The sequence below is a fragment of the Xanthomonas sp. NCPPB 1068 genome (genome assembly GCF_041479385.2).
Taxonomy (GTDB): domain Bacteria; phylum Pseudomonadota; class Gammaproteobacteria; order Xanthomonadales; family Xanthomonadaceae; genus Xanthomonas; species Xanthomonas cannabis.
In genome coordinates, this window is record NZ_CM192986.1 from 511,863 (window position 1) to 742,548 (window position 230,686).

Annotated in this window: 189 protein-coding genes, 2 tRNA genes, 2 other RNA genes and 1 pseudogene (2 of these 194 only partly in view); 105 read left to right on the forward strand and 89 right to left on the reverse strand. The window is 65.8% G+C overall.

All coding sequences use genetic code 11. From position 1 onward, the window contains the following. Positions 1-545: the 3' portion of an LLM class oxidoreductase gene (locus ACCQ12_RS02220; RefSeq protein ID WP_372382835.1), read on the forward strand. It extends 112 nt beyond the left edge of the window; only the last 545 of its 657 coding nucleotides appear in the window; its start codon lies off the left edge, out of view; the stop codon is at positions 543-545. A gap of 135 nt (positions 546-680) precedes the next feature. Continuing rightward, positions 681-1,013, forward strand: coding sequence for a DUF6172 family protein (locus tag ACCQ12_RS02225; RefSeq protein WP_166749718.1), 333 nt, complete (start codon positions 681-683; stop codon positions 1,011-1,013). Positions 1,014-1,436: 423 nt separating this feature from the next. Here ACCQ12_RS02225 and ACCQ12_RS02230 read toward each other — a convergent pair whose 3' ends face one another. From ACCQ12_RS02230 to ACCQ12_RS02255, 6 genes are all read right to left on the reverse strand, one after another. Next, positions 1,437-2,714: a DEAD/DEAH box helicase gene (locus tag ACCQ12_RS02230; protein WP_372382836.1), complete on the reverse strand. Its 1,278-nt coding sequence runs from the start codon at positions 2,712-2,714 to the stop codon at positions 1,437-1,439. Positions 2,715-2,949: 235 nt separating this feature from the next. Next, positions 2,950-4,551, reverse strand: coding sequence for a dihydrolipoamide acetyltransferase family protein (locus tag ACCQ12_RS02235; protein WP_372382837.1), 1,602 nt, complete (start codon positions 4,549-4,551; stop codon positions 2,950-2,952). Further along, positions 4,548-4,931, reverse strand: a complete 384-nt coding sequence (locus ACCQ12_RS02240; RefSeq protein WP_179453506.1) for an SH3 domain-containing protein — start codon at positions 4,929-4,931, stop codon at positions 4,548-4,550. Before ACCQ12_RS02240 ends, ACCQ12_RS02235 begins: the two co-directional genes overlap by 4 nt. Position 4,932: 1 nt before the next feature. Continuing rightward, a complete protein-coding gene (locus ACCQ12_RS02245; protein WP_047693942.1) occupies positions 4,933-6,003 on the reverse strand; it encodes an alpha-ketoacid dehydrogenase subunit beta in 1,071 nt (356 codons plus the stop codon). Beyond that, a complete protein-coding gene (pdhA, locus tag ACCQ12_RS02250) occupies positions 5,996-7,084 on the reverse strand; it encodes a pyruvate dehydrogenase (acetyl-transferring) E1 component subunit alpha (RefSeq protein ID WP_039407955.1) in 1,089 nt (362 codons plus the stop codon). The genes ACCQ12_RS02245 and pdhA overlap by 8 nt, the downstream gene beginning before the upstream one ends. A gap of 177 nt (positions 7,085-7,261) precedes the next feature. Continuing rightward, a complete protein-coding gene (locus ACCQ12_RS02255) occupies positions 7,262-10,849 on the reverse strand; it encodes a lamin tail domain-containing protein (RefSeq protein WP_372382838.1) in 3,588 nt (1,195 codons plus the stop codon). A 464-nt stretch (positions 10,850-11,313) separates the two neighbouring features. Between ACCQ12_RS02255 and ACCQ12_RS02260 the strand changes: the two genes are divergently transcribed. The 3 genes from ACCQ12_RS02260 to ACCQ12_RS02270 all read left to right on the forward strand — a co-directional run bounded on the left by ACCQ12_RS02260 (position 11,314) and on the right by ACCQ12_RS02270 (position 15,006). Then, complete coding sequence (locus tag ACCQ12_RS02260) at positions 11,314-12,201, forward strand: tryptophan 2,3-dioxygenase (protein ID WP_166743671.1); 888 nt, start codon at positions 11,314-11,316, stop codon at positions 12,199-12,201. Between the two features lie 682 nt (positions 12,202-12,883). Then, the gene (locus ACCQ12_RS02265; protein WP_039412692.1) at positions 12,884-14,404 is read left to right on the forward strand and encodes a peptide MFS transporter; all 1,521 of its coding nucleotides are present in this window, start codon (positions 12,884-12,886) and stop codon (positions 14,402-14,404) included. 11 nt (positions 14,405-14,415) lie between these two features. Beyond that, positions 14,416-15,006, forward strand: a complete 591-nt coding sequence (locus tag ACCQ12_RS02270) for a thioredoxin family protein (RefSeq protein WP_039412695.1) — start codon at positions 14,416-14,418, stop codon at positions 15,004-15,006. Positions 15,007-15,854: 848 nt separating this feature from the next. Here ACCQ12_RS02270 and ACCQ12_RS02275 read toward each other — a convergent pair. Beyond that, positions 15,855-16,343, reverse strand: coding sequence for a MarR family winged helix-turn-helix transcriptional regulator (locus ACCQ12_RS02275; RefSeq protein ID WP_039412698.1), 489 nt, complete (start codon positions 16,341-16,343; stop codon positions 15,855-15,857). Positions 16,344-16,464: 121 nt separating this feature from the next. On the opposite strand from ACCQ12_RS02275, the gene hppD reads away from it, so the two are divergent. Together hppD and hmgA are read left to right on the forward strand one after the other, a co-directional pair. Next, entirely contained in the window at positions 16,465-17,580 is a 1,116-nt protein-coding gene (hppD, locus tag ACCQ12_RS02280; RefSeq protein ID WP_047693950.1) for a 4-hydroxyphenylpyruvate dioxygenase, read from the forward strand. 218 nt (positions 17,581-17,798) lie between these two features. Next, the gene (gene hmgA, locus ACCQ12_RS02285) at positions 17,799-19,103 is read left to right on the forward strand and encodes a homogentisate 1,2-dioxygenase (protein ID WP_372382839.1); all 1,305 of its coding nucleotides are present in this window, start codon (positions 17,799-17,801) and stop codon (positions 19,101-19,103) included. 121 nt (positions 19,104-19,224) lie between these two features. Here the strand turns inward: hmgA and ACCQ12_RS02290 are convergent, their stop codons facing one another. Next, positions 19,225-19,779: a hypothetical protein gene (locus ACCQ12_RS02290; RefSeq protein WP_184369108.1), complete on the reverse strand. Its 555-nt coding sequence runs from the start codon at positions 19,777-19,779 to the stop codon at positions 19,225-19,227. A gap of 171 nt (positions 19,780-19,950) precedes the next feature. On the opposite strand from ACCQ12_RS02290, the gene ACCQ12_RS02295 reads away from it, so the two are divergent. Next, a complete protein-coding gene (locus ACCQ12_RS02295; protein ID WP_372382840.1) occupies positions 19,951-20,598 on the forward strand; it encodes a lectin in 648 nt (215 codons plus the stop codon). A gap of 244 nt (positions 20,599-20,842) precedes the next feature. Here the strand turns inward: ACCQ12_RS02295 and ACCQ12_RS02300 are convergent, their stop codons facing one another. Genes ACCQ12_RS02300 through ACCQ12_RS02325 form a run of 6 tightly spaced genes read right to left on the reverse strand, consistent with a single transcriptional unit; the run spans position 20,843 to position 26,792 of the window. Then, entirely contained in the window at positions 20,843-21,268 is a 426-nt protein-coding gene (locus ACCQ12_RS02300) for a Na+/H+ antiporter subunit G (RefSeq protein WP_104579309.1), read from the reverse strand. After that, positions 21,265-21,549, reverse strand: a complete 285-nt coding sequence (locus tag ACCQ12_RS02305; protein ID WP_039412714.1) for a K+/H+ antiporter subunit F — start codon at positions 21,547-21,549, stop codon at positions 21,265-21,267. Before ACCQ12_RS02305 ends, ACCQ12_RS02300 begins: the two co-directional genes overlap by 4 nt. Then, positions 21,546-22,052, reverse strand: a complete 507-nt coding sequence (locus ACCQ12_RS02310; RefSeq protein WP_047693959.1) for a Na+/H+ antiporter subunit E — start codon at positions 22,050-22,052, stop codon at positions 21,546-21,548. Before ACCQ12_RS02310 ends, ACCQ12_RS02305 begins: the two co-directional genes overlap by 4 nt. After that, on the reverse strand, positions 22,049-23,593 hold the full coding sequence (locus tag ACCQ12_RS02315) for a monovalent cation/H+ antiporter subunit D (RefSeq protein ID WP_184369110.1): 1,545 nt from the start codon (positions 23,591-23,593) through the stop codon (positions 22,049-22,051). Before ACCQ12_RS02315 ends, ACCQ12_RS02310 begins: the two co-directional genes overlap by 4 nt. Next, complete coding sequence (locus ACCQ12_RS02320) at positions 23,590-23,964, reverse strand: Na+/H+ antiporter subunit C (protein WP_039412723.1); 375 nt, start codon at positions 23,962-23,964, stop codon at positions 23,590-23,592. Before ACCQ12_RS02320 ends, ACCQ12_RS02315 begins: the two co-directional genes overlap by 4 nt. Beyond that, positions 23,964-26,792, reverse strand: coding sequence for a monovalent cation/H+ antiporter subunit A (locus tag ACCQ12_RS02325; RefSeq protein WP_166751763.1), 2,829 nt, complete (start codon positions 26,790-26,792; stop codon positions 23,964-23,966). Before ACCQ12_RS02325 ends, ACCQ12_RS02320 begins: the two co-directional genes overlap by 1 nt. Positions 26,793-26,958: 166 nt before the next feature. Here ACCQ12_RS02325 and ACCQ12_RS02330 point away from each other — a divergent pair, with 166 nt between their 5' ends. Next, the gene (locus ACCQ12_RS02330) at positions 26,959-27,861 is read left to right on the forward strand and encodes an NAD-dependent epimerase/dehydratase family protein (RefSeq protein WP_047693965.1); all 903 of its coding nucleotides are present in this window, start codon (positions 26,959-26,961) and stop codon (positions 27,859-27,861) included. A gap of 156 nt (positions 27,862-28,017) precedes the next feature. Here ACCQ12_RS02330 and ACCQ12_RS02335 read toward each other — a convergent pair whose 3' ends face one another. The 6 genes from ACCQ12_RS02335 to ACCQ12_RS02360 all read right to left on the reverse strand — a co-directional run bounded on the left by ACCQ12_RS02335 (position 28,018) and on the right by ACCQ12_RS02360 (position 34,944). Continuing rightward, positions 28,018-28,503, reverse strand: a complete 486-nt coding sequence (locus tag ACCQ12_RS02335; RefSeq protein ID WP_039565773.1) for an Mpo1 family 2-hydroxy fatty acid dioxygenase — start codon at positions 28,501-28,503, stop codon at positions 28,018-28,020. Between the two features lie 109 nt (positions 28,504-28,612). After that, positions 28,613-30,208, reverse strand: coding sequence for a M4 family metallopeptidase (locus ACCQ12_RS02340; protein WP_372382841.1), 1,596 nt, complete (start codon positions 30,206-30,208; stop codon positions 28,613-28,615). A gap of 446 nt (positions 30,209-30,654) precedes the next feature. Continuing rightward, positions 30,655-32,415 carry a peptidoglycan-binding protein gene (locus tag ACCQ12_RS02345; RefSeq protein WP_372382842.1) on the reverse strand — a complete coding sequence of 587 codons (1,761 nt, stop codon included), beginning with the start codon at positions 32,413-32,415 and terminating at the stop codon, positions 30,655-30,657. A 73-nt stretch (positions 32,416-32,488) separates the two neighbouring features. After that, positions 32,489-33,025, reverse strand: coding sequence for a hypothetical protein (locus tag ACCQ12_RS02350; protein WP_179453519.1), 537 nt, complete (start codon positions 33,023-33,025; stop codon positions 32,489-32,491). A gap of 237 nt (positions 33,026-33,262) precedes the next feature. Then, complete coding sequence (locus tag ACCQ12_RS02355; protein WP_338063798.1) at positions 33,263-33,577, reverse strand: hypothetical protein; 315 nt, start codon at positions 33,575-33,577, stop codon at positions 33,263-33,265. A 440-nt stretch (positions 33,578-34,017) separates the two neighbouring features. Continuing rightward, on the reverse strand, positions 34,018-34,944 hold the full coding sequence (locus tag ACCQ12_RS02360; RefSeq protein WP_166751766.1) for a phosphoribosylaminoimidazolesuccinocarboxamide synthase: 927 nt from the start codon (positions 34,942-34,944) through the stop codon (positions 34,018-34,020). A gap of 208 nt (positions 34,945-35,152) precedes the next feature. Between ACCQ12_RS02360 and ACCQ12_RS02365 the strand changes: the two genes are divergently transcribed. Continuing rightward, positions 35,153-35,482, forward strand: a complete 330-nt coding sequence (locus ACCQ12_RS02365; protein ID WP_039412744.1) for a J domain-containing protein — start codon at positions 35,153-35,155, stop codon at positions 35,480-35,482. A 270-nt stretch (positions 35,483-35,752) separates the two neighbouring features. On the opposite strand, the gene ACCQ12_RS02370 is transcribed toward ACCQ12_RS02365, so the two are convergent. Next, positions 35,753-36,592 carry an outer membrane protein gene (locus ACCQ12_RS02370; protein WP_372382843.1) on the reverse strand — a complete coding sequence of 280 codons (840 nt, stop codon included), beginning with the start codon at positions 36,590-36,592 and terminating at the stop codon, positions 35,753-35,755. 129 nt (positions 36,593-36,721) lie between these two features. On the opposite strand from ACCQ12_RS02370, the gene rpe reads away from it, so the two are divergent. From rpe to ACCQ12_RS02430, 12 genes are all read left to right on the forward strand, one after another. Further along, positions 36,722-37,393: a ribulose-phosphate 3-epimerase gene (rpe, locus tag ACCQ12_RS02375; RefSeq protein ID WP_047693978.1), complete on the forward strand. Its 672-nt coding sequence runs from the start codon at positions 36,722-36,724 to the stop codon at positions 37,391-37,393. Further along, positions 37,390-37,881 carry a GNAT family N-acetyltransferase gene (locus ACCQ12_RS02380; protein WP_047693980.1) on the forward strand — a complete coding sequence of 164 codons (492 nt, stop codon included), beginning with the start codon at positions 37,390-37,392 and terminating at the stop codon, positions 37,879-37,881. The genes rpe and ACCQ12_RS02380 overlap by 4 nt, the downstream gene beginning before the upstream one ends. Before the next feature lie 258 nt (positions 37,882-38,139). Next, positions 38,140-39,111 carry a pepsin/retropepsin-like aspartic protease family protein gene (locus tag ACCQ12_RS02385; RefSeq protein WP_166751770.1) on the forward strand — a complete coding sequence of 324 codons (972 nt, stop codon included), beginning with the start codon at positions 38,140-38,142 and terminating at the stop codon, positions 39,109-39,111. A 228-nt stretch (positions 39,112-39,339) separates the two neighbouring features. Continuing rightward, positions 39,340-40,269, forward strand: coding sequence for a lipid kinase YegS (yegS, locus tag ACCQ12_RS02390; protein WP_039412760.1), 930 nt, complete (start codon positions 39,340-39,342; stop codon positions 40,267-40,269). 629 nt (positions 40,270-40,898) lie between these two features. After that, positions 40,899-42,374 (forward strand): anthranilate synthase component I, encoded by a 1,476-nt coding sequence (trpE, locus tag ACCQ12_RS02395; RefSeq protein WP_372382844.1) that lies wholly within the window; start codon positions 40,899-40,901, stop codon positions 42,372-42,374. Further along, the gene (locus ACCQ12_RS02400; protein WP_372382845.1) at positions 42,374-43,450 is read left to right on the forward strand and encodes a threonine aldolase family protein; all 1,077 of its coding nucleotides are present in this window, start codon (positions 42,374-42,376) and stop codon (positions 43,448-43,450) included. The genes trpE and ACCQ12_RS02400 overlap by 1 nt, the downstream gene beginning before the upstream one ends. Positions 43,451-43,468: 18 nt before the next feature. After that, complete coding sequence (locus tag ACCQ12_RS02405) at positions 43,469-44,251, forward strand: SIMPL domain-containing protein (protein WP_372382846.1); 783 nt, start codon at positions 43,469-43,471, stop codon at positions 44,249-44,251. 10 nt (positions 44,252-44,261) lie between these two features. Further along, entirely contained in the window at positions 44,262-44,840 is a 579-nt protein-coding gene (locus ACCQ12_RS02410; RefSeq protein ID WP_039413282.1) for an anthranilate synthase component II, read from the forward strand. 190 nt (positions 44,841-45,030) lie between these two features. Beyond that, positions 45,031-45,663 carry a flavin reductase family protein gene (locus ACCQ12_RS02415; protein ID WP_372382847.1) on the forward strand — a complete coding sequence of 211 codons (633 nt, stop codon included), beginning with the start codon at positions 45,031-45,033 and terminating at the stop codon, positions 45,661-45,663. A 122-nt stretch (positions 45,664-45,785) separates the two neighbouring features. Continuing rightward, positions 45,786-46,823 carry an anthranilate phosphoribosyltransferase gene (gene trpD, locus ACCQ12_RS02420; RefSeq protein ID WP_047693415.1) on the forward strand — a complete coding sequence of 346 codons (1,038 nt, stop codon included), beginning with the start codon at positions 45,786-45,788 and terminating at the stop codon, positions 46,821-46,823. A gap of 141 nt (positions 46,824-46,964) precedes the next feature. Then, on the forward strand, positions 46,965-47,762 hold the full coding sequence (gene trpC / locus ACCQ12_RS02425; protein WP_047693413.1) for an indole-3-glycerol phosphate synthase TrpC: 798 nt from the start codon (positions 46,965-46,967) through the stop codon (positions 47,760-47,762). Further along, positions 47,755-48,471, forward strand: coding sequence for a haloacid dehalogenase-like hydrolase (locus ACCQ12_RS02430; RefSeq protein ID WP_047693412.1), 717 nt, complete (start codon positions 47,755-47,757; stop codon positions 48,469-48,471). Before trpC ends, ACCQ12_RS02430 begins: the two co-directional genes overlap by 8 nt. A gap of 390 nt (positions 48,472-48,861) precedes the next feature. Here ACCQ12_RS02430 and crp read toward each other — a convergent pair whose 3' ends face one another. After that, positions 48,862-49,554 (reverse strand): cAMP-activated global transcriptional regulator CRP, encoded by a 693-nt coding sequence (gene crp, locus ACCQ12_RS02435; protein ID WP_029218612.1) that lies wholly within the window; start codon positions 49,552-49,554, stop codon positions 48,862-48,864. A gap of 137 nt (positions 49,555-49,691) precedes the next feature. Here crp and speD point away from each other — a divergent pair, with 137 nt between their 5' ends. Both speD and ACCQ12_RS02445 read left to right on the forward strand, forming a co-directional pair. After that, positions 49,692-50,486, forward strand: coding sequence for an adenosylmethionine decarboxylase (speD, locus tag ACCQ12_RS02440; protein ID WP_005990692.1), 795 nt, complete (start codon positions 49,692-49,694; stop codon positions 50,484-50,486). Between the two features lie 161 nt (positions 50,487-50,647). Beyond that, positions 50,648-50,962: a DMT family transporter gene (locus ACCQ12_RS02445; protein WP_039413262.1), complete on the forward strand. Its 315-nt coding sequence runs from the start codon at positions 50,648-50,650 to the stop codon at positions 50,960-50,962. A 58-nt stretch (positions 50,963-51,020) separates the two neighbouring features. Here the strand turns inward: ACCQ12_RS02445 and coq7 are convergent, their stop codons facing one another. Beyond that, entirely contained in the window at positions 51,021-51,674 is a 654-nt protein-coding gene (gene coq7 / locus ACCQ12_RS02450; protein ID WP_166743689.1) for a 2-polyprenyl-3-methyl-6-methoxy-1,4-benzoquinone monooxygenase, read from the reverse strand. Between the two features lie 182 nt (positions 51,675-51,856). Between coq7 and rplM the strand changes: the two genes are divergently transcribed. Beyond that, the gene (rplM, locus tag ACCQ12_RS02455; RefSeq protein ID WP_003483082.1) at positions 51,857-52,285 is read left to right on the forward strand and encodes a 50S ribosomal protein L13; all 429 of its coding nucleotides are present in this window, start codon (positions 51,857-51,859) and stop codon (positions 52,283-52,285) included. 2 nt (positions 52,286-52,287) lie between these two features. Then, positions 52,288-52,680: a 30S ribosomal protein S9 gene (gene rpsI / locus ACCQ12_RS02460; RefSeq protein WP_005990700.1), complete on the forward strand. Its 393-nt coding sequence runs from the start codon at positions 52,288-52,290 to the stop codon at positions 52,678-52,680. 438 nt (positions 52,681-53,118) lie between these two features. Here rpsI and ACCQ12_RS02465 read toward each other — a convergent pair. Beyond that, positions 53,119-53,193: transfer RNA gene (locus ACCQ12_RS02465), tRNA-Gln, on the reverse strand. A 52-nt stretch (positions 53,194-53,245) separates the two neighbouring features. After that, a tRNA-Met gene (locus tag ACCQ12_RS02470) sits at positions 53,246-53,322 on the reverse strand. Between the two features lie 118 nt (positions 53,323-53,440). Here ACCQ12_RS02470 and ACCQ12_RS02475 point away from each other — a divergent pair. From ACCQ12_RS02475 to bfr, 3 genes are all read left to right on the forward strand, one after another. Next, positions 53,441-54,058 carry an RNA pyrophosphohydrolase gene (locus ACCQ12_RS02475; protein WP_047693410.1) on the forward strand — a complete coding sequence of 206 codons (618 nt, stop codon included), beginning with the start codon at positions 53,441-53,443 and terminating at the stop codon, positions 54,056-54,058. Between the two features lie 80 nt (positions 54,059-54,138). Then, complete coding sequence (locus ACCQ12_RS02480) at positions 54,139-54,348, forward strand: (2Fe-2S)-binding protein (protein WP_039408037.1); 210 nt, start codon at positions 54,139-54,141, stop codon at positions 54,346-54,348. 372 nt (positions 54,349-54,720) lie between these two features. Continuing rightward, positions 54,721-55,191, forward strand: coding sequence for a bacterioferritin (gene bfr / locus ACCQ12_RS02485; RefSeq protein ID WP_039408039.1), 471 nt, complete (start codon positions 54,721-54,723; stop codon positions 55,189-55,191). A 488-nt stretch (positions 55,192-55,679) separates the two neighbouring features. Here bfr and ACCQ12_RS02490 read toward each other — a convergent pair whose 3' ends face one another. The 3 genes from ACCQ12_RS02490 to ACCQ12_RS02500 are packed head-to-tail and all read right to left on the reverse strand — an operon-like array spanning position 55,680 to position 60,613. Continuing rightward, positions 55,680-57,944 carry an ATP-binding protein gene (locus ACCQ12_RS02490; RefSeq protein ID WP_372383535.1) on the reverse strand — a complete coding sequence of 755 codons (2,265 nt, stop codon included), beginning with the start codon at positions 57,942-57,944 and terminating at the stop codon, positions 55,680-55,682. Positions 57,945-57,983: 39 nt separating this feature from the next. Then, a complete protein-coding gene (locus tag ACCQ12_RS02495; protein WP_372382848.1) occupies positions 57,984-59,948 on the reverse strand; it encodes an EAL domain-containing protein in 1,965 nt (654 codons plus the stop codon). A gap of 38 nt (positions 59,949-59,986) precedes the next feature. After that, the gene (locus ACCQ12_RS02500) at positions 59,987-60,613 is read right to left on the reverse strand and encodes a DUF4126 domain-containing protein (protein ID WP_372382849.1); all 627 of its coding nucleotides are present in this window, start codon (positions 60,611-60,613) and stop codon (positions 59,987-59,989) included. 128 nt (positions 60,614-60,741) lie between these two features. Between ACCQ12_RS02500 and ACCQ12_RS02505 the strand changes: the two genes are divergently transcribed. The 5 genes from ACCQ12_RS02505 (at position 60,742) to ACCQ12_RS02525 (ending at position 64,656) form a co-directional block, all read left to right on the forward strand. Continuing rightward, positions 60,742-61,479, forward strand: a complete 738-nt coding sequence (locus ACCQ12_RS02505) for a DUF6776 family protein (protein ID WP_372382850.1) — start codon at positions 60,742-60,744, stop codon at positions 61,477-61,479. A 3-nt stretch (positions 61,480-61,482) separates the two neighbouring features. Next, entirely contained in the window at positions 61,483-61,935 is a 453-nt protein-coding gene (locus tag ACCQ12_RS02510; protein ID WP_372382851.1) for a bactofilin family protein, read from the forward strand. A gap of 80 nt (positions 61,936-62,015) precedes the next feature. Beyond that, positions 62,016-62,402: an iron-sulfur cluster insertion protein ErpA gene (erpA, locus tag ACCQ12_RS02515; protein ID WP_039408059.1), complete on the forward strand. Its 387-nt coding sequence runs from the start codon at positions 62,016-62,018 to the stop codon at positions 62,400-62,402. A gap of 321 nt (positions 62,403-62,723) precedes the next feature. After that, positions 62,724-63,623 carry an NAD(+) diphosphatase gene (gene nudC, locus ACCQ12_RS02520; protein ID WP_228335117.1) on the forward strand — a complete coding sequence of 300 codons (900 nt, stop codon included), beginning with the start codon at positions 62,724-62,726 and terminating at the stop codon, positions 63,621-63,623. A 139-nt stretch (positions 63,624-63,762) separates the two neighbouring features. Beyond that, a complete protein-coding gene (locus ACCQ12_RS02525; RefSeq protein ID WP_039408063.1) occupies positions 63,763-64,656 on the forward strand; it encodes a cobalamin biosynthesis protein in 894 nt (297 codons plus the stop codon). Positions 64,657-64,871: 215 nt separating this feature from the next. Here ACCQ12_RS02525 and ACCQ12_RS02530 read toward each other — a convergent pair whose 3' ends face one another. The 4 genes from ACCQ12_RS02530 to ACCQ12_RS02545 all read right to left on the reverse strand — a co-directional run bounded on the left by ACCQ12_RS02530 (position 64,872) and on the right by ACCQ12_RS02545 (position 68,806). Then, the gene (locus ACCQ12_RS02530; RefSeq protein ID WP_104579281.1) at positions 64,872-65,282 is read right to left on the reverse strand and encodes a DUF2752 domain-containing protein; all 411 of its coding nucleotides are present in this window, start codon (positions 65,280-65,282) and stop codon (positions 64,872-64,874) included. After that, positions 65,282-65,626, reverse strand: a complete 345-nt coding sequence (locus ACCQ12_RS02535; RefSeq protein WP_006450995.1) for a CD225/dispanin family protein — start codon at positions 65,624-65,626, stop codon at positions 65,282-65,284. Before ACCQ12_RS02535 ends, ACCQ12_RS02530 begins: the two co-directional genes overlap by 1 nt. A 287-nt stretch (positions 65,627-65,913) precedes the next feature. Continuing rightward, positions 65,914-67,836 carry an MFS transporter gene (locus ACCQ12_RS02540; protein ID WP_372382852.1) on the reverse strand — a complete coding sequence of 641 codons (1,923 nt, stop codon included), beginning with the start codon at positions 67,834-67,836 and terminating at the stop codon, positions 65,914-65,916. A 67-nt stretch (positions 67,837-67,903) separates the two neighbouring features. Next, complete coding sequence (locus tag ACCQ12_RS02545) at positions 67,904-68,806, reverse strand: LysR family transcriptional regulator (RefSeq protein WP_104579278.1); 903 nt, start codon at positions 68,804-68,806, stop codon at positions 67,904-67,906. A 97-nt stretch (positions 68,807-68,903) separates the two neighbouring features. Between ACCQ12_RS02545 and ACCQ12_RS02550 the strand changes: the two genes are divergently transcribed. Beyond that, complete coding sequence (locus tag ACCQ12_RS02550) at positions 68,904-70,094, forward strand: MFS transporter (RefSeq protein WP_166749689.1); 1,191 nt, start codon at positions 68,904-68,906, stop codon at positions 70,092-70,094. A gap of 135 nt (positions 70,095-70,229) precedes the next feature. On the opposite strand, the gene yccS is transcribed toward ACCQ12_RS02550, so the two are convergent. The 3 genes from yccS to purH form a co-directional block, all read right to left on the reverse strand. After that, positions 70,230-72,443, reverse strand: a complete 2,214-nt coding sequence (gene yccS / locus ACCQ12_RS02555; protein ID WP_184441235.1) for a YccS family putative transporter — start codon at positions 72,441-72,443, stop codon at positions 70,230-70,232. Positions 72,444-72,744: 301 nt separating this feature from the next. Further along, the gene (gene purD / locus ACCQ12_RS02560) at positions 72,745-74,040 is read right to left on the reverse strand and encodes a phosphoribosylamine--glycine ligase (RefSeq protein ID WP_166751784.1); all 1,296 of its coding nucleotides are present in this window, start codon (positions 74,038-74,040) and stop codon (positions 72,745-72,747) included. A gap of 136 nt (positions 74,041-74,176) precedes the next feature. After that, a complete protein-coding gene (gene purH, locus ACCQ12_RS02565) occupies positions 74,177-75,760 on the reverse strand; it encodes a bifunctional phosphoribosylaminoimidazolecarboxamide formyltransferase/IMP cyclohydrolase (protein WP_372382853.1) in 1,584 nt (527 codons plus the stop codon). A 73-nt stretch (positions 75,761-75,833) separates the two neighbouring features. Between purH and ACCQ12_RS02570 the strand changes: the two genes are divergently transcribed. The 6 genes from ACCQ12_RS02570 to ACCQ12_RS02595 all read left to right on the forward strand — a co-directional run bounded on the left by ACCQ12_RS02570 (position 75,834) and on the right by ACCQ12_RS02595 (position 81,876). Continuing rightward, positions 75,834-76,448, forward strand: a complete 615-nt coding sequence (locus ACCQ12_RS02570) for a CDP-alcohol phosphatidyltransferase family protein (protein ID WP_372382854.1) — start codon at positions 75,834-75,836, stop codon at positions 76,446-76,448. 75 nt (positions 76,449-76,523) lie between these two features. Further along, positions 76,524-78,278, forward strand: a complete 1,755-nt coding sequence (locus ACCQ12_RS02575; RefSeq protein ID WP_372382855.1) for a bifunctional alpha/beta hydrolase/class I SAM-dependent methyltransferase — start codon at positions 76,524-76,526, stop codon at positions 78,276-78,278. Next, complete coding sequence (locus tag ACCQ12_RS02580) at positions 78,275-79,609, forward strand: phosphatase PAP2/dual specificity phosphatase family protein (RefSeq protein ID WP_372382856.1); 1,335 nt, start codon at positions 78,275-78,277, stop codon at positions 79,607-79,609. The genes ACCQ12_RS02575 and ACCQ12_RS02580 overlap by 4 nt, the downstream gene beginning before the upstream one ends. Continuing rightward, entirely contained in the window at positions 79,606-80,049 is a 444-nt protein-coding gene (locus tag ACCQ12_RS02585) for a hypothetical protein (RefSeq protein ID WP_372382857.1), read from the forward strand. Before ACCQ12_RS02580 ends, ACCQ12_RS02585 begins: the two co-directional genes overlap by 4 nt. Positions 80,050-80,272: 223 nt before the next feature. Further along, a complete protein-coding gene (locus ACCQ12_RS02590; RefSeq protein WP_047693385.1) occupies positions 80,273-80,905 on the forward strand; it encodes a lysophospholipid acyltransferase family protein in 633 nt (210 codons plus the stop codon). Beyond that, positions 80,902-81,876: a phosphatidate cytidylyltransferase gene (locus ACCQ12_RS02595; RefSeq protein WP_047693384.1), complete on the forward strand. Its 975-nt coding sequence runs from the start codon at positions 80,902-80,904 to the stop codon at positions 81,874-81,876. Before ACCQ12_RS02590 ends, ACCQ12_RS02595 begins: the two co-directional genes overlap by 4 nt. 86 nt (positions 81,877-81,962) lie before the next feature. Here ACCQ12_RS02595 and fis read toward each other — a convergent pair whose 3' ends face one another. The 3 genes from fis to ACCQ12_RS02610 all read right to left on the reverse strand — a co-directional run bounded on the left by fis (position 81,963) and on the right by ACCQ12_RS02610 (position 83,995). Continuing rightward, a complete protein-coding gene (gene fis, locus ACCQ12_RS02600) occupies positions 81,963-82,235 on the reverse strand; it encodes a DNA-binding transcriptional regulator Fis (protein WP_047693382.1) in 273 nt (90 codons plus the stop codon). A 116-nt stretch (positions 82,236-82,351) separates the two neighbouring features. Then, positions 82,352-83,368, reverse strand: a complete 1,017-nt coding sequence (locus ACCQ12_RS02605; RefSeq protein WP_372382858.1) for a DUF3426 domain-containing protein — start codon at positions 83,366-83,368, stop codon at positions 82,352-82,354. Positions 83,369-83,617: 249 nt separating this feature from the next. Then, the gene (locus ACCQ12_RS02610) at positions 83,618-83,995 is read right to left on the reverse strand and encodes a helix-turn-helix transcriptional regulator (protein ID WP_039564907.1); all 378 of its coding nucleotides are present in this window, start codon (positions 83,993-83,995) and stop codon (positions 83,618-83,620) included. A gap of 149 nt (positions 83,996-84,144) precedes the next feature. Here ACCQ12_RS02610 and ACCQ12_RS02615 point away from each other — a divergent pair, with 149 nt between their 5' ends. Then, positions 84,145-84,636: a hypothetical protein gene (locus ACCQ12_RS02615; protein WP_372382859.1), complete on the forward strand. Its 492-nt coding sequence runs from the start codon at positions 84,145-84,147 to the stop codon at positions 84,634-84,636. Positions 84,637-84,651: 15 nt separating this feature from the next. Here ACCQ12_RS02615 and prmA read toward each other — a convergent pair whose 3' ends face one another. Next, positions 84,652-85,572 (reverse strand): 50S ribosomal protein L11 methyltransferase, encoded by a 921-nt coding sequence (prmA, locus tag ACCQ12_RS02620; protein ID WP_166743703.1) that lies wholly within the window; start codon positions 85,570-85,572, stop codon positions 84,652-84,654. A gap of 324 nt (positions 85,573-85,896) precedes the next feature. On the opposite strand from prmA, the gene ACCQ12_RS02625 reads away from it, so the two are divergent. Next, on the forward strand, positions 85,897-86,823 hold the full coding sequence (locus ACCQ12_RS02625) for a hypothetical protein (protein WP_372382860.1): 927 nt from the start codon (positions 85,897-85,899) through the stop codon (positions 86,821-86,823). Next, complete coding sequence (locus ACCQ12_RS02630; protein WP_039405049.1) at positions 86,820-87,185, forward strand: hypothetical protein; 366 nt, start codon at positions 86,820-86,822, stop codon at positions 87,183-87,185. Before ACCQ12_RS02625 ends, ACCQ12_RS02630 begins: the two co-directional genes overlap by 4 nt. A 470-nt stretch (positions 87,186-87,655) precedes the next feature. On the opposite strand, the gene accC is transcribed toward ACCQ12_RS02630, so the two are convergent. From accC to ACCQ12_RS02665, 7 genes are all read right to left on the reverse strand, one after another. Continuing rightward, positions 87,656-89,023: an acetyl-CoA carboxylase biotin carboxylase subunit gene (accC, locus tag ACCQ12_RS02635; protein ID WP_039405052.1), complete on the reverse strand. Its 1,368-nt coding sequence runs from the start codon at positions 89,021-89,023 to the stop codon at positions 87,656-87,658. Positions 89,024-89,160: 137 nt separating this feature from the next. Next, a complete protein-coding gene (accB, locus tag ACCQ12_RS02640) occupies positions 89,161-89,643 on the reverse strand; it encodes an acetyl-CoA carboxylase biotin carboxyl carrier protein (protein WP_184441105.1) in 483 nt (160 codons plus the stop codon). Between the two features lie 97 nt (positions 89,644-89,740). After that, positions 89,741-90,187, reverse strand: a complete 447-nt coding sequence (gene aroQ, locus ACCQ12_RS02645; protein ID WP_372382861.1) for a type II 3-dehydroquinate dehydratase — start codon at positions 90,185-90,187, stop codon at positions 89,741-89,743. Positions 90,188-90,646: 459 nt separating this feature from the next. Continuing rightward, positions 90,647-92,815 carry a prolyl oligopeptidase family serine peptidase gene (locus ACCQ12_RS02650; protein ID WP_372382862.1) on the reverse strand — a complete coding sequence of 723 codons (2,169 nt, stop codon included), beginning with the start codon at positions 92,813-92,815 and terminating at the stop codon, positions 90,647-90,649. Positions 92,816-93,217: 402 nt separating this feature from the next. Continuing rightward, the gene (locus ACCQ12_RS02655; RefSeq protein ID WP_372382863.1) at positions 93,218-95,542 is read right to left on the reverse strand and encodes a protein-disulfide reductase DsbD family protein; all 2,325 of its coding nucleotides are present in this window, start codon (positions 95,540-95,542) and stop codon (positions 93,218-93,220) included. 5 nt (positions 95,543-95,547) lie between these two features. After that, positions 95,548-95,880: a divalent-cation tolerance protein CutA gene (gene cutA / locus ACCQ12_RS02660; protein ID WP_372382864.1), complete on the reverse strand. Its 333-nt coding sequence runs from the start codon at positions 95,878-95,880 to the stop codon at positions 95,548-95,550. 491 nt (positions 95,881-96,371) lie between these two features. Further along, complete coding sequence (locus ACCQ12_RS02665; RefSeq protein ID WP_372382865.1) at positions 96,372-98,165, reverse strand: endonuclease; 1,794 nt, start codon at positions 98,163-98,165, stop codon at positions 96,372-96,374. Positions 98,166-98,600: 435 nt separating this feature from the next. Between ACCQ12_RS02665 and ACCQ12_RS02670 the strand changes: the two genes are divergently transcribed. From ACCQ12_RS02670 to ACCQ12_RS02680, 3 genes are all read left to right on the forward strand, one after another. Beyond that, positions 98,601-98,888 (forward strand): co-chaperone GroES, encoded by a 288-nt coding sequence (locus ACCQ12_RS02670; protein ID WP_003483210.1) that lies wholly within the window; start codon positions 98,601-98,603, stop codon positions 98,886-98,888. Positions 98,889-99,032: 144 nt separating this feature from the next. Further along, on the forward strand, positions 99,033-100,673 hold the full coding sequence (groL, locus tag ACCQ12_RS02675; protein WP_039405128.1) for a chaperonin GroEL: 1,641 nt from the start codon (positions 99,033-99,035) through the stop codon (positions 100,671-100,673). A 568-nt stretch (positions 100,674-101,241) separates the two neighbouring features. Continuing rightward, entirely contained in the window at positions 101,242-104,055 is a 2,814-nt protein-coding gene (locus ACCQ12_RS02680) for a TonB-dependent receptor plug domain-containing protein (RefSeq protein WP_372382866.1), read from the forward strand. 87 nt (positions 104,056-104,142) lie between these two features. Here ACCQ12_RS02680 and yjjJ read toward each other — a convergent pair whose 3' ends face one another. Further along, positions 104,143-105,528 carry a type II toxin-antitoxin system HipA family toxin YjjJ gene (gene yjjJ, locus ACCQ12_RS02685; protein ID WP_372383536.1) on the reverse strand — a complete coding sequence of 462 codons (1,386 nt, stop codon included), beginning with the start codon at positions 105,526-105,528 and terminating at the stop codon, positions 104,143-104,145. A 768-nt stretch (positions 105,529-106,296) separates the two neighbouring features. Here yjjJ and ACCQ12_RS02690 point away from each other — a divergent pair. Further along, a complete protein-coding gene (locus tag ACCQ12_RS02690) occupies positions 106,297-107,370 on the forward strand; it encodes a 3-deoxy-7-phosphoheptulonate synthase (RefSeq protein ID WP_372382867.1) in 1,074 nt (357 codons plus the stop codon). A 503-nt stretch (positions 107,371-107,873) separates the two neighbouring features. Here the strand turns inward: ACCQ12_RS02690 and scpC are convergent. Further along, positions 107,874-109,388: a succinyl-CoA:acetate CoA-transferase ScpC gene (scpC, locus tag ACCQ12_RS02695; protein WP_104579254.1), complete on the reverse strand. Its 1,515-nt coding sequence runs from the start codon at positions 109,386-109,388 to the stop codon at positions 107,874-107,876. A 283-nt stretch (positions 109,389-109,671) separates the two neighbouring features. Here scpC and ACCQ12_RS02700 point away from each other — a divergent pair, with 283 nt between their 5' ends. After that, a complete protein-coding gene (locus tag ACCQ12_RS02700; RefSeq protein ID WP_372382868.1) occupies positions 109,672-111,861 on the forward strand; it encodes a translocation/assembly module TamB domain-containing protein in 2,190 nt (729 codons plus the stop codon). A gap of 342 nt (positions 111,862-112,203) precedes the next feature. Continuing rightward, positions 112,204-114,675: a hypothetical protein gene (locus ACCQ12_RS02705; RefSeq protein ID WP_372382869.1), complete on the forward strand. Its 2,472-nt coding sequence runs from the start codon at positions 112,204-112,206 to the stop codon at positions 114,673-114,675. Positions 114,676-114,961: 286 nt separating this feature from the next. Here the strand turns inward: ACCQ12_RS02705 and ACCQ12_RS02710 are convergent, their stop codons facing one another. After that, positions 114,962-115,882 carry an SMP-30/gluconolactonase/LRE family protein gene (locus ACCQ12_RS02710; RefSeq protein ID WP_372382870.1) on the reverse strand — a complete coding sequence of 307 codons (921 nt, stop codon included), beginning with the start codon at positions 115,880-115,882 and terminating at the stop codon, positions 114,962-114,964. Further along, a complete protein-coding gene (locus tag ACCQ12_RS02715; protein ID WP_372382871.1) occupies positions 115,882-116,400 on the reverse strand; it encodes a cupin domain-containing protein in 519 nt (172 codons plus the stop codon). The genes ACCQ12_RS02710 and ACCQ12_RS02715 overlap by 1 nt, the downstream gene beginning before the upstream one ends. Positions 116,401-116,609: 209 nt before the next feature. Here ACCQ12_RS02715 and ACCQ12_RS02720 point away from each other — a divergent pair, with 209 nt between their 5' ends. The 7 genes from ACCQ12_RS02720 to glnE all read left to right on the forward strand — a co-directional run bounded on the left by ACCQ12_RS02720 (position 116,610) and on the right by glnE (position 126,220). Then, positions 116,610-117,119, forward strand: coding sequence for a sigma-70 family RNA polymerase sigma factor (locus tag ACCQ12_RS02720; RefSeq protein WP_184390890.1), 510 nt, complete (start codon positions 116,610-116,612; stop codon positions 117,117-117,119). A gap of 9 nt (positions 117,120-117,128) precedes the next feature. Next, complete coding sequence (locus ACCQ12_RS02725; RefSeq protein ID WP_372382872.1) at positions 117,129-118,172, forward strand: FecR domain-containing protein; 1,044 nt, start codon at positions 117,129-117,131, stop codon at positions 118,170-118,172. A 366-nt stretch (positions 118,173-118,538) separates the two neighbouring features. After that, complete coding sequence (locus tag ACCQ12_RS02730) at positions 118,539-120,923, forward strand: TonB-dependent siderophore receptor (RefSeq protein WP_506191669.1); 2,385 nt, start codon at positions 118,539-118,541, stop codon at positions 120,921-120,923. A gap of 64 nt (positions 120,924-120,987) precedes the next feature. Next, the gene (locus ACCQ12_RS02735; protein WP_372382874.1) at positions 120,988-122,583 is read left to right on the forward strand and encodes a PepSY-associated TM helix domain-containing protein; all 1,596 of its coding nucleotides are present in this window, start codon (positions 120,988-120,990) and stop codon (positions 122,581-122,583) included. Further along, the gene (locus ACCQ12_RS02740) at positions 122,580-122,903 is read left to right on the forward strand and encodes a hypothetical protein (protein ID WP_372382875.1); all 324 of its coding nucleotides are present in this window, start codon (positions 122,580-122,582) and stop codon (positions 122,901-122,903) included. The genes ACCQ12_RS02735 and ACCQ12_RS02740 overlap by 4 nt, the downstream gene beginning before the upstream one ends. Further along, complete coding sequence (locus tag ACCQ12_RS02745; RefSeq protein WP_228335149.1) at positions 122,903-123,247, forward strand: DUF3325 domain-containing protein; 345 nt, start codon at positions 122,903-122,905, stop codon at positions 123,245-123,247. Before ACCQ12_RS02740 ends, ACCQ12_RS02745 begins: the two co-directional genes overlap by 1 nt. Before the next feature lie 147 nt (positions 123,248-123,394). Continuing rightward, positions 123,395-126,220, forward strand: coding sequence for a bifunctional [glutamate--ammonia ligase]-adenylyl-L-tyrosine phosphorylase/[glutamate--ammonia-ligase] adenylyltransferase (gene glnE, locus ACCQ12_RS02750; RefSeq protein ID WP_372382876.1), 2,826 nt, complete (start codon positions 123,395-123,397; stop codon positions 126,218-126,220). A 188-nt stretch (positions 126,221-126,408) separates the two neighbouring features. Here glnE and ACCQ12_RS02755 read toward each other — a convergent pair whose 3' ends face one another. Continuing rightward, positions 126,409-126,966: a VUT family protein gene (locus tag ACCQ12_RS02755; RefSeq protein ID WP_184553183.1), complete on the reverse strand. Its 558-nt coding sequence runs from the start codon at positions 126,964-126,966 to the stop codon at positions 126,409-126,411. A gap of 303 nt (positions 126,967-127,269) precedes the next feature. Further along, complete coding sequence (locus ACCQ12_RS02760) at positions 127,270-128,217, reverse strand: mitochondrial fission ELM1 family protein (RefSeq protein ID WP_372382877.1); 948 nt, start codon at positions 128,215-128,217, stop codon at positions 127,270-127,272. A gap of 133 nt (positions 128,218-128,350) precedes the next feature. Here ACCQ12_RS02760 and ACCQ12_RS02765 point away from each other — a divergent pair, with 133 nt between their 5' ends. The 3 genes from ACCQ12_RS02765 (at position 128,351) to ACCQ12_RS02775 (ending at position 130,153) form a co-directional block, all read left to right on the forward strand. Beyond that, positions 128,351-128,941, forward strand: a complete 591-nt coding sequence (locus ACCQ12_RS02765) for a malonic semialdehyde reductase (protein ID WP_372382878.1) — start codon at positions 128,351-128,353, stop codon at positions 128,939-128,941. Positions 128,942-129,278: 337 nt separating this feature from the next. Beyond that, complete coding sequence (locus tag ACCQ12_RS02770; protein WP_372382879.1) at positions 129,279-130,016, forward strand: YceI family protein; 738 nt, start codon at positions 129,279-129,281, stop codon at positions 130,014-130,016. Positions 130,017-130,077: 61 nt separating this feature from the next. Next, positions 130,078-130,153: non-coding RNA, sX9 sRNA (locus tag ACCQ12_RS02775), on the forward strand. A gap of 811 nt (positions 130,154-130,964) precedes the next feature. On the opposite strand, the gene ACCQ12_RS02780 is transcribed toward ACCQ12_RS02775, so the two are convergent. Both ACCQ12_RS02780 and ACCQ12_RS02785 read right to left on the reverse strand, forming a co-directional pair. Beyond that, positions 130,965-131,753 (reverse strand): siderophore-interacting protein, encoded by a 789-nt coding sequence (locus ACCQ12_RS02780; RefSeq protein WP_372382880.1) that lies wholly within the window; start codon positions 131,751-131,753, stop codon positions 130,965-130,967. A gap of 434 nt (positions 131,754-132,187) precedes the next feature. Then, positions 132,188-132,733 carry a PadR family transcriptional regulator gene (locus ACCQ12_RS02785; protein WP_372382881.1) on the reverse strand — a complete coding sequence of 182 codons (546 nt, stop codon included), beginning with the start codon at positions 132,731-132,733 and terminating at the stop codon, positions 132,188-132,190. 187 nt (positions 132,734-132,920) lie between these two features. Here ACCQ12_RS02785 and mdcA point away from each other — a divergent pair, with 187 nt between their 5' ends. The 10 genes from mdcA to ACCQ12_RS02835 all read left to right on the forward strand — a co-directional run bounded on the left by mdcA (position 132,921) and on the right by ACCQ12_RS02835 (position 141,770). Continuing rightward, complete coding sequence (gene mdcA / locus ACCQ12_RS02790) at positions 132,921-134,567, forward strand: malonate decarboxylase subunit alpha (RefSeq protein WP_228313440.1); 1,647 nt, start codon at positions 132,921-132,923, stop codon at positions 134,565-134,567. A 9-nt stretch (positions 134,568-134,576) separates the two neighbouring features. Further along, the gene (mdcC, locus tag ACCQ12_RS02795) at positions 134,577-134,894 is read left to right on the forward strand and encodes a malonate decarboxylase acyl carrier protein (RefSeq protein ID WP_104579238.1); all 318 of its coding nucleotides are present in this window, start codon (positions 134,577-134,579) and stop codon (positions 134,892-134,894) included. A gap of 127 nt (positions 134,895-135,021) precedes the next feature. After that, the gene (locus ACCQ12_RS02800) at positions 135,022-135,927 is read left to right on the forward strand and encodes a biotin-independent malonate decarboxylase subunit beta (protein ID WP_372383537.1); all 906 of its coding nucleotides are present in this window, start codon (positions 135,022-135,024) and stop codon (positions 135,925-135,927) included. After that, the gene (gene mdcE, locus ACCQ12_RS02805; protein ID WP_372382882.1) at positions 135,918-136,622 is read left to right on the forward strand and encodes a biotin-independent malonate decarboxylase subunit gamma; all 705 of its coding nucleotides are present in this window, start codon (positions 135,918-135,920) and stop codon (positions 136,620-136,622) included. The genes ACCQ12_RS02800 and mdcE overlap by 10 nt, the downstream gene beginning before the upstream one ends. Before the next feature lie 2 nt (positions 136,623-136,624). Continuing rightward, complete coding sequence (gene mdcG, locus ACCQ12_RS02810) at positions 136,625-137,266, forward strand: malonate decarboxylase holo-[acyl-carrier-protein] synthase (protein ID WP_372382883.1); 642 nt, start codon at positions 136,625-136,627, stop codon at positions 137,264-137,266. Between the two features lie 251 nt (positions 137,267-137,517). Further along, entirely contained in the window at positions 137,518-138,429 is a 912-nt protein-coding gene (gene mdcB / locus ACCQ12_RS02815) for a triphosphoribosyl-dephospho-CoA synthase MdcB (protein ID WP_372382884.1), read from the forward strand. Further along, the gene (locus ACCQ12_RS02820) at positions 138,426-138,611 is read left to right on the forward strand and encodes a hypothetical protein (RefSeq protein ID WP_372382885.1); all 186 of its coding nucleotides are present in this window, start codon (positions 138,426-138,428) and stop codon (positions 138,609-138,611) included. Before mdcB ends, ACCQ12_RS02820 begins: the two co-directional genes overlap by 4 nt. Beyond that, complete coding sequence (gene mdcH, locus ACCQ12_RS02825; protein WP_372382886.1) at positions 138,608-139,528, forward strand: malonate decarboxylase subunit epsilon; 921 nt, start codon at positions 138,608-138,610, stop codon at positions 139,526-139,528. The genes ACCQ12_RS02820 and mdcH overlap by 4 nt, the downstream gene beginning before the upstream one ends. 87 nt (positions 139,529-139,615) lie before the next feature. Beyond that, a complete protein-coding gene (locus tag ACCQ12_RS02830; RefSeq protein ID WP_228890054.1) occupies positions 139,616-140,971 on the forward strand; it encodes an SLC13 family permease in 1,356 nt (451 codons plus the stop codon). A gap of 79 nt (positions 140,972-141,050) precedes the next feature. Next, a complete protein-coding gene (locus ACCQ12_RS02835) occupies positions 141,051-141,770 on the forward strand; it encodes a GntR family transcriptional regulator (RefSeq protein ID WP_104579231.1) in 720 nt (239 codons plus the stop codon). Between the two features lie 309 nt (positions 141,771-142,079). Here the strand turns inward: ACCQ12_RS02835 and ACCQ12_RS02840 are convergent, their stop codons facing one another. The 4 genes from ACCQ12_RS02840 to ACCQ12_RS02855 all read right to left on the reverse strand — a co-directional run bounded on the left by ACCQ12_RS02840 (position 142,080) and on the right by ACCQ12_RS02855 (position 145,746). After that, positions 142,080-142,703: an HAD hydrolase-like protein gene (locus ACCQ12_RS02840; RefSeq protein ID WP_184384062.1), complete on the reverse strand. Its 624-nt coding sequence runs from the start codon at positions 142,701-142,703 to the stop codon at positions 142,080-142,082. Between the two features lie 93 nt (positions 142,704-142,796). After that, positions 142,797-143,216, reverse strand: a complete 420-nt coding sequence (locus ACCQ12_RS02845; RefSeq protein WP_184441138.1) for an STAS domain-containing protein — start codon at positions 143,214-143,216, stop codon at positions 142,797-142,799. Continuing rightward, complete coding sequence (locus ACCQ12_RS02850; RefSeq protein ID WP_047693326.1) at positions 143,213-143,644, reverse strand: ATP-binding protein; 432 nt, start codon at positions 143,642-143,644, stop codon at positions 143,213-143,215. Before ACCQ12_RS02850 ends, ACCQ12_RS02845 begins: the two co-directional genes overlap by 4 nt. Continuing rightward, positions 143,641-145,746, reverse strand: coding sequence for a SpoIIE family protein phosphatase (locus ACCQ12_RS02855; protein WP_372382887.1), 2,106 nt, complete (start codon positions 145,744-145,746; stop codon positions 143,641-143,643). The genes ACCQ12_RS02850 and ACCQ12_RS02855 overlap by 4 nt, the downstream gene beginning before the upstream one ends. 143 nt (positions 145,747-145,889) lie before the next feature. Between ACCQ12_RS02855 and ACCQ12_RS02860 the strand changes: the two genes are divergently transcribed. The 6 genes from ACCQ12_RS02860 (at position 145,890) to ACCQ12_RS02885 (ending at position 154,184) form a co-directional block, all read left to right on the forward strand. Continuing rightward, positions 145,890-146,489, forward strand: coding sequence for a hypothetical protein (locus tag ACCQ12_RS02860; RefSeq protein ID WP_047693322.1), 600 nt, complete (start codon positions 145,890-145,892; stop codon positions 146,487-146,489). Further along, positions 146,486-147,811: an XVIPCD domain-containing protein gene (locus ACCQ12_RS02865; RefSeq protein ID WP_372382888.1), complete on the forward strand. Its 1,326-nt coding sequence runs from the start codon at positions 146,486-146,488 to the stop codon at positions 147,809-147,811. Before ACCQ12_RS02860 ends, ACCQ12_RS02865 begins: the two co-directional genes overlap by 4 nt. A gap of 426 nt (positions 147,812-148,237) precedes the next feature. Further along, positions 148,238-149,251 carry an arabinogalactan endo-1,4-beta-galactosidase gene (locus ACCQ12_RS02870; RefSeq protein ID WP_228313448.1) on the forward strand — a complete coding sequence of 338 codons (1,014 nt, stop codon included), beginning with the start codon at positions 148,238-148,240 and terminating at the stop codon, positions 149,249-149,251. A 401-nt stretch (positions 149,252-149,652) separates the two neighbouring features. Continuing rightward, entirely contained in the window at positions 149,653-152,340 is a 2,688-nt protein-coding gene (aceE, locus tag ACCQ12_RS02875) for a pyruvate dehydrogenase (acetyl-transferring), homodimeric type (RefSeq protein ID WP_372382889.1), read from the forward strand. 54 nt (positions 152,341-152,394) lie between these two features. Further along, a complete protein-coding gene (locus ACCQ12_RS02880) occupies positions 152,395-153,564 on the forward strand; it encodes an AAA family ATPase (RefSeq protein WP_123137499.1) in 1,170 nt (389 codons plus the stop codon). Beyond that, a complete protein-coding gene (locus ACCQ12_RS02885; RefSeq protein WP_123137498.1) occupies positions 153,561-154,184 on the forward strand; it encodes an HNH endonuclease in 624 nt (207 codons plus the stop codon). The genes ACCQ12_RS02880 and ACCQ12_RS02885 overlap by 4 nt, the downstream gene beginning before the upstream one ends. Before the next feature lie 58 nt (positions 154,185-154,242). On the opposite strand, the gene ACCQ12_RS02890 is transcribed toward ACCQ12_RS02885, so the two are convergent. The 3 genes from ACCQ12_RS02890 to ACCQ12_RS02900 all read right to left on the reverse strand — a co-directional run bounded on the left by ACCQ12_RS02890 (position 154,243) and on the right by ACCQ12_RS02900 (position 157,503). Further along, complete coding sequence (locus ACCQ12_RS02890; RefSeq protein ID WP_372382890.1) at positions 154,243-154,998, reverse strand: hypothetical protein; 756 nt, start codon at positions 154,996-154,998, stop codon at positions 154,243-154,245. Continuing rightward, on the reverse strand, positions 154,995-156,692 hold the full coding sequence (locus ACCQ12_RS02895; RefSeq protein WP_372382891.1) for an AI-2E family transporter: 1,698 nt from the start codon (positions 156,690-156,692) through the stop codon (positions 154,995-154,997). Before ACCQ12_RS02895 ends, ACCQ12_RS02890 begins: the two co-directional genes overlap by 4 nt. A gap of 319 nt (positions 156,693-157,011) precedes the next feature. After that, positions 157,012-157,503 carry a very short patch repair endonuclease gene (locus ACCQ12_RS02900; RefSeq protein WP_372382892.1) on the reverse strand — a complete coding sequence of 164 codons (492 nt, stop codon included), beginning with the start codon at positions 157,501-157,503 and terminating at the stop codon, positions 157,012-157,014. Between the two features lie 18 nt (positions 157,504-157,521). On the opposite strand from ACCQ12_RS02900, the gene ACCQ12_RS02905 reads away from it, so the two are divergent. The 6 genes from ACCQ12_RS02905 to ACCQ12_RS02930 are packed head-to-tail and all read left to right on the forward strand — an operon-like array spanning position 157,522 to position 168,319. After that, positions 157,522-159,108 carry a DNA cytosine methyltransferase gene (locus ACCQ12_RS02905; RefSeq protein ID WP_372382893.1) on the forward strand — a complete coding sequence of 529 codons (1,587 nt, stop codon included), beginning with the start codon at positions 157,522-157,524 and terminating at the stop codon, positions 159,106-159,108. A 14-nt stretch (positions 159,109-159,122) separates the two neighbouring features. After that, positions 159,123-161,111: a sigma-70 family RNA polymerase sigma factor gene (locus ACCQ12_RS02910; protein ID WP_372382894.1), complete on the forward strand. Its 1,989-nt coding sequence runs from the start codon at positions 159,123-159,125 to the stop codon at positions 161,109-161,111. Beyond that, on the forward strand, positions 161,089-162,642 hold the full coding sequence (locus ACCQ12_RS02915) for an ATP-binding protein (RefSeq protein ID WP_243850020.1): 1,554 nt from the start codon (positions 161,089-161,091) through the stop codon (positions 162,640-162,642). Before ACCQ12_RS02910 ends, ACCQ12_RS02915 begins: the two co-directional genes overlap by 23 nt. Further along, on the forward strand, positions 162,639-165,521 hold the full coding sequence (locus tag ACCQ12_RS02920; protein WP_372382895.1) for a Z1 domain-containing protein: 2,883 nt from the start codon (positions 162,639-162,641) through the stop codon (positions 165,519-165,521). Before ACCQ12_RS02915 ends, ACCQ12_RS02920 begins: the two co-directional genes overlap by 4 nt. Further along, entirely contained in the window at positions 165,505-166,515 is a 1,011-nt protein-coding gene (locus tag ACCQ12_RS02925; protein WP_123137490.1) for a PD-(D/E)XK motif protein, read from the forward strand. Before ACCQ12_RS02920 ends, ACCQ12_RS02925 begins: the two co-directional genes overlap by 17 nt. Before the next feature lie 4 nt (positions 166,516-166,519). Next, positions 166,520-168,319: an AIPR family protein gene (locus ACCQ12_RS02930; protein WP_123137567.1), complete on the forward strand. Its 1,800-nt coding sequence runs from the start codon at positions 166,520-166,522 to the stop codon at positions 168,317-168,319. A gap of 140 nt (positions 168,320-168,459) precedes the next feature. On the opposite strand, the gene ACCQ12_RS02935 is transcribed toward ACCQ12_RS02930, so the two are convergent. The 3 genes and pseudogenes from ACCQ12_RS02935 to ACCQ12_RS02945 all read right to left on the reverse strand — a co-directional run bounded on the left by ACCQ12_RS02935 (position 168,460) and on the right by ACCQ12_RS02945 (position 170,711). Next, positions 168,460-168,744: a helix-turn-helix domain-containing protein gene (locus ACCQ12_RS02935; RefSeq protein WP_104579213.1), complete on the reverse strand. Its 285-nt coding sequence runs from the start codon at positions 168,742-168,744 to the stop codon at positions 168,460-168,462. A gap of 68 nt (positions 168,745-168,812) precedes the next feature. Next, positions 168,813-169,900, reverse strand: a pseudogene (locus ACCQ12_RS02940) (IS3 family transposase). Positions 169,901-169,994: 94 nt separating this feature from the next. Continuing rightward, positions 169,995-170,711, reverse strand: a complete 717-nt coding sequence (locus ACCQ12_RS02945; RefSeq protein ID WP_372382896.1) for a hypothetical protein — start codon at positions 170,709-170,711, stop codon at positions 169,995-169,997. A 653-nt stretch (positions 170,712-171,364) separates the two neighbouring features. On the opposite strand from ACCQ12_RS02945, the gene ACCQ12_RS02950 reads away from it, so the two are divergent. From ACCQ12_RS02950 to ACCQ12_RS02975, 6 genes are all read left to right on the forward strand, one after another. Then, the gene (locus ACCQ12_RS02950; RefSeq protein ID WP_372382897.1) at positions 171,365-171,781 is read left to right on the forward strand and encodes a SymE family type I addiction module toxin; all 417 of its coding nucleotides are present in this window, start codon (positions 171,365-171,367) and stop codon (positions 171,779-171,781) included. An 86-nt stretch (positions 171,782-171,867) separates the two neighbouring features. Beyond that, positions 171,868-172,506: a hypothetical protein gene (locus ACCQ12_RS02955; protein ID WP_372382898.1), complete on the forward strand. Its 639-nt coding sequence runs from the start codon at positions 171,868-171,870 to the stop codon at positions 172,504-172,506. A gap of 14 nt (positions 172,507-172,520) precedes the next feature. Beyond that, entirely contained in the window at positions 172,521-173,999 is a 1,479-nt protein-coding gene (locus ACCQ12_RS02960) for an XVIPCD domain-containing protein (protein ID WP_372382899.1), read from the forward strand. Between the two features lie 57 nt (positions 174,000-174,056). After that, positions 174,057-174,545 (forward strand): hypothetical protein, encoded by a 489-nt coding sequence (locus ACCQ12_RS02965; protein ID WP_372382900.1) that lies wholly within the window; start codon positions 174,057-174,059, stop codon positions 174,543-174,545. Positions 174,546-174,685: 140 nt separating this feature from the next. Next, positions 174,686-175,099 carry a hypothetical protein gene (locus ACCQ12_RS02970; protein ID WP_372382901.1) on the forward strand — a complete coding sequence of 138 codons (414 nt, stop codon included), beginning with the start codon at positions 174,686-174,688 and terminating at the stop codon, positions 175,097-175,099. A gap of 3 nt (positions 175,100-175,102) precedes the next feature. After that, the gene (locus tag ACCQ12_RS02975; protein ID WP_372382902.1) at positions 175,103-175,969 is read left to right on the forward strand and encodes a DUF6973 domain-containing protein; all 867 of its coding nucleotides are present in this window, start codon (positions 175,103-175,105) and stop codon (positions 175,967-175,969) included. An 82-nt stretch (positions 175,970-176,051) separates the two neighbouring features. Here ACCQ12_RS02975 and ACCQ12_RS02980 read toward each other — a convergent pair whose 3' ends face one another. Further along, positions 176,052-176,876: a hypothetical protein gene (locus ACCQ12_RS02980; protein WP_372382903.1), complete on the reverse strand. Its 825-nt coding sequence runs from the start codon at positions 176,874-176,876 to the stop codon at positions 176,052-176,054. Positions 176,877-177,487: 611 nt separating this feature from the next. Between ACCQ12_RS02980 and ACCQ12_RS02985 the strand changes: the two genes are divergently transcribed. The 4 genes from ACCQ12_RS02985 to ACCQ12_RS03000 all read left to right on the forward strand — a co-directional run bounded on the left by ACCQ12_RS02985 (position 177,488) and on the right by ACCQ12_RS03000 (position 183,794). Continuing rightward, positions 177,488-178,060, forward strand: coding sequence for an RNA polymerase sigma factor (locus tag ACCQ12_RS02985; RefSeq protein ID WP_228335314.1), 573 nt, complete (start codon positions 177,488-177,490; stop codon positions 178,058-178,060). A 92-nt stretch (positions 178,061-178,152) separates the two neighbouring features. Then, positions 178,153-178,476, forward strand: a complete 324-nt coding sequence (locus ACCQ12_RS02990) for a DUF4880 domain-containing protein (protein ID WP_372382904.1) — start codon at positions 178,153-178,155, stop codon at positions 178,474-178,476. A 654-nt stretch (positions 178,477-179,130) separates the two neighbouring features. Further along, a complete protein-coding gene (locus ACCQ12_RS02995; RefSeq protein WP_372382905.1) occupies positions 179,131-181,578 on the forward strand; it encodes a TonB-dependent receptor plug domain-containing protein in 2,448 nt (815 codons plus the stop codon). 68 nt (positions 181,579-181,646) lie between these two features. Then, complete coding sequence (locus ACCQ12_RS03000; protein WP_372382906.1) at positions 181,647-183,794, forward strand: Atxe2 family lasso peptide isopeptidase; 2,148 nt, start codon at positions 181,647-181,649, stop codon at positions 183,792-183,794. On the opposite strand, the gene ACCQ12_RS03005 is transcribed toward ACCQ12_RS03000, so the two are convergent. The 6 genes from ACCQ12_RS03005 to ACCQ12_RS03030 form a co-directional block, all read right to left on the reverse strand. Then, entirely contained in the window at positions 183,785-185,533 is a 1,749-nt protein-coding gene (locus tag ACCQ12_RS03005) for a lasso peptide isopeptide bond-forming cyclase (protein WP_372382907.1), read from the reverse strand. The genes ACCQ12_RS03000 and ACCQ12_RS03005 overlap by 10 nt on opposite strands. Further along, entirely contained in the window at positions 185,533-186,210 is a 678-nt protein-coding gene (locus ACCQ12_RS03010) for a lasso peptide biosynthesis B2 protein (protein WP_372382908.1), read from the reverse strand. The genes ACCQ12_RS03005 and ACCQ12_RS03010 overlap by 1 nt, the downstream gene beginning before the upstream one ends. A gap of 107 nt (positions 186,211-186,317) precedes the next feature. Next, a complete protein-coding gene (locus tag ACCQ12_RS03015; RefSeq protein WP_372382909.1) occupies positions 186,318-186,467 on the reverse strand; it encodes a benenodin family lasso peptide in 150 nt (49 codons plus the stop codon). Positions 186,468-186,517: 50 nt separating this feature from the next. Beyond that, positions 186,518-186,658, reverse strand: coding sequence for a benenodin family lasso peptide (locus ACCQ12_RS03020; RefSeq protein WP_166743756.1), 141 nt, complete (start codon positions 186,656-186,658; stop codon positions 186,518-186,520). 310 nt (positions 186,659-186,968) lie between these two features. After that, entirely contained in the window at positions 186,969-187,598 is a 630-nt protein-coding gene (locus ACCQ12_RS03025; protein WP_372382910.1) for a GntR family transcriptional regulator, read from the reverse strand. 285 nt (positions 187,599-187,883) lie between these two features. Next, a complete protein-coding gene (locus tag ACCQ12_RS03030; protein WP_372382911.1) occupies positions 187,884-189,218 on the reverse strand; it encodes an alpha/beta hydrolase in 1,335 nt (444 codons plus the stop codon). 458 nt (positions 189,219-189,676) lie between these two features. Between ACCQ12_RS03030 and ACCQ12_RS03035 the strand changes: the two genes are divergently transcribed. Then, positions 189,677-189,994 (forward strand): hypothetical protein, encoded by a 318-nt coding sequence (locus ACCQ12_RS03035; protein WP_047693302.1) that lies wholly within the window; start codon positions 189,677-189,679, stop codon positions 189,992-189,994. Between the two features lie 66 nt (positions 189,995-190,060). On the opposite strand, the gene ACCQ12_RS03040 is transcribed toward ACCQ12_RS03035, so the two are convergent. Continuing rightward, the gene (locus ACCQ12_RS03040; protein WP_372382912.1) at positions 190,061-190,948 is read right to left on the reverse strand and encodes a DUF1932 domain-containing protein; all 888 of its coding nucleotides are present in this window, start codon (positions 190,946-190,948) and stop codon (positions 190,061-190,063) included. Positions 190,949-191,327: 379 nt separating this feature from the next. Further along, positions 191,328-192,917 carry an SDR family NAD(P)-dependent oxidoreductase gene (locus ACCQ12_RS03045; protein WP_355607140.1) on the reverse strand — a complete coding sequence of 530 codons (1,590 nt, stop codon included), beginning with the start codon at positions 192,915-192,917 and terminating at the stop codon, positions 191,328-191,330. A gap of 363 nt (positions 192,918-193,280) precedes the next feature. Between ACCQ12_RS03045 and ACCQ12_RS03050 the strand changes: the two genes are divergently transcribed. Beyond that, positions 193,281-194,255, forward strand: a complete 975-nt coding sequence (locus ACCQ12_RS03050; protein WP_372382913.1) for a glutathione S-transferase family protein — start codon at positions 193,281-193,283, stop codon at positions 194,253-194,255. 197 nt (positions 194,256-194,452) lie between these two features. On the opposite strand, the gene ACCQ12_RS03055 is transcribed toward ACCQ12_RS03050, so the two are convergent. From ACCQ12_RS03055 to ACCQ12_RS03075, 5 genes are all read right to left on the reverse strand, one after another. Next, on the reverse strand, positions 194,453-194,914 hold the full coding sequence (locus ACCQ12_RS03055) for a DUF4126 family protein (protein ID WP_166751839.1): 462 nt from the start codon (positions 194,912-194,914) through the stop codon (positions 194,453-194,455). A 281-nt stretch (positions 194,915-195,195) separates the two neighbouring features. Then, entirely contained in the window at positions 195,196-196,122 is a 927-nt protein-coding gene (locus ACCQ12_RS03060; RefSeq protein ID WP_372382914.1) for a CPBP family intramembrane glutamic endopeptidase, read from the reverse strand. A 25-nt stretch (positions 196,123-196,147) separates the two neighbouring features. Then, on the reverse strand, positions 196,148-196,657 hold the full coding sequence (locus tag ACCQ12_RS03065; RefSeq protein ID WP_372382915.1) for a MarR family winged helix-turn-helix transcriptional regulator: 510 nt from the start codon (positions 196,655-196,657) through the stop codon (positions 196,148-196,150). 37 nt (positions 196,658-196,694) lie between these two features. Further along, on the reverse strand, positions 196,695-197,633 hold the full coding sequence (locus tag ACCQ12_RS03070) for an alpha/beta hydrolase (protein WP_372383538.1): 939 nt from the start codon (positions 197,631-197,633) through the stop codon (positions 196,695-196,697). 144 nt (positions 197,634-197,777) lie between these two features. Next, a complete protein-coding gene (locus ACCQ12_RS03075; RefSeq protein ID WP_372382916.1) occupies positions 197,778-198,398 on the reverse strand; it encodes a YiiX/YebB-like N1pC/P60 family cysteine hydrolase in 621 nt (206 codons plus the stop codon). Positions 198,399-198,608: 210 nt separating this feature from the next. Here ACCQ12_RS03075 and ACCQ12_RS03080 point away from each other — a divergent pair, with 210 nt between their 5' ends. Together ACCQ12_RS03080 and ACCQ12_RS03085 are read left to right on the forward strand one after the other, a co-directional pair. Then, on the forward strand, positions 198,609-198,944 hold the full coding sequence (locus tag ACCQ12_RS03080) for a DUF3817 domain-containing protein (RefSeq protein ID WP_372382917.1): 336 nt from the start codon (positions 198,609-198,611) through the stop codon (positions 198,942-198,944). Positions 198,945-199,426: 482 nt separating this feature from the next. After that, positions 199,427-200,602 carry an HBL/NHE enterotoxin family protein gene (locus ACCQ12_RS03085; protein WP_372382918.1) on the forward strand — a complete coding sequence of 392 codons (1,176 nt, stop codon included), beginning with the start codon at positions 199,427-199,429 and terminating at the stop codon, positions 200,600-200,602. Positions 200,603-200,910: 308 nt separating this feature from the next. On the opposite strand, the gene ACCQ12_RS03090 is transcribed toward ACCQ12_RS03085, so the two are convergent. Further along, positions 200,911-203,235 carry a S9 family peptidase gene (locus ACCQ12_RS03090; RefSeq protein ID WP_372382919.1) on the reverse strand — a complete coding sequence of 775 codons (2,325 nt, stop codon included), beginning with the start codon at positions 203,233-203,235 and terminating at the stop codon, positions 200,911-200,913. A gap of 416 nt (positions 203,236-203,651) precedes the next feature. Further along, positions 203,652-204,743: a DUF1615 domain-containing protein gene (locus ACCQ12_RS03095; RefSeq protein WP_372382920.1), complete on the reverse strand. Its 1,092-nt coding sequence runs from the start codon at positions 204,741-204,743 to the stop codon at positions 203,652-203,654. Positions 204,744-205,395: 652 nt separating this feature from the next. Here ACCQ12_RS03095 and ACCQ12_RS03100 point away from each other — a divergent pair. Continuing rightward, entirely contained in the window at positions 205,396-207,225 is a 1,830-nt protein-coding gene (locus ACCQ12_RS03100) for a GGDEF domain-containing protein (RefSeq protein WP_166749621.1), read from the forward strand. 325 nt (positions 207,226-207,550) lie between these two features. Here ACCQ12_RS03100 and ACCQ12_RS03105 read toward each other — a convergent pair whose 3' ends face one another. Next, on the reverse strand, positions 207,551-208,417 hold the full coding sequence (locus ACCQ12_RS03105) for a class I SAM-dependent methyltransferase (protein WP_372382921.1): 867 nt from the start codon (positions 208,415-208,417) through the stop codon (positions 207,551-207,553). A gap of 348 nt (positions 208,418-208,765) precedes the next feature. Between ACCQ12_RS03105 and ACCQ12_RS03110 the strand changes: the two genes are divergently transcribed. Beyond that, on the forward strand, positions 208,766-209,641 hold the full coding sequence (locus ACCQ12_RS03110; protein WP_166749619.1) for a DMT family transporter: 876 nt from the start codon (positions 208,766-208,768) through the stop codon (positions 209,639-209,641). 86 nt (positions 209,642-209,727) lie between these two features. Here the strand turns inward: ACCQ12_RS03110 and ACCQ12_RS03115 are convergent, their stop codons facing one another. Continuing rightward, positions 209,728-210,495, reverse strand: coding sequence for a transporter substrate-binding domain-containing protein (locus tag ACCQ12_RS03115; protein WP_372382922.1), 768 nt, complete (start codon positions 210,493-210,495; stop codon positions 209,728-209,730). Positions 210,496-210,773: 278 nt separating this feature from the next. Here ACCQ12_RS03115 and ACCQ12_RS03120 point away from each other — a divergent pair, with 278 nt between their 5' ends. After that, the gene (locus ACCQ12_RS03120) at positions 210,774-210,989 is read left to right on the forward strand and encodes a hypothetical protein (RefSeq protein WP_104579192.1); all 216 of its coding nucleotides are present in this window, start codon (positions 210,774-210,776) and stop codon (positions 210,987-210,989) included. 471 nt (positions 210,990-211,460) lie between these two features. On the opposite strand, the gene ACCQ12_RS03125 is transcribed toward ACCQ12_RS03120, so the two are convergent. After that, a complete protein-coding gene (locus ACCQ12_RS03125) occupies positions 211,461-213,233 on the reverse strand; it encodes an expansin EXLX1 family cellulose-binding protein (RefSeq protein WP_372382923.1) in 1,773 nt (590 codons plus the stop codon). Between the two features lie 551 nt (positions 213,234-213,784). Between ACCQ12_RS03125 and cycA the strand changes: the two genes are divergently transcribed. Further along, on the forward strand, positions 213,785-215,158 hold the full coding sequence (cycA, locus tag ACCQ12_RS03130) for a D-serine/D-alanine/glycine transporter (protein ID WP_184441196.1): 1,374 nt from the start codon (positions 213,785-213,787) through the stop codon (positions 215,156-215,158). Positions 215,159-215,428: 270 nt separating this feature from the next. Beyond that, a complete protein-coding gene (locus tag ACCQ12_RS03135; protein ID WP_228335341.1) occupies positions 215,429-216,340 on the forward strand; it encodes a CorA family divalent cation transporter in 912 nt (303 codons plus the stop codon). Between the two features lie 398 nt (positions 216,341-216,738). On the opposite strand, the gene ACCQ12_RS03140 is transcribed toward ACCQ12_RS03135, so the two are convergent. After that, positions 216,739-217,434 (reverse strand): AIM24 family protein, encoded by a 696-nt coding sequence (locus tag ACCQ12_RS03140; RefSeq protein WP_372382924.1) that lies wholly within the window; start codon positions 217,432-217,434, stop codon positions 216,739-216,741. Between the two features lie 163 nt (positions 217,435-217,597). Here ACCQ12_RS03140 and ACCQ12_RS03145 point away from each other — a divergent pair, with 163 nt between their 5' ends. Beyond that, positions 217,598-219,703, forward strand: coding sequence for a gluconolaconase (locus ACCQ12_RS03145; RefSeq protein WP_372382925.1), 2,106 nt, complete (start codon positions 217,598-217,600; stop codon positions 219,701-219,703). 4 nt (positions 219,704-219,707) lie between these two features. Here ACCQ12_RS03145 and ACCQ12_RS03150 read toward each other — a convergent pair. The 3 genes from ACCQ12_RS03150 to ACCQ12_RS03160 form a co-directional block, all read right to left on the reverse strand. Further along, positions 219,708-219,783: non-coding RNA, sX9 sRNA (locus ACCQ12_RS03150), on the reverse strand. A 94-nt stretch (positions 219,784-219,877) separates the two neighbouring features. Beyond that, positions 219,878-221,551 carry an alpha,alpha-trehalase TreA gene (gene treA, locus ACCQ12_RS03155; RefSeq protein WP_166752977.1) on the reverse strand — a complete coding sequence of 558 codons (1,674 nt, stop codon included), beginning with the start codon at positions 221,549-221,551 and terminating at the stop codon, positions 219,878-219,880. Positions 221,552-221,970: 419 nt separating this feature from the next. Next, a complete protein-coding gene (locus ACCQ12_RS03160; protein ID WP_372382926.1) occupies positions 221,971-222,735 on the reverse strand; it encodes a DUF72 domain-containing protein in 765 nt (254 codons plus the stop codon). Positions 222,736-222,840: 105 nt separating this feature from the next. On the opposite strand from ACCQ12_RS03160, the gene ACCQ12_RS03165 reads away from it, so the two are divergent. Together ACCQ12_RS03165 and ACCQ12_RS03170 are read left to right on the forward strand one after the other, a co-directional pair. Then, positions 222,841-223,593: a DNA-formamidopyrimidine glycosylase family protein gene (locus tag ACCQ12_RS03165; protein ID WP_372382927.1), complete on the forward strand. Its 753-nt coding sequence runs from the start codon at positions 222,841-222,843 to the stop codon at positions 223,591-223,593. 325 nt (positions 223,594-223,918) lie between these two features. After that, on the forward strand, positions 223,919-224,917 hold the full coding sequence (locus tag ACCQ12_RS03170) for a hypothetical protein (RefSeq protein WP_123137459.1): 999 nt from the start codon (positions 223,919-223,921) through the stop codon (positions 224,915-224,917). A gap of 96 nt (positions 224,918-225,013) precedes the next feature. Here the strand turns inward: ACCQ12_RS03170 and ACCQ12_RS03175 are convergent, their stop codons facing one another. Beyond that, positions 225,014-225,952 (reverse strand): GAF domain-containing protein, encoded by a 939-nt coding sequence (locus ACCQ12_RS03175; RefSeq protein ID WP_199680155.1) that lies wholly within the window; start codon positions 225,950-225,952, stop codon positions 225,014-225,016. A gap of 360 nt (positions 225,953-226,312) precedes the next feature. Further along, the gene (locus tag ACCQ12_RS03180; protein ID WP_372382928.1) at positions 226,313-229,192 is read right to left on the reverse strand and encodes a M16 family metallopeptidase; all 2,880 of its coding nucleotides are present in this window, start codon (positions 229,190-229,192) and stop codon (positions 226,313-226,315) included. A gap of 397 nt (positions 229,193-229,589) precedes the next feature. Between ACCQ12_RS03180 and ACCQ12_RS03185 the strand changes: the two genes are divergently transcribed. Beyond that, on the forward strand, positions 229,590-230,686 hold the 5' portion of the coding sequence (locus tag ACCQ12_RS03185) for a PAS domain S-box protein (protein WP_233548964.1). It continues 1,627 nt past the right edge of the window; only the first 1,097 of its 2,724 coding nucleotides appear in the window; it begins with the start codon at positions 229,590-229,592; the stop codon falls past the right edge of the window.

Consider the following 230,686-nt stretch of genomic DNA (forward strand, 5'->3'; position numbering starts at 1 on the left):
CGCGTGCGCCGGACGAGGTGACCGTATTCTCCTCCGTGGTCACCTCGCTGGCGTCCAGCGAGCGTGAGGCGCTCGACCGTCGCGCTGCACTGGACGCGTTGGGCAACCCGCAGGCACGCCTGCGCCAGCTCGCGGCGATGCTCGGGGTGGAGCCCGGGCAGCTCGACCCCGACCGGCCGATCCCCGTGCAGAGGCTGCCGCAGCCGGTTCCCGCCAGCGCCGATCCGCGTGCGCAACGCGCCTACGCGCTGGCCCTGCAGGGGTGGTCGCTGCACGACATCCTTGCGCATGGCGTACTCGGCCATCACCCCGTCGCCATCGGCACGCCCGAGCAGGTTGCCGACTTCCTGGAAGCCTGGTTTCGCGCCGACATCGGCGGCGGGTTCACCATTCTCCCGGACGCGGGCCTGGGTGCCCTGACCGATTTCGTGGAGCAGGTAGTGCCGATCCTGCAGGCGCGTGGCCTGTTTCGTCAGCGCTATACCGGGCAGACCTTGCGTGACCATCTCGGCCTGCCGTACCGCAATGGTCCGGTGCCGGGCTGAGCCCCATCTATCGGCGATCGCAGGGTGCCGGCCAGGTTGGCGGTGGTGAGGGCGCGCCGGCACCGCCGCGCCCCGATTCACCCAGACCGGCCACGTGGCCTCACAATAGGCGGCCAGTTCCCAACCGATGTCGCCATGCGCAAGACCTACCAGCTCAACCTTGAAGGCAAGAACCGCGATCGTCTGCTGGAGTCCAGCAAGCACGATATCCGCAAGTACATCCGTCGCGAGCGCCGCAAGGAGTTGCCGGAAGGTGCGGACTACTGGGACTTCGACATGCGCTTTGGCGTGGACGAAACCAGTGCGCAGCCGCTGCCGCCGGCAGAGCTGATCCGCGCGATCAACACGCTCACCAGCGAAGGTGGCGACCAGTTCTTCGTGGAAATCCTGCGCAAGCCCGCCAAGCGCACCCCGCGCACCGACGGCGATGCGCTGGCCGGCGGCGAGCTGGATTTCGAGCAGGACTGAGCGCCGCTCATGACGACTGCGCCGCCGCCATGACGGCGCGGCCGGTGCACTGGACCGGCATCTGGCACGCGTGCACCGCAGTGCCCTTGCACCGTCCACACCTACGCTGTCGGCTGCTGTCAGGCGCTCGAAGCGCGGCTTTCATCGCGGTTGCGCAGCGGCCGGGCAGGCGGTGCTGCAGGCTGGGAAACGGCTGCACTTTGCAGGCGCTGAGGTTGCGCTGCGGCGTCCGTAGCTGACGGATGCGGCGCGCCAGGTTGTACGCCAGCTTCGTCGCGCTCCGCACAAGGCGGCGTTTGTCGCCATGTGGTTTAGCGGCGAACCGGACCTGCGCGGCTGTACTGCGGCAACGGGGGCCTGCCACCGCGCGTCGCCCGCGGATCGAGGTGCCTGCGCAACGCGATGTACCGCGCTGCTGGCGCGTCAGTCCGGTTTGCTCGCAGCCTGCGCAGCCGCGCGCAGCTTGTCCTTCTTGCTGGGCCGCTTGCCCTTGATGCCGCCGTTGTCGTCGGCTGCGCGGATGGGCGCGCCCGCAGCGGGCGCGTCGCCGGGCGTCGGTTCGAAGCCGGGGACGATCTCGGGGGCGACACGCAGCGCCTGGCGTTTTTCGATCAGCCGCCATTGCTGGGCGTTGTCGGCGGTGACGAAGCTGATTGCCACGCCGCTGGCGCCGGCGCGTGCGGTGCGCCCGATGCGGTGGGTGTAGTCGACGGTGGAGCGGGGCAGGTCGTAATTGAGCACCGCCGGCAGCGCGTCGATGTCGATGCCGCGCCCGGCCAGATCGGTGGCCACCAGCACTTGCACCTCGTGCTGCTTGAACGCGCGCAGCGTGCGCTCGCGGCGGCCCTGGCTCAGGTCGCCATGCAGCGGCTGGGCCGTGATGCCGGCCTTGCCCAGTTTTTCGGCAACCTTCTCGGCGGTGTGGCGGCTGGCGACGAACACCAGCAGCTGCGGCCAGCCCGCGTCGAGCAGCAGTTGCCGTAGCAGCTGCGTGCGTTGGCCGGCATCCACCGCGATCGCGCGCTGTGCGATTGCCGGTGCCTGCTCCGGCGTGGCCTCGATGGTGATGCGCAGCGGGTCGCGCAGGCGGCGTTTTGCCAGCGCGGCGATGGCCGGCGGATAGGTGGCCGAAAACAGCACGCTCTGCCGCTGCGCCGGCAGCAACGCCAGGATGCGATCGAGCTCGGCGCCGAAGCCCAGCTCCAGCAGGCGGTCGGCTTCGTCCAGCACCAGCGTGGATACCTCGCTCAGGCGCAGCGCGTTGTGATCGACCAGATCCAGCAGCCGACCGGGCGTGGCCACCACGGTGTCGGCGCCACCGCGCAACGCCAGTAACTGCGGATTGATCGAACTGCCGCCGGTGGCGAGCACGGTCTTCAGGCGCCGCGGCAGATGCGCCGCCAGCTGGCGCAGCGTCTCGTCCACCTGCGCGGCCAGCTCGCGGGTGGGCACCAGTACCAGCGCGCCGAGCACGCGCGGTGCGCTCTCCGGCGCCAGCATGCGTTGCTGCAGCAGCGGCAACGCATAGGCCAAGGTCTTGCCCGAACCGGTCTGCGCCATCGCAATCAGATCGCGTCCGGCCAGCATCGGTCCGATGGCCTGTTGCTGGATCGGTGTGGGCGTGCGCACGCCGGCCTTGGCCAGCGCGGTATCGAAGAACGGCTGCAGCTGCGGCGACAGCGAGAGATTGGAAAATGACATGCGCCGATTATCCAGGCATTGCACTGCAATCGCTCGGTCGCCCCTCAATCGGAGTTTCCGGCGAACACTGCGTCGGTCGGCAGCGGCCCTGCCGCCAGGCCGCAGATCAGCCGCTCCACAACTCAGCCGCGCGACAATCCAGGCGCGCAACCGCCGAAGCGTTGGCGTGCGGAGGGCAGCCGCCAGGCCAGCCGCGCCCATCCAGCGATGGGCGCGGCCAGTTGCCCGCTGCGCCTCAGCTGGCCAGCGCCAGATCGTCCAGCATCGCGCGCAGGAAGCGCGCCGCTTCGCCGCCGGTGGCGGCGCGGTGATCGAAGGTCAGCGACAGCGGCATGACCTTGTGGGTTTCCACCCCGCCCATGACCGGGGTGAGCTGATAGCGCGCACGGCCGGCAGCCACGATCGCCACGCACGGCGGCACCACCACCGGTGTGGCGTAGCGGCCGGCGAACATGCCGAAGTTGGACAGCGAGATGGTGTAACCGCTCAGTTCGGAGGCAGAGATGCTGCGGCTTTCCACCTGCTGGCGCAGGCGGTTGACGCCCTCGCGGATGCCGTGCGCATCCAGCATGTCGGCGTTGCGCAGCGCGGGCACGAACAGGCCTTCCTCGGTGTCCACCGCGATGCCGACATCGACCTGATGGTGCAGGGTGCGGCTGAGTGCATCGCCATCGAACCAGGCGTTGAGCGCGGGCACTGCCTGGCACGCGCGCACGATGGCGCGCACCAGGCGCACGGTGACGTCGTTACCGGGCTGCCAGGCATGCAGGTCGGCGTCGTCGTTGAGCGTGGTCGGCACCACCTTGCTGTGCGCATCGGCCATCACGCGTGCCATGTTGCGGCGCACGCCCCTGAGCTGTTCGGGCTGGCCCTTGGCGCTGATGCCGGGCGGTTGGGTGCGCATCGGCTTGCCGCTGGCTGAGAGCGGCGAGCGGGTAGAGCTGCCCTCATCCGCCCTGCGGGCACCTTCTCCCGCAGGCGGGAGAAGGGTCGCCGTTCTGCCGTCGGCAGCGATCGCAGCGGCTCTCCCACCGTCACCCATCGAACCGCCTCTGCCACCGTCAGCGATCGGACCATCTCTCTCGTCGTCAGCGATCGAGCCGCCTCTGCCACCGCCACTGATCGGACCACCCCTCCCACCGTCACCGATTGCACCACCTCTCCCGCTTGCGGGAGAGGTCGGCGCGCCATGCGCGCCGGGTGAGGGCTGCGCGGTGCCGGCGGCGGCTGCCTGCTTCACATCTGCCAGCGTGACCGTGCCGTCCGGTCCGGTGGCGCGCACCTGCGCCAAATCCACGCGCAGCTTGCGCGCCAGCGCCCGCACCACCGGCATCGCGCGCACGCCGCCGACGGCGATGGCCTGCTCGCTCTGCACGGTGTCGGAGCTTTGCATCGCGCCCACCACGGTACCGGCGTCGTCACGCTGCCCGGTGCCGGCGTCGGCATCGGCAATTTCGCCGCCGTCATCGGAGGCCACCACGCGCTCGGTGGAGCCGGCCGCGCTCTGGCCGGTGCTGGGTGTCGTGGCCTGGGCGGCGGCGTGACCATGCCCGTGGCCGGTGTCCTGGCCATCGGCACGCTGCGGCTGCGAGGCATCCAGCGCAAACTGCGCCAGCATGGAACCGGTCACGATCACATCGCCGGCCGCGCCGGCCAGCTTGACCACGGTGCCGGAGAACGGCGAGGGCACGTCGACCACCGCCTTGGCGGTTTCCATCGACACCAGTGGCTCGTCCAGGCGCACGCTGTCGCCTTCCTTGACGAACCATTCGACGATGGTGGCATCCGGCAGGCCTTCGCCCAGGTCCGGCAGATGAAACGTCTTGCTTTCGCTCATGGCAGATTCTCTTGCGCCGCAGGCACGTGCGGCGTGGTGTCGTCGAGGAGTTCCAGGTCGGCCGCCGGCAGCCAGCCCTGCGCGCCATCGGCACGCTCGGACCACCACCAGCCACCATGTTCGTGGTGCAGCAACACGTCCTCGCCGGTGTCGGCAGTGAGTTCGCGTGCGTCGTAATCGCGCAGTGCTTCGGCGATGCCGTCGCCCAACGGGCGCAGCCAGGCCAACGGCGCCCAGCCGGCACGGCCGTCGCCGGTGGTGACCCAGGCGAACGCCGGCCATTCTTCATCGCGTACACCCACGCTGACCCGCTGGCCGGCCTGGAAGCGGACCGGGTTGGCGTAGGCGGCGCGGTGCGTGCAGAGCAGACGGGCGCGCATGTCAGCCGGCAGCCACGGCGCGCCGTGCGGCAGTGACGATGCGCTCCACGCTGGGCAGGTACTTCATTTCCAGCCGGAACAGCGGGATATGCGTGTCGTAGCCGGTGACGCGTTCGACCGGCGCGCGCAGGTCGTACATGGATTTTTCGGCCAGCTGCGCGGCGATTTCCGCACCGAAGCCGGCGGTGCGCGGAGCTTCCTGCACGATCACGCAGCGGCCGGTCTTCGCCACCGATTCGGCGATGGTGTCGAAGTCCAGCGGGCGCAGCGTGGCCACGTCGATCACTTCGGCGCTGATGCCTTCGCCGGCGAGTGCGTCGGCCGCTTCCAGCGCTTCCTTGACCTGCGCGCCCCAGGTGACCAGGGTGACATCGGTGCCGTCGCGCAGCACGAAGCACACATCCAGCGGCAACGCCTCGCCGTCGTTGGCCACCACTTCCTTGTACTGGCGGTAGATGCGCTTGGGCTCCATGTAGATCACCGGGTCCGGGTCGCGGATGGCGGCCAGCAACAGGCCGTAGGCACGCTGCGGCGAGGACGGCAACACCACGCGCAAACCGGGCACGTTGGTGAAGATGGCCTCGTTGGCTTCGCTGTGGTGCTCCGGTGCGCGGATGCCGCCGCCCCACGGCACGCGCACCACCATCGGGCAATGCAGACGGCCACGGGTGCGGTTGCGCAGGCGCGCGGCGTGGCAGATCAGGTGATCGACCATGGGATACACGAAGCCATCGAACTGCGCTTCCGCCACCGGCTTCATGCCCTGCGCGGCCAGGCCCACGCTCAGGCCGGCGATGGTGGTTTCGTCCAGCGGCGTGTCCAGCACGCGTTCGCTGCCGAAGCGCTGCTGCAGGCCGGCAGTGGCGCGGAACACGCCGCCATTGACGCCGACATCCTCGCCCAGCACCAGCACCGCGGGGTCGTGTTCCAGCTCCCAGGCCAGCGCCTGGGTGATGGCTTCGATCAAGGTGATGGGCGAACTCATGGCAATCTCTCCGCGCGTTGCAGCGGCGTTGTAAGGGGCACTGGCGTGCTGCGACGTATCGGCGGGCACATGCTTGAGCTCATCCATGACGCGTCTCCAGGGCCATCACCTCGGCGCGCTGTGCCAGCAATGCGGCCGGCGGGTCGCCGTAGAGGTAATCGAACATCGCCTCCACCGGTTGCACCGGCGTGTTCAGGTACGCGTTGACCTCTTCGTCGATGCGCGCGCCGCATTCGGCTTTCCATGCGTCTTCCTGTGCCTGGTCCCACAGGCCCTGCGCGGTGAGATAGCGGCGCAGGCGCAGCAGCGGCTCGCGGGTCCAGGCCTGTTTGACTTCATCTTCGCCACGATAGCGGCGCGCGTCATCGGCCGTGGTGTGATCGGTGAGGCGGTAGGTCATGAACTCGATCACCGTGCCGCCGTCGCCGGCCAGCGCACGCACGCGCGCCTGGCGCATGGCTTCGAGCACCGCAATCAGGTCGTTGCCGTCCACCTGCAGGCAATGCAGGCCGCCAGCCAGGCCTTTTTGCGCCAGGGTCTGCGCGCCGGTCTGCGCCGAACGCGGCACCGAGATCGCCCAGCCGTTGTTGATCACGCACAGGATCAGCGGCAGCTTGTAGGCACCGGCCGAATTCAGTGCGGCATAGAAGTCGGTCTTGGAACTGCCGCCGTCGCCGCAGCAAGCGACCGCCACCTGCGGCTTGTTCTGCAGCTTGAACGACAGCGCCGAGCCGGCTGCATGCAGGCACTGGGTGGAGATGGGCACGCAGATCGGGAAGTCGATGGCCGCATCGGCGTCGCGCGGATAGTCGCTGCCGCGCTCGTCGCCACCCCAGTACAGCAGCACATCGCGCGGGCGCACACCGCGCTCAAACATGGTGCCGTATTCGCGATAGCTGGGCGCGAACACATCGCCGCTGCGCATCGATGCACCGATGCCCACGTGGGTGGCTTCGTGGCCAAGGCTGGCAGCGTAGGTGCCGAGCTTGCCGGTGCGCTGCAGGGCCACCGACTTGGTGTCGAAGGTGCGCACGAACAGCATGCGCTTGAACAGGGCGAGCAGGGTCTGCGGATTGGCGGCGTCGGCCGGCAGGTCGTCGCGGACGAGGTTGCCGTCCGCATCCATGTATTGCAGATAGTCGATCTGGAACTGCGCGGCTACGCTCATTGCGGCGACACCTTCATCAAGAAGTTTCAAATGATATGAGTTGCCATGTTAAGGACGGCGGAGCAAAACGCTGTCCTGCACCGCAGCACACAATGATGCTGGGATGCACAAAAAAAAGGGCGCGGACCAGGCCGCGCCCTTTGTCGCAGTAACGCACTGCGACGTGTTGCAGTGCGATCAGCGGCGGCTGTTGCCCCCGCCGATCGGGGTGACGATCAGCGCCGTGTTGTCGGCCGGATTGGCATCGGGCGAGCTGGAGCTGGCCGTGGCCTGCACCCGCACCGCGCCTTCGGCCGGGAGTGGCTTGGTTGCCACGGTCAGCTGGAAGGCGGCCTGCGCGCCGGGCAATACCACCGCCGCAGTGCTGCAGACGAAGCGGGCGCTGCGCAGCGATTGCACCTGCTTGTCGCAGCGCCAGCCCTGCGGCGGCACCAGCTGCGACAACGCCGACACCGTGTTGCCTTCGATCACCAGGCTGGGGCGTTGCGCCGGTGCGGCGCCGATGTTGCTCAACAGCACGCGGTAGCTGGCATTGAAGGCGGTGGTCGGCAGACTGGTGGGGCCGTCGAAACGCACCGCCAGGTCGCTGCGGGGTTGCGGCCGTGCCTGCACCGAGACCGTCGCGGTGTCGGTGTTGTTGTCCGGCTGCGGGTCGGGAGACTGCGAGGCGACCGACCCGGCCAGCATCACGGTGCGGCCTGCCAGTTCCGAGCCAGTATCGAGTTGCACCGCAAAGCTCTGCATGGCGCCGGGGTTCAACGCGGGCAGATTGCAGGTGAACGTGGTCTGCGTGGCATTGGTCTGGTTCTGGCAGATCCAACCCGTCGGAGCCGTGATACGTGCCCGCACCGGCAGGTCGAACACCAGCGCCAGTGCTGTGAACGGTGCCCGATCCGGCCCACGGTTTTCCACATCTACCGTGTAGTCGATGCGCTCGCCTTCAGTGACCTGCGCACGTGCGGCCGTGACTGCCACGCCCAGGTCCGCATTGACCTGCTTGGTCATGCGCAACAGCACCACGGTGGGATCGTGATCGGACAGGCGCGTGGGCGTATTGGCATCGTTGCGCGCAGTGCCGGGGAAATCGGCATTGATGCGGGCGTGGCCGACCGAGAGCGAGGCGATCTGCGGCGTGCGCATCAGTGCGTCGTTGGCCAGGATGTGATCCAGCGACTGCACGTTGCCGTCGAAGGCGTACGAGTAGCTCTGGTCGGGCGTGTTGAACCAGGTCAGGTCGGTGTAATCCGGGTTGACCAGATCGGCGCCATCGCCGCCCACCACCGTCTGCGCGTCCGGCGCCGGTTTACCGGTGACCGTGCCCATCGCATCCACATAGCCATCGTTGAATTCGAAGGCGTTGAAGTCGCCCATCACCAGCACTTTCTCGTCAGGGTTCAGTTGCTGACGCGTCTGCAGCAGGCGCGCCAGATACTCGGCCTGGGCCTGGCGTTTGGCGCGGATGCGGGTGCCGGCCGCGTCGTCGGTGTCGGCGCCGTTGAGCGAGCGCTGATGCACCACGATGGCGGTCAGCGGCAGCGTGCGGCCATCGGCCTGATGCACGTTGGCGCTGAGCACCAGCGGCGGGCGGTCGTTGAGCAGGCTCACGCCGCCGGCCGGTTCGGTCCAGGTGGCGGTCTTGCCTTCCTGCGCGATGGAGAGCACTTCTACACGCGGCACGCCGCCGGCGACCCAGGCGGTCTTGACCAGGAAGCCGACGTCGATGCCGCCCACGTCGTTACCTTCCTGCAGGTAGGCCACGTATTGCGGATTGGACTGCCCCCCGGCCACTGCGTCGGCATTGATGCGCGCCGCCAACGCCTGCAATACGCTCAGGCTTTCCACTTCCACCGTGCCCAGGATATCGGGCAGATGCAGATAACGGCGGATTGCCAGCGAGGCCTTGTTGAGGCGGGCCTGGAACGCGACCGGCGTGAGTACCGGTTCGCCGATCGCCGGGTCGTTCTGGTCGTCGAAGAAGCGTTCCATGTTGTAGGTCGCCACGGCCACATCGTCGGCCTGCGGCAGCGGTGCCGGACGCGGTTTATCCGCATCGTTGCAGACCACCTGCGGGGTACGTTCCGGGTATAGCGTGTAGCGGCGGAAGCTGTAATCCAGCGGGCCGACCACATTGAACACCATGCAGCCGGAGGCCAGATCCAGCCGCTCGCCACCCACGCCGGCACTTCCGACCGCGATCACTTCCGGATTGGTATTCCAGCGCGGCACCCCGGCTGGCGAACCGGCCGGCAGCGGGTCGGGCAACTGCACGCCCGGCTCGCGGAAGGCGCGCGGCACGCCGGTGACCACCGCATGGAACACGCCATTGCTGGTGGCCGTGGCATTGGTCTCGTTGACGCTGCCGCCGGTGGGTGCATTGACGGTGAGGCTGGCAGCGGCCACGCGCATGCCTTCCAGCGCTTCGAGCTGGTCATAGGCGCCGTTGGGGTTGGGGAAGTCGGGGCGCAGGATTATCGGGGACGGCAACGGGTTGCCGGTGGAATCGGCCAGCACGGTGACGCTGCCGCCGATTTCGGTCAGCGGTGGCTGGGTGGGGTCGGCGGTGGGCACGTATTCGATCACCGTGCCCTGCACGCGCACGCGGTTGCCGATGGCGGCCGCTTCCGGCGGTGCGCTGCCGGTGTAGACGTACACGCCTTCGGAGGTGGCCGGGTCGCCATCGGCTTCCGTATCCGGCGCCTGCAGGAAGAACCCGGCGCTGCGGCGTGCGGTGACGATGCCCGAGGTGGCGACGACCTGGCCGTCCAGCGGCGAGCGGGCGCCCTTGCCCTGGATGGCGTGGATCGGCAGCAGGCTGAAGTCGTCGTTGAGGATGGTGCCGGTGGCACTGAGCGTGGCCGGCAGCGCGCCGGTAACCCCGCTGATCTGCAGGCGGAAGCTTTCATCAGGCTCGGCGATGGTGTCGCCTACCACGTCCACCGCAATGCTGGCAGTGCGTTCGCCAGCGGCGATGCGCAGGGCAGTGGCGGGCAGGGCGACGTAATCGCTGCCGGCGGTGGCGGTGTCATCGACGGTGGCAGCGGTGAAGCTCACCCCGCCCGCGCCGGCTGGCTGGCTCAGGCTCAGCGTGAACACGACGCTGCGGGTGCCGGTATTGCCCTCGGCCTGGCTGACATCGGCCAGCGTGGCGATCGGCTGGCCGCCGCCGCTGCACAGGCGCGCACCGCTGGCGCTATTGCGCGGTGCCGGCGCGCCGGTGGCGAAATCGGCTGCGTTGTTGTCGGTGTCGGTGCAGCCTTCATTGCCGCGCAGCACCGCCAGCGTATTGCTGGGCGCTGCCGTGGGTGCGTTGCCTTCGGCGCAGCTGGCATTGCTGCCGTAGCCGACCAGATCGGCGTAACCGGTGGGGCAGGTGCCGCTCAGCGCCGCCGTCGCATTGCTCAGCGCCACCTTGCCGGCGGTGCCGCTCATGGCCAGCGTGCCGGTGGCATCGGGCGTGGGCAGCGCCACGCTGCCGCCGCTGCCATCGGCCTGCTTGACCAGGTAATAGCCGCCGGCCGGCACGCTGCCTGCCAACGGGGTGACCTGCCAGCTGCTGCCGGCGGCCGAGGCGTACTGCACCGACCAGCCGTCCAGGCTGACCGTGCTGCTGCCGATGTTGTGCAGCTCGATGAAATCGCTGCGGAGGGTGGCGCCGCTATTGCCGCCACCGCCGTAAACCTGGCTGATGACGACCTGGGCATTGGCATGGCCGGCTAGCGCCAGCCCACACAAAAGTAAGGCTGCACGACACTGCAACACTGGCATGAGATGAGAGTCCCCTGGGATCCTTGAGACGTGAAACGCTCCCCTGGTCCGGCCACGTCCCTGGCCGGCAGCGCCGTTCGATTCTGCATGAATTTGCAGACCTAGGTTGACGATAGGGTGACAGCGGCGCAGTGGCTGCGACTGCGCCGGACCCGTGCTGAGTGGTTCAGAGGTGAAAGAAGCGGCCTCGACGCGGAGCCTGGGCGTACGAATCGTGCGTATGGGCTTTCTGCGAGGAACCTGCTGGCCCCGATTCCCTCGGGGAATCCCGCCGGGGCTGCAAGCAGCCAGCCATGGCCGGCATGGCCGTGGCCGAATACTCCTCCCCATCCGCCATTCCCCATCCGCCATTCCCCATTCCCATTCCCCATTCCCCATTCCCCATTCCCGATTCCCGATTCCCGATTCCCGATTCCCCGCCGCTGCTGCGCTACCCTGCGTGGCCCGATCTTCAGCGCTGCGCCATGCCCGTCGACAAGAACCTGCGTGACCTGGAACCCGGCATCCACACCGATCTAGAGGGGCGGCTGACCTATGGCGGCTATCTGCGGCTGGACCAGCTGTTGTCCGCGCAGCAGCCGCTGTCCGAGCCGGCGCATCACGACGAAATGCTGTTCATCATCCAGCACCAGACCTCCGAGCTGTGGCTGAAGCTGCTGGCGCACGAACTGCGCGCGGCCATCGTGCACTTGCAGCGCGATGAGGTCTGGCAATGCCGCAAGGTGCTGGCGCGCAGCAAGCAGGTGCTGCGCCAGCTCACCGAACAGTGGTCGGTGCTGGAGACGCTCACGCCCAGCGAGTACATGGGCTTTCGCGATGTGCTCGGCCCCTCGTCGGGCTTCCAATCGCTGCAATACCGCTACATCGAGTTTCTGCTCGGCAACAAGAACCCGCAGATGCTGCAGGTATTCGCCTACGACCCGCAGGGCCAGGCGCGGCTGCGCGAAGTGCTGGAAGCGCCGAGTCTGTACGAGGAATTCCTGCGCTATCTGGCGCGCTTCGGGCATGCGATTCCGCAGCAGTATCAGGCCCGCGACTGGACCGCCGCGCACGTGGCCGACGACAGCCTGCGCCCGGTGTTCGAGCGCATCTACGAAAACACTGACCGCTACTGGCGCGAGTATTCGCTGTGCGAAGACCTGGTGGATGTGGAGACGCAGTTCCAGCTATGGCGCTTCCGCCACATGCGCACGGTGATGCGGGTGATCGGCTTCAAGCGCGGCACCGGCGGCTCCAGCGGTGTGGGATTTTTGCAGCAGGCGCTGGCACTGACATTTTTCCCGGAACTGTTCGACGTGCGCACGTCGGTGGGCGTGGACAGCCGCCCACCGCAGGGCAGTGCGGTACGTTAGAGCGCGCGGAAGCCCCTCTCCCGGCGGGAGAAGGGTTGGGGTGAGGGTACGGGCTTCACCCCTATGGATCAGCCAGAGCCAAGGCGAGTCCCGCAATCGGCAGCATCCAGCGGCACCGCACCCTCATCCGCCCTACGGGCACCTTCTCCCGGCGGGAGAAGGGAATGCGGGCATGGCCGCCATGTTCTGAGCCCCTCTCCCAGCGGGGCGATAAGGCATTGCTTGCGCGCACGGGCGCGCTTGCCTTGGAGCGCCCGCGCCGCGAGCGCGGGCCGGGGCGCGGAGCGGGGGTTGGGGTGAGGGTACGGGCTTCATCCCTATGCATCAGCCAGAGCCAAGGCGAGTCCCGCAATCGGCACCATCCAGCGGCACCGCACCCTCATCCGCCCTACGGGCACCTTCTCCCAGCGGGAGAAGGGAATGCAGGCATGGCCGCCATGTTTTGAAGCCCCTCTCCCGGCGGGGCGATAAGGCATTGCCATCCTTGGCACTGGCCATGGTCTCGCACACGCAGGTGAGATACCCATCACACCCTGCCAAATCACACCCAATCCAACCACTGTCATCAGGCCGCCGACTCCGGCGAATTTGACGCGTACATGACGTCTAAGTGATCCTCGCGCGTCGCCCAGGGTTCGGCCCTGGTGCACCCAGCCATTACTGAATACGCAAGGGACTCCACATGAGCGTTGACGCAACTGCGCCGACATCCGCTTCCACTCCGCCGCAGCCGCCTGCGCCTCCCGAGTTCCCCACGTTGCTCGGCCACCCCCGGCCGCTGTGGATGCTGTTCATGACCGAATTCTGGGAACGCTTTGCGTTCTACGGCATTCGCTGGGCGCTGGTGCTGTACATCGTGGCGCAGTTCTTTGGCGGCGATGCCACCGGCCAGGCGCCGGCAGGGCGCACCTACGGCGCGTATCTGGCGCTGGTGTATGCGGCGGCGATCTTCGGCGGCTACGTGGCCGACCGCGTGCTCGGCTACCAACGCTCGATCCTGGTGGGCGCGGCGGTGATGGCCACCGGCCTGTTCCTGATCGCCATTCCCGACCACACCATGTTCGAGATCGGCCTGGCCACCGTGGTGGTGGGCAACGGCCTGTTCAAGCCGAACATCTCCACCATGGTCGGCAAGCTGTATTCGGTGGCCGATCCGCGCCGCGACAGCGGCTTCACCATCTTCTACATGGGTATCAACCTGGGTGCGATGATCTCGCCGGTGCTGACCCAGCTGCTGGCCGAAAAGGTGTTCGGCACCGAGGCGATGCCGGCGTACAAGATGGTGTTCATGGCCTCCGGCGTGGGCATGCTGGTGAGCCTGGTGTGGTTCTGGATCGGCCGCGCCCAGCTCAAGGGCATCGGCGCGCCGGCACCGCACGCGCAGGGTCTCGGCCGCGTGCTGATGGTGCTGGTGGGCTGCCTGCTGGCAATCCCGGGTGTGTACTTCCTGCTCGCCGTGGGTGCGGACGTATTGCAGATCGTGCTGACGGCGCTGTTCATCGGGCTGTCGGTGATGCTGCTGGTGGAAGGCATTCGCGAGGGCAAGGTGCAGCGCGACAAGGTGATCGCGATGCTGATCATCTTCGCCTTCAACGTGCTGTTCTGGATGTTCTTCGAGCAGGCCGGCAGCTCGTTCACCTTCCTGGCAGACAACATCGTCAACCGCAACTTCGGCAGCTGGACCTTCCCGACCGCGTGGTTCCAGTCGGTCAACTCCATCGCCATCATCGCGCTGGCACCGGTCATTGCCTGGATCTGGGTCAAGTCCGGCCGCTTCAATCCGTCGATTCCGCGCAAGTTCGGCCTGGGTCTGATCTTCAACGGCCTGGCCTTCCTGCTGCTGATGTTCGCGCTGTCCAGCCTGGTGAGCGATGCCGGCAAGATCCCGTTCTGGACCTTGTTCATGGTCTACGTCATCCAGTCGGTGGGTGAGCTGTGCCTGTCGCCGATCGGCCTGTCGATGGTGACCAAGCTGGCGCCGGTGCGCCTGGTCGGTTTCGGCATGGGTGGCTGGTTTTTGTCCACCGGCATCGGCAACAACCTGTCGGGTATCTTTGCCGGGCATGTCAGCGGAAGCGAGGGCATGAGCGTGGCGTCGGCGCTGGGCGGATATACCTTCGGGTTCTGGGCGCTGGTGGGCGCCGGCGCGCTGCTGTTCCTGATCGCGCCGCTGATCAACAAACTGATGCATGGTGTGAAGTGAGGAGAAAAGCGATGCCGATCAAACCCCTGGTCTGTGGCCTGCTGCTGACGGGCCTGTTGAGCGCCTGCGGGCAGCCCACCGAGCAACAGGAGGCGCCACGGCCGCTGGATACGTCGATGCAGAAACCCCCCAGCGCCGACCCCAGCCAGCCGGTGTCCTCGGGCAACACGCCGACCGCGGCCGATATCGCCGCGGCGGCCGCACTCAACGCGCAGTACGACCCCTCCCGCGATCCGGCGGCGGATCTGGAAACCGCTAAGGTCGAGGCCAAGCGCGGCGGCAAGCGCATCGTGCTCAATGTCGGCAATGCCGCCTGCGAGCCGTGCAAGGCGTTGGACGAGCTGATGGGCGGCGACGCCGAGCTGCGCAGCTTCCGCGATGCGCATTTCGTGGTGGTCAAGGTCAATCGCGATGCGGCCAATGAAAACGCCGCGTTCCTGTCGCAGTTCGCCCAGCTCAACGACTACCCGTCGCTGCTGGTGCTGGACAACGACGGCAAGCTGCTGACCACCCAGGCCGGCCCGGAGCTGCGCAAGGGCGAGGGTTTCGATCGCAAGAAGCTGTTCGATTTCCTCAAGCAGTGGGCACCGCCAGAAGCCTGAGCGCGCCTCACGGTGCGGCGTGCGTGCGTGTAAGTGTGCGGCCGGCCAGTGTCTGCGAGGATTCGCCGAGGAGCGGCCCTCATCCGGCGCGTTGCGCCACCTTCTCCCGCAAGCGGGAGAAGGGAGTGCGGTTGGTTGCACGGTGGCCGGAGCCGTGCGGTTGGTTGCACGGTGGCCGGAGCCGTGCGGTTGGTTGCACGGTGGCCAGAGCGCCACCTTCTCCTGCGAGCGGGAGAAGGAAGTTTGGTCAGTTGTGCGTTGGCCGGAGCGCCACCGTCTCCCGCGAGCTGGGGAAGAGAGTGTCGTTGGACGCGCATTGGCCGGAGCGCTTCCTTCTCCCGCTTGCGGGGGAAGGTGCCCGCAGGGCGGATGGGGGGCGAGCGAAGCGCGTGCCGTCAGTCCTTGCCTGCCATGGGTGGCAGCCGGTCCCTGGTCAGCCGAACAATCAGGTGCTTCAGCAACGGCTGCCCCCGTCGGCGCTGAAGATCGACATCAGCCACTGGTCCATCTCGCTGACCAACGCAGCGACGGTCTCGTAAACCTGGCGCCTTCTCCCGCGCGCGGGAAAAGGGAGTGTGGTTGGTTGCGCGTTGGCCGGAGCGCACCTTCTCCCGCAAGCGGGAAAAAGGAGCGTGGCTGGATGCGCATTGGTCGGAGCGCTTCCTTCTCCCGCTTGCGGGGGGAAGGTGCCCGCAGGGCGGATGGGGGGAGCGAAGCGCGTGCCGTCAGTCTTTGCCGACCATGCGTGGCAGCCGGTCCCTGGTCAGCCGAACAATCAGGAGCGCTTCCTTCTCCCGCTTGCGGGGGAAGGTGCCCGCAGGGCGGATGGGGGCGAGCGAAGCCTGCCCTCAGTCCTTGCCGGCCATGCGTGGTAGCCCGTCCTTGGCCAGCCGGTCGATCAGCCGTTCCAGCAGTTGCTGTTCCTCGTCGCTGAACACCGACATCAGACGCTGTTCCATCTCGTTGACCAGCGGCGCGACGGTCTCATAGACCTGGCGCCCGGCCGGCGACAGTGCCAGCATCGAACGGCGGCGGTCGTCGCCATGGGTTTCGCGGCGGATGAAGCCGCGCTCCAGCAGCCGGGCCACTGCGCGGCTCACTGCCACCTTGTCCATCGCCGTGCGGTCGGAGACCTCGCTGGCCGAAGAGCCCGGATACAGCGCCAGGATGGTGATCACCCGCCACTCGGGAATCGCCATGCCGTAACGATCGCCGTATACCTTGGCGATATTGCTGCTGATGCGGTTGGACAGCACGCTCAGCCGATACGGCAGGAACTGCTCCAGGTTGAGCAGCACGGGGTGTTGCGGCGGATGGGGGGCGTCGTGATCGCTCATGTTGCACTGTGTCTTGATTTTGGTTTCATTTGCAACTACAAACGGAGGGTGGCCTGCGCATTCTCGCGGGTCTTCTGCTAGTCCGCATAGCCCTGCGACGCCCCAGCGTGGAGAAACGACGATGAGCGCACAACCGAACACCACTGTAGCCCGCCCGGATCCGGGTATGCAGGTCACCACCTTTGACAATCCGATGGGCATCGACGGGTTCGAATTCGTCGAGTTCGCCGCACCGGCCGGCCAGGCGGCGCAGCTGCACGACTATTTCCGCGCGATGGGCTTCAGCGCCGTGCTGCGTCACCGCAGCCGCCCCATTACCGTCTATCGCCAGGGCGGGGTCAACTTCCTGCTCAACGAAGACCCCGATTCGTTCGCGGCCGATTTCGCCGCCGCGCACGGCCCCTGCGCCTGCGGCTTTGCCATCCGCTTCCGCACGCCGGCCGACACGGTGCTGCAGACGGTGCTGGGCAACGGCGGCGAAGCGGTGCAGAACAAGCCCGACACCCGCGCGGTGCCGGCACCGGTGGTCAAGGGCATCGGCGACTGCATGCTGTACCTGGTGGACCGCTACGGCGATGCGGGCAGCATCTACGATGCCGACTTCGAACCGATCGAAGGCGCCGACCAGCACCCGGCTGGCTTCGGGCTGACCTTCATCGACCACCTCACCCACAACCTGTATTTCGGCAACATGCAGCGCTGGTCGGATTACTACGAGCGCTTGTTCAACTTCCGCGAGATCCGCTACTTCGACATCAAGGGCGCCAAGACCGGCCTGGTGTCCAAGGCGATGACCGCCCCGGACGGCATCGTGCGCATCCCGCTCAATGAATCGTCCGACCCCAAGAGCCAGATCAACGAGTATCTGGACGCCTATCAGGGCGAAGGCATCCAGCACATCGCCTGCTTCACCGACGACATCTACACCAGCGTGGAGAAGATGCGCGCCGCCGGCGTGAGCTTCCTGGATACGCCGGACACCTATTTCGACGTGGTGGACCTGCGCATTCCCGAGCACGGCGAAGATGTCGAACGCTTGCGCCGCAACAAGATCCTGATCGATGCCGATCCGGATACCAAGCAACGCAAGCTGCTGCAGATCTTCACCACCAACTGCATCGGCCCGATCTTCTTCGAGATCATCCAGCGCAAGGGCAATGAAGGCTTCGGCGAAGGCAATTTCCAGGCGTTGTTCGAAAGCATCGAGCGCGACCAGATCAAGCGTGGGGTGCTTTGAGGGCTGGGATTCGGGAGTGGTGATTCGGGATTCGTTTCAGTCGCTCGTTGCTACGTGAGGCGTGGTATTGCGGGTGATGCCGAACGTCTTGCTGTCGCTGGATGCGGTGGTTGAGGCGATCTTCATAATAGTCGCTACCCCGTACCCTCACCCCAACCCCCTCCCGGTGGGAGAGGGCTTAAATCCCAGCCTCCTTGGGGCTCATTCGGACGCATGCCATGCACAATCCACAGCGCTACATGACCGGCTTCGGCAACGAGTTCGCCACCGAAGCCGTTGCCGGTGCTCTACCGGTCGGGCAGAACTCGCCGCAGCGCGTGGCGCATGGGCTGTATGCCGAGCAGTTGTCTGGCACCGCGTTCACCGCGCCGCGCGGCGAGAACCGGCGCAGCTGGCTATATCGCATTCGTCCGGCCGCCGTGCATGGCAGTTTTTCGTTGATCGAGCAGTCGCACGTGCACAACGCCTTCGGCAGCGGCCCGGTGCCGCCGGATCAGCTGCGCTGGAACCCGTTGCCGCTGCCATCCGTACCTACCGATTTTGTCGATGGCCTGTACACCATGGCAGGCAATGGCGGCCCCGAGACGATGACGGGCGTGGCCGTGCATCTGTATGCCGCCAATGCCTCCATGCACGAGCGGTTCTTCTATAACGCCGATGGCGAGTTGTTGCTGGTGCCGCAGCTGGGCCGGCTGCGCGTGTGCACCGAGCTGGGTGTGCTCGACCTGGAGCCGCAGCAGATCGGCGTGATTCCACGCGGCGTGCGGTTTCGGGTTGAATTGCTGGATGGCACCGCACGCGGCTACGTGTGCGAAAACTTCGGTGGCCTGCTGCGCTTGCCCGACCTGGGGCCGATCGGCTCCAACGGGCTGGCCAACCCGCGCGATTTCGAAACCCCGCATGCAGCCTTCGAACAACGCGAAGGCGCGTTCGAACTGGTCGCCAAATTCCAGGGTCATCTGTGGCGTGCCACCATTGGCCACTCGCCGCTGGATGTGGTTGCCTGGCACGGCAATTACGCGCCATATCGCTACGACCTGCGCCGCTTCAACACCATCGGTTCGATCAGTTTCGATCACCCCGATCCCAGCATCTTTACCGTACTGACCTCGCCCAGCGACACGCACGGCACCGCAAACATGGACTTTGCGATCTTCCCGCCGCGCTGGCTGGTGGCGCAGCACACCTTCCGCCCGCCATGGTTCCACCGCAATGTGGCCAGCGAATTCATGGGCCTGGTGCAGGGCGTCTACGACGCCAAGGCCGAGGGGTTCGCACCCGGCGGTGCATCGCTGCACAACTGCATGAGCGGGCACGGCCCGGATGCGGCGACGTTCGAGAAGGCTTCGCAGGCGGACCTGACGCGTCCGGACGTCATTGCCGACACCATGGCTTTCATGTTCGAAACCCGTGCGGTGCTGCGCCCCACTCAACAGGCGCTGCAGGCCAGTCATCGGCAGGGCGACTATCAGCAGTGCTGGTCCGGCCTGCGTGCTGCATTCACCAATCCGTCCACGGACTGAGCAGCGCCGCAGGGAAAGCGGGTCGCGCCAACTGACGCAGAGGCGCACAGGCGATCAAGCACGTGATCGCCAGTGACCCTGTCCTTGCGGCAACCGCCACGCATCGACGAGCGGGCTGCAATCAGGCGGCCTGCAATGCCTCCGGAAGCAGTTCGCCGATACGCGCCCGCACGCGTTCGGCGTACGAGGCCGAGGTGAACTGCGGCAGCTCCTGCAATGCCACGCCGATGGCGATGCCGATCGCGTCGTCCGCACGCGCCGCCTGCAGCTGGCGATGCAGTACTGCGGCGGCCGGGTTGCGCTGCAATTGCAGGATGTCCAGCAGATACAGCCGGGCGTTGGTGGCCGCGCGCCGGCGCTGGCGGTGCAGGTCGTCGGCGGTGGGCAGCGCTTGCAGGGTCTGGGCCACCGTGGGCGCCGTTGCAATCGTGGAGCCTACGGTACGTGCATCGGTCTCGGGCACGGCGGCCTTCGCGCTGCCGTCGGCAGGCGTCAGATAGCCCATTGCACACAGCGTCTGCACCAGTGCGGCGCCGTTGTCGCCCAGCAACCGCGCAAGTGCGGTCAAGTCACGTTGGCCATCGGCCAGGATCAACGCACGGCGCTGCAGCAGGGTCAGCGGGCTGCGATGCGACTGCAGCGCAGTCAGGGCGAGTGCGGTCTTGCGTGGGGTCATGGCGGCGGTCCTGCGAAGCCGGCAGGGTGAGCGTTGCCAATGAAACGCCGATGACATTGGCGCGACACCTTGCACCGTACGTGCCAGTGCCAGCATCGGTGGCAATGACCTCACCTCCACACCGCCACCCTGCGCGCTGTGTACGCTTGGCCAACGCACAGGAGCATATCGATGACATCCAGATTGTCTGGCTTGCTGGGAATGGTGCTGGTCGTTGCCGGCTGCCATCGCGCGGACGACACGTCGGCTGCAGCAGCGCCGGCCGAGGCGGCCCACACGCCGGTGGCGTCCGCCAACGACCAGCCCGCGGACGCGGTACCGCCGGCCACGGCGCCGGTAGGCACGTTTCCACCGCAGGTGCGGCCGCAGCCCACCACGCTTGCGCGGATGGATGGCTACGGCGACCTGCGCCTGGGCATGGATGCCACGCAGGCGCGCGCAGCGTGGGGCGGCGAGCTGCGCGGCAGCGCAGCCAGCGATGGCGGCTGCTACCTGCTGCGTCCGCAATGGGCCCGGGATGCGCGGGAATTCGGTTTCATGTTCGAAGGCGATCACCTGGTCCGTTACCAGACCACTGAGCGCAGGGAAGTTGCGCCAGGGGGCGGCAAGGTCGGCATGACGCTGGCGCAGCTGCGCGGGTTGTATCCGCAGGGGCTTGACGCGCAGCCGCACAAATACCTGCCGGGCGCGCAGACGCTGCGGCATGCCGATGCCGCCACCTCGTCGGCGCTGGTATTCGAGACCGATGCCGAGGGCAGGGTGAGCAGCTGGCGAGTCGGGCAGCCGCCCCAGGTGGACTACGTCGAGGGCTGTGGCTAGCCGCCTGCGTGCGAGCAGGGCGCCACGCCATCGGTCAGACGCGTGGCACGCGACCTGCCCGGCGTTGCCTCGATTACAACAACGCCTGCCAGACACGCAACGTGGCGGCGACGGGCCTGCAACGATGCGTGTGCGTGTGCGATCCGACTCAGTCGCAGTTCGCACTCCAGCATGCCACGCGCAGCAAGAACACTGCGCCCTAGCCCTAGCCAGCGCTGCCTCAGCCGCAGCCGCAGCCGCACGCTTAGCGCGGCTCGGACGACGGCCGCTCGTGCTGCCTGGCGGTTTCCTCGTTCTCGCCGATATCGCCGTCGCTGGCCGGCGTGGGCAGGCCTTCGTTTTCCATTTCGCCGTGATTGGGTACTTCCGGGCGATCTTCCATCATCAGCGACAGCGCGGCCTTGGCCATCATGTGGGCGCTGATCGGTGCGGTGATGAACAGGAAGACGGTGATCAGCAACTCGCGCGGCTGCGGGTCCACGCCCAGGAACAGGTGATAGCCCACCGAGCCCAGCAGCACGCAGCCCACGCCCAGGGTGCTGGCCTTGGTCGGCGCATGCAGGCGCTTGAAAAAGTCCGACAGCTTCACCAGCCCGAAGGCGCCGATCAGGATGAAGAAGGTGCCGACCAGCAGCAGCGCGCTCAGCAGATATTCGGTGAGCGCGATCATTCGACGATGTCCCGGCGCAGCACGTACTTGCTCAACACCACGGTGCTGCCGAAGCCCAGCATCGCAATCACCAGCGCGGCCTCGAAGTAGATCGGCGAATCCAGGTACATGCCCAGCAGCATCAACTCGGCGATGGCGGTGATGGACAGTGTGTCCAGCGCCAGGATGCGGTCGGGTACCGTCGGCCCGCGCAGCAGTCGCCACAGTGCCATGAGGATGGCCAGGCCCACCGCGTGCATGCAGATGACGATGGTCGATTCGATGAACATGTGACCGGTCATGGAAAGATCTCCATCAGGGGCTTTTCGTAGCGCGCCTTGATCTCGGCGATCAATGCGTCCGGATCGTCCAGATGCAGCACATGCACCAGCAGGTACTTGCGGTCGTCCGACAGCGCAGCCGACACCGTGCCGGGCGTAAGCGTGATCATGCTGGTCAGCGCGGCAATGCCATGGATGTTGGCGATATCCAGCGGCACCCAGATGAAACCGGGATGGATACGCGACTCCGGCCCGAGCACCTGTACCGCGACCTTGATATTGGAGCGCACGATGTCGCCTGCGGCCACCAGCAGCATGCGCGGCACCGAGCGCAGCGAGCCGATGCGGGCGAATTCGCGGTCCAGCCGTGCGGCGAAGATCGGCACCACCACGCCCAGCAGCGCGCCCAGCACCCACTGCTGCGGGCCGAAGCTGTCGCTGAGCAGCAGCCAGAACACGAAGACCATCACGCTCAACGGCGCGGATGGAAAAAGCCGTCGCCGCCACGGCACGCGTGCGTTCATGGCTGCCTCCGTTGCGGGGTGGCCGCGCGCACCTGTTCCACATAGCGGCCGGGGTCGCGCAGCTGTGCTGCGGCATCGTCGGTGTAGCGCATCAGCGGCCCGGCGCAGACCGTCATTGCCACCAGCCCGCTCAGCAGCAGCAGCGTGGCGGCCGTTTCCACCGGGCGCATGCGGCCACGGCGCTGCGGTTGCAGCTCGGGCGTGTCTTCCACCGCCGCCGGCACGCGCCAGAACAGGCGCACGCCGGCGCGGGTCAGGCCGATCACCACCAGCAGGCTGCTGCCAAGGACCGCGCCCCAGACCGGCGCCACCAGGCCTGCGGGCACGTGCTGCAGCAGCGCGGCCTTGGCCAGGAAGCCGGACAACGGCGGCAGTCCGGCGACCGCCACGGCAGCGATCATGAACATGGTGCCCGGAATGGCGCGGCCCGGTAGCGGTGCCACCACTTCCTTGCGGTCGCTGGCGCTGCCACGCCGCCGCCGGATCAGGTCCGAGACCATGAACAGCGCCGCGGCCACGAAGCTGCTGTGCGGCAGGTAATACAGGCCCGCGCCGAGCGCGCCTGCGTCGTCGAGCGAAAAGGCGATGAACAGGGTCGCCGCGGAAAATACCACCAGATACGACACCATCACCCGCAGCCGCGAGGCGGCCATCACCCCGAATGCGGCCATCAGCAGCGTGCCGATGCCCAGCCACAGCAACGCGTGCCGGCCGAAGCCGTGCAAGGCCCCGGCACCGGCGCCAAACCACAGGCTCGACACGCGCAAGACCGCGTACAGGCCTACCTTGGTCATGATCGCAAACAGCGCCGCCACCGCCGCCGGTGCACGCGAGTAGGTCTCCGGCAGCCACAGGTACAGCGGCAACAAGGCGGCCTTGCTGCAGAACACCAGCAGCAACAGCCCGAGCGTGGCCTTGGCCATCGGCACATCCTGCGCCGGCAGCTCGGCGATGCGCTGCGACAGCTCGGCCATGTTGAGCGTGCCGAACACGCCGAACAGCAGCCCCAGCCCGATCAGGAACAAGGTCGAGGCGCACACATTGAACACCACGTAATGCAGGCCCACACGCATCTGCAGGCCACGTCCGCCGCTGAGCAACAACCCATAGGAGGCGATCAGCATCACTTCGAAGAACACGAACAGATTGAAGATGTCGCCGGTCAGGAACGCACCATTCAAACCCATCAGCTGGAACTGGAACAGCGCATGGAAATGCGGCGCGCGGCGGTCCCAGCCGGCGCAGGCATGCAGCAGGCAGGCCGCGCCCAGGACCAGTGTGGTCAACAGCATCCACGCAGAAAGCCGGTCGCCCATCAGCACGATGCCGAACCGCGCCGGCCAATCGCCCAGCAGGTACACCAGCACGTTGCCCTCGGCAGCGCGGGCAAACAGCGCCAGCACCGCGGCGGCCAGCAAGCCCATGCTCACCCAGGCCACGCTGCGCTGCACGCGCGGCCCGTAGCGGCGGTGCTCGACAAACAGCGACGCCGACGCCCCCAGCATCGGGATCAGGATCGGCAGGATCAGCAAATGGTTCATCGCCGCGCCTGCCGCGTATCGACACCGGTGGCGGCATCTTCATGCGCATCCACGTGGTCGCTGCCATTGTCGCTGCGGCTGCGGATCGCCAGCACCAGGCTCACCGCGGTCATCGCAAAGGCGATCACGATCGCGGTCAGCACCAGCGCCTGTGGCAGCGGGTCGGTGTAGTGCTCCAGATCCACCGGCACGCCGTCGCGCAAGACCGGCGGCTGACCGGCACGCAGCCGTCCGCCGGCGAAGATCAGCAGGTTGGTCGCGTACGACAGGAAGGTCATCCCCAGGATCACATCGAAGCTGCGCGCACGCAGCAGCAGATAGATCGCCAGGGCGGTGAGGACGCCGATCGCGCTTGCCAATGCCAATTCCATCAATGCTGCTCCGCGGTGCGTGTCGAACGTTGGGTGGGATCGATTTCGCCGCGTTGCGAACTACGCGTGCGCGAAGGTTTGATCGTGCCCATCATCGACAGCATCAGCATCGCCGCACCGAACACCACCAGGTACACCCCCACGTCGAAGCCCAATGCGCTGGCCAGCTCCAGCTCGCCCAGCAGCGGCAGCGGCAGATCGACATGGCCGCTGCTCAGGAACGGCAGCCCGAACAGCAGCGAACCGGCACCGCTCAGCAATGCGCACAACAGGCCAATACCGATCAAGCGGATGTAGTCGAAGCCGAAACGCGACTCCACCGACGCGGTGCCCTGGATCACGTACTGCATCAACAACGGCACCGCCAGCACCAGGCCGGCAATGAAGCCACCGCCAGGCGCGTTGTGGCCGCGCAAGAACAGGAACAGCGACACGGTGAGCGTCAGCGGGAACATGATCTGCGCCAGATCCGCCGGTACTGGCAGCCGTATCGCCGGCCCCGGCATGGTGCGCTCCGGTGCCATCCGCGAGCGTCGCAGCAGCGCATGCACCACCAGCCCGGCAATCGCGAACACGGTGATCTCGCCGAAGGTATCGAAGCCGCGGAAATCCACCAGGATCACGTTGACCACGTTGCGCCCATACGCCTCAGGCAACGCGCGTTGCAGCAACTCGCCGGCCACGGTGTGGGTGGGTTGCGTCATCAGGGTATACGCCAGCGCGGCCAGGCCGGTGCCGCCAATGATTGCGATGGCGACATCGCGACACTTGCGCAGCCGCGCGCGCTCCGGCAACGAGCGCTCCGGCAGGTAGTTCATCGCCAGCAGCATCAGCACCAGCGTGACCATCTCCACCAGCAGCTGGGTCAATGCAAGATCCGGTGCGGACAGGAACACGAAGGTCAGGCTGACCGCCAGGCCGGTGCCACCAAGCACCAGCACCGCCAGCAGGCGCTGCTTGTACAGGAACAGGCTGCCCAACGCGCACGCGATCAACAGCAGCCACACCGTCCAGCCCAGCAGCGGCATGGGCGTGGGAGCAGGCCACTCCGGCAGCGCGCCCCCTTGCAGGAACGGCACCAGTGCCACCACCACCGCGCTCAGTACCAGCAGCAGCAGCATGCGCTGCAGGTTGCCGTTGGTCACCGCATCGGTCATGCGGGCGGTGGCGCTGAACAAGGTGCGCAGGTTCCAGTGGAACAGGGCCTTGCCGGGCGAGCGGTTCTGCACCGCGTACAGATCCAGCATGCGACGGATCGCAACGTACAGCAGCGCCCCGCCGATCATGCCGGCGATGCTCATCGCCAGCGGCCAGTTGACGCCATGCCACAGCGCCAGGCTGTAGTCGGGCAGTGCATCGCCGAGAATGGCGCCGGCACCGGCGCGCAGCACCGGCGCCACGGTCCAGGCCGGCACGATGCCCACCGCCAGGCAGATCAGCACCAGCACATCCACCGGGATGCGCATCCAGCGCGGCGGCTCGTGCGGCGTGGTGTCCAGATCGAGCGGGCCATCGCCAAAGAACGTGTCGTGCACGAAGCGCAGGCTGTAGGCCACGCCAAGCACGCCGGCCAGCAAGGCGGCGATGCTCGCCAGGATGCGCATCAGCTGCGGCGCTTCGGTTTCCAGCGCCACAGCGAAGAACATTTCCTTCGACAAGAATCCGTTGAGCAACGGAATGCCGGCCATGGCCAGCGACGCGATGATCGCCAGCGCACTGGTAACGGGCATCAATCGGCGCAGATTGCCCAGCTTGCGCATGTCGCGCGTGCCGGTTTCGTGGTCGATGATGCCCGCAGCCATGAACAACGAGGCCTTGAACACCGCGTGGTTGAGGATGTGGAACACGCCAGCCACCACCGCCATCGGCGTGGACAGGCCGAACAGCATCGTGATCAGGCCAAGATGTGAAATGGTCGAGTACGCCAGCACGCCCTTGAGATCGTGCTGGAAGATCGCGTACCACGCTCCCAGCAACAACGTGATCGCTCCGATGCTGGTGACCGTATAGAAAAACAGGTCGCTGCCGGCCAGCGCAGGGTGCAGCCGCGCCAGCAAAAACACACCGGCCTTGACCATCGTGGCCGAGTGCAGATACGCCGACACCGGCGTGGGCGCGGCCATCGCATGCGGCAACCAGAAATGAAACGGAAACTGCGCGCTCTTGGTGAAAATGCCCAGCAGCACCAAGCCCAATGCATACGGATACAGCGGGCTGGCGCGGATCACATCGCCGGCGGCCAGCACCGCATCCAGCTGAAAACTGCCGACGATGCGGCCGATCATCAAGACCCCGCCCAGCAGGGCAAGCCCGCCACCGGCGGTCAACACGAACGCCATGCGTGCGCCTTCGCGCGCATCCTTGCGATGCGACCAGAACCCGATCAGCAGGAAGGAGCTGATGCTGGTGAGTTCCCAGAACACCATCAACAGCAGCAGATTGCCCGACAGCACCATGCCGAGCATCGCGCCCATGAACAGCAGCAGATACGCAAAAAAGCGCGATGCGCTGTCGCGTGCACTCAGGTAGTAATGCGCATACAGCACCACCAGGGCGCCGATGCCGAGCACCAGCAGCGCAAACATCCAGGCCAGGCCATCCAGCCGCAGCGAAAACAGCAAGCCGATCTGCGGCAACCATGCATGCTCGCTGGCAATCACCTCACCGCGCAGCACTGCCGGCGTGAGTGTGGCAAGCACCAGCAACCCCGCCAACGGCGCGGCCGCAGCCAACCACGCGGTGATCGAACGGGGCGCGCGCCGGAACAGCGCAGCGGCGGCCGCCATCAGGAATGGCAGCGCAAGCAGAATTTCCAACGAAAAAGGCATGCAGGGAACACAAGATTCGCGAGCAGGCCAGAGAGCTTAACAAACCGTTGACTGACGTCCGTGTCAACGCCGGTGCTGCATCACGCGCGGATGGGCCGCCAGATGGCTACGCAACTGCGCGGTGTACTGGGTATGCTGCCGTCATTCCCGCCTGCACCGTTGCCCTGTGACCGCTACCCACCCCGCTCCGACCACTGCCGTTTCTGCGCCGCGCGCCCTGGTGTTCGGCGGCAGCGGGCAGATTGGCGAGCGCCTGCTGACCCGTCTGCTGAGTCGCGGCTGGCAGGTCACCGCCTGGTCGCGTCAGCCGCGCGCCGCGCGCGCTGGATTGATCTGGAGACAAGGGGATCTGGCGATGCCGGCCGCCGCGGGCGAGGCGTTCGAGGTGATCTTCAGCTGCGGGCCGTTGGACCATTTCGCCCGCTGGTATGCAGAAAACCCCGTGGTTGCACCGCGCATCGTGGCGTTTGGCTCCACCAGTGTGGAGGTCAAGGAACATTCCATCGATGCGGCCGAGCGCGACGTCGCGCAGCGACTGGCCCATGCCGAACAGGCGCTGTTCTCCGCAGCGCAGGCGCGCGGTGCCACCGCCACCGTGCTGCGTCCGACCCTGGTGTACGGTGCCGGACGCGACAAGACGCTGACGCAGATCGCCGGGCTGGCGCAGCGCACCGGTGCCTTCGTCCTGCCCGCCAACGCCACCGGCCTGCGCCAACCGGTGCACGTGGATGACCTGGCCAGCGCCGCGCTGGCGGTGATCGGCCAACCCGGCACCCAGCAACGCAGCTATGCCCTGGGCGGCGGTGAAGTGCTGGCCTACACGCAGATGGTGGAGCGCGTGCTGGCGGCATTGCCGCGACCGGCGCGGCTGTATCAGGTGCCACCGGGCCTGTTCGGGTTCGCGCTGACCACGGCGCAACGCCTGGGGCGGCTGCGTGGCATGAATGCGGCCGCGTTGCAGCGCATGCGCGACGATCTGGTGTTCGACCTGGAGCCGGCACGTCGCGATTTCGGTTACGCGCCGCGCGCGTTCCGGCCATTGCCGGAAGAGCTCGGCATCGGCGAATGACGCGCTGACTTGGCCGGCAATGCCTGTATCAGATGCGCCTGCAGGCCTTGAAGCGCCAGTCGCCGCGTGGCGTGCTGCGCGACGAGGCGATGACCCGCAGGCAACGCCGCGCATGACGCCGGCCGACAGCGGGCGAGCCCCGCGCCACCGCCCGTCTCAGTAACGCCACCCCAGCTGCCGGTACACCTTGGCCAACACCCAGATCGGCCCGATCAGCAGATAGGTCAGGTCGGTGAGAAAGCTCGGCTTGCGGCCTTCGATCCTGTGCCCCACGAACTGGGCGATCCACGCCAGCACGAAGACCGACAACGCGCTGGTGAACACGCCGCCCAGACCGACCCGGCCTTCGATGAGCCGGCACAGGCAGCCGAAGAAAAAGAAGATCCCCAGCATGCCCAGCCCGAGCGGGCGCGACAGCCGGTTGTAGTACGACCACGCCGCAAACATCGCCAGCGCCGCCCAGACCCCGCTACTGAACCAGGTGCCGCCCACCGGGATGCACCACAGCAGCCCCACCACCGACCACAGGATGGCCGGCACCGCCACCACGTGGATCAGCTGATTGGTGTCGTTGCGGTGGTCGTCGGAATAGCTGGCGAAATAGCGGTCGATCGGTCGCGCGGTCGTGGTGCGTTCGGTCATGTTCCCTCCCAGGAATGACCCAAGCATACGCGTGCGAACGGCCGTGGTGGCACTACGCAGAGGACCGGTCCCTGCCACGCCGCAATCGCGTGGCAGGGACCGGTGCAGGTCAGTTGACCGACACCGCACTCCAGGCGGCAGCCACTGCCCGGTACTGCGTGGACGTGCCGCCATACAGATCGGTGGCCGCGCTCAGGGTGGCCCGACGCGCGGCTGCGTAGTTGGTGGAGGAGGTCATGTAGACGGTGAGCGCGCGATACCAGATGCGGCTGGCAGCGGCGCGGCCGATGGCCGTCAGCGCGGTATTGCCGTTGCAGACCAGCCCGGCAGGGGTCAGGTTGTAACTGGTGCCCGCGCCGAAACCGCTCGGCACCACCGCCCCTTCGGCCAGCAGATAGTAGAAATGATTCGCCACGCCGGAGCTGTAGTGCACATCGATGGAGCCCAGATTGCTGCGATAGCAATCGGGCGAATCGCCGTCCAGGCTCGGCTTGAACATGTAGCGCAAGGCCAGCGTGCCGCTGCTGTTGCCGGCGATGAGTTTCTCGCCGATCAGATAATTGCCCGGCTGCGCGCTGTTGTTGGCGGAGAATTCCACCATCGCGCCCATGATGTCGGAGGTGGCCTCGTTCAGGCCGCCGGACTCACCCGAGTACACCAACCGTGCCGAGCGACTGGTCACCCCGTGCGTCATCTCGTGCCCGGCCACGTCCACCGACACCAGCGGTGTAAACGTGCTGCCGTCGCCATCACCGAAGGTCATGCAGAAACAGCTGTCCGACCAGAAGGCATTGTTGTAACGGCTGCCGTAATGCACGCGGCTACGCGCACCCTTGCCGTCGTTGGCGATGCCGCTGCGCGCGTGGCTGGTCTTGAAGTAATCCCAGGTCAGCGACACCCCGTAGTGCGCATCCACCGCCACCGTGGTGGTGTCGCTGCTGGCGCCGCTGCCCCACGCATTGTCGGCATCGGTCAGCAGCGTGCCGTTGCCCGAGGTGCTGTTGCGCATGTTGTAGGTGGCGCCGCCACCGCGGCCCAGATCGGTCATCTCGAAGCCGCTGCTGCACCGCGTGGTCGCCAGGCCCACGCTGCCCGCGTACAACGAACGCCCGGTGCCGGCGGCACTGGTGCCACCCGCGCAGGCGGTATGTACCGTGTCCCAGGAGTCGAGGATGCGTTGATCCACCGCATCGACGATGTAATGCATTTCGGTCGGCGTCTGATCCGGCTTGATGCCGCTGTAGATCACCTCGTACGCCAGCCGTGGCGCCCCCCGGCGCGCGTACAGTGCCAGGCTTGCACGTGGCGCGGCATCCTGCGGCACGTCGAACTGCGCTCCGGCCACACGCAGCGCGGTGGTGGCGTCGATGCCGGGCGCAAGGTCCGGACGCACCGGCGTGTCCAGGGTCTGACTCAATTGGCGCATCACCCCACGCCGCGAATGCACCACCACGTCGCCGCCGATCACCGGCAGCCCTCGGTAGGTGCGATCGAAGCGCACATGCTCGCTGCCATCGGCATCGACGATGCTGTCACGCGCGACAAAGACATCGGCCGGCGCACGATTGGCCATGGCCGACGCGGTATTCCCCAGTAGTGTCTGCGCACGCGTGACCGCCGCATTTGCAGAAAGATCGGCCGCACCAGCGGCAGCAGAAAACGATAGCGCGCAGCAGATGGCTGCGCCCAGTACATGGAATTGCATGACGACTCTCTCCCAGAACGTGCAATGCAAAAACCGGCGAGATGACGCACGGCCGGTCGCGATCGGCAGCAGGTGCCGGCAGACAACCTTGCACAGTCCTGGACATTGCAATAGTAAAAATTACCGGCGTATTGCGTTCTGTGCGTCGGGCCACATTGCGTTGGGCAACGTATCGCACTGCGATGGATGGCCGGTCGCCGTACCGATCTGTCCTGCTTGAACGTGGCTTGGCAACTGCACGTGCGCTACGACCGATGACTGGGAATGCGTCGGGCGTTGCAGATCGCTCACTGCGTACAGTCCATGTGGCGCGCCATGGTCGCGGTGATCACAACGCGCACCGTGTCGGCCGCGGCCAGGCAGGATGCAATCGCGCCGACGCGTGTAGCCGCGCATGAAAAAGCCGGCCATCCACTGGCCGGCTTTTTGGTTGCACCCGTCACACCTCAGCGCGCGCCCATTGCCACCTTCTGCTGCTCCTCGCGGACCTGGTGCTGCTGGGCCTGGCCGGCCAGCAGCTGCGCGCTGGTCTGCTCCAGCGGCGGCGCAGGCTGGTTCAGATCCACCGCCGCACGGAAACCCGGCGTGGTGCCCATGACGAACGCCTTGCCATCCTGCACCGTCACGCTCTGCAGCTTGTCCGCGCTGTCGATGCCGTTCTGCTTGGCCTGCAGCGTGACATGGGCGGCCGCATCGTTGGAGATCATGCCCGGCAGCCTGCTGCGGATTGCGTTGTGCAATGCATGGTCCGGATGCGACGCATCGGTGAGCGAGGGCCCGGTCGGCGCTGCAACCGGGGCCTCGCGTGTAGGCACCTGCGTGTGTGCCGGCACAGCCGACAACGCCGCCTGCGTGTTGCGGCCAACGATCCCGTCCTGTTGCAGCCCATGCTGCTTCTGGAACGCCATCACCGCTTCGCGCGTGTTGTCGCCAAAGCGCCCATCCTCGGCAAGCCGATTGCCCTGCGCATCGCGCACGCCAAGGCGGTTGAGGTCCTGCTGCAGCTTGCCGACCTCGCTGCCTTGCTCGCCATGACGCAGCGTGCCGTTGCCGGCCGCTGTCGCAGGCTGGGCGTGGCGTGCGCCCGACTCCTGCTGGTGGCCCTGATTCCAGAACGTCTCCGGACTGGTCAGCTTGCCGTTGGCATCGCGCAGCTGGTAATGCACATGCTGTGCGTACTGGCTGTTGCCGTTCGGCCCGCGGCCACCCATCGTGCCGATGGCATCGCCCGCCGCCAGCGTCTGGCCTTCCTTCACCTTGAGTCCATCCAGGTGCAGGATCTCGTGCGAATTACCCTGTGCATCGCGAATCTTGACGGTCCCGTAATTGCCACCCGCGAACGTGACCGTGCCTGCCACGGGCGAATGCACTGTCGGATGCTGCAGGTTACGGCCGGTCTGGCCGCCTTGGTAATTGAAGTCGGTTCCGCCGTGATCGCGTGCGCTACGGTGCTCGCCGTAGTGACCGGTGATATGCGGCGCAACGCCGTTCTGCGGAGGCAGCATGCGCTCCATGGTGGTCTGGAACGATCCCGACCCTGCCGCTTGCACCGGTGCGTGCGCCGCATGCTGCGCGGGCGCCACCGTTTGGCCGAGCTGGCCGTGTTCGAGCTTGCCCATCAGCTCCGGCGTGATGTCGCGCTGCCAGCGCGCAAAGCGGTTTTCGCGATCGGCCAGCCCGTTCGGCGGGTCGCCGCCATTGATCGCCACTCCGGCGGCATGTGCGTCCTGCCTGGCGGCCTGGGGAACGTTGTTCTGCCAGTACCAGGTAGCGATTCGCGAGGCATTTTCTGGCTGCGCAGCCAGTTCGGGATGTGCCACCAGATCCAGATCCAGGGCTTCGCCTGCGGCGCGATACTGGTCCTTGCCGGTGAGCTGGATGTAGCCCCGGCCACGGTAGAGGTAACCATCGCCGGGTTCGGTATTGCCCATGCGTCCGCCGTACATCAGTTCGGCCAGTTTTTCCGGCTGGCCACGCAGCGCCTCCAGACGTGCTTCTTCCAACGCCTCCGGCCCTTCGCGCAGTGCTGACCGCACTTTCGAGCTGACTTGCGACGGCCCGCGCGTATAGCGGAACCCTTCTTCAAGCCGGTTGAGGCCCATCGATTCATGGCCGACCTGGGCCATGAAGTTCGCCAGTTCTTTGGGCTGGGTAATGCCTGCTGCATAGGCCGACTGCAGCAGCCCTGTTTCGCGATCGGTTGCCATGGTGTAACTCCTCATTTCTCAGCAACATGAAATAACGGACTCCTTCCTTGTCCGCGCCAACCATTACGTCCCTTTAATTCGTTTTCTCGCCCGCGGCCTCGTCCAGGGCCGCTGCCTTCTTCAGCGTGGCGGGATCAAACTCCTGGAACGCCACCATGCCGAAATCGTTCGTGGTGAGTTCCAGCGTGTTGTGTTGTTCGGTCTCGGTATCGGACAGATCACGTACCACCTTGTCCAGCAACCAGGTGCGCTTGTCTGCCGAGTACTTGAACGTGAAGTCATCGGCCCAACGCTCGCGCGAACCGCCGGAGATGGAGATGGTGAATTGACCGGGTTGAATGCGTGAAAACGCATACGGGTCGCCGGCCAGGCCGCCGCAACGGGCACATGGCACGATCTTGCTGTTTTCAGCCGCTTTCTGGAACGCGCCATCGGCTTGTTGGGTCAGCAACATCACCGTGCGCGGCGTTCCCTCGCCGAGTTTCTCGGTACCGGTGGATGGCGGTGACACCACCAGCAACGCATCGGAGCGTCCCGCGCCGGTCAGATCGCCGCGGATGGTTTCCAGAGCCTTCGATCCAGCAGGAACGAAGGAATCGATCGTGCCCATGGGTACAGTCCCTTGTGTCGATGTGGCGGAAGTTGGTGAAGCGGGGGTGGACGGCTGCGACGTCGCAGCGGCTGCAGTGGCCGCGGGCGTCTCGGGCGCACCTGCCGCAGCCTGCGGACCGTTGCAGGCGGCCAGCGCAATGGCCAGCGCAGTGGCCAGCACCGGGCAAGTCAGTCGAAATGGATGCAAGGTGGTCTCCTGAAACGTAGGTGGTTGCGGTGGCGGCAAGCGCGCCGGTTACAGGGCCTGATCGTCCACCTTGACCAATGTCCAGCAGGGGCGCTGGGCGAAGTGGTAGACCTGCTGGTCGCCGGTGTCGGGGGTGCGGATCAACACCTGCTGACCGTCGCCTTGCTGGGAGACGACCACTTCGCGCCCGCTGCTGCGCACCGCTGCCAGGTCAGGAATGACGGGCCATTTGACTTGCGCCAATGGCACCTCGCGCGTCACGGGTGCCGGCTCGGGCTGCGCCTCGGGGTCGATCTGGATCATGGTCAACGGGTCGGCCGTCGCCTTTTCCTGGACTGCGATCTCTGCGCTGAAGCGCTTCAAGAAGGCAGGGAAGTCGGCATCGGGACAGCTGGCTGAGGTTGCGGGCGCTGTGGCCGTACTTGTGGCTGCGGCAGGTGCCGTCGCCGAGGCAGTGGCCGGCGATTCCGGGGCGGTGGAGGCTGCCGGCGGCGCCTGTGCAGAGCAGGCTGCAAGCGCAAGGCTCAATGCCAGAGCGGGCAGGGACGTACGGAAACTAGCCAATGGATCCTCCTGATCTTATCGGGGCGGCATGTGCGCGGGCGAAAGTCTATCGGCGGCCCGGTTGCGTCATGTGAATGCGCAGGCCTCCACCGCCGGCCCGCATTGAGGAACGGACGATGGCCGGGCATTGCCGTGTGATCGGTTACGCGTCCGCTGTCGTTCGCTGCGCTCGGATGTGCCAGTGCACATCCGCCCCCTGCGACCGCCCGACCAAAGCCCCGTCCCCGGGGCTTACAGCATCAATCGACCGAAATCCCCGCCAGCCGCTGCAGTGCTTCGGCATATTTCGCACGGGTGCGATCGATCACGTCAGCCGGCAGGCTGGGGCCGGGTGCGGTCTTGCCCCAGTCCAGGGTTTCCAGATAGTCGCGCACGAACTGCTTGTCGTAGCTCGGCGGGCTGGTGCCCACTTCGTACTGGTCGGCCGGCCAGTAGCGCGACGAGTCCGGGGTCAGCATCTCGTCCATGATGTACAGGCGGCCATCGGCATCGGTGCCGAACTCGAACTTGGTGTCGGCCAGCAGGATGCCGCGTTCGGCGGCAAAATCAGCGGCAAAACGGTAGATGCGCAAGGTGGCATCGCGTACGCGTTCGGCCAGTTCGGCGCCCACCGTTTTGACCATCGCATCGAAGTCGATGTTCTCGTCATGGTCGCCGACCGCTGCCTTGGTCGATGGGGTGAAGATCGGTTCGGGCAGTTTTTCGGCCTGGCGCAGGCCGTCGGGCAATTCGATGCCGCTGATCTTGCCGGTGCGCTGGTAGTCCTTCCAGCCGCTGCCGATCAGATAGCCGCGCGCGATCGCTTCCACCGGCACCGGCTTGAGCTTGCGCGTCACCACGGCACGCTTGGCGTACAGGGCCGGGTCCACACCGTCGGGCAGCACCTGCTCCACGCGGATGTCGACCAGGTGGTTGGGCATCAGGTGGTCGGTCTTGTGGAACCAGAAGTTGGACACCTGGCACAGCATCTCGCCCTTGCCCGGAATCGGATCCGGCAGCACCACATCGAAGGCGGACAGGCGGTCGGTGGCCACCATCAACAGGTAGTCGCCCGGGGGGGCGTCGGCGGGCAGGCGGTCGCGCGGAATATCGAAGACATCGCGGACCTTGCCACGGTGACGCAACGGCAGGCCGGGCAGATCGGATTGCAACAGCGTGGTCGACACAGGCACTCCTAAGGACGTCGCTATGACGCTGTCCCCGGGACCCGGCGGGCCCGCGGGTGGGCAGCGGGCCGCGTAGTGTACGGCGCTTCGTGGCGCCCTGCTGGGATTTGTCGGACGGCTCTGCCTACTGGCTGTAGAGGGCCCGTCAGCCAGGCCGGACGGGCGTTCGGGTAAGATCGCCAACCCGCCTTCCCCACACCGATCGCCCATGTCCTGGTACGGAAAACTGCTCGGCGCACTGGCCGGCGCCTTGCTGTTCCGTGGCGCGCCGTTCGTGGGGCTGATGATCGGCCTGGCCATCGGCCACGCAGTGGATGCCGGCTGGTTCAAGCGGCGTGCGGAAAACCCGTATGAGGCCCTCGGGCTGGAGCCGGACGCGACCACGGCCGAGATCGACCTGGCCTATCGGCGGCTGATGTCGCGCTATCACCCGGACAAGGTGGCCAACGCCGAGCCGGAAGCGCGCCGCCAGGCGGAGAAAAAGGCCAGCCAGATCAATGCCGCCTACGATCGTATCCAGCGGATGCGCAAGCGCTGATCGCATGGCGCGTGGTTGTGTGTGGGTACCGCCAGAACGGTGCGCGGCGTGAGTGGGGACCTCGAGTCGCCAATGGGTGGGGGCCGTCAACCCCAGTTGCGCTCCAAGGCATACGCGCCAGTGGCGCGTGTGCCTTCTCACCCCGACGGAAGAGGGGCCTGGCGTGACATGCAGAAGTGATGCGTGATTCGCAGGTCTGGCCAGGACATCAAGCCGTGTTGCACGGCGCAGCTAACGCTGGCCGGAAAACAGCACTGCGAATCAGCAATCTCAGAACTTGTACGTCGCCGTCAGCCGCACCGCGTTGGTGGAAAAGTCCGTATCGGTGCGACGCAGATCGGTGCCGGCCGGATTGACACGCAGGAACGGGTTGGTCGCCGGCGCGGTGCCCGGCCCGACGCGCACCCGGGTGTCTTCGTCCTGCAGCCGCGTAAACAGGTATTCCACGCCCACCGACACGTTGTCGCTCAAGCGACGCTGCAGGCCAACACCGGCCTGGTAGCCATTGGCGCTGTCGCCGCCGCTGCCGGTGAAGCTGTTGGCGGTGTTGCTGCTGACGAAACTGTGATCGAACTCGCCGCGGGCCGCGCCGGCGGTGAAATACGCCAGGTAGTCGCCCTGCTCGCCGAACGCATAGCCGATCCGGCCGCGCAGCGCGGTGGTGCGGTTGAGCTGGCGGGTGAAGGTGTACAGTGCAGGCGTCGTGCTGAAGGCGCTGACGCTGTCGCGGATGTCGTTGCGGGTGTACTCGGCCACCACGCCGTAGACCCAGTTGCCGACCTGCCAGTCGTAGCCCAGCCGCGCACCGTACTCGGCACCGCCCTTGTCCTTGCTGCAGCCGCTGGCCGGCGTGCGGCCGGCGGCCGCCCCGCCGCAGAAGCCCGGAGAAAACGCATCGGCACCGGTGGCGGTGCTGACCTGATCGCCGTCACGGCCATCCAGGTTGGTGTCGAAGCCGAAGCGGCCACCGGAGACGCCGGCCGGATCGGCACCGCCGACATTGGCGCCGATGGAAAAGCCGGACCAGTCGGCCGGGCCGGATTGCGCCCAGGCCGATGGTGTCAGGGCCAGCAGGACGATGGCAGCGGAGGCGAGCGGGGTGGTTTTCATGAAGTCTCCTCAAGTCGGGCGCGGCGCGCCGGTCAAGGGCATACGCAGCAGAGCCCGCCACGGATGCACGCCTTTCCTCGCCGGGGCCGGGTTGCGACAATGCGGTTTCCGTCTTCCTACGAGCTGCCCATGCAATCGACGGCGATCGCCCCGTCCATCCTGTCCGCTGATTTCGCCCGCCTTGGCGAGGAGGTGAACAACGTCCTGAAGGCCGGCGCCGACTGGGTGCACTTCGATGTGATGGACAACCACTACGTGCCCAATCTCACCATCGGCCCGATGGTCTGCCAGGCGCTGCGCAAGCACGGCATTACCGCCCCGATCGATGTGCACCTGATGGTCGAGCCGGTGGACCGCATCGTGCCGGACTTCGCCGAGGCCGGTGCCACCACCATCAGCTTCCACCCCGAAGCCAGCCGCCACGTGCACCGCACCATCCAGCTGATCAAGTCGCACGGCTGCCAGGCCGGGCTGGTGCTCAACCCGGCCACGCCGGTGGATATCCTGGACTGGGTGCTGCCGGAGCTGGATCTGGTGCTAGTGATGTCGGTCAACCCGGGCTTCGGCGGGCAGGCCTTCATCCCGTCGGCGCTGGACAAGCTGCGTGCAATCCGGAGCAAGATCGACGCCACCGGCAAGCCGATCCGGCTCGAAATCGACGGCGGCGTCAAGGCCGACAACATCGGCGCGATTGCCGCGGCCGGTGCCGACACCTTCGTGGCCGGCTCGGCGATCTTCAACGCGCCCGACTATGCGCAGGTGATTGCACAGATGCGCGCGGCCGTGGACGCGGCGCGATGAGCCAGCCCGCGCCGCAGATCCGCAGTGCCACGCCCGCGGATGTGCCCCTGTTGCACGAGTTGATCACCGCGCTGGCGGTCTACGAACGCGAGCCGGATGCGGTGACGGCCACTCAGGACGATCTGCACGCCAGCCTGTTCAGCGACGGCGCCACCGCGCACGCACTGATCTGCGAGCAGGACGGCCAGGCGCTGGGTTTTGCGGTGTATTTCTTCAATTACTCGACCTGGCTGGGCCGCAACGGCCTGTATCTGGAAGACCTGTTCGTGCGCCCGCAGGCGCGCGGGCGCGGTGCCGGCCTTGCGCTGTTGCGGCATCTGGCGCAACTGGCCGTGCAGCGCGGCTGCGGGCGTTTCGAGTGGTCGGTGCTCGACTGGAACCAGCCGGCCATCGACTTCTACCAGGCGGTCGGCGCCCGCCCGATGGACGGTTGGACCGTCTACCGGCTCGATGGCGAACGCCTGGCCGCGTTTGCCGCCGGCACCTGAGCGAAGCGGTCGCGTCGGCGCGGGAAGTTGGGCCATTACGCCGGCGCGCAGATCTGGCTTCAGCCGCAAAGTGGTGCGCGCCAGTGGTGGCTGAACGACCTGGGCGAGCGGCAGCTGTCGGCGCAATCGAGCGCCGGCATTGCCGTTGTCTCGAGCGATGGACGTCACAGCCGGCCTGAACCTGTGACTTTCGGCCGGTTGACCTCGCATGGGGCGGCCTTTCAGCATCGGTGTCCCCATGTGCGCCACCGATGCCAGATGAACTCCTTCTACACCCGTTGTGTCGCCACCGTGTTGGGTGGCGTCGGCCTGCTCGCTGGGCCGGGCCTGCTGCAGGCCGCGCCGGCCGCGGTCTCCACGGACGCTGTGGTCGCCGCACCCTTGCAGTGGACCAGGCTCACCATCCGTCAGTCCTCTGGCGTGCGCGCATTCGTGCCGGCCCGCCTGAACGGACAGCCGTTTTCGTTGATGCTGCATTCGCTGGCGTCGTTCTACACGCAGACCACGCATGCCAATGCGGCCCTGGCGGGGATCGCGCTGGAGGGGGAAAAGCGCACGTTCGGCATCGAATCCGAAGGCAAGGTCAGCGCGCTCGGCCGCCAATACGGGCACGCCAACGAGATCTCGGTTGGCGACGACGTGGCCCGGAACAAGCGTGTCGAAATCTTCGAAGTGCTGCAGAACGCTGCGGACGGCAAACTCAAGGACGGCATGCTGGGCAGCCTGTGGTTGCACGACCGCGGCGCCATCATCGATTACGGGCGCCGGCAACTGGCCGTCCCCGCAAGCGCCGCGGCCGCTCAAGCGTTCGATGCCGGTCTGGTCAAGGCCGGCTACAGCCAGCACGCCATGCACTGGGATGACCAGGGCAAGCTCTATTACGTGCTTGCGTCCATCAACGGAGTGCCGGCGAAAATGCTGGTCAGTACGGCGGCAGGTGATGCCGTGGACGCAACGTTGAAGGACAGGTACCGGCTAACCCTCAAGGTTCGGCCCGAACAGCAGGCCGGACCGGCGGGCGCGGTTGTGCCGGTCTTTGACATTGTCGGCCCGACAACGCTGACCCTCGACGGCACGCATTTGCGCCCGGCTCCCCTGCAGGCGTGGGATCGCAATGCCTACGATTCATCCCAAGCCGAATCCCGCTACGACGGTGTGCTCGCTTCGGGCCTGATGTTCAAGAATGACGCCGTGATCGACTTCAAGACCGGCCATATCTTTTTCAAGTAGGCAGTTTGGCCTGTCCGATGGCCACAAAAGGAAGGCCGCCCCATCGGAGCGGCCTTCAAGAAAATTGGAGGCTGATCCTGCCTCCGCCCGTCGTCCCTGCTATGGCCTTCCATCCTCCGGGTCAGCCATGACATGGCAATGACAGCCGGGCGACAGCACGTATTCACGATCCCCCGAGTGGCGCGCTGCTAGCCTGCGCCAATCACCCTTACAGCATCGGCAGCGCGCATGGCCCCGTCCCACTGGCGTCTGATCCTCAACGGCAAGTCCACCGACAATCTGGACCTGCGTGAGGCGGTGGGAACGCTGCGCAAGCGCGGTCTGCAGCTCGAGGTCCGGGTCACCTGGGAAGACGGTGATGCCGAGCGCTACGTCGCCGAGGCCGTGGCCGATGGCGTGCAGACGGTGATCGCCGCCGGTGGCGATGGCACGCTCAGCGAAGTGGCTGCTGCCCTGGCGCATCACGACGCCGACGCGGCCACCCTGCCATCGCTGGGCCTGGTGCCCCTGGGCACCGCCAACGACTTCGCCACGGCGGCCATGATTCCTATCGAACCCTTCGAGGCGCTCAGCCTGATCGCCGAGCGCCCGGCACAGGCGATCGACCTGCTGCGCCTGGACACCGCGCACGGCCCGCACTGGTGCGCCAACGTCGCCAGCGGCGGCTTCGGCACCCAGGTCACCGTGGAAACCGACGAAGGCCTGAAGAAGATGCTCGGCGGGCTGGCCTATCTGATCACCGGCATGTCGCGACTGGGCCGGATCGACCCGATCAGCGCCCGCTTCAGCGGCCCCGACTTTGAGTGGGACGGCGAATTCATCGCGCTGGGCCTGGGCAACGGGCGCCAGGCCGGCGGCGGCCAGGCGCTGTGCCCGGAGGCCTTGATCGACGACGGCCTGCTGGATGTCACCATCGTCCCAGCCCTCAACGGCGAAGTGGCCGCCACCCTCGGCACCCTGGTCACCGGCGGCAAGCAGGCGGCCCTGGAACGGGTGGCCGTGCGCGCCCGCGTGCCGTGGCTGGAGATCGCGTCCCACCAACCGCTGACCCTGAACCTGGACGGCGAGCCGGAAACTTCGCTGCATTTCCGCATCGCCTGCGTCCCGGCGCGGTTGCGGATGCATTTGCCTGCCGACTGTCCGTTGGTCGGGGGTTGAGTGCCGGGAATCGGGAATCGGGAATCGGGAATCGGGAATCGGGAATCGGAAGAGCGTGATCGGCCTGCGCTGATGTGCGGTCGCCCGGTCGATGCGTGCGCGCGAACGGGTAGCGCCATGCCATCTCGACGATCAAGGCCCGCTGTCTTTGGGCAGTCGCATTCAAATCAATCACCTCCGGCAGAAGCGAATCGCTGCGTTACAAGCTGAGCAACGACGACATACGCGAAGTGGCTGCGTCACAAGCGCAGCAACGACCAGCACGCGGCCCTGAGCCCCTCTCCCGCCGGGAGAGGGGTTGGGGTGAGGGTCCCTGCGCCGACATTGGCGCCGCCGCCACGACCCATGCTCCAAAGCAAAACCGCTCCTACAGCGCACCACACCCACATCCCGACGCGCGCTGCCCGTGTCCGACATCAGCCAATGCGCAAGCCCAACCAACCCCGGCCCGCCTTCGCAATTCGCACCCCTTTGGCCCCGGCCTGCTGCCCTGGGCCGACACTTGCGCTACAGTACCCGCGTGTCCCGCCTGACGACCCCACGCTCCTTCTCTTCCGCTCGCCGCTGGTGGCGATGGTGGCCCGTTGCCGTCGTCCGCCCCGCCACAGAGTCCCGGAAGGAAAGTCGTCTTGATCACTGCAGAGCAGTTCCAGCGCCAGGCCGCTGAAGGTCACACCCGTATCCCCGTTGTCCGCGAAGTGCTGTCCGACCTGGACACGCCGCTCTCGGTCTATCTCAAACTCGCCGACGGCGCCTACACCTACCTGTTCGAATCGGTCGAAGGCGGTGAGCGCTTCGGGCGCTACTCCATCATCGGCCTGCCGGCGCGGCGCGTGTACAGCTTCCGCGGCCACACGCTGGAAGTCAGCGAGCACGGCGAAGTCATCGAGACCCGTGAGGTCGCCGACCCGCTGGCCGAAGTCGATGCCTTGCGCGCCGAGCATTCGGTGCCGCAACTCGATGGCCTGCCCGGTTTCACCGGCGGGCTGGTGGGCTGGTTCGGTTTCGAGTGCATCCAGTACATCGAGCCGCGCCTTGGCAGCGGCGACAAACCCGACGAACTCGGCACGCCCGACATCCTGCTGATGCTCTCCGAAGAGCTGGCGGTGTTCGACAACCTCAAGGGCCGGCTGTACCTGATCGTGCACGCCGACCCGCGCCAGCCGCAGGCCTATGTGCGCGCCAACCGGCGTCTGGACGAACTGGCACATCGCCTGCGTCAGGGCGGCGCCGGCTATCCGCAGGCGCAGATTTCCGATGCCATCGACGAAGCGGATTTCCATTCCTCGTTTACCCGCGAGGAGTACCACGCGGTGGTGCGCAAGGCGCAGGAATACGTGCGCGCCGGCGACATCTTCCAGGTGGTGCCGTCGCAGCGGCTGCGCGTGCCGTTCCGCGCGCGCCCGGTGGATGTGTATCGCGCGCTGCGTGCGTTGAATCCCTCGCCGTACATGTATTTTCTCGACGTCGGTGGCACCCAGGTGGTCGGCTCCTCGCCGGAAATCCTGGCGCGCCTGCGCGATGGCGTGGTGACCGTGCGCCCGATCGCCGGCACTCGCCCGCGCGGTGCTACGCCGGAGCTGGATAAGGCACTGGAAGCCGAATTGCTGGCCGACCCCAAAGAGCGCGCCGAGCACGTGATGCTGATCGATCTGGGCCGCAATGATGTGGGTCGCGTCGCCGAACCGGGCACGGTCAAGGTGGGCGAGCAGTTCGTGATCGAACGCTATAGCCACGTCATGCATATCGTCAGCGAGGTCACCGGCACGCTCAAGGCCGGCCTGAATTACAGCGACGTGCTGCGCGCCACGTTCCCGGCCGGCACCGTCAGCGGCGCGCCGAAGATCCGTGCGCTGGAAATCATCCGCGAGCTGGAGCCGGTCAAGCGCAACGTGTACTCCGGCGCGGTCGGTTACATCGGCTGGCACGGCGATGCCGATACCGCCATTGCCATCCGCACCGCGGTGATCCAGGACGGCTATCTGTATGTGCAGGCCGGCGGCGGGGTGGTCTACGACTCCGACCCGGACCTGGAATGGCAGGAGACGATGAACAAGGGCCGCGCACTGTTCCGCGCAGTCGCCCAGGCGGCCAAGGGCCTGTGATGGACGGGCAGGGTAGTGGAGCGCGCATCAGTTTCCGCAACGACTACAGCGAAGGCGCGCATCCGCGTCTGCTGCAGGCGGTGGCGCAGGCCAGCGCCGAGCAGCATGCCGGTTACGGCACCGACCGGCTGAGCGCACGTGCTGCAGGGTTGATACGCACCGCCGTCGCGCAACCGCACGCGGATGTGCATCTGCTGGTCGGTGGCACGCAGACCAACCTGATTGCGATCAGCGCGTTCCTGCGCCCGCACCAGGCGGTGATTGCAGTGGAGGCCGGGCACATCGCCACGCACGAAACCGGCGCCATCGAAGCCACCGGCCATAAGGTACTCACCGTGCCCGCGCCGCACGACAAGTTGACCCCGGCATTGATCCAGCCGGTGCTGGAGGTGCACAGCAACGAGCACATGGTGCAGCCGCGCCTGGTCTATATTTCCGACAGCACCGAAAGCGGCACCATCTACACGCATGCCGAACTCGACGCCCTGTCGCGGTTCTGCCGCGCAAACGATCTGCTGCTGTACCTGGACGGCGCGCGCCTGGGTGCCGCGCTGACTGCCGACGGCAACGATCTGGATCTGCCCACCATTGCCGCACTGACCGATGCGTTCTACATCGGCGGCACCAAGAATGGCGCGCTGCTCGGCGAAGCACTGGTCATCGTCAATCCCGCATTGCAGGCCGATCTGCGTTACCTGATCAAACAGCGTGGTGCATTGCTGGCCAAGGGTATGGTGCTCGGTTCGCAATTCGCAGCGTTGTTCGAAGACGGCTTGTTCTTCGAACTGGCCGCGCACGCCAACGCCATGGCGCAGCGCCTACGTGCCGGCCTGCTCGCGGCCGGCGCGCACTTCACCAGTGACTCGCCAACCAATCAACAGTTCATCGCCGTCGGCGCGCAACACGCTGCGCAGTTGGCACAACGCTACGACTTCGAGCGCTGGGAAGTGCGCGCCGACGGCAGTCATGTGATCCGCTTCGTCACGTCGTGGGCCACCACGCCCGAAGCGGTGGATCGCCTATGTGCGGATGTGGCAGCTCTTCTGCAGGGTCCTGCCGTGCAGGGCCATGACTAGACATCAAGGAAGACGACAATGAAAAAGATCATCGCTTGGACGCTTGCCGCTGCCCTGATCCTGCCCGCCGTGGGCGCAGCGCAGATCAATACCTTGCCATCGCAGCCGCATTTGCTGGTGAAAGGTCAGGCGTTCCGCACGGTGGATCCGGATCGCTTCATCATTGACCTCAAGGTCAGCAAGACCGATCCGCAGCCCGATCTGGCACGCAAGTTCGTTGAAGACCGTGCACGGGTTGTTCTGGATGGATTGCAGCGAAATCACGTACTCAAAGATTCGCTTTATGCATCCGCGCTGACGATTGCCCCGCAATCGCGTTACGAGGCAGGCAAGTCCGTCTTCGAAGGGACCAGGGTAGAGCGCAGGATCCGCGGCACCTTTACCTCGTTGAAGGATGTACGTGCCTTTCTCGGCGGCTTGGACGCCACTGAGTCCGTGCAGGTGCTGTCGATGCAGACCACCTACGGTGATGCCGCCGCATTGCGCGCTGAGCTCAAGCGTGAAGCTGCCACTCAGTCGCGCGAATCGGCCCAAGGGCTCGCCGCCGCCTATGGCGTGCGCCTTGGTGGGATCTACAGCATTTCCGATGTCGCCCCCAGCTTCGCCTACGGCGTCGAAGCAGGCACCTGGTCGGCCCCCAACGCGCCAAGGCCGGGCTCAATGGTGTCTCCGCCATCTCCACCGGCCCCACCGCCGCCGCCCGCTCCAGGCGCGGGTGCACAGGGTATTGGCGAAAGTCTGCTGACCGGCACCATCACCTATACCGAAAACATCTATGCGGTCTTCCTGATCGCGCAATGAGTCCTTTGCCATGCTGCTGATGCTCGATAACTACGACAGCTTCACCTACAACCTCGTGCAGTACCTGCAGGCGCTGGGCGCCGAGGTCACGGTGGTGCGCAACGATGCGATGAGCGTCGACCAGATCGCCGCGCTGAGGCCCGAGCGCATCGTGATCTCGCCCGGTCCGTGCACGCCGAACGAGGCCGGCATTTCGCTGCAGCTGATCGAACAGCTGGGGCAGACCACGCCGATCCTGGGCGTGTGTCTGGGCCACCAGAGCATCGGTCAGGTGTATGGCGGCGATGTGATCCGTGCGGGCAACATCATGCACGGCAAGACCTCGCCGATTCGCCACGAAGGCAAGGGCGTGTTCGCCGGCCTGCCGGACAGCTACGAGGCCACGCGCTATCACTCGCTGGTGGTGGACAAGACCACTCTGCCGGATGCGCTGGAAGTCACCGCCTGGACCGAAAATCCGGATGGCTCGGTGGAAGAGATCATGGGCCTGCGCCATCGCCAGTTTCCGGTGGAAGGCGTGCAGTTCCACCCCGAGTCGATCCTGACCCAGCACGGTCATGCGCTGCTGAAAAACTTTCTGCAGCGTTGATCGCGATGGTCCTCGCGCACATGGCCGTCATTGGCGCAGCTTGCATCGGCATCCACGCACCAGTGGGGAGCGCGGCTGTCTACGAGACGCTAGGCCGCCGCTCGCGGACGGCCTCGCCGATGCATGCAACCAGCGCTTTTCCCACCCAGTAATGCCTGCGCGCGTCGCAGTCACCAGAGATCGCTTCACGATGAATCAGCCCGACGACAACGTCCATTTCTATGAGCCGACCCAGGGCCACGGTCTGCCACACGATCCGTTCAATGCCATCGTCGGCCCGCGCCCGATCGGCTGGATCGGCTCGCGCAGCGTCGAGGGCATTGCCAATCTGGCGCCGTACAGCTTTTTCAATGCCTTCAACTACACGCCGCCGATCGTCGGCTTTGCCAGCATCGGTCGCAAGGACAGCCTGCGCAATATCGAGGCCACTGGCGAATTCACCTGGAATCTGGCGACCCGCCCGCTGGCCGAAGCAATGAACGCCAGCGCGGCGATGGTGCCCTCCGATGTCGACGAATTCGATCTTGCCGGCCTGCAGATGGCGCCATCACGCCTGATCGCTGCGCCACGGGTTGCCGCCAGCCCGGTGAGCTTCGAATGCCGGCTCAGCCAGCTGCTGCCGCTGCAGACCGCCACCGGCCGCGCCGTCGAGACCTGGTTGGTGCTGGGCGAGGTCGTCGGCGTGCATCTGGCTGCGTCGGCACTGCACGAGGGCATCTACGACCCGGCCGCGGTGCAGACGATTCTGCGCGCAGGCGGGCCGGCCGATTACTACGAAGTGCAGCCGCAAGCGCGCTTTCGCATGAAGCGTCCAGGCCAATGATCGCCACAGGTGCAGCCGCTTCGCCCTGGTACATCTGCTAGCTTGCGCGCGTTCCCACACTGATCGAGCGCGGCGCACGTCGCCTGCGTAGCCACCCATCACGTTCTGCCACGGTTGTTCCCATGCCCATCACACCGCAAGAAGCCCTGCAGCGCACCATCGAACACCGCGAAATCTTCCACGACGAAATGGTCGAGCTGATGCGGCAGATCATGCGTGGCGAGGTGTCGGACATGATGGTCGCCGCCATCCTCACCGGGCTGCGGGTCAAGAAGGAAACCATCGGCGAGATCGCCGGCGCCGCCACCGTGATGCGCGAGTTCTCGCGCCGCGTAGAGGTGAGCGATCGCCAGCACATGGTCGATATCGTCGGTACCGGCGGCGATGGCTCGCACACCTTCAATATTTCCACCTGCGCGATGTTCGTGGCTGCGGCCGGTGGCGCGAAGGTGGCCAAGCATGGCAACCGCAGCGTGTCGTCCAAGTCCGGCAGTGCCGATGCGCTGGAAGCGCTGGGCGCGGTGATCGAGCTCCAACCCGAGCAGGTGGCGGCCTCGCTGGCGCACACCGGTATCGGCTTCATGTATGCGCCGGTGCATCACCCGGCCATGAAGGTGGTGGCGCCGGTGCGTCGCGAAATGGGCGTGCGCACCATCTTCAACATCCTCGGCCCGCTGACCAACCCCGCCGGTTCGCCCAACATCCTGATGGGCGTGTTCCACCCGGATCTGGTCGGCATCCAGGCGCGTGTGCTGCAGGAACTGGGCGCCGAGCGCGCACTGGTGGTGTGGGGCCGCGATGGCATGGACGAGCTTTCGCTCGGCGCCGGCACCTTGGTGGGCGAACTGCGCGATGGCCAGGTACGCGAGTACGAAGTGCACCCGGAAGACTTCGGCATCGCCATGTCGGCCAGCCGCAACCTCAAGGTGGCCGATGCCGCGCAATCGCGCACGATGCTGCTGCAGGTGCTGGACAACGTGCCCGGCCCGGCCCTGGACATCGTCGCGCTCAACGCCGGCGCTGCGCTGTACGTGGCCGGCGTGGCCGAGAGCATCGCAGACGGCGTCGTGCGCGCCCGCGCGGTGCTGGCCGATGGCTCGGCACGCGCGCGGCTGGACGGCTATGTCGCCTTCACCCGCCAGATCGCCGCATCGGCCTGACCATGCACCTGCCAGCACTGCGCCGGCCATCACACCGCGGCATCCTCACCAGTGCGCTGGCATGCTGCGCAGGTGGGTGCGCAGCGACGGTGCGGTGTCGCCGTCTTGACCGATAATGCCCGCCCGCCAGGACCCGATACGATGAGCGACATCCTCAACACCATCCTTGCCCGCAAGGCCGACGAAGTGGCCGAGCGCAGCGCGCGCGTGCCATTGGCAGAACTGGTCGCGCGCAGCGCGGATCTGCCGTCCACGCGCGGTTTTGCCGCCGCCATGCAGGCCAGCATCGCCGCTGGCGACCCGGCGGTGATCGCCGAGGTGAAAAAGGCCAGCCCGTCCAAGGGCGTGATCCGCCCGGACTTCCACCCGGCCGACATCGCGGTCAGCTACGAATTCGGTGGCGCCAGCTGCCTGTCGGTGCTGACCGACGTGGATTTCTTCCAGGGCGCCGATGCCTACCTGCGCCAGGCGCGCGAGGCCTGCACGCTGCCGGTGTTGCGCAAGGATTTCACCGTCGACCCGTACCAGGTCTACGAGGCGCGCGTGCTGGGGGCCGACTGCATCCTGCTGATCGTCTCGGCACTGGAGGATGCGCAGCTGGCCGACCTGTCCGGTCTGGCCATGCAACTGGGGCTGGACGTGCTGGTGGAAGTGCACGACATCGACGAGCTCGAGCGCGCGGTGCAGGTGCCGGTGCCGTTGATCGGCATCAACAACCGCAACCTGCGCACCTTCGAGGTTTCGCTGCAGACCACCCTGGACATGCGCGCCGCGGTACCACGCGACCGCGTCCTGGTCACCGAGAGCGGCATCGTCACCCATGCCGACGTGCAGCTGATGCGCAGCCACGGCGTGAACGCGTTTCTGGTCGGCGAGACCTTCATGCGCGCGCCCGAACCCGGCGAGTCGCTGCGTCAGCTATTCTTCGCGCATGACTGAGTCGTTTCCCGCACCGCGCGACGATGCACCGCTGGTGGTCTTCGACTTCGACCACACGTTGTACGACGGCGATTCCGGCAGCCATCTGTTTGCCTGGCTGATCAAGCGCAACCCGTTGCGCCTGCTGGTGGCGTTGCTGGCATCGCCCATTCTGGGGCCGATGGTGGCGATGTTGCCCACCCGTCGGCGCGGCGTGTCCGGCTACGTCTGGATCGCCACGTTCGGCCTGCACCGCGCGCGCGAGTTCAACCGGTTCATCGACGCCTATGTGCTCAAGCATGAAGCGCAGATCCGGCAGCGCCTGCTGCCCCACGCCTTGAAGGTGTTCACCGACCACCGCGCCGCCGGTGACCGCGTGGTGGTCGCCACGGGGGCCCCGCCCGAGCTTGCGCGCGCCATTCTCGGCTTTGTCGCCCACCAGGATGTACCGGTGATCGGCAGCCTGGTCGGCCCGCGCCTGGGTGCGGTCACCGCGCGGCGGCACTGCCACAACGAAGAGAAGATGCGCATGTTGCGCGAGCGCGGCTACGCCGACATTGCCATCGCCTATTCCGACAGCACCGCAGACCTGCCGCTATTGAAGGCGGCCCGCGCCCCGGTGGTGGTCAATCCCAAGGCCAATCGCGAAGCGTTGTTCCGCCAGGTGCTGCCTGCCGGCACGCCGATCCTCAACTGGGGTTGCCGCGACCGCGGCGGCAAGGCGCTCTAAGGCCCGCTTGTTTCTATACAGCGGGGCGCGTGCACATCCGAGGGCCCGCAAGCCCAAGCCGTGCAGCACGGCGTCAGGCACAGGCGCAAGCACTGAGCAGACGCAAGCACTAGCGCCAGCGTGTCGTGGCGACAGTCAGAGCCACCGCGGTGCTGGCCAAAGCGTAGCCACCAGCACAAGCACACGGCGCTGCACCGACTGCATTGGACCTGCACCACTCACCACGCGCAACGTACGCACTGCGCACCAACTCGACACGAGCTCCGCGCAGCGGCGTGGAGGGCCGCAAGCATCAGCCCGCTACAGCCTGGATTGCATCAGCCCGGTTTGCCGTTCTGGAAACAACGGTCGGTGCGACCTCCGCACCGACCGTGGATCGCTGGCGGTGTCTTAGCGCGTGCCGTACAGCACGACGGTCTTGCCGCGTGCATGCAACAGGCCGTCGGCCTGCAGCTTCTTGAGCACCCGACCGGCCATTTCGCGCGAGCAACCGACCAGGCGTGCCAGCTCCTGCCGCGACACGCGCAGCTGGGTGCCCTGCGGGTGGCTCATCGCCTCGGGCTCCTTGGACAGATCGTGCAGGGTGCGCACGATGCGGTCGGTCACGTCCAGGAAGGCCAGGCGGCTGGCTTTCCTTGTGGTGTCGAGCAGCCGTTTTGAAAGCTGAACACCCAGGGCGTACAGGATGCGCGGTGCATCCGGCGACAGGCTGGTCTGGAACAGCTGCTGCAGGCGCTCGTAGCTGATCTCCGCCAACTCGCACTGGGTGCGGGTACGCAGGATCACTTCGCGGGTATCGGATTCGATGAACAACCCCATCTCGCCGACGAACTCGCCGCTCCCGAAGTAGCCCAGCACCAACTCACGATCGTCATCTTCCTCGGCAATGATGCTCACCGAGCCGCTGATGACGTAGTAGAGGGTGCCGGCCGGGTCTCCTGGCCGGAACACATCGGTCCGGGTCGGATAGCGCCTGCGGTGGCTGTGCGCCAGAAAACGCTCGATGGTGCCCGCGTCCAGCGCCAGGGAAGGGGTAGCGTTACGTACCGTCGTAGTCACAACCGTCGTGTTTCCTGGGCTCATGGTAGTTCCGCGTGTAATTCCCGAAGCTTAACGGCATGAGTCATGCAAGGTAAACCATTCTCAACATCGGCATTTCGTTGCTGGGATCTTTGGCTCATAATTGACTCCTTTCCCGCTTTCCATAAGGACAGACCGACGTGGTCAAGCCGTTGCCTCGCCTGAGGCTACAGGGGTTCAACAACCTCACCAAGGCGCTGAGCTTCAACATCTACGACGTCTGTTATGCGCGTACCGAAGAAGAGCGTCAGCGCTACATCGAGTATATCGATGAGCAGTACGACGCCGATCGCCTGACGCAGATCCTGACCGATGTGGCCGAGATCATCGGTGCCAACATCCTCAATATCGCACGCCAGGACTACGATCCGCAGGGCGCATCGGTGACGATCCTGATCTCCGAAGAGCCGGTGATCGACAAGAAGCAGGCCGGCAAGGAGTTGATCTCCGATGCCGTGGTTGCTCATATGGACAAGAGCCATATCACGGTCCATACATATCCGGAAACGCATCCGCAGGAAGGCATCGCCACCTTCCGCGCCGACATCGACGTCGCCACGTGCGGGGTCATCTCGCCGTTGAAGGCGCTGAACTACCTGATCGAGAGTCTGGAATCGGACATCGTGATCATGGACTACCGCGTCCGCGGCTTCACGCGCGACGTGAAGGGCAAAAAGCACTACATCGATCACAAGATCAACTCGATCCAGCACTTCCTGGCCAAGAACGTGAAGTCGCGTTACGAGATGTTCGACGTGAACGTCTATCAGGAAAACATCTTCCACACCAAGATGCACCTGAAAGACTTCGATCTGGATCAGTACCTGTTCGAAGAGCGTGCCAAGAACCTTTCGTTCAAGGAGCGCATGAAGATCGAAACGCTGCTCAAGCGCGAGATCGAAGAGCTGTTCCACGGGCGTAACCTGAGCGAGTAAGCGCAGCGAACGACCGATGCGCGCCTGTTCGCAGGTGTGCAACCGAATCAAGGCGGGACGGCCCGCCACGCGATGACCTCGCGTTCCACAGCCGACGGCGGCCCAGTGTGCACACACTGGGTCGCTTTTTTTTGTCCGTTTTTTCTGTGAGGAGTACTGCAATGCCTTGGATCTATCTCGTTCTGGCCGGCGTGTTCGAAATCGGCTTCGCCATGGGGCTCAAGTACAGCGATGGCTTCACCCGACTGTGGCCAACCGTGCTGACCATCGGCCTGGCCGGCATCAGCCTGTGGTTGCTGACCCAGGCCCTGAAGACCATTCCGGTAGGCACCGGCTACGCGATCTGGACCGGCATCGGCGCGCTGGGCGTGACCATCGCCGGCATCGCACTGTTCGGCGACAGCGCTTCATGGTCACGGCTGGCCTGCATCGGGCTGATCGTCGCCGGCGTGATCGGGTTGAAGTTGGTCAGTTAGTCAGCCCGCTGCGCGGGCCGGCGCCCCACGTTCGCCAATCCCGAATCCCAAATCCCGGCTAGAGCCGGTAGGCCACCGTCTTCATCAGCTTGGACGCCAGCGCCATGGCGGTGGGGATGGGGGGCGGCAACAGGCGTGCGCCGGCCTGCTCGGCCTGATCGGCATGGCGGGCTTCGTCGATCTTCATCACGCGCAGGATCGCGCGGCTGCGCTGGTCGGTTGCGGGCAGGGTTTCCAGGTGTTCGTCCAGGTGGGCTTCCACCTGGCGTTCGGTCTCGACCACGAAGCCCAGGCTCCAGTCGTCCCCGCGCAGCCCGGCCAGCGCGCCGAGAGCATAGCTGCCGGCATACCAGAGCGGGTTGAACAGGCTGGGGCGGCTGTCCAGCTCGTGCAGGCGATCGGCACACCAGGACAGGTGGTCGGTTTCTTCCTGCGCGGCTTCCAGCAGATGGTGCTGGGTGTGTGCGTCGCGGGCGACCGCGGCCTGCCCGAAATACAGGCCTTGGGCGCAGACTTCGCCGACGTGGTTGATGCGCATCAGGCCGGCGGCATGGCGGCGCTGGTCGGGTGACAAGGCGGTATCCGGGGTGTCGGCGGCGGGATTGGGGCGCTCGGCAGGCGGGTTGCCGAAGACGGTCTCCAGCGCGCGCTGGGCTTCGACCAGCAGCCGGTCGAGCGGACTTTGCAGTCGGGTAGGGGTGGTCTGGGTCATGCAGGGATTCTGGCCCCCGGCCGACCCGCTGCCAACCGCCCGCCACTCGCGGTGGGGGCGGCTTGCGCCGCGGTGGGCTGGCGCGTACAATCCCGCCTCTTCTGTTTCGCCTTCACAACGCGTGGCAAAGTTCCAGTGGTCTTCGGCCGCTGCAATCCGCCCGACCACTCAAGAGTTTTCTCATGACTACGTTCACCGCCAAGTCCGAGACCGTCCAGCGCGACTGGTATCTCGTTGACGCCGCCGGCAAGACGCTCGGCCGTCTGTCCACCGAACTGGCCCGCCGCCTGCGCGGCAAGCACAAGCCGGTTTATACCCCTCACGTCGATACCGGCGATTACCTCGTGGTGATCAACGCCGAGAAGATCGTTGTCACGGGCAACAAGCTGAAAGACAAGAAGTATCACCGCTTCACCGGCTACATCGGTAACCTGAAGACCGAGAGCCTGGAGCAGGCGCTGCAGCGCCACCCGGAGCGCGTGATCGAAATCGCCGTCAAGGGCATGCTGCCGAAGGGCCCCCTGGGCCGCACCATGTACCGCAAGCTCAAGGTCTATTCGGGTGCCGAGCATCCGCACGCCGCCCAGCAGCCGCAAGTTCTGGATATCTAATCATGGCTATCACGCAAAACTACGGCACTGGCCGCCGCAAGTCCTCCACCGCTCGCGTGTTCCTGCGCAAGGGCACCGGCAAGATCACCGTCAACGACCGTCCGCTGGACGAGTTCTTCGGCCGTGAGACGGCGCGCATGATCGTGCGTCAGCCGCTCGAGCTCACCAAGAACACCGAGAGCTTCGACATCCTAGTCACCGCCTCCGGCGGCGGCACCACCGGCCAGGCCGGTGCGATCCGTCTGGGCATCGCCCGTGCGCTGGTCGAGTACGACGAAACCCTGAAGTCCGAGCTGCGCAAGGCTGGCTTCATGACCCGCGACGCCCGTGAAGTCGAGCGTAAGAAGGTCGGTCTGCACAAGGCACGTCGCGCGACCCAGTTCTCCAAGCGCTGATCCATCGCGTTTGCTGCGCCCCGGTTCCCCGGGGCCGCTGCTTCAAAAGCCCGGCATTGCCGGGCTTTTGTCGTTTTGGGCGATCCCTAAGCGCGCGCCCACCTAGGGCAATGGCAAGGCAGGGGCCTGCCCGATCGATTGGCGTGGCACGGCAGTAGTCGCGGCAGGAGGAGGCGAGGCGGCATGGCGCGCGTGTGTCGGTCGGTGCGGCCGTGCTTCCGAAGTGCCAGACGGCGTCGCGGCTGCTTGGTGCATCAATGCGCCGACGGCGGTGACGGTCGTCCCGTACGGGCGCGATCAGCTTGCGACGTCGTAGTGCCTGTCCCGGTATCGGTTGGGTAGAGGTGGCTACGCCGTTGGCGCGTTGCTCTGCGAACGGCCAGCCGGGTCATGGCGGCAACAAAAAAGGCCCGATCTTTCGATCGGACCTTCTGTGTCTGGCTGCCCCGGATGGATTCGAACCACCGAATGCCTGAGTCAGAGTCAGGTGCCTTACCGCTTGGCGACGGGGCAATAAAAACGTGTTGTCCCAGAGTATCGCATGCCTGGGCAGGCCTGGATACCTTGGTGGCTATGGGTGGACTCGAACCACCGACCCCAGCATTATGAGTGCTGTGCTCTAACCGGCTGAGCTACATAGCCTAGGGAGCCGGCAATTCTCACGAAGCATCCGCGTGTTGTCAAGCATTTCGTTTTCAGCTTGTGAGCCGGGCGTCGCCGTGGCAGAGTCGGTGACAGTAGATTTTCAGGAGTCCGCATCGTGATCGATCCGGACGGCTTCCGGCCAAACGTCGGTATTGTGCTGATGCGCAAGGACGGTCAGGTGTTCTGGGCACGACGTGTGCGCAGGGACGGCTGGCAGTTCCCGCAAGGCGGCATGAATACCGACGAGACGCCCGTCGAAGCCATGTACCGCGAGTTGCGCGAAGAAACCGGGTTGTTGCCTGAGCATGTGGAACTGCTCGGCGCCACGCCCGGCTGGCTACGCTATCGCCTGCCGAGCCGGGCGGTGCGCCGCAACGAGCGGCAGGTCTGCATCGGGCAGAAGCAGGTGTGGTTCCTGCTGCAGTTCACCGGCGACGAATCCCATCTCAAGCTCGACCATACCGACACGCCGGAGTTCGACCACTGGCGCTGGGTGGATTTCTGGTACCCGGTCGAGCACGTGGTGATGTTCAAGCGCGGGGTCTATGCGCGTGCGCTGCGCCACCTGGCGCCGCTCGCGCAGAATCTGGCAGGGCCGGCTGCGGTCGGGGTCATGCCGGAGCGTGCGCTGGAGGCATGGTTGCCGGGCAGCAGCGCGGCCGGTCACGACAGCCCGCGCAAACGCCCACGCAAGCGGGGCGGGCCTCGCCAAGTACGGATTAATAATGATTAACGTTTGGAATTGACACCTATTCTCGTTTGCGGTGCAATCGGTGCCGGTCCTCTCCGGATCGCAAGCACCCGACCGATACCGTGTACGTCTGCATCTGTAATGGGGTCACCGACCACCAGATCCGCGAAGCGGCCGACAACGGCTGCGCCAGCCTGGCCGAGCTAACCATGCGAACCGGCTGCGGCTCCAACTGCGGTTCGTGCCTGGACATGGCAGCCGACCTGCTGCACCAGGCGCACGCAACACGTGCGCTGCCGCTACCGCTGGTGGGGCTGGCGAGCGCTGCCTAGGGAACCTGCTGCGCGGCGGTCGGTCGTGGTGGCGTCTCCTGGCCCGCTGTGGATCGCTTCACCGCATAGCCGCGCTATCGGGTCGCTGCGTCCGGACTTCTGCCCAAGCCAGAGACGAGGTCTCTGGGCTCCATCGTTGGTCAGTGTCTCTGACTACAGTGTGGTGTTGTCGCGCTTGCGTTGATCGCAGCTCGCGCATCGGCAAGTGCTCCGCTGCGGTCGTTGCGATGACTGCCGGGGGCAGCCCGCTCGCCCCTAGAGATGGCCTCGTTGGTCTTGGCGGGCATCACGCAACTGATCACGATTCGCGTTCCTTCATGCCTTGCGCCAACGCGTTAAAGTGCGGCCGGCTCACTGTCTCGGAGACATCGCATGAAGGGCGATACCAAGGTCATCGAGTACCTCAACAAGGTGCTCTACAACGAACTCACTGCGATCAACCAGTATTTTCTGCACGCCAAGATGCTGAAGAACTGGGGCCTGAAGGAACTGGCCGAGCATGAGTACAAGGAATCCATCGATGAAATGAAGCATGCGGACAAGCTGTCCGACCGCATCCTGTTTCTCGAGGGACTGCCGAATTTCCAGGCGTTGGGCAAGCTGCGCATCGGCGAAAACCCGACCGAGATGTTTCGCTGCGACCTGACGCTGGAGCGCGAGGCGGTGGTCGTGCTGCGCGAAGCCGTGGCGTATGCGGAGACCGTCGGTGATTACGTGAGCCGCCAGCTGCTGGTGGATATCCTGGAGTCCGAAGAAGAGCACATCGATTGGCTGGAAACCCAGCTGGATCTGGTGGCGCGTATCGGCGAGCCGAACTACCTGCTGACCAAGCTGGATGACTGAACGCGCTGAGCGCCCGGTGGGCGCAGGACGCTGAGTTGGTGATGGGCAGTTGGGCCGGGTAAGAGCGGTTGGCTGCTGGTAGTTGTTTCGCTTCGGGCGTCTGGCTTTGCGCCTGAATTGCATGCTTCGCGCGTGGCTCCACCTCATGCATCTTCCGGTGGGAATGGACTTGGTGCACCCTTATCGTGTGACGCGTTCTTTGTTGTTCGTTGCGTTGTCGCGATGGTCACGCAGGCGGGAATGTGCGTGGGCGACGGAGTGTTTGTCACTTGATGCGCTGTTGGCCGTGGTTCGCGTTGCGGGTTGGTGCGCAGCTCGTTGCGTGCATAGCGATGGGTGTGAATTGCGGGTGGCTTTGCCCCGTACCCTCACCCCAACCCCTCTCCCGGCGGGAGAGGGGCTTAGTCATGCTGCCAGCGTCTGGCAACATCTGACTGACGTCAGACGTCAGACATCCGGAATCCCGAATCCCGTAACGATGGCGATCGTCAGCCGGCTGCGCGGGTTGCGGCCTGCAGGCGGGCGACCTGGCCCAGCAGGGCGAGGCGGGCGCGGGCGTATTCGGCGATGACCAGGGCGACCATGACCGAGGGCCGTTCGATGGTGCCGGTACGCGCGGCCAGTTCGATGCGGCGTGCCGCATTGGACACGGTCAGGGCGCCGACGTTGGCGCTGGACGACTTGAGGGTGTGGGCCAGGTCGCGCAGCTGCATGCTGTCGCGGTTGGCGGCCGCAGCTTCCAGCTGTTCGATGATGCCCGGGGCGTCGTCCAGGAACAGCTGCAGGATGGTAATGGTGTCGGCGCCTGCCACTTCGTACAGCTCGTCGATGACGCCGCTGTCCAGGATCGGCAGCGCGCGGGCCTGGGCGCCGGCGCTGGCGCTTTCGGGATCGGCCGGCGCTGCACCGCTGCTGGGGCCCGGGAGCAACGGCTGACGGGGCAGCCAGCGCTGCAGGCAGGCATCGAGCTGCTCGCGGGCGACCGGCTTGGAGAGGTAGTCGTCCATGCCGGCAGCCAGGCAGCGTTCGCGGTCGCCGGCCATGGCGTTGGCGGTCATCGCCACGATCGGGATCGGGCGGCCGCCGCTTTCGGTTTCCATTGCACGCCAGCGGCGGGTGGCGGCATAGCCGTCCAGTACCGGCATCTGGCAGTCCATGAACACCATGTCGTAACGGGTCGATTCCATGCGGCTCAGTGCCGCTTCGCCGTCGGTGGCGGTGTCGGCCTCGAAGCCAAGAACCGCCAGCAGCTTCTGCGCCACCAGCAGGTTCACCGGGTTGTCCTCGACCAGCAGGATGCGCACCTCGCGCGCATTGGCCATGGGCGGCGCCAGCGGCTCGGGAATCATCGCCGACGTCAGTGCCGGTGCGTGGACAGGCTTGGGCTCCGGTGGCAGCACCAGCGTGCGCAGCAGCTCGTCCGGGCTCTGCCGCGGGACCAGGGTGGCGTTGTCCTGCAGTTCGGCGGGCACCGGCTCGTCGCCGTAGAGCCAGATCAGCTGCGAGCCGCTGCTGTCCTGCGCGCGGGCCAGCGCGCGATGCACGGCGCGCGCGCTGTAGCGCAGGGTGTCGTGGTCGGCAATGACGCAGCGGAAGCCTTCGCCGTCGCTGTGGCGGCGCACGCGTTCGAGCGCGTCCTGGGTGGTTTCCATCAGCACATGCGACACGCCCCAGCTGTCGAGCAGGCGCTTGAGCCGCTGCGTCAGGCGCGCATCGGAGCTGATCACCATGACCCGCGCGGCATCGGCGCCGGTGGCCTGCTGCAGGTCGCCGATGACCTTGAGCAAGGGAATCTCGAACCAGAACGTGGCGCCGCGCCCGGGCTCGGATTCCACGCCGATGCGGCCGCCCATCAGGTCGATGATGCGCTTGCAGATGGCCAGCCCCAGCCCGGTGCCGCCGTACAGGCGGGTGGTGGAGGCGTCGGCCTGGGCGAAGGAGCGGAACAGGCGCGCCTGCTGGTCCGGGGCGATGCCGATGCCGGTGTCGCGCACCTGGAAGCGCAACAGATGCTGGGCACGGGTTTCGCCCAGGCGGCGCAGCTGGATATCGATGCTGCCACGCTCGGTGAACTTGATCGCATTGCCGATCAGGTTGCCCAGCACCTGGCGCAGGCGGATCGGGTCGCCGCGGACCAGCAGGCGCACCGATGGCTCGATGTCCAGCCCCAGGCGCAGCTGGCGGCTTTCGGCGGTGCGTTGCAGCAGCTGGACGACGCCGTCGAGCAGCTCGCGCAGGTTGAAGGTGGTGATTTCCAGTTCGAGTTTGTTGGCTTCGAGCTTGGAGTAATCGAGGATGTCGTCGACGATGCGCAGCAGCTGCAGCGAGCTGCCGGTGGCGGTCTGCAGCATGTCGCGCTGGTCCAGGCTGAGCTGGCCGCTGGAGATCAGCTCCAGCATCGGAATGATGCCGTTGAGCGGGGTGCGGATTTCGTGGCTCATGGTGGCCAGGAACTCGCCCTTGGCCAGCGCAGCGGCTTCGGCTGCCTGCTTGGCGCGGAGCAGTTCCTGTTCGAGTTCGCCGTGGCGTTGCAGTTCCTGCTGCAGCCGCTCGCGCGCAAGGTCGGCTTCTTCCAGGCGCTGCGCCAGCAGTTGCTGCAGGCGGACGCTGCGATAGGCCGCCACGGCCGCGCAACCGGCAAACACCACGGCCAGCGCGGCAGCGGCGGCGGTCAGCGCGCGCCACGGGCCCGGGACGGCACTCCATTGCAGGCCTGCGCCCAGTGCGGCGGCGAGTGCGGCGACTGCAACCAGGATGCTCCAGCCGCGAAGGCGTCCTGCCTGTGCCGTCACTCAGAGCACCGCGTTCGTGAAGTCGAAGTCCAGTTCCTTGCCGACGGTCTGCACCAGGTTGCCCTGGATGAAATCCACGCCGCTCATCCACATGGCGGCCGCTGCCTGCGGGTCTTCGATGCGTTGGCCGATGATCAGCAGGCCGCGTTGGTGGGCGATGTCGATGACGCCGCGCAACTGGTCACGCACCGCGGCATTGCCATGCGCATCGGCAAAGCGATTGGCCATGCGCACGAAGCTCAGCGGTAACTGGCTCAGCAGCGCATTGGCTTCGTCGCCGGGCTCGAACTGGCTCAGGCAGAACTGCACGCCGGCCGGCATCAACCTGGCGCAGAACTGCTGCACGGTGACGGCGTGGATCAAGGCATCGTCCAGGCGCAGGTCCACGATCAACGATTGCCCGGCCACGCCACGTTCCACCAGCGCCTTGAGCAGCCAGTCTGCAAACGCGTCGCGCGCCAGCGTGCGCGGGGATTGCGACACGAACAGGCGCAGCGGCGGGCTGGCGTGCTGGTACAGGTGGAGCAGACCCAGCGCGTGGTCCATGACCTGCTGGTCCAGATCGGCAATGCGCCCGGCCGCTTCGGCGGCAGGAATCACCTGGCCGGCCGACAGCAGGGTGCCATCGGCCTGGCGCAGCCGCAGCAGCACCTGGTATTGCGCGGTGTCGCCGCCGGCCACGGCCACGATCGGCTGATAGGCCAGCTCGAGCTGGCCTTCGACCAGGCGCAGTTGCTCCTGCTGTTCGGCCTGGCTGGGGGCCAGATAGGTCTGCACGCCGTCGCTGCGCAGGCGCGCCTGCAGGGCGGTGCGTTCCACTGCTTCCAGCGCGCTGCCGGTATCGTCGAAGCCCAGGCTCAACGCTGCCGCGCCGATGGCGCAGCGCACGTGCACGGATTCTTCTTCGCGCACCGGGAAGGCGTTGGCGGAAAGGCGCTCGCGGATCTCCAGCGCGCGCTGCTCCAGGCCGGCTTCGTCCATGTCCACGGCCAGCAACAGGAAGCTGTTGTCGTTCAGACGCGCCAGCGGGTACGGCTGGGCGGCGGTGGCCAGACGATGGCCGGCCTGGGTCATCAGGCGCTCGTAGGCGGCATAGCCATAACGCTCGCGCAGGCCGAGCGCACTGGCGATCTCGATGAAGAACAGCCCGCCGGACTGCTTGCGCTCCAGCGCATCGGCAAGCAGCTGCATCACGTGGCCACGCGTGGGCAAACCGGTTTCCGGGTTGCTGCGCACGCTGACCTGTTCGCCGGCCTGCTGCAACGCCTGTTGGCGTGCGCGACGGATGCGGTTGGACACCGCGGCAATCAGGTGGCGCGGGCGGATCGGCTTGGTCAGGAAGTCGTCGGCGCCGCTGTCGAGCACTTCGAACTGACGCTCCGGGTCCGGGTCGCCGGTGAGAAAGACGATCGGCAGCAGGTGCTGGCCGGGTTGCTGGCGGATCAGGGTGGTCAGGCGGATGCCGTCCAGCTCGGGCATGTGCAGATCCATCAGGATCAGATCCGGGTGATAGTCCTGGATCGCCTGCGGCACGCTGGCAGCGGTCATTTCCACCTGCGCATGCATGCCGGCGCCATGCAGCACGCTCTGTGCGAACAAGGCCTGCGAACGGTCGTCTTCGACGATCAGCACCCGATACGGTGCGTCGGCAGCGATGGTGTCGCCGCCGTCGAGGCTGGCGCCAGCCATCGCCGCGGTGGGGGACGACGCCGCTGCAATGGGCGAGTGGCCGGCCTGGCTGACCGCCCGCGCTGGCGCCGCCCCCGGCGTAGGCCCGGGGGCGGCAGCGAGGATGGGTGCGGGAATGATGGCGGCGCTCACCGGCGCGGCAACGTCGGACGCGCCGGCGGCCTCGTCGGCCCAGCGGCGCCAGTAGTCGGCCGGCGGTGTCTCGGCGCGCAGCGGGCGATTACGCGTGGCGGTGTCGTCACGGGTGGTGAAAGGAACCGGATCTCGGGCGGCCATCGATACTCCCTACAGTCGCGATGATTATGCGATGAACTTCACGATAGCGGGGAGCGGCGTGGAGCCGGCGTGCTGGCAGCGCGCACCGGCGTCACCAGCCGGCGCATGCCACGCCACAACAGCCGCCACACCCACCACACCACCAGCGCGGCCACCACGCTGGAGCCCACCGCAACACTCAGTGCCAGCCACGGGTGCGCCAGGGCCAGCGCCAGGGCGGCGGTGGCGATGGTGTCTTCGGCCAGCGAGGCGACCCAGTTGCTGGCCGGTTCGGGCGAGGTATTGAGCAGGGCGCGGGTGCCGGCCTTGAGCGTGTGGCTGGTCAGCGCCACGCCGGCACCGGCCGCCAGGGCGCCGGCGCCCAGATCGCCATCCGGGGACAGCGTGGCGGCGGCCAAAAATGCACCGGCCGGCACGCGCGCCAGGGTCTGCAGCAGATCCCAGCCCGAGTCCACGCCCGGGATCTTGTCGGCGAAGAATTCGGCCACGGCCAAGGCGCCGGAGGTGCCCAGTACCCACCACGACTGCGCCGGATGCAGGGCAGGCGGCAACTCGATCCAGCCGAGCAGCCCGGCCAGGCCGACGCCGAACACGGTGAGGTAGACGCGGATGCCGGCCAGCCAGGCCAGCAGGATGCCGATCACGAACAGATGGGCTTCGCTCATGGCGTTGCTTCCTGCGGACAATGCGGAACTATCGGATAACGGCCGTTCCAGCGCCAGCGCGACGGTCGACAAGGCTCTGGCACACTACGCCGCCGACCACAGCGCCGGCCCGTCCGGACCCGATGCCCATGAGACCAGCCGCACGCGTTCAGATCGTCCACCGGGAGTCGGGCGGTGGCCGTGCGACCGGCCGCTGGCTGTGGATCGTGCTGGCCCTGGTCTGGCTGGCGTCGTTGGCCGGGGTGTGGTGGATGGCCACACGCACCGCGGCACCGCGCCTGGTCCAGGCCGAGGCGGCACTGCAGCAGGCCCAGCGCAGCCAGGCCCAGCAGCGGCGCACCATCGAGCAATTGCAGCAGCGCCAGGTCAACCTGGCGATGTCGGACAAGATCAGCCGGGCCGCCAATACCGAAGTGCAGGCCTCGCTGGCCGAGCGCGACGAGCAGATTGCCGCGCTGCGTGCCGATGTGGCGTTCTACGAGCGGCTGGTGGGCTCCACGGCGCAGCGCAAGGGGCTCAACGCGCATTCGGTGCAGTTCACCGCCGAAGCCGGCGGTACCTGGAATTACAGCGTGGTGCTGACCCAGAACCTCAACCGCGGCGCGATCAGCCGGGGCCAGCTGCGCTTTGCGGTGGAAGGCGTGCGCGCCGGCAAGCTGGTGACGGTGAGCTGGAACGAGTTGCACCAGACGCCTGATGCCGCCGGCCAGCCTTACTCGTTCCGCTATTTTCAGCAGCTCGATGGCAGCGTCATCCTGCCGAAGGATTTCACCCCGCAACGTGTCAAAATCTCCCTGAGCGGCGATGGGGCGCCGGTCACTCAGACATTCGACTGGAAAGTCGCCGGCAATGGCGCGGGGGAGTAGCTCATGTTCGGAAACAAATCCAACCGTGGTGCGCAGACCGTGGTCGACACCTTGATCGGCCCGCAGGTGGTGATCCGCGGCGATGTGCTGTTCAGCGGTGGCCTGTACGTGGAAGGCCGCATCCTGGGCAAGGTGATCGCCGAGGACGGCGCCAGCGCCACCTTGACGGTGGCCGATCAGGGCAGCATCGAGGGCGAGGTGCGCGCACCGGTGGTGATCATCAACGGCCAGCTGACCGGCGATGTGCATGCGGCCGAGCGGGTCGAACTGGCTGCCAATGCGCGCGTGCAGGGCAATGTGCATTACCAGGTGGTGGAAATGAGCGCCGGTGCGCAGCTCACCGGGCGCCTGATCCATGCGGCCGCCGCCGCGGGCGTGACCGCCGCATTGCCGGCCCCGGACACGAGCCGCGCCGAGCCGGCCAAGGCCTTGCAGGCCGAAACCGCCGAGGCCTGAGCCGGTGGGCGGCTGAAGCGCGGCGCGCTGGCTGTCGGGAGCGGCTTGAAGTAAGGCCGCCCGACCCCCATGCTTGGGCCATGAGTACGCTCGTTTCGCTTCCCACCGCCGCCCCGGCGCCGGACTACCAGTCCATCGACCGGCCGCTGAACTTTTCCGGAGCCGCCGCCGCCAAGGTGCGCGAGCTGATCCAGGAAGAAGGCAATGCCGACCTGGCCTTGCGCGTGTATATCGAAGGCGGCGGGTGTTCCGGCTTCCAGTACGGGTTCGAGTTCGACGAGAACCGTGCCGAAGACGATCTGGCCGTGGCCACCGATGGCGTGACGCTGCTGGTCGATCCGCTGAGCCTGCAGTACCTGATGGGCGCCGAGGTGGATTACACCGAAAGCCTGACCGGCGCGCAGTTCGTGATCCGCAACCCGAATGCCAAGACCACCTGCGGGTGCGGTAGCAGCTTCAGCGTCTGACGCCGGCTGGCCGGAAACGTCCGCTGCAAGGACGGCGCGCGATGCGTCAGGGCACCGCCATGGACCTGCGGCGCCGGCGTGGTCAGATACGCCATGCGGGTTCGTCTATATCGAGTCACACGCTGGCATGAACCATCCGTCGATTTGCCGGTGGCTCACGCCGTGGCTGTAGCGCGCACGTCATGGCGATGAGGCCGCGCACCTGCTGCGCGGACCCGCGGCCTGGTGCGGTGGTCACCGTCTGAACGCGCGCCGCGAGATGGCCGGCGACCGTGCGCTGCATGGTTGCGGGTGTCGCCGATTATCGGCAGGCTTGCGCCGATGTCAGAGTCCACTTTTCCGTTGTCCGGTTTTGCCTTCAGCCACGCGCCGCTCGACCGCGGCGATGCGCTGCGTGACGATCCTGCCGCACTGGCGCAGCTGTGGCTGCAGGGCCGCGTGCTGTTGATCGATGCCAAGGGCACTGCCCTGGCCGATGCACAGGGGCAGCCGCTGGTGCTGCAGGGCGCGGCGCTTGCCGATGGTCCGGAGGCGGCGATCTTCCTGGGCCTGCGCGGGGAGGAGGGCTGGTTCTGCCTGTCGGCCGATCCGCTCGACCTGAAGGCGCCGCAGCGGGTGGATCTGCGCCAGGCGGCGGCCGAGTGGCCGGCGGAGATCGCCACCGCAGTGGCGTATGCGCGGGCAATGCTGCATTGGCAGTCGCGCACGCGTTTTTGCGGTGTGTGCGGCGGGGCGATCGTGTTCCGCCGCGCCGGCTTCATCGCACACTGCACGCAGTGCCAGACCGAGCACTATCCACGCGTGGACCCGGCGATCATCGTGGCGGTCAGCGACGGTGCGCGCCTGCTGCTGGGCCGCCAGGCCAGCTGGGCGCCGCGCCGTTATTCGGTGATCGCCGGCTTCGTCGAGCCGGGCGAATCGCTGGAGCAGACCGTGGCGCGCGAGGTGCATGAAGAAACCCGCGTGCGGATCCGGCACTGCAGTTACCAGGGTGCGCAGCCCTGGCCGTTTCCCGGCGCGCTGATGCTGGGCTTCAGCGCCCATGCCGACGCCAGCGAAGTGCCGCAGGTGACCGGCGAACTGGAAGATGCACGCTGGGTCGGCCATGCCGAGATCGGCGCCGCGCTGGCCGGGCAGGGCGGCGAGGAGGGCATCGGCCTGCCGCCGGCCATCTCGATCGCCCGTGCGCTGATCGAGCACTGGTATCGCACCCATGGTTGAGTGCATCGGCGGCGCGCGCACGCGTCGGGTGGGCGGCGCAGCCCATGGGTGCCTGGCACAGGTGGGTGGTACGTGGCCGCCCTGCCCGTTGCGCGGCGGTTGCGCCCGCTCGGCTAGACTCGGCTGAGGAGGGACACCCATGTTCACGACCCTGGTTGCCGTTGTCGTTGCACTCACGCTGGGCCATCTGGTGCCGGCGCAGGTCGCCAGGTTGCGACGGTTCGACTGGTTCGGCCATTGGCTACGCCGGCTGGACAGCCATGCCGCTGGCCGCGGCGCCTGGCAGGGCCGCTACGGCGTGCTGCTGGCGCTGCTGCCTGCGTTGTGTGTGGTCCTGCTGCTGCAATGGCTGCTGGACGATGTATGGCACGGCTTTCTGTCGCTGGTGTTCGGGGTGGCGGTGCTGGCCTGGACCTGGGGCCCGCGCGATCTGGATCGCGATGTGGAAGCGGTGATCGATGCCGACGAGCCCGGCGCGCGACGCGAGGCCATTTCGCACCTGCAGGCGGCCGGTGGCAGCGTGCACGAAGACGCGCCGTCGCTGGTGGAGGCGGTGGTGATCAACGGACTGCGTCGCTGGTTTGCGGTGCTGCTGTGGTTTCTGCTGCTGGGGCCATTCGGCGCGGTGCTGTACCGGCTGACCGCACTGGCGGTGGAAAGCCCGCTGTCGGTGTTGCTGCCGCCACGCAATCTGGCTGGCGCGCGCTGGCTGCTGGCGGCGCTGGAATGGCCGGTGGCGCAGTTGATCACCGTGTCGATGGCATTGGTGGGCAACTTCGACACCGTGTTTCGCGCATGGCGCGAGGCGCATGGCAATCGCTGGACGTTGGAGCCGCATTTTCTGGGTGCGGTGGCGCGTGCCAGTGTGAGCGCCGAGCTACGCGAGGAAGCGCACGACTACACCGACTCGGGCCTGGTACCGGTATGGCGCCGCCTGCCGGAAGTGCGCGATGCGATGAGCCTGGTCTGGCGCGTGCTGCTGCTGTGGATGGTGGTGCTGGCGTTGCTGGTGATTGCCGGGTGGGTGCGGTAACGCCGTGCCCGATGAGAGGCGGTCAACCAGCTGCGGCATCGCTGGTGGAAAGCGCAAGGGCATCGCCATCGCCATCGACGTCACCAAGAGCCGGCTTCCATCGTCGAACTGGATGACGACTTTGCCAGGTGGTGACCTCTGGCAGTCTTCCTGGCTAATCGCTCGATAGCGTGCCTGGATTCTTGCCCCGAGACCGCAGAGTTGATTCTGACGACCTAACCCGGCGCCAGCAGCGTAAACGGGTACCACGGCAGATTTCTTGCGACCCAATAGATCGGCAAGGCCCATAACCAGAACTTCGGTTCGGACATCACGGCCACCACCGGGGCGAACCAGCGCGCGCGCCAGCCGGCTTTCCAGGCGATCAGGCCGGGCAGGGTGAACAGGCCGAGCACGGCGGCCGGATTCATTGCGAAGGCGCCGGGGAGATCGAAATGCACCAGCGCATGGAGTGCGCGGGTCATGCCGCAACCGGGGCAGTAGCAGCCGGTGACGGCGCGGAACACGCAGGGCGGGAACGGGCTGTTGCTCGCGTTCGGGTCGAAGCGATACAGCAGCGACACGCCAAAGGCGGCCACGCTGGTGGCCGCCCCCAGTCCAAGCCAATGGCGTGGACGCAGCTGCATTACTGCATGTGCTGCAACTGCTGCATGTAGTCCATGTAGCCCTGCATGCCGCCGGTGGCGACCATGCCGATGTTGATCAGCAGGCCGATGACGGCCAGCACGCTGGTCACGATGCACCAGGTCTTGGCGGTGTTGGAAGCGCGACGCGCGCCGTCGATGTCGCCCTGGTTGAGCAGGCCGTTGACCTTGCTGGAAAACACGATCGCCACGATGCCGGAGATCAGAGCCGGGCAGCACAGGCAGAAGCCGAGCACGGTGGACACGATCGCCCAGATCAGGTGATTGGGCACTGGGCCGGGTGCTGCGCTGGACGAGGGATGGATCGGCGGTGGGATGGCACTCATGGTGAAGCTCCTTGGGTGGTAAACAACAGCGAACTGATGGGTGAGTGGGGTGTGTTATCCGGTGACGAGTGCATCGGCATGCCTATCGCTGCCGGCACGACGGCCAGCCGCTGGAATGCGCGACGCCCGCCGATCACGGCAGACGCCTCAGGCGCGATGGTGTTGAGCACAACGACTTCCCCCGGTGCGGCCTGTCGCGCTCGCTTGGCGAACGCGGCGGCAAAGCGTGCAGTGGCGCACAGGCTACTCGCGGTGCGCGACGGACGCAAAGCCCGCGCCCGCCGGACTCAGGCGCGGTCCTCACGCAATGCGCGCACCTGCTGTTCGAGCGATGCGGCGCTGGCCTGATCGCCGGCCACGGCGGGGCCGGCCACCACGTCGATCCGGGCGCGCATCCGGCGCGGCACGCGCATGCGGCCCAGGCGGGTGTCGCGGCGGCTCCACATGCTCGACCACATGCCGCGCAGCGCCAGCGCAATCACCGGCACGCTGCGGCGCGCCAGGATTTTTTCGACGCCGGATTTGAACGGGGCGATCTCGCCGTCCTTGGTCAACGCGCCTTCCGGGAAGATGCATACCAGTTCGCCATCGGCCAATGCCGCATCGATGCGGTCGAAGGCCTGCTGCATCAAGGCGGGGTCTTCGCGCGCGCCGGCGATCGGGATGGCCTTGGCGGTGCGGAAGATCCAGCGCATCACCGGGATGCGGAAGATCTTGTAGTACATGACAAAGCGCACCGGGCGCGGAATCACCGCCGACAGGATCAGCGCGTCCATGTAGCTGACGTGGTTGCACACCAGCAACGCGGCGCCGTCGTCGGGAACGTGCGCTTCGATGTCGCGCGCACGCAGGCGGTACAACACGCTCACCAGCACCCAGCTGAGGAAGCGCATCAGGAACTCAGGCACCAGGGTGAAGATCCACAGCGCCACCAGCGTATTGGCGATGGCCAGCGCCAGGAACACCTGCGGAATGCTCAGGCCGGGCAACGGAAGACGCACGCCGAACAGCACCACCTGCGGCAGCTGCAATGCGATACCGATGACGGCCGCGGCCACGATGAACAGCGAGTTCTGGATGTTGAGCCCGGCGATCACGCGCGACAGCTCGGCCTTGGGCGTGCGGCTCTGGATCAGCGCAAACAGCGGCACCACGAACAGGCCGGTGAACAGGCCGATGCCGACCAGATCGACGATCAGCCGCACGCTGCCGGGCTGCTGCACGAACTGGCCGATCGACAGCCCGATGACCGGCGCTGCACCGGGACGGGCGAAATACAGATCCAGCAGGAAGGCGCTGATGCCGAACGCGCCCAGCGGCACCAGACCGATCTCCACGGTGCGCCCGGACAGCCGTTCGCACAGCAGCGAACCGACGCCGGTGCCGATCGAAAACAACGCCAGCGCAAACACGTACAGGTCTTGCTGGCCGCCGAGATTGAGCTGCGCGTAGGTGGGCAACTGCGCGGTGAGCACGGTGCCGACGAACCAGAACCACGACACGCCCAGCACCGAGTTGCGCACCGCCGGCGTGCGCCGGGTCAGGCGCATGATGGCGCGCGATTCGGGTATGGGGTTCCAGTTGATGGTCAGCTCGGGCGCACCGGCGTCGACCTTGGGCACCAGCCGCGCCACCAGGTTGCCGGTGACGGCGATTGCGATCACCGCGGTGGCCGCCGCCTCCGGGCCATGGCTGCCGGCAATCTGGAAGATCAGCCCGCCGAAGATCATGCCGCACAGGATCGAGATGGAGGTGCCCATCTCGACCAGGCCATTGCCGCCGGTGAGTTCCTCCGGCTTGAGCACCGAGGGCAGGATCGAATATTTCACCGGCCCGAACAGGGTGGACTGCAGGCCGGTGCAGAACAGCGCAATCAGCAGGATCACCATGTTCTCGGTGATGAAGCCCACCGCGGCCAGCGACATGATGGCGATCTCCATCGTGGTGGTGATCACGATGAGCTTCTGTTTTTCCAGTTTTTCGGCGATCTGGCCGGCCAGCGCGGAGAACAGGAAGTACGGCAGGATGAACAGTGCCGGCGCCAGATTGGTGTAGAGCGTGCGCTGCGCGGCATCGATGCCGAGATAGAACAACAGGCCGATGATGGACTGCCGGTAGACGTTGTCGTTGAACGCGCCCAGCGCCTGGACAGCGAAGAACGGCAAGAAGCGGCGCTGCCTGAGCAGGGCGAACTGACTGTGACCGGACATGCAGTTTCCTTTGCGAACGCGCGCAGCCTAGCAGGCTTCCACGGCGCGCTGGTGGATGCCGCCTCGCTCAGCGCGCTGCACGTGCTGCTGGCGTGCGGGGCGCGCGTTGGGCGCGCAGCAAGGCGACGAAGGCGCGCGCGGCCGGGGTGGGGTCGGGCCGCCACACGGCGTAGGTGAGAAAGCGGAAACGCTCCTTGAGTGCGACCGTGACCACGCCGCGCATGGCGCCGGCCATGGTGTGCGGCACGATGCCCACGCCCAGGTTGGCGGCGACCAGTTCGCGCACCAGATCGGCATGGGTGACCTCGTACTGCTGGCGCTGCCGCAGGCCGGCCTGCGCGAAGGCGGCATCGATGATGCCGCGCACGCCGGCACCGGGAATCAGCCCGGCCATCGGTTCGTCGTCGAGCTCGGCCAGCGCCACCCGTTTGCGCGCGGCAAAGCGGTGGCCGGGGGCCACGATCAAGGCCAGCGCCTCTTCATGCAGCAGCAGGCGCTGCGCCGGCACCGCGACCTGCGGGCCAACGCCGACCAGGGCCACATCCAGGCGGCCTTCACCCAGATCGAGCAGCAAGGCCTCGCTCATGGCGGTGCGCAGGTGCACGTCCACCCGCGCGTGCGCACTGCGGAACTGATGCAGCAACGCCGGCAGCTGCACGGTGGTGAGCGAGGAAATCTGCCCCAGCGTGAGCCGCCCGCGCACCGTGCCCAGCGCCTGGGCCATTTCCTCGTGCAGGCGCTCGGCCGCGCGCAGGGTTTCGCGGGCGTTGTGCAGAAAGACTTCGCCGGCGGCGGTGGGCCGCACATGGCGGGTGCCGCGTTCGAACAGGCGTGCGCCGAAGGTCTCTTCGATCTTGGCGACCTGGTGGCTGAGCGCCGATTGCACGGTGTTGCAGCGGCGCGCGGCCGCGGTGAAGCCGCCTTCTTCGGCCACGGCCACGGCAAATTCCAGTTGGCGCAAGGTCAGCATGCAATCTCGAAACGCGATGGACACGGTGAAAACAATACATTGGAAAGATGCATCGCCGCTGCCCACACTGCGCCCATCCTTTCGCCAGGCACACGCCATGACCCCCGAGCCGACCTCCCACCCGCCCTTGCCGCGCCGCCTGGTGCTGCTGATGGCCGCCGCCACCGGTCTGGCGGTGGCGAGCAACTACTACGCCCAGCCCTTGCTGGAAACACTGGCGCAGGCGTTCGGAATCCAGGTGCGCAGCGCCGGTGCGGTGGTGACCGCCGCGCAGCTGGCCTACGCGGCCGGCTTGCTGTTGCTGGTGCCGCTGGGCGACCGGCTGGAGCGGCGCAGCCTGATCGTGGGCCTGTTCGTGCTGAGTGCGCTGGGCCTGCTGGTGAGCGCCAGTTCGCACAGTTTTGCGATATTGCTGGTGGGCACGATCGTGACCGGCGCCAGCTCGGTGGCGGCGCAGATCCTGGTGCCGTTCGCTGCCACCCTGGCCGCACCGCACGAGCGCGGCCGGGTGATCGGCACGGTGATGAGCGGGCTGCTGCTGGGCATCCTGCTGGCGCGTACCGCGGCCGGCGTGCTGGCCGGTGTGGGTGGATGGCACACGGTGTACTGGATCGCGTCCGGGTTGCTGCTGGTCACCGCCTGGCTGCTGTGGCGTGGGCTGCCGCGGCATCCCGGCAATGCGCAATTGTCCTATCCGCAGTTGGTGGGCTCGGTGCTGACGCTGCTGCGCGACGATGCGGTGCTGCGCTCGCGTTCGGTGCTGGGCGGGTTGATCTTTGCCGGCTTCAGCATGTTCTGGACCACGCTGGCGTTTCTGTTGTCCGGGCCGAGCTATGGCTACGGCACCGCGGTGATCGGGTTGTTCGGCCTGATCGGTGCGGCCGGTGCGCTGGCCGCCAATCGCTCCGGGCATTGGTCCGATCACGGCCATGGCGACCGCGTGAGCTGGGGCGGGCTGGTGATGTTGCTGCTGTCGTGGGGTTTGCTGGCGTTTGCGCCGCAGTCGATCGTGCTGCTGATCGTGGGCGTGTTGCTGCTGGATATCGCGGTGCAGGGCGTGCATATCGCCAACCAGAGCGTGATTTATCAGCGCAACCCCACCGCGCGTAATCGCATCACCTCGGCCTACATCACCTGCTATTTCATCGGCGGTGCGGTGGGCTCGACGTTGGGCACGGCCGCGTATGCGCAGGCCGGCTGGATGGGGGTGGTGATCGGTGGCGCGGTGCTTGCTGCAGCGGCGCTGGGTTGGGTGGGGCTGAGCGTGGCGCGCAGGCAGTGGAAGTAGGCGTGGCTGATGAGGCGACGACGTGGCAATTGCACGAATGTGGCAGTTGCGCGGCATTGCATGGCTCGGTGTCGCCTTGCACAGGGACGCTGCGTTGGCTGCACGACGGCCACCGCACCTGTGGGCAACACGCCGCTAAGCCTTGTTGATGGCCAGACGCGCGGTGTTCTCTGCCGGCGCGGTGGTCACCGCCAGCGCCGCAGCGCGCAGTTTGGGCAATAAGCGCAGCGTCAACGCCAGCTGGTCGCGCACCAGGCGCTGTTTGGGTGGCAATTGCACGGCGTGGTGTTCCAATGCGTCGGCGGTGGCGAGTTCTTCGCTTTCGTCGTGCACCGGCAGCGGATGGCGTTCGCGCAAGGCGGTGGCGATCTCGCCTAGCGCGCGCTGCAGGTAGTCGCCTGCCTGCGCGATGGCGGGATCGTGTTCGCCCTCCAGCGCGGCGCGGTGCGCGCCCAGTGCGGAGAGATAGCCGAGCAAGGTGTTGGACAACGCCAGGAAGCGGAAACCCGCGTCCAGATTGCGCCGGTAGCGGCCCGGTTCGCGCAGCATGTTGGACAGCGCAACCGACAACGCGGCATCGGCGTTGTGCATGTCGCGGCGTGCGATGCGGTAGGGCAGATCGTCGCGCATGCCGCTGGCGTACTGCTCCAGCACCTGGGTGAGATAGCGCGCGCAACTGGCCAGCACCGTGGCCATCACCTGGTTGAGGCGGCGGCCCTGCCAGTCCGGCAGGATCAGGAACGAGGCCGCCGCGGCAATCGCGCAGCCGATCAGGGTGTCGATCAGGCGCGGCCAGATCAGCACGAAACCATCGCCGAGCAGGTTGAAGCAGAACAGCGCCATCACCGTGATGCCGGCGGTGGCGAGCATGTAGCGATCGGTGCGGGTGACGAAGAAGATCAGCGCAGCGGCCAGGGCCAGCAGCAACTGCACTTCGGTGCCCGGGAACAGCTGCATCAGCGCCCAGGTGGCGACCAGGCCGATCAGGGTGCCGGCGATGCGTTGCACCAGCCGCAGGCGGGTGGCGCCGTAGTTGGGGCGGCACACGAACGCGGTGGTGAGCAGGATCCAGTAGCCGTTGTCGGCATGGATGGACTGCATCACCGCGTAGCCCACCACCAGCGCGATGGCCATGCGCAGGCCGTGGCGGAACAGCACCGAGCCGGGCGTGAGCTGTTGGCCGAGCCGGGCGGCCATCTCGCGCAGGGTATGCGGCGAGGAATCGCGCAGGCGGGTGTCGAGGTTGTCGCTGGTGGAATCGAATTGCGCCGCTTCGGACAACTTGCGCTCGATGGTCTGCAGATTGGTGACCAGCAGTTCCAGCGCGCCGAGCAGGCGCGCCAGCGCCGGGTCGGCGCGCGCATGCAGGTAATCCAGCGACTGGCGCAGGTCTTCGGTGGCCAGGCGGCTGTTGTCGCCGTAGTCGAACGGTTGGCGCAGCCGGATCGCCTCGCCCAGCGCGGCGCAGGCCTTGCCCTGCAGCGCGAGCAGGCGCTGGCAGCGGTACAGCACATCGCTGTGGAAGAACGCGTCGGTCAGCGCTTCATACGGGTAGTGCGAGGAGCTGGCGCGCTCGTGGAATTCCTGCGCCATGTAATACAGCCGGAAATACAGGCCCGATTGCACGCCCGGCCGCCCCGAGCGGCCGAAGCGGCTCATGATCGCGGTCTTGGCGGCGTTGAGTGCGCCCACCACCCTGGCATTCTGTTCGGCCAGCGCCAGCCGGCGCGCGTGCAGGTCGCTCTGGCGCACCGGTTCGAACAGATCGGCCTTGAGCCTGAGGTAGCGGCCCAGTTCGAAGAACAGCCGCGACAGCCGCTCGCGCACCGGGCGATTGGCAAACAGGATCGTCCACAGGATCGACAGCACGCCGTACCAGGTGGCGCCGATCATCAGCAGCGCTGCGCCATGCCAGGCAATACGCGGATCGTGGCTGCCGTGCTGGTCCATGCCGATCATGGCGTAGATCGACAAGGCCACCGTGGCCTGCGCGATGGACGCGTAGCGCTCGCCCAGCGCGCCCAGCAGGGTGAGCGAAAAGGTCGCCAGGGCCATGCCGATCACGAACGCCAGTGGATACGGGAACAGCAGCGTCACTGCAGCCGCGGCGGCGGCAAAACACAGCAACGACAGCAGCACCGATTTGATACGGCCCAGCCAGTTGTCGTCGGTCTCGGCGATGGCGCTGGCGATGGCGCCCAGGAACAGCGCCGGCACCGCGGTGAGTTGATGCCAGTGCCAGCACACGCCCATCGCCACCGCCAGCGCGATGAACACGCGCAGGCCGTAGCTGGCCTTTTCATGGGCCCACAGGCGGCTGAGGCGGGTTTCGAAGGTAGTGGCGGCCACGGTCTCGGCAAGGGCAGGCGTGACCGGCATTATTGCCGCACGCGCACGCTGCCGGTGTGGACAGGCGCTAGTCCTTTGTCAGTAGCCGGCATGGGTGCGGACTGGAGCGACATGCGATTGCACCGCAGCCCCGCTGCACGACCGCTTACCGCGCTTGGTGACCTTGCAACCTGTTGAACACTGCCTTCTCGACGACCACAAGCGAGCTGTTGCTCTATTCGGCCGACAACCAGCGGATGTCCGTGCTTGCCCCCATCCGCCCTTCGGGCACCTTCCCCCGCCGGCGGGGGAAGGACGCTGCTCAGCCCTGCGCGTCGCGCTCGCGGGCGATCGCGCGCCAGCCGATGTCGCTACGCTGGAAGGCATTGGGCCAGTGGATCGGCTGCAGGCCGGCGTAGGCGTTGCGCTGCGCTTCCAGCACGCTGTCGCCCAGCGCCGCAACGCACAGCACGCGGCCACCGGCGCTGATCACCTGGCCATTGGCGTTCAACGTGGTGCCGGCATGGAAGACCTTGGCGGTGGCCGGCACTGCGTCCAGACCGGTGATGACGTCGCCGGTGACCGGGGTTTCGGGGTACGGCCTGGCGGCGATGACCACACCCAGCGACGGGCGCGGGTCCCACTGCGCCTGCGCGCTGTCGAGCGTGCCGTCGATGGCCGCGTCGAGCAGATCGACCAGATCCGACTGCAGGCGCAGCATCACCGGCTGGGTTTCCGGGTCGCCGAAGCGCACGTTGAATTCGATCACCTTGGGCGCGCCATGCGCATCGATCATCAGCCCGGCATACAGGAATCCGGTAAACGGCACGCCGTCGGCGATCATGCCCTGCACGGTCGGCTCGACCACTTCGCGCATCACCCGCGCATGCACCTCGGGTGTGACCACCGGGGCTGGCGAGTAGGCGCCCATGCCGCCGGTGTTGGGGCCGGTGTCGCCGTCGCCCACACGCTTGTGGTCCTGGCTGGTGGCCATCGGCAAGGCGTGTGTGCCATCGACCATGGAGATGAAGCTGGCTTCTTCGCCATCGAGAAATTCCTCGATCACCACGCGCGCGCCGGCATCGCCGAACGCATTGCCCGAGAGCATGTCGCGCACCGCGTCTTCGGCTTCGGCCAAGGTCATCGCCACGATCACGCCCTTGCCGGCCGCCAGGCCATCGGCCTTGACCACGATCGGTGCGCCTTTTTCGCGCACGTATGCCAGTGCGGCGTCCACGTCGGTGTGCACGGCGTAATACGCGGTGGGAATGCCATGGCGCGCAAGAAAATCCTTGGCGAAGGCCTTGCTGCCTTCCAGCTGCGCGGCCTTGGCGGTGGGCCCGAAGATGCGCAACCCGGCGGCGTGGAAGCGGTCCACCACGCCCAGCACCAGCGGCACTTCCGGGCCGACCACGGTGAGCGCGACATCCTCGCGCTGCGCCAGCGCGAGCAGGCCGTCCAGGTCGTCGACCTTGATCGCGACATTGCGGCATTTGGCTTCCGTGGCAGTGCCGGCATTGCCGGGTGCCACCAGCACCTCGCTCACGCGCGCGGACTGCGCGATCTTCCAGGCCAGGGCATGTTCGCGGCCGCCGGAGCCGATGACGAGGATTTTCATGGAGGTACCGGGAATGGGGAATGGGGATTAGGGAATGGGAACAGCAAAGTCCCTGGTTCTGCGGGCCGTACGATGTGGAGTGGCATAGGGAACCGCTCTCACGATTCCCGATTCCCCACTCCCCATTCCCGGCACGTCAGTGCCGGAAGTGGCGCACGCCGGTGAACACCATTGCGATGCCGTGTTCGTCGGCGGCGGCGATCACTTCGCCATCGCGCATCGAGCCGCCGGGCTGGATCACTGCCTTGATGCCGGCGGCAGCGGCGGCATCGATGCCGTCACGGAACGGGAAGAACGCGTCCGAGGCCATCACCGAGCCGGCAACGGTGAGCTTGGCTTCTTCGGCCTTGAGCGCGGCGATCTTGGCGCTGACCACGCGGCTCATCTGCCCGGCGCCCACGCCAATGGTGCGGCTGTCCTTGGCATACACGATCGCGTTGGACTTGACGTACTTGGCCACGCGCCAGGCGAACAACAGATCGCCCAGTTCCGCCTCGCTGGGCGCGCGTTGGGTGACCACGCTCAATTCGCCCAGCGACATGCCGCGGTTGTCGGCCGACTGCATCAGCAGGCCCGAGCCGATGCGCTTGGTGTCGTAATTGTTCAAGCCGTTGCCATGCGGAATCTTGAGCACGCGCACATTGGCTTTCTTGGTGGCGTATTCCAGCGCGCCGGCCTCGTAGTCGGGCGCGATCAGCACCTCGACGAACTGGCGATCCAGAATGGCCTTCGCCGTCGCGGCATCCAGGGTCTTGTTGAAGGCCAGGATGCCGCCGAACGCGCTGGTGGGGTCGGTGGCGTAGGCCAGTTCGTAGGCATCGCCACAGGCCACGCCCACCGCCACGCCGCAGGGGTTGGCGTGCTTGACGATCACGCAGGCCGGTGCATCGAACTGCCGCACGCATTCCCACGCCGCATCGGCATCGGCCAGGTTGTTGTAGCTGAGTTCCTTGCCCTGCAACTGCTGGAAGGTGGCCAGCGTGCCCGGCACCGGGTACAGGTCGCGGTAGAACGCGCCGGACTGGTGCGGGTTCTCGCCGTAGCGCAGGTCCATCACCTTGACGAAGTTGGAATTGATCTGCGCCGGGAACGGGCTGCGCGTGGGCACGCTCTCTGCGCTGTCGGCCACCGCCGACAGATAGTTGCTGATTGCCGCGTCGTACTGCGCCACGCGGTTGAACGCGGCCACCGACAGCGCAAAGCGCTTGGCGGCCGAGAGCTGGCCATCGTTGGCCTCCAGCTCTGCCAGCAGGTCGGCGTACTGCGCCGGGTCGGTGGCCACCGCCACGCGCGCGAAGTTCTTGGCCGCGCTGCGCAGCATCGCCGGGCCGCCGATGTCGATGTTTTCCACCGCATCGGCCAGCGTGCAGTCGGCCTTGGCGGTGACCGACTCGAACGGATACAGGTTCAGCACCAGCAGGTCGATCGGCACGATGCCGTGTTCTGCCATCACTGCTTCATCGATGCCGGCACGCCCGAGCAGGCCGCCGTGCACCAGCGGGTGCAGCGTCTTGACCCGGCCGTCCATCATTTCCGGGAACCCGGTGAGATCGGCCACGTCGGTGACTGGCAGGCCTGCCTCGCGGATCGCCTTGGCGGTGCCGCCGGTGGACAGCAGCGCGACGTTGCGCGCTGCCAGCGCGCGGGCCAGATCGATCAGGCCGGTCTTGTCGGAAACGGAGAGCAGGGCCCGGCGCACGGGCAGCAAATCAGTGGCCATCGGTGGGGGATGTCGTTGCGGAGCAGCCGATATTGTAGGCTGCGCCAGCGCTCGAATGGACTCAACACCCCGTATGGCCTCGATCTATGCTTTGAAAGGACGCTTCCAGGCGTTGCTGCGGCCGATGGTGGGCGCGCTGTACCGCGGCGGCATCACCGCCAACCAGGTGACGCTGGGCGCGGCGGCGGTGTCGTTGCTGGTGGCAGCGGTGGTCTACCGTGCCGGCGCCGGCTGGCCGCTGCTGTATCTGTTGCTGCCGGTGTGGATGCTGCTGCGCATGGGGCTCAACGCCATCGACGGCATGCTGGCGCGCGAGTTCGGCCAGCAGTCGCGCCTGGGTGCCTACCTCAACGAACTGTGCGATGTGGTGGCCGACGCGGCGTTGTACTTGAGCCTGCTTGGCGTGCCCGGGGTGGGTGCGCATTGGCTATGGCTGTTCGCATTGCTGGCCGCCCTGACCGAATACGCCGGCGTGCTCGGCCTGATGGTCGGCGCCAGCCGCCGCTACGACGGGCCGATGGGCAAGAGCGACCGCGCCTTCGTCATCGGTGTGGTCGGCGTTGGGCTGGCATGCGGGCTGCTGGGTGGGCGCGGCGTCGGCTGGGTCGCCATCGCGCTGAGTCTGGCCTGCATCGCCACGGTGTGGCGACGGGTGCGCGCTGGGCTGGCGGAGGCGCCGGCCGGCTAAGCGCACTGCCTGCGCGCCGCAGTGCGCATGCGGTGTCCGCTGCGCTCTTTCACTTTCTTCTTTCAGGATGATCCGATGCGTGATGTCGTCGAGCGCGAGTTCGCCAGTTTCGATGGTGTGCAGTTGTTCTATCGGCACTGGCCGGCCCCGGTGGCAGGTGGCGCGCCCAAGGCGGTGGTGCTGCTGCATCGCGGGCATGAGCACTCCGGCCGTGTGATGCATCTGGCCGAGGAACTGGACCTGCCCGACGCGCAGTTTTTCGCCTGGGATGCGCGCGGCAATGGCCGCTCGCCCGGCGCGCGTGGCGATGCGCCGGGCTTCGAGGCGCTGGTGCGCGATCTGGACAGCTTCATCGCGCACATTGGCACCACCCACGGCATCGCGGTGCAGGACATTGCGGTGGTGGCCCAAAGCGTGGGCGCGGTGGTGGCCGCCACCTGGGTGCACGACTATGCCCCGCCACTGCGCGCGCTGGTGCTGGCCTCGCCGGCGTTCAAGGTGAAGTTGTACGTGCCGTTCGCACGCGCCGGGCTGGCGCTGATGCATGCGCTGCGCGGCAACTTCTTCGTCAACAGCTACGTCAAGCCGCAGTGGCTCACCCACGATGCGCAGCGCGTGGAGAGCTATCGCACTGATCCGCTGATCACCCGCCCGATTTCGGTGCGCGTGTTGCTGGGCCTGTATGCGGCGGCCGCGCGCGTGGTGGACGATGCGCAGGCGATCACCGTGCCAACCCAGTTACTGGTCTCCGGCTCGGATTTCGTGGTGCATCGCGGCCCGCAGGACCGCTTCTACGAAAACCTGCGTTCGCCGATCAAGCAGCGGCATTGGTTGCCGGGCTTCTTCCACGACACCCTGGGCGAGCGCGATCGTGCGCTTGCGCTTGCGCCGATGCGCGCGTTCATCCAGGCGCGTTTCGCAGCACCGCCGGTGCGCGCGCAGTTGCGCGACGCGCACCGCAGCGGCCCCAGTTTCGAAGAGGCCGAGCGGCTGGCCTGGCCACCGCCGCGCAACAGCCTGCAGGACCTGCGCTGGCGCGGCGTGCGTGCCGGCCTGCGGCTGGGCGGCACGCTCTCCGAGGGCATCGCACTCGGCCTGCAGACCGGTTTCGACTCCGGCAGCACGCTGGACTACATCTACCGCAACCAGGCGCGTGGTCGTGGGCCGCTGGGCCGCATGATCGACCGCAATTATCTCAACGCGATCGGTTGGCGCGGCATCCGCATCCGCGGCGCGCATCTGGGTGAATTGCTGCGTGATGCCGCGACACGGTTGCGTGGTGCCGGCATGCCGGTGCGCGTGCTGGACGTTGCCGCAGGACACGGGCGTTACGTGCTCGACGCCTTGGGCAGCGGCGCGCAACGTGCCGATGCGATCGTGCTGCGCGATTTCAGCCCGCTCAACGTCACCCAGGGCACCGCACTGATCCAGGCGCTGGGCGCTGGCGAGATCGCCCGGTTCGAGCAAGGCGATGCCTTCGACCCGGCGGCGTTGGCGGCAGTGCAGCCGGCGCCGACGTTGGCGGTGGTGTCGGGCCTGTACGAGCTGTTTGCCGACAACGACCAGGTGGCGCGCTCGCTGGAAGGTCTTGCCGCCGCAGTGCAGCCGGGGGGCTACCTGCTCTACACCGGCCAGCCCTGGCATCCGCAGCTGGAATTCATTGCGCGCGCGCTCACCAGCCACCGCGATGGCGTGGCCTGGGTGATGCGTCGGCGGAGCCAGCAGGAAATGGATGGCCTGGTGGAAGCGGCGGGCTTTCGCAAGGTGGCGCAGCGCATCGATGCGTTCGGCATCTTCACCGTGTCGATGGCGCAGCGGATCCAGTCATGACGCACGGCGCACGCCCCACCGCTCGTGCCGCGCTGTGGCTGGCGTTGCTCGGACCGTTCTTTTTCCTCAGCTATGGCCTGGCCAACACGCTGGCCGGGCGGGCCACGCAGGTGCCATCGGTGGTGTTCGGCTGGGAACACGGCATGCCGTTCTGGCCATGGACCATCGTGCCGTATTGGTCGATCGACCTGTTCTACGCAGTGTCGTTCTTTGTCTGCCGCACGCGGCGCGAGCTGGACACGCACGCGTTGCGCCTGCTCAGCGCGCAGCTGCTGTGCGTGGCGTGTTTTTTGCTATGGCCGTTGCGCTACAGCTTCGTCCGGCCCGATACCGATGGCGTGTTCGGCTGGTTGTTTGCGGTGTTGCTGGGTTTCGACAAGCCCTTCAATCAAGCGCCATCGCTGCACATCGTGCTGCTGGGGGTGTTGTGGGTGCGCTATGCGCAGCATCTTTCCGGTGCGTGGCGCTGGCTGTTGCATGGCTGGTTTGCGCTGATCGGCGTGTCGGTGCTGACCACCTATCAACATCACTTCCTGGATATCCCCAGCGGCCTGGCGGCGGGTTGGCTGTGCGTGTGGCTGTGGCCGGAGCGCAGCGCTGCGCCGTTTGCGCAGGCACGGCTGACACGCGACGCGCACCGTTGGCGATTGGCCGCTGCGTATCTGGCCGGCGCGTTGGTCAGTGGCGCGCTTGCGCTGTGGAGTGGTGGCGCCGGGCTGTGGCTGCTGTGGATCACCCTGTCCTTGTCGCTGGTGGCCATGAATTACGCGCTGCTCGGCCCGCTCGGATTCCAGAAGCGCAGCGATGGGCGCTTGAGTCTTGCCGCGCGCTGGTTGTATGCGCCGTATCTGCTGGCGGCCTGGTGCAATTCGCGGCTATGGACACGGCGCGATCCAGTGCCGCGCCTGGTGGCCGATGACGTGTGGCTGGGGCGGATTCCGTTGCCCGGGCAACGCGGTGACATTGCCGCAGTCGTGGACGTGTCTGCAGAACTGTCGTTGTACGCCGCATGCGCGCAGGACCAGGTGGTGCCGATGCTGGATCTGGTGGCACCGTCGCCAGCGCAGTTGCGCGCGGCGGCGCAGGCGATCGAACAGGCGCGTGCGCATGGGCCGGTGCTGGTGTGTTGCGCCCTGGGGTATTCGCGCAGTGCGGCCAGCATCGCAACCTGGCTGATCCGCAGTGGGCGGGCTACCGGTGTGGACGCTGCCATCGCGCAACTACGTGCGGCGCGGCCGGCGATCGTGCTGCGTGCGCATCACCGTGCGGCCATTGCGGCAGCCTGCGCGGTGGACAGCCGCGATGCAGTCACCGGGCAGGTGCCCGCATGAGCGCGACCATGACACTTGCCAGCATGCATGCGGTGTTGCGCCAGGGCGCTGCACTGGACCGGTGTTCGCTGCTGCTGTTGGCTGCCGTGATCGTGCTGCTTGGCATCACCGATGCACCCGCCTCGATCCAGCTGTGCTACGCGCTCAGTGTGGCTGCCGGCTTCTTGCAGCGCGTGTGGGCATTCCGGGTCGGCCTGGATGCGGACCTGCTGGAGGCCGTGCTGCAGCAGATCTCCATCGACAACAGCGACGAGCATCGCGCCGCGCAACAGCTCGATCAGGAGTTGCAGACGATCGGCCTGCTGCGCACGGTGCCGGCGCCACGCGACTGGCTGGCGCGCTGGGCCGGCATGCGCCGTCTGCTGTTGAGGCAAGTGGGTAGCGTGGTTGTGCAGGTGCTGGCCCTGTGCGCCGCACTGATCGGCAAGGCACTGCTGTGAGCGGGGCGCACGCGGCACAGGCTCTCACCGCGCCGCTGGCACGTTTGCAACGGTTGCTACCGGCCACCGCTCAAGCCAGCGCATTGCGCGGATGGGGCCATGCCCTGCGCGCAGCGTGGCATGCGCCGGGTGCCTCGGCATCGACACCGGCGATCTCGCACGCCGCTGCAGCACCGATCGTGAAGTTAGCGCTGCGCACACCCGTGCGCGCATGGGAGTGGACATGATTGCCCGTTTGATCGCGCGTGCCTGCAGCGGCGCCATTCGTACCCTGACCGGCGCGCGTGCGCTGTGGCGTGGGTGTGCGCCCTCCAACGAACGCCGCGTGTATTACGGCAATCACGCAAGCCACGGCGATTTCGTGCTGATCTGGTCGTCGCTGCCGGCCAGCCTGCGGCATACCGTGCGTCCGGTAGCCGCTGCCGATTACTGGCAGCGCACTGCACTGCGTCGCTACCTGATCCATGCGGTGTTCAACGGTGTGTTGATCGAGCGCGATGCCGCGCAGCGCACCCGCGACCCGATCCAATGCCTGTGCGATGCAGTGGACGCCGGCGATTCGTTGATCCTGTTTCCCGAAGGCACCCGCAACCCGGACGAAGGCGTACTGCCGTTCAAGAGCGGGCTGTATCACCTGGCGCGGCAACGCCCGGAACTGGAGTTCGTGCCGGTGTGGATCGACAACCTCAAGCGCGTGATGCCCAAGGGCAAGTGGCTGCCGTTGCCGCTGTTGTGCACCACCACCTTCGGGGCGCCGCTGCGGCTGGGCGCCGATGAGGACAAGGATGCGTTTCTGGCACGCGCACGCGTGGCGCTGCTGGCGTTGTCGCCGGAGCAACTGGAGGCGCGCGCATGAATCCTTATGTGTTCAGCGGGCAGCTGCAGCAGTCCTCGATGCATCAGCAGACGCTGTGGTTGTTCAGCGGCATTGCGCTGGTACTGGTGATTGCCACGCTGATTTCCGAGACGCTGCGCTGGCGTGCGCGCGAACGCCCGAGTGCGGTGCTGGACAACCTGGTCGCACGCATCCGCGCGTGGTGGGTGATGGCGGCGGTGGTCGGCATTGCGTTCGTATTCGGCCGCGCCGGCGTCATCGGGCTGTTCGCGCTGGTGTCGTTGTTTGCGCTGCGCGAGTTCATCACCCTGACCCCCACGCGGCGCGGCGATTACTACGCGCTGCTGGCCGCGTTCTACATCGTGCTGCCGTGGCAATACGGGCTGGTGTGGACCGGCTGGTACGGCATGTACACGTTGCTGATCCCGGTGTACGCGTTCCTGGTGCTACCGATCCTGGCCACCATCGGTGGCGATACCACCGGCTATCTGGAACGCACGGCCAAGGTGCAGTGGGGGCTGATGATCTGCGTGTTCTGCATCTCGCACGTGCCCGCGTTGTTGAACCTGGACATTCCCGGGTACGCCGGACGCAATCTGCTGCTGATCGCGTTCCTGGTCATCGTGGTGCAATCGTCGGACGTGCTGCAGTACGTCTGGGGCAAGCTGGCCGGCCGCCATCTGATCGCGCCGAAGCTGTCGCCGTCCAAGACGGTGGAAGGCTTCATCGGCGGCGTGCTGTCGGCCAGCCTGCTCGGCATGGCGCTGTGGTGGATCACCCCGTTTGCGCCGTGGCACGCGTTTGGGCTGGCGCTGGTGGCCAACCTGATGGGCTTTTTCGGCGGGCTGGTGATGTCGGCGATCAAGCGCGATCGCGGTATCAAGGACTGGGGCCACATGATCGAAGGCCACGGTGGCGTGCTCGATCGCCTGGACTCGGTGTGCTTCGCCGCGCCGGTGTTCTTCCATCTGATCCGCTACGGGTGGGCGTAAGGCCGCAGCCCACCATCGCGTACGTCGCCCATCAGCGATGCCGCGTCGCGCTTACGATTCCCGATTCCGCAATCCCGATTCCCGGCTTAGGTCAGCCCGTACTCTTTCAACTTCTTGCGCAACGTGGCCCGGTGAATGCCCAGCATCGCCGCGGCGCGGCTCTGGTTGCCTTCGCAGTGGTTGAGCACTTCGACGAACAACGGGATTTCCATTTCGCGCAGCACGATCTCGTATACATCGTCCGCGTCGCTGCCATCCAGGTCGCGCAGATAACGGCGCACGGACTGCGCCACGTGTTCGCGCAGGGGCGACTTGGGGGCGCCACGACTGGTGTCAGGACGGGAGGAGGCTGCGTTCAAAGGAAGTTCCCAGTGTCACGAAGCCGGGACGCGTGGCCGGCGAGGGGGAGTGAGTCTAGCGCGTGACCTCACCGCTCGCCACGCCCATGTGCGCGACGAGTGCGGGTCGCGTCCGCTTAGCGGAAGTCGAAACTGAAGGCGGCCGTGCTTGCGGCCGGTTCGCGCACCGCGAACGCCACCTGCACCGCCTGGCCCGGCGCAAGCGTGTCCTGCGCGGCCGGCGCCTTGCCCAGATACTCCTGCGGTGTCAGCACGCGGGTGCCGATCACCCGCCCATCGGCATCGGACAACGACAGCTGCAGCCACGGCCAGGCCTGTGCCCAGCGTGCATCGTTGCGGAAACTGGCCTGGATCTGCAGCACCCCGGCCGCGCCGGGCAGCGGGCGCACATCGCGGGTGAGCAGGGTCAGCGCGGCCGGCTCGCGCCAGGCCGGCAACGTGCAGCGCGCCAGCGTGCAGGCCGCGCCGACCAGCGGCCGCCAGCGCGCGTTGCCGGCCAGCTGGGCGCGGTCGGCAACGACGATCTGCAGCCCCAGCAGCGCCACCAGGCTGATCAACACCGCCCACTGCCGGCCGCTGGCGCGCAGGCGCGGGCGGGCGAACCCCCGGCGTGCAAACGTGGGAGCCGCGACAGCGGGCAGTGGGTGGAACGGCGACGCAGGGGAGGCCGGATCGCCTGCGTCGTCGGTGGCGATGGCGGCCTGTACGGTGGGGTCGGCCTCGGCAGCCGGGGGGCGCGGGAGATCGGCATCGGGCGCGCGCGCGTCGGGCCGGTCTGCGGCACCGACCGCGGCATCCGCAGTGCCGTGCATGCCTGGCGTGCCTGCGACATGGTCCGGTTCGGCGTCTGCACGTGCGGGGATGGGTTCGTGCGGCGCTGCCGGCGCGCGGCTGGGCTGGTTGGCCGGCAGGCCGGTCACCGGCGCAGCCGGTGCGGAGATGACCGGTGCCGGCGGTGGCGGCACCACCGGCTGTGCGGGTGCGGGCGGCAGCGCGGGCGCTGGCACCGGCAACACCTGCTCCGGCGGCTCGGCGGCGGGCACCGTTGGCGTCGGGATCAAGGTCGGCGCGGCGGGCGGGGTTGCCCGCAGGAAGGTGGCCAGCGGGCGGCGCGGTGGCGGGGTCTGGGACATCGGCAGGCGTGCAGCGGGAAGAGCGCTATTCAACCACGCGCGCAGCGGCCGGCGAACCTGGATGCATCAGCCCGGGCAACGCCACGGTGCAGGTGGCGGCGTGCGCAGTCGCTGCTGCAGCGATCCCGGCTACCGCATCCGCTCCCTGGCACAACAAGTAGTGCGACAACCACGCTCCCGCCGACTCCGGACTCCGGACTCCGGACTCCGGACTCCGACTCCCGATTCCCGATTCCCGATTCCCGAAACTCAGCGCCGCCGCCGCGTCTTGCCCTCGGCCAGCAACAGATCCAGCAGCCCGCTGCGCTGGCGCGGTGCCAGGGTGTCGAAGCGGGCCAGCAGCACGCGTTGCTGGTCATCCAGGCGGCGGTACTGGGCAGGTTCTTCGGCGATGGCCGGGACCGGCGGGCCGAACACGCGCTCGCCGCGGCCGGTGGCCAGGTATTCGAAGGCCATGCCGCTGCGCCTGGCCAGGCCGATCAGGTTCTCCACCGACGGCGCGGTGCCTTCGGCCATTTCCCACTGGGCCACCGCGCTGCGGGTGACGCCCAGCTCGCCGGCCAGGGCTTCCTGGGTCAGCTTGGTGAAGCTGCGGGCTTCGCGTACCCGTTCGTACAGCTTGCTCACACGGCACCGATGGAAGGCAGACGGGGCCGGGAGATATAGCCCTAGCAGCCCTCGGGGATAGTTCGTATAACTTTCATATAGGCATATGTTTGCGATACTGTCGGTGAGATGTCGATGAAGAGATCACAGCGAACTCAAGGAGGAAGTTCATGGTCGAGCCTGTCACCCCGAAATCCCGGCGTACCGGCGATCAACGCCCACCCGCCAGCACGCGGTGGCCCGCCGATTCGCCGCTGGATCCGTCGGTCGAACGCTTCCGCGGGGCGGCCGTCTACCAGGTCTGGCGGCGCGGGCAGGACTGGACCGCCGTCGCCGAGGGCGTGCAGTGGTCAGCGGCGCTGGCGCCACGGGGCTGGGCGCTGCGTTACCGGCATTGGCCGCTGCTGACGAGCGGGATGCTGCTGGTCACCATCGCCGTGGGAGTGGCGCTCGCCGGCGCGCCGCCGTGGGTGGCAGGCGGCTGGGCCGCGCTGCTGGTGGCCGAGCTCGCGCTGCGTGTGGTCGCCGGGCTGCAGGCCGGGCGCTGGCGCAATCAGGCATTGCAGCGCGGCGGCTGGCAGGCGGTGACCCGCCTGCGCGCGATCAGCGTGAACGATGCGCTGACCACCGCGCAGATCCGCGCCGGCCGGGCGCAGCGGTGAATCCGCCCGGCCGGCTCAGTGGCGGCGGACGCCGTCGATGCGGATCCAGTCTTCTTCGCGTTCGCAGCGCAACTGCTCGAACCACGGCGCATAGCGCTCCAGCAGTTCGTCTTCCTGCCCCTGCAGGATGCCGGACATCGCGAAACGTCCACCCGGCGCCACGCGTGCGGCCAGCAGCTCGGCCAGCGCGTCCAGCGACGTCGCCAGGATGTTGGCCACCACCACCGAATAGGTCTGCACCGGCTCATCCTCCGGCATGCAGGCGGTCAGTTGCGCCTGGAGGCCATTGCGCTCGGCATTCTCGGCGGTGGCCAGCAGCGCCTGCGGGTCGTTGTCCACGCCCACCGCGCTGGCCGCGCCCAGCTTGAGCGCGGCCAGCGCCAGGATGCCCGAGCCGCAGCCGAAATCGAGCACGCGCGCATCGCGCAGCACGCCACTGCTGCCCAGGCTGTCGAGCCAGCGCAGACACAGCGCGGTAGTCGGGCTGGCGCCAGAGCCGTAGGCCAGGCCCGGGTCCAGCCGCACCACGGCCGCCTCCGGCGTGCTGGCCGCCTCGGGCAACGCCTGATCCCAGGGCACGATGAAGGTGCGCGCGCCGAACTGCATCGGCTTGAACAGGTCCATCCACGCGCGGATCCAGTCGCTGTCTTCGACCATGCGAAACGACACCTGGCTCCAGTCCAGTTCCGGGTCGAACGCATCCAGCGCGGCCAGGACCTGCAGCGGGTCGCTCTCGCTGTCGAACAGCGCGGTCAACTCCAGCTCCTTCCACAACGGGGTTTCGCCGACGCCCGGTTCCAGGATGGCGTGGCTATTGCTGCCATCGTCGTTGCCGTCGAGCGAGGTCACCGCCAGCGCGCCGACTTCCTCCATGGCGGTCTGGAAACGGGGCTGATCGGCATCGGTGCAGGGCAGGGTCAGTTGAAGAAACGGCATCGTGGCAGTCGGTAACAATGAAGGCGTGCATCGTAGACCATTCGCGCAGGCCGGCTGCCGTGCAGTTGGTCATGCGCCGCCACTGCCAGCGTCGGCCCAGCGCGGCGGTTGCGGCGATCTGGCCGCGTGTGCCGCTGCCGTCTGCGTTGCATCTGCCCCCGGCACTGCGTGCCCACTGCATGCGACCCACCCATCTGCGTCTGGCGCTGTTCGTCGCCGCGCGAGCAGCCATGGCAGCGTTCGCCTGGCCGCCATTGCCCGTGCAACCGGGTGCTAGACTCCGCGCCGTCGCTGCGGGCGTCTCCGCCGCTGGTTGCCGCTGTCATGCCGCTTGCTCGTGCCCGCCATCTCTGGCTGTTGCTCGCTCCCGTCGCGCTTGCGGCGGCGGGCTGGTGGCATGTGCGTGCGCATCCGGCCACGCCAGCCACCACGACCACCGCGCCGGCCACTGCCGCCACGCAGCCGGCCGTCGCCACGCGGCCGGTGCATGCGGCCTTCGAACGTGGCACGGCACTGCAGTTGCGTGATCGCGATGCGGTGGATGCACAGCCGGATCTGTATCGCTACGCGCAGCACCTGCAACAACGCGTACAGGCCGGCGATGCGCAGGCCGGCTGGCGCTTGAGCCGGGTCTACGATTACTGCGCACCGTATGCCGCCAGCCCGGCCGGCTATGCCGCCGACAGCGCGTGGATCGCCGCGCATGCCACGCCGGGCGTGGCGGCCATGCATGCCGCGCGTGATCGGGTGGCGCAGCGCTGCGCCGGTTTCGCGCCCAGCGACGGGCTGAGCCCGCGGCTGGTGGCGCAGCAACGCCTGCGCGCGGCGCGCGCCGGCAGCCTGGCCGCCGAGGCCGCCCTGCTCGCGCTGGGCGAACCCCTGCAGGCCACCCCGGCCTACAAGCGCACGCTGGTACGGCGCGTGCTCGCCTCGCGCGACCCGGAGGCCTATCTGGCCCTGGCCCCGGCGATGGGGGCGCGCGCCAGCGGCGATGACAGCCTGGATGGTTATGTGGCCGGCGATCAGTTCGCCGAACTGGCCTGGCAGGTGGCGGCGTGTCGGCTGGGCCTGGACTGCAGTGCCGACAGCACGCTGGTCACCAGTTATTGCGCCAACGCGGGCATCTGTTCGCGCGCCGGCGCGCAGGATTTCGTGTCGTTCGTATTCGACGCCGCGGTGCCGCGGCAGGGAGCAGACAGGGTGGATGAGATGGTCGATACATTGGTGTCCGATGCGGGAGCACAGTCATGAATTACCGTCGGTTGGCGCATGGCGCCAAGTTCTGGTTCTGGGTGGCCCTGTTCGTGGCGTATTCGGCCGCGGCGGTGGGCATCGTGATGATCGATACCGCCGATCACCGCTACCAGCCGCTGTCGGTGAAGTCCACCAGCGTCACCGCCGACGAACAGCAGCGACGGCACGGCGCAAGCCAGGTCGCCGCGCTATACCGCGCCAGCAGCGCCATGCCGTTTTCCACCTTGCCGGCCGGCTCGACCTTTCAGGTGGTCTGGCCAGACGGTTCCACCGAAACCATGACCGTGGTCGACCCGTCGTCGGCCAGCGGCATCGTGCCGGTACCCGGCAGCCAGCAGGCGCCTGCGCCGCGGCGTTGAACGGTGCGTATCCGCGCGGACGACGGACGATCTGCGCAGCGGACCCGGCAGCACCCTGGATCCCGTAGGAGCGCACCCGGGCGCGACCGGATCTACCGATAAAGCCTGCTCGCGCCCGGGTGCGCTCCTACGTACAGGTCGACTGGTGGCATGGTTTGCCGGTGCGGGGTGTCGTCCAGCCGCGTGCCTGGCCTGCGTGAGGCACTGCCGGCGCGATGCAACGCAACGAAAAAGCACATCGGATCCGGCAATGGCTTGCGCCTCCAGGCCTCGCACCCGCGGATTGCGTAGGAGCGCACCTGGGCGCGACGAGGTTCCGCCGATAAAGCGCGGTCGCGCCCGGGTGCGCTCCTACGCATGGACCGGCTGGCTTGCAGGGCTGGCGGTGCGAGGCAGTCGCGGCGCGATGCACCAGGGTGCAACGAAAAAGCCCGGTTTCCCGGGCTGTTTCGTTGCCATGGCGCTTGCGATCAGGTCAGCGCGATCGACTTGTTCTTGCGCTCGGCCAAGCGCTTTTCCAGATAGTGGATGTTCTGCCCGCCGGCCTGGAAGCCCTTGTCGCGCATGATGCGCTGCTGCAGCGGGATGTTGGTCTTGATGCCGTCCACCACCATCTCGCTCAGCGCCACGCGCATGCGTGCGATCGCGGTTTCGCGATCGGGGCCATGCACGATCAGCTTGCCGATCATCGAATCGTAGTTCGGCGGCACCTTGTAGCCGGCGTAGATGTGCGTATCCACACGCACACCCGGGCCACCGGGCGGATGGAAGGCGGTGATCAGGCCCGGGTTGGGCATGAAGGTTTCCGGATCCTCGGCGTTGATGCGGCACTCGATCGCATGCCCGCGCAGCACGATGTCGCTCTGCTTGATGCTGAGCTTGTGGCCGGCGGCGATGCGCAGCTGCTCGCACACCAGGTCGATACCGGTGATGCGCTCGGTCACCGGATGCTCCACCTGGATACGGGTGTTCATTTCGATGAAATAGAAGCGCCCGCCTTCGAACAGGAATTCGAAGGTGCCCGCGCCGCGGTAGCCGATGCGGATGCACGCATCCACGCAGACCTTGCCGATCTCGTTGCGCAGTTCTTCGGTGATGCCCGGGGCCGGCGCTTCTTCCACCACTTTCTGGTGACGGCGCTGCATCGAGCAATCGCGTTCGCCCAGATGGATCGCACCGCCCTGGCCGTCGGCCAGTACCTGGATTTCCACGTGGCGTGGATTTTCCAGGAACTTCTCCATGTAGACCTGATCGTTGCTGAAAGCGGCCTTGGCTTCGGACTTGGTGGTTTCGATCGCGGCCTTGAGCGCCGCCTCCGAATGCACCACGCGCATGCCGCGCCCGCCGCCGCCGCCGGCGGCCTTGATGATCACCGGGTAGCCGATCTCGCGCGCGATCTTGGTATTGGCGACGATGTCATCGCCGAGCGGGCCGCCCGAACCGGGCACGCATGGCACGCCGGCGGCCTTCATCGCGCGGATCGCTTCGACCTTGTCGCCCATCAGGCGGATGGTGTCGGCCTTGGGTCCGATGAAGATGAAGCCGGATTCTTCCACGCGCTCGGCAAAGTCGGCGTTTTCCGACAAAAAGCCGTACCCGGGATGGATGGCCTGCGCATCGGTCACCTCGGCCGCGGCGATCAACGCCGGGATGTTGAGGTAACTGTCGCTGGACGCGGCCGGGCCGATACACACCGACTCATCGGCCATGGCGACGTGCTTGAGGTTGCGGTCGACCGTGGAATGCACCGCGACCGTGCGGATGCCGAGCGTGTGGCACGCGCGCAGGATGCGCAGCGCGATTTCACCTCGGTTGGCGATGACGACTTTATCGAGCATGGGAAAAGTTCCGAACGCAGGGTGATGTTCGGGACCCGGGACCCGGGACCCGGGACTCGAAAAAGCAACCGGCTGCAGTTTTCATCGCAGCCCTTGCTCTTCCGGGTCCCGGGTCCCGGGTCCCGGGTCCCGGCAAATCAGTCGATGACAAACAACGGCTGATCGAACTCCACCGGCTGGCCGGTTTCGCCGAGGATGGCGACGACGGTGCCGGAGACGTCGGCTTCGATCGGGTTGAACATCTTCATCGCCTCGATGATCGCCAGGGTGTCGCCGGCCTTGACCGCCTGGCCCACGGTGACGAACGCCGGCTTGTCCGGCGAGGGCGAGGTGTAGAACGTGCCGACCATCGGCGCGCGCAGCACGTGGCCCTCGGGCAGCGCGGCCGCCTGCTTGGCGCCGCCGGTGGAGGCCTCGGTGGGCGACTGCATCGGCATGCTGGCCGCCGCCGGTGCGGCGGCCGGGGCGGGTGCGTACTGCTGCACCGGTGCGCTCATCACCTGGGTGCCCTTGGGCACGCGCGCCAGGCGCACGCTTTCTTCGCCTTCCTTGATCTCGATTTCGGCGAGATTGGATTCTTCGAGCAGGTCGATGAGTTTCTTGATTTTGCGGAGATCCATAAGGGCCTCTTGAGGTGAATCGGTGGAGAGTGCCGGCGGATGCCGGCGGAATGGGGTCAGGCCGTCGGCGTGGTCGCCGAGCCGGGGACGGCAAGGGTCAGGGCACGCGCTCCAGCCGCGCGATCACCGCTTCCAGCGCCAGCCGGTAGCTGTCTGCGCCAAAGCCGCAGATGACGCCGTCGGCCTTGTCGCTGAGATAGCTGTGGTGGCGGAACGGCTCGCGCGCATGCGGATTGGACAGATGGATTTCCACGAACGGCAGGCCCACGCCCAGCAGCGCGTCGCGCAGTGCCACCGAGGTGTGGGTGAAGGCGGCCGGGTTGATCAGGATGTAGGCGGTGCCGTCCTCGCGCGCGGCGTGGATGCGCTCCACCAGCACGTGCTCGGCATTGGATTGCAGGCAGGCCAGCACATGCCCGGCGGCCTGTGCACGGTCCACCAGGGCCGCATCGATCTGCGCCAGCGTGGTGCGCCCATAGACCTCCGGCTCGCGGGTACCGAGCAGGTTGAGGTTGGGGCCGTGCAACAGCAGCAGGTGGGCCATGACATCCAGCGCAGCGGAAAGGCCGGAAGTCTGCGCGATGCTGGCGATGCTGTCCAGATAGCAGAAGTTATAGCTGTTTTAAACGAACGATTGAATTTCAGTGGCGCGCGCGTGCCGCGCCAGTGGCGGCGGGCATTGGCGCCCGCAAGGGCAGTTGCACCGGGCCCGACACCTGCACCGGAGCGAGGCGGACGGCGGCAGCCGGTATTCAGGATTGTCACGCCGTTGCGCGGCGATGCCGGCCGATGGCAGTCAGGCGACCGCACCGCCGCCGTCATACCCACATCCTCCCCTGTTGCATGTCGGCGTTCTGTGCCCGTGCAGCCAGTCCGCTCGTCTCCGGTGATGCGGCTACAAGCTCCGGTGTCGACGCAGTGCGTCGCTCGTGCTGCCCTCGCTGCACGTAGCGGGCAGTGGCGCCGCTCGGCCAGGGAGATCGCCGACAGACGGCCCTGCCGACTACGGGCTGCCTGGCTGGTCGTGTTGCGCAGCGTTGGCGTCTCTGCCGAGGTGCCGCCACAAGAACGCGTACGTGAGTGCGGTCCTGTGCGCGGCCAGGGCGTTGTCGCCCGGGTTGGCGTGGCCGCCTTCCATGCTTTCGTAGAACATCACGTCCTTGCCGGCGTCCAGCATCTTGGCCGCCATCTTGCGCGCGTGCCCCGGGTGGACGCGGTCGTCGCGGGTGGAGGTTGCGATCATCGTGGGAGGGTAGGACTTGCCCGGATCGAACAGGTGGTAGGGAGAGAAGGTGCGGATGAACGACCAATCGGCGGTGTCCGGGTTGCCGTACTCTTCCATCCACGACGCGCCGGCCAGCAATTGGCTATAGCGCCGCATGTCCAGCAGCGGCGACTCGATCACCACGGCGCCGAACAGCTGCGGATACTGGACCAGCATGTTGCCGGCCATCAGTCCGCCGTTGCTGCCGCCGTGCACGGCCAGGTGGCTGGCGGACGTGACCTTGCGCGCGATCAGGTCCTGCGCAATCGCGGCCATGTCTTCGTAGGCCTTGTGCCGGTTCTGTTTCATTGCCGCCTGATGCCAGCGTGGCCCGTATTCGCCGCCGCCACGCAGGTTGGCCAGCACGAACACGCCGCCTTTTTCGAGCCAGGCACGGCCCATGACGGCCGAATACCGCGGCAGCAGGGGAACCTCGAAGCCGCCATAGCCGATGATCTGGGTCGGCGCATTGCCGTCGGGCGGCACGTCCTTCGGACTGACCTGAAAGTACGGGACGCGGGTGCCGTCCTTGCTGATGGCGAAGTGCTGGGCGATCACCAGGCCGCTGGCATCGAACAGCGCCGGCAGCGCCTTCATGCGTTCCGGTCGCTGGCCGATCTGCGCCAGCGACAACGTCGGCGGGGTCAGGTCGTCCTGGACAGTGAGCCAGACCGCATCGCTGTCGATGCTGTCCACCGCTTCGACCTGCGCCGATCCGATGCTGGGTGCGCCAATGAAGGGCGTGCGGGCCCAGCCATCGTTGCCTGGCGTCAGGACGCTGAGTCGGGTCTTGACGTCTTCCAGCGTCTGCAGCACCAGATGCGAGCGCGTCCAGACGTAGCCGGTCAGCGAGCTGCTGTCGGTCGGAGCGAAGACGACCTCGAACACCCGCTTGCCGGCCATGAAGTCGTTGAGCCGGGTGGCCAAAAGTGCGCCGGCAGGATAGGTAGTGCTCCCCACGGTCCAGGGTTGGCGCAGCTCAAGCGTGAGCCATTGGCGGTGGACCTGTTTGGTCGCCGAATCCGGAGCATCCACCTTGACCAGTGCGCCGCTGCGATCGCGCAGAAACCAGACGGTGTTCCATGCGCTGAGGCGGTGCTCCACGATATCCCGCTCGAAGCCCGGCGTCGGATCATGGAAGGCGCTGACCTCAAAGTCGGTCGAGGCGCCCGTATACACCACGCTCGCCGTCTCCAGCGCGGTGCCGCGTTTCCATTGCTTGACGATGCGTGGATAGCCGGCATCGGTCGTGCTGCCGGGTCCGAAATCGGTGCCGACATACACGGTGTCCTGATCGATCCAGGACAGCGTACCTTTCGCCTCGGGGCGCACGAAGCCATCCGTCACCCATCGCTTGTCAACGACGTCGAACTCGCGCGTCACATCGGCATCGGCGCCGCCACGCGACAGCGGAATCAGGCAACGGCGGTACGCCGGGCGCAGGCATTGGATAGGATCATGCTGCCATGCCCAGTCCTTGCCTTCGCTCTGGTTGAGCGCATCCAGATCCAGCACGGTTTCCCACCTGGGCGAGGGCTTGCGATATTCCGCAGGGGTGGTCCGCCGCCAGATGCCGCGCGTGTGTTGTTTGTCCTGCCAGAAGTTGTAGTAGTACGTGCCGATCTTCTGCACATAGGGAATCTTCGCATCCGAATCCATGACCTCGCGGATGCCGGCTTCCAGCTGTTTGAACTGCGCGGTCTCGGCCAACTGCGCTTCGGTGCGGGCATCCTGTTGCCTGACCCAGGCAAGCGCCTTCGCCCCGGTCACCTCTTCCATCCATGCGTACGGGTCTGGCGGTGTCGCCGTGGTTGCACTGTCGGCAGCGACAGCTGTGGCGGTGAGACCTGCGATGAGTGCAAGAACAATCCACGCACCGCTCGGGGTAGGGGAAGACGTGCGGACCATGCTGTCATCACCGCTGTGGGGAGCAGGCAGCATAAGGGCGCAAATCGCTTCTGGCGCACGCAACGAGCAATGTTGAGGAATGCGTTTTCGGGGCAGGTTTTTCGCACTGCATCCGGCGTGCCGATGGCAAGAAGATGCGCTGCCATTGCAGGCGTCGCTGCGGCCAATGGCCAGCCACTCGCATGAGGCGCATCAACGCGGCAGGTGCGCATGGCGGTCGCAACGGCGCTGCGTGGTCGTCGGCAATCGGCAGTCGGCAATGCGTGTCAGCTACCGGCAGCGGCCAGCGCGCTACGCACCGGCATCACGTGCCAACGTGCGCCGGGCCGGCGCACGCAAACGCCACGCGTGCCCGCCCACGCCGTGGCACGCTGAGGCAGCGTGCCTGCGCAAGCCGCCGCCTCAGCGCGCTGCGCGCAGCAACGCGTCCTCGGTGATCGCGCCGGTCAATACCGTGGGCAGGATCGCCGGCGGGGCACCGGGACCGTACACCACGTAAAGCGGCACGCCCACGGCCTGGTGCTGGTCTAGGAAGGTGCTGATGGCCGGGTCGACGTTGGTCCAGTCGCCTTTCATGTAGACCGCATCGACGCGGCGCAGGGCGTCGCGGAATTCGGCACTGCTCAGCACGTTCTTTTCATTGGCCTTGCAGGTCACGCACCAGTCGGCGGTCATGTTGACGAACACCACGCGGTTGTCGGCGCGCAGGCGGTCCAGCAATTGCGGCGAGAACGCCACTGCGCCTTCGCTGGCGGCGGTGGCCGCCGGCAGCCGCAGGCGGGTGACGCCGACCACCGGCACGATGGCCAGCACCAGCATCACCGTCGCCAGGCGCATGCCGGTGCGATGGCTGTTCCAGCGGCTGCGCTCGAAGCACCACAGGCCCAGCGCCAGCAGGGTGGCACCGACCAGCATCAACGCCAGCGCATCCACGCCGCGCTGCTTGCCCAGCACCCACAGCAGCCAGATCGCGGTGAGATACATCGGGAACGCCAGCACCTGCTTGAGCGTCTCCATCCATGCGCCGGGCGTGGGCAGGCGCCGCGCCAGCGAGGGGACGAAGCCGATCAGCAGGAACGGCAGCGCCAGGCCCAGGCCCAGCGCCAGGAATACCAGCATCGCCAGCAGCGCCGGCGCGGTGAACGCATAGGCCAGCGCGGTGCCCATGAATGGAGCGATGCAGGGGCTGGCGACCACGCAGGCCAGCACGCCGGTGAAGAAGTCGCCCAGCGGCCCGTTGCGCGCGGCCAGCGACTGGCCGATGCCACCCAGGTTGCTGCCCAGCGTGAACACCCCCGACAGGCTCAGGCCCACCGCAAACATCAGGTACGCCAGCGCCGCCACGAACCACGGCTGCTGCAGCTGGAAGCCCCAGCCGGCCGCTTGCCCGGCCGCGCGCAGGCCGATCACCAGCCCGCCGATGGCGGCGAACGACACCAGCACGCCCAGCGAATACCAGATGGCATGGCTGCGGGCATGGCTGCGGCTCTCGCCGCTGTGCGCCAGCCCCAGCACCTTCAGCGACAGGATCGGCAGCACGCAGGGCATGAGGTTCAGCACCAGCCCGCCGAGCAGGGCCAGCGCCAGCATCGCCAGCAGGCCCTTGTCGGTATGCGGTGGCTGGGTGCGCTGCGGATTGTCGGCCGCGGCGCTGGCAGCCGGCGGCGCCGCGGAGGCGCCGGCTTGGGCGGGCGCTGGGTCGGCAGGTGCCTGCCCGGCGGCCAGCGGCGAAATCATCAGCGGCGCGGCCTGCGCCTGGTTTTGCGGCGAGACCGTGCCGGCAGGCAGGTCGAGCGCCACGCGGCGGGTCATCGGCGGGTAGCAGATGCCGTCGGTCTGGCAGCCCTGGAAGGTGGCCACCAGGGTCACGTGCGCCGGCTCGGCGCGCTCGCGCAGCAGCGGCAGGGTGACTTCGGCCTGGTCGAAATACACCACCACGTCGCCGAAATGTTCGTCGCGGTGGGTCTTGCCCTGCGGCCAGCGCGGCAGCCCGGTGCGCACGCCGGTGCTGCCTTCCACGGCCAGCGAGGTGCGGTCGCGGTAGAGGTAATAGCCCGGTGCCGGGGTAAAGCGCAGCAGCAGGCTGTTGCCGTCGCCGACGATGGCCTCGAAGGTGAAGGCCTGCTCGGCCGGCAGCGGCAGCGTGTCCACGCCGGCGGCCTGGCCGGTGGCGCCGAACAGGCGCGGACCCGACGCGCCGCGCGGCACCAGTGCGCCCAGGTTTTCGCGTTGCGGTGCGGCGGTGGGCGCGCCGGCGGCCGCTGCCTCGGGCAGCGCGACGCGGATCTCGCGCCGCTGCGGCGGGTAGCACACCCCAGCATCGGCGCAACCCTGGTATTGCACCTGCAGGACCGCCGTCTTCAGCGCCGGCTCGGCCCTGCCGGCCAGGGTGGCCTGCAACTGCTTGCGGTAGGTCTGCACCTGGCCAAAGAACTCGTCGTGCTTGCTCTCGCCCTCCGGCAGCGCCAGTTCGCCAACGGAAAAGCCCTGCCCGGACTTGACGCTGATGCGATGGCGATACAGGTAGTAGCCCGGCGCGATCTTCCAGTTCAGAGCGATGCTGTCGCGGCTGTCGGCCTGGGCGGTCAGCGCGAAGGCCTGGTCCACCGGCAGCAGGTCGGCCTCGCTGACCGCCTGCGCGGGTGGCGCCACCAGCGCCAGCGGCGCGGCGAACAAGGGCGCGGCCAGCAGCGCGCAGCGGGCGATCCAGCGGGACAGAGACTTCATGGACGTCAGGATTCCTTGCGGGTGTCGGCCCGGACCCAATCGAGGTAGGCCGGCAGCCCGGCGCTGGCTTGGACAGCAACCGCCTCCGGCAGTTCATACGGATGCAGCGCCTGCAGCCGCGCGATGGCGTCGGGCAGGCAGTCGTCCCAGGTCTTGATCAGCAACTGCACTTCCGTGCTGCGCTCGATGGCGCCGTTCCAGCGGTACAGCGATTGCGCGCCGGGCAACTGGGTGACGCAGGCGGCCAGGCGCTCGTCCAGCAAGGCGTGCGCGATGCGGTCGGCGCTGTCGGCATCCGGGCAGGTGCTGAACAACAGATGGAGGGAAGAGGCGCTCATTGCAGCTGCGCAGTGTAATGCCCCGCCTGCGGGGGATCGACCGCCGATTCCGGAACAGGGCGTCAACTTCGCTGCCTTCGCAATGCCGGTAGGCAGGGCGCCCATGCCTCGGTGCAGCTGCGCAGGGAGGTCGGTAGAGCACCTGCCACACTGCGCCGACCTTGCCGTGGCGCGGAGCGCGGCGCCGGATGCCAAGACCGGCCGACAACGGTTGGGAGATGCATTGCGCCGGTGACCCGGCGGTCACTTCGCCCAGCGCGAGGAGGCCGGGATCCTTGGCAAGGCGATCTTGGAAGCCTGCATGTCGGTGCGGAGGCGACGCATTGCCACGCCCGCGGTATTCAGCAGCGGCGTCGGATCCGATCGAGGGCGTTTCGCCTGCTGCGACCCACGCCGTCGGCACTGGCGCCTGGCCGCCATCAGGTGCCGTACGTTTTTCCGCGTGACCCCACCCCACCGGCCCGACGCATCACGCGTCGGGCCGGTGCAGCTCAGTTGGCCAGCTGGCAGCTGGCCGGCTTGGCCGAAGTGAACAGGCCGGCAGTGGCCCATTCGGGATGATCCACGAACGGGTTGCGGTTGCCCTGGAAGCTGAAGATCACCTGGTTGCGAGCACGTTCGGCATCGTCTGGCGGGTCGGCCTGGTGCCAGGCCAACAGCGTGGACAGCAGGCCCATATACGCGGGCGAAGACGAGGTCTGCACGATCCGGCTGCGGTCGTCGGTGAGCTCCAGGTCCGGCTCGGACTGCCCGGTGGCTGCATCGGTGCCGCCTTCGTAGCGAATGGCCATGTACATCACCGCACGCGCCATGTCGCCCTTGCGCCGGCCCCACACTTCGAAGGTGCCGCCGTTGCCGTCGGGCGTGCGCACCCAGTTGGAATTGCCCGGGTAACGCCCGCTGCCGCCGCCACTGCCGTCGTTGACCTCGGTCACCCGCTCGCCGCAGCTGCTGGTGCAGGTGGCATAGGGCTTGTTGCCGCGGTCGGCGTTGAAGGTGGTGTCGGTCAGGTACAGCATGTGGGTGTCGGTGTAGGGCGCGTACGGCAGGCCGCGGTCGCCGGTGGCGCTGCCGAAGCCCAGCGAGTTGGGCCAGGTGTGCTCGCGGTTGTAGGTCAGCCCGCTGCCGGTCCCGGCCCGGTCGCTGACCTTGGCGTAGCTGCGGTTGCGGTAGGCGTCCAGGATGCGGCCGCTGTTGTTGGGGTCCTCGTCGGCCATCTCCAGGATGGTCCAGGTATTGGTGCCGGTGCCGCTGTACGGGTAGACGGTATGGCCGCGGATGGTGGCGTTGAGCGAGCAGCGCAGCTGGCTGGCAGTGGCGGTGTTGACGCGCGAGTAGTAGCCGGTGGCGCCGCCGCTGGCGGTGGCCACGGTGAAGGCGATGGACTGGTTAGCCGCCGGGCTCAGGCCGCTGGCATCGCGGATGGCGCTGGCGGTGATGGCCAGCGTGCAGCGCTCGCCGCCGACCAGGGCGGTGTTGGTGGACAGGGTGAAACGGCTGCCCGTCGTTGCGTAGCTCAGTGCCACGTTGCCGGAACTGGCGCAGCTCAGCGCAAAGGCGCCGCTGCTCAACGTCACCGCCTCGCTGAAGCCCACCGCCAGGTCGCCGGCCGCCGGGAAGCCGGTGGCGCCCTGGCTCGGCGTGGTGCTGGTGATCGTCGGCGCACCGGTGGTGCCGCCACCGCCGCCGCCGCCGTTGAAGGTCTGGCTGCGGTTGCAGGCGCCGAAGGTCTGCGCCGCCGAGCCGGCCCAGCTGAAGTTGGCCGCCGCGCTGCCGGTGCCGGTGAGTTGGAGCGAACTGCCGACCGCGCTGCTGTTGCTCTCGCTGACCGGCAGGTTCTGGCTGGTGACCCCGGCCGCCGGGCCGCCGCTGCCGGTGATGGCGCCTTCGTAGCTGAGGAACTGCACCAGTTGCCCATTGGGGTCGACCAGCGCCACGCCATCGTTGGGCCCGTTCTGCACGCCGTTGCTGGCGTAGCTCACGGTGGCCAGGCGGACCTGGCTGCCGCAGCTGACCAGGCTGCCGGCCGGTACCGCGGTGTTGGCGTAGACCGTCGCCGCGCTCGGGACACTGCCGTTGTACAGATAGATGCGGTAGCCGCTCAGCGATTCGCCGGCGGTGGCCACCACTTCCACGCCTTCGCCGCTGTCGCCGGAGGCGCCTGCATCGTCGTAGTGCAGTTCGTTGATGAAGACCGCCGCATGGGCGGCGGTGGCGCTCAGCGCGAACGCGCAGGCCAGGGGCAGGGTGCAACGCAGGGACACAACACGGGACGGCAACCTCATCGACAGCTCCTTGTGATCGGGAATGCGATCCCGACTGTAGAGCGTGCGCATGACAAACGGTGGAACCTGGTTCCATTTCTAGCGTGTGGCTGGATGCGCGCCTGGTGATGAGCGGGATGAGGTGGCTGCGGGGAATCAGCGGCGCTGCTGCTCGCGCGGTGCCGCTGGCATTGTCGGCCCTGTAGCCGCTGCCAACGCGCACCGCCCGGATGCCGCGCAGGCCGTGCGCCGCAGTCGTCCTGGCCCCTGGATGAGACCGCGCGGCCGAAAAATTTTTTACGCCCAGCCCTTGAAAGCTGCCCGCGCAGCACAATCTCTGGCCCGCACCCGCTCTGTCGGGTTTTTTCCGCGCGCTGTGCTGGCAGTCGTCATGTGCGAGTGCTAACATCGCCGATAATTTCCAGACCAATCAATCACTTAAGAGGGTCTTTCTCTATGAGCATCAAGCCGCTTCACGACCGCGTTGTAGTCAAGCCGATCGAAGCCGACGAAGTTTCCGCCGGCGGCATCGTGATCCCGGACTCCGCCAAGGAAAAGTCCACCAAGGGTGAAGTCGTCGCCATCGGCGCCGGCAAGCCCCTGGACAACGGCAGCCTGCGCGCGCCGGTGGTCAAGGTTGGCGACAAGGTCATCTACGGCCAGTACGCCGGCAGCAGCTACAAGTCCGAAGGCGTCGAGTACAAGGTGCTGCGCGAAGACGACATTCTGGCCGTCATCGGCTGATCAGGCGCTATGCGCCGGGAATCGGGAGTAGGGAATCGGGAATCGGTAGAGCGGCCAACGCCGTCGCCATCCCGCCCAGCCCCGATATCCGCCCTTGATTGACCGATTCCCCATTCCCCATTCCCAATTCCGGAGTTTCAGACAATGGCTGCTAAAGACATTCGTTTCGGTGAAGACGCACGTACCCGCATGGTCCGTGGCGTCAACGTGCTTGCCAATGCCGTGAAGGCAACCCTCGGCCCGAAGGGCCGCAACGTCGTGCTCGAGAAGAGCTTCGGCGCGCCGACCATCACCAAGGACGGCGTCTCCGTCGCCAAGGAAATCGAACTGGCTGACAAGTTCGAGAACATGGGCGCGCAGATGGTCAAGGAAGTCGCTTCCAAGACCAACGACAACGCCGGCGACGGCACCACCACCGCCACCGTGCTGGCCCAGGCCCTGATCCGCGAAGGCGCCAAGGCCGTGGCCGCCGGCATGAACCCGATGGACCTCAAGCGCGGTATCGACCAGGCCGTCAAGGCCGCCGTCGCCGAGCTGAAGAACATCTCCAAGCCCACCACCGACGACAAGGCGATTGCCCAGGTCGGCACCATCTCGGCCAACTCGGACGAGTCGATCGGCAACATCATTGCCGAAGCGATGCAGAAGGTCGGCAAGGAAGGCGTGATCACCGTTGAAGAAGGCTCGGGCCTGGAAAACGAGCTGGACGTGGTCGAGGGCATGCAGTTCGATCGCGGCTACCTCTCCCCGTACTTCATCAACAACCAGCAGAGCCAGTCGGCCGACCTGGACGACCCGTTCATCCTGCTGCACGACAAGAAGATCTCCAACGTCCGTGACCTGCTGCCCGTGCTGGAAGGCGTGGCCAAGGCCGGCAAGCCGCTGCTGATCGTGGCTGAAGAAGTCGAAGGCGAAGCGCTGGCGACCCTGGTGGTCAACACCATCCGCGGCATCGTGAAGGTCGTGGCCGTCAAGGCACCGGGCTTCGGCGACCGTCGCAAGGCGATGCTGGAAGACATGGCCGTGCTGACCGGCGGCACCGTGATCTCCGAAGAAGTGGGCCTGGCGCTGGAGAAGGCGACCATCAAGGACCTGGGCCGCGCCAAGAAGGTGCAGGTCTCCAAGGAAAACACCACGATCATCGATGGCGCTGGCGATTCGGCCGCGATCGAGTCGCGCGTCGGCCAGATCAAGACCCAGATCGAAGACACCTCGTCCGATTACGACCGTGAGAAGCTGCAGGAGCGCGTGGCCAAGCTGGCCGGTGGCGTTGCAGTGATCAAGGTCGGCGCGTCGACCGAAATCGAAATGAAGGAAAAGAAGGCCCGCGTCGAAGACGCCCTGCACGCCACCCGTGCAGCCGTCGAAGAAGGCGTGGTCCCGGGCGGCGGCGTGGCCCTGGTGCGTGCGCTGGTGGCCGTCGGCAACCTGACCGGTGCCAACGAAGACCAGACCCACGGCATCCAGATCGCCCTGCGCGCCATGGAAGCCCCGCTGCGCGAAATCGTGGCCAATGCCGGCGAAGAGCCGTCCGTGATCCTGAACAAGGTCAAGGAAGGCACCGGTAACTACGGCTACAACGCCGCCAACGGCGAGTTCGGCGACATGGTGCAGTTCGGCATCCTGGACCCGACCAAGGTCACCCGTTCGGCGCTGCAGAACGCAGCCTCGATCGCCGGCCTGATGATCACCACCGAAGCCATGGTGGCCGATGCACCGAAGAAGGACGAGCCGGCGATGCCGGCCGGCGGTGGCATGGGCGGCATGGGCGGCATGGATTTCTGATCCACGCCACTTCGGCTGTTGCAGTACAAAAGGACCCCGCCGCAAGGCGGGGTTTTTTGTGTCCGACGAGCTGGATGGCAGCACGCGATCGCTGGGATGATCGGCCCGAAGCAGGTGGCCGACGCACGCATTCCACTGGTCATGCAAACCGCATGCCCGGTAGGAGCGCACCTGGGCGCGAGCGGCTGCACCGATAACGCCCCAGTCGCGCCCGGGTGCGCTCCTACGTAGGGTCGATACGGCCCGCGCAGCCAGCTCGCGGCCCCAACCGTGTTCACCATCGCAAAACCCCCCAGATGGCGACACCCATCACACTTGCATGACAACCTGTTGACACCGATGTCATCGCAGTTCTAGCGTCGTTCGCGCAGGCGTTTGCGCCGAGCGGTCGGGGGGCCATCGGACAAGGGGCAGCGGTGCATGCATCGCTGGCGGACGTCGTTGCAGTGCACTGCCACGCCGGCCACGTCCGGCTTCTCCCGGGGATCTTATGAACTGCCGCAGTCATCGTCTTGCCTTGTCGATTTCCGTGTCCTTAGCGCTGACGGCTGCCGTCGCGCCACCGCTCATGGCCCAGCAAACCGAGCCGGATACACCGCGCGCCACCTCCACCCTGGATGCGGTCAGCGTCACTGGTTCGCGCATCAAGCGCGCGCAGGTCGAAGGCGCCCAGCCGGTGGTCACCATCTCGGCGCAGCAGATCCAGCAGGAAGGGTTTGCTACCGTCTACGACGTGCTCAACAGCATGAATCAGCAAGGCTCGGTGGAAGCCGATACGCAGTGGGGCTCGCACACGCCCAACGCCTCGCCGATCAATCTGCGCGACCTCGGCCCGGGCCGCACCCTGCTGCTGGTCAACGGCCACCGCGTGGCCGATTACCCGCTGCCGTACGGCGGCGAAAGCAACTTTTCCAACTACAGCAATATTCCCTCTGCAGCGGTGGAGCGCATCGACATCCTCACCGGTGGCGCATCGGCCATTTACGGCTCCGACGCGGTGGCCGGCGTGATCAACGTGATCCTCAAGCGCGACTACCAGGGTGACCAGGTGCGCCTGCGCGGCGGCACCGCCACCGAAGGGGGGCGCGACAGTTTCGACGTCTCCTGGGCAGGCGGGCGCACCGGCGAGAACTGGAGCCTGACCTACGCGCTGCAGGCCACCAGGCGCGACCCGTTGAGCGGGCGCGATCGCCCGAAGATGGACGATTCGGACGACATGTCCTATTCCAACTGGACCGGCCAGAACCGCCTGTACGGCTTCAACCCGTTCACCGGCCTGAGCCTGGTCGATGCCAACACCAACGAGCGCCTGGCGCCGCCCGCGGGCACCTGCGCGCGCTTCGGCGGCGAGTTCATCGACGGGCAACGCCTCAGCTACAACCAGAACACCGGCGCGCTCACCAATGCCGGCGATTACTGCGGCGTGGCGCGCGACTACGGCGACTGGGGCCTGGTGACCGGCAGCGAAGATTATTCGGCCTATCTCTACGGCACCTGGAAGTTCGGCGAGGCCACCGAAGCCTGGGCCACGCTCTCGGCCAACCGCAGCATCGGCCGCTGGACCTACGACCCGCCGTACGCCTATCTGGGCCCGTTTCAGGATGCGGCCACTGGTCGCTCGTTGAACCTGATCCGTCAGCTCACCCGGCGCGAAGCCGGCGGCTGGGACCGGCTGGCCAACTACAACAAGGAGCAGTCCTGGGATCTGAGCGCCGGTTTGCGCGGCGTGTGGGCCGACCGCTTCGATTGGGAGCTGAGCGTGGGCCGCTCGCGCTACACCGTGGACGAATACGTACGCACCGTGGATACCGCACGTGCCACTGACTATTTCCTAGGCAGTCCCGTCGGCACGGCCGCCGATGGCGCGCCGATCTATGCGATCAACGAAGCGCGGGTGTACTCGCCGCTGTCGTCGAACCAGTACGACGACCTGGTGGCCAAGTCGCACAACTCGGCGTATTCGTGGGTCAATCAAGCCAGTTTCAGCTTGAGCGGCGATGTGGTGCAGGGCTGGGCCGGGCCGATCCGCTTTGCCACCGTGGCCGAAGTCGCCAAGCAGGGCTATCAACTCTCGCCGGACCCGTGCGCCAACGAGTGCTACCCGGTGGACGTGGTGGACAGCGGCGGCGGTGAACGCATGCGCAGCTCGGCCGGGCTGGAATTCCAGATTCCGTTGCTCTCCACATTGAGCGCGAATGTGGCCGGCCGTTACGACCGCTACGGCAACTACCGCTCGTCTGCCGCGATTCCGACCGATGTCGGCACGCAGAGCGACACCACCTGGAGCGCGGGCCTGGAATGGCGGCCGGTGGAAAGCCTGCTGGTGCGCAGTACCGTGGCCACCAGCTTCCGCGCACCGGACATGCACTACGTGCTCGGCGAACCCAGTTCCACCAATCAAACGGTGATCGACCAGTACCGCTGCATTTCCTCCGGCGCCTACCTCACCGGCGGCTGCAACGACGAGAACAACAACATCTTCTACACCGTTGATGTGAACCGTCGCGGCACCCCAGATCTGCGCTCGGAAACCGGCCGCTCGTTCACCGGTGGCGTGGTGTGGGACATCGCACAAGGGCTGTCGTTGAGCGTGGATTACTACCGCATCCAGCTGGAGGAAATGATCAAGGACCTGGACCGCGACGAGATCCTGTCGGCCGAAGCCGGCTGCCGCACCGGCACCACCATCAGCGGTGGCGCCTGGAATAATCCGGGCGGCGCGGGCTATTGCGACACCATCACCTCGCGGGTGACGCGCAATGCCGACGGCACCCTGGCCAGCATCGAGCGCGGCCCGATCAACCTGGCGCAGATGGAAACCTCCGGCATCGATGCCGCGCTGAAATACCGCCTGGCCACTGCAGGCTGGGGCAACTTCCAGCTGTCGCTGGACTACAACAACCTGATTGCCTACCGCGAGCAGATCTACCGCACCGACAGCGACGAAAACCGCCGCGACGAACGCGTGCGCAGCCGTGTGCGCGGCAGCGTGCATTGGGACAACGGCGGCGCCTGGGACTGGACGGTGTACTTCCGCCGGCTTGGCTCGATGCGCGCCGTCAACTGGGGCACCTGCGCCCGCTTCGACGACGGCTATCAACCCAGCGCCTCCGACGAGTGCCTGGTGACCGATACCGCCAACGTGCATCTGGGCGAAACCAGCAAACGTTACTTCGGCCGCGTGGGCCCGGCGATCTACTGGAACCTGAGCACCGGCTACAAGATCACCGACCATGCCAAGGTCAATTTCTACGTCAACAACGTGTTCAACGAAGTGGGTTACGAAAACAAGGAGCGCTTCTACGGCTACGGCTTCTACAACACCACCTTGTTCAACCCCATCGGCCGTGAAGTGGCGGCGGAGTACGTGTTTACGTTTTGAGTGAGGTTTGCCGCGTGGCATGCCACGGCCTCGTCGCCGTGGCATGCAGCGGTGCGTTGTGGCGGCACGCTTGGCGCAAACGCGTCATCAGGCAAGACGCGCCGCGGTGCGGCGCAGGCTCGCCAACGCGCGCGTGGCGATGTCATGCATCTGATCGCTCAAGGCGTCGTCGTCGATGCAGCGCTGCCAGAACTGTTCGGCCATCTCTGCGGCGCGCCGCCACTGCGCAAACTGCCCGACCGTGGGCGCCGGAATCTCGATGTCCCTGGGCACGATTTCGCCACTGGATGCCGGCCGCAGCGCCATCGGCAACATGTCGTACACCGGTGCAAGCCGCAACGGCAGCGTGTCGGCAAGGATCAGCGCTGCGTTGCCCAGATGCATGTCGGTGTTGCCGATGAGCGCGCCGAACCAGCTGATCACCTCCAGGTGCTCGGCATCTTCCGGACTCAGCCAACCATCGCGCTTGAGCAGCGGCGCAAGCGCGCGCCATGTGCCCAGCTCCGACTGCCCATAGAACGCGGCGTAGATCGCCATCAACGAAACAAAACCGCGTCGGCCCAACGTCGGTGTGCGATCGAAGCGTGTGGATTCGAGAAAGACGCGCTCGCCTGCCTGCAGCCGCTGCGTCGTTGCCGCAGCAATGCCACCGGCAAGCAGCACCTGGCTGGCCAGGTGCTCCATCTGCAGCAGGTCCGCCCAGCGCCGCCCGCCAGGCTGATCGATGCGGTCGGAAAACTTCACGATGACCGGGCGATACACGCCATTTTCGCGCAGCACCGCGGTGAACTTCGGCTGCTCGCCTGCAGCGGACGAGCCGACGTCTTCACCGCGCAGTGCGGCATCGGCCTGCTCAAGATAGGCCTGCGGGCGCGCGTAGATGTCGATGTCATCAGGCTGGTCGATCGACGACAGTGCGCGCGCCAGCGCCTGCTCGCCCACGAGCAGGTCGCCGAGCTGGTCGTGACCATCGGACAGCAGTGCGATGAGCGCGTCACTGGGCGACCACAGCGTGAGATTTTCGGGCAGCCGCAACGGCCCGGAGATGCGATGTGCCAGGTTGCGCCCGAGAAATCCCTGCGGGCGTTGGTCATCCAGAAACCAGGGCAGCGACGCGAACTCGCCCAGATGCAGCGGCGGATGCAGGAGCACGGGGTTGTCCTGCAGCAGCTCCACGAAGAAGTGGTCGCGATGGAGTGCATGCAGCTGGCCCAGCGCCACGACGCGGGCATGGCTGTCGATGCGGTAGAGCGGCCAGGCGCGCTCACCGCGCACCGCGCCCGTGGCGATGTAACTGGTGGCGCGCGCGCTGCCGTAGCGCCGCACCGCCGTTCCTGCAGCGGCAACCAGACGCGAAAGGGTTGCCTTGCTCACCCCCAACCGCGCCGCGAGTTCGGCGCCGCGCAGCGGGCCGTCGATGCGCAACGTGGTGACCAGGCGTTCTACGGCATCGGGCTGTGGCATACGGATCAGCGATGAAACGATTTGTGAAACGATACATTAGGACGGTTGGCGCTGCAAATAACTGACTTGTATTGAGAATTTGAAATTCAGGGCAAGATGATGCATTAAAAATGAAACGATACGTTCGGTGCTCCTGAGCTGGCCCCGGGGGGGGGCGGACCGCAGCGCCTGCACGGCGCTGGACAGCGCCAGAAACGCCAGGCGAGTCACGCGCATGCAGCGGCGGAAACGGCGAGACCGGCGTGCGTCTCCGCTTGCCGCAGGGAGCTGATCTGGAACGTCGCGGGTCTGCCGTGCGCCGGCGCAGCCTGCCTTCATCGCGTCCGGTTTCAGAGCAGGTGCACCTCCATGCCGGCGCACCGATCGCATTGCGCCGGGCACGCAGCACAACAGCGCATGACACGGCTGCTCTGCGGAAGGCACGACCGCCGCACCCCCGATCGGTTTGCGCCACGCGGCCCTGACCAGCACGTTGGCGCCATGCGTCCGCCCCTATGCTGCGCCAGCTGTCGAATGCGTCGGCGCGCCCGTCCGTTGCCGATGAAACAGTGGCAACGCGCAAAAGTGCGTGGTATCAATGCATCCCATGAACGCACCCCGCAGCCAGTTTTATTTTTGGTACTACGGTTTTCCGATGCCGCTGGCGGAGGAAGGAGTGCGCTCACCCTGAAGGACACTTCAGCAGCATTCCCGAAAAGCCGCCAGCGCACACTGGCGGCTTTTTTGTTGCCGCAACGCCTGGCTCCCTGATGCAACACCGCCCAACGAGACACTGTTATGCCGCCTGTGACCGATGACCTGCGTATCCGCAAGATCGAAGCCCTTGCACCGCCTTCGCAGCTGCTGTCGCTGCTGCCATGCGATGAGCGCGCCTCCGACACCGTGACCAACTCGCGTGCCGCGCTGCACGAGATCCTGCACGGGCGCGACGACCGCCTGGCGGTGGTGATCGGGCCATGCTCGATCCACGACCCGGTGGCTGCGATGGAGTACGCGCAACGCCTGCGCCCGTTACGCGACCAGTTCGGCGATGCGCTGGAGATCGTGATGCGGGTGTACTTCGAGAAGCCACGCACCACCATTGGCTGGAAAGGGCTGATCAACGACCCGGAGATGGACGGCAGCTTCCAGATCAACAAGGGGCTACGGATGGCGCGCGGATTGCTGCGCGATATCAACAACCTCGGCCTGCCGGCGGGTGTGGAATTTCTGGACATCATTTCGCCGCAATACATCGCCGACCTGGTGGCCTGGGGCGCGATCGGCGCACGCACCACCGAGAGCCAGGTGCATCGCGAAATGGCCTCCGGGCTCTCGTGCCCGGTGGGCTTCAAGAACGGCACCGGCGGCGACGTCAAGATTGCGGTGGACGCCGTGGGCGCGGCCTCGCATCCGCATCATTTCCTGGCGGTGACCAAGGACGGCCACACCGCGGTGGCGGCAACGGCCGGTAATCCGGACTGCCATGTGATCCTGCGTGGTGGCAAGGTGCCCAACTTCGATGCGGCAAGCGTGGATGCGGCCAGCCAGGTGCTCAACAAGTCGGGGTTGCCGGCGCGGTTGATGATCGATGCCAGCCACGCCAACAGCGGCAAGAATCCGGACAACCAGCCCAAGGTGGTCGACGACATCGCGCTGCAGCTGGAAGGTGGCGAGACGCGCATCGTCGGGGTGATGGTGGAGAGCCACCTGGTTGGCGGCCGCCAGGAGCTGGTCCCCGGCTGCGCACTGACCTACGGCCAGAGCATCACCGACGGCTGCCTGGGCTGGGACGCATCGGTGCAGGTGCTCGAACGCCTGGCAACGGCAGTGCGCGCACGCCGCGCAAGGCGGATTGCCGAGGCTGCGTGAGCCGGGTGCTGGCGACGGGCCGATGCTGATGGAGTGCGCTGCCGCCGAACGACGTGGCGGGGTTACCCATCCAATCCCGTGCGACCAGACCCACAAAAAAAACGCCGGGCCGGCGCAGGAAGCCGGCCCGGCGTGGTGAACGACACCACCCACTGGTGACCCGTCGCTGCGGCAGCCAGGAGCCAGAGCACCGTTCTGCACCGCCAGCGAGCGGGTGCAGCCGTTATCGGCCACGCGCGTGGCCTGCGAATGTCGCTGCGTAGCGCAGGCAGACATGAAGTGTCGAAACAGCCGACCGGCCGCAACGACACCACCGCAGGCAGTGGCGTCAAGGCAGGCGTCAGACCGCCGCCCGCATTCGTCGCGCGGGCCGCGGCCGTGGCGCTTTCGCTGCCCAGACCAACGACCGCAGCGCACGTCGAGGCGGCCGCATCGATCTCCGTGGCGAACAGGCTCTGGCCCCACGGCACTGCGCGTTACCTCGTCTATCGACGTGCAACCTCTCAGCCCAGCATGTCGCCGCTGTCCAGCCAGCGCTGGTGCCACGCCAATGCCTCGGGCAACAGGTGCGGGGTGTGCTTGCCGTAGCTGTCGCGGTTGGCGCGTGCCACATAGTCTTCCAATGCATCGCGATAGCGCGGGTGCACGCAGTGATCGAGCAGCTGGCGCGCGCGTTGCTTGGGGGTCAGGCCGCGCAGGTCGGCCAGGCCCTGCTCGGTGACGATCACCGAGACATCGTGCTCGGTGTGATCGACATGGCTGACCATCGGCACGATCGATGAAATGCTGCCGGCCTTGGCGATGCTGGGGCTCAGGAAGATCGACAGAAATCCATTGCGCGCAAAATCGCCCGAACCGCCAATGCCGTTCATGATGCGGCTGCCCATCACGTGGGTGGAGTTGACGTTGCCGTACAGGTCGGCCTCGATCATGCCGTTCATGCCGATGCAGCCGAGCCGGCGCACCAGCTCCGGATGGTTGGAAATCTCCTGCGTGCGCATGACGATGCGCTGCCGGTAGAACGCGATATTGCGCTTGAACTCTTCGTTGCCTTCCGGGCTGAGCGCAAAGCCGGTGCAGGAGGCATACCGCAGTACGCCATCGCGCAGCAACGCGAGCATGCCGTCCTGGATCACCTCGGTGAACGCTTCCAGATCGCGGAAGCCGCTGCGTGCAAGCCCCGCCAGCACCGCGTTGGGGATATTGCCCACGCCCGACTGCAGCGGCAGCAGGTTGGCCGGTAGCCGGCCCTTGCGCACTTCATGGCGCAGAAATTCGATCAGGTGCTCGGCAATGCGTTCGCTGTTGTCGTCGGCAGCGGCAAACGGGCTGTTACGGTCCGGCCCATGCGTGCGCACCACCGCCACGATCTTGGCCGGGTCGCAGCGCAGACTCGGCTCGCCGATGCGGTCGTCGCCATGCAGCAGCGGGATCGGTTTGCGCTGCGGCGGCAGGGCGGTGCCGTAGTAGATGTCGTGCATGCCGTCCAGGCCGGCCGGCTGCCAATCGTTGACCTCGACGATGACCTTGCTGGCCAGGTCCAGCCAGGTCTTGTTGTTGCCGATCGAGGTGGACGGCACCAGGCTGCCATCGGCGCGGATGCCCGACACTTCCACCACCGCGGTGTCGATCTGCCCGTAAAAACCGAACCACACGTGCTGGGCCACGTGGCTGAGATGGATGTCGATGTAATCCAGCGTGCCGGCGTTGATGCGCTGGCGGGCGTCCGGGTCGGACTGGAACGGCATACGCATGGCGATGCCGTCGGCCTTGGCCAACGCACCGTCGAGCTCGGGCGCGGTGGAGGCGCCAGTCATCAACTTGATCTGGAACGGTTGGCCCTGCAGGTGCGCCGCCTCGATGCGCTGCGCCAGCGCCATCGGCACGGCCTTGGGATAGCCGGAGCCGGTGAAACCGCTCATGGCCACGGTTTCGCCAGGCTGGATCAGCGCGGCGGCCGCGTCGGCAGACACCAGTCGGTCGCGCAGCGGCGCGTACAGGATGCGTTCGTCGGACATAGGGCAGGCACGGCGGCAACAGGGGGAGCGCGATTATCGCCGCTGCAGGCAGCGGCCGGGGTGCGACCTTGGTGCAATGGCCAAGCGCATGGCGCAGTCCCCGCGATCGCTGCCGGAGGGGAAGTGCCGGCGAGCGCGACCGCTGTCGGCGCCTGACGCCGCTCGCTGCGGAGCATCCATCCGCTGCGATGCTCATCCTGCCGGCACGCGTCGCGTCCAGTGTTCACGCTTCGCCGCCGGCCCAACCGCGATAGTGGTGACAGATTCCTGCCTGCCTGCGCCCATGCCCTCTGTTCGCGATCGCTTCCAGCGCTGGCCCCGGCCGTGGCGTGTTGCAGTGTGCGTGTTGCTGGTGCTTTACGCGCTGTATCTGCTGGCCGGTAACGTGTTTCTCAACACGCCGTTGTTCGATGCCACCACCAACCGGCAGCCGCACAAGTTCACCATGCAGACCGGCCCGGCGCTGACGCTGTTTCCGGGCCAGGTGATGGCCTGGAACGTGCGCATGCGCGGGCAGGCCAATCGCACCGTGTACGTCTTCCATGCCGACCGCGCACATGCGCGCGTGGCGCTGCTGCCGCTGTTCCGGCGCGAGGTGCGTCTGCCGTGGTTGCACGCCACCGGCCTGAGCGCCGAGGTGGAGACCGCCGACACGCCCATCCCGCCGCCGCCGCGCGGCGATACCGGCTGGACGCTGCGCTTCGATGCGATCACCAGCAACAGCATCCGCAGTGCGCGCCTGGGCAAGCTATTGATCGCCGGCAACGGACACGGCACGGTCGGCTTCCTGAAGCAACTCAAGGGCGGGCCGTCGGAGCTGTTTCCGTCCGAGGCGGGCTTCAGCGATGCGGTGATCAGCTACGACGGTGTGCAGGTGTTCAACGGTGCCGAGGTGGACGCGCAGTTCCAGTTTCCGCGCCACTATCGCGACCAGGCGCCGGGCCTGCGCAAGCTCGGCATCACCCACGCGCGCCTGCAGTTGAAGGCCGCGACGGTGGCGCTGAAGATCGATACCGGTGCGCCGCACGTGGATATCCGCAGCGGGCCGTCTGCTGCGCGCGTGGAGGCCGACATCACCCTGGACCGCGGTGCCCTGCAGCCGGGCAGCCACGCGGTGTGGCGGCTGCCGTTGCTGGCCGGCGTCGGTGCCACCGACCGCGGGATGCTGGCATTGCAGCTGGATGTGGCGCGCGACATCCGCGTGCAGGCACGGCTGCCGCGCGACGACACGACCGGTAGCGAACTGCAGGCCGATCTACGGATCGCCGGGCGCAGCATTCCGTTCGAGCAACCCGCGCAGGTGTTGCCGCGTCTGTCGGGTCAGGTGCGCGGGCGCTGGAAGTTCGAATCCTTGAACTGGATCGCCGAGCTGTTCGTGCGCAAGCCGTGGTTTCAGCTGGAAGGCGGCGGTCTGGTCGAAGCGGATCTGCGTCTTGCGCAGGGCAGGCTGACCAGTGGCAGCACCCTGGATATTCCGCGTGTCGAGGCCGTGGCGCAGGTGTTCGACACGCGCCTGGCAGGTATCGCCAAGGCGCACGGGCGCATCGACGATGCCGCCACGCCGCAGGCGCATCTGGACGTCAGCATTCCCACGTTCAAGGCGGCGCCGCGCGACGCGCCGAAACAGATCTTGCTGGATGGCCGCGATCTGCAGCTGGCGATGCATGGCGATGCCGAACTGGCCCGCTTGAGTGAAACGCTCAAGGCGCAGCTGCGTTTCAGCGATGCGCGTGTGCCCGACCTGACCGTCTACAACCGCTACCTGCCCGGCAACAACGTGCGCCTGCTCGGTGGCAGCGGCAGCCTGACCGGCGATGTGGCGCTCAATGCATCTGGCGACGTTGGCAACGGGCATGCGAATCTGCGGGGGCAGGGCGCGCATCTGGCAGTGGCCGGCGTGCAGATGCGTGGCGATGCGCAGTTGCAGGCCAGGCTGCAACGCGCCGATTTCAAGAACAAGTTCTTCGACCTCAGCGGTACGCGGGTACGCCTGCGCAACATGCGTGTGGGCGACGATGGTAGCGATGCCAACTGGTGGGGCGAACTGCAGGTCGGTGCCGGTACCATCCAGGCCGACGCGCCGTTCCAGGTGGATGCCGATGCGGCCATTCGCATGCGCGATATCGCGCCGTTGCTCTCGGTGTTCGCGCAGCGCGCAGACTACCCGCGCTGGGTGCTGGGCTTGCTGGATTCCGGCGAACTGGATGCCACCGGGCGCGTGCGCTGGCGCAAGCAGCAACTGACGGTGGACGACCTTCATGCGGAAAACGCGCGTCTGTCCTTGCGGGCACGGCTGGCGCTGGACGATGACCAGCGCCGCGGCGATCTGTATCTGCGCTGGGGCGTGCTGGGTGCCGGTATCGAGCTCGATAGCAAGCAGCGGCAGTGGCATCTGGCCGGCGCACGCGAGTGGTACGACAAACAGCCGGGCTTGTTGCCACCGGTGTCCAAGAGCACGTCAGGCACGCGCTGACAAGCGCGGTGCGCGCCGTCGGGTAAGCCACGCTGCAGCGATGCAGAAGGGTACGCGGAGATGTGGTTCTGGATCGCGGGAGGGCGCCCGACACGCTGCAGACGCTGGTCGGCCGACGATGGATCCGGACGTTCTGTGCGCCGTTGCAAGGCGCGCCCTCTGAGAGTCGCACTGCTGGTACATCCAGCACACCGAACATCGAGTACACCCAGCACACCCAGCACATCACGCGCATGAGGCACACCACGCGCATGAGGCGCATGAGGTGGTTGCGCGCCGCGCTCACGGCCGGCTTGGCACACTGCGCGGCGCCGCGTGCGCGGTCTTCAGGAGCCTGCCGTCATGACGATGCCCGTCCGCGCCCGTTGGCGCGCAGCGCCCGCCGTACTGCGTTGGCCGATCCTGGTGGCCATCGCGTTGTATGCCAGCTACCTGGTGCTCGGCAATCTGCTGCTCAACACGCCGCTCGGTCCGGCAGCGCTCAATCGCACGCCGGACAAGTTCGCGATGCAGTGGGGGCCCGCAGTCACCTGGTGGCCGGGGCGGCTCGTGCTCTGGGACGTGACGCTGCACGGCCAGTCCACGCGCAACCGCTGGGATGTCAGCGCCCGACGCATGAGCGGACAGATCCGTCTGCTGCCGTTGCTGAGACGGCAATTGCTGGTGCCACACCTGCAGGTGCAAGGTGTGCGCGCCGGCCTGCAGGCGGCAACGGCCGTTCCGGATGCAGCCAGTGCCACGCGGCCGGCCGCGCCGTCGCAGGCGCAGCGGGCAGGCAGGATGCCAGACCCCACATCAGGCCCGGCCGTGGCGGGCACCGCTGACCCTGGCGCCCTGGCCGCAACCGCAACAACCACTTCGTCGCACGCCACTGCGAGCCCGTTGCACGCTGCAGCGCCATCAGCAAGCGCGACGCCGGTCGCGACATCGGCATCGGCCAAGACGCCAGCAGCAACTGCATCAGCACCACCAACACCCACCACCTCAGCCAGCAGTTCACCAGCCGCCACCCAAGGGGCCAGGCCTGCCTGGACCCTGCAATTCGACCGCATCGAGGCGCAGCAGGTGCACGCGCTGTCGCTGCGGCAATTGCAGATCGAGGGCGATGGCCAGTTGCAGCTTGGTCTGTTCAAGCAATTGCGCGGCGGTCCGCTGGAAGTGTTTCCGTCGCGCGCTGCGTTCGACAAGGCGCGGGTGCGCTGGGCCGAGACTGAAGTGCTGCGCAATGGTCAGCTGCGGCTCGAAGCCAGCATTGCGCGGCATGCGGCCGATCAGGCGCGCGGGCTTGCGCTGTTGCAACTGACAGACGCATTGGTGGCCGTGCATGGCGACACTGCGGCGCTGGATGTCACGCGCACGGCACAGGGCCGCCACACGGTTGCCACGCGCCCCGGCAAGGGACGTGCCGATGGCGAACTGCGCTGGACACGCGGCGCATTGCAGCCGGGTAGCCAGCTGCACTGGCGGGCGCCATTGCACGACAGCACGCGCACTCCGGCAGCAGTGCTGGGCGAGCTGGCTGCGCAGCTGCAGGTGGACGACAACATGCGTCTGAGCATCCGGATGCCCGAACCGGCCGATGCTGGGCTCACGCTGGATGCGGACCTGCGCGTGCAGGGCCGCCAATTGCCCTTGCAATCCATGCGTAGCCTGCTGCCGCGCACCTCCGGGCATGCGCGGCTGCATTGGCAGCTGGCCTCGCTCAGCTGGATCCCCGCGCTGTTTCCCGATGTGGACTGGCTCACGCTGGAAGGCGATGGCCTGGTGGATGCGGATTTGCGCATCGCGCGTGGCCAGCTCGGTGCCGGCAGCCGCCTGCAGGTGCCGCATGTGCGCGCGCATGTCGGGGTGATGGGGCATGCGATCGACGGGCAAGCCAGTGCCGATCTGCGCGTGGACGCCGATGCAGACGGTCAACTGCTGCCTGCACTCGCGTTGCAGATGCAGCAGTTTTCAATTGCTCATGGCGAGTCACCAGCGCGCCCGTTCGTGCAAGGGCGCGATCTGCGTCTGGACCTGCAGACGCGCGCCGACGCCCGCAACCTGACCACCCTGCGCGATGCCACGCGTGCGCACCTGGCCTTTGCCAATGCGCGCGTGCCGGACCTGCGTGCCTACAACCGCTATCTGCCGCAGCAGCAATTGCGTTTCGACGGTGGCAACGGCGTGCTCAGCGGCGATCTGCAGATCGAACCGGGCGGCCGCATCGGCAAGGGCGGCCTGCGCATCGGCGCGCGTGCGGCGCGCCTGCAGTTTGCCGGGCTGGCGTTGCGCGGCGATGTGGATGCCGATCTGCGCCTGCAACGCGGCGATCTGCGTGCGGAGCAATTCAGTCTCGATGCCAGCACCATCCAGCTGCGCAATGTCGGATTCACCGGGCCCGATGGACAACGGCGCGATGGCTGGTGGGCGCGCATCGCGCTGGAGAACACGCGCATGCAATGGCGGCAGCCGATCGGCGTGGATGGACGCGTGCGCATCCAGGTGCGCGATCTGGCGTTTTTGATGGCGCTGTACGCACGCGATCGCTCGATCCCGAACTGGATGTTGCGCCTGGTGGATGCAGGGCAGGCACAAGTGACCGCCCGTGCGCAGTGGCAAGGCGAGACCGTGGTGATCGATCGCTTGCAGGCACGCAACGATCGCTTCCAGGTGGATGCGCGTTTGCGCCTGCAGGGCAGCCAGCGCAGCGGCAGCCTGCTCGCGCGCTGGGGTGTGTTGAGTGCGGCAGTGGGGCTGCGCAACGACACGCCGGAATGGCATCTGATGCACGCCCCGCAGTGGTATCAGGCCCAGCCCGATCTGCTGCGGTGACCGCCGCAGCGCCATCACCGCGTGAAGAAACTCCGGCCAGTTCTGTACTGTCTGGTGTTGTTTTGCAGTGCAGCGTGCAAGTCGGATTCGGGGCGCGCACTATGATCCTGCATCCCGACGTGGGGGAGGGAGCAAAGCCCGCTGGCAGTTCGCTGCAAGCGGGCTTTTTTATTGCCTGAACGTTGCCGGGTCAAGCGCTGACCCGCGGGTGGCCAACCCGGCAAGCTCTCGCCACGCCACACGGGGCTGCGGCCCGCGCGCAGTGCAATCGCCACACTCGCAGGGCTTATTGCGGCAGCTCCAGCAACCACAGCGCGCTGCCGCCGGTAATGAACAGCCGCCGCTGCTCCAGATCGAACGTGCAATTGGAGGCCGTTGCCGGCGTCGGCACCAGGCCGAGCCATTGCCCATCGCGGTCGAAGACGCACACGCCGGCGCTGGAGCTGCTCCACAGCCAATCGTGGCGGTCCACGCAGAAGCCGTCCGCCAGGCCTTCCGGCACCACCGCGAACCGACGCTGGTTGTGCAGTGCGCCATCGTGCCAGTCGAAGGCGGTGATCTCCGGCTCACCCGGGCCGCCTTCGGGCGTCTGCGAGACGTACAGCACGCGTTCGTCGGGCGAGAACGCCAGCCCGTTGGGGTGGTCCAGCGTGGTCATGCATTGCAATGCGCCGCCATCGGGCGGCAGCCGGTAGACGCCGTGATGGTCCAGTTCCTGCGGGGCCGGGCAGCCCTGGCTGGGCTTGCGCAGGCCGAAGGGTGGGTCGGTGAACCAGATCGCGCCATCGCGCGCCACGATCAGATCGTTCGGCGAATTGAGCCGTTTGCCCTCGAAGCGGCTCACCAGCACGTGCGCCTGGCCGTCGCCATCGCTGCGGGTGATGGCGCGGCGCCCGTGTTCGCAATGCACCAGCCGTTGCTGCGCATCCACGGCATTGCCGTTGGTGAACGCGGTGGCGTCCAGCAACACATCCACCGCGCCGTCCTCGCGCCAGCCCAGCACACGGCGGCCCACCACATCGCTCCATACCAGGGTGCGCTGCGCCTGCCACCAGGCCGGGCCCTCGCTCCAGGTGGCCTGGTCGTAGAGGGTCTGCAGGCGCGAGTCACCCAGCCGCGCAGCTAGGGCTGCGTGCTGTGTGGTGGGTGGCGGGCAATCGGCTGGCTGGGCAGGTCCGGGTGCGCGAACGCGGCAGTAGCTATCCATCAACGTGGCGCCGGATGACCGAACGGATGCGCAGTGGCGGCCCCAGGCGATTGCGCAAATTGCACCAGCATCTGCAGGCAAGGCTCATCGCCCAGTTGGCCGGAGCGGTGGCCCCGCTGATCGGTGGTGCCCTGATCCTGGCCGAAGTGGATGTCGCCAGGCCCCATTTCCACCCGTGTGCCGTCGCCGGTTTCGATAAACCAGCGGCCGCGCAGCGGGATCACCCATTGCGGGCGCGGGCTCTCGTGCCAGTCGCCCACCCAGCCCACCGGCAGCACCGCAAACTGGATGCCGAGCACCTCGCCCGGGAACGGCCGCAGCCATTGTGGCGCCGCCCCGCCACCCACGCTCTTGCTGCCGAAGCCGGGCAACTGCGAGGGATTGAGGCGGCTGTTGCCATCCGGACCGGTCCACAGATGCAGGAACGGCAAGCTGGGCGGCAGTGCCGGATCGTTGCCGTCGGTGTCGAGCGGGATCTGCGAGGGCAGCAATGCGGTTGGCAGCAGCGTGGGGGACATGACGGGACTCCTGCAAAAACCGCAGTGCAGCATGGGGGTCGTCAGGGCTTCGTCAGCGGAATGTTCAATCCATCGAACATGCTCACGCCGCGCCGGATAGCCGGGTCATAGCGGATGCCTGCAGCTGCTGCCCGCTTTCGATAGAATGAGAGCAATTCTCATTCCCGTCAGGCGCCGTGTCGCCGGGCTCAGTCGTCCAGGAGGTCTCCGTGTCGGTCACGCAAACGGCGCTGCAGCAGCAGGTGGAGCGCCTGTATGCCGACCACCATGGTTGGCTGCAGGGCTGGCTGCGGCGCAAGTTGGGCGACGGGTTTGTCGCGGCCGACCTGGCGCAGGACACCTTCATCAGCGTGATCAGTGCAGGCGCGGCCGACCAGATCCGCGAGCCGCGGCCGTTCCTGGCCACCATCGCGCGCCGGCTGATGGCGCATCGGCACCGGCGCAAGGTGCTGGAAACCAGCTATCTGGAGCTGCTGGCGGCCCTGCCGGAAGAACTGGCGCCATCGCCGGAGTCGCAATGCCTGGCGCTGGAGGCCATGCAGCAGCTGGATCAGGCATTGGATGGCCTGCCGCCTAAAGTGAAGGAAGCCTTCCTGCTGGCGCATCTGCAGGAACTGAGCTACGCGCAGATCGCGCAACGGCTGGGGGTGTCCAGCAGCTCGGTCAAGCAATACCTCACACGTGCCAACCGGCAGTGCCTGTTCGCGTTGTCGGTGTGAGCGTCGTGCATGGCTGATACCGGCTCCGACGCTGCGCCGCCCCTCAATGGCCAGCGACCGCTGTTGGCCGGTGGCCAGCCGATCAGTGCCGAGGTCGCCGACCAGGCCGCCGACTGGTTGACGGTGCTGATGTCCGGCAATGTCAGCGATGCGCAGCGGCACCAGTGGCAGCACTGGCACGATGCGCATCCGGACCACGCGCGCGCGTGGGCGCATATCGAATCGGTGACCGGGCGGATGAGGACGCTGGCGCCACAGGCGGCGTACCGCAGTCTGTCGCCGTATGCCGGCCCTCGCGACGAGGCATCGCCTGGCCGGCGCAAGGCGCTGAATGTGCTGCTGTGGGGTGGGGTAGCTGGCGCCACCGGCGCGCTGGCCACGCGCACCGAGCGTTGGCAGCGTGCCACTGCCGATTACGCCACCGCCACCGGCGAACGCCGCGTGATGCGGCTGCCTGATGGCAGCCGCATCACGCTCAACACCCATACCGCCATCGACGTGCGTTTCGATGCGCACCTGCGGCTGGTGCGCTTGCTGGAAGGCGAGATCATGGTGGCCACCGCGCATGCGCTGGGTGCCGCGCAAGATGCAAGGCCATTTGTGGTTCGCACGCAGCAAGGTGACATCCGTGCGCGGGGCACCCGCTTTAGCGTGCGCCAGGATGTGGCCGACACTCAGGTAGGCGTGCTGGAAAGCGCGGTGGACGTGCGTCCGCTTGCAGCCACGCAGCACGCCGGGCGTGTGCAGGCTGGCCAGCAATGCCGCTTCACCGCCGTCGCGCTCGGCGCAATCACCAGCGCCGATGCACAGGCCTCTGCATGGGTGCAGGGACAATTGATTGCCGACGAACTGCGCCTGGATGTCTTTGTCGCCGAGTTGAACCGGTATCGCCCCGGCCTGTTGCGCTGCGACCCGGCGGTGGGTGCGCTGCGGGTGTCCGGAGTATTTCCGCTGGACGATACCGACCGCATCCTGGCCATGCTGCCCAGCGTGCTGCCGGTGCGCGTGAGCCGGCGCAGCCGTTACTGGGTGACGGTGCAGGCTGCCGGTTAGAGGTCAGCGCGCTGATCGAAGCGATGGCGCGGGTGGCAATCGGCTACCTCAAATGGCCGCGTGCATGGCGGTGTCGGCCGCGGATGGCTTGAGGAAATCAGCCGTACGTCGCCGATGACAAGTGGCCGATCAAAAAAGAGTGATTCGGTCTGCCCGATCGCCGCAGTTGCGGCACCTCCTTGGTGACGGTGTCAGTGCGACACCAAACCTTGTGGGAACAGCATGTCGATCATTGCCCGCCGCCGCGGCGCCCTTTCTTCGTTGTTTCAGTCCGCTACCAGGCCGCAGGCCGCACGGCGGCCGATCAGTGCTGCGGTCGCAGTCGCGCTGTGCGGGTTGGCCCTGTGTGCGGCAATGCCTGCCGCCATGGCGCAAGACGCCGCCGCCGCGCAGGATGCGCGACAACGCCACCGCATTCCTGCCGGTCCATTGGCGCCGGCGCTGCGCACGCTGGCCGGCTCGGCCAACCTGTTGTTGAGTTTCACCGCCGCGCAGACCGAGGGCAAAACCACTGCCGGGCTCGATGGCACTTACACCGCACCGGCCGCACTGAGTGCGCTGCTGGCCGGAAGTGGCCTGCAGGCAGTGCCTCTGGAGACCGGCGGCTATGTGCTGCGCCCGGCACCGGCCCGGCCGGCCGCCCGCAGCCAGGCGGATGCGTGGTTGCTGCCCACGATCAACGTAACCGCGCAGGCCGATCGCAGTGCGGCCACCAGCGGCACCGGCAGCTATACCGCGCGTGCCGTGAGCATCGGGCGTGGCGAGCAATCGCTCAAGGACATTCCGCAGTCGATCAGCGTGGTGACCCGGCAGTTGATGGACGAGCAGAACATCACCTCGGTGTACGACGCGCTGGCCAGCACCACCGGCATCACCATCGTGCAGAGCCCGCAAGGCGGCAAGTACATCTATTCGCGCGGGTTCGACATCACCACGGTGCAGTACGACGGTGTGCCGCTCAATCGTGGCATGTACGGGCGGGCCAGCAACTACAGCGCCAACATGGGTATTTACGATCGCGCCGAAGTGCTGCGCGGTGCAGCGGGTTTGCTGCAGGGCGCAGGCAACCCGGGTGGCGCGGTCAACCTGGTGCGCAAGCGTCCGCTGGATGTGCCGGGCGTGAGCGTGATGGTGCAAGGCGGCAGCTGGGACCGCTACGGTGCGTTGATCGATGGCAGCGCCACGCTCACCGACGATGGCGCGCTGCGCGCGCGCGGCGTGATCGATTACCAGGATCAGCGCTCATTCGTGGACGGCGTCGAGCGGCGCACGCCGACGTATTACGGCACCCTCGATTACGCGGTCTCAGCGCAGACGCAGCTCAGTCTGGGCGTGAGCTACGAACAGGTCGACGGCCGGCCGTTCTTCGGCGGTTTGCCCAGTTTCACCGATGGCCGCGATATCGGGCTGCCGCGCCACACCAATCTGGGCGCGCGGTGGAACCGGCAGTCCTCATCCAACCGCGGTCTGTACCTCGATGTCGATCACCGCTTCAATGCCGATTGGGCGTTCAAGCTCAGTGCGGTGCAGGTGCGCGAGCAGCACGACCTGAAATTCGCCAGCTCCAGCCGCGCAATCAACCCTGCAAACGGCACTGGCGCGCTGCTGGCGGCACGCACGATTTCCGATGCGGACGCGTTCGGCTTCGATGCCAACCTGGTCGGCCACTTCGCCGCATTGGGGCGCCGTCACGAGCTGGTGCTGGGCAGCAATTTCGCCGAAACCACGGTGGATACCGTGTACGGCAACAAGAACAATTTCCAGACCTTCACTGTGTTCGATCTGCAGCGCAGCGTACGGCCGATCAGCGATGCCGAAATTTTCGCCAATGCGCGTGAGGCGCGGCGCGGCACGGCGCGCGAATTCGGCGTGTACGGCGCCTTGCGTTGGCAGTTGAGCGACCCGTTGAGAGCCATCGTCGGCACGCGCGTGAGCTGGCACGACACGCAATGGAACACCGCCACGACCGGCATCTCGCCCTCGCAATCGATCGAACACACCCGCGAGACCGGGCAGGTCACGCCGTATGCCGGCCTGCTTTACGCGTTGAACCCACACTGGTCGGCGTATGCGAGTTACGCGGACATCTTTCAACCGCAAAACGCACAGACCGAAGCCGGCGAGATGCTCAAGCCGATGACCGGCACCAACTACGAGCTGGGGGTGAAAGGCGAGTGGCTGGATGGGCGCATCAACACCGCTTTTGCGCTGTTCCAGATCGAGCAGAAGAATCGCGCCCAGGCCGACCTGAGCACCAGCCCCACCTGCCGCAACAACGATTTCTGCTACACGGACAGCGGCAAGGTGCGCAGCCGTGGACTCGATGCCGAAGTGAGCGGCGAGGTGCTGCGCGACTGGAATGTGTTTGCCGGCTATACCTTCAACCGCACCACCTATCTGCAGGATGTCAGCAGCCAGGGCCAGAGTTTCAACAGCTACACGCCCAAGCATCTGCTGCGGGTGTGGACAACCTACCAGCTGCCCGGAGCGCTGCATGACTTCACCGTGGGCGGGGGCGTGAGCGCGCAAAGCCTGGCGTACCGGCAGATCGGCACCGCCACTGCCGACATCAGCGGCCGTGCGGTGTGGAATGCGTTGGCGCGCTACCAGCTCAATCGGCAATGGTCGTTGGCGGTCAACCTCAACAACGTCTTCGACAAGCGCTACTACACCACCTTGTCCAGCTTCGTGAATGGCCGCTATTACGGCGAACCGCGCAACGTGATGGTGACCCTGCGCGGCGCGCTGTGATGGGCCGCGTCTGGATGGGGCCGGGTGGGGCGGTTGGCGCATGAAGGAGGGTTTTCGCCAAAGCATGGCGTGGTTGCACACCTGGTGCGGTCTCAGCTGCGGCTGGTTGCTGTGCGCAATCTTTTTGACCGGCACGCTCAGCGTATTTCGCGACCCGATCACGCAGTGGATGCAGGGCACACCTGCGTTACCCAGTGCGGCCAGCCGCGCGGCCCTGCCCGAAAACAGTTTGGTGCCGCATGCATTGGCGCAGTTGCGCCAGCTGGCGCCACAGGCACGCGGGTGGCGGATCGCATTGCCTGCCGAGCGTGGCGATGCGCTCACGCTGTTCTGGCGGACGCTGGACGGGCAGGGTCAGGCCGCGTTGGACCCCGGCAGCGGCGAGCTGTTGCCGGCGCCGTGGGGCCGGCAGACCGAGGGTGGCCGGCATTTCATGAGTTTCCATTACACCTTGCACGGCGGCATTCCCGGCTATTGGCTGGTGGGCTGGGTGTCGATGTGCGGGCTGATCGCGCTGGTGTCCGGTGTGATCGTGCACAAGCGCATCTTTCTGGACTTTTTCACCTTTCGCCCCGGCAAGGGCCAGCGCTCGTGGCTGGATGCGCATAACGCCACCGCGGTACTGACGCTGCCGTTCCTGCTGATGATCGTCTACACCGGCCTGGCCTATTTCTCCACCAGCTATATGCCCGCGCCGCTGCAGGCGGTGTACGGCAGCGACGATGATGCATACGCGCGCTACGGTGCGGATCTTGCACCGACGGTGGCAGCCCGCACAGACGCGCTGCCGGCAAACGCGCTGCCCACCTATCTGCCGAACCTGGTGCAGCGTGCCGCCTTGCTCAATGGCGCGCCGGCGCAGACAGTGGTAGTTGAGCGACCCGATCAACCCGGCAGCACGCTACGCGTCATTGCGCGCGCTGCCGGCACCGGCAGTTCGCGGCGCCTGCTCAATCGCTCCGACAGCGTGGTGTTCGACGCATCCACCGGCGCTCTACTCGAACAGCACGCGGATGGGTCACGTGCCACGGTGGAAGCCCGGGATGTGGAAGAAGCCATCAAGACCTTGCACGTGGCCGGCTTCGGTGGCTGGACCGCCAAGTGGCTGTACTTCATCAGCGGGATCGCCGGTACCTTGATGATGGCCACCGGCACGCTGTTGTTTTCGATCAAACGGCGTCGGCGCAGCGAGCAGGAATTCGGTGCCGCCACGGCCGGCATCTACCGAGTGGTGGAAGCGTTCAACGTGGCTGCATTGGCTGGCACCGCACTGGCCAGCAGTGCGTACTTCTATGCAAACCGCTTGCTGCCTGCGGCATTGGACGGCCGCGCACAGCTCGAAATCCGCGCGTTTCTGTGGGTCTGGGCCGCAAGCCTGGCGCATGCAGTAGCGCGTGCGCCTGCGCGCGCATGGGTCGAACAGTTGAGCGCCACCGCACTGCTATGCCTTGGCTTGCCGCTGCTCAATGCGATCACCACCGGCCAGCATCTTGGTGTCTATCTGGCTGCAGGCGCTTTGCAGCCTGCAGCGGTCGAGCTGACGGGGCTTGCGCTTGGCCTGGCCTTCGCCTATGCCGCGTTGCGGGTACACCGCAATGCGGCGCGGCCGGCACCGACGCCTGCCAGGCGTGGCGCGGCTAGCCCCGTGGACACCGCATGAGACGTTCTCCGGCGCTCGCAGCGGTTGCACGCTATCGCTGGTCGGTGGCAGGCCGTGTGCTGGCCGCCAGCGTCGGCGGCTACGCGTTGACATCCACTGGCTGCAGCGTGCTGGCGCAGCTGCTGGTGCATGGCGCGGGCGTCGCACCCGCGGTGGCGGTCCTTAGTGCGACGCTGCTCAGTTTTGTCGTCTACACCGTGGTGGCGCTGTGGATGTTTCGCGCGCGCGATGCATTGCACATGTGGCGATGGTCGGGCGCGTGGCTGGCAATGTTGGCGGGCGCAGACTGGTTGCTGCGGAGCGCGTCATGGACGGGCTGATGACCGCACTTGCAGGTGCTGCGCTGTGCCACGCCGGGCTGATGGCACTGTGCCTGGCGATGCATCGTCATCATGAGCAACTCACCGGCCAACGCACGGCGCCATCCGCGCGACGCTGGCAGTTGCGCATGATCGGCGCCGGCCTGCTGACCACCGCACTCGCGGTGTGCGTGCAGGGGTGGGGTGGCAGCGTCGGCACGCTGCTCTGGCTGGGCTTGCTGAGCGTGGGCGCATTGTGGGTCGCGTCAGGCATGGCGTACGCGCCGCGGCAGAGTGCATGGCTTGCGCTGTTGGTCGGGTGCCTGGCCTGCCTGCTGCTCGGCTGGCGTGCGATGCCGATGTAGTGACCCCGCTGCAGGTGTGGCTGCCGATGCGACGGCCTGGGCACCAGTGGGGGAAGGCCTTGATCGACAGCACGAGGGAAGCAGCTGCCGGGCGAGATAGCGCCGCGTGCACATGCCGCCATCGTGCAGGGATGCCAGAATCGGCGCATGTCGCTGCCTACTGCCTCGGTGTCTCTTGCGCTCACCGCTCTGATCGAGCGGGCGGTGGCGCGCGTCCGTCATTCGCTGCCTGTCGAGCAGGCGTGGCCGGGGGGCGATTTCGATCGGAAGCTTGCCCAGGTCGCGCTCGTCAGCGATTTCGCGCTCGATACATTGGCGCGGCAACCGGCATTGCTGCAGCACCTGGCGCAGCCCGACCCACCACCGTTGCCGGTGCCGCAGCTGGATCCAGCGCAGCCGCAGCTGTGGCCTGCCCAACTGCGGCGCTACCGCAGCGCCGAATCCACGCGCCTGGTGTGGCGCGATGTGCTGGGCCTGGACAGCGTGGATGCTACCCTGGCCGGCGCGACCCGGCTGGCCGAAAACTGCCTGCAATGCGGCCTGCGGGCGTTGGAGCAGCAATTCGACGCCCGCCATGGCCAGGTCATTGCCGCGGACGGCAGCGTGCAGCGGCTGGTGGTGTTCGGGCTGGGCAAGCTGGGCGGTGGCGAGCTGAATTTTTCCTCGGACGTGGACCTGGTGTACGCCTATCCGCAGGGCGGCCAATCCGACGGCGCGCGCCCGTTGGCGGCAGAAGAATACTTCGCGCGGTTGGGTCAGCAGCTGGCCAGGTTGCTCGACGAAACCACGGCCGATGGTTTCAGCCATCGGGTGGATCTGCGCCTGCGTCCGTTCGGCAGTGCCGGCCGCGTGGCGTTGTCGTTCACCGGCATGGACCAGTATTTCCAGCGCGAAGGCCGCGATTGGGAACGCTACGCCTGGCTCAAGGCGCGCGCGGTAGCCGGCGATATCGATGCCGGCGAAGCCTGGCTGGAAACGCTGCGGCCGTTCGTCTACCGGCGCTATCTGGATTTCACCGCGCTGGATGGCCTGCGCGAGATGAAGGCGGCCATCACCGCCGAGGTGGCACGGCACGACCGGCTGGACGACATCAAGCGCGGGCCCGGTGGCATCCGCGAGATCGAGTTCCTCGCCCAATCGCTGCAGCTGATCCGCGCCGGCCGCGAGCCGGCCCTGCGCGAGCGCCGCTTGTTGCCCGCGCTGCAGGCGCTGGTCGCCGCCGGCCAGATCGAAGCCGACAACGGCGCCGCGCTCACCGCGGCCTACCGCTTCTTGCGCCGGCTGGAAAACCGCCTGCAGATGCTGCGCGATGCACAGACCCACGCCTTGCCGCAGGCGGAGATAGATCGCGAACGCATCGCGCTGGGCCTGGGGTATGCCGACTGGCCCGCCCTGCTGGACGCGCTGGCCCCGCACCGCCGGCGTGTGGCCGCCGAATTTGCCGAGTTGCTGGCGCCACGCGTGCGGGCCACCGCGCCGGACGCGCTGGCCGACTACTGGCGCGCGCTACCCGATGGCGATGCAACGCCGCTGCTGGGCATTGGCCTGCACGACCCGGGTAGCGCGCATCAGGTGCTGGGCGATTTTGCGCAGTCGGCCGGTGTGCACGCGCTGTCGGACACGGCGCGCGCGCGGCTGGATCGCGTGGTGCCGGCACTGCTGCACGCCGCCACGCGGGCCAGCCAACCCGATGCCGCCGTGCGCCGCATGCTGGGCCTGTTGCAGGCCACCTTGCGCCGCACCAGCTATCTGGCCTTGCTGGACGAGCAGCCCAGCGCGCTGGCCCGCCTGGTCGATGTGCTCTCGCGCAGTGCCTTGCTGGCCGAGCGGCTGGCGGCGCACCCGTTGTTGCTGGACGAGTTGCTGGATACGCGCATCGGCGGCCCGTTGCCGGATCGCGCGGCGCTGCAGGCTGCCTGCGTGGAGACCTTGCAGATCGCAGACACCGAGGCGGCCTTGCGCGAGCTCAACGAGCGCCGGCTCGCGCTGAGTTTCCGGATCGCCTTGGCCACGCTCGACGGCCGCCAGCACGCGGTGCAGAGCACTCGGCAACTGGCCTGGCTGGCCGAGGCCGTGGTGCAGGTGGTGCTGCAGCTGGCACGCACCGAGTTGGTTGCCGCACACGGACAGGTGCCGGGCGGCCTGTTCGCCATCATCGGCTACGGCAGCCTGGGCGGGCTGGAGCTGGGGTTCGGCTCGGATCTGGATCTGGTGTTTCTCTACGACCACCCGCGCACGGTGGACAGCTCCGACGGCAAGCGGCCACTGGATGCGGCGCGCTGGTTCGCCCGTCTGGCGCAAAAGGTGATGGCCTTGCTCGGCGCCGAAACCGGCGCCGGCCGCCTCTACGACATCGATGTGCGGCTGCGTCCGGACGGTGGCCAGGGCGCGCTGGTGTCGTCGCTGGCCAGCTACCGTGAGTACCAGCGCGAGCGCGCCTGGACCTGGGAGCATCAGGCGCTGGTGCGCGCGCGCGCGGTCGCCGGCGATGCCGCGCTGTGCGAGGCCTTTGCGCAGGTGCGCCACGACACGCTGACCCGCACACGCGACCCCGCGCTGCTGCACGACGACGTGCGCAAGATGCGCACGCGCATGCGCGCCGAACTCGATCGCAGCGATGCCGGCCGGCTGGATCTCAAGCAAGGTGCCGGCGGCCTGGTGGACCTGGAATTCGTGCTGCAGGCTGGCGTGCTGGGGCAGGCCGCGCAGCATGCGCGGCTGCTGGCATGTTGCGATACGCCTGGCGTGATCGATGCGCTGGTGCAGGCGCAGTGGTTGCCCGTCGAGATGGCGCAGCCGCTGCATGAGGCGCATGCCGCGCTGGTGGAGGCCGGGCTGGCGTGCACACTGGACCGGCGTCCACGCTTGATCGCACCGACACCGGCCATCCAGCAGGCGCGCAGCGTCATCTTCAACGCAGCGCGTGCACAGGGGCTGGCATTTCCGGCCGGCAAGGACGCGGCCACGCTCTAGCGGGGCGCCGGCTGTCCGCAGTCGCCGGTCGTGCATGCCAGGCCGATGCCGCCGGTGCGCGCAGGCAAGACAACGGCGCAGGTCAGGCGTTGCACTCGACGCGTCCGGTTGCGCATCGCTCTGCCGGAGGCGGGCAAGGGGTGTTGTGCTGTTGCATGGCGCGCTCGGTAGCGACAGCGCACCGCGCTTCAGACAGGGCGGCGTGGTGCGCTCCGCCACAGCAACGCGCGAAACGGCCCAAGCAGAAACACGCCCATGCCCAGCTTCACCGCCAGATCGCCGGCCGCCCAGCTCACCCACGGCAGCGCCGCACCGGCGAAGGCGATGCTCCAGAAGATTGCGGTATCCAGCGTGGCGCTGCAGGTGGTGGCCACGATCGGCGCACGCCACCAACTGCCATTGCGCAGGCGGTCGAACACGGTGATGTCGAGCAGCTGGGCGGCGATGAAGGCGGTGCACGAGGCCGCCGCAATGCGCGGCGTCGCCAGCCACACCGACAGCACCACCGCCAGTGCAAAGCCGCACCACGCCACCGTGCGTGCCGCACGCGGTCCGAAGCGACGGTTGATCAGGTTGCTGACCAGAAACGCCAATGGATACGAAAACGCACCCCAGGTCAGCCAATCGTTGATCGGGTACTGCACCAGGACGTTGGACAACAGCACCACCGCACCCATTGCCAGCACCGCCCAGGTCAAGGCACGGGCGGTGAGCGGAGCAAACAGCGGGGCGGGGGCAGCGGACATGACGGCAGGGCAGGGGCGTTACGCGGATTATCCGCGGGTCGGTGGCAGTGGGCCAGTACATAAGGCCGCAGCAACTCACCGGCGCGCGCCGTGGCGAGGGCGTGGTTCGCCGTGCCATCGCTGCCCGATGGCGCCGCGAAACAGCCGACACGACCACGGTGGCACGTGCACGCAACCCGGACGCGATCGCCAATGTGCATGTAGCAGATGGCGCCGTGCATCGGTCGGCATGCTCACCAGTGCGCCGTTGCACGGCGGTGGCGAGCACATCGCGCGTGTCGTGTGCCACCGTCAGGCGCGTGGTCATGCCGACAGGCGTGCGCGCACCTGCAGGGCGATGCGCTCGGTTTCGCGCACTGGAGTGATATCGACAGCGGGCGCGAGAACTTCTTCGGCTGCCTGCAAGCGCTGGCGTTGCCGCAAGGCCTGCAGGTAGCTGCCTACGCGCCCGCTCGCGCGCTCGCCGAACGCGGCCGCCACCGGCACGCGTGTGGCGCAGGCTTCGGAGAGCAGGTTGACCGAGTCGGCAGTGGCGATCAGCGCATCGGCCCAGCCCAGCAGGCCGGCATACGGGTTGGGTCCGTCGCGCGTGTCGCACCACAGCAGGTGCGGCAGGCCGGCGCAGGCCGCACGCAGCGGGGCGATGGCCGCGGGCGGGGTACGCCGGGAAACGGTGACCAGCAGGCTGCCGCCGGCCGCATGTAGCTGGTCGCGCAGCGGCGCGCACAGCGCCGCCAGGTCCTGCACGGTCCAGGGCACCTGGGCGGTCGGGCCGCCGATCAGCAGCGCCAGACGCGGGCCGGGCAGGGCACCCAGCTCCGGGAAGGTGGCCCGCCCGGCGGCCAACCAGGCATCGTCCACCGGGTGCAGGCTGCCCAGCAGGGTCAGCACGTTGGCGCCGCGCAACCCATCGTGCTCGGGCACGATCAGCAGGTCCCAGTGGCGCGGGTCCAGGCGCGGGTCCAGGATCTGCACGCTGCGGCTGCCGCGTGCACGCAGCAACCGCGTGGCCAGCGCGGCCTGGCGCCCGCAGCCGATCGCCAGGGCCGGCGGGTGCTGCAGCTGCTGCGCAAATGCAGCGCCGAAGGCGGCCCGTGCACCTGGTAACTGGTGCGGCGCCGCCCAGCGCCAGGGCGCCTGTGCGTGCAGATGCATCGGCTGGAAGGCGCCAGGCTGCAGTGCCCGCGCCAGCGCTTCGGCCTGGCGCGCGTTGCCGGCGCGGCCATCGCTCAGCGCCCAGGTCAGCCTCATCGTTTCAGATCCGACATAGATTTGTTTCAGATTGAACGCGTGTGACGGCAATCGCACCACTCTACACTGCGGGTCTTCACACTGACGCCGATGCCGCCCGGCCTGGCGCCTTTCCCCCTCTTCTGGAGTGCTCATGTCCGACCCGCTCAACGCCGCCGCACTGGACCAGCTGTTCCGTACCGCCCGCACGCAAAACGCGTTTGCCGACACGCCGGTCAGCCAGGACGTGCTGCGCGAGCTCTATGAGCTGGTGAAGTGGGGCCCGACTGCCGCCAACAGCTCGCCGGCGCGGTTCGTGTTCGTGACCAGCGCCGAAGGCAAGGCCAAGCTCAAGCCGGCCCTGTCCGAGGGCAACGCGGCCAAGACCCTGGCCGCACCGGTGACGGTGATCGTGGCGCACGATGAGGATTTCCACGAGAAGCTGCCGTACCTGTTTCCGCATGCCGATGCCAAGAGTTGGTTCGACGGCCCGCGTGAGGGCCGCGCCGAGTCCGCATTCCGCAACAGCTCGCTGCAGGGTGCGTATCTGATCCTGGCCGCGCGCGCGCTGGGGCTGGATGCTGGCCCGATGTCCGGCTTCGACAATGCCAAGGTCGATGCGGCGTTCTTTGCCGGCACGCCGATCAAGTCCAACTTCCTGGTCAATCTCGGTTACGGCGATCCGGCCGGGCTGTTCCCGCGGTCGCCGCGCTTGAGCTTCGACGAAGCCGCGCGCTTCGAGTGAGCGTGGCAGCACGCAGTGCGGCCTGTGATGCAGCATCGGCGCTGCACGTGGGGTGCCGGTGATCGCACGCACGGGGTGTGTGCTTTTGATGCGTGAGTGCTGCGTTGTTTTGCCTGCGTGTGGAATGTTGTGATCAGCACGTGCGCTCGTGTCCGCGTGAGCGCATTCGGTGCCTGCAGGCGGTCAGCTCGCTACCGAGCCTGCCGAGCCTGCCGCGCATCCGCGCTGATCACCGCATGCAAGAAGTGTGTGTCGCCCAGTTTCCTGCAGTCCTCGTCCGTCTGCGTTTCGCCCCATCCGCGTTGATCCAACGCGTCTCTCATCACATGGAGTTCCAATGAAGATCACCCACAAGCTGTTGCTGCCGCTCGCCCTCACCGTGGCCATCGCCGCCTGCTCCAAGCCGGCCGACAACACCGCCGCACCGGCGGCCGACGCCCCGGCCGCGACCACTGCACCGGCGGATGCCGCTGCTGCCCCGGCCCCGGCCCCGGCCGCCGACGCGGCCGCTTCGACCGCCCCGGCCGTGCAGGTTGCCTCCGGCACCTACACCCTGGACCCGAGCCACACCGACGTGATTGCGCAGTGGAGCCACTTCGGCTTCTCCAACCCGAGCGCGCATTTCGGCAATGTCGACGGCACCCTGGTGTACGACGCAGCCGACGTGACCAAGTCCACCGTGCAGGTCACCCTGCCGCTGTCGGGCTTGAACAGCTTTACCGCCAAGTTCGACGAGCACCTGAAGAGCGGTGACTTCTTCGACGCGGCCAAGTTCCCGACCGCCACCTTCAAGAGCACCAAGGTCGAAGCGGCCGGCACCAACAAGCTGACCGTTACTGGCGATCTGACCATCAAGGACCAGACCAAGCCGGTCGTGCTGGACGTCACCCTCAACGGTGCCGGCGAGCACCCGATGAAGAAGGTGCCGGCAGCCGGTTTCGATGCCACCACCACCATCAAGCGCAGCGACTTCGGCGTGGGCCAGTACGCCCCGAACGTCAGCGACGAAGTGAAGATCCGCATCACCACCGAAGCGCTGCAGGCCAAGGCCGGCGACGCCGCTGCCGCGAAGTAAGAGCAGCTAGCAAAACTACTGCGCGGCCACCAGGCGGGCGCGGTCGGTGCTCGGAACCCTCATGTAACACTCGTACACTACGGTTCCTCCGCGCCGCCCGCACCCACCTGACGACCGCTCGCTACGTGTTGTTAGCCGCTCCAAGACCCGCGCAGATCGCGGTATCGGTGCGCGCAGCCGCCCGATGCCGCAACCCAAAAGCCCGCTAATCGGCGGGCTTTTGCTTGTGTACGCAAACGCGTTGCCACTCCGGGCGCGCGCTTGTGTAGGAGCGGACCTGGCCGCGACCGCGTTACCGACGCACTCTCCGACAACGCGCGACCATCTCGGTCAAGCCCGTCGCGCCCGGGTGCGCTCCTACGCGAGGATGCTGCACCCCGTCCGTGACAGCGAGCACGCCAGCCCTATGTAGGAGCGGACCTGGCCGCGACCGCGTTACCGACGCACTCTCCGACAACGCGCGACCATCTCGGGCAAGCCCCGTCGCGCCCGGGTGCGCTCCTACGCGAGGATGCTGCACCCCATCCGTGGCAGCGAGCACGCAAACCTATGTAGGAGCGGACTTGGCCGCGACCGCGTTACCGACACCCTCTCCGACAACGCGCGACCATCTCGGGCAAGCCCCGTCGCGCCCGGGCGCGCTCCTACGCGAGGATGCTGCACCATCCGTGGCAGCGAGCACGCCAGCCCTATGTAGGAGCGGACCTGGCCGCGACTGCGTTACCGACGCACTCTCCGACAACGCGCGACCATCTCGGGCAAGCCCGTCGCGCCCGGGTGCGCTCCTACGCGAGGATGCTGCACTCCATCCGTGGCAGTGAGTACGCCAGCCCTATGTAGGAGCGGACCTGGCCGCGACCGCGTTACCGACGAACCCGCCACAAGGCATGCGATCTCGATAAAACTCCCTCGCGCGCCAGCGCGTCCCAACAAGAGGTGCGTGTTGCATCATTCCTCTGCGGAATGTGCCTTCCAGTAGCCCTTCGCGCGGATCCATTCCTTGTCCACGCCCAGGTGTTCTTCTATGAACTTGCGCATTGCACGGGCGCGCATGGACTCGGTGCCGATCCAGTAGAACGTGTCGCCGTCGTGCGGCTCGTAGTCGCGCAGGCTATCTTCCAGCAAGGTGCTGCTGGCTGCATCGACGCCGTTGCGCTCCAGCCAGTACACATCGACATCGGCCGCACTCAGCAACGCCTGCCGCTCGGCGGCATCGGCCACTTCGATGAACACCTCTGCCTGCAGGTCGGCCGGCATCGCCTCCAGCCAGCGGCCGATTGCCGGCAATGCGGTTTCATCGCCGATCAATACATAACGATCGAAGTCGTCGGCCACCAGGAACGAGCCGCGTGGGCCGCCAATGCGCAGTTCGTCGCCTGGCTGCGCCTGGGCAGCCCAACCGGAGGCCACCCCGTCACCGTGCAACACGAAATCGATGCTGAGCTCGCCGGTTTGCGGGTCGAACAGGCGCGGCGTGTAGTCGCGGCCGGGCGAGGGCAGGGCGCCGTCGGCGTAACGCGGTCCTTCCGGTGTCATGGTCGGCAGCACGAACGCGCCGTCGGCATTGGGGAAAAACAGTTTGACGTGATCGTCCGGTGCGTCGCTCTGGAAGCCGGCAAGCTCGCTGCCACCAAAGACAATGCGGCGCATCTGTGGCGTGATCGACTCGCAACGCACCACCTGCACGGAACGCAGGCGCGGGTCGCGACGGATTTGGGTGCTGGTGTGCAGTGTCATGGGGTGCAGTTCCTGGAGGTACTTTGCAGTTGCGTGGTGGTGGAGGTGGGAGGTCAGGAGCAAAACTGACGAGGTGACAAGCAGTAAGTAACCAGTGATGGGCAGCGGCTGTTGGCGATTCCTTCTCCCATCGGGACACTGTCCTCCTTTATGGGGGAGAAGGTGCCCCAGAGGAGAGGATGAGGGTACGAGCGAAGCCTCGTGCAGTTGCAATAACGCGTGGCTTCGCCCGTACCCTCACCCCAACCCCTCTCCCGAAGGGAGAGGGGCTTCAAGCCACCGCGAAGAGACACGATCGCCGTGGCAAATTTGCAGAGTGATGAACTCGCAAACGGCGCATCCGCCGCGGTTCCTGCACGCCACTCGCATCAGCAGCACAACCTGTCGTAGTGACGCAGCCGCAGTGACATGTTGTAGTCGCGAAGCACACCCACTCAGCCGTCATCGCGCTCCATGCCGTCGGCGGCGGCGTTGAGTAAAGCTGCAATGCGGGCAGTTTCTGCCTCGCTCCACTGCCCGTGCCGTGCAAACAGGCCGTGCTTGATGCGGTGAATCGCATCGCGAATCGGCGCCGGCGTCTGTGCCTTGATCAATTCGCGTGCGCGCCGATGCGTGCGTGCCAGCGCTGCGTCGAGTGCATCGCGTTGCTGCGCGACATGCGCGCGGCCGGCGTCGGTGACCTGATAGCGCTTGCGGCCGTCATCCAGCGAGGTCTGCACCCAGCCGGCGGCTTCCAGCTGCGCCAGCGCGGGATAGATCGCGCCGGCACTTGGGGTGTACAGCCCTTTGAACAGCGCGGCGATCTGCCGCATCAACTCGTAGCCATGGCGCGGGCGCTCGTCGATCAGCGCCAGCACCAGCAGGCGCAGATCGCCGTGCTCCAGCGGCCGCGCCCGCCCGATCGCGGCGCGGCCACGTGCGGCGAGCGGAGACGGATCGAGATCATCTGAAGGGCTGGATCGACGCAAGCGCGGTCTCATTCGATATATCGAAGCATGCCGAAAACGATATATCGAAGCTTGCCTGCCGGCAAGTGCTTCGCCGTCGCGTCGATGACCGGCCATCGGCCACAAGCGCAGATGCTGCAACGCGGCTGGACAGTTCCGACCTCCATAATTACGATGTAATTACTTTGGCATGACGGGCTCGTCCCGGTGAGGCAGCAGCATGAGTCGACAGTGGGACACCCAGGCCGAGAGCCGGCGTCAGCGCCTGCAGCGCGCCGCTGCACTGGCGCCTCAGGGGCGCGTGGTGGCCGCCGACGATGTGGTGGCGTTGCTGGAGGCGGTCATCGAGCCCGGCGACCGTGTGTGCCTGGAAGGCAACAACCAGAAGCAGGCCGATTTCCTGGCGCGCTGCCTGACCGAGGTAGACCCCGCGCGCGTGCACGACCTGCACATGGTGCAGTCGGTGCTCTCGCTGGCGGCACACCTGGATGTGTTCGAGCGTGGTATCGCCAAGCGCCTGGATTTTTCGTTTTCCGGCCCGCAGGCCGCGCGCCTGGCCGGGCTGGTCAGCGAGGGCCGCATCGAGATCGGCGCCATCCACACCTATCTGGAATTGTTCGGCCGCTACTTCATCGACCTGACGCCGCGTATCGCACTGGTCACCGCGCAGGCCGCCGACCGCCACGGCAATCTCTACACCGGGCCCAATACCGAAGACACGCCGGTGATCGTGGAAGCCACTGCGTTCAAGGGCGGCATCGTCATTGCGCAGGTCAACGAGATTCTCGACACCTTGCCGCGCGTGGACATCCCGGCCGATTGGGTGGACTTCGTCACCCAGGCGCCCAAGCCCAATTACATCGAGCCGCTGTTCACCCGCGACCCGGCGCAGATCTCCGAGATCCAGGTGTTGATGGCGATGATGGCCATCAAGGGCATCTACGCCGAATACGGCGTGGACCGGCTCAATCACGGCATCGGTTTCGATACTGCCGCCATCGAGTTGCTGCTGCCCACCTACGCCGAATCGCTGGGGCTGAAGGGCAAGATCTGCCGGCATTGGGCGCTCAATCCGCACCCGGCGTTGATCCCGGCGATCGAGTCGGGCTTCGTGCACTCGGTGCATTCGTTCGGTTCCGAACTGGGCATGGAAAACTATATCGCCGCACGCCCGGATGTGTTTTTTACCGGTGCCGACGGCAGCATGCGCTCCAACCGCGCGTTGTCTCAGACCGCAGGCATGTACGCCTGCGACATGTTCATCGGCTCCACCTTGCAGATCGATCTGCAGGGCAACAGCTCCACCGCTACGCGCGATCGCATTGCCGGCTTCGGCGGTGCGCCCAACATGGGCTCGGATGCGCGTGGCCGCCGGCATGCCAGCGACGCCTGGCTCAAGGCCGGGCGCGAAGCGGCAAAACCGGGTGAGATGCCGCGCGGGCGCAAGCTGGTGGTGCAAATGGTGGAAACCTTCCGCGAGCACATGGCGCCGGCCTTCGTCGACAGGCTCGATGCGTGGGAACTGGCCGAGCGCGCCAACATGCCGCTGCCGCCGGTGATGATCTACGGCGATGACGTCAGCCATGTGTTGACCGAAGAAGGCATCGCCAACCTGTTGTTATGCCGCACGCCGGAAGAACGCGAGCAGGCGATCCGTGGCGTGTCCGGCTACACCGCCGTGGGCCTGGGGCGCGACAAGCGCGTGGTGGAAAACCTGCGCGATCGTGGCGTCATCAAGCGGCCGGAAGATCTGGGCATTCGTCCGCGCGATGCCACGCGCGACCTGCTCGCTGCGCGCACGGTCAAGGACCTGGTGCGCTGGTCCGGTGGGTTGTACGACCCGCCGAAACGTTTTCGCAATTGGTAAGGGCTCAGCATGGAAACCCTGCGATATCGCTTTGACGGCCAGCACGGTGCACGTGTCGGCGTGGATCACGCACTGGTCGGCGTGGTCGCCTCCGGCAACCTGGAAGTGCTGGTTGAGCGCGTGCCGCTCGACGGCGCGATGGAGATCGAGATCCTCACCGCCGCACGCGGCTTCGGCGCGATCTGGCAGGCGGTGCTGGACGATTTCGCCGCGCGGCATCCACTGCGCGATGTGCGCATCAGCATCAACGATGTGGGCGCCACACCCGCAGTGGTGAGCCTGCGCCTGGAACAGGCCATCGACGTGCTGCAAGGAGCCGACGCATGAGCCACCCCATTCATCTGCCCGTAGGAGCGCACCCGGGCGCGACGGGCGTTCCCGGTAATGCCGCAATCGCGCCCAGGTGCGCTCCTACGCATGTCGTCGGAAGACGCGTATGAGCACCACCATTCCCATGGCCGAGCGCAGCTACTACGAAGCCGATGCGCGCGAGCGGATCGACGGGTTGCTGGATGCCGGCAGCTTCCGCGAATTCGTCGGTCCACGTCGCCGCCTGATCAGCCCGCATCTGGCCCCGCTGGATACGCCCGGCGCGTTCGACGACGGCATCGTTGTCGGCGAAGGCGCGCTGCGTGGCCGTACCGTGCTGATCGCCGCACAGCAAGGCGCTTTCATGGGCGGCGGCGTCGGCGAGGTGCACGGTGCCAAGCTCACCGGCCTGCTCGAACGCGCTGCAGCCACGCAACCGGCTGCGGTGCTGTTGCTGCTCGACACCGGCGGCGTGCGCTTGCATGAAGCCAACGCCGGCCTGATCGCCATTTCCGAAATCATGCGGGCCACCTTGAACGCGCGCGCGGCCGGCGTGCCGGTGCTGGCCTTGATCGGCAGCGGTAACGGCGCCTTCGGCGGCATGGGCATCGTGGCGCGCTGCTGCAGCGCGGTGATCATGTCCGAAGAGGGCCGGCTGTCGTTGTCCGGCCCGGATGTGATCGAAACCGTGCGCGGGGTGGAAGAGTTCGACGCGCGCGACCGTGCCCTGGTGTGGCGCGTGACCGGTGGCAAGCACCGCTACCTGCTGGGCGACGCGCAGACCCTGGTAGCCGACCGCATCGCGGCGTTTGCCGATGCGGCGCTCACCACACTCGACACACTCGCAGAACCCGACGACGGCGATGCCGCCTTGCGGGCCCTGGAGCACGCGCATCAACAGCTGGCCGCGCGCATCCATAGCTACGGTGACTGCCGCGATGGCCTGGAGATCTGGCAGCGCCAGGGCATCGTCGAGGCGCAGCGCCTGCCGTTGCTGGACACCGACGCCTTCCTCGCCGCCACCGCCGACCGGAGCACGCCATGGAACTGAGCCAATTGCTGGACCAGCTGTTCCCGCTCGGCCACGCCATCGCCCGCAACGCCGATGTGCTCACCGGCAGCGCGACCACCGCGGCCGGCGAGGTCACCGTGATCGGCACCGCCAACAAGCTGGAGGTCGGCGTGGACCATGCGCTGGCATTGGCGGCCAGCGTACTTGCCAGCACGCGCGCGCATCCGCAGCGCCCCATCGTGATGCTGGCCGACACGGCCGGGCAACGGCTCGCACGCCGCGACGAACTGCTGGGCATCAATGGCTATTTTGCGCATCTTGCACGCGCGCTGGATCTGGCGCGCAGGCGCGGCGCGCGGCTGCTGACCCTGGTCTATGGCGAAGCGGTCAGCGGCGGGTTTCTGTCGTTCGGGTTGATGGCCGACCACATCCACGCGCTGCCGGACGCGCAGGTGCGGGTGATGGATCTACGTGCGATGGCGCGTGTGACCAAGCAATCGGTAGACACCTTGCAGGCGCTGAGCAAGAGCTCGCCGGTGTTCGCGCCGGGCGTTGAAAATTACGTGCGCATGGGTGCGGTGGAATCGCTGTGGGATGGCGATCTGGCAAAAGCATTACTCGCTGCATTGGCCGCGCCCACCGATGGCGACCAGCGCCGCGCACTCGGCGCGCAGCGCGGCGGGCGCACCCTGGCGCGCGATGTCGCCGCTGCCGTGGCCGCAGGCGAGGTGTGAGCATGCCCGGCCGCCACGCACTGGTGTGGTTGCGTCCCGGCGCGCGCTGGCAAGCGCTCACGCCGGGTGCGCAGCCACGGCTGCAGCAGTGGTTTGCTGCGGGCCTGCCGGCAGTGGTGGCGCGTGGGGATGGCAGCCAGGCACCCGGTCGCATACGGCTCGGCGTGCCGTTGCCGCCGGACGAAGGTAAACAGCGCCTGGCCTTGAGCGCCGGGCTGGACGACATCGCACGCAGCACCGCCCCGATGGCGCTGGATGCCGTGATCGCTACCGCCCCCGTTGTGATGCAGCCTGCACTGCGCGCCCTGCTGACGCAGGCCAATGCCAGCGGCCTGCAGCCGCGCGTGTTCGGCAGCGTTGCCTGGCAGGCCCTCACCGGGCTTGCGTATGTGCATGCGCAATCGGATCTGGATCTGTTGTGGTCCATCGCCACACCCGAACAGGCGCACAGGGTGGTGACGTTGCTGCAGCGCTGGGAACGGGACCACGGGCTGCGCGCAGACGGCGAGCTGCTGCTGCCCGACGACACCGCGGTGAACTGGCGCGAATACGCCGGCGGCGCACAGCAGGTCTTGGTGAAATCCAGCGACGACTGCCGCTTGCTGCCGCGCAGCGCGCTGTTTCCAGAGGGGGGCGCGGCATGAGGACGCTGGTCGAACGCACCACCGATGCCAGGCCCTCGGCGACGCAGTGCAATGCGGCCGGGCGGCAGTCACCCGCACCACCGTCAACAGACAGCCGTGTTGCACCACACCTGGCTTGTGCGGCTCACCGATCGACAGGCCTGGCACGTGCGGGGCGCCTGTCGGCACCGGTACCGGCGCCTGCAGCACCGCAGGACTCGCCGTCGCAACCAGGGCCTGGCCTTGCTCCCGCAGACGGCGGCCGCGGCCTCATGCATGCGCCATCGCGTGCTACGGCAACGCGCGGCGATCTGCAGCACAACGCAGTGCTGCAAGGCACATCGCATGCGGTTGCCGGCACCGCCAGCGCGCTGGCGCATCGGCTGGGCCGGCTCGCGGTCGCCGCCTTGCATGCAGAACTGAGCTGCGCACCCAAGCCCGGCCTGGTCACGCCGTTCGACCGCGGCAGCCATACCGATATGGACGCGTCGACGTTTCTGCGCAGCCTGTTCGCCCTACGCGGCTACTTCGTTGCGATTGCGCAGGCCGGTATCGACAACGCGCCGTTCGAGCAATTGCGCCAGCTCGGCATCGCGGCCGAAGCGGCGATGCTGCGTGCGACCGGCGGCATCAACACCCATCGCGGCGCGATCTTCAGCCTGGGCCTGCTCACCGCGCAGGCCGCGCGCCTGCGTGTCGCGCACGGGAGCCGCCCCCGCGGCGAAGCCGTCTGCACCGCGGTGCAGGTCTGGCGCGACGCCTTGCGCACCGCGCCGCTGGATCCCCACAGCAATGGCCAGCGCGTGCGTGCAGCGTTGCAGATCGGTGGTGTGCGCGAGCAGGCCGCAGCCGGTTATCCGTTACTGCGCGAGATCGCATTGCCGTCGCTGCGCAGCGCACTGCACAGCGGCGCCACGCGCGAGGCCGCACTGGCGCAGACCTTGATGCGCTTGATCGCCGAGGTCGACGATCTCAACCTGTTGCATCGCGGCGGGCAGGCCGGGCTGGCCTACGCAAGGGCGCAAGCACGTGCATTTCTCGCCGCGGGTGGTGTCGCACAAGCGCAGTGGCGCGATCGCTTGAGCGCCATTGGCAGGCAATTCGTCGCGCGTCGTCTGAGCCCGGGCGGCAGCGCCGATCTGGTGGCCTGCGCCTGGTTCCTGCACTGTCAGGAGACCGTATGAGCACGCAGCAGCCATCGGCAGCGGCGAAGACGCTGCGCGTGCACATGAGCGGTAATGGCGCCCATCCCACTGCCCCAGGAAACGGCGTCCTGCTCTGGCGCGCGGAAGAGCAGGCCCGCAGCGCGGATGCGGGCCATGCGCGCATGGCGCACGGCGTGACTTGCACGCAGGTCATGCCATGAGCCTGGCCGTGCTCTGTCCCGGCCAGGGCGGTCAACATGCCGCGATGTTTGCGCGCGTCGCCGATGCGCCTGCCGCGGCCGGCGTACTCGCTGCAGCGGGTCAGGTGCTTGGCGCCGCGCCGCACATCCTTGCCGCAGACCCGGGCCGCTATGCCAACGCCATCGCGCAGCCGCTGGTGTGCGCGGGCACCCTGGCGCAGTGGCAGGTGTTGCGCCAGCGGCTCCCCGTGCCGTTGCTGGTGCTCGGCTACAGCGTGGGCGAGCTGGCGGCGCATGCAGTGGCCGGCAGCGTCGACATCGAAACCTGCCTGCAGCTTGCAGCCACCCGCGCCCGCCTGATGGATGCCGCCAGCCCCGACAACGCCGGGCTGATGGCCGTCATCGGCCTGCCACTGCCCACGCTCGCTGCCCTGTGCACCGCGCACGGCGCAGCGCTGGCCATCGTCAATGGCGATGACCATGCAGTGCTTGGCGGTCCACGTCCTGCACTGCAGGCGCTGGGCGACGCAGCGCAGGCGCGTGGCGCACGCGTCACGCTGCTGCCGGTGAGCGTGCCGGCGCACACCCCGTGGCTGCGCAGCGCCGCCGCTGCATTCGCCATCGAATTGAACACCGCCCGCATCGGTGCTCCGAAGGTGCGCGTGCTCGCCGGCATCGATGCACGTGCGGTCGGCACCAAGGCGCAGGTTGTCGACAGCCTGGCCGCGCAGATCGCGCAGACCGTGCGCTGGTACGACGTACTGGTGCAGGCCGCCGAACGCGGCGCGCGCGTCTTTCTCGAACTCGGGCCCGGTAGCGCATTGGCGCGCATGGCGCGTGAGGTCTTGCCGGCGTGCGAGGCGCGCTCGGTAGACGACTTCCACAGCACCGAGGGTGTTGTGGAGTGGGTCAACGCCGCGTGCGAGCGCGCGGCATGACGATCAGGCAGGTGCTGCACACGGTGTGACCCTGGGGTGGCGGGCGGCCATCCGTGCTATACGCGTATCAGGTGTCTGGGAGGGCGCATGACCCCGCAAATTGCAACGATTCTTGGCTTGGTGATCATGTTCATCGTCGCCACCGCATTGCCCATCAACATGGGTGCGGTGGCCTTCGCGCTGGCGTTCATCGTTGGCGGCGTGTGGGTGGGGCTGGATGGCAAGGAGGTGCTGGCCGGCTTTCCCGGCGACCTGTTCCTCACCCTGGTCGGCATCACCTATCTGTTCGCCATCGCGCAGAAGAACGGCACCATCGATCTGCTGGTGCACTGGGCGGTACGCGCGGTACGCGGGCGCATCGTCGCCATCCCGTGGGTGATGTTCGTGATCACCGGCCTGCTCACTGCCTTCGGTGCGCTGGGGCCGGCAGCGGTGGCCATCATCGGCCCGGTGGCGTTGCGCTTTGCCAAGCAGTACCGCATCAACCCGTTGATGATGGGCCTGCTGGTGATCCACGGCGCGCAGGGCGGCGGTTTCTCGCCGATCAGCGTGTATGGCGGCATCACCAACAAGGTGGTCGAAAAGGCCGGGCTGGACGTCACCGAAATGGCGGTGTTCCTCACCAGCCTGGGCTTCAACCTGATGATGGCGATCATCTGCTTCTGCGCCTTCGGCGGGCTCAAGCTGATGCGCCGGCAAGAGGTTTCGCTGGCCGATGCGCAGTACGTGCCGGTCAGCGGCGATCAGGCATCGCAGCGGCGCTTCGCCATCGAAGGGCATGGCGCGCTGGTGGCGCCGGGTGGCGGCACCTTGTCCACCGACCCGCTGGCACTGGAAGCGGTCTCCATCACCCGCGACCGCGTGATCACCCTGGTCGGCCTGCTGGGTCTGGGCGTTGCGGCGCTGGTGTACAACCTCAATGTCGGGCTGGTGTCGATCACTGTTGCGGTGGCACTGGCGCTGATCTCACCCAACGCGCAGAAGGGTGCGGTAGACGGCATCAGCTGGTCCACGGTGCTGTTGATCAGCGGCGTGGTCACCTATGTCGCGGTGCTGGAAAAGGCCGGTGCGGTGGACTACATCGGCACCGGCGTCTCGCACATCGGCATGCCGCTGCTGGGCGCCTTGCTGGTCTGCTATGTGGGCGGCATCGTGTCTGCGTTCGCGTCGTCGGCGGCGGTGCTGGGCGCCACCATCCCGCTGGCGGTGCCGTTCCTGATGCAGGGCCAGTTGGGCGCCGCCGGAGTGATCTGCGCGCTCGCCGTGTCGTCCACCATCGTCGATGTCAGCCCGTTTTCCACGAACGGCGCGCTGGTGGTGGCCTCGGCCGCCAAGGAAGAGCGCGACGGCCTGTTCCGCCGCTTCCTGGTCTACAGCGGGCTGGTGGTGGTGCTGGGGCCGCTGGCGGCGTGGCTGCTGTTCGTGGTGCCGGGCTGGCTGTGAGGGTGGCGGCGTCGGGCAGGTGCAAGGGGCGCCCCGCTAGAATGGGCGCCCCAGTCCCGATGCCGACGACCTGCCCGCCATGACCCTCGCCCCTGATTCGCGCGTGTCCAAGAAGCGCGTACCGCTGTACGAGGAAGTGGCCGAGCGCCTGCGCCAGAAGATCTACGACTACGCGCTGCCGCCGGGCGAATGGATCGACGAGCCGGCCCTGGCCGAGGAACTGGGCATCAGTCGCACCCCGCTGCGCGAGAGCCTGAAGTTGCTCGCGGCCGAAGGCCTGGTGCAGCTGGACGCCGGCCGTGGCAGCCGGGTCACGCGGCTGACGCTGGAAGACCTCAATCAGCTGTTCCCGGTGATGGCGATGCTGGAAGGCCGCTGCGCGCACGACGCGGTCAAGCGCCTGGATGCGGCCGGCGTGCAACGGCTGGAAGACCTGCATGCGGCGATGGAAGCCGCATCGGCGGCCGGCGACCTGGCCGAGTACTACCGCAACAATTATCTGATCCACGAAACCGTGCAGCAGTACGCCGGCAATCCGTGGTTGATCCGGGTGACGCACGATCTGCACCGCATCTTGAAGATGCACCGCGGGCGGCAATTGCTGACCCCCGGGCGCATGGCGCAATCGCTGGCAGAACATCGCGAACTGATGGACTGCGTGCGCCGCGGCGATGCGGAAGGTGCGGAGCGCACCATGCACGGGCATCTGCTGAGCCAGGGCCAGGCGCTGGCAGCCTATGTGGCGGCCGGCGGAATGCTGAATGTACCGGCGCCGTTGCCGCGCTCGGGCGGGGTGTAGTCGTCTGCTTGAACGGGGCGGCGTGCTGCGCCCGGTATCACGTGCGGCAGCTGGGTGCCCGCGTAGCTGATCGAGAGCACCACGACCATGCAAGGCACGCGCAAGGAAGCCATGCGCGCGGACGTGATGTCGAAACGGGCGTTCGCTTGGCGAGCGACCAACCGGATGCTTGCGGCGAAAGACGGAACGGCTAGACCGCTGCCCGACACACCACACCGCTGGCACGTCCAGCCCCAGCAGCTGTCGCCACGTCCTTCTCCCACCTGTGGGAGAAGGTGCCCGAAGGGCGGATGAGGGCTGCGCCTGGTGCTAGCGCACGCCCAGCGCAAGCAAGTCTTCCACGCGCTCGATCAGCTGCGTTCCGGCCAATCCGGCAAATACCTCCGGATGCGCGTAGCCCCAGGCTACCGCGGCGAATGGCAGGCCCAGCACCTGGGCCGCTTCCCAATCGGCGACCTGGTCGCCCACATAGATCGCCTGTGCTGGGATGTGTGATGTGGCGCGCAGCACGCGTCGCAGGGCGCGCTGTTTGCCCAGCAGATGCGCGCCGCCTTCGATGAGGGCGAACTTCGTACTCAGCTCTTCGCCCAGTACGCGTTGCACGTTCTCTGCCGAGTTGGACGACACCACCGCCAGCCGCGTCCCCCCGGCGTGCAACGCGCTCACTGTCTGCGCAATGCCGGGAAACAACGCCGCCGGCGGCGCGGCGCGCATCAGGCGGATGAAGTCAGCCGCCACCAGTGGAACCTTCCAGGCGGGCAATCCGGACTGCTTGATCAGCGCGCGCGTGCTCAACCTGCGCGCGGCGTCCACTTCATGCGTTTCGGCCGCGCGGAACCCGTGCCGCGCAGCCAGGTCGCGCTGTGTGCTCAGAAAGAAACCAAACGAATCGGCCAGCGTGCCGTCGAAATCGAAAATGATCAGTGCAGCCATGGCAACACACGCAGCGGGGCGCCATAGCCTAACCAGACGCGTGCAGCTGGCGCACGCGCACACGTCCCCACGTGTACGCGCACGCGATGCTGCTTACGCTTCGGCGAAATGCGGCACGATCGGCGTATCGCCTTGCGCGCTCTGCTCGATCACCTTGCGCTGCATCGCGCCCAGGTAGGCATCCAGCTCTTCGGTGGAGGCGAACACATCGCTCAACGGCACCGCCTTGACCATGTCGAAGACCTTGCGGATCTGCGGCTGCGGGTTGCTCACCAGCACCTTGCCCTGGCGCGTGGCCAGCGCCTTGCGCGCCTTGAAGATGCAGCGGATGCCGGCGCTGGAAATGTATTCCAGTGCGCCCAGGTCCAGCACCAGGGTGGTGATGCGGGTGCCCAGCAACGGCGACAGCGCCGCGTCCAGGTCCTGATAGGTGTGAGTGTCCAGCCGCCCGGTCAGGATGACGCGTTGACGGGTGTCTTGCGGCGGGTCGATCTGGATGGCGAGCGTGGTCATGACAGGGCCTCGGGGACAGGGGCGTACGGGTGGAGCAGGGTGACGCGCACGATGTTGTATGCACCATCGCGGCGGTAGTCGATGTGATCGGCGAACTGATGCACCAAAAACAACCCCAGCCCGCCGATCTGACGGTCGTCGAGCTCGCTGGCGACATCTGGCATATGCGCCGCGCAGGGGTCGAACGCGATGCCGGCATCGTGCATTTCCAGCACCAGCGCCTGTGGGTCCAGCTGCAGTTGCAGGCGCAGCGGCTGCTCGGCGCACTGCCCATGGGTGAGCGCGTTGCAGCCGAGCTCTTCCACGATCAGCCGCACCTGGCCGATGCGTTCGGCGTGCAGGCCCTCGCGCGTCAGCGAGTCTTCCAGCGCGTCGTTGGCGCCCGCCAGCTGGGCCAGCGACGGGGCAATGGCCAGATCGAGCTTCATGGAGCCGTCACCTCTCCGGGAACGCCCCGGCCGGTCTCTGCGACCCGTCCAGCATGCTCCTGGCGCAGCCGGATCGCCAGCAGAGTGATGTCGTCATAAGGGTCGGCCTGGCCAGTGAAACGGGCGATATTGGCCACCACCGCCTTGCACTGCGCGGCAGCGCTGCGGCGCGGGTGCAGCGTGGCCAGCAGCCGCTCCAGCCCGTAGCTGGCGCCGTGCTCGTCCATTGCCTCGGTCACGCCGTCGGTATAGCCCAGCAGGGTCTGGCCGGCGGTCATGCGCCCGTGCAGCACCGGAAACGAAACCTGCGGCTCGATCCCCAACGGGGCGCCGGTCTCCAGCGGCAGGACGCGTGCCTTGCCATCGATATCGATCAGCAAGGGCGGCTCGTGCCCGGCGCTGGCCAGCCAGTAGTCGCCGCTCACCACATTGATCAATCCGCACAACACGGTGGCGAACATGCAGGTGTCGTTGTTCTCGGCCAGCCGCGTGGACGCGGCAATCAGGATCCCGTCCGGACGTGTATAGCGGCGCGCAGCGATCTCCAGCACGCTCACCGCGCGCGCCATGAACAAGGCCGCCGGCACGCCCTTGTCGGACACATCGCCCACCACGAACCACAGCAGCCCCGGTTCGGTCTCGAAGAAATGATAGAAGTCGCCGCCCACCGCCTTGGCCGGCTCCAGCCACGCGCAGGTTTCCAGATGCGAACTGGCGCGGTCGAAGGTGCGCCCGGAGGGCAGCATGGCCTGCTGGATCTCGCGCGCAATCTGCAGCTCGCTGTGCATGCGCTCGCGCGCGGCCGTCATCTCGCCGATCTCGCCGATGTGGTGACGGATCGCATCGCGCGCCGTGTCGAACGCGCGGGCCATCACGCCCACCTCGTCGTCGCGTTCGATATGCCGCAACGGGTACTCGAATTCGCCGCGCCGGAAGTGCTCGGCGGTGTCGGTCAGTTCCTCGATCGGCCGCGTCAACTTGCGCGTGATGCGCCCCATCAACCACCACCACACGCCCGCGCCCAGCAACGCCGCCATCGCCACCCACGCGACCAGCCAGTTCAGGCCGGACAGCACGTAGCGTTCGGAGGCGGACAGCACGAAGGTCCAGCCACTGCGGCCCACCGCCGCGCTGTGGGTCAGGAACCGCTCGCCATCCGGCGCGGTGTGCGCAAACGAAATCGGCTGGCCGGCTGCCAGTGCGCGCTGCAATGGCCGCAGGTCCGGCCGCGAGCGCGCCACATAGCTGTCCAGGCTGTGGTGCAGATTCAGCGCCGGGTCGGGGCTGAACACCAGCATGCCTTCCGGCGACAACAGCATCGGCTGGATCCCGATGTCGCGCGGCAGCTGGTCGATGATCTCGCGCAGATGTTGCAGCGGCAGATCCACGCTCACCATTCCCACCGGCGCCGCATCCGGCGCGTCACCGGGGCGCCGCAGCGGCAGGTTGTAGCTGGTGTACAGGGCATTGCCGCCATTGCTGTTGAGGTAGGGCTCTGACCACCACGCACGGCCCTCGCGCTGGGTGCGCACATACCACGGCATCGTGCGGTAGTCGTAGCCCAGCTCCAGCGCCGATTTCTCCACCAGTTGGTTGCCATCGCGGCGCACGTACCAGACAAACCCAGTATCGCCGGCCTTCTGCGTGCGCGGCTCGATGATCAGGCGCGCCGCTCCGATATCCGGGTCGCCACTGAGCGTGGCCACCAGCAAGGCACGCAGATTGAACGGCTGCAGCCCCACCGCACTGCTGCTCGCGGCCAAGGTGCGCCCGCTCACCTGCACCGAATCCAGCATCGCCGCCAGGCTGCGCGCGGTCTGCTCGGTCAGCCCGTCCACTTCGGTGCGCGCCGCTTCCACCAACTCGGTGCGCGCCCCGACGTAAAACACCGTCCCCAGCACCACCAGCAACACCAGCAACACGGCAGTTGCCGCCAGCATCACCCGCATGCGCAGGCTGTTGCGCCAGTGCACACGCGGGGTGACCGGCGATGGCCGTGCGGGCGGGCGGGCAACGGTGGCGATGAAGCGCGCTCCTTGGCGGCGGCTGCGCCCGATCATGGCAGCTTTGCACTCATCCACAAGCGCGGCGAGCGGCCTCATCCTCACAAGCGTCCAATTGACCACCCGAACTCAAGCGGACTAGATTGGCGGCCCAACTGCCACGGAGGCCGGCCTTGCGCCAGATTCTGACCCCAAGCCTGCTGGCCCTATTGCTTACGGCCTGTAACGCCCCGGAGACCAGCATGACCCAGACCCTTTCCCCCGCCACCGAGGCCACCGCAGAAGCCGACGTCGAGGCCGGCGGCCGCGGCCTTGCCAAGTTGAATCCGAGCCCGCGCAAGGCGTATGAGGTCACCGTCAAGATCGACAAAGCACCGGGAGCGTTCGGAGCTGTCAATGGGTATGCGCAGTACGACGTCAGCAATGACAGCGAGTGTGGCCAGATTCATCCCCAGACCGGCGTTGGGCAGCGCATCACCAGCAATGAGCCGGTCGTGCTGAAAAAAGTCTCAGAGCAGGAATATCAAGGAATCGTCTACCTCGATCTGATGCTGGATGAGGACTACTACGGGCGCGGGACGTGTCATTGGGAAATGACCGGCGCACGTGTTTCCCTGAAGGCCAATGGAAAAAAAGAGGAGACCGAGTTTCTGCCGTTCATTGAAACCAAGGACGTCGTGGCGGGCAAGCCGGTCACGCTGTATTTCTGGAAGGGCGGTTACCCCAAGGAAGATATCGAAGACTACGCCGACAATGGTTTGCCCTCGGCTTCAGACTTCAAGCCGGAGCTGCGGGATCAGTTGTTCTCGGTCACCCTGGTCGCCAAAGAGGTTTCACCGTGAAGCCGACCTCGCAGCAATACGCCATTCTGTCCAATGAGGGCTACGTCGACCACAAGGTCGGCAAGCGCGGCCCTGGCGACCGTGAGCGAGTGGATGTTGGTGGCGTGAGTTACGAAATTCTGGAGCACGTCAATAATCGAAAGACGGGCTACCAGGGAACGATTTACCAACGCGTTGGCGGCGGAGACATTGTCGTCGCTCACCGGGGTACGGAGGAAATCTATCGCGACGCGCTGCAGGCAGATGGCTCGATGGTCTTTCAGCGCGTTAACCCCCAGGCCGAAGATGCGATAGCCCTGACAAAAAGTGCGCTTGGCTATGCGGCCAAGCAGGAGCAGCGCACCGGGCACGCGCCCGAGGTCACCGTCACCGGCCACTCGCTAGGCGGAGCGCTTGCGCAGGTCAGCGCGCACCACTTCGATTTGAAAGGTGAGACCTTCAACGCGTATGGCGCGGCGAGCTTGGCGTATCGCATTCCAGAAGGTGGCCACAGCGTGGTCAATCATGTGATGGCTGCCGATCCGGTGAGTGCAGCTTCCCCGCATTACGGAGAAGTGCGCGTTTACGCCAGACCCAGCGAGATCGCGGCGCTGAGCGCCATGGGCTACAGCAACAGCAAAGTGAACTTTCTGATTCCCGATTCACCGGTGGCCTCTGCCGTCAATTCATTGGGGTCGCACACCATCAAAAATTTCTTGGATGAGCGTTCACCGCTCAATGACCCGCAAGCACGTCAGCTTGCAGATCAGAACAAGAGAATGATCAACGAGTATCGATCCGATCTGGACGAGATCCGCGCCGGCATCACCTTGTTGAGTCGTGGCCCGAAGGGCCTCGGCCAGGACGCCATTGACGCCATCCGTGGCCCGCTCGCTCCGGGCGAGCCAGCCAAGCGCGACGCGCGCGAGCATGGCAACGACCACACCTCGCTGCGCATCGATCAGCCGGGGCACGTGGGTAACTCCTTGTTCCAGGATGCCCGGCGTGGCGTGCATGTGCAGGATGCCCGCGCCGGCCGCACGCCCGACCAGCAGAGCGCGCAGCTATCGGGTGCGCTCGCCTCGGAGATGCACGCCGCCGGTGGTCAGCGCATCGACGCGGTGATGATGACCCCCGATGCCGCACGGACCTTTGCGGTGCAGGGGCGCGTGGACGACCCCGCGCAACTGCGCGTCAGCGTGGAGACGATGACCGCCATGAACACCCCGCTGGAGCAGAGCAGCCAGCGCGTGGCCGACAACGCCGCACGTCAGTCGGTGGCATTGGAGCAGCAGCAGGCGCAGACCCAGCAACAGCAGCAAGGTGCGCGCGCCATGGGCTGATGGGTGCGCGTGGCATGCTGCCACGGCGGATAGTGCGCGGGTGTGCATCACCCCGGCGCGCGCTGCGGTACGGCGCCCAGCCTGCCCAGCACCACCATCGCGTCTTCTATCGAAACGCCGGCCTTGCCCGGCGTTTTCGCGTTCAATCGCGCAGTAATGCGCAGGGGTGCTGCTGCACCCGCACAACCACGCGCCTGCACAACCCGCGTGGACTCAAGGTTTTCCTGCCTCGAGATATGCCGCAATACCCTTGCACCTATAGCGGCCTCAACCGCGCTGTACCGCCGTGCTTGAATCGCAACCGCTGTGCAGCGACACACGGTGAAGCAGCAACGCTCGCGCGCACCGTGGCCGCATGCACACCGCAACGCAGGGGATCACGCAAGGCGCCGCCCGGCGCGACATCCATCGATCGAGGAACGTGTCATGGCTATTTTTCGCATCCAGTACCACCGCGTGCTGCTCGTGCTGGCGCTGTGCCTGTGCAGCGCCGGCGTCAGCGCCCAGGGCATTGCCAAGGGCGCCGATGTCAGCTGGCTCAACCAACAGGCCGCCAACAATCCGCCGCAGGTATTTCGCGATGCGGCCGGCAACACCACCGACTTCATCAAGCTGTTCAAGGACGTGGGTGGCAACGCGATTCGCCTGCGCGTGTGGGTCAACCCGTCCGGCGGCTGGAACGATGGCCGCGACACCCTGGATAAAGCCAAGCGCGCCGCCGCCCAGGGCATGCGCATCATGATCGACTTCCATTACAGCGACAGCTGGGCCGACCCGGGCAAGCAGACCAAGCCGGCCGCCTGGGCCGGGCACAGCGTCGCCCAGCTCAACACCGATGTGTACAGCCACACGCAAGGCATCCTCAAATACCTCAAGGACAACGGCATCACCGTCACCTGGGTGCAGGTGGGCAACGAGATCAACAGCGGCATGTTGTGGAACGAGGGCAAGACGCCCAACTTCGCCAACCTGGGCCAGTTCATCAACAGCGGCTACAACGCCACCAAGGCGGTGTATCCCAACGCCAAGGTCATCGTGCATCTGGCCAACGGCTACGACAACGCCAACTTCCGCTGGTTCTTCGACAACCTGCGCTCGGCCGGCGGCAAGTGGGACGTCATCGGCATGTCGCATTACCCGCCTGTCGGCAGCTGGCAGGACTACAACAACCGCCTGGACACCAATCTGCGCGACATGATCACCCGCTACGGCAGCGACGTGGTGGTGGCCGAGGTCGGCATGGACTGGCAACAAGCGGCCACCACCCGCGCCATGCTCACCAACCTGCTCAGCCGCAGCAACGCCATCAACAGCAGCCACAGCAAGCAGGTGCTCGGCGTGTTCTATTGGGAGCCCAACGCCTACCCCGGCTGGCAGGGCTACACCATGGGCGCGGTCAACAACAACGGCCAATTGACCGAAGCCCTGCAGGCGTTCTGACCAGCATGCTCCTACGGGGCGGCGCCCGCCGCGGGGATTTCCTGGCGCGCACCCACAGACACGCCATCGCGTAGGAGCGCACCCGGGCGCGACAGGCTTCACCGAGAAAGCCCCTCGCGCCCAGGTGCGCTCCTACGGGGGCATGCATATCGGCCCACGCGGTACGGCATCGGCCGGCCATCGCCTGCCGCTGGCTCTCATCCTTTGGTCGTACGCCGGCAGCGCCCGCTGTGCCAAAGCGTCGTTCCAGCCGGCGCCGATGCCCCACTCAGTGCACAACACCATCCCATTCCATACGCCACCGTAGCGAGGAATGGCAACAGGTGCGTGCGGTACACTTGGGGGTTCACGAATTCACGATGTCGACACACCCGCGGGGTGTGTCCCCCCCGGGAGCGCTAATGAACTGGTTGAACGAAGTGCTGCACAACGATCCGAACCCGCTCGAGACGCAGGAGTGGCTCGAATCGATCAAGGCCGTCATCGACGTCGAAGGCCCGGAGCGCGCCCATCAGCTGCTGGAAGGCATGGTCGAACAGACCCGCCGCGCCGGCGCTTACCTGCCGTTCTCGCCCACCACCGAGTACGTCAACACCATCGCACCGGCCAACGAGGCCAAGCACCCCGGCGACTCCGCGCTGGAGTGGAAGATCCGCTCGATCATCCGCTGGAACGCCATGGCCACGGTCGTGCGCGCCAACCGCAAGCCGGGCGACCTGGGCGGCCACATCGCCTCGTTCGCTTCCAGCGCCACCCTGTACGACGTGGGCTTCAACCACTTCTGGCGCGCGCCCTCGGACAACCATCCGGGCGACCTGCTGTTCATCCAGGGCCATAGCGCCCCGGGCATCTACGCCCGCGCCTTCCTGGAAGGCCGCATCAGCCAGGCCCAGCTGGACAACTTCCGCATGGAAGTGGACGGCCAGGGCATCTCGTCCTACCCGCACCCGTGGCTGATGCCCGAGTTCTGGCAGACCCCCACCGTGTCGATGGGCCTGGGCCCGCTGGCCGCCATCTACCAGGCGCAGTTCATGCGCTACCTGGAAAACCGCGGCCTCATCGAGAAGTCCGACCGCAAGGTGTGGTGCTTCATCGGCGACGGCGAGTCGGATGAGCCTGAAACCCTCGGCGCCATCGCGCTGGCCGGCCGTGAAGGCCTGGACAACCTGATCTTCGTGGTCAACTGCAACCTGCAGCGCCTGGACGGCCCGGTGCGCGGCAACGGCAAGATCATCCAGGAACTGGAAGGCGTGTTCCGTGGCGGCGGCTGGAACGTCATCAAGCTGCTCTGGGGCGGCTACTGGGACGCCCTGCTGGCCAAGGACAGCGACGGCGTCCTGCGCAAGCTGATGATGGAAACCGTCGACGGCGAATACCAGAACTGCAAGGCCTTCGGCGGCGCCTACACCCGCGAGAATTTCTTCGGCAAGTACCCGGAGACCGCGGCCATGGTCGCCGGCCTGTCCGACGACGACATCTGGCGCCTGAACCGTGGCGGCCACGACCCGCACAAGGTGTACGCCGCCTACCACCAGGCCGTGAACACCACCGGCATGCCCACCGTGATCCTGGCCAAGACGGTCAAGGGCTACGGCATGGGTTCGGCCGGTGAGGCGCTCAACCCCACCCACCAGACCAAAAAGCTGGACGACGCGGCGGTCAAGCATTTCCGCGACCGCTTCAACATTCCGGTGACCGACGCCCAGCTGGAAGATGGCCAGGTGCCGTTCTACCACCCCGGCGAAGATTCCCCGGAAGTGCAGTACCTCAAAGAGCGCCGCAGCGTGCTGGGCGGCTTCCTGCCGTCGCGCCGTCCCAAGGCCAGCAAGTCGTTCGTCGCGCCCACGCTCGACAAGTTCGAGCGCCTGCTCAAGGACAGCGGCGAGCGCAGCTATTCCACCACCATGTCCTTCGTGCAGAGCCTCAACATCGCCCTGCGCGACAAGGAACTGGGCCCGCGCATCGTGCCGATCGTGGCCGATGAGGCACGCACCTTCGGTATGGAAGGCATGTTCCGCCAGATCGGCATCTATGCGCCGTTCGGCCAGAAGTACAAGCCGGTCGATGCCGACCAGCTGATGTACTACCGCGAAGACCAGACCGGCCAGGTGCTGCAGCAGGGCATCAGCGAGCCGGGCGCGATCGCCTCGTGGATGGCCGCAGGCACCAGCTACTCGGTGTCGGATGTGCCGATGCTGCCGTTCTACATCTACTACTCCATGTTCGGCTTCCAGCGCGTGGGCGACATCGCCTGGCAGGCAGCGGACATGCGCACGCGTGGCTTCCTGCTCGGCGGCACCGCCGGCCGCACCACGCTCAACGGCGAAGGCCTGCAGCACGAAGACGGCTTCAGCCAGGTCATCGCCGGCTCGATCCCGAACGTGCGTAGCTACGACCCGACCTTCGGCTTCGAAGTCACCGTCATCATGCAGCACGGCATGAAGGCGATGATGGAAGACCAGATCGATGAGTACTACTACATCACCCTGATGAACGAGAACTACGCCCACCCCGGCATGCCGGAAGGCGCAGCCGAGGGCATCATCAAGGGCATGTACCTGCTCAAGGACGCCGGCAAGCCCAAGAAGGGCGAGCTGCGCGTGCAGCTGCTGGGCAGCGGCACCATCCTGCGCGAAGCCATTGCCGCGGCCGAGCTGCTGGACAAGGACTTCGGCGTCACTGCCGACATCTGGTCCTGCCCCAGCCTCAACGAAGTGCGCCGCGACGGCTACGCCGTGGAACGCTGGAACCGCCTGCACCCGGAGGCCGAACAGCGCAAACCCTACGTCACCCAGCTGCTGGAAGGCCGCCAGGGCCCGGCCATCGCCGCAACCGACTACGTGCGCGCCTTCGCCGACCAGATCCGCGCCTTCGTCCCGATGACCTACACCGTGCTCGGCACGGATGGGTTCGGTCGCTCGGACACGCGTGCCAACCTGCGCCGGTTCTTCGAGGTCGACCGTTACTACATCGCGCATGCGGCGATTGCCGCGCTGGCGAAGGATGGCAAGATGACGGGCAAGGATGTGGCCCGGGCGATCAAGCAGTACAAGATTGATCCTGAGAAGGCGAATCCTGTTGGGGTTTGAGTCAATACATGAGGGGGCGACGTGAGTCGCCCCTTTTTTTGTGGGGGGTAAGGGATGATCCAAATAAAAAAGGTCTCGCTTCACGAGATCACTGAAGAGAGCGTACAACCGATCCATGGTGGGGTTACGTTGCTTGTTGGCGAGAATGGGGCCGGGAAGACGCGCGCCCTTCGCTCTCTTGCAATGTCAGCATGCCGAGATCGCGAAGTCATTGTGATGTCGAGTTCGCCCTTCAATCGCTTTGCTCGCCTTCGAAGGCAGGCGCATGTTCTGGCCTATGGTCGAGGTAGCAGTCCTGAGCGCGTACTCAAACGTGCAATATCCAATTCTTACGAAAGAGATGAGCTGCAGCTGCGCTCGATCTCACGAATACTACGGTACTGCGGGTACCAGCCGGAGGTTGGCTTCAAGATCTCGATATCTTCGAATCAACCGACTCAGGACATCAGAGAGAGAATCGAGGAGCTATCAGCTCGCAAAGAGCGCGATCGAGATGACTTGATATCTATCATCTATTTGATCACATCTAGCATTGATCGAGAAACATTGTGGATGGATTTTGATGGCTATAGCGTCAATGACTTTGTCCGCATAAATATTCCGAGAGTGCTTTTCTGGGAGAAGGAGCTTAAGGCGCTTGGAATTATTTCCGGGATCTCGTTATTTCTTCGTTCGCATGCGGGGGTGGTTTCACTTTCTGCTGCCAGTTCCGGCGAAGTGTCACTCATAATTTCAATGGTGTTTTTGGCGTTGACGCGGCAAAAAGGCTCCCTGCTGCTGATCGATGAGCCGGAGAATAGTCTGCATCCCACGTGGCAGCGAGAGTATCTATCCACCCTCAGTGGGGTGCTTGGCTACGAGACTGTCACCATCGTGATAGCAACCCATTCTCCTATGATCGTTATGGGCTGCGAGGCTCTCGATGCGGATGCATCTGTCTACGTAATGTCGCCAACACTCAGTTCATTCGAAGATGTTGATCTAGCTGATCTGGCTGATCAGGGGATAGAGGCGATAATGGCTGAAGTTTTTCATATAATTACTCCCAAAAATCACTTTCTTAGTGGCTATCTGGTTGAACTGCTGGATCGCCTGGAGAGTGGCGATATTTCGCGACGTCAATTACACGGAGCGGTAGCGGAGCTCTCGAAGATGGGGCTCGACAGCACACAAGAGGCTGCGGTTGCGTTGGTGGAAAAGATGGCCGATGAATTGGGGTCATGACTATGCCGACCTACCTTGACCTTAAGTTCGATACAGCCGAGACCGCTCTGATTGCGGTCCATAGTGTGGGAGGGGCGCTCGATTGGTCCTGTAAAGGCATTCGCCCGATAAGAAAGAAAGTCCGCAATTTGCACCGCCTAATTCAAGGGGATATGTGTTGCTATTGTCGTAAGCAATTCCACCAAGATCATGATCTGGCGGTTGATGTTGAGCACATTCTCCCGCAATCGTCCTTTCCCGATCAGGTTCTTGAGCCCGTCAATCTAAGTGTTGCCTGCAAAAGGTGTAACATGGGCATTAAGGGGTGCGACTACTCTTTTGTACATGGCGCTTCGCCTGCCCAAGTTGTGAAAGGAATTTTTCGTGCGAGCCAGTACGAAATAATTCATCCGAACTTGGATTGCTATTCTGCTCATATTGCAGTGCTCTCTGTCAGAGTTACCGGTGTCTCATTTCACCGATACAAAGTTCTTCGCAAGTCTGCGAAGGGACAGAAAACGGTGGAGTACTTCCGGTTGCGTGACCTGGAAATTGAGCAGCTTGATGCGGCTCAAGGGATTCGAGGCGTGACGCAGAGACTCCGGGCAGTGGCTATAAATGCAATTTTGAGGTTGTCCTAGGGTCTTGCGCCGAGCACTCACAGCAGAGGGTAATCGCTTTGGGCAAGGTCCCTCCTGATTAGAAAAAAATCTGCCACCCCATCAGGCCCACCACCATCGCCAACCCACCCAGCGCCCACTTCATCACCCGTATCTGCTGCTGCAACTTGCGCAGCGCCAAGCGCCCCTCGTCGATACCCGCGCCTATCTCCACCTGTATCTCATCCAGCCGCACCTGCGCGTGCTCCAGCGCCAAATGGCGCACTCCCACGTCTGCCATGCTCGCTTCCACTTGCGCCAGCGCAGTGTCGAACCGCTGCTGCAGGCCCTCCCGCGCGCTCTTTACTTCTGTCGCCACCCGCATCAGCTTACGCGCACCGTCCTCCGTGAGCCCACGCAGCGCCACATAGTCCACCACCAGCGTCTCCAGCGCCTCGGACTGCTCCTTCAGCGCCACTTGCTGCGCCACCAGAGCTTGGGTCTGTTCCGCCAACTCCTCCGCCTGCCCCGCAAGCGCCGTCTGCTGCACGCCGATCTGGCGCTGCTGTGAGGCAATGCGCTGCGAGTGCAGCAGCACGATCATCATCAGCTGGGACAGCGACTTGGAGAACTCCGCCTGCAGTTCCTGCGCATCCAGCTGCGCGCCTTCCAGCTTGTCGTTGTCCCACCAGCGCATGAATGCATTGCGCTGATCGTGTTCGTTACGGAACTTCTTCAGCGAATCCAGCTTGCAGAAATTCCCGTGCATCCGCGCGACGACGGCATCGACATCGATGCGATGCAGGAAATCTTCCGGCACCTGCACCAAGGCCATTTTTTCGATGATGTCGCTCATTCCGTTTCGTCCAGTTCCATGTCAATGAAAAACGCCGCCATCTCTTCCTCCAGCGCCAACATCGAGGCACCCGCGACTTCCAACGCGGCACCCGTGCGCAGATAGGCATCCTGGGTCCGCGCGGCGCCTTCGTGCGCCTGATCCAGCGCCTGTGCGTTCGTGGCAAACGTCTCCGCCAGCGCGGCATTCATCTGCGCCAGTTCCAAGTTGGAGGCCACCATTTGCGCTTGGCTGGCCACCAGCTCGGCCAGGGTCTGGGCAAGACGCGCGTCGGCCTCCAGCCCCTCCAGTTGGGCTTGCAGGTGTTCGGTCCCCGGGGAGGTCAGCGCATCGAACAGACGATCGATGCCATACACGACCAGCGCGGCCATCAGGCCGGTCAGGATCGCAGTGATCACCGGCGAAAGAATCCCCGCCAGCGGTGCCAGCAGCGGAATGCCGAGCAGGAACCCGTTGACCGACTGCTCCAGCAGCAGCCCCAGGCTCGTGGTGACCACGCCAGTCAGTACCTTGGTCACATCGCGCGCGATGTCCATCGACGAGCGGCCCTCGGCAGGCGCCACCAGCATCTTGATCGCCTGGAACAGGCTGCCGGCGCCTTCGCGGATCACCGTGACCACTTTCGCCGAGGTCGTCACGAAGGTATTGATGACGAAGGTCATCAGGTTCGACACGAAGCCCTCGATGCCGCCCACTAACAGCGCCTTCAGCGCCGCGCGCAGCTTGGCCTGTACGCGCGCCATCACGCGCTTCAATGCCGCGAGAATCTGGTCGACGAGGCTCACCTTAGACTCGGGCTCGCGCACGATCCGCACCACCTCCACGAACGAGCCATTGACGAATTCGTGCATCACCACACCCATGGCCTTGCGCAGCGCATTGCGCCCCGCCTGCTCGGCGCCGGTCACCAGCAGCCGTCCCGTGTGGTGCTGTACCCGCTCGCCCATGGTCGGCAGGTGGTCGTCGATCGCCGAGCGCGCCTTCTCGATGACCGGCTTGGTCAGGCTTTCGTCGTAGCCTTTCTCGCTGGACAACGACGACTCCGCGGACTTGTGGCCCTTCTCGCGGTTGTTCTCCATCGTCGTGTAGTTAAGGTTGGCCGGATCAGAGCTGAGCGCGGTGCGCTCGGCCTTGTCCAGCATCCAGCCCCCTTCCCGATGCGCCTGCTTGAGCGGGATGGTATGGTCCAGCTCGGCGTTCATAACCAGCATGCCGTTGCGGTCTTCGCGCTTGGTGGCAGCCTTCTCGCCTGTGTAGGTGTCCGTGAACTCATTGGAGTTCATCTGGCCACCGCGCACCGCCTCGCGCATTTTTTTCTTGCGGGCGGCCTCGTATTTGTATTCCTTGCGGCGGTACTGCTCGCACTGGCGCGAGTAGATGTCCTTCTCCGCATTGAACTGGGTGGTGACGTTGCCACCCTGCTTGTCGTCGAACATCAATGTGGTCAGGCCGAATGGCCCGATGATCTGCTGCAGCACCTGCTCGCGACTGCTTTCCAGTAGCTCTTGGAAGCGCTGCTGGCGCAGCGCGTGCTGCGATGGGCTCGCTGACAAAGGCAACGGCTCGCGTTCCTGCAGCCCGTACAGAACGCTCGCCCGGTCGATCGCGCTGGCCAACAACAGGTCGACCTGCTCGGCCTCCACCACCTGCCGTTCGTCCTGCTGATAGAAACCCGCGCCTTCCTTGTGTTGCATGCCCACTTCCCCGTTGATGGCGCGCCATACTTGCCGAGCACGATCTCAGCGAATGCGACAACAGAACAGGCCGACGCCACTGAAGCGCACCGCGAGATCTTCCTATCGGCAGGCTACCAAATTTATTGAGGCGCGGAGAAACGGGTGGCAAAATTGGGGCCTGTGTTGATCTTTCGCTTCATTCGAGCTGCATAGACGCAAGCGATTCGCGAAGCTCGGTGCATCTCGCAGCATCTGCTCGGTGGATATCACGCAGATGATCCTCAGAGCACCCAAAGTCTGCCCTGACTTTGGCTGCGCTGGTCTCGGGGCTGTAGGCTTAGTAGGGCGAGGTGAACTGTGGGGTCTCAATGGACGAGATGGACGTGCCGCATGCTCCGATGGAAATGTTGCCATTGCCCATTCCTATCCAATGCGTCAATGCGTCGGAGGCCGACTCCGCTGAGCGCCGTATCGAGCATTCCCATACGACTCCTGCACGCCAGCCAAGATCGATGATCGCCCGGATGACGGCCAGGTCACGCTCCCTGTTTCTCTGCAACTTCGCATCCCAGAACTCTGGACGTGTCTTGGGAAGCCGGAAGTACGGGCAGCCCTCGTGGCGATGCCAGAAGCAGCCGTGGACGAAGACGGCCACCTTGCGTCCAGCGAAGACAAGATCCGGTCTTCCTGGTAGTTTGCGGTCATGTAGCCGGTACCTTAGCCCTTTCTGCCATAGCAACTGTCTGAGAATGAGCTCGGGGGCGGTATCCTTGCCTCTGATCCGCGACATCAGCGCCGAACGCTTCTCTGCGGTCATCACATCAACCATTGCCAGAGTCCTCTGATCTTGTCCGCGGCATCAAAGCGCAAAAGTGGTTCAGTCGGTGTCATCGACATCTTCGCCGGTCCGGGTGGCTTGGGCGAAGGCTTCAGTAGCTTCAGTCCGAAGAACTCGACACTTCACCCCTTCCAACTGGCTGTCTCGGCGGAGATGGAGAAGTCTGCCCATGCGACGCTGCAGTTGCGGGCCTTCGTGCGGCTCCTGCAAAGGGCTGAGGGAGAGCTGCCCACGGTATATCGGAACTACCTCCAGGAGTTCGCATACGGCAATGCGGCGCTTCCGGGTGCCCGGTTCCGCGAGGGGAAGTGGGCGAGCCTCTGGCGTGAGGCCGAGGAGGAAGCCCTCAATCTCACAATGGGTGTGGATGCCGACAACGAGCGGCTCCATCAGCGCATCGAAGCGGTACGCGAGTACTACGACCAGCTAGTATTGATCGGCGGGCCTCCATGCCAGGCTTATTCTGTCGTCGGCCGTGCCAGGCAATCCAAGATCAGCGAGTTCAAGGCGAAGGGTGACCACCGCCACTTCCTTTACAAGCAGTACTTGGGAATCCTGGCCAAGTTCACGCCCGACGTCTTCATCATGGAGAACGTCAAGGGGATCCTCACTTCCAAGGTGGGTGACCAGGCAATGTTCGAGGCGATCCAGCGCGATCTGGCGGATCCGAAGGCCGCGCTGGGCAAGGGGCGCGGCGGCACCGGCGAACGGTACGTGCTGTTGCCGATCCATGTCGACGGCGATTCGCTCAGGACCCACGAAAGCGTTGCCGAAGATCCCGCAGGCTTCCTGATCCGATGCGAGGACCACGGAGTGCCGCAGGCGCGGCACCGGATCATCATCATGGGGGTGCGCGAGGACCGGTTCAGTGGTCGCATCGAGCGGATTCCTGGTCTGGAGTGTCCGGACAAGCAGACATCTGTCGCAGATGCGTTGAGAGGGTTGCCAGGGCTGCGAAGTGGAATCAGCCGGCAGCAGGACAACGCCAAGGACTGGAAGGAAGCGTTCGAAATTCAGCGGCGTCTGCTTGTCCAGTGCGTGGATGATCCGAAGCTGAAGGCGGAGCTGAGGACGATCGAGCCCAAGTCCCGATTGCCGCGATCCTCGGTCAGCTATACCACAAGCGTTATCACGGGTTTCGAGGACAAGGTGCGAAAAGGGGGGCAGCCGGCAGTCCTCAATCACGAGGCGCGCTCGCACATGCCTTCGGACATGGGGCGTTACCTCTTCTGTGCCGCCTTCGCCCAAGTACACAAGCGCTCGCCAAGAGGTGCTGAATTTCCTTTGGCGCTTGCCCCCTATCACGCAAGCTGGACCACGGGTGCTTTTTCGGACCGGTTTCGTGTTCAAGTCAGGAACCGGCCATCCAATACCGTGACCAGTCATCTGTCGAAGGATGGGCATGCCTTCATTCATCATGACCCGGGACAGTGCAGGAGCCTCACGGTTCGTGAGGCTGCGAGGTTGCAGACTTTCCCGGACGACTACCTCTTCATGGGCAACCGGACACAGCAATTCGTGCAGGTGGGCAACGCCGTCCCGCCGATGATTGCCCGTCAGATCGCCAGGGTCGTTTCGGACATCATCAAGGAATAGGCGGGAGGACAGCTTTGAGTGATGCGCAGCTTTCCAAGCAGTCCCTGCCTCCACTTTTTCGTGCGGCCCTACAGCAAGGCGACATTGAGCGTGTCGCACGACACATCGCAGAAGGCAGAAGTGTCGACTCCGCCGATCAGCGCGGTCGCACTCCTTTGATGTTTGCGGCCCAGGCAGGGAATGTGCAGCTATGTAAGCTGCTTCTGGAACATGGAGCAGACAAGGCCGCATTGGACGGATCAGGCATGTCGGCAAGCGACGTGGCCAAGGCTGCTGGTTGGATCGCTGTGGTCGAGCTTCTCGCGCCACATGGAGATCCGGATGTAATGGACCTTGGCGATCCCGCCGAGACCGATACGGAGGCCGACATCTTCGGGACATGGGAGCCGGAAGACGTCGCTACTATTCCCGCCGACGACGAGGTTGTCCGAACCGGCATCATCGAAGCCCAGTCGTTACTCGAAGGCCAGCGGCCTATTCCGCAGGATGCCGGTTGGGGAAACTTTGTCTTTGAGTTGCCGGACCCCGACGGAATGGATGCTGCCATCGGGCTGCAAGAAGACGACCAGCAGGCGCTGTTTGCAACCCTCATCGGGCGAGCCTCGGACTACGGCCTATACAGACAACGCCAGATCGATCTGCTTGTTAGCGACTCGGAACTGGGGGCAGATGTGGACTTCGGTCAGCACCTGCGGCAACTGCTGGGTGATATCGGCGCGATCCCCGACGACGAACGGGATGAATGGCTGGTCGGGCCTCTGATCGACGAGGGTCTGGACCTTGAGGAGGATCCGGAAGCGTATCTGCAGTATCTGAGGGACCTGTCGGCTACACGAAATGATCCGCACTTCCAGCTGACGAAGGAGGTGGAGCGCTCGGTACTGCTCGACCGTGATGGCGAGGAGCGCCTGGGCCTCTTGGCGTCCTTGGTAATCAACGACGCGATCCGCACCATGTCAAATGATGAGCATGCCATGGAAGCCCTCATCAATTTGGAAATGGTCATTGCCGATGACCCTTATGCGGCCGGAAGAATAAGTCGCATCGAAGCGGATGGCGATGAAGAAGGAAGTTCCAAGATATCCGAAAAGTTGAAGGGAGTTCTGGCGCTCGTATCTTCAGCTTGGGCAAGCAGGGATACCGTCCCCAGCAAGAATATTTCCGTTCTTGTTGAACGGCTCGAACTGACGATGTACGGCGTCAGGACGGTTCATCAATCGATGTCGGCGGCGGGGCATGCAAATCCGCATCTTGCGGAGATCCTTGCGCGTGGTACGAGGGTGGAGCGGGAAATGTTCGCGGCCAACATCAGGCTTGCTATCTCGGTGGCAGAGAAATATGCCTGGTCCAATATCCCGCGGATGGACCGCATACAAGAGTCCTTCATCGGACTGTTGAAGGCGATCGAGAAGTTCGACTTCCGGCGGGGATACAAATTCTCGACCTATGCGACCTGGTGGCTGAAGCAGGCTGTCACTCGAGCTATTGCGGACAAGGGTAGGCTTATTCGTGTGCCGGTGCACATGATGGAGAGGTTGAGCAAGGTTGCGAAAGCGGCCCGAATGACCGGCTTCGAGTCTCCCATGGGAATACCGCTCTCCGAGATCGCGAACCTGACCGGGTACTCGGAAGCGGAGGTGAGGAGAACCTTGTCGGTTGTCGAGGATGCTTCCTTATGGGAGGACTCGCCTGCCGATCAAGATGCTGTCATGTCCGTCGCCGATGAGTTGGCGGATCCGGCAGACTTCGCCGAGCACATGGAGATGGCAAGGCTCGTCCACCTCAGCATCAAGGAGATCTCGGAAAAGCAGGCTGATGTAATTCGGCACAGGTTCGGTCTGGTCGATGGCGTCGAGAGAACGCTCGAAGAAGTTGGGCAGATGCACGGAGTGACGAGGGAGCGCATACGCCAGATCGAAGTCAAGGCACTGAAGGCTCTGCGTCATCCGCAGAGGACATTGGCTGCTTTGGAGGGATACGTTGGAGAGCTATTCGATGAATAGTGGTCATTCCAGCTTGTCGGGAATCCGCAATGCGCCACCCAAGGCCAGCGCCATGGTCGAGGCACTGCGCGGCCTTGGCTACACGACCGAGACAGCCTTGGCCGACCTGATAGACAACAGTATTTCTGCAGGCGCCCGAGCTATCGACGTTGGCTTCCACTGGTCAATGCACGACAGCTGGATAGCAATCAGTGACGACGGGGGAGGGATGACAGATGCCGAGCTCGAGAGTGCGATGAGGCTGGGTGACAGGAATCCTCTCCATCAACGTAGCTCAACCGACCTCGGAAGATTCGGCCTTGGCCTGAAGACCGCCTCGTTCTCGCAGGCTAGGCGCCTGACAGTCGCCAGCAGCAAGGATGGTCAAACCAGCTGTTTGCGCTGGGATCTCGATGTACTGGCCAATGACCCGCACGGAAACTGGAATCTTCTGGAAGGCTCCTTCGTGGGGTCTGAGAGCAGGTTGAATCTGCCTGCGGGTGGCGGCCGAGGCACGGTCGTACTTTGGGAAAGCCTGGATCGCATCGTATCCAAGTCCTACAAGGAGCGGGACTTCCTGGACCTGATGGACAGGGTTGAGGCCCACCTCTCCATGGTGTTCCACCGCTTCCTCGACCGAAGCGGTCCTTGGATCCGACTGCGCATCAATGGGAAGGAACTGAAGCCCTGGGACCCATTCCTGACCGCGAACTCGGCGACGTGGCGATCTCCGGAAGCCAACATCGGTTCGGGTGATTGGCAGGTATCGGCACAGGCGTTCGTGCTGCCACACAAGGACCGTCTCAGCGACAAAGCGTTCTTGGATGCGGGCGGGCCAGAAGGCTGGGCTTCACAGCAGGGCTTCTATGTGTACCGTGGCCGTAGACTTTTGGTTGCCGGAAGCTGGCTGGGTCTCGGGCGTGGTCGATCATGGTCCAAGGACGAGGCGCACAGGTTGGCACGGATCCGTCTGGATATTGCCAACAACACTGATGCGGACTGGAAGATCGATGTCCGGAAGTCGTCCGCGCAGCCACCGGTGAGGCTGCGGGACCAGTTGACCCGCTTGGCAGACGATGTGCGCGACAGGGCCAGGAAGGTGTTCCTGCACAGGGCCCGGTCCAACGCTTCATCCAACCGTCCCGAGGACCTAGCAGCGGTCTGGATGTCGCATGAGATCAAATCAGGCCGCCGCTATCGGGTAGACCGCAGTCATCCGGCCATCAAGCCGTTGCTGGATGAGGGCGGGGAAATCAAGGAGCGCGTGGAGACGATGCTCCGTGTGCTCGAAGAGACCATTCCGGTTCAAAGAATCTGGCTGGAAGCTGCCGAGACAGGAGAGCACGCCAAAGGTGGCTTCACAGAAGAGCCAGATGAGTCGGTAAGAAAAGTGCTCTTGAGCCTTTACAGAACACTTATGGTGAGGTCGGGTTTGTCCTCGGACGAGGCGAAATCTAGGTTGCTCAAGACAGAGCCCTTCGATCTGCATCCCGATCTGGTCAAAGGCTTGCCCTCCGATATCAATGAGAACAATGAGCGTGGAGCTGTATGAGCGATTCCAATGAAAGCAAGACCATCCGCCTCGTACAGATGCTTCTTCTCGAGGAAGAGGACAAAGGAGGAATCACCCCCGCGTTGATTGCCGAAAAAATCGGGATCGCCATGATGTTGAATCCGAAGTGGGCCGTGGATCTCGACAAGGATGCGGTCACCGACGAGTTGATCCGAAGGTTCAGCATCTGGGTCGGAGATGACACATCCCTGAGGGACGAGGCTGGACATGAGCCGTGGCTGGATGCAACGCGAAAGAAGGACTGGCGATACTGGCAGCGCTATCGCGAACTTCTGGAGAAGGACCTTTCCTGGGACATAGCCGACAAGTTGGACAAGTCGACCGACAAGATTCTTGGAATGCTCGAGGATCCGGTCCGGAAGGGGAGCTGGAGCAGGCGCGGGCTCGTTGTGGGTCATGTCCAATCTGGCAAGACTGCCAGCTATACCGGTTTGGTGTGCAAGGCCGCGGACGCCCAGTACAAGGTGATCATCGTCCTTGCAGGGCTCCACAACAACTTGAGGTCGCAGACACAGATCCGCTTGGAGGAGGGCTTCCTCGGGTACGAAGCAAACGGAGAGAGCGACGTCCTCCGCCGGGTCGGTGTCGGCTTGATCGATACCGACATGTCCATCAAGCCGAACTGCGCGACTACCCGTGCGGAAAATGGTGACTTCGGCGGTCGTGCTGCTACGCAACTCTCCATATCCCCCGAGGAGCGTCCTTGGCTTTTCGTCGTCAAGAAGAACAAGTCGGTCCTCGTGCGTCTTCTGAAATGGATCCAGAACCATGTGGCCGACCTCACCTTGCGGGATGCGGAGGAAGGGACGAGCTCCGACGAAAACAAGTTGCCGTTGGTGAAGAAGCGCGTCACCAAGCTTCCACTTCTCATCATTGACGATGAAGCCGACAACGGTTCGGTGGACACAGGCGAGACCGTGCTGGATGAAGACGGCAAGCCGGACGACGAACACCAGCCGACAACCATCAACAAACTGATTCGACGGATACTGCATTCGTTCTCGAGGTCCGCCTACGTCGGCTATACGGCCACTCCCTTCGCCAATATCTTCATTCATGAGAAGGGGGAGACGAAAAGGGAGGGACTGGACCTCTTCCCATCCGCTTTTATTCAGAGCCTCGCTGCACCAAGCAATTATGTGGGGCCATCCACGGTGTTTGGCTATCCGTCACCCGAAGGGCGGCAAGGACAGCTGCCATTGGTCAAGGAGATCAGCGATTTCCAGTCCGCGGACAAGCAGACAGGATGGATGCCTGCGAAGCACAAGATCACCCACATGCCGGCTTGGAGCAGTGATGAACCGCTTCCTCCAAGTCTACGAACCGCAATCGATTCCTTTGTACTTGCTTGTGCGGTCCGCTCCATGCGTAGGCAAGGGGCGATGCACAGCTCGATGCTGATCCACGTCACTCGCTTCAACCAGGTTCAAAAGCTGGTAAAGGCTGACGTTGAGGACTACGTGAGGTCTATGCGTCAGCGGGTCACGAGAGGCATCGGGGAGGAGGATGTCGTCGAGCGCCTCCGCCGGATGTGGGAAGAAGACTTTGTCCCCGCCACACGTGTCCTCGTGGACGCAGGCATCGGCGACGTCCCGGAATTGGAAATTTCCTGGCCGGAGCTTCTTGATGCGATTCCCGGCGTGTTGGAGGACATTGATGTAAGGCTTGTCAATGGCACTGCCAAGGACGCCTTGGACTATGAGTACAACAAGGGAAGGGGGTTGAAAGTCATCGCCATCGGTGGCGACAAGTTGGCGCGTGGACTGACGTTGGAAGGCCTTTGTACAAGCTACTTCCTCCGTGCCTCCAAGATGTACGACACGCTGATGCAGATGGGCCGCTGGTTCGGATATCGCCGGGGCTATCTGGACCTGTGCCGCCTGTACACGTCCTCCGATCTGGTTGAATGGTTCCGCCACATCTCCGATGCGGCAGGTGAGCTGAGGGAGGAGTTCGATCTGATGGCAAACTCCGGAGCCACGCCGAAGGAGTTCGGACTGAAGGTGCAGTCGCATCCTGAGCTGATGGTCACTTCCCAGATCAAGATGCGGAGTGCCAGGACATTGCTGCTCTCGTACAGCGGTCAGCTGATGCAGACGGTCTCATTCTCGAAGGGAGATGTCGGGAGGAATCTGCAGGCTGCTCGAAGGCTTGTCGGAAATCTGGGCCGTCAGGACGAATACGGCGAGATTGCAAGGACCTTTGGAGATACCCGTCAAGCCTGGCACGGCCACCTCTGGAAAGGTGTCAATTACCAGACCGTTGTCGATTTCCTTCTGGACTACAGGACGAACAGCACTGCGCATCGGGTAAACAGCGCGGTGCTGGCGGAATTCGTGCGGAAGATGGCTAGCCTAGGGGAGCTGACGAACTGGGATGTCGCGCTGATCGGGAACAAGTCGGGAGTTCCCGTTGAAGTGGCTGATGGGATCAAGGTCAACAAGGTTGGCCGAAGTGCCGATGTAGTCGAGGGAGATAGGTTCGCCATAGGGGTCCTGTCCGATCCAAAGGACGAGATGATCTGCCTCGACCAAAGTCAGTGGGATGCTGCTTTGAGGATGTCCGTAGAGACTTGGGAGCGCCGACAGGAAAAGAAGTCGGCCACGGCTCCAGAGGTGCCGAGTGGTCCAGCCATGCGTACAGTTAGAGGACTTGGTGCGGACGGTGTCCAAGCCAAACCTGAGAGTGGTCTCCTCATCATCTACGTGCTGGATCCGAAGGGTGAGCAAGGCGCGCTGGCCGATGTCTCCGACGTCGTCGCCTTTGCCATGAGCTTTCCGGGAAGCAAGGCGGATGTCCGCGTCGAGTACAAGATCAACAATGTAGGTTGGGAACTGGACTATGGCGCATCGGAATAAGGAGGAACAGCTAGCTTCGGCATGGAGGGCGTTGAGCGGGCTGGCCGATGGCGCGGGCTGGAAGGTCATCGAACTTTCGAAGACCGTGACCAGTCTGGTCCTGGCTGGAAGACGGGGGAGTGGAAACGAGGAGAGTCTGCTGGTGGGGATCGCCGATGTGGTACCTCCAAATGATTCCAGGCTGCCACGTGGGCAGGGTTTCGCGTTCCACCAAACTGAGATGCCGCATGGCGGCGGGCGCGCCTGGTTTGCACTCGTTCGTCAGCAAGGCGGGCCACTTGCGTTGTTTACGCTCATGGCGGCAGATCTCGTGTCGCTTTTGGAGCGTGCCCATGACGATAGAGGAGAGAAGGTCCTCGGTTCGCTGTTGGCTAGAATTCGAGCATGGCAGGACTTCATGAAGAGGGAACAGCCCGCTGTTCTTTCGACTGAAGAGGAGGTTGGACTGCTTGGTGAACTCGTTGTCTTACGGAACATGATTGCCGACGGCATGTTGGCGGCCGATGCTATGGAGTCCTGGGTCGGCCCCATGGATGGATTGCATGACTTCTCCATCGGAACTGGCGGGGTTGAGGTCAAGACCACCACATTGCCTGCTGGATTCACGGCCAGGATCGGCAACTTGGACCAGCTCGACAACAGTCTTCATCGGCCGCTCTATATCGCCTGTGTTCGTGTATCCCAGAGCGATGGAGGGAAGACCCTTCCTGAGTATGTCGATGATCTGGCGCGAGCTATTCAGGATGACGCAGCAGCCTTGTTGTTCTCAGGGAGGCTTTTCGCAGCAGGCTATCTTGAGGCCATGCGTGACCATTACAGCAGGCGCTTTCTGACAAGGGAGCTGATGTATCGCCTGGTTGAAGACGAGAGCCCTCGTTTGACAAGGGCTACGGTACCGGCGGCGGTCAGCGAAGTGATGTATACGCTGGATCTGGATGCTTTCCCGGTGGTCGCGAGGAGCTTCGCGGAGATTTCTGGAAAACTTGGAGCGTAGGAAGATGGAACTGATCGAATTCCTCGGACAGATAAGAGCTGAGGTCCAAGATGAGATTTCAGAAAGAATGACTGCATCGGGCGCGGCCTACCCTTATCCGGAGCTTGTCTTCTCGGAGATCGTCATGAAGCACATGGAGGAAGTAGGGATGACCTATGAGCCCCAAGTGTGTCACGTCGACAGCAAAGTCGGACGAGGCGGTGCGAGTATCAGGCTCAGCGGCTATTCGATCTCGGAGGATGGAGACCGTCTTGATCTTTTCGTGACACACTACTTGAACTTGGACGAGCCTAGTTCGATTCCGGATTCCGAAACCAAGCAGGCAGCGGAGTACTGTGCGCGTTTCCTCAGGCTGTCGGCCGAAGGATCGATGGCAAAGAACTTGGATCCTTCTCATGACGCGCATGAGCTCGCCGTCCACATCCAAAGAGCGTACGGGGACCTCGAGGAGATCCGGATCTACGTTCTGACGGATGGCCAAGTCAAGACCAAGAATTTCAAGTCGCAGGAAATCGCTGCAAAGACCATCCGTCTTGAAGTGATGGACATCGAGAGGTTGCATCGTCACCTTTCAGAGGGGAGGCCACGCGATGAGCTGGTCGTCAATTTTGAGGAGTTGGCAGGTGGACCCTTGCCGTGCGTCTACATTCCTGGCGAAGCTGAGTCCTATGACTATGCGATGACGGTATTCCCTGGTGATGTGCTTCGCCACCTGTATGACAAGTATGGAGCTCGTCTACTCGAGGCCAATGTACGCTCATTCCTGAGCGCAACTGGAAAAGTGAATAAGGGCATCCAAGCTTCGCTCCGTTCGGAACCAGAGAAGTTTGTGGCGTACAACAATGGCATTGTGGTCGTCGCTGACGAAGCGAGTCTTGGCAGGACCTCGCAGGGTGGGCCTGGGATCGCTTGGTTGAAGGGAATGCAGATAGTGAATGGTGGGCAGACAACTGCATCCATTTACTTCACCAAGAAGAAATATCCCGACACCGACTTGGCGAAGGTTCGCGTTCCTGCCAAGGTTGTCGTACTGAAGGCGGATAACGCAGTCGCAGAAGAATCGCTGATAAGCGACATATCTAGGTTTGCCAACAGCCAGAATACTGTGAAGCAATCCGACCTCTCCGCCAACTCTCCTTTCCACGTAGAGCTGGAGAAGCTGTCGAATTCCGTGTATCTGCCGGACGGCGTAGGTCGCTGGTTCTATGAGCGTGCAGCGGGAAGCTACACGACCATGTTGGCGCGTGAGGGAAGTACGCCGGCGAAGTACAGGAACTTGAAGTCGAATGTAGTTCCACCTGCTCGTCGGCTCACCAAGACAGATCTTGCGAAGTTCTTGAATGCTTGGGGCGGACTTCCGCACTTGGCGAGTCTGGGCGGTCAGAAGAACTTCGCACGTTTCATGGACGACGTGCGTGAGAGGGAGGAGCGTGGCGAGCCCGTGATGCCCAGTGCCGGTGGCTTCAAGGAGATGATCGGTAAGGTGATCCTGTTCAAGCAAGTGCATTCACTTGTCAGGCCAATGTTTCCAGCATTCCAAGGCAATGTGGCGATCTACCTTGTCTCGCTGTTGGCAAAGCAGCATGGTAGTGCGATAGATCTGATGCGGATCTGGGAGCAGCAAGGCATCTCCGCAGCCTTCAAGGACCAAGTGAGGGTGTGGGCAAAGGAGGTGAATGCAGGCCTCCACTCTACAGCCGATGGCAGGATGATCAGCGAATGGTCAAAGAAGGAAGAGTGCTGGAAGAAGCTACAGCAACTTGAGCTGACCAGCATCAACGCGTTGATTCCCGAGATCAAGTGAGGATGTGCAAGGCCGCGAATCGTCACTGCGGCCATGTCGCCAGAACGAACAATGCCCGCGATGGGAAAGCGATCTGAGCTTGCAGCGGGGAGCCTTGTTTTCCGCCGACAACGAGGACGCCTTGAAGGGTCTTCGATCTGTCAGGCGTTACGCTTCGCCCGGCTCTTGAACTCAAAGATCATCTGGGCGAGTTCGTCGTCCTCGGCGTAGAAATAGGCCAGGGGGTAGCCGAGTACAGCTGCTATGCGTTGCTGGGTCTGCAGGTCGGGCTGGTGTACGCCCGTTTCGTACCGGTTGACGCGCGTACTCGCGACGAACTCATCAAGGCCAGCCTCAATTCCGAGCGCCCGTTGCGATAGTCCGCGCGCCTCCCGCGCCTCACGCAGGCGCTGGCTATAGATCGGAAGGGTCTTCCTCTTTGTCACGTTCTGATGTGCTCCGGGCTGCTCGTCCTGCGGTAATCCCCCCGTTTTAGCGTTCGCCAAAAGTGGAGCTACGCGGCCATCGCCAATTTCATTGCTGGGGTGATGCCGCCGAGCGCCATGTTGGGGCGCTCATGGTTGTACGTCCATAGCCAGCGCGTGGCTTTGTCCTGAACCTGCTCGATGGTGTCGAACAACGTTGTGGCCAGCCAAGCGTAGCGGACGGTGCGGTTGTAACGTTCGACGTAGGCATTTTGCTGCGGCTTGCCTGGCTGGATGTGCTCGATCCGGATGCCGCGCTGCTGTGCCCAAGCTAGCAGCGCGCCGCTGATGTACTCCGGGCCGTTGTCGCAGCGAATGGCGTTTGGCTTGCCGCGCCAGTCGATGATCTGATCCAACGCGCGGATCACACGGGCCGATGGCAGCGATAGGTCGACCTCGATGCCCAGACCCTCGCGATTGAAGTCGTCGAGCACGTTAAATAACCCGAAGCTGCGACCATCGGCCAACTGGTCGTGCATGAAATCCATCGACCAGACCTAGTTGATCGTCTCCGGTACCGACAACGGCTCTGGCCGCTCACGTACCAGCCGTTTCTTCGGCTTGATCCGCAGGTTCAACTCCAGCTCCCGGTAGATGCGGTACACCCGCTTGCGGTTCCAGCCGAAGCCCTTCACGTTGCGCAGGTGCAGAAAACATAGGCCGAATCCCCAGTCACGATAGGTCGTGGTCAACCGGACAAGCCAATCGGCAATCTGGACGTTCTCCTCGCTGGCCTTGGCTTGATAGCGGTAGCAAGTTTGGCTGATATCAAACGCCTGGCAGGCGTGCCGGATGCTCATTGTTTTGTTCGCCACGGCCCATCGGGCCATCTCCCGGCGTTGAGATGGCCTCACCATTTTTTTGCCATCGCCTCCTTCAGCAGGTCGGCGCTGAGCTGGGCATCGGCGTACATCTTCTTCAGGCGCCGGTTCTCGTCCTGCAGCTCCCTGAGCTGGGACATCAGCGATGCGTCCATGCCGCCGAACTTGCTGCGCCACTTGTAGAACGTCGCCGAGCTGATGCCGTGTTCCCGGCACAACTCCGGCACGGGCGTGCCGGCCTCGGCCTGCTTGAGGACGGCAATGATCTGGCTGTCGGTGAAGCGGGATGTCTTCATGGAACCTCCTCGGAAAAGGGTACGAGAAAATTCCACTTCTGGCGTCAGCTAACCTGTGGGGGGATTACCGTGGCATGTCGTTCTTGGTGCCCGCTTACTTGCTGGACGCGCCATCTTGCCGGTTTGCCTCAGCCAACAATTGCTCGTAAGACTGCACGCGTATACGTAGGCGAATGAGATGCCATGACATTGCAAAGGCAAACAGTAGCGTGAAGGCCAGCACGCCCTGGATTAGGGTGATCTTGCTCAGTACCGTCCAGTCGCCCAGACGCCAGTCTTTCAACTGCAGATAGAGGGCAAGCAGGACAGGCATGAAGCCAAGCTTCTCCATGCCACCGGTGAATAGCCCCAGGCGGTCGTGCATGTTGGTGCGACGATCACGCATGAATGCCTCGCGTCGACGCCGTTGTTCCAGCGGAAACCTGCGAAGCGCCGCGACCATCGATTGATACTGATGGAACTCCCGCTCCATCAGCTCTGCGTGATCCGCATAGGGGCGACGGAACCCCGGCCATTCGCGCTTGACGGTTAGCGCTGCCGAAATCAGGAAGCCTGTCAGCTCAGTCACAAGTCCGAAGACAGCTAAATAGATGCCAGTTTTGCCGTCCAACAGAGCACCGGACAAGATTCCGACGCCGGCACCGATCAGGCCAATCGTCAAGCTCCAGCGCTCGACTGGGCCGGCGCGGCTCTGCTCGGTCACCTGTGCGTAATGGGCCATTGCTGAAGAGAGCGATGGAAAGCTCGGGTCTGTGAGCTTGATCGCTTCTCCATCAATGTCGGCGCTGTGTTCCGTTGCTACTTCATCCATTGAACTCACCTGGCTTCCCTCGGGGATCGCGCAGCCAACGAATGGCTGTGATCGTCAGTATTCCTCAGCTGCCGGTGGTGCGCCAGCACGCTACACAGACGCGTCAAACATCCTCCTCAGTTGCTATTGACACGCACACGCTGCACTCGCAATCTAGGCCCAAGGAGCGTCGAAACTCCTCACACAGCGGTACCCACCTCCGTCAAACCGGTGGGTTTTTTGTGCCTGCATCTTGCAGGTACAAGCCGACGCAATGCCTGCGTCGGGAGGGCGGCTAATACAACACCCGCAAGGGGAATACGCCCGCCGGCTGTGTGCGGTTTCGAACCTCCCGACATCCCGTCGCCGTTGGCGGCGGTTCTTGGGTTGTTCCAAGAGGGCGTTGCCATGTCTACCGCACCATCCACGCCGGCCCCGGTGCCGGGTTATCTATTGCCAGCCTCCGCTCACCGCCTGCTGCTAGATGTAGGCGGGATGCTGCGCCAGCTCGCCGCACGCGCAGCTGTTGAGCAGGCGAGCGCCCATTGCGCGCATACGCTGAGTTGCCCGCCCGCTGTGCTGCCGCACACCTCGCGCCGCCGGTCCGCACGCAGGGCCATGGCGCTGCAGCAGTGCGTTGCCGCATCCATCACCCGCCACCGGCCGGAGGCGCCATGACACGCCGCCGTCCACCCACGGCATCTGCCAGCGCACGGCCCACCCGCACGCGTGCGCGCCCCACGCCGCCCAAGCGGGTGCAGTGGGTCGTTGTGGAACCCGACCGCACCAAGCTGCCACCGATGCTGCCACCCGACCCGGACGCCTCCCCGCAAGGCCCCGGCACGCTGCGCGCACCCCGCCGCGCACGGCGCCCGCGCCAATGCACTGTCAGCTACACCCATTACCCCGGCGCCCACGACCGCGCCGGCGACCAGCACGTGCCCCACGTCCGCCTCAGCGGCCTATGGCTGGAACAACTGGGCTTTGCCATCGGCACCAAGCTGCGCATCACCGCCAGCGAAGGGCAGCTGCTGATGGAGGTGTTGCCGCCGGTGGAGGTGCCGGCCAAGGCGCGTAGCGTGCGGCGATGATGGTGCGGCTGCCAGACCCCTTGCGATTGACCTCGGTGCCGGATGCCACTAGCGTCGCAGCCACACCAGCGCACAACGGACGCTTCATGATCGCGCGCCCCCTCTACGCCTTGCTCGCCACCCTCGCTCTGGGCGCATGCGCCCACACGGCGGCCACCCCAGCCCCGGCAACCGTCACGGAGACATCTGCCATGCGTTCCTCATCCGATTCCGCAGTCACTCCCCCTGGCAGCGAACCCAGCGGACCGATACGAACGGCAGAAGATGCACTCACCCGCATGCTTGCCTTGATTGAAGAAATCCAAGGGCTTGACGATCTGACACCCGACTACCTGCAATCCAAGATGGGTGTCCCGGTGACGCATGCCGCGTCAGATCCCAGGCGTTACGGCGGCAGTGCTCCGCTTACCAGTGAGTGGGGGTATAGCTTTGGCGTGGACCAGACTGCTACCGCAGGGCGTTGGTTCGAGTTCACCTTTATCCCAACGCAAGCGGGTGCTTCTCCGCCCATGACGGAGATCTGCAAGATCGATTTCGATACGTTCACGAAGAAGCTGGAAAGTATCGGGTTCGTGCGTCAGCGCAACATGGTGGAAGACGGGCGATGGATGAGTGACTTCTTCAGCCGGCCAGGCATACGCGTGGAGGTGTTTCCACGAGGTGAGGCTGATGCACCGCAGCAGCGGGTGGAGCACCACTGCGTTGAATGGATCTACATTCGTTAATCCAAGGAACGGTCATGCCTTTGAGTCCACAGGCGCAAGCCATTGTTGATGACTTCGGCCGCCAGCCAGGTGTCACTGCCGAACATGTCGCCAATTTGCAGGGCGTTCTTGCCGCTTCGCCCGTTCTGGTTGATCAATTCAATGATGCGGTTGCCAAGCAGCGCGTACTCAGTCTAAAGCCTCTGACTGATCCGAATGCAGGTGGGACGTTCACGCCTAATGAGAATTCCATCCGGCTGCCGCTGTCCAAACTTTCCAATGGGCCTGGTGGAACATTGCTTGATTCGGGTGACATGACGTTTGTGCTTGGGCATGAACTACAGCACGCCATGTACAGCCCAACCGCAGCTGTTTCCCGTAAGACGTTCGAAACCGCTGCGGCGCAAATAGCCAAGACCACGCACGACTATTCGGACGCGGCGCAGAAGGTTCTAGCAAGTAACCGTGTAGATGAAGCAAGTGCAGAAATTGCAGGCTGGAATGCAACCATCAGCAGGGTAAAGCAGTCAAATCCGCATGCCTCCCTGGAAGATATTTATCGGGAAGCCCCCGGCCGCATGCACGACTTCATTGATCGAACTGGCGGAATGCCGCAGTTCAATTACGTGCTCAAGTCCAACCTTACCCTGAACGCAGATATGACGATGCCCGTCACTCCTGCCAACGTTGAGGCAATGGGTGCGAACTTCTTCGACAAGGATGCCAAGAGCACCCGTATCGGCCATACCGGTCAGTCCGACTACGCCAACCACTACGGCCCGTGGGTGGTTGGCACAGCCGCCATCTATGAGCGGCAGTACAACAAGCCAAAGCCGGGCGAGCAAGAACAGCCGATGATCCTGGACATGCAGCGCCTGGGATTGAAGGAAGAAATACTGGAGCGCAATGGTATCGACCTGGGTAGCAATACCCGCCCCATGCCTTACCTCGACAGCAGCACGCAGCCGCCGACGCCCGGCCTGTTCCAGCACAGCAAGACGACGCACCTGCACGTCTCGCCGATCACTGCGCGCGAGCTAGAACAGGAGTTGCGAGAGCGCGATCCGCAATCGCCTGGGCCACCGGCTCAACTTCTTCCGTCAGACCCAGGCCATGCAGATCACTCGCTCTACCAACAGATCAGGGATGGGGTGCAAAAGCTCGATGCCCAGCATGGCAGGGAGTGGGATGCATCGAGCCAGCGCATGACCGCCAGCCTGCTTGCGCTGGCAAAAGAGGAAGGGTTGTCGCGGGTCGATCATGTGGTACTCAACAACCCAACGGCTCAGCTGGCGGGCGGCGAGAAGGTCTTCGTCGTTCAGGGCGCCCTCAACGACCCGGCTCACCAGCGTGCCCATATGTCGACCATGGACGCCGTGCAGACACCAGAGACCCAGTCGTTCGATCGCCTGCAGGAAATCAATCAGACTCAGGCCCAGGGGCGCGAACAGCAGCAGGCGCTGGAGCAATCGCAGCAAGCCGTTACCCAGGCCGGCCCGTCGATGACGCGCTGAGATGTTCTATATCGCTGGTACGCTGGCACTCAGAGCAACGAAGGCTGGAGTGTGCCCGTGAGCGTAAGGTTACTTAACTGCGTACTGGTTTTGCTCCTGGCTACAACAGGTTGCACTTTGATATTTGCCGAGACCAGTGCTCATGAGCTGCACGATCTCTCACTCTGCGCAGAGTCCCGGGACTGGGAGAGCGCAGGTGTAAACCGGGCACTGAAAATCAGACCGCAGATCATCGAAGATGAAAACGGGCGCTCATATCACTTTGATCTTGGTAGGAGAGACCGGTTGCGCTACCTGGATGCCAGTTGTGGATTCGGTGCCTATGCTGAGTGCAACTTTGAGGTTGCATCTTCGAACGGCAGAGGTTTTAGATTTTCCGAAGTTTCGACATTCAGTCTTTGGGAGCGTGACCGAGAGTTTTATCTCGTCTACCGTGTCGTTGCCCCAAAGCGGGAGTCTGAAAGAGATCTGCGAAGAGTCGTCAAGGTGGATGACCCACCTGTGGAGATATGCAATCAGATAGGCGACTACTCAAATCTGATGTAAATGGCCGTCGCAACGTCAATGGTCTTCTCAGCAGCTTGGGGCTTGGACTTTTGGCAAAGAGGGAATCGCCACTTTGCAAAGATGCGTACACTGCGCCCTCCTGGTAAACACTCATCTACCGCAGGAAGGAGCCGCGTCATATGCCATTCGCTATCTTCCGCCCCCACGTTTCGGCAGTGGCCACAGTGGTCTTTGCCACCTTTGCAGGATGCGCCATGACCGAGCCGCCGATTTCAAAGAAACAGTTCTCCGAGCATGTTGTGGCGCTGCTGGCCGGCAAGGACTCGGCCGTGGTTGAAGCCGGGACGCTGACTGATTTCGCCTGGAAGACGTTGTGCTTCGAGCGCGACGACAGTTTGTTGCTCAAGTTCGATCAGGGCGGGGAGACATCCGTGCTGCCGCTGCCTTATGAAGAGTTCTTCGTGGATGAGGCACATGTGGCCAATTCCCTCGAGGATAGCTGTGTGACGCCATCCGATCGCATCCTGATCAAGAAGAAGTATCCGGGCTACCAAGGGCCTATCGAGTTTCAAAAGGCAGCGCAGGGGGGCTGAGCCATGGTCGATATCACCGATCCGAAGGGCGCCAAGCGTGAGATCGAGCAGGAAGCGTATCGGCACTACGAACAGCTGAGCGGCATCACCTTGGCAAAGCGTCCCGATGGCACGTTCCAGTCGCAGGGGCACAATGATCAGCTCGATGCCTTCCGGCATGCGTATACCAGCGGCCGTGTCACCCAGCTCGCGTTAGGGCAGCAGTGGATTGCACGTAAGTTCGGAGATGAGGCCGAGATTGGGCCGGCCCATCCAAACGACCCTTACGAACACCGGATGGACTTGTGGAACAACGAAGCCGGCCGCCGGCTCGGTGATCAGACCTCCGGGCAGGATGCGCTTGCGCGTCAGGCATACGACGCGCTGCGTCACGGTGATCTGGCGACGGGTTTGAGCGATCCACGACTCAGGCAGTTGTTTCCTGACGATCCACGCCTGGCGCGCCCCCAGGGAGATCCAGAACGGGACCTTGTGACCAGCAGCGATGTTGACCGGATCAACAAGGATGTGTCGCGCTTGCAGGAACAGGCGCATGACAGGTTCCCGGACACGCATCCGGATCGTGCGTATTTCAACACCCTGCGTGGGCAGCTGCCGGCATCAGTTTCCGATACCAAAGTCGCCGAGGTGATGATTGCCGCAAAGCAGGCCGGTGTGGAACGGGTTGACCAGCTCGCCGGTGCCGTCCTGCGTGATGACCACATCTTTGTGGCTGGGAAGACGCCAGGATTTCGTGTGCAGGTGGACGCAACGACGCCGGCACCCGATATGCGCCAGAGCCTCTACATGGCCGACCAGCAGAATGCCGTCCACGCCTACGACCAAGGGCAGTCACAGGCTGCACAACATGCGCCTGCGCCTGGGCGTTAGCCGGCCCGCGGGTGCCTAGTGGACGGCTGTAGATTTTCTTGTGCTATCCGATGTCTCTCGTGTTCGAGCCTGTTGGCCGCGACTAACCCTTCTTTTGCCTGGCCAGTCCCTTTTTGCACAACCCAATATTGGTTCTAGCTGCGCGGACGATTGCGAGATAGCGATCCGCAAGGACCGGCGGCCAGCGGTCCGTCACCGCATCGTCTGGTAGCGCTGCATCCTCAGCGTAGTCCTGCAACGTTTCCAGGCATTTCGCGTACTGGGCAGTCTTGTACTGGGTGAGTGCAAGATCATTGCGCATATCTCCCTTTTCGTCCCATTCCAGTGTCTGCCCGCACTGCGTCAGGACGGGAGACAATACAGAGAGCGCTTCTTCATAGTCCTTGCGGTCGTAGCGCTGCTGAAACGCCGCGCGCGTACGTGCAATGGCGGCGCGGTCGCAGCCGCTCTTGGCACGAAGGTAGGGTGCTTCGAAACTGCCGTTATAGCCGCACATGGCCTTGCACTCCGCCGTGGTGGGCGTTGTCACGTCGACGCCTTCAGCGGTTTTGGAGAACTGGACCTTGCAGCCTGTAGCGCCAGTCTCAACTTCTGCGCTGCCTTGGGTGCCGCGGATGGTGCCCTCGAGTAAGCACATGGATTGACCCGTGGTGCTTTCCAGGGAGAATCGGAGCACTCCATCTTCTTTTGTCAAAAGCAACTGGCCCCACCCCGCCTCTGTGATGTATTCACCTGGCTCAAGCGTCTTGGCCTCCGCGGGCTCTGCAACCACGGGCGCGTCGAGAGCCGCCATTATCGAGGTCGTGCCAGGCTCGTCGGTGGGCGACTGTGCGGAAGCTGGTGCGGCGGCAAGAAGGTTGCCGGCCAACACTGCAATTGTCCAGGTGACACACATGACGTAGTCCATTGCGTTCGGCTTCCGGTGGCTTATGAGCGTGGGTGCGTTGGTTGCATCGGTCTATGCAGTCTTTGAATCTGGATGAGCGTTGCCTGATCGATTGGCAAAACCGCAATTGATAGTCTGCCCTGTTCGTATCGCGTGCGCAGGGCGGATGTGTGCACTGACGGCGCTACGCGAATGCATTTGCCCTCGGCCACGTGCAATGGCGAAGCACCCACTTGGTAGCAAGCAGTGTTTCTGCTGTCTGCAACTGCAACTGCAACAGCGCACGGTCTTGCTGTTTGCATGGAGCCCACGGGAATGCGGGCCAATAATGCAACGCTATGGGCACCACTGCACTTGCAGCGAGCAAGCGTTGAGTGGCGTGTGATCTCGACCAAGGCTGACCAACGCGCGGCACGTAGGGGGTTAGCGTTGCTTGCCATCATGGTTAGATAGGTGCGGCTGCGGTCAGGGCTGCGGGTCTTACTCACCACTGTCCCATCTTTGGCTGCAATCGCTCATGTTCAGATCCACTTGCACGACCCTTGCGCGCGCGTTGCGTTGGTGCGTCGTGTCGCAAGATGCGTGGGGAAGTTGGTGGGCAGCGGCACTCGGCCGAAGGCGCGGCGATCACGATGAGCTCGCGTGATGGGCCGCCTGCGGCGCGCGGCCAGTTGTCGCTTGAGGAAAGGGACCGTCTGCGTGCGGAGTTCGACCAGGCACTGGCTGCGCTGCAGGCCGAGCTGCTGGTGTACCTGCGCCGCCGTACGCGCGATGCCGAGACTGCGGCCGACCTGGCGCAGGAGACCTTCTCGCGGATGATGGTGTACCGCGATGCGCCCCACATCGGCGACCGCCGGCTGTTGATGTACCGCATTGCGCACAATCTGGTAATCGAGTTGCGGCGGCAGCGTCACCGGCGGCTGGCGGCGCAGCATGTGTCGCTGGATCAGGTGGCGCCGATCAGGGCCGACGAGGCCGGCGTGGACGAGATTGCCGAGGCGCGCCAGACGCTCGATGTGCTGCTCAAGCGCACCTTGCTCGAGCTGCCGCCGAAGTGCCGGCTTGCGTTCAAGCTGAGTCGGTTCGACGGACTCACCTATCCGCAGATTGCCGCCAAGATGGGCATTTCCACCAAGATGGTGGAGAAGCACATCAGCCGTGCGCTGCTGGCCTGTCGTGCGGCCGTGGGGGAAGTGCCGCAGTGACCAGCCTGCAAGGCTGGCCTGGTGCCGCCAAAGGATGCTGGTAGCATCGTGCGCAAGGGCGCAGGGAAACGGCCCGCCGGGAGTCACCAGCCATGCGTGCACAGTCCGAGCGTATCCACGCGCAGGCGGCCGCCTATCTCGTTCGAAGCAGCGGCGAGAGCGCTGCCGAGCGCGCCGTGCGCGAGGCCTGGCTGGCTGCCGACCCGCGGCACCGTGCGGCCTACCAGCAGTTGCTCGACGTGGACGCGCATGCATCGGCGGTACTGGGTGATGCCGAGTTGCAGGCCGCCACTGCACGCGATCTGGAGTTGCTGACGCCGCCGTCCAAGCAGAGGCGTCGCTGGCCCTGGGTGTTGCTGGCAGCGATGTTGATTGCCGCGATCGGCTACGCGTTGCGTCACGCGTTGATGCGCTAGCACGCACTCCCTGCTGCGTGTTGTGCAGACCTTTGAGTGTGCGATGTGCAGCTGCGACGATGCATCTGCGTTTGTTGGTAGGGCATTGCGCTGACGAAGCATCACTTGTTGTCGGGGGACGCAATGGCGATGGTGCCGCGCCCAGGACGCGAAGGATGCACATGCAAGCACGACGGGCAGTAGCGGGGGAGCGGTGTGGGATTGGGGCCTATACCGCAGATTGGGGTGTGGCTTGTATCGCGGCCGCCGCCGCATACCCATAGCGTGTCGCAAGGCATGGCCGCGCAGCATGTGCAGCACCAGTGGTGCAAGCCATGCGCAATGCGCTGATGCGCCTGCGAAGGTAGCCATGGCAGCGCGTGCGCTGGTGATGGCGATGCGGGTATAGCGCGCCGGACGCAGAGCAGGTGGTAGGGGAAGAGCAAGAGCGCACACAGCGATGACGTGTCGGGCCCGGCTGGGTACCGAGCCAATTTGCGTGGGCGATGATTGCTCGTGAATCAAACAGTTAGCGGTACTGATCACTGCTTCCGCGTTGCGGTGTGCGTGTTTCAGCAGTCAGGTGCAGGACCGATCTTGCTCAGCTGGCAATGCGCTCCGGGCCGACCGGGCGGGCGGTCGGCGGGCCAACCCAGGCAAGTCAAAGGACGCAGCATGAAGACACGTACGTTACGCAACGCCATTTCCATCGCCCTGTTCGCCATGGCGAGCGGGGCGGCAGGTGTGGTGGGGGCACAGGCGGCGATGGCGGAGGTGGCGACGGGACCTGAGGCAGCAGCGCAGAAAACGCCGGCGGCCGTGGCAACGAACGCAGACGCGCCGCCCAGGCCCGGCTCGCCGGAGCCTGCGACTACAGCGGTACCGCCGGCGCAAACCGCCGCGACCGAGTTGGAGTCCATCGAGGTCACCGGCACGCGCATCAAGGGCGGTACCGTGCCGTCGCCGGTAATCGCGATCAGCGCGGCGCGGATCCAGGAAGAGGATTTCAGCGATCTTGGCGAGGTGATCCGCAGCGTGCCGCAGAACTTCTCCGGTGGGCAGAACCCGGGGGTGTTGAGCGGCAATCTGGCCGGGGCCGGCAATGCGAACCAGAACATGACCGGTGGCGCGAGCCTCAACCTGCGCGGGCTGGGTGCCGATGCCACGCTTACCCTGCTCAATGGGCGCCGGCTTGCCTATGGAGGATTCACCCAGGCGGTGGATCTCAGTGCGATCCCGGTGGAGGCCGTGGAGCGGCTGGAGATCGTGGCCGACGGTGCGTCGGCAATCTATGGGTCGGATGCAGTCGGTGGCGTGGGCAATGTAATCCTCAAGCGGGACTACGACGGAGTAAACGTCGGTACGCGCTTCGGGCGGGCGACGCAGGGTGGGCTCACCTCGCGGCAATACAGCGTTACGGCCGGCACCACGTGGCGCAGCGGTGGCGTGATCGCAACCTACCAGGACGTCTCGGCAGACCCCATCTACAGCCGTCAGCGCAGTTACACCACACAACTGGTGGACCCCTCCACGCTGTATCCGGGCAGTGACCTGCGCAGCGGGCTGCTGAGTGCCTACCAGGCGCTGGGCGACAACGCCGAGCTGCGCCTGGATGCGTTACGCACTGAACGCGACCAACTGCATTTTTATGCTGTCAGTGGCCGCAACAGCCGGGTCACGCCGACAACCACCAGCCTGCTGCTGTCGCCGAGCCTTGCGGTGTGGTTGCCCAACGACTGGACGCTGACATTGGGCGCCACCGACGGCAACAGCAAGCACGATCAATACCGGCGCGAAACCGCGCTGGCCAGCGGTGCGGTCAGTGTGACCGACCTGTGCTACTGCAACGACAGCCGCAGCTACGAGCTGGGCGCCGAGGGGCCGCTATTCGCGCTGCCGGCAGGCGATGCGCGCCTTGCCGCCGGGGTGGGGTATCGCAGCAACACGTTCCGCAACATCAACCACGTCAACGGCGCGGAGACGATCGACGGCAGCGAAAGCGCGCGCTTTGCCTATGCGGAGGTGAGCCTGCCAGTGGTGGACCCGGCGCAGGGCGTGCCCGGTGTGCAGCGACTGACGCTGACCGCGGCGGTGCGCGGGGAGGACTACAGCAGCTTCGGCGGGGTGACAACGCCCAAGTTCGGTGTGCTGTATGCGCCTGGCAGCGATGTGACGCTCAAGGCCTCGTGGGGCAAGTCGTTCAAGGCGCCGACGCTGTTCGAGCGCAACTATGCGCAGGAGGCATGGCTGTTCCAGCCGGGCGCGTTCGGTGGGGTGGGCTTTCCCGCCGGGACGACGGTGCTGGTGGCCGATGGCGGCAACCAGGATCTGCAGCCGGAGCGCGCCATCACCCGCTCGGTCTCGCTGGCCTGGCACCCCGAGGCGCTGGATGGCCTGGAGGCGGAGCTGACCTGGTTCGGGGTGGACTACAGCAACCGCGTGCTGCAGCCGATCGCCAATGCCAGCCAGGCCTTGCGCAATCCGATCTACGCGCCCTTCGTGGACCGCACGCCGACGCCGCAGGCGCAGGCCGATGTGATCGCGCTCGCCAGCCGGTTCTCCAACTTTGCCGGCGTCGCCTACGACCCGAGCCGGGTGGCGGCAATCATCTACACGCAATACGCCAACGTGGCGCGGCAGGACATCGAGGGTCTGGACCTGAGCGGGAGCTACCAGGTGGCGTTGGCGCGCGGCACGCTGACCTTGCGCGGGGCGGCGAGCTGGCTGGACAGCACGCAGCAGACATTGCCCGCGCAACCGGAGTTCGATCTGTCCGGCACGCTGTTCAACCCGCCCAAGCTGAGCAGCCGCGTGGGCGCGGTGTGGAAACAGGGCGGGCTCACTGCCTCGCTGTTCGGCAACTACCGCGGCGGGGTGCGCAACCGCGCCGATGGGGTGGAGTCGGCATCGTTCACCACCTTCGATATGGCATTGCGCTACGCCACCGGTGCACGCCGCGATGCATGGGCCGGGCTGGAATTCGGGGTGTCGGTGGACAACGCCTTCGATCGCGATCCGCCGCTGTATCGGGTGACCTCGCCGCTGTACGTGGCGCCGTACGACTCCACCAACTATTCGCCGATTGGTCGCTTCGTGAGCGTGTCGGTGTCCAAGCACTGGTGATGCGTCGGCTGCCGCTGCAGCCGACGTAATGGCGATGGTCCTTGAGCGTTGCTGAGAGGAGTGTGTGTGTGAGGAATCACAAACCATGGCGCCTGCTGCTTGCAGGCGTGCTGATGGCGGCAGGTGCGTGCGTGTGCCACGCGCAAACGGTATCGCCGCAGCGATTGCTGGAGGTGGTGGATATCGGCAGCCCCACGCTGTCGCCGGATGGCCGCAGTGTGGCCTTCCGCACGGAGCAGGCATCGGTGCAGCGCAATACCTACGACAGCGTCTGGTACGTGCAGGGCCTGCAGGATGCCGCGCCCAGGCGGGTTGCCGATGGCGGCGTGCCGTTGCGCGATTCGGCCGGCGTGTCGTTGCCGGCGCCGGTGACGTGGTCGGCCGACGGGCGTTGGCTCTACTACCGCGCGTTGATCGATGGCGTGATTGCGGTGTGGCGTGCGGCGGCAGACGGTTCCGGCGCTGCGCCGGTGACGCACGATGCGGCCGATGTGCAGGAGTTCGCGCTGGATGCGGACGGGCGCGTTCTGCGTTACCGCATCGGTGCGACGCGCGAGCAGGTGCTGTCGGCCGAGCAGGACGAGTATGCGCAGGGCATCCTGATCGACGAGACGGTGCCGCTCGGGCAAGGCCTGTTCCGTTCGGGCATTGTCGACGGGCGCCTGGCCACGCAGCGTTTCGGCTCGGTGTGGTTCGACCGTGCCGGGCTATCGGCGGGAGTGCCGACACGTTGGATCGCGCTGGATTTGACGACTGGCACTACACATGTGCTCGCCGATGCGCAGCGACCCGAGGCGGAACCAGACGTCAGCAAGCTGCGCGGCCTGGTCGGCGATGTGTGGAAATCTGCGCGCGCGCCACGAGGCGGTGCGGAAGCGGTGTTGTCGCGTGTGGGCGACGGCAGTGGGCAGCTATCCCGGCCGGACGTGGTGCTGTCGGTAGTGCCGGGTGCTGGCGCACGCAAGGCAGTGCATTGCGTGGCGGCAGCCTGCGTGGGCAAGGCGATCAGTGGCATGCAGTGGCGCCCCGGGAGCACGGAGGTGCTCTTCACCATCACCAATCCCGCCTTGGGTCTGGCGCAATCCATCCACCGCTGGGACCCGGCCAGTGGGCAGGTGCGACTGGTGGTGCAGGGCGGTGGGTTGGTCAATGGCGGGCGCGATCCATCGGCACCCTGCGGCGCATCGGCTACGGCACTGGTCTGCGTGACGGCCGACGCCGATCGCCCGCCACGGCTGGAACGCATCGCGCTGGACGGCGGCACGCGCGCCGTCCTGTTCGACCCCAATGCGGCGTTGGCGGTGGACATGGCAAACGCGACGCCCGCGCGTCTGTTGCAGTGGACCGACAGGCGCGGGCGACACTACAGCGGGCAGTTCTTTGCGGCACGCGGCCACACCGACGGCCAGGTGCCATTGTTCGTTACCTACTACAGTTGCCCGGGCTTCGTCCGCGGTGGCGTGGGCGACGAGTGGCCATTGGCGGCGTTTGCGCAACTAGGAATCGCGGCGCTGTGCATCAACCAGTTGCCCGGTTACACCATGGATGCGGTGGAGCGGCACGGCCAGGGATTGGCGGCGGTGGAAAGTGCGGTGGACTTGCTGTCGTCGCACGCCGACATCGATCGCACACGCGTGGGCATGGGCGGGCTGAGTTTTGGCGGTGCGGTGACCCTGTGGACGGCGACCGAATCGAACCTGTTGGCCGCGGCATCGGTGGCCAACCCGGTGGTGTCGCCGTCTTACTACCTGTTCGGCAGCATGAAGGGTGAGCCCTTTCTCAAGGGACTACGCGAGATGTGGGGGCTGGGAGCACCGGAGCAGACGCCGGAGCGTTGGAAGGCACTGTCGCCGGCGTTCAAGCTGGAGCGGATTCGCGCGCCCATCCTGTTCCAGCATTCCGAGCAGGAGTACCTGTACGCACTGGATTATGTGATTCCGCTGCTACGTGCGCAGCGTGCCGAACTCTATGTGTTTCCGAACGAGCCACACCAGAAGTTTCAGCCCCGGCACAAGTTGGCGGTGTATGCACGCAATGTAGACTGGTTTCGTTTCTGGTTGCAGGGCTATCAGGACGATGCGCCGGAAAAGGCCGCGCAGTACGCGCGCTGGCGTGCAATGAAGGCAGCGCCGGCTGCCGATCGCGGCCGGGGCCGCGATGCGACTGGCGCGTCGTCGCGCATGCGTGACGGTGCCGGGGCGCGGCGTCAGCCCTGATGGCGGACCCAGTTCTCGACGGCGCAGAGGTCGAACAAGCGCATGAAGCTGTCGTCGCCATCGGCCGGCACTGCATCGAAATGGCGACGTAGCGCATCCGCATCCAGAAGCCCTTGATCTTGGAGCCGGCCATGTAGCAGGTAATCGCGAATCTGGTGCCGGCTCTGACGATAGACCGCGCCGGAGTAGTTCATGAAGGTGCCCTTGCTGCGACGGTACAGGATCTGAGCGGGCAGCTGCTCTGCGAAGGCGTCACGCGCCACGGCGCGATTGCGGCCGCCACTGATCCACATCCAGCTCGGCACTGCCAGGCAGGCCTCCACCACCGGTTGCGACAACAGCGGCATGCGCAGGTGCCATGACGCACTGCGCGCTAGTCCGTCCCGGAAGACCTGGGTGCCTGCCAGGTCGAAGATGCGTTCGCGGTCGCCGGGGAGGCCATGCGCTGGCGCATTGAACCAGGGGTGGAACTCCAGCGGCATGTCCGGCTGCGAGGCAGGCAAGAACGCGCGCTCGGCCCTGCGTGGCGGGCCGGGCTTGGCGAAGTGTTTCTTCATCGTCAGCCTGGCTGCCTTCCAGAGCGTGCATTGATGCAGTTCGGCCAGCGCATGGATGGCGGTGATGCCGGCACGTACGCCTCGCTCCCGGAAGGCATCCACCGCTGGCGCGGCGGTTCTGGTGTAGCAGAACACCGTATCGCCACCGCCGCCGGAAAAGAAACTGCTGATTGCGAGCTGCCGGGCAACCGATTCCTTGAGTGCGTTGGAGGCATGCTGGAGAAACCAGGTGCTGGGGGCGACCGCATGTGCCGGCGGCGCGAAGTCGATGGGCGCAGCATCGAAACCGAGTGTGCGCACGACCAGCTCGGTGCCCAGAAGATCGGCCATCTGCCGGGCGTAGTGGCGCTCGTCGGCGCCAGGCACCGGCGTCACCAGGTTGCAGCACGCGACGCGTGCTGTTGCGGGCTTCAGGCACGCGGCAATGATGGAAGAATCCAATCCGCCGGAGAGCTCCAGCAGCACAGACGCATCGGTCTGGGCCCAACGCGCGACGGTGGACGCGACCGCCTGACGCACCTGGGCCTGCGCGTCACGCAAGTCATGCTGCCGGTGCGGGGGCGCGACGAAATCCCAGGGGTTCCAGAGCTGGTCCACGCTGCCCTGTCCAGAGTGGATGCGCAGCTGACTGCCCGGCAGTAGTTCGCGCACGCCGACAAGACCGGTGCGGCCGGTCTTGAGATGCGGGTAACGCAGGGTATGGGCGATGTACTCCCAGTCGATCTGCCGCGTATACAGGCCGACATGGGTGGCGATGGAAATATCCGAGGTGATGAAGCCGGCCTGCAGCGCATACACGCAGGCCACGCCACCGGACGGGTCACGCATCACAGTGACGTTGTCGGCGTCGGTCTGCGCGCCGGTACCCTGGTGGGCTGCCTGCAGCATCAGATACTCGCCCCACTGGGTCTGGATGAGCTGCCGCATGCGCTGCGCCGTGGGCAAGGCGTGCAGCCATGTAACGTCTGCCAGGGGGCTATTGTCGTGCCGCGAAAAGACGTGGCCAATCAGTGCGCCGCCACCGCAGATGTCGAGTACGGGAGTATCGTTCGATGCATATAGGGTCATGCGCCCACTGTGCAGCCGCGGAAACAGCCCGATCTGGCGCAGTGCCTCATCGATGTCGTTGCGCCCATTGCCGTGCATATGCGCGGGGCCGAGCACCAGCAGATAGCGATACATCACACCACCCGGATGGGTGTGTGGGCATGGACATTGCCAACCGTGTCGTTCAGGACAAGGTCGCCGGTCTGCACCCAGCAATGTGCCGAAAATGGGTTGAGTGCCACGCCGAAGACGATCTGCGCATCGAGCTGGCGCCTTCGCAGGAACTTCGCCAAGGCAAGCGAGTCAAGCAGGCAGCGCATCTCGACCGGCACCCACAGGCGTGCGCGCAGATACCTGCGTGTTGCATTGGCAAGGCGTTGCTCAAGCGCGAGGGTGGATTGGCCGTGCTTGCGTTGCCCGGGTGCTCCGGCAGCGAGGCTGGCGAGCACACGTCTGAGCGGATAGCGCTGCAACGCCAACCGCGTGGCCAGCACAGTCGCCAGCACTTCGATCGTGTCGAGGAGGCGTGGCCGGTGCATGGCGGTGGCGGTCTCCATGGCACTGCGCGCAACGGGTGTGATGACTGGCCGTGAGTGACTTGCTGTGGTCGATCGCTCGACAAGCAGGCCGCGTGCGACAAGGCCGCCGATCTCCGCATCCGACGATGAGCAGGGCTGCTCCAGGTAGGCAAGCAGGGCGCGTTGCAATGCGGCAGGCAAACGGAAATAGCGATCCGTGCCAACATCGAGGAAGACAAGCTGCTCGCCGACGCGGCAGAACGAGAGATCGTCGCGCAATGCGTAGTGGGGCATGGGGTTGTCCTGCTGAGAAAAGGGCGCACCGTGTGGGTGCGCCCGTGACCTTGCCGTTGGTTTGAAATGCATCCGATCAACCGCGACCTACCGTGTCTCGGCAGCGCTTAGTCCTGGCTGATGCCCAACGTGGCGGTGCCACCCATCTCTTCCCCGGACAGTGGTCCGCCGCGCGTGTCGATGCTTGCTACACCGAGCACGATGAGTTCCTGCTCCAACGCCGTGGTGCGCGGTGCGTCATTGCTGGTGATATTCATCATGTCTGCTCCTGGATGGGAGAGGCGTGCGCTCAGGCACGCCTCAAGGTTCATGCCTCGGAAATGCCGGGGACGTTGAAACCGCCGATTTCTTCGCCAGCGAGTGGACCACCTTTGGTATCCGTGCTGGCAACGCCAAGGACGGTGATGTCGTCGGATACATCGGTGTGCGTGTTGTCGTATGTGTTCATCGCTGTCTCCTGGTTGTGTCATGGGGCTCCATGACATGTGCAGGATAGGAAGCGATGTTTTTGATTCTCAAATGATTATCGCGTTGCACGCCGGTAATTAAATCCGGTCTGTGATCAGTTTCAAGGAAGGCTGCGCTGTCCTGGTCGTGGCGTATCGCTCGGCCAAGCAGCCCTGTAATGGGAAGACGGCGTACAGGGCCCGTTGCGATGCTGCCATTGCAAGGTCGCGCTCTTCTGCTTGGAAACCTGGCCCCCGATGCGGTCGGCAGCCGGCGCGATGAGACGATGCTGGTTCGCGCTGGATGGACGACTATCGCGCGTTACGGCTTTGCTCGTTCAATGCGGCGACGATACGTGGCACTTCCTGCTTGCGTCGTGTGTGGTACGACCGCAGCGCGATCTGCAACGCAATGAAGTCGCGCCGTTGCCAGTGCTGTTCGAGATCCGCTATCTCAGCGTCGACAGCATCGAGCATGCCGTGTTTGGCGCGACGGATCGGGGCCAGCCGGTCATTGGCCTGTCTTACTGCGTGGTGCAGCGACCAGTGTGCAGTGCTGCGCGCGATCGCGTCGAACAGCTTCCAGGTTCGCTTCACCAGATCGGCGCGGTCGTCTTCCTGCATGATGCCGGCAGGGGTGCGGGAAGGCTGCAGACTGGCGATATCGCACGCCATCAGCAACAGGCGTTCCATCCAGTCATAGAGGTCACGCAGGGCCACTTCAGTGAGCAGCGGGACCTGCAGGCCGTAGCGCGCGTGGTCGTCCACCAGCCCTTCGCCGACCAGGCGATACAAGGCAAAGCGTACCGGGGTGGGACTGGTGTTGAATTCGGCAGCGAGCTTTCCCGGGTCGATGCGCTGGCCGGGCGGATACCTGCCGGATTGCAGTGCGCGCCTGACGTGCGCATATGCAACTGCACGTTTGGAGTGGATTTCACTCATGACGAACTCCTTGTCTGACCGCGACTCCTCCCCTGGCTGGATCGTACATGCAAAGGCAGGGTAGGGAGTTGCCGGAGTAGTCCTTTTGGTCCCGGGCTTGTCACATCGTGCCGCGTACGAGTCAGGCTGCGAGCCAATACCCTGCCCCGCCAGTAAGAGTTTTTATAACGTCCAAACTGAGACCAAAAAGGAGGGCCGCCTGGTTTGCCAGGGCGGCCCTCGTTTGAACATTATCTCTTCCTGCTGTCGCGTGGCACGACCGGCGTGCCAAACGCCGTGGCTAGCTTAGCGAAACGACTCACGCAGCCGCTTGCCCGCATACTCCTGCGCGGCCTTCGCCTTGGCGACGACGGCTGCACAACCGAAGAACTCGTGCGTCACGCCGGTGTAGACCTCGCGCTCGACCGGTACATTGGCCTCCTTGAGGGCGTCCTCCAGCTTGGCGCCGTCGCTGCGCAGCGGGTCGATGGTGGCGTTGATGAGCGTCACCGGTGCCAGGCCGCGCAGGTTGGCGTTGACCAGATCCAGGCGCGTGTCCGCCTTGTCGGCATCGCTGCGGATCAGGTGGCCGACAAACCATTCGATCATGGCTTTGTTCAAGGGTTTGGCGATGGCGTTTTCGATATAGGACTCTGTGTGCAGGCTGCCGGTTTGCCCGACCGGGTACACCGCCAGGATGTGCGTGGGTGCCTGCAGGCCCTTGTCACGCGCGGCCACGGCGGTGGCGATGGCCAGGTTGCCGCCTGCGCTTTCGCCTGCAAGGGCAACGCGCTGCGGATTGCCGCCGATGCTTGCCGCGTTGGCCAGCACCCATTCGTACGCGGCGAGTGCGTCGTCCCAGGCGGCGGGGAATTTGTGTTCCGGCGCTTGGCGATAATCGACCGAGACGACGATGGTGCCGGTTTCCTTGGCCAGCCCGCGTGCGCCGCCGTCATACACCTGCGCGTTGGCAATCACCCAGCCGCCACCATGGAAATAGACGATCACCGGCAGTTGCGTGCCGCCGTTGGGGGTATAGATCAGCGCCGGGAGATTGCCTGCTGGCGTCTCCAGCGTGTGAGCCGTGCGTTTGACGCCGGGCATCAGGACTTCCGGGTCGGTGGTCTTGCCCTGGTCCTGCAACACCTTGTTGACCGCATCGGCGATGGTGGGCTGCTGCCGTGCTTCCTGTGGCGTCAATTTTTCGATGGCCTTGGGTTCCAGCGCATCGTGCGCCAGTGCGACCTGGTGCATGTCGTCATCGGCGCGCAGGGTGCCGATGATGTTTGCGAGGGTGTCGATGATGGGATTGGGTTTGCCGTTGTCGGTCATTTGCGCGTCTTCTGAGGAGTGGTGCGACGCTAGCGCCGATCTGATCAATGGTGTGGCAAGGGAACACGACCGTTGTGCACGTGATTGCAACAATTGAGCTCGCCTGGCCGCATGGCGACGCCGAAGCAGTTGGAGCAGGGGCAACGGTCCGCCCTTCCCTGCGCGGGTGCGCTGGCCTGGACGCTGATTGACCAGGGTGTGTCGTCGCTGCTGGCGTTGTGCGATTTCGCTGCGAACCATCTGCTGCGCGCGCAGCGCGGCGACGCGAGCCGCGTGCGTTGACGGATGAGTGCCCGTTTCATGCCCCAAGGCACGAGCAGTCTTGCAGGCGTGCACTGGCACAGTCGCCCTATCGCCGGATAGGGCAACCAGCACGGCAGGCGTCTGAAAATCAGCCTGCCCGAACGCCGTACGGCATCGCAGCGTGGCAATGTGCCGAGACGCGCCGACCTAGTGCAGGTGCGTGAAAACCCAGCAGGCGCCACTCAGCAGCGTGACGTAGCCGGTGACAAGTGCCGCATGGATGGCACGTTGATGCGTTCTGATCAGCTGCATGCTTCCCCTCGCACACAAACAGTTGCTGTTGGCATGCCGGCTCTGGATGTGCTCCGCATCCCACAAGATGAGCGGCACATGGCCTCGTGTCCGACAGCGTGATGTTGGTGTGAAGGTGGGCGCCAATCCAATAGAAAATTTCTATGCCTCGATTCCGGGACGAACCCGCCGGCTCACGGCGTCTCGACTCGCCATTTCCGATCATTGCGCGCATGAATAGTGGTAACCAGATCACAGCGCGAACCGTGACTGTCGCGCCCGGCGACACGGGGCGCGCCGGCAGCAAGATCACCGTCGAGTTGTCTGCCCATCCCGACCCGCGGTGGCAGGCGTGCTTCCAGTTCGTGGTGCAAGGCCGCGACGGGTTTTTCATGGAGGCCAGGCCGGTGTTCGACCGTGGCAGCTTTGAGGGGATGGTGCCGCCCGCGCATGTGGATGAGTTTCGTCAGGAACTCAATGACGTCATCGCAGCGGCCAATGTGCTTGCACGCGCGCAGGCCAACAAGGACGCGCCGCCTCGACGCCGCTGAGCCTGGCGGGTGCGGGGTGATGTGCGAGGGCGGGCGGTCAGGCCGCGAGGATGCGCGCCCGCGGCGTCACCGCTGGCCCAGCGCCGCGGAGACTCGATCCAATCGCTCACTCAGTACCTCACGACCGGCATCGAGCGCGGCGTTGCCGATCCGCTGCTGCCACGCGGCAGTCGCCGCTGCCATCTCGGCGGGCAGGCCCAGGGCGGCCACGGTGGCGGCAACCTCGTGCATCTCTGCCGCGCGGCGGACGCCGTGCATCATCATGCGCCCCAGGTTGTAGCTGGCCTGCTCGCCCCAAGTGCGTTGTGGTGCAGACGCATCGAGTGATGCGATGACCTGGTCTTCGACCCCTGCACGCCGGGCGGCGATGAAGCATTCGGCGCACAGCGCCTCGATACCCTTGACCATCACCGAGCGCAGCATCTTGATGGACGACGCCTGGCCGACGAGGTCGCCAGCGATCTCGGGCCGCATGCCCAACGCCTGCAGCACGGTCAGCGCGGCAGGCGCATGCGGGCCGCTCACCAGCAGCGGTACGTGGTGCCGTTGTGGCAGCACCGGGGCCATGACCGCAACGTCGACATAACGGCCGCCGGCCGCTTCGATCACGGCCGCCGCCGCCTGTTTGGTGCCGGGTGCACACGAGTTGCAGTCCAGCCAGAGCGCTGCCTTGCGCAGGGCGGGCGCTGCTGCGTGTGCTGCCGCTTGTGCACAGTCGGCAGTGACCAGGCTGAAGACGATATGTGCCTGTTCCACTGCGGCTGCGGCGCTTTCGCAGCCCACCACGGCATGGTCGAGGTAGCGCGCATGCATGGCAGGTTGCGTCTCGGGGTGGTCGCTCTTGATGTCGTAGGCCGTGATCCGGCGCTGGCCATCGAGTGCCCAACCCTCATGGAATGCGCATGCAGCTTCGCCGAAGCCGATGAAGGCGAGTGCGCCGTACGATGCTGACATGCAGGAACTCCTGTGCCGCGGGTGGTCGATCGGGCGGGTGTGGGTGTCCGATGCAACGCTAAGAGGTGCCGGCAAGCCGGACTGTCTTGGGTTGGATGGGGTGGCCGACTCATGCGTTGGCTCGTTGATGCAACTTCAAACGCGCCAGGGGGCCCGGCGACGCGTTACATGTCTCTCGTGTGTCTTGCACATCGGGCCGGCGACGCGCGGGAAGACAGTTCAGCATGCATGCCGAACCGGCACGGGGCCGGAGCGCGAACCGACGCGTGCTTCCGCGAATCGATGCAACGCCACGTGAGGACTGCGCACGCACTGGCCGGCGCGTACGTGCGGAGCTGGCATTGCATCGCGATGCGGTGCGCCGGTGCGGCGTGATCCATCACCAATCCGTCGGCGCGTAATCCTTGAGGAACTGGCCCCACACGTGCTCGCCGGTATTGAAGCCGTGGATGATCGGGTCGACGATACGGGCGGCGCCGTCGACGATGTCCAGCGGCGGGTGGAAGCGTTCCTGCTGGACCTTGAGCGCGGCAATGTCGGCCGGATCTTCGTCGGTGACCCAGCCGGTGTCGACGCTGTTCATGTGGATGCCGTCGTTTTGATAATCGGCCGCCGAGGTGCGCGTCATCATGTTCAACGCGGCCTTGGCCATGTTGGTATGCGGGTGGCGGGTGGTCTTGAAGTTGCGATAGAACTGGCCTTCCATCGCCGAGACGTTGACGATGTGCTTGTCGCGCTCGGGCGTGCGCAGCATCAGTGGCTTCAGGCGCGCGTTGATGATGAACGGCGCGATGGCGTTGACCAGTTGCGTTTCCAGCAGCTCCACCGATGGCACTTCGGCCATCAGCAGGCGCCAGGAGTTGCGTCCGCGCAGATCGACCTGCTGCAGGTCCTGGTCCAGCCGGCCTTCGGGGAACAGGTGTTCCTGGCCTACCAGCTCGTCGTCCAGCAGTGCGATCTGCGACAGCTCTGCAGCGCGGGTGAGGCCGTCTGCATCGTCGAGACCACGCCCATGCACCGCCGGCAGCGCGGTGGCCGATGCGTCGCGCAGCAATTCGGGCGTGCGCAGGCCTTCGTAATGGCCAACGAGTTGTTGCACCGTGTCCGGCAGGTCATGCAGGGCAGCGGTTTCGTTGGCCATCATGTGCGCATAGAACTGCGGTGGGCGGCGCACGGTCTGGCAGGCATTGTTGATGATGAAATCCAGCCGCTCACGGGTGGCCAGCAGCTGGCTGCAGAAGGCTTCCACGCTGGGCGTGTGGCGCAGGTCCAGGCCGAAGACCTGCAGGCGGTGACCCCACTGCGCAAAATCCGGTTCTTCCGCATAACGCGCGGCCGAATCGCGCGGGAAACGCGTGGTGACGATCAATTCCGCGCCGGCACGCAGCAGCTTCAATCCGGCCTGATAACCGATCTTCACCCGCCCACCGGTGAGCAGCGCCACGCGCCCGCGCAGGTCGGCAGTTTCGGTACGCTTGAAGAAATTGAGCTCGGCGCAGGCCGGGCACATCTGGTCGTAGAAGTGATGCAGCTGGGTGAACTTCTGCTTGCACACATAGCAGTGGCGCAGCTCCGGCGAATGCAGCTGCTCCGGTGCCTCGGCGGCATTCTCGCCGTTGTGCGCGTCGTGCAGGCCGGCGGCATGCGGCGGAAAGTAGTTCGGCGTGCTGAACACCGGCTTGCGCCGCAGTGCGCGGATGCCACGCTGCTCCAGCAGTGCTTCGGCCTTGCGCACCTTTTCCTGATGCCGCTCGCGTTCGCGCTGCTTGAGCAGCTGCCGCCGCGCCTTCGGCTCGGGGTGATAGACCTTGGCGACCACCTGATGCAGGCGTACGCGATCGGCCTCGGGCAAGGTGTCGAGCACACTGCGGTCGGCCTCGATGGCCTCCAGCAGATCCAGCGCCGCGCGCAGGCGGTCGGTCAGGGGCAGGTCGTCGTTGGCGGGCAGGGGCGGGGTGGTGGTGTTCAAGGCAGATCCGGGAAAGACGTTGGGCATCGGTCGCGTGCCAGGCACGCGTGAAGGAGGCCGCGGCAGGGAGCGGCGAGCGTGCGCGCCGGGCGGCCCCAAGGCGCGATGACGCGTATTTTCACCGATCCGGGCAGGTTGGCGCCAATGCCGCCGGCCGGGTGGCCAGCCACCTACCTACGACGATGCGTGACCGGCAACCGAGCGGCTGCCCAGGCGCTGCTCGCGCCTGCCGCGGATGTGTGCAGGCCCGTCACCGCTGCCTTTGCCTAGCGGCAAGCGGTGCGGTGTGGATGGCTTAGCGCTCACGCACCCTCCAGTGCTGCTGGGCTAGGGTGGCCGCTCATGCTGTGGCGGGAGAACACGATGGGCCTGTTGGTCGATGGCAAGTGGCAGGACCGGTGGTACGACACCGACAAGAGCGACGGGCGATTCGAGCGTTCTCAATCGCAGTTTCGCAACTGGGTGACACGCGATGGGTCGGCCGGGCCGCATGGCGAAGGTGGGTTCAAGGCGGCCGCGGGCCGCTACCACCTGTATGTGTCGCTGGCCTGCCCGTGGGCGCATCGCACGCTGATCTTTCGTCGGCTGAAGGGTCTGGAGCCATTGATCGATGTGTCGGTGGTGCACTGGCTGATGGGCGAACAGGGCTGGACCTTCGACCCTGGTCCGGGCGTGGTGGCCGATCCGGTCAACCATGCCACGCGCTTGTACGCGGTGTATCTGAAGGCCGATCCGCGCTATTCCGGCCGCGTGACGGTGCCGGTGCTCTGGGACCGTGAGCGCGGCACGGTGGTGAGCAATGAATCGGCCGACATCATCCGCATGTTCAATAGCGCCTTCGATGACGTGGGTGCCCGCGCTGGCGATTACTTCCCTGCGCACCTGCGTGAGCAGATCGATGAGGTCAACGCACGCGTGTACGACACCGTCAACAACGGCGTTTACAAGGCGGGCTTTGCCACCACCCAACAAGCCTACGAAGAGGCCGTGACGCCACTGTTCGCCTCACTGGACTGGCTTGAGGCGCGCCTTGGCCAGCAACGCTATCTATGCGGCGACACCTTGACCGAAGCGGACTGGCGCCTGTTCACCACCTTGGTGCGGTTCGATGCGGTGTATGTGGGGCACTTCAAATGCAATCTGAAAAGGATTGCCGATTACCCGCAGTTGTCCGGCTTCCTGCGCGAGCTGTACCAGATGCCGGGAATCGCCGAGACGGTGAATTTCCAGCATATCAAGGGCCACTATTACCAAAGCCACGGCATGATCAATCCGACCGGAATCGTGCCGATGGGGCCGCTGCTGGATCTGGATGCACCCCACGGGCGTGGCGGTTGAAGTGCAGGGCGTTTCAAGCAGCGTATGTGCCCGATTGCAGCTTGGCGATGGAGTGTGCAGCAAGGGTGGAACGCAGTGGCCCAGGCGCCCGAAGAGCGCGCCTAACGCCAGGCGAGTGCTGCAGCATGACCATGCTGCGGCCACGATGCAGAAGTCGAACCATGGTGCAGCACTGCGTGCAGGCACGTCAGCGGGAATTAGCGCTTTGCGGCGTCCCGGATGATCAAGGTGGCCGCGCCCACGGAGATGGCGTCTTCGACAATGCCGGTGCTGGTCTGGCCGTAGCGTTCGATGGCGCGCATGCGGGCGTTGAAGGTGAGATAGGCGGCGGCGACCGCGGTGGTTGCACCGAGCAGGGCGGCAATGCCACGTTGCTCGCGCGGCGCCAACGCAGTGCCGACGATGACGCCGGTGGCGATGCGGGCGATCATTCCGGGGAGCACGATGCGGTCGGGGGCGGTCTTCATCTTGTCGCCCGCCAACTCACCGCCGGCCAGCGCCAGCATGCCGGCCGAGGCGACAGGGTTGGCAAGCAACGACGGGGCGCCATTGTCAGAAGGAAGCTTGCCGGTGCGGGCGGCGTTGGCCACTGCTGCCAGCGGCGTCATCGAGCGCATGCCGGCGACGGCGCTCATCAGGATGGAATGAATCAAAGCCATGTGCACCTCTGCCTGTGGTCGACGAGCGCAAACCAATGGCATTGCGATCGTCACGCTGTTGTGGATCGCCACACACTAGGGCCGGGCATGTGTGGGCGCTGGCAAGACCTTGTGCACGCCGCGCATCGGTTGCGCCCGTATGCCGGTGCTTGCTGTTCGCCACGCGCCGCCGGGTGGCGGCGCGTGGCAACCGGGTAATGCGTAGGTCGTGCGGCGTGCAGCCTCTGCAGCTGTCGCCACAGCGAACGGATCAATAAGGCGTGCGAAATGCGGGCGTTACCTTATTGCCTGGCGAATTGACCACGGCGCCATGCCAGCCACACGACCGAGAGGCCGACGGCGAGGCAGACCAGCATGCCGATCAACGATGCTTCGGGGCCGAACGTGCCGCCGGTCAGCCATTCCGGCAGCGCGGCATTGAACGTACTGCGCGCGATGGCCGGGCCCGCCGCCACACCCGAGACGGCGGCGCCAAACAGGTAACCCTGGGTGAAATTCCAGGCGGCATGCGCACCGATCGACACCCAGATGCGCCCGGTGAGCGCGTAGAAGGCGCCCATCATGACCCCGGCTTCCAGTGCGATGCAGAGCGCGGCAAACACCGTGGCATTGGGGTTGCCCAGATGGGAGATGCCGAACACTGCCGAGGACACCGCAAACGCCGTCCACGGGCCGAATGCACGCCATACCAGACGCAGAATGGCCGCACGCATCATCAGCTCTTCCACCACGCCGGCCTGCAGCGCTTTGCGAAGCGGCGTCCAGGCCGATGCCGGGCCGACGAACTGGATGTCGTACAGGCCGAACAGCGCCATGATGCCCATCACCGTGGCAAACATCGCGGCACCTGCCAACAGGCCGATGGTCAACTGCGGCAGCATGGGGCGTAACGCGATTTCCGATGGGGTGCGTTTTTCGGCCAGGCGGACCGCCAGCGTATAGATGCCCAAGGCGACCAGCGCCCCGACCAGGCTGGCCACGAACTGCACCGGCTCATTGGTCTTTGGCCACAGACTGCCGAGAAACCGCGTGACCACGCCGGTTGGAATGGCCACCAGGAAGAACAGCGCCACTGCCCAGCCGCATGCGCGCAGCCAGCGCAGCCGGCCGGGGCGCAGGACGCCACGCTCGCCCAGTTCGATGCGCTGCGATGCCTGCGTTGCTGGAGATGCCGCGAGGGGACCATTGGATTGCGTCATTGCATGCATGTGCGACTCCTTGTGGATGCTGCGGCTATGGGGCAGGTGCGGTCGCTGCCGCGGAAATACGGGTGGCGAAGGAGCGTTGGTTCAATGCGGCAATGGCCTCTGCAAGCACCGCAGACAAGGGAACGGACAGCTCCGCGTCCAGTTGTGCGGCGGCTGCATTGGTGGCCGCCCATTGCCGTTGCAATGCCGGAATCATCTGCCTGGTCCTGGCGGTGAGCACCACGATGCGCTCGCGCGCATCCGTACCGGGCTTGAGGGCGACCAGGCGTTGCTTGACCATCTGCGCAACGGTCTGGCTGGCGGCGGAGTGGGTGATGCCGATCTCTTGCGCAAGCACCTTGATGGAAACGGGCCCCAGCCGCATGAGCACGCGCAACACCGGCGTATAGCGCGGCCGCCACGCCAGCCCCGAGGCTGCATAGACCGCTTCCAGGTCGCCGTCCAGCAACTCGATCAGATGCCGGACCAGGGTGCCGAGGGTGGGTGAGGGCGTGCTCATGACACGAATATATAAGCGCTGTTGTAATTGCGCCATGTGCCGGAAGTCGGGGGGCAAACCTTGGGTCGTCAGCTCAGCGGGGGGCGCGCTGCGCGGTTGCGGTGCCCAGCAGCGTCTTCAGCCCATGCGTGGCGCCGCGTGGGGCCACGCTGAGGTGGTCTTCGTCGTTGAGCACATCGAGGTCGATCCGCAGCGACGGAGAGTGGCGGGTGCGCAGCGTCTGCACCATGCGCTGTGCATCGGGGACCATGTCGTAGTTCTTGTGGTAACGCACCTGTTCGTACTCGCCGACATACAGGTTGACCTGCGCGGGGAGATCGGTGTGGGTGGTGGCATAGGCAGGTTCACGCTGCGCCATGACATGCGCGCCGTACCAATACGACGGGCTGCCCAGGATGTAGCCGCAAAACATCTGCGGTGTGCTCAGCAGGATCTCGGTTCCGAGCAGGCCGCCATACGAATGGCCCAGATACAGGCGCCGCTGTTCGTCAGTGCGGTAGTGCTGTGCGATGAAGGGCAACACCTGTTCACGCAGATACGCGACATACGCCGCGCTCTTGCCGTGCGTGGCGACCGGTGGCGCGCCTGGGCCCTCTTCCGGGGTTGGCGTGTAGTCGCGCCTGCGGCTGGGCATTGGCTCATCGCCAAGCGCGTACGACAGGCCCACCAGGATGAAGTCCTCGATCGCCGGGCCTTCGCCGTTCAAGCGCCGGGCGATCGCCTTGACCAACGGAAAGGCGTAGTCGCCATCGGTGGCATACAGCACCGGGTAGCGGCGTTGCGGGGTGTCTGCATAGCCACGCGGCAGGGCAACGAACACCTGGTGGGTGCGGCCGGAGACGGGGTCGGGCACGTTCCAGACCGCGGTATCGGCGAGTTGGTAAGGATGGCCTTCGCCGCGTTGCTGGCCAGGTGCAGCGGTCAGCGCCGGTGCCGCGGGTTGGACAGTCGGGGAGGCCGCCACCGCGCTCGGTGGCGCTGCCTGTGGAGTTTGGGTACATGCGGACAGCATCAGCAGCCATGCAGGCAACAGGCATCGTTTCAAAGCGTCATCCCGTGGTTGAAGTGCGTGCTGCTTGCGCCAGGGCGTGTGCCCGGCGTCTGACAGCGCGACGCGCCGCTCACCGGCTGCGTCTCGACGCCTTGATCGCGCAACTCAGTTCAATTGCCCGACCACGGCGAGCGCTGGTGCGCGCGCCATATCGTTCGGGTTGCTGCCAGGTACGTCCTGCGGAACCTGCATGCCGCGGCTGCGGTAGAAATCGGTCCAGTATGGGGAGATCCTGCCGGTCTGCAGGTTCTTGAAGTTCATCGGTTGCAGCGCAAAGACATGGTGTGCCCGGAACGCGCGCTCGATGAAGTCCGAGCAGTAATAGCTGTCTTCGTTCGGCACATAGGTGTCGTTGTAGGGTTTGCCGAGCATACGGCGCGCCTGGGCGACGGCGTCTGCAATGGCAGGGCGATGCTCCGGCGTGAGGCGATACACGATGATCTGCCGATGCTTGGCGGTCGCCTCGTCGATGAACGTGCGCAGCGACTGCTGGCGCGAGCCCTGTTCGTCGGCGTGCAGGACGATCTGCGTGTTCCCTTCGTGCGCGACCAGTGCCACATGGTCGAAGCTGGGCGCGCCCGGTCTTGCGGTTGCATCGTCGATCGCACCACTGAGGCCGGTACGTGCGGCGGTGACGAACAGCAGGTCGCCCTCGTGGACGCGCAGGGCTGATGCCGTGACGGGCAGCAAGGCGAATAGGAGTGAGAGCAGCAGGGCGAGACGCATGGTGCGGGCCTGAGGACAACAAGACCTGCATTATTGCCTGGACGGGCAACTGGTGCGTTGCTCCAGCCAGATGCACTGCAGGAGTGGGCTCGGACGCTTGGCAGCAGTGCACCGGCACCCGCTGCGGTCACCACCTGTAAACTCGGTGGGCCAGCGGGCGTCGCCGCCGCCATCGCGTCGCGGCAATCCCTGTGTCCACTGGAGTGTTGCATGCGTTCTGCTGTTGCGTTGTCGCCGATGGGTCGGCTGTTTGCGGTTGCCGCGTTCATTGAGGGTGTGACCTGGGCCGGCTTGTTGCTGGGCATGTGGCTCAAGTACGGCTTGCAGAGCACCGAGCTGGTGGTTTGGTTGTTCGGTCGCCTGCACGGCGCGGCCTTCCTGTTCTACCTGGCGGTGAGCGTGCTTGCCGCGCTGCGGCTGCGCTGGCCGTGGTGGGCCTGGGTGCTCAGCCTGCTGGCCGCAGTGCCGCCGCTGGTGACGGTGCCATTGGAGATGTGGTTCCGGCGTATCGGTCTGTTGGGTGTGCCGACGCGAACTGTCGGCTGAGCGCGTCGGGGCGAACACCGATGCGGCGTGATCGCCATTGCAGTGGAGGTGATCGACCAGCGCATCCGCTGTTTATGGACGCCACTGGCGATCGGCGTGGTAGAGCCTGCACCTGCCGGACGATGTGCCGGCTGAGACAAATCGACGGGTCTGTGCGCATCGGTTCGGGGATGCTGGGGTTCTCGGGCACTCGGTGCTTTCGCAGATAGCACGGCAGCGTTCTCGAGAGCATCGATCATTGGTGCTGTCCCGGTGTGGCAGCAGGCCGGCAGTGGCTGTGTTCAATGGCAAGCGTTGATGGAGCGTCCAACGCGTCCGGGTTCGGGCATCGGTGGTCGCAATCCGGCATGGACCCAAGGCGAACGGATCCATTGGACCACACGCAGGTGACATAAACAGAACGTCTGGATCCGAGAACCAGCGGTCCGGATCTGGCGGTGACATTCCTCGATTCATTGGTTGACAGCATCAGGAGACGATCCATGCAAGCGCAGAAGAAGCCGTTTTTTCCCTTTGCTCTGAGTTCGGCCCCGCAGGTGACCAGCATCGCGAGTGCGATCGGTACCTCGCGTGTATTGGCTGCCGTCTCCAACGATCCCTTGCCCATCGATCAGCAACTTGCAAACGCATTCAATGCCAATAATGCGGTCATGGCCTATGTCTTGGGCATCGGCAATACGCAGTTGCCAACGATCTCGCCTTCGCCCACGTGGTACAGCACGTTCCAGACAGCGTTCAGCGATGCACAGATTCACGCCAATGGCTGGTATCCGATTGCGACCAATCTCGTCAGTATCCCCAACTCGATTGCGGGCTATGGCATTTCCTTCAATGTCAGCATGTCCACCATCAATTCCCTGGTGGCGGTGCTGCAGAACGATCCGACCAATGCCGCTGCGATTGCTGCGCTGAAGTCTCAGTTCGGCAGCATGATCTCCCAAATCACGTCCTATACGCAGAGCGCGGTGAATGTCCAGCAGTCCATCACTACATTCAGCAATAACCTGACCTCCGATGCGGCAGTGCTGACGCAGGCAGTCGTTGATTCGACCAAGGAGCAGGAGGTGGATCAGGCCAAGATCGCTGCGTTCAAGGCCGATATCGCGTCGCTGCAGTCGGAAATCAGCCATTGGCAAACCGTTGAGACGGCATCTGCGATTGCCGCAGGTGTCGCCTTCTTTACTGGTGCGGTGATTGCAATTTTCTCATTCGGGATCGGCTTGGCATTCGGGATCGTCGCCACCGCAGCGCTGATCACCACGATGGTCATCGCATCGAACAAGATTCAGGCGTTGAAGAGCCAGGTAGAGGCCGACAACAGCAATATGAATGCTGTGACCCAGCAGGCGGCCAGCCTGGCGGTGCTGAATGACCAGGTCAATGGATTGATCGCGCTTTCGCAAGCGGCCAGCACGCAGATTGCCCTGGTATTGCAAGTCTGGCAGGAACTTGAGTCCGAGTTGAACACCGTGCTGACGGACTTGACCAACTGCAACGGCGACGTCACCAATTTGAACTTGCCACAGCTTCAGTCGAACCTGAATTCCGCCAACCAGGATTGGCAGACCTTGGTGGGACTGTGCAATACGATTGCCTCGATCAAATACAACCAGGCAACCCCCGCCACAGCGACGATTCCCAACGCCGCCACTGCCTGACGATTTGCATTTTGTGGATGGATGAGGTGGCTGCGGTGCCGAATCACGTCCATCGGGTCGCCATGGATGGGTGAGCACGTGACCGGGCTGGCGGATGCGGGTGGGCGACCACATTCTTCCGCCGGCCCGGCAGCTGAAACGCGTCGGCTGTGAGCGATACGCCGGCTGCCGTTGCAGCGTAATCGGTACCTGCAGGTATCGGCAGTGTGTACCGCTGAGCGCTAGCGCCATAGCGCGCTGGGCGTGTGGCCGTTGGTGGTCTGCACGACGCTGCATTGGCGTCCCACTGAGCTGTGCGTGAGCACCGCTCACTCCTTCGGCATCGGCTTCATCTGGTACTGCGCCGGCGGTGTGGCGCCGAGCAGGTACTGCACGAAGTAGTCCCAGCGGCGGCGGGCGACGTACGGGGTGAGGTCGCCGTAGCCGTGCTTGGCGTTGGGCAGCATCAGCATATCGAAGTCCTTGTTGGCCTTGATCAAGGCATCGGCCACCAGCAGGGTGAGGTAGGGCGGCACGTTGTCGTCCAGGGTGCCGTGTACCAGCATCAGCCGGCCCTTGAGTTTGCCGGCGTGGTTGGCGTTGGCCTGGTCGTCGTAGTTGGAGCTCCCGTCTTTGTTGACGATGTGCTCGCCGTGATACTTCTCGGCCCAGTCGTCTTCGTAGCCGCGGTTGTCGTGGTTGCCGCTTTCCGACCAGGCCACCTTGAAGAAGTCCGGATAGCGCAGCATCGCCGCGGTGGACGCATTGCCGCCGCCGGAATGGCCCCAGATGCCGACGCGGTCCAGATCGATCCACGGGTAACGCTTGCCCAGTTCCTTCAAGCCGGCCACCTGGTCGGGCAGGGTGTTGTCGCCCATGTTGGCGTACCAGGTGTCGTGGAAGGTCTTGGAGCGCCACGGCGTGCCCATGCCGTCGATGGCGACCACGATGAAGCCGAGTTCGGCCAGCGATTGGTTGTCGCCGTGGCCGGCCAGGAAGCTGCGGCCGCGCACCGAGCCGGTCTGCGGGCCGGGGTAGACGTAATCGATCACCGGGTATTTGCGCGTCGGGTCGAAGTTGCTGGGCTTGAACATCAGCCCGTACAGCGTGGTCTTGTCGTCGCGTGCCTTGACCGTGATCGGTTCCGGCGGCACCCAGCCGGCGGCCTTGAGGCGGGTGATGTCGGCAGTGGCCATGGTGCTGGCGGTGCGCCCGTCGCCGGCATCGCGCAGCAGCGTGACCGGCGGGGTGACCGAGGTGGAATAGGTGTCGACAAACCGTGCGCCATCCGGTGACAGCGCAATGCTGTGATCGGCTGCTTCGGGGGTGAGCAGTACCGGCTGCCCACCGTCCAGGCTCACTTTCCACAGCTGCTGGTAGTAGGGGTCCACGCCCGGGCTGCGGCCGACGCCGACAAACCATGCAGTGCGGCTCACCGGGTCCACGCGCAACAGCTCGGTGACGTTGCCTTCGCCGCCGGTGATGGCGCGCTTGGGTTTGCCGGTGGCCAGATCGTAGAGATACAACTGGCCCCAATCGCTGCGCTCGGAGAACCATACCGCTTCGTTGCTGGCTGGCAGATAGGCCCAGTTGGCGGCGACCTGGCCGCTTTCGTAATAGGTCTTGGCGGTTTCCTCAAACGCGGTGCGCACGGCGCCGGTGCCGGCATCGGCGATACGTAGCCAGGTCTGCTTGTGGAAGCGCGAGGTGGAGGCGAACGCCAGCGTCTTGCTGTCCGGCGCCCACTTCACGTCGTCCCACAGGCCCGGCGAGCAACTGACGTCGTCGCACAAGGTGGAGCGGTGCTGATCCGGCGGCAGCTTCAGACGCACCACGCTGCGCGTGGGCACGTCGATGATGACGCGCTCGATCATGGTCACGTCCTTGTCGCCGGCCAGCGGGTATTTCCAGGATTGCAGTTCCGGATGCCCGAGCTTGGTGCTGACCAGGTACATGTCGCCGGTCTTGCGCTGGTCCTGCTGGAAGGTAGCGATCTTTCGCGAATCCGGCGACCACGCCACGATGGCGTTGTCGCTGTGCTGCCAGCCGGCGTTGTCGGTGGCGTAGCCGAAATTTTCCACGCCATCGCGGGTGAGCTGGGTTTCCTGGCCGCTGGCCAGATCGCGCACCCACAGGTTCCAGTTGCGGATGAAGGCTTCGCTGCGCTTGTCCGGCGATGGAACGCCGGGCTCCGACTTATCCTTTGCATACAGCTTGCTGCAGCGTGCGTGCGTATCGCACACCACGGCCGTGTCGCGCACGGTGAGGCGGTAGCGGCCGTCGGCAGTCAGTTTGACGGCCGGTGCGAATGTGTCGGCCGTGAGCGGCGTGTCGCCGGTCTTGAGCAGCGTATTGAGCGCGGCGACCAGCGCGGATGTCTTGAACAGCGGCGCGGTCTTGCCGGTGGCGGTATCCAGCTGCAGCACGCGGTTGCCCTTGGCATCGTGATCGACATAGGCCACATGCGTGGCATCGAGCCAGGTGACGCGCGTGGGGGCATGGTCGAGCAGTGGTTGCGCGAGATGGTTGATCAGGCGTTCGGCGCGCGCGTAGTCGGCCTCGGTGACGCTGGGCGCTTGCGCGCTGGCGATGGCCGGTGACACAGCCAGCGCGAGGGTGGCGAGCAGGTGCCGCATCGGCAACGGGGTGGGCATGTAGGACTCTCCGGGACAAGGGCGCGCACGACCACGGTCAGCGCGACCGACCGATGCTATCGGCCGGGGGCGGGGCATGCCTCTGCCAGAAGTCGTGCCGGTGCACAGGCCAGTGCGCTGATGCATGCCGGCCAGGGCGGCATGGCAGGCGAGACATCGGCAGCGCCTGTCGCCGTGCGGGTGCCGGCCGGGTCGGCGGCGCCGCGCCGCAGTGCCGCAGTGCACGCAGCGATGGTGGCGATGCGACGCACCTGTGCGGCTTGCCAGCGTGTGCGCCGCGTGCACCGCGCTGGGTGGGGCGCCCGGTGCTTCGCATGGTGGGCGCCGTTGCAATCACGCGATGGCGCAGCCTGCCGCAGGCAAGGCGCAGGCAATGACCGCCGCTGCCGCGCTTGCCGGCCAGCACTTTACCGAGCTCACTTGCCCATGCAGCGCTTCCAGCGTTCGTTCACCCGCTGGGCGAACCACGCCGTGGTGAGGGTGCGGGTGATCTTGGGGCTTTCCAGGGTGATGCCGGGCAGCACCGCACGCGGCAAGGGCGCGCCGGCGGTGCGGTCGGCAAGGGCGAATACCTCGCGGTACAGCGAGGTGTCTTCGAACTCCAGCGTGTTGCCGGCCTCCAGGGCGCGACGGATCTGGCGGTCGTTCATTGCCAGCTGGCTGGCGAGCGCGCGTGCGGCGCGTTCGGTGCCGCCAGGTGCCTCCAGGCTGGCGTCGGGCGTGAGCAGGTCACCGTCCAGCGCAAGTGCGATGCCGCTGGCCTTGCTCAGCGCGGCCTGGAAGGCGGCGTTGCGGCTGGCGTACCAGCCGGCGTTGAAATCGGCGAAACGGTACAACAGTGCGTCGTAGGTGGCCGGGTACCCAAGCAGATGCAGGGTACCGAACCACAGCCCGCCACGGCGGCTGAACACCTCGTGGCGGACGGTGCTGTCGGGCGGGTACGGGTAACGCGCGGCGTGCTGCTCGGCAAAGGCGATGCTCACCTGCATCGGGCCGGCGGTGTGCACGGGGTTGAGGCCGTCGAACAGGCGCGCGCCCAGCGGCACGCTGCCGGTGAAGTCTTCGAAGATGCGGCTCAGCTCCTGCTCGGTGCGGGCGGCGGCGATACGCGTGGCGTAGCTGCGGCCGTCCGGCGAGGTGATGCCTAGCGCCGCATCGACCATGAACGCGGGAATGTGGTGCGCGCCGGCGCGGCGATCGATTTCCGCGCGCGAGATCTTGCCCAGGTTGGGCACGGGGGGATTGGCCTGATAGGTGGACTCCTGCTCGGTGACCGCCAGCACCGCGCAGATGTGCTCGGCGCTGGTGTCCAGCGCCTGCGACGACAGCGCCACGTAGACATCGTTGGCCCAGCCGGCACGGTCGGGCAGGTTGGCTGGCAGGCGCCGTGCGATGTCGGCCTTGACCGCCTCCGGCGAGCGTTGCGGTGCGCGCGGCGCCTGGGTGGCGCAGGCCGACAGCAGGGCGATGGCCAGCAGCGTGAGCAGGCGGGACAGGGGGCAGGTCACGGTGTCTCCAGGATCGATGGCGGCAATCGCCGTGGCGCAGTTTACGTGGCCGGGGTGTGGCGGTTTTCATGGCGCGCGAGGGGAGCGCGTGGCGGCCGGCGGTATCGCCGATGTCGATCGTGTCAGCTGACCGGCAGGACGCACCGCTTGCGCGCGCGGCCTGCAGCACCGCACGGCCGCCAACGACAACGGCGATACACCCTCCTCGGCTGTGCGCGGACGAGCCGGTGAGTGACCTCGATTTGCGCAGTGAACCTCGGGCGCCGTGCCCAGCGGGCCACCTGGTGTGCCACGGCCGTCATGCGTGCGCAGGCCGCGCCCAACCGATTCATGCAGCCCGATTCAAGACGTGCGCAATGCGGCCGATAACGGGCTCGACCCAGCCGCGCGCTCACGTGACCTGCCGTGTCTGCCAGTCATCATTGCAGCCGCAAGACATCGAGTGCGCCGTGTAGGCGGCTCACCGGATTCCACCGCTGTCAGACCAAGGGAGTGCCCGAGATGCCGCAGCAAACAGCCAGCCCGGGCCAGGCCACGGGTCTTGCCATGTGTCTTGCCATGGGTGCGCTGCGCATGCGGTCTGGTCCGCCGCGAACGTGAGCACCGGTTGAGCAGGGCCGCGACCGCCTGGCGAGGTGTGCTCACCGCGTGCATGGTGCTGTTGTTCAGCGCACCGGCCTGGGCGCAACCGCAGCCGTGGAAGACCATCGAATCGGCCACGCTCGACGACCCGATGCAGGCCCTGCAGATCGCCCGGCAGGCGCTGCAGCGGGCGCGTGCCGATGGCGACAGCGATGCGCAGTTCTGGGCGCAGCTGGCGCAGGCCCGGGTGCTGATCTCCCTGGAAGACACCGACGCGCGACAGGCAGCGCTGGCGCAGGCGCGTGGCCTGCTGGACCAACTGCACGGCAATGCCGCGCAGGCGCGGCTGTGGCTGGAGATCGTGCAGGCGCTCAGCGACGTACGCGAAAATCCCAATCGCGGCATGGTGGCGCGGTTGAATGCCTTGCGGCAGCAGGCGCGCGCGCTGGGGCGCAGCGATCTGGTGTGCGAAGTCGAAGCCGTGGACATGTGGAGCATGCTGGCCTCCGGCAGCAGCGACGAAGCCTGGAGCGCTGCGCAGACCAGCTACCAGTGCGCCGCGCGCGAACATCAGCTGGGTCTGGAGATGGACGGGCTGACCCAGCTCGGGTCGTTGGCCAGCCGCGTGGCCGGCCGCGTTGCCGACGACACCGACGCGCAGGATTACCTGCAGCGTGCCCTGGCGCGTCTGCAGGGCCAGCCGGCGCGCTTCCAGCGCAGCCTGATCGAATACGAATACGGCACCTCGCTGGCGCAACAGCAGCCGGCAGCGGCCTTGCTGCATTTCCGGCGCGCGCTGGCGCTCAGCCGTGAGCTGGGCGATCAGGCCGGCGTGGCGGCGGCGCTGACCAGCGCCAGCGAGGCATTGATCGACACCGGCGATGCCGCGGCGGCGCTGAGCATGGCGCGCGAGGCGCTGCCCTTGATGCAGACCCAGGGCAATGTCGGCCGGGTCGCCGCGTGCCACACGGTGCTGCTGCGGGCATTGATCGCGCTGAAGTCCGCCAGCCTGGGCAGCGCAATCATCGCTGCCAGGGACGCGGACGACCCGAACCTGACCCTGAGCCGGCGCGCAGAGCTGGTCGAGGCCATCGCCCAGGCATTGGCGGCCGAAGGCCGGCATGCCGAGGCATACCAGGAGCTGCAGCGTGCCAACGCACTGCGCGCGCAGAGCCTGGAGCGTCAGCGCGACACGGTGATGCTGCGCCTGCAGGCACGTTATGAAGATGCGCGCCGCGAGGCGGAAAATGCCGAGTTGCGCCGCCGCAGCGAAACCGCGCAGCTGGCATTGCAGGCGCGCGAAGCCGGCCAGCGCGCGCTGTGGATCGCGCTGTGCGCGGCCTGCCTGCTGTTGCTTGGGGCGCTGGTGGTGCTGGCCTTCGGGGCGCGGCATCGCCGGCAGCTGTCGCGGCTGGCCATGCGCGACGAACTCACCGGCCTGCCCAATCGCCGCGCCATCCGCGCCGAAGCGCAACAGCAGATCGAGCAGGCGTTGCGCGCGCACACTCCGTGCATGCTGGCCTTGATCGACCTGGACCACTTCAAGCTGATCAACGATGTGCACGGGCACGCCATCGGCGATGCGGTGCTCAAGGCCCTGGCCAGCGCCTCGACCCTGGCGCTGCGTGCGCAGGACCGCCTGGGCAGGCTGGGTGGCGAAGAATTCCTGCTGGTGCTGCCGGGCTGCAGGCCGGATGAAATTCCGGCGGTGTTTGCGCGCTTGCGCAATGCGGTAGCCGCGATCGAGATCCCCGGCCTGCCGGCAGAGCAGCCGGTGCGCTTCTGCATGGGCGCGGTAAGCGTGGCCCCGGCCACCGGGCTGGATGTGCTGCTCGGTCAGGCCGATCTGGCGCTGTATGCCGCCAAGACGGCCGGGCGCGATCAATGGGCGGTGTGCTGAACCTCTGAGGCAGGCCGGCCGTTGCACCACGCGCGCGGCGGCCTTGCGTCACGGGTCGAGGCCGATGCCTGCCCTGCAGGCCACTGCGGTCAGCGCTGGGTCTGGACGCTCACGTACACCGCACGGCCATGATCGCAAGCACGCCGCTTGGACAGGCGTCGCAGCGGCTCGCCGCCGCGGCAGCGTGCCACCATGCAGGGCTGAAGCGTGCGTGCAGCAGTGGCACTCGCCTGTTGCGGACGGCGATGGCTGCTGCAGGCGGTCCTGACGGCCGCCATGTCAGCGTGGTGTGCGCAGATTGCGCACGCTGCGGGTGATGGTGCGGCTAGCGCCGGGCCGGCAACGTCGCGAGTACGCCATCCAGCGCCAACTGCGCACTGAACCCGGCCTTGGTCAGGCGCTTGCTCACTTCATTGGGCACATCGCGCCCGCTGGTGAGCTTGTTGGGCGCGCCGGTGTAGTGGAACAGCCGCCCGCCACGGCGCAGCACGCGCGCCAGCTGGTCGTAGAACACCTGCGAATACAGCTCGCCAGCAATGCCGAAGCGCGGCGGGTCGTGCAGGATGGCATCGACCGAATCGTCGGCCAGCGTGGTGATCTGCTGCGCGACATCGGCATGCACCAGCTGCAGCCGCCCGCCGGCAGCGGCAGCCTCCGGGTCCGGCGACCATGGGTTGAGCGTGCGCAGCCACAGCACGTCGGCGTTCTTTTCGAACGAGCGCACCTGCGCTACGCCTTCTTCCAGCGCGCAGGCTGCGAAGTAGCCCAGGCCGCCACAGGTGTCCAGCACGCTCTTGCCGCGCGGGTTGACCAGCGCCACCTTGCGGCGCGCATCCTCGAACGGCGAGAGTTGTGCCGACGGCAGCATCTTGATGCCGTCGATCTCGAAGGTGGGCGCGCCCCATTGGGTAGGTACCAGCTTGATCAGTGCGCTGTCGAAGCGCGAGATCGGCGCGAAATCGTCGCCGTCCCAGAAATAGAGCGTGCGGTCCTTGAGCTTGCCCGGATACGGGTAGCCGCGGCCGCGCCATTGCCAGGTCTGCGCATCCAGCTGCGCGGTCCCGGTGCTGCGGCCCAGATCCAGCGACCCCGTCCACGCGACGCGGCCGGCGCCACGCGCGGCCAGCAAGGCCTGGGCATCGGAAAGGGCGAGCAAGGGTCCGGAATAGTGGGGCACGGCTGGCAGGGACATGGAGGGCGGGCGCTGCGCGAGGCGGCGCGCAGAGGGCTGGCATCGTAACCGACCTGGTGCTTCCGGGCATCGTCCCGGCAGGTTGGCGAGGAGGGCCAGCGTGAGAGAGACCACCGCCTGCATCCTGCGGGATCGCTGCGGTGCTGGCATGTGCCGGCCCGGGAGTTCACCGCTGCCGCGCGGTGCGCTGCACGGCTGCTGCCAATGCGTGCCCGGCCGCACCCGGCCGAACGCAGCGGGCACTGCGTGGTGCTTGCGCGCGGTTCCGCTGACACACCCCGCACCGCATACTGCGGGCCGTCCGTATCGATACCCGCATCGATCGGCGTCAACCGTGGAGTATCGGCAATGCTGAAGGGTGTGTTGTTGGGGTTCGCCTGTTACGCGGCCTATTCGATCAGCGATGCGTTCGTGAAGCTGCTCGAAGGCACCTTGCCGGTCTACGAGGTGTTGTTTCTCGGTGCCCTGCTGATGCTGCTGGCGGTGCCGTTCCTGAAGAAGCCCGACGACCAGCTGCGCGAGCTGGTGATGGCAAAACAGCCTGCACTGTGGCTGCTGCGCGCCTTCACCGGGGCCATCGGCAACCTCACCTCGGTGATCGCCTTCACGACCTTGCCGATGGCCGAAGCCTTTGCGTTGATCTTCCTGATGCCGATCTTCGTCACCGTGCTGTCGGTGATCTTCCTCAAGGAAGAAGTGCATTGGCGGCGGTGGTCGGCGGTGATCGTCGGCTTCATCGGCGTGCTGATCGTGCTGCGGCCGGGCTTTCGCCATCTCACCCATGGGCATGTGGCAGCGATCGTGTGCGGCCTGGTCGGCGCCATCTCGGTGATCACCTTGCGCATGGCCGGACATAGCGAAAAGCGCCTGACCTTGTATGGCGCCGGCGTGATCGGCCCATTGGTGATGGGCGGGATCATGATGTTGCCGAGCTTTGTGTGGCCCACGCTGTACCAGTGGGGGTTGCTGGCCGGTTACGGCCTGCTGGCCGGGCTGGCCGCCATCTGCATGATGTACGCCACGCGGCTGGCACCGGTCAGCGTGGTGGCGCCCACGCAATACAGCCAGATGCTATGGGCGATCGCCTTCGGCTACCTGCTGTTTCACGATCATCTGGACTGGCCGATGGGCGTGGGCATCGCGCTGATCCTGGGCGCCGGCCTGTTCACCCTGGTGCGCGAGGAACAGGTTTCCAGGTGGTGGCGGCGGACCAAGATCGTTTGAGGGCGGGGATTGGGGATTCGGGATTGGGGATCCGTAAGAGCACCGCCAAAGGCGTTCGATCCACTGCTGTTCCGATTCCCTATTCCCTATTCCCGCCAGGCGGCAACGATGCGCCCATATTCGCCGCTGGCCTTGCTCAGATGCAGCCACTGATCGACATAGGCCTTCCAGCTTTGGTCGTCGCGCGGTAGCAGGAAGGCCTTTTCGCTGTATTGCAGGGGCTGCTCGGGGGCGATGGCGCACAGGCCCGGCAGCCGGGCCTGCTGGTACAGCGCTTCGGAGGCATCGGTGATCATCACGTCGGCGCGCTGATGCAGCAGCTCGTGGAAGATGGTGGTGTTGTCGGCAAACAGACGCAGCTGCGCGCGGGGCAGGTCGCGCCGCGCAAAGGCTTCATTGGTGCCACCGGGCGGCTCGATCACGCGGACCTCGGGGCGATTGAGTTGCTCGATGGTGCGGTAGCGCTTGCGGTCTGCACACCGCACCAGCGGGATCTTGCCGTCCACGTCCAGCACCGCGCTGAAGCTTGCCTGGCGCTGCCGTTGCAAGGTCACCGAAATCCCGCCCACCGCGATATCGCAGCGATCGGCCAGCAGGTCGGGCAGGAGCGTCGGCCAGCTGGTCTGCACGAATTGCACGCGCACCTGCAGGCTGTCGCCCAGCGACTGCGCCAGCGCAATATCGCTGCCTTCGAAGCGGCCATCGACGCGCAGCAGCGAGTACGGCCGGTAGTCGCCGGTGGTACAGACGCGCAGCACACCGGCCTGCAGTACCGCATCCAGGCGGGACGTGGGCGTGGCCGCCTGCGTGCTGCCGATGGTCATCAGCACGGCGAGAAGGACGCAGTAGCGCATGGCGTTGCCTCGGAGGTGAGTGCGCATGATAGCGGTGGCAGGATCTGTGAGGCTGGCGTGCTGCGGAGCTTTGGTCGCGGGGCCACTGTGCAGCGGTGACCTGCAGCACCGGCAGTCAGCCCGATGAAAGGGGGAATGCGGTGCGGTTGCGCGCTGCAGGAGCACTGCGCTTGGCGGGACGCGTCAACAAGGCGTCACGAACGCGACCAGCCGGCTCACAGCCCGGTAGCACCGTGCGGCCTAGCGTTGTCGCTAACGTCAACCGCAAGGAGTCAGACATGCATCTCAATCCACGCACCGCGCGGCCTATGACCTCGTTCATGGCAGGTCTGTCGGTCCACGGCACACCGGACCCGGATACCAATGAGGAACAGACTCCTCTGGAAGAGCAGCCGCCGCAGAAAGGCGGCCTGCGCGATGAAGTTGGCGACCTTGAACAGGATGACGACCAGGCGCTGCCGGGACGTGTGGGGGGTGGGTTGGCGGGTGGTTGATGGATTGGTGGGTGCGTAAGCAGAGCGCGCGGTGCGGATGTGTGGCGTGCGTTGAATGTGCGGTTTCAGCTCTAGTGCATTGCATTGCATTGCATTGCGTTGGAGCGCGTTGCACCGCCTTGAATGAATGCGATGGGATGTGCCAGCGTGATTGAGGCTGCGTAATGTGCGTGACCGGTGCGGCCGCCGTACCCTCGCCCCAACCCCTCTCCCGGTGGGAGAGGGGCTTTTGCATTGCGGTTTTACACAGTGTTGGCGATGGTTGGCCGGAGTGCCATTCGCTAGATGTGCCGAGGCTGGATTGCGCGAGTTAACGCTGGCTTGCACCCACTGCATCAGTTGGCTTGCACTATCTGCGTCGCGTCCGCCTGCATCACGCACGGCCATGCAGAAGTTGCTTGACCATGTGGATCACCGCTGTGCCGATGCTTCTGCACGAACAACGAGACACATCGATCGGTACGCAAGTTGCTACGGAAACTGCACCTGACCCGGCTGGAAATACGCCGGATGGCTGCCGTCTTCATAGAGCGCGGGAATGGTATCGAGGATGGCCTTGCCGCGGATGTCGGTGATGCGGATGGAGAGGGGTTGATTGCCGAGCTGTTCGCCGAGGAAATGGTTGTAGTCCATCTTCTGCAGGCTCTTCCATGTGCTGCCTTGTTTGACCTCGAACTTGACCACGGGATAGGCGTGGTTGCGCACCTGGATCGCGGCCCACCAGCGTGAGCTGCCTTCCTTGATGCGGTACTGCACGTTGCCGCTCACCGGTGCGCGCACCACCTTCCAGCTGATCGGGATGCGCCCGTCCACCATGTTGCCGATCGCAGCGAACGCGTTGTGCGACAGATCCAGCCCACCGGAGGCGCCTTCCGGATAGAGATCGGTCACATAGACGGTGGTCTTGCCCTTGGGACCGGTCACTTCCAGGTAGGCGCCGGCCAGCGCAGCCTTGACGCCGCCGAAGTTCAGCTGCGTCGGGTTGAGCGCGGTGATGAAGGCGGTGCTCGGGATCGGGTCCAGCAGCAGCGCGCCGCCGGAGTAGCCGGAGCCGGTGTACGTGGCCGTACCGGTGAAGGTGCCGTTCCAGGCGGTTGCCTTGCTCGCATCCTTCGTGCCGGCCGCCTTTGCCGAGGCAACCGACCCCGCTGCAGTGCCGATGCCCCACGCCTGATGCAGCACCTGCAGTTTGTCCGCACGCGGGCTGCCGTCCGGCCCGAGCAGGCCACCGTTGTTGGCATTGCCCACCTCCCAGCGACCGAGAAATGCGCTGCGCATGCCACTGCCGGAGAGATAGCTGCTCAAGGCGGTCTGCCATGCCGCATCGCGCGGATCGCCATCGCCCAGGCCGCCGCCGATGCTGACCGGGATCACCGCGTGGTCCACTGCAAACGTGCCGAAGTCGCGTTGCCAGGTGGCGGGCAGCAGCTGCGCAAAGTTGGGTGCCGCAAACGCCTCGGCCGCATCACGATCGGGCCCGGCCAGCTTCGGCATCAGTACCAGCTGCCGCGCCGGAATACGCAAGGGCACACAGGCCAGCGGTTGCAGATTGCTGCCTGCGGCCTTGCGTGCGGTGTCGCTGCACACGGCGTTGCTGCCGACGCCTTCCACGCCCACCACCCAGCGCGGCGCCTGCGCAAGCACCGCTGTGGCGGCGCGCGAGGCTACGCGGTTCCAGTCCGACCCTGCGGCGCTTCCCGCCCAGGTCGCGTTGCGATAACCGCTGCTGCCAAGGTCCACGCCCATCACGCCGGCGTGGTTGCCGTAGCGGCGTGCGAGGGTGACCAGATCGCGTGTCCACGCCTGTGGATGGGTGCCCAGCTGCGGTGCCTCCTCGTCGCAGCCGCCATCGGCGAATGCAAACAGCACCTGCATCCCGCGTTCGCTGCTGGCACGCACCAACGCATCGAGCAGTTGCAGGGAATTGAGCGCGTGCAATGCCGGGTCGCCGGCCACTGCCGCAGCGGGCACCGGCCTGCCGTGCAGCACTGCAGCGCAAACGGGCAGGCGCACGGCGTTGATGTCGGACGCCTGCATCTGGTCCAGCAGCTGCGCCAGTGTGCGGCTGTGCAAGCCGGTCGCCACCAGCGTGCTGCGATCGAATCCCGGCCAGGTCACGCCGCGGAGCTGCAACACCCGGCCCTGCACATCGACAAGGTGCCCGCGCGAGTCGACCTGCATGGCCAGCGATGTGACCGGGGCGAGCAGCGCGAGGGCGAGCAATAGGTAGGTGCGTGATTGCATGTAAGGCTCCTGGGTGGTGGCCGCGCAGGAAACCAGCGATTGCCCGGCGCGGTCCGTGCGCCCAGTCAAGGAAGCGGGCGCGAGGGCGCCGGGCATACGCAGCGAACTGTCGCACTGGAACGGGGATCGCTGTTTGTGCGAGATGCCGCACCATCATCGTCGTGACGGGCACAGTGGGCGCCGCCTGGGGGTGCTGCCGCAGTGCCGGTTGCCGCGCAGGCCAATCAGAGGGATCTATGGACGGGGACCGACGCGGCGATGCGCTGGTCGGCATCGCTTCGACGTGTGACGCTGGCGTCGCCCAGGTAGATGCTGGCCTTGGCACCAGCTATCCGAAAACGCTGGACGTCGAACGGTATCGATCGGTTGAGCCGCTGCATGCAGTCCATGCCGGCATGCGGGCGGGTCCGCGCTGCGCACCATCATGGGGCGTGCCGCCAATCGTGAGTGGCCGGTTCGTTTTCGATGCAGGCAACTCCAGTCAGACCCCTGGTGCCAGCCGGCGCGATCTCGTATTTTTGACGGCTTGTTCACTTGCCGGTGCCGTGCCCATGTCCGATCCGTCCGCGCCCGATCATCTGCAACGCAGCCTGTCCAATCGCCACCTGCAGTTGATCGCGATCGGTGGGGCGATCGGGACCGGGCTGTTCATGGGCTCGGGCAAGACGATCAGTCTGGCCGGGCCGTCGATCCTGTTCGTCTATCTCATCATCGGCGCGATGCTGTTCTTCGTGATGCGCGCGATGGGCGAGTTGCTGTTGTCCAACCTGGAGTACAAGTCGTTCATCGACTTCTCCACCGATCTGCTCGGGCCATGGGCCGGGTTCTTCTGCGGGTGGACCTACTGGTTCTGCTGGATCATCACCGCCATCGCCGATGTCATCGCGATCGCTGCGTATGCGCAGTTCTGGTTTCCCGGGTTGGCGCCATGGATACCGGCTATCGCCTGCGTGCTGTTGCTGCTTGCATTGAATCTGGTGACGGTGAAGCTGTTCGGCGAGATGGAATTCTGGTTTGCGTTGATCAAGATCATCGCCATCGCTGCGTTGATCATCACCGGCGCCGGCCTGGTGGCCTGGGGCTTCCGTTCGCCGTCGGGCAACGTGGCCTCGCTGTCGAATCTGTGGAACGACGGTGGCATGTTCCCGATGGGGATTGGTGGTTTCTTTGCCGGCTTCCAGATCGCGGTGTTCGCTTTCGTCGGCATCGAGCTGGTCGGTACCACCGCTGCGGAAACCGCCGACCCGCGGCGCAACCTGCCCAAGGCGATCAATTCGATTCCGGTGCGGATCCTGATCTTCTATGTGCTTGCCCTGATCGCGATCATGGCGGTGACGCCGTGGCGGCAGGTGGTGGCCGACAAGAGCCCGTTCGTGGAGCTGTTCGTGCTGGCCGGCGTGCCGGCAGCGGCCAGCCTGATCAACTTCGTGGTGCTGACCTCGGCCACCTCGTCGGCCAATAGCGGCATCTTCTCCACCAGCCGCATGCTCTACGGCCTGGCCGAAGAGCAGCATGCACCCAAGGGCTTTGCCAAGCTCTCGCGCGCTGCGGTGCCGGCACGTGGACTGCTGTTTTCTTGCGTCTGCCTGCTGCTGGGCGCGATGCTGGTGTACCTGATCCCGAACCTGGTCACTGCATTTACGCTGGTCACCACGTTGTCGGCAGTGCTCTTCATGTTCGTGTGGTCGCTGATCCTGTGCGCCTACATCGCGTACCGGCGCAAGCGGCCCGAGCAGCACGCGGCCTCGGCGTTCAAGATGCCCGGTGGCGTGTTGATGTGCTACGTGTGCCTGGCGTTCTTCGCCTTCGTCATCGTGCTGCTGACCTTGCAGGCCGACACGCGGCAGGCGTTGCTGGCCAGCCCGGTGTGGTTTTTGATCCTGGCGATCGGGTATGCGGTGAAGGGGCGGCAGGCGCGCGCCTGAGCCAGAGGCGTGACACTGCCGGCGCGCTCCAGCATGCCGGCAGTGCCCGAGCGGCACTGCGTTGCCAGCGTACGCACCGTGGCGTTTACTGCCGAATGCCTCGCGGGTTCGATCGGTGCGCGGCGCAGCAGCCCTGTACCGCCGGGCCGCACCGCGGCTGCACGTCGCCACGATGAAGGCCACTGGCAGCTGAGTGTGCGTATGGGGTGGCGTTGACGCCGATGGAGCGGGGCCGGATGCTCGCGGCCATCCATCGCCACGGCCTGCCGCATGATCACGATCCACCCGATTGCCGGAACTCACCACGCGCAGGGCTGCTGGGTGGACCTGTGTCAGCCGAGCCCGCAGGAGCTGGCGCAAACCGCCGAAAAGGTCGGCTTTGCGTTGCCCGATCGCGCGGCGATTGGCGAGATCGAATTCAGCAGCCGGGTGCGCCGCCAGGGCGATGTGCTGTTTCTCAATGTGCCGCGGTTCCAGGATGACGACGGCCCCACCGCGCCGCTGGGGTTTGCGCTGTCGCCGACCATGCTGGTGACCCAGCGCGAGCAGCGTATCGGCTCGCTGGAGGCATTGGCCGCGCGCCTGGAACACGCGCCCTGCCATAGTTCGGATGACCTGCTGCTGCGCATGTTCGACCAATTGGTCGGGCGGCTGGCAGACCGCCTGGAAGCGCTGGAAGCGGCGGTCACCGACACCACGCGGCTGGTCTTCGACAACCCGCACAAGACCAAGGACCTGGAACGCATGCTGCACCAGGTCGGCGGCATGGGCCGCCAGCTCGGCGGCCTGCACAACGCCGGGCAGGGCCTGTTGCGTCTGGTCACCTATCTGGATGGCGCCACGCCGGACTGGTTCGGCGCCGATGCGGCCAAACGCATCACCCTGCTGCACAAGGACCTGACCACCTTGAGCGAATTCCAGCAGCACATGGACGACCGCATCGAGTTCCTGCTCGACAGCGTGCTGGGCATGATCAACATGGACCAGAACAACGTGATGAAGGTGATGGCGGTGGCGTCGGTGGTCGGCATCCCGCCCACCGTGCTGGTTGGCATCTGGGGCATGAACTTCGCCTACATGCCCGAGCTCAAGGCACACGATGCGTACTTCTGGGCGCTGGGTGTGATCGCGCTGAGCGTGGTGATTCCGCTGGCGTGGTTTCGCAAACGTGGCTGGGTGTGAGGCGAGTCGGGGCGGACCTGGTCACGCAAAGCATCGAAGCAGATCGACGGAACCGACGCGCTAGGACTTCAGGTTCGGGAAGAGAAGGCCATACACCCGGTCGCTGAGTTTCGCGGCGCGATCCGTGCGCTTGCAGGATGTTGCGTGTTTGGTGGTGTCGAAGTGCGACCTGCTCTGTGGGATCCCCTCGGCACCGATGTAATGCCAGTGATCTGCACCATCGCAGCTGCACGTCCATTGTTGAGTTCCGGATGCCATGAGCACAGCCAGCGTAATGGCAGCGCAGGCCAAAAGCAGTCCAGGGATCAGAAGGATATACGCAGCTTTGCGCATGAAGTCAGTGCCTCCAACGGCTAATCAATTGCCCGGCCACGCAACGCGCAGCCGGGCATGCGTGATCAACCCTTGGCCTGAAAACTAGCTTCTTCGTACGGCTGCACCACCACCCAGCCTTCGCCGGCGAAGCGCATCTGCAGGCTTTCGCCCGAGCCGCGGCCGAACAGCGTGCCGATCGACACGTCGGTGACCAGCTCCGGGGTCAGCGTGCCCGACCACGCCACGGTGGCATTGGGGTCGGTGAACACCGGGCCGCTGGCGGTGGTGACCGGCAGGGTCAGCGGCTCGTAGTGCGAGGTGATCGCCACGATGCCGTGGCCGCTCAGGCGCACGTTGAACAGCCCGCCCGACAACATGCCGGCCACTTTGCGCATCATGGTGATCTTGTGCTCGACGCCCGACTCGAACGCCAGCACGTCGTTGCCGTTGACGAAGATCGCCTCGCCGTTCAAGCGCAGCAGCGTCACCAGCTTGCCGACGTCGGCCAGATACACGCGGCCCTGGCCTTCGGCCTTCATCAGCTGCATGCCTTCGCCGCTGACGGCTTTTTTCAGCAGGTTGCCCAGACCCTGTTCCAGCAGCCCCTCGCGGGTGAACTTGACGGTGCCGGTGCGTGCCACCATGGCGCCGGCCTTGGACCACACCATGCCGTTGAGGCGCACTTCCAGCAGATGCGGGTTTTCCAGTTCGAACGGATCGGGGCTGACGTCCTTTTCCTTGGAATGGGCGAGAAATTCGTTGAGCGTGCGTACGGCCATGGGTCCGTCCTGGAGTGAAAGAGTGCGCATGATACGCGGGCGCCTGCGGAGCAGTCGCACGGGCAGTTAGGCGGCACGCGTGCCACGCCACAGCCCGCTTGCTCCCCACGAGCATGCAACCCGCTTACAGTGCGAGTCCCCTCGACAGGTCCACGCAACCGGTATGGCAGGACGACGCGCACGATGGATCGGCTTGCTGCTTGTGCTTGTTGCGGCCACAGCATTCTCGTTCTGGTGGTCCGCACGCCTACCTTCGCCTGCTCCTGCAGCGCAGCAGAACGCACCAGTCGCAACGCCGCTGGGCTGGAAAGCGCAACTGCAATGGGTTGCCGGCAGTGGCGTGCGTGGCGCAGCGGATGGCCGCGCCACCGACGCGCAGTTTGCCGATCCGTATGGCCTGGCGGTCGATGCGCAGGGCACGCTCTACATCGCCGATGGTGGCGACACCAACCGTATCCGCAGCCTGCGCGCGGATGGCCATGTGCACACGCTGGCCGGCGGCCGCGAAGGCTTTGCCGACGGTATCGGTGCGGCGGCGGCGTTCAATACGCCTTCGGGCATCGCCCTCGATAAGGCTGGCAATCTGTACATCGCCGATACCGGCAACCACGCCATCCGCAAGCTGACCCCGCAAGGCAACGTGACCACGCTTGCCGGCGACGGTGTGGCTGGCGATCGCGACGGCGCAGCGGTACAGGCGCGCTTCAACGGGCCGGTTGGCGTGGCGGTGGATACCTACGGGCGCGTGTATGTCGCCGACACCTACAACGATCGTATCCGCGTGATCGACGCCGATGGACAGGTGCGCACAGTGGCCGGCGGCGCGTCGCCGGGCATGGCCGATGGCCTCGGAACGCAGGCGCGGTTCGATACGCCAACCGATTTGAAAGTGGATGCGCACGGCGATGTCTGGGTGGCGGACATGCGCAACGATGCGATCCGGCGGATTGCACCCGATGGCACGGTCAGCACCTTGATTGGCGGCGATCCTGCAGACATAAGTCCGCTGATGCATCGCCCGATGGGCCTTGCGATCACCCACGACGGCGTGCTTTACGTGGGCGATGCAAGCGGGCGCGTCTTGCAGGTCTCGCGTGCGGGGCACGTGCTGACACTGAGCGGCGCAGAGGTCACGCAGCGTTTGTCGCGCCCGGCCGGCATTGCGCTGGACGCACAGGGCGCGGTGTATGTCAGCGATGCCGGCAGCGCACGCGTGCATCGTCTGGTGCCGTTCGACGGCGCGCTTGCGAATGCGGCGCCTGTGGTCGGGCCGGCGCCAGCGCAGCCATTGCCTGCCACGCAGGGCCGGTGGCCGCTGCAACCGCAGGACGGTTGGCACGAAGTGGTCGGCACGCTCGGCGAGGTGCGTGGCAACTACCAGGGTCTCAGCCGCGACCATCTGCACGCGGGCCTGGATATTCGCGGCGATGTCGGCCAGACCGTGTTCGCCATCGCTGATGCCAAGGTTTCCAGTCCATACGCGACGTGGGGGTTGGGGCAACTGGGCGAGGGCATGGCACTGGATACAATTGGCTACGTGCACATGCGCGTGGGCCGCACCGCGCAGGGCAAACCGCTGGATCCGCAGCGCTTCCACCTGATGACGGATGTGGACGGCAAGCCCGAGCGCATGCGCGTGCTGCGCGGTACGCGGTTTCGCGCAGGCGATGCGCTGGGCACGCTCAATGGCATGGCGCACGTGCATCTCACCGCCGGTGCCAATGGCTTCGAGCGCAACGCGGTGCAGTTGGGATTTGTCGGCTATGCAGATCATGTGGCGCCGCGTATCGACAAGGTGAGCCTGCTCGACGCTGCGGGTCAGCCACTGCCGGTGACCGAGGGGGTCGCGCAGGTACCGGCTGCGGCAAGCGTGCAGATCGTGGTCGAAGCCTGGGACCAGGTGGATCGCAATCTGCCGCGGCGCCGGCTGGGGCTGTATGCGTTGGGCTACCAGGTGCTGGATGCGCACGGCGTGGCGTTGCCGGGCGAGGAAGCGCCACGCATGACGCTCGTGTTCGACCGCATGCCGGCCGACCCGGACGCGGTGCTGACTGCGTACGCACCCGATAGCGGCATCACCGTGCACGGCAGCGCAGTCACGCGGTTCCGCTACATGGTCAGCAACACGGTGCGCGATGGCCGCATCGGAAATGGCTTATGGCAGGCCGGCGCGTTGGCGCCCGGCGCTTACGTATTACGCATCACCGCGCGCGACTACAGCGGCAATGCGGCAATGGCCAATCGCGATCTGCGCGTGCGGGTGCAATAAGAGCGGCCAACAAAGCGTAGCGAGCAGTCGTCAGACGGGTGTGGACGGCGCACAGGAACCGGAGTGTACGAGTGGTACATGCCGATTCCGAGCACCGGCCGCGCCTGCCCGGCGGCTGCGTAGTAGTTTTGTTGGCTGCTCTGAACCGCGCAACGCGCAGCGGCGGCGCAGCTGTCAGCGCGTCGCCGCCTCTGGCTTGCGCACGCGCTTGGCGGGTGCAGCCTTGGTGTCCTTGCCCGGATACAGATTCAACAGCATCAAGGTGACGCCGTTGGTCCAACCGAAGCCGTCCTGCAGGGCGTATTCGCCACCGCCGCCGCCGGCCGCATCCGTTTCCAGGCCGTACTTTTCGACCAGCTTGTGTTCGCGTGCGAACAGCGCCTGTACCTGGGCGAGAAAGCGTTCGCCAATGGTGCGTGCCAGCGCGTCTTCGCCGTAGCGACGCAGGCCGTCCACGGCCACCCATTGCAGCGGGGCCCAGCCATTGGGTTCGTCCCATTGCTGGCCGGTCTTCACTGCGGTGGTGGCCAGCCCGCCCGGGCGCAGCAGCGTTTTGCGCACGGTGCTGGCAGTGCGCTTGGCGTGATCGTCCGAGGCCAGGCCGGCGAACAGCGGATACAGCGCCGCGGCGGTGACCTGGTCGCTCAGCGTGCGCGCCTGCCAGTCGTAGTCGGCGTAATAGCCGGCCTTGTTCCACAGATGCGCGTCGATGGCCTGCTTGCGCTGCTGCGCGAGTGCGGCGTAGTCGCGGGTGCAGTCTGCGCCCGGTTGCGCACAGGCCTGCGCCAGGGTGCGTTCCAGGTGGTAGAGCAGGCTGTTGAGGTCGATCGGGATGATGGCGGTGGTGCGGATGGTGCGCAGGTTCTGGCCGTCGGCCAGCCAGCGGCTGGTGTAGTCCCAGCCGCTCTCGGCGCCGGCACGCAGGTCGCGGTAGACCTCGGCAGCCGGGCGGTCGGTCACTTCGGCGGCGGTGCGGGTGTCGTGCAGCCAGGCTTCCGGGCGCGGGGTGTCGCGCTCGTCCCAGTAGCGGTTGAGCATGCTGCCGTCGGCCAGGCGCACCACATGGCGCGCGGCCTCGCCCGGCTTCAGGCCATCGCTGCCCTGCATCCAGTAGGCGTATTCCTTCTGCAGCTGCGGCAGGTAGCGCTGATACACCGCTTCGCCTTCCACGCCGGCCTGCAGCTCCACCATGTAGGAGAAGAACGGCGGCTGCGAGCGGCTCAGGTAGTAGGTGCGGTTGCCGTTGGGGATATGCCCGTAGGTGTCGATCAGGTAGGCAAAGTTGTCCAGCATCTGGCGGCTGAGCGTGGTCTCGCCGCTCTTCACCAGGCCCAGCATGGTGAAGTAGGAATCCCAGTAGTACACCTCGCGGAAGCGCCCGCCCGGCACCACGTAGGGGTGCGGCAGCGCCAGCAGGCTGCTGTGCGGCGGTACGTGGGTCTGGCTGCGCACCAGCTTGGGCCACAGCAGGTCGATATGCTCGCGCAGCGCGGTGTCCTGGCGAATCGCATCGGTCTGCACCGGCGGCGACTCTTCGAAATTGGCGTCCACGAACTTGCGCAGGTCGAAACCGGGGTGGTCGTGCTGCGCCAGATAATCGGCATTGATCAGTGCCGGGTCGCGCAGCGGCAGGAAGTCGACGAAATGCTTCTGGTCGTCGAACAGTTCACCGCGCTGCACGGCCTGGAACAGTTCCGGGTAGGCCAGGTCGGGTGTGGGCGGCGTGGACGCCGGCGCATTGACGACCGGAGTGTCCAGCGGCGCGGCGGTCAGCGTGCACGGCGCGACGAACATGCTCAGCGACAGGCCAAGCAGCGACGTGCAACACGGGGGCGCGGCAGAACTCATGGCATCTCCAGAACGGGCAGTGACGTGGGGCATGGTAAACGACCGAAGTGGCGGGCGGGACCGCGTGGGTTGCCGGAGTGCCGGCAGACTTCGCGCGGTGACAACAGGGTTCAGCAAGGTGATCCGGCGCGCCGCCGCAACGTGCGCCGATCCTGGCGTATCGGCGCGGATCGAGGCAGCTTGAGCGCAGCACCCGTGCGCAGGATCGCCGGTGTCGGTGCAAGAAGTGCGCCAGGGTGCGGGATGCGGAGGTGTCGCAGACAGCGCGCGTGCCGGCCTGCGGCGTGTTGGGCGGGCAGCAGCGGATGCAGGCAACCTGGACGTGGCGCATACACCCGTGGCCGCCATGGCTGGAGGCTTATGCAGGTGCAGGCAGTGGCTGCGCTATACCCGGGCAGGCCCATTACCGCCAATGCGCATCACACCGCGCGGTCGATGCCCAGCAGTGCCTGCAGCCGTAGCGCATTGGGCACCGCCAGGCCGGCGGCGGTGTTGTCGAAGATGATCCAGCGTTCGGTCTGTGGCTGGCCGGCCGCACGCACCGCTTCGGCCAGTGCCTGCAGCGCCCCCTCGTCGTAGGCGCTGTAATAGATACGCGGGCTGCCATGCCACCGCCAGTACTGCGGCCCGGCGCTCGTGCTCGGTGTCGCCGCTGCAGCCACCGGGGCCGGGTCGGCCGCGCAGCGTGCGATGCGGTGGCGCGTCAGCAGCGCCTGTGCCTGCGGCAGGAACCAACTGGCGTGGCGCGGCTCGCACACCACCGCACCGTCCCAGCGCCGCCGCAGCATCGCAAAAAACCTCGCTGCCACACGCGCGTCGAACGCTGCGCTGGGTGGCAGCTGCAACAGCAGGCAACCCAGGCGCGTACCCAACGCGCCGGCCTGTGCCAGAAATGCGTCCAGCAATGGCCCGGCAGCGTGCAGGCGTGCATCGTGACTGATGCTGCGCGGCAGCTTGACCGAAAAACGGAAATCCTCCGGCACGCTGTCGGCCCATCGCGCGTAGGTACTGGCGCGATGCGGGCGATAGAACGACGAGTTGATTTCCACCGCGGCGAAGCGCGTGGCGTAGCGCTGCAGCACGCTGGCACCCTCACCGAACGCGGCGCGGTCGGCGGCAGGAATCGACCAGCCCGCGCAGCCACAGCGCACACGAGCATCGGCAGTGGGGAGACGAGCAGGCATGGCGGACGAGGCAAGGGGCGGCAGCACTCTATGCAGGGGCATCCGTCAGCAAAGCGTGTGCGCAGCGATCACGGCCGACTCACGAGCCGCTTCGATACTGGGCGCATGCCAGAAGGTCCCTCACTCGTCATCCTGCGCGAAGAAACGGCTGCCTTTGTCGGCCGCAACATCCTTCACGTTTCCGGAAACAGCAAGCAGGACATCGCCCGCCTGGAACACCAGAAAGTGCTGGCGCTACGCACCTGGGGCAAGCACTTTCTGATCGAATGCGCACAGTTCAGCGTGCGCATCCACTTTCTGTTGTTCGGCAGCTACCGCATCAACGAAGAAAAACCCAATGCGGTGCCGCGCCTGCGCCTGGAATTCTCCAAGGGCGAGCGCCTGAACTTCTATGCCTGCTCGGTGCAATTCATCGACCGCCCGCTCGATGAGCTCTACGACTGGACCGCCGATGTGATGAACCCGCTGTGGGACCCTGCGCAGGCGCGTCGCAAGCTGCGCGCCGCGCCCGGCATGCTGGCGGCCGATGCCTTGCTGGATCAGACGGTATTCGCCGGCGTGGGCAACATCATCAAGAACGAGGTGCTGCACCGCATCCGCGTGCATCCGGAGAGCGAAGTGGGCGCACTGCCGGCGCGCAAGCTCGGCGAGCTGGTGACCCAGGCACGCGATTACAGTTTTGATTTCTACACCTGGAAAAAAGCCTTCGTGCTGAAAAAGCATTACCAGGTGCATACCAAGGCCAGCTGCCCGCGCGACGGTGCGCCGCTGCAGTACCGCAAGCACCTGGGCAAGGCCGGGCGACGTGCGTTTTTCTGCGAGGTGTGCCAGCGGCTGTATCGGGCCGATCAGACGTAGCAAGCGGCGCGGGAAGCGTTGCGATGGGCGCTGGGTCCGGACGCCCGTTCTGCGTTCGATCGGGTGCGTACGGTAGAGCCAGGCAGTGTTCCTCGATCACCAAGTGCGCAGCGCTGGCCAATCCTGCCGCGCAGGGCGCCAGGGCGCCAGGGCGCCAGGGCGCAGGGCGGGTCAGAAGTGGGCGCCCAATGTGAATGGCGGCTGGGGACGCCTGGCCAGACAACGAATTCCAAACGCGCGCAAACGCTGCGCCCGCTAGATTTGCCCGCTGTGCACCAGGGTCAGCGGTGCCGCTCCCGTCTTTCACTCACCGGTCTCCCGCATTGTGACTACCCGCAGGAAGGAAGCGCTTGTCCCGCATGTTGCTGCTGCCGCATGCACGGGCGCCATCCTGTTTTTCCTGGCCTGCCTGTTGCTGTACATGCCGGCGCCGCGCCAGACCCTGCAACACGACGACAGCTTGCAGGTGTATTTCGTGCCACGGCCGCAAGAGGCGCCCCCCACCCCGCAGGAACCGCCGCAGGAACCCGAGCGCACACCGCGCGCTGCGGCAGCGTCGGCTGCGCGCACTGCGCCGCCACCCACGCGCACCCCGCCACCGCAGCGTCAGGTGGCCGCCGCCGATGCGCCTGCCAGCGACGCCATGGCGGCTCAGCTGTATACCCGCGAAGGGCGTCTGCGCATGGCGCAGGTGGACCCGATGGCGCAGACCGGCGGCGCGGCGCCGCCGGGCATGACCGACGAGCGCGCGCAGGCCAAGGCGCGCAACGTGATGGAGCGGGTCAACCCGGTGCAGTACCAGGACACCCGCTTTGCCAAGGACTGGAAGAGCGATGGCACCCTGGGCGATGTGGCGATGCAGGAAATGAATCGCGGCATGAAGAAGTTCAACGACATGCTCAACGGGCCGCAGACGCAGGTGGCCAAGGCCCGCCCGCCGCCGGAGGTGCGCTTCAATCCGGCGCTGGCCGGCAACCAGGCCGAGATGGGCAGCGAGGCGACCGGCGATGCGTACAAGGCCGCGCCGATCGCGCATGAAACGCCGCCGGATCTCAAGGGCGAAGCCAGCCGCCGCATCCGCGAGGCCCTGGCGGCGCTGGAACAACGCAGCACGCGTTGCGACGCCTCCAGGCGCAAGTCGCTGTTATCGCCGGTGCGTACGCACCTGGGCGATCTGGAGCGTGCCGAGCATGCCTTGAACAACGGCGCCGATCCGGTGATGGCTGCGCAGCTGCTGCCGCGCCAGGCCGACAGCGCCTACGACCTGGCACGTCGCGCGCTGTGGTACGCAGACCGGCAATTGAAGCAGTGCGCGGTGGGGTGAGTGGCGCAGTGGCGGCGCGTTGACGCGTCGGCCGCTGGTGACCGTGGCGATTGGAGAGCCAGTCAGTCGGGGCGAGGTCGGGGTGCGACGCAGTGCCTACGCCAGGCTCTGCCGGTAACGATCCTTCTCTGCGCTCAACGCGATTTCCGCGCGCAGGAAGACGTGCCCGATGGGTTCGTCGGCGCGGCTGGCCAGGGCTTCGCCGAGCAGTACCGTCAGGCCCAGGGCATGCTGCTGATGGGCCACGTCGCGCAGGTGTTGCAAGGTGCGTTCGGCATCAGGGCCGCGTAGCACGGCGATGAATTCCGCGCTGTCGGTGACCCGGTCGATGCTGTTGCCGGGCCCCTGCACCAGTGCGGCAAATGCCTGGTCGAGTTGCTGCAGCGTGCGGCCAAGCAGCCGCTCGCTCTGGCGTTCGGCCAGGGCGGCCAGCTCCTGTACTTCCAGGATCACCAGCCGGTACGGGCCTTCCGCATCCACGGCGGGTGCGGCCGCCGCTGCTTCAGCCGCCGGCTGCAGGATGGCGGCGCGTTCCTGCTGCAGCGCTTCCTGGCGTGCGTCGAGCAGGTTCATGGTGACGCGCGCCAATGCCTGCAGCCCGGTGCGTTGCAATTCATTGAGCGTGCGCGGCTCGGTATCGAGCACACACACGGTGCCCAGCGCCACGCCCTCGGGCGTCACCAACGGCATGCCTGCGTAGAAGCGCGCGCCGGTCTCGCCCGTGACCACGGAAATATCGCGAAAGCGCGGGTCCTGGGTCAGGTCCGGCACTTCCATCAGGTGGCTGGGGTCGCGGATGGCGTGGTCGCACACCGCCTGGCTGCGGTCAGTCTGTTGCAGCCCCAGGCCGAGCTGGGCCTTGAACCACTGGCGGTCGCGGTCCACCAGCGACATCAGCGCAATCGGCGTTTCGCACAGCGCGGCGGCCACCTGCACGATATCCTGGTAGGCAGCTTCAGGCAGGCTGTCGACGATGCGATAACCGTCGAGGACCTGCTGGCGGGAGGCTTCATCTGCCGTCGGCATTTCTTTCATCGGATCAGCCAAACACCTGTCGAAGAGAGCGGCCAACCTTACCGGGCTGGCCGATAACATGGCGTCGACGTGAGCGTCGCCGCCGCTGGAGATAAAACGATGGACGCGCGCGCGACCGATGCCTGGTCAGTCCGGCCCGGCGGCGAGCCCACCCATCGATTGCGCCTGCGAACACGTATGCAAGCAGGCCGATGATGATCAGTCGATCGATCGACGGTCTTGGTCGTCATCGCCGACCGGCCGGCGCCGAGCACCGGCGGCACTCAGCCCATCATCCCACCGCGCCTACACGCCGCACAGCGCGCCAACGCCGTGCACCTGCCCGCCTGCGTGGCGCAAGCGGGCAGGGCAGGCGGGCCGTCAGCGCTTGACCGGCTTGCCGTCCACGTCCAGCACCTGCACCTCACCCAGCTTGAGCGCACGGACGGGGGCTTCGATCTTCTTCAGGTCGCCCACGATCACCCAGGTCATGGCCTCCGGCTTGATGATCTGCTTGATGGCCTTTTGCGCGGCCGGCTGATCGATTGCTTCCAGGCGCGGCTTGAGCGTCTGCACGTAGTCATCGGGGCGGTCGAACTGCACGATGCCTTCGATCGCGCCCAGCACCGCACCGGTGGTTTCGAAGCTGCCGGGCAGGGCGCGGATGCGCTGGTTCTTGATCTTCTCGATCTCGTCGTTGGACAGCGGCTTGTCGCCGATGATGGCGGTGGCTTCCTTGAAGATCTCGTTGGCCGATTCGGCGGTCTTGTCGGTCTGCACCGGTGCCGAGAACAGGTACGGCCGCTGGCCCTGCGCATCCACCATCTGGGTGCGCGCACCGTAGGCCCAGCGCTTGTTCTCGCGCAGGTTCATGTTCAGACGCGAGGTGAAGGTGCCGCCGAAGGCGCCATTGGCAACACCGATCGCCAGGTTGTCAGGTGCCTTGGTGGAGGGGGCCAGCAAGCCGGCCAGGATCACCGACTGCGGTGCGTCCGGGCGGTTGATCAGGTATACGCGCGGCTTGGGCTGGGCGGCGACGTTGGCCAGGTTTTTCTTCGGCAACGCCGTCGTCGGGGCCTTCCAGTCGCCGAATGCGGCATCGAGCTGGGGGATGATCTGCGCCAGCGTGGTGTCGCCGGCCACCAGGATGCGCAGGTTGTCCGGACGCAGCCACTGGCTGTGGAACTGCTGCAGGTCCTGCGCGTTGAGGCTCTTGATCGCCGCCTCGGTGCCGCTACCGGTGAGCGGGATGCCGTACGGATGCTGGTTGCCGAACAGCAGCGGCGGCAGCGCGCGCAGGCCCAGGCTGTTGGGCTGGGTTTTTTCCTGGGCGATGCCGGCTAGCCACTGGCCGCGCACGCGCTCGATGTCGGCGGCCTTGAACGCGGGGTTGCGCACGATGTCGGAGAACAGCTGCAGCGAGGGCTGCAACTGGTCGTTGAGCGCATCCAGCGAGGCGCTGCAGCTGTCCAGATCGCAGCCCACCGACGTGATGGCGCCCAGCCGCTGGCGGCGCTGCGCCACTTCCACCGAATCCAGCGCGGCGGTGCTCTCGTTCATCAGCGCGGCGCTGAAGCTGGCGGTGCCGAGCTTGCCGCCCTGGTCTGCGGCGTAGCCGGCATCGAACAGCAGCTCCACCTGGGTGACCGGGATGGTGTGGCGCTCGGCCAGGATCACCTCGATACCGTTCTTCAACTTGCCGCGCTGCAACTGCGGGAAGCTCAGGTCCGGGAATTGATCGGTCTGCGGCACGCCCTTGCTGCGATCGAGCGTGCTGGCAACGGTCTTGTACTTGCCTGCGGCCGGCAGCTTCGGCGCCGGCTTGCCGGCTTCTTCGCCGCGTGCAACCACCGCCTTGTCCTCGGCGGCCGGGTCGAAGTCCTTGCCGGCCGGCAGCACGGTGAGCAGGTAGTCGCCCTTGCCGAACCAGGTGGCAGCGGCCTGCTTGACGCTGTCCACGGTGGCGGCCTGGCCGCGTTGCAGGTCTTTCTTGTAGGCGCCCGGGTCGCCGCGGTAGACCTGGCCCTCGGCCAGGATCACCGCCTTGCCACTGAAGCCGCCGACCTTTTCCAGCCCGCGCACGAAGCCGGCGCGGTAGGCCACCTGCGCGCGCTGCAATTCGTCGGTGGTCGGGCCTTGCGCGATGAACTTCTTGAGTTCCTCGTCGATGATCGCCTCGACCTTGGCCGGGTCCACGCCGTCCTTGACGTCGGCCTGGATCTGCACCTGGCTGGACAGCGCGAACGGCTGCACCGAGGCGGAGACGTCGTCCACCAGATTGTCCTGGTACACCAGGCGCTGGTACAGCCGCGACGTCTTGCCGCCGCCGAGCACGGTGGTGGCCAGGTCCAGCTGGATCACATCGTCGGTGCCCAGCTGCGGCGCGGCCCAGGTGCGGTAGATGCGCGGCTGCGAGACATGGTCGTGCTGCACGCCGCGCTTCTGCGCGGGCAGCGGTGTCACCCACGGCTGCTGGCGCGCCACCGGCTTGCCGGACGGGATATCGCCAAAATACTGTGCGGCCTTGGCGCGCGCCTGCGCCACGGTGATGTCGCCGGCCAGCACCAGGGTGGTGTTGGCAGCGCCGTAGTTGTCGTTGAACCACTGTTTGACGTCGCCCAGCGACGCTGCGTCCAGATCCTCCATCGAGCCGATGGTGTCGTGCTGGTACGGGTGGTTGGCCGGGAACAGGTTGGACAGGATGTTCTGGTCCACGCGGCCGTAGGGGCGGTTTTCGCCCTGGCGTTTTTCGTTCTGCACCACGCCGCGCTGGGTATCGAGTTCTTCCTGGCCGATGGCGCCGAGCAGGTGGCCCATGCGGTCCGATTCCAGCCATAGCGCGGTGTCCAGCGCGGTGGTCGGCACGGTTTCGAAATAGTTGGTGCGGTCGAACCAGGTGGTGCCGTTCATGTCGGTGGTGCCGACCTTTTCCAGCGGTGCAAAGAAGCTGCCCTTGTTGTTTTCCGAGCCGGAGAACATCAGGTGCTCGAACAGGTGCGCAAAGCCGGTCTTGCCGGCCGGCTCGTCGCCGGAACCGATGTGGTACCAGATGCTCACCGCCACCACCGGCGCCTTGTGGTCTTCATGCACCACCACGGTCAGGCCGTTGGGCAGGGTGAAGCGGGTGTAGGCGATGTCGGGAATGGCGCTGCTGGCCGCGCTCTTGGACAGGCTGGCCGGGGCGGCCGCGAGGGCGGGGGCAACGGTACCGGTGGCGACACCGAGCACACCGGCGATCAACAGGGACAGCGGACGCAGCATGTGACACTCCAGAACAGGGCAATCGGCCGAGGGTAGTGGCTGCTTGGCGGCGCCGCAAATGCACTTGGGCATGGGTGCGGTGGCGGTTGCCGGGAGGGCGGCCGGACCCTGGACCGCTGCGCCCGGCGGGCGTGATGCGGCGATGGGGCTGCGCCGCTGATCTGACCCGGTGCACGGGGGCAAGTCCTGTCCCGCGTGTCCCAGCGCTGCGGGACGGCCTGGAGCGCGCCGCAAGGCGCCAGCACCGTCGGGGCAGGCAAGCGATGCCGGCCTGCGTGGCCCCGGTGGACCGCTGCATGCCTGCCAAATCGAGCGGCGGCAGCGCTTGCGGATGCGCAAACGCAGGCGGCATGCAGCCAGGATCGGTGCCCGGCGCAGGCGGACCTGGCTGCCCGGTGTGCGGGGCCGTGGACCACGCGCTTGGCCGCCGGTTAAGCGGGCGCCGCCGCACGTGCTCAAGTTGACCATCGCTTCGCCGTTACTTCGGGCGACCTACCCTCGCCAGACGCTACCCGCCAAGCACGCCATGACCGTCCTGCTGCCGCCCGTGCCGATTCCCGCCGACGACGCCCTGCGCGTGGACGCGGTGCGTCGGCTGGGCGTGCTGGATACCGAGGCAGAGGCCGAATTCGACGACATCGCCTGGCTGGCGGCGCATGTCACCGGGGCGCCGATGGCGCTGGTGTCGCTGCTGGACGCCGACCGCCAGTGGTTCAAGGCACGCTGCGGCACCGACCTGGAAGGCACCCCGCGCAGTGTGTCGTTCTGTTCGCACACGGTGATGGGCACCGAACTGATGGAGGTGCCGGACGCAGAGGCCGACCCGCGCTTTGCGCAGAACCCGTTGGTGACGGCGGCCCCTGGCGTGCGCTCATACGTGGGCGTGCCGTTGATCGGCCGCGAGGGCTACGCCTACGGCACCTTGTGCACACTCAGTACCAAATCGCGCGTGCTCGATGAACAGCAGAAGCAGGCCTTGATCCGGCTGGCGCGCCAGGCCGCCAAGCAGCTGGAGGCGCGCCGCGACCGGCTGGCCGCGCAGGCGCAGCGGCAGACCCTGAGCATGTTGCTGGAAGCCATGCCTGACGGCGTGGTGGCCTGCGGCACCGACGGCTTGCTGCGCGAGTTCAACCATGCCGCGCGACAATGGCATGGCACCGACCCGCGGGTGCTGCCGCCGGTGCAATGGGCGCAGCATTTCGACCTGTATACCGCCGACGGCAACGGCTTGCTGCCCACCGAGGCCATTCCGCTGGTGCGCGCCTGGCGCGGCGAACACGTGCGCAACGCCGAGCTGGTGATCCGTGCCAACGGGCAGGCGGCGCGCACCGTGCTGTGCAACGCGGACCCGGTGGTCGGCGACCAGGGCACCGCGCTGGGCGCGGTGTGCGTGATGCACGACATCACCGAGCTCAGGGATGCGTCGGCAGCCTTGTCTGCCGAGCGCGCGCGGCTGCAGGCGCTGGTGGATGCCTCGCAGGACGTGGCGATCAT

Bases quoted from the DNA above. Each gene is read 5' to 3' on its own strand.
- ACCQ12_RS02585 (WP_372382857.1), top strand. From the start codon at position 79,606: ATGAGCGCGACCATGACACTTGCCAGCATGCATGCGGTGTTGCGCCAG.
- mdcA (WP_228313440.1), top strand. From the start codon at position 132,921: ATGAGTCGACAGTGGGACACCCAGGCCGAGAGCCGGCGTCAGCGCCTG.
- ACCQ12_RS02625 (WP_372382860.1), top strand. From the start codon at position 85,897: ATGCCGCTTGCTCGTGCCCGCCATCTCTGGCTGTTGCTCGCTCCCGTC.
- ACCQ12_RS02525 (WP_039408063.1), top strand. From the start codon at position 63,763: ATGTTCACGACCCTGGTTGCCGTTGTCGTTGCACTCACGCTGGGCCAT.
- ACCQ12_RS02890 (WP_372382890.1), bottom strand. From the start codon at position 154,998: ATGAGCGACATCATCGAAAAAATGGCCTTGGTGCAGGTGCCGGAAGAT.
- ACCQ12_RS03015 (WP_372382909.1), bottom strand. From the start codon at position 186,467: ATGAATATCACCAGCAATGACGCACCGCGCACCACGGCGTTGGAGCAG.
- ACCQ12_RS02505 (WP_372382850.1), top strand. From the start codon at position 60,742: ATGAGACCAGCCGCACGCGTTCAGATCGTCCACCGGGAGTCGGGCGGT.
- trpC (WP_047693413.1), top strand. From the start codon at position 46,965: ATGAGCGACATCCTCAACACCATCCTTGCCCGCAAGGCCGACGAAGTG.
- ACCQ12_RS03055 (WP_166751839.1), bottom strand. From the start codon at position 194,914: ATGGCTTTGATTCATTCCATCCTGATGAGCGCCGTCGCCGGCATGCGC.
- ACCQ12_RS02315 (WP_184369110.1), bottom strand. From the start codon at position 23,593: ATGAACCATTTGCTGATCCTGCCGATCCTGATCCCGATGCTGGGGGCG.
- ACCQ12_RS02370 (WP_372382843.1), bottom strand. From the start codon at position 36,592: ATGAAAACCACCCCGCTCGCCTCCGCTGCCATCGTCCTGCTGGCCCTG.
- coq7 (WP_166743689.1), bottom strand. From the start codon at position 51,674: ATGACCCAGACCACCCCTACCCGACTGCAAAGTCCGCTCGACCGGCTG.
- rpe (WP_047693978.1), top strand. From the start codon at position 36,722: ATGCAATCGACGGCGATCGCCCCGTCCATCCTGTCCGCTGATTTCGCC.
- ACCQ12_RS02615 (WP_372382859.1), top strand. From the start codon at position 84,145: ATGGTCGAGCCTGTCACCCCGAAATCCCGGCGTACCGGCGATCAACGC.
- ACCQ12_RS02325 (WP_166751763.1), bottom strand. From the start codon at position 26,792: ATGCCTTTTTCGTTGGAAATTCTGCTTGCGCTGCCATTCCTGATGGCG.
- ACCQ12_RS03125 (WP_372382923.1), bottom strand. From the start codon at position 213,233: ATGCAATCACGCACCTACCTATTGCTCGCCCTCGCGCTGCTCGCCCCG.
- ACCQ12_RS02830 (WP_228890054.1), top strand. From the start codon at position 139,616: ATGACCCCGCAAATTGCAACGATTCTTGGCTTGGTGATCATGTTCATC.
- ACCQ12_RS02365 (WP_039412744.1), top strand. From the start codon at position 35,153: ATGTCCTGGTACGGAAAACTGCTCGGCGCACTGGCCGGCGCCTTGCTG.
- ACCQ12_RS02970 (WP_372382901.1), top strand. From the start codon at position 174,686: ATGCCATTCGCTATCTTCCGCCCCCACGTTTCGGCAGTGGCCACAGTG.
- groL (WP_039405128.1), top strand. From the start codon at position 99,033: ATGGCTGCTAAAGACATTCGTTTCGGTGAAGACGCACGTACCCGCATG.
- ACCQ12_RS02335 (WP_039565773.1), bottom strand. From the start codon at position 28,503: ATGACCGAACGCACCACGACCGCGCGACCGATCGACCGCTATTTCGCC.
- ACCQ12_RS02840 (WP_184384062.1), bottom strand. From the start codon at position 142,703: ATGGCTGCACTGATCATTTTCGATTTCGACGGCACGCTGGCCGATTCG.
- ACCQ12_RS02975 (WP_372382902.1), top strand. From the start codon at position 175,103: ATGGTCGATATCACCGATCCGAAGGGCGCCAAGCGTGAGATCGAGCAG.
- ACCQ12_RS02495 (WP_372382848.1), bottom strand. From the start codon at position 59,948: ATGGCCGCCCGAGATCCGGTTCCTTTCACCACCCGTGACGACACCGCC.
- ACCQ12_RS02580 (WP_372382856.1), top strand. From the start codon at position 78,275: ATGACGCACGGCGCACGCCCCACCGCTCGTGCCGCGCTGTGGCTGGCG.
- ACCQ12_RS03050 (WP_372382913.1), top strand. From the start codon at position 193,281: ATGGGCCTGTTGGTCGATGGCAAGTGGCAGGACCGGTGGTACGACACC.
- ACCQ12_RS03105 (WP_372382921.1), bottom strand. From the start codon at position 208,417: ATGTCCCTGCCAGCCGTGCCCCACTATTCCGGACCCTTGCTCGCCCTT.
- ACCQ12_RS02670 (WP_003483210.1), top strand. From the start codon at position 98,601: ATGAGCATCAAGCCGCTTCACGACCGCGTTGTAGTCAAGCCGATCGAA.
- ACCQ12_RS02510 (WP_372382851.1), top strand. From the start codon at position 61,483: ATGTTCGGAAACAAATCCAACCGTGGTGCGCAGACCGTGGTCGACACC.
- ACCQ12_RS02240 (WP_179453506.1), bottom strand. From the start codon at position 4,931: ATGCGCGCCCGTCTGCTCTGCACGCACCGCGCCGCCTACGCCAACCCG.
- ACCQ12_RS02345 (WP_372382842.1), bottom strand. From the start codon at position 32,415: ATGGCAACCGATCGCGAAACAGGGCTGCTGCAGTCGGCCTATGCAGCA.
- ACCQ12_RS02655 (WP_372382863.1), bottom strand. From the start codon at position 95,542: ATGAAGTCTCTGTCCCGCTGGATCGCCCGCTGCGCGCTGCTGGCCGCG.
- ACCQ12_RS02985 (WP_228335314.1), top strand. From the start codon at position 177,488: ATGAGCTCGCGTGATGGGCCGCCTGCGGCGCGCGGCCAGTTGTCGCTT.
- ACCQ12_RS02860 (WP_047693322.1), top strand. From the start codon at position 145,890: ATGACCCAGACCCTTTCCCCCGCCACCGAGGCCACCGCAGAAGCCGAC.
- yegS (WP_039412760.1), top strand. From the start codon at position 39,340: ATGGCCCCGTCCCACTGGCGTCTGATCCTCAACGGCAAGTCCACCGAC.
- ACCQ12_RS02855 (WP_372382887.1), bottom strand. From the start codon at position 145,746: ATGAGGCCGCTCGCCGCGCTTGTGGATGAGTGCAAAGCTGCCATGATC.
- ACCQ12_RS02950 (WP_372382897.1), top strand. From the start codon at position 171,365: ATGACACGCCGCCGTCCACCCACGGCATCTGCCAGCGCACGGCCCACC.
- ACCQ12_RS02380 (WP_047693980.1), top strand. From the start codon at position 37,390: ATGAGCCAGCCCGCGCCGCAGATCCGCAGTGCCACGCCCGCGGATGTG.
- ACCQ12_RS02765 (WP_372382878.1), top strand. From the start codon at position 128,351: ATGTCCGACCCGCTCAACGCCGCCGCACTGGACCAGCTGTTCCGTACC.
- ACCQ12_RS02500 (WP_372382849.1), bottom strand. From the start codon at position 60,613: ATGAGCGAAGCCCATCTGTTCGTGATCGGCATCCTGCTGGCCTGGCTG.
- purH (WP_372382853.1), bottom strand. From the start codon at position 75,760: ATGGCCACTGATTTGCTGCCCGTGCGCCGGGCCCTGCTCTCCGTTTCC.
- trpD (WP_047693415.1), top strand. From the start codon at position 45,786: ATGCCCATCACACCGCAAGAAGCCCTGCAGCGCACCATCGAACACCGC.
- ACCQ12_RS02785 (WP_372382881.1), bottom strand. From the start codon at position 132,733: ATGAGACCGCGCTTGCGTCGATCCAGCCCTTCAGATGATCTCGATCCG.
- ACCQ12_RS03080 (WP_372382917.1), top strand. From the start codon at position 198,609: ATGCGTTCTGCTGTTGCGTTGTCGCCGATGGGTCGGCTGTTTGCGGTT.
- ACCQ12_RS02405 (WP_372382846.1), top strand. From the start codon at position 43,469: ATGAAAAAGATCATCGCTTGGACGCTTGCCGCTGCCCTGATCCTGCCC.
- ACCQ12_RS02880 (WP_123137499.1), top strand. From the start codon at position 152,395: ATGATCCAAATAAAAAAGGTCTCGCTTCACGAGATCACTGAAGAGAGC.
- ACCQ12_RS02755 (WP_184553183.1), bottom strand. From the start codon at position 126,966: ATGTCCGCTGCCCCCGCCCCGCTGTTTGCTCCGCTCACCGCCCGTGCC.
- mdcG (WP_372382883.1), top strand. From the start codon at position 136,625: ATGCCCGGCCGCCACGCACTGGTGTGGTTGCGTCCCGGCGCGCGCTGG.
- ACCQ12_RS03075 (WP_372382916.1), bottom strand. From the start codon at position 198,398: ATGCGTCTCGCCCTGCTGCTCTCACTCCTATTCGCCTTGCTGCCCGTC.
- ACCQ12_RS02575 (WP_372382855.1), top strand. From the start codon at position 76,524: ATGCGTGATGTCGTCGAGCGCGAGTTCGCCAGTTTCGATGGTGTGCAG.
- ACCQ12_RS02930 (WP_123137567.1), top strand. From the start codon at position 166,520: ATGGAACTGATCGAATTCCTCGGACAGATAAGAGCTGAGGTCCAAGAT.
- ACCQ12_RS03110 (WP_166749619.1), top strand. From the start codon at position 208,766: ATGCTGAAGGGTGTGTTGTTGGGGTTCGCCTGTTACGCGGCCTATTCG.
- ACCQ12_RS02225 (WP_166749718.1), top strand. From the start codon at position 681: ATGCGCAAGACCTACCAGCTCAACCTTGAAGGCAAGAACCGCGATCGT.
- ACCQ12_RS02295 (WP_372382840.1), top strand. From the start codon at position 19,951: ATGACATCCAGATTGTCTGGCTTGCTGGGAATGGTGCTGGTCGTTGCC.
- ACCQ12_RS02710 (WP_372382870.1), bottom strand. From the start codon at position 115,882: ATGGATAGCTACTGCCGCGTTCGCGCACCCGGACCTGCCCAGCCAGCC.
- ACCQ12_RS02385 (WP_166751770.1), top strand. From the start codon at position 38,140: ATGAACTCCTTCTACACCCGTTGTGTCGCCACCGTGTTGGGTGGCGTC.
- ACCQ12_RS02820 (WP_372382885.1), top strand. From the start codon at position 138,426: ATGAGCACGCAGCAGCCATCGGCAGCGGCGAAGACGCTGCGCGTGCAC.
- ACCQ12_RS02920 (WP_372382895.1), top strand. From the start codon at position 162,639: ATGAGCGATTCCAATGAAAGCAAGACCATCCGCCTCGTACAGATGCTT.
- ACCQ12_RS02770 (WP_372382879.1), top strand. From the start codon at position 129,279: ATGAAGATCACCCACAAGCTGTTGCTGCCGCTCGCCCTCACCGTGGCC.
- ACCQ12_RS02255 (WP_372382838.1), bottom strand. From the start codon at position 10,849: ATGCCAGTGTTGCAGTGTCGTGCAGCCTTACTTTTGTGTGGGCTGGCG.
- hmgA (WP_372382839.1), top strand. From the start codon at position 17,799: ATGCACAATCCACAGCGCTACATGACCGGCTTCGGCAACGAGTTCGCC.
- ACCQ12_RS02550 (WP_166749689.1), top strand. From the start codon at position 68,904: ATGACCCCCGAGCCGACCTCCCACCCGCCCTTGCCGCGCCGCCTGGTG.
- ACCQ12_RS02235 (WP_372382837.1), bottom strand. From the start codon at position 4,551: ATGAGCGAAAGCAAGACGTTTCATCTGCCGGACCTGGGCGAAGGCCTG.
- ACCQ12_RS02630 (WP_039405049.1), top strand. From the start codon at position 86,820: ATGAATTACCGTCGGTTGGCGCATGGCGCCAAGTTCTGGTTCTGGGTG.
- ACCQ12_RS02740 (WP_372382875.1), top strand. From the start codon at position 122,580: ATGAGACGTTCTCCGGCGCTCGCAGCGGTTGCACGCTATCGCTGGTCG.
- ACCQ12_RS02700 (WP_372382868.1), top strand. From the start codon at position 109,672: ATGCCCTCTGTTCGCGATCGCTTCCAGCGCTGGCCCCGGCCGTGGCGT.
- ACCQ12_RS03005 (WP_372382907.1), bottom strand. From the start codon at position 185,533: ATGTATCGCTATCTGCTGGTGCTCGGCCCCGCGCATATGCACGGCAAT.
- ACCQ12_RS02780 (WP_372382880.1), bottom strand. From the start codon at position 131,753: ATGACACTGCACACCAGCACCCAAATCCGTCGCGACCCGCGCCTGCGT.
- ACCQ12_RS02800 (WP_372383537.1), top strand. From the start codon at position 135,022: ATGGCCGAGCGCAGCTACTACGAAGCCGATGCGCGCGAGCGGATCGAC.
- ACCQ12_RS02885 (WP_123137498.1), top strand. From the start codon at position 153,561: ATGACTATGCCGACCTACCTTGACCTTAAGTTCGATACAGCCGAGACC.
- aceE (WP_372382889.1), top strand. From the start codon at position 149,653: ATGAACTGGTTGAACGAAGTGCTGCACAACGATCCGAACCCGCTCGAG.
- ACCQ12_RS02835 (WP_104579231.1), top strand. From the start codon at position 141,051: ATGACCCTCGCCCCTGATTCGCGCGTGTCCAAGAAGCGCGTACCGCTG.
- ACCQ12_RS03040 (WP_372382912.1), bottom strand. From the start codon at position 190,948: ATGTCAGCATCGTACGGCGCACTCGCCTTCATCGGCTTCGGCGAAGCT.
- ACCQ12_RS02690 (WP_372382867.1), top strand. From the start codon at position 106,297: ATGCCGCCTGTGACCGATGACCTGCGTATCCGCAAGATCGAAGCCCTT.
- ACCQ12_RS02260 (WP_166743671.1), top strand. From the start codon at position 11,314: ATGCCCGTCGACAAGAACCTGCGTGACCTGGAACCCGGCATCCACACC.
- ACCQ12_RS02995 (WP_372382905.1), top strand. From the start codon at position 179,131: ATGAAGACACGTACGTTACGCAACGCCATTTCCATCGCCCTGTTCGCC.
- ACCQ12_RS02665 (WP_372382865.1), bottom strand. From the start codon at position 98,165: ATGAGGTTGCCGTCCCGTGTTGTGTCCCTGCGTTGCACCCTGCCCCTG.
- ACCQ12_RS02955 (WP_372382898.1), top strand. From the start codon at position 171,868: ATGATCGCGCGCCCCCTCTACGCCTTGCTCGCCACCCTCGCTCTGGGC.
- ACCQ12_RS02290 (WP_184369108.1), bottom strand. From the start codon at position 19,779: ATGACCCCACGCAAGACCGCACTCGCCCTGACTGCGCTGCAGTCGCAT.
- ACCQ12_RS03140 (WP_372382924.1), bottom strand. From the start codon at position 217,434: ATGGCCGTACGCACGCTCAACGAATTTCTCGCCCATTCCAAGGAAAAG.
- ACCQ12_RS02650 (WP_372382862.1), bottom strand. From the start codon at position 92,815: ATGGTCCGCACGTCTTCCCCTACCCCGAGCGGTGCGTGGATTGTTCTT.
- rpsI (WP_005990700.1), top strand. From the start codon at position 52,288: ATGGCTATCACGCAAAACTACGGCACTGGCCGCCGCAAGTCCTCCACC.
- prmA (WP_166743703.1), bottom strand. From the start codon at position 85,572: ATGCCGTTTCTTCAACTGACCCTGCCCTGCACCGATGCCGATCAGCCC.
- purD (WP_166751784.1), bottom strand. From the start codon at position 74,040: ATGAAAATCCTCGTCATCGGCTCCGGCGGCCGCGAACATGCCCTGGCC.
- ACCQ12_RS02960 (WP_372382899.1), top strand. From the start codon at position 172,521: ATGCCTTTGAGTCCACAGGCGCAAGCCATTGTTGATGACTTCGGCCGC.
- ACCQ12_RS03100 (WP_166749621.1), top strand. From the start codon at position 205,396: ATGGTGCTGTTGTTCAGCGCACCGGCCTGGGCGCAACCGCAGCCGTGG.
- ACCQ12_RS03085 (WP_372382918.1), top strand. From the start codon at position 199,427: ATGCAAGCGCAGAAGAAGCCGTTTTTTCCCTTTGCTCTGAGTTCGGCC.
- ACCQ12_RS02265 (WP_039412692.1), top strand. From the start codon at position 12,884: ATGAGCGTTGACGCAACTGCGCCGACATCCGCTTCCACTCCGCCGCAG.
- ACCQ12_RS02305 (WP_039412714.1), bottom strand. From the start codon at position 21,549: ATGACCGGTCACATGTTCATCGAATCGACCATCGTCATCTGCATGCAC.
- ACCQ12_RS03165 (WP_372382927.1), top strand. From the start codon at position 222,841: ATGCCAGAAGGTCCCTCACTCGTCATCCTGCGCGAAGAAACGGCTGCC.
- scpC (WP_104579254.1), bottom strand. From the start codon at position 109,388: ATGTCCGACGAACGCATCCTGTACGCGCCGCTGCGCGACCGACTGGTG.
- ACCQ12_RS02340 (WP_372382841.1), bottom strand. From the start codon at position 30,208: ATGCAATTCCATGTACTGGGCGCAGCCATCTGCTGCGCGCTATCGTTT.
- ACCQ12_RS03025 (WP_372382910.1), bottom strand. From the start codon at position 187,598: ATGAGTGAAATCCACTCCAAACGTGCAGTTGCATATGCGCACGTCAGG.
- ACCQ12_RS03060 (WP_372382914.1), bottom strand. From the start codon at position 196,122: ATGCATGCAATGACGCAATCCAATGGTCCCCTCGCGGCATCTCCAGCA.
- ACCQ12_RS02410 (WP_039413282.1), top strand. From the start codon at position 44,262: ATGCTGCTGATGCTCGATAACTACGACAGCTTCACCTACAACCTCGTG.
- ACCQ12_RS03180 (WP_372382928.1), bottom strand. From the start codon at position 229,192: ATGCTGCGTCCGCTGTCCCTGTTGATCGCCGGTGTGCTCGGTGTCGCC.
- ACCQ12_RS02705 (WP_372382869.1), top strand. From the start codon at position 112,204: ATGACGATGCCCGTCCGCGCCCGTTGGCGCGCAGCGCCCGCCGTACTG.
- ACCQ12_RS02535 (WP_006450995.1), bottom strand. From the start codon at position 65,626: ATGAGTGCCATCCCACCGCCGATCCATCCCTCGTCCAGCGCAGCACCC.
- ACCQ12_RS02745 (WP_228335149.1), top strand. From the start codon at position 122,903: ATGACCGCACTTGCAGGTGCTGCGCTGTGCCACGCCGGGCTGATGGCA.
- ACCQ12_RS03035 (WP_047693302.1), top strand. From the start codon at position 189,677: ATGAATAGTGGTAACCAGATCACAGCGCGAACCGTGACTGTCGCGCCC.
- ACCQ12_RS03145 (WP_372382925.1), top strand. From the start codon at position 217,598: ATGGCAGGACGACGCGCACGATGGATCGGCTTGCTGCTTGTGCTTGTT.
- ACCQ12_RS02570 (WP_372382854.1), top strand. From the start codon at position 75,834: ATGGCCTCGATCTATGCTTTGAAAGGACGCTTCCAGGCGTTGCTGCGG.
- ACCQ12_RS03065 (WP_372382915.1), bottom strand. From the start codon at position 196,657: ATGGCGCAATTACAACAGCGCTTATATATTCGTGTCATGAGCACGCCC.
- hppD (WP_047693950.1), top strand. From the start codon at position 16,465: ATGAGCGCACAACCGAACACCACTGTAGCCCGCCCGGATCCGGGTATG.
- ACCQ12_RS02925 (WP_123137490.1), top strand. From the start codon at position 165,505: ATGGCGCATCGGAATAAGGAGGAACAGCTAGCTTCGGCATGGAGGGCG.
- ACCQ12_RS02760 (WP_372382877.1), bottom strand. From the start codon at position 128,217: ATGAGGCTGACCTGGGCGCTGAGCGATGGCCGCGCCGGCAACGCGCGC.
- ACCQ12_RS02245 (WP_047693942.1), bottom strand. From the start codon at position 6,003: ATGGATGAGCTCAAGCATGTGCCCGCCGATACGTCGCAGCACGCCAGT.
- ACCQ12_RS03120 (WP_104579192.1), top strand. From the start codon at position 210,774: ATGCATCTCAATCCACGCACCGCGCGGCCTATGACCTCGTTCATGGCA.
- ACCQ12_RS02320 (WP_039412723.1), bottom strand. From the start codon at position 23,964: ATGGAATTGGCATTGGCAAGCGCGATCGGCGTCCTCACCGCCCTGGCG.
- mdcH (WP_372382886.1), top strand. From the start codon at position 138,608: ATGAGCCTGGCCGTGCTCTGTCCCGGCCAGGGCGGTCAACATGCCGCG.
- ACCQ12_RS02415 (WP_372382847.1), top strand. From the start codon at position 45,031: ATGAATCAGCCCGACGACAACGTCCATTTCTATGAGCCGACCCAGGGC.
- ACCQ12_RS03020 (WP_166743756.1), bottom strand. From the start codon at position 186,658: ATGAACACATACGACAACACGCACACCGATGTATCCGACGACATCACC.
- ACCQ12_RS02895 (WP_372382891.1), bottom strand. From the start codon at position 156,692: ATGCAACACAAGGAAGGCGCGGGTTTCTATCAGCAGGACGAACGGCAG.
- ACCQ12_RS03160 (WP_372382926.1), bottom strand. From the start codon at position 222,735: ATGCCTGCTCGTCTCCCCACTGCCGATGCTCGTGTGCGCTGTGGCTGC.
- ACCQ12_RS02715 (WP_372382871.1), bottom strand. From the start codon at position 116,400: ATGTCCCCCACGCTGCTGCCAACCGCATTGCTGCCCTCGCAGATCCCG.
- ACCQ12_RS02540 (WP_372382852.1), bottom strand. From the start codon at position 67,836: ATGTCCGGTCACAGTCAGTTCGCCCTGCTCAGGCAGCGCCGCTTCTTG.
- ACCQ12_RS02850 (WP_047693326.1), bottom strand. From the start codon at position 143,644: ATGAAGCTCGATCTGGCCATTGCCCCGTCGCTGGCCCAGCTGGCGGGC.
- ACCQ12_RS02590 (WP_047693385.1), top strand. From the start codon at position 80,273: ATGATTGCCCGTTTGATCGCGCGTGCCTGCAGCGGCGCCATTCGTACC.
- crp (WP_029218612.1), bottom strand. From the start codon at position 49,554: ATGAGCCCAGGAAACACGACGGTTGTGACTACGACGGTACGTAACGCT.
- ACCQ12_RS02900 (WP_372382892.1), bottom strand. From the start codon at position 157,503: ATGGTTGATGTGATGACCGCAGAGAAGCGTTCGGCGCTGATGTCGCGG.
- ACCQ12_RS03115 (WP_372382922.1), bottom strand. From the start codon at position 210,495: ATGCGCTACTGCGTCCTTCTCGCCGTGCTGATGACCATCGGCAGCACG.
- accC (WP_039405052.1), bottom strand. From the start codon at position 89,023: ATGCTCGATAAAGTCGTCATCGCCAACCGAGGTGAAATCGCGCTGCGC.
- ACCQ12_RS02945 (WP_372382896.1), bottom strand. From the start codon at position 170,711: ATGGATGAAGTAGCAACGGAACACAGCGCCGACATTGATGGAGAAGCG.
- ACCQ12_RS03175 (WP_199680155.1), bottom strand. From the start codon at position 225,952: ATGAAAGAAATGCCGACGGCAGATGAAGCCTCCCGCCAGCAGGTCCTC.
- ACCQ12_RS03090 (WP_372382919.1), bottom strand. From the start codon at position 203,235: ATGCCCACCCCGTTGCCGATGCGGCACCTGCTCGCCACCCTCGCGCTG.
- ACCQ12_RS02730 (WP_506191669.1), top strand. From the start codon at position 118,539: ATGGCGCAAGACGCCGCCGCCGCGCAGGATGCGCGACAACGCCACCGC.
- ACCQ12_RS02980 (WP_372382903.1), bottom strand. From the start codon at position 176,876: ATGGACTACGTCATGTGTGTCACCTGGACAATTGCAGTGTTGGCCGGC.
- mdcB (WP_372382884.1), top strand. From the start codon at position 137,518: ATGCATGCGCCATCGCGTGCTACGGCAACGCGCGGCGATCTGCAGCAC.
- ACCQ12_RS03135 (WP_228335341.1), top strand. From the start codon at position 215,429: ATGATCACGATCCACCCGATTGCCGGAACTCACCACGCGCAGGGCTGC.
- mdcE (WP_372382882.1), top strand. From the start codon at position 135,918: ATGGAACTGAGCCAATTGCTGGACCAGCTGTTCCCGCTCGGCCACGCC.
- nudC (WP_228335117.1), top strand. From the start codon at position 62,724: ATGTCAGAGTCCACTTTTCCGTTGTCCGGTTTTGCCTTCAGCCACGCG.
- mdcC (WP_104579238.1), top strand. From the start codon at position 134,577: ATGGAAACCCTGCGATATCGCTTTGACGGCCAGCACGGTGCACGTGTC.
- rplM (WP_003483082.1), top strand. From the start codon at position 51,857: ATGACTACGTTCACCGCCAAGTCCGAGACCGTCCAGCGCGACTGGTAT.
- accB (WP_184441105.1), bottom strand. From the start codon at position 89,643: ATGGATCTCCGCAAAATCAAGAAACTCATCGACCTGCTCGAAGAATCC.
- ACCQ12_RS02445 (WP_039413262.1), top strand. From the start codon at position 50,648: ATGCCTTGGATCTATCTCGTTCTGGCCGGCGTGTTCGAAATCGGCTTC.
- ACCQ12_RS02530 (WP_104579281.1), bottom strand. From the start codon at position 65,282: ATGCAGCTGCGTCCACGCCATTGGCTTGGACTGGGGGCGGCCACCAGC.
- ACCQ12_RS02735 (WP_372382874.1), top strand. From the start codon at position 120,988: ATGGCGTGGTTGCACACCTGGTGCGGTCTCAGCTGCGGCTGGTTGCTG.
- ACCQ12_RS02605 (WP_372382858.1), bottom strand. From the start codon at position 83,368: ATGTCCCAGACCCCGCCACCGCGCCGCCCGCTGGCCACCTTCCTGCGG.
- ACCQ12_RS02230 (WP_372382836.1), bottom strand. From the start codon at position 2,714: ATGTCATTTTCCAATCTCTCGCTGTCGCCGCAGCTGCAGCCGTTCTTC.
- aroQ (WP_372382861.1), bottom strand. From the start codon at position 90,187: ATGGCCCACCTGCTGCTGTTGCACGGCCCCAACCTCAACCTGCTCGGT.
- glnE (WP_372382876.1), top strand. From the start codon at position 123,395: ATGTCGCTGCCTACTGCCTCGGTGTCTCTTGCGCTCACCGCTCTGATC.
- bfr (WP_039408039.1), top strand. From the start codon at position 54,721: ATGAAGGGCGATACCAAGGTCATCGAGTACCTCAACAAGGTGCTCTAC.
- ACCQ12_RS02725 (WP_372382872.1), top strand. From the start codon at position 117,129: ATGGCTGATACCGGCTCCGACGCTGCGCCGCCCCTCAATGGCCAGCGA.
- pdhA (WP_039407955.1), bottom strand. From the start codon at position 7,084: ATGAGCGTAGCCGCGCAGTTCCAGATCGACTATCTGCAATACATGGAT.
- ACCQ12_RS02310 (WP_047693959.1), bottom strand. From the start codon at position 22,052: ATGAACGCACGCGTGCCGTGGCGGCGACGGCTTTTTCCATCCGCGCCG.
- ACCQ12_RS02350 (WP_179453519.1), bottom strand. From the start codon at position 33,025: ATGGGCACGATCGATTCCTTCGTTCCTGCTGGATCGAAGGCTCTGGAA.
- ACCQ12_RS02870 (WP_228313448.1), top strand. From the start codon at position 148,238: ATGGCTATTTTTCGCATCCAGTACCACCGCGTGCTGCTCGTGCTGGCG.
- ACCQ12_RS03070 (WP_372383538.1), bottom strand. From the start codon at position 197,633: ATGCTGTCCGCATGTACCCAAACTCCACAGGCAGCGCCACCGAGCGCG.
- ACCQ12_RS02990 (WP_372382904.1), top strand. From the start codon at position 178,153: ATGCGTGCACAGTCCGAGCGTATCCACGCGCAGGCGGCCGCCTATCTC.
- cycA (WP_184441196.1), top strand. From the start codon at position 213,785: ATGTCCGATCCGTCCGCGCCCGATCATCTGCAACGCAGCCTGTCCAAT.
- ACCQ12_RS02595 (WP_047693384.1), top strand. From the start codon at position 80,902: ATGAATCCTTATGTGTTCAGCGGGCAGCTGCAGCAGTCCTCGATGCAT.
- treA (WP_166752977.1), bottom strand. From the start codon at position 221,551: ATGAGTTCTGCCGCGCCCCCGTGTTGCACGTCGCTGCTTGGCCTGTCG.
- ACCQ12_RS02275 (WP_039412698.1), bottom strand. From the start codon at position 16,343: ATGAGCGATCACGACGCCCCCCATCCGCCGCAACACCCCGTGCTGCTC.
- ACCQ12_RS03010 (WP_372382908.1), bottom strand. From the start codon at position 186,210: ATGCCCCACTACGCATTGCGCGACGATCTCTCGTTCTGCCGCGTCGGC.
- ACCQ12_RS02430 (WP_047693412.1), top strand. From the start codon at position 47,755: ATGACTGAGTCGTTTCCCGCACCGCGCGACGATGCACCGCTGGTGGTC.
- ACCQ12_RS02680 (WP_372382866.1), top strand. From the start codon at position 101,242: ATGGCCCAGCAAACCGAGCCGGATACACCGCGCGCCACCTCCACCCTG.
- ACCQ12_RS02270 (WP_039412695.1), top strand. From the start codon at position 14,416: ATGCCGATCAAACCCCTGGTCTGTGGCCTGCTGCTGACGGGCCTGTTG.
- erpA (WP_039408059.1), top strand. From the start codon at position 62,016: ATGAGTACGCTCGTTTCGCTTCCCACCGCCGCCCCGGCGCCGGACTAC.
- cutA (WP_372382864.1), bottom strand. From the start codon at position 95,880: ATGAGCGCCTCTTCCCTCCATCTGTTGTTCAGCACCTGCCCGGATGCC.
- ACCQ12_RS02300 (WP_104579309.1), bottom strand. From the start codon at position 21,268: ATGATCGCGCTCACCGAATATCTGCTGAGCGCGCTGCTGCTGGTCGGC.
- ACCQ12_RS02545 (WP_104579278.1), bottom strand. From the start codon at position 68,806: ATGCTGACCTTGCGCCAACTGGAATTTGCCGTGGCCGTGGCCGAAGAA.
- ACCQ12_RS02845 (WP_184441138.1), bottom strand. From the start codon at position 143,216: ATGACCACGCTCGCCATCCAGATCGACCCGCCGCAAGACACCCGTCAA.
- ACCQ12_RS02400 (WP_372382845.1), top strand. From the start codon at position 42,374: ATGGACGGGCAGGGTAGTGGAGCGCGCATCAGTTTCCGCAACGACTAC.